The organism is Streptomyces sp. NBC_00083, from assembly GCF_026343295.1.
Lineage (GTDB): Bacteria > Actinomycetota > Actinomycetes > Streptomycetales > Streptomycetaceae > Streptomyces.
Genome location: NZ_JAPELY010000004.1, coordinates 398678 through 564403, shown reverse-complemented (window position 1 = coordinate 564403; position 165726 = coordinate 398678). Strand labels below are relative to the sequence as shown.

Annotated in this window: 145 protein-coding genes, 2 rRNA genes and 1 pseudogene (1 of these 148 running past the window's edge); 68 read left to right on the top strand and 80 right to left on the bottom strand. The window is 71.6% G+C overall.

Annotation, left to right across the window (positions count from 1 at the left end):
- Together OOJ98_RS32660 and OOJ98_RS32655 are read right to left on the bottom strand one after the other, a co-directional pair.
- Positions 1 to 2997, bottom strand: a 23S ribosomal RNA gene (locus OOJ98_RS32660); the annotation flags it as partial.
- Positions 2998 to 3281: 284 nt separating this feature from the next.
- Positions 3282 to 4807: ribosomal RNA gene (locus OOJ98_RS32655) — 16S ribosomal RNA — on the bottom strand.
- An 812-nt stretch (positions 4808 to 5619) separates the two neighbouring features.
- Here OOJ98_RS32655 and OOJ98_RS32650 point away from each other — a divergent pair.
- Positions 5620 to 6270: a hypothetical protein gene (locus OOJ98_RS32650; protein ID WP_267058715.1), complete on the top strand. Its 651-nt coding sequence runs from the start codon at positions 5620 to 5622 to the stop codon at positions 6268 to 6270.
- Positions 6271 to 6281: 11 nt separating this feature from the next.
- On the opposite strand, the gene proC is transcribed toward OOJ98_RS32650, so the two are convergent.
- From proC to OOJ98_RS32620, 6 genes are all read right to left on the bottom strand, one after another.
- Entirely contained in the window at positions 6282 to 7091 is an 810-nt protein-coding gene (proC, locus tag OOJ98_RS32645) for a pyrroline-5-carboxylate reductase (RefSeq protein ID WP_267058714.1), read from the bottom strand.
- Between the two features lie 108 nt (positions 7092 to 7199).
- On the bottom strand, positions 7200 to 7937 hold the full coding sequence (locus OOJ98_RS32640) for an ABC transporter permease (protein WP_267058713.1): 738 nt from the start codon (positions 7935 to 7937) through the stop codon (positions 7200 to 7202).
- Positions 7934 to 8800, bottom strand: a complete 867-nt coding sequence (locus OOJ98_RS32635) for an ABC transporter ATP-binding protein (protein ID WP_267058750.1) — start codon at positions 8798 to 8800, stop codon at positions 7934 to 7936. Before OOJ98_RS32635 ends, OOJ98_RS32640 begins: the two co-directional genes overlap by 4 nt.
- Positions 8801 to 8907: 107 nt before the next feature.
- Entirely contained in the window at positions 8908 to 9729 is an 822-nt protein-coding gene (locus OOJ98_RS32630; RefSeq protein WP_267058712.1) for a class I SAM-dependent methyltransferase, read from the bottom strand.
- 221 nt (positions 9730 to 9950) lie between these two features.
- A complete protein-coding gene (locus OOJ98_RS32625; RefSeq protein WP_267058711.1) occupies positions 9951 to 10499 on the bottom strand; it encodes a hypothetical protein in 549 nt (182 codons plus the stop codon).
- A 35-nt stretch (positions 10500 to 10534) separates the two neighbouring features.
- Positions 10535 to 10843 carry a hypothetical protein gene (locus OOJ98_RS32620; RefSeq protein WP_267058710.1) on the bottom strand — a complete coding sequence of 103 codons (309 nt, stop codon included), beginning with the start codon at positions 10841 to 10843 and terminating at the stop codon, positions 10535 to 10537.
- Positions 10844 to 10993: 150 nt separating this feature from the next.
- Between OOJ98_RS32620 and OOJ98_RS32615 the strand changes: the two genes are divergently transcribed.
- Entirely contained in the window at positions 10994 to 13210 is a 2217-nt protein-coding gene (locus tag OOJ98_RS32615) for a PQQ-binding-like beta-propeller repeat protein (protein WP_267058709.1), read from the top strand.
- Positions 13211 to 13310: 100 nt separating this feature from the next.
- Here the strand turns inward: OOJ98_RS32615 and ilvD are convergent, their stop codons facing one another.
- From ilvD to OOJ98_RS32595, 4 genes are all read right to left on the bottom strand, one after another.
- Positions 13311 to 15161, bottom strand: coding sequence for a dihydroxy-acid dehydratase (gene ilvD / locus OOJ98_RS32610; RefSeq protein ID WP_267058708.1), 1851 nt, complete (start codon positions 15159 to 15161; stop codon positions 13311 to 13313).
- A gap of 457 nt (positions 15162 to 15618) precedes the next feature.
- Positions 15619 to 16236: a TetR family transcriptional regulator gene (locus OOJ98_RS32605; protein WP_267058707.1), complete on the bottom strand. Its 618-nt coding sequence runs from the start codon at positions 16234 to 16236 to the stop codon at positions 15619 to 15621.
- Complete coding sequence (locus OOJ98_RS32600) at positions 16233 to 17054, bottom strand: sugar phosphate isomerase/epimerase (protein ID WP_267058706.1); 822 nt, start codon at positions 17052 to 17054, stop codon at positions 16233 to 16235. Before OOJ98_RS32600 ends, OOJ98_RS32605 begins: the two co-directional genes overlap by 4 nt.
- Positions 17055 to 17156: 102 nt before the next feature.
- On the bottom strand, positions 17157 to 18089 hold the full coding sequence (locus OOJ98_RS32595) for a Ppx/GppA phosphatase family protein (RefSeq protein WP_267058705.1): 933 nt from the start codon (positions 18087 to 18089) through the stop codon (positions 17157 to 17159).
- A 52-nt stretch (positions 18090 to 18141) separates the two neighbouring features.
- On the opposite strand from OOJ98_RS32595, the gene OOJ98_RS32590 reads away from it, so the two are divergent.
- Positions 18142 to 18978, top strand: coding sequence for a hypothetical protein (locus OOJ98_RS32590; RefSeq protein WP_267058704.1), 837 nt, complete (start codon positions 18142 to 18144; stop codon positions 18976 to 18978).
- 24 nt (positions 18979 to 19002) lie between these two features.
- Here the strand turns inward: OOJ98_RS32590 and OOJ98_RS32585 are convergent, their stop codons facing one another.
- Positions 19003 to 20676 carry a hypothetical protein gene (locus OOJ98_RS32585; protein ID WP_267058703.1) on the bottom strand — a complete coding sequence of 558 codons (1674 nt, stop codon included), beginning with the start codon at positions 20674 to 20676 and terminating at the stop codon, positions 19003 to 19005.
- A 257-nt stretch (positions 20677 to 20933) separates the two neighbouring features.
- Here OOJ98_RS32585 and radA point away from each other — a divergent pair, with 257 nt between their 5' ends.
- Entirely contained in the window at positions 20934 to 22331 is a 1398-nt protein-coding gene (gene radA / locus OOJ98_RS32580; RefSeq protein ID WP_267058702.1) for a DNA repair protein RadA, read from the top strand.
- A gap of 101 nt (positions 22332 to 22432) precedes the next feature.
- Entirely contained in the window at positions 22433 to 23557 is a 1125-nt protein-coding gene (disA, locus tag OOJ98_RS32575; RefSeq protein WP_267058701.1) for a DNA integrity scanning diadenylate cyclase DisA, read from the top strand.
- Positions 23558 to 24019: 462 nt separating this feature from the next.
- Here the strand turns inward: disA and OOJ98_RS32570 are convergent, their stop codons facing one another.
- Complete coding sequence (locus OOJ98_RS32570) at positions 24020 to 24865, bottom strand: hypothetical protein (RefSeq protein ID WP_267058700.1); 846 nt, start codon at positions 24863 to 24865, stop codon at positions 24020 to 24022.
- 188 nt (positions 24866 to 25053) lie between these two features.
- Between OOJ98_RS32570 and OOJ98_RS32565 the strand changes: the two genes are divergently transcribed.
- From OOJ98_RS32565 to cseC, 6 genes are all read left to right on the top strand, one after another.
- A complete protein-coding gene (locus tag OOJ98_RS32565) occupies positions 25054 to 25680 on the top strand; it encodes a phosphatase PAP2 family protein (protein WP_267058699.1) in 627 nt (208 codons plus the stop codon).
- Between the two features lie 52 nt (positions 25681 to 25732).
- The gene (locus OOJ98_RS32560; protein WP_267058698.1) at positions 25733 to 26674 is read left to right on the top strand and encodes an A/G-specific adenine glycosylase; all 942 of its coding nucleotides are present in this window, start codon (positions 25733 to 25735) and stop codon (positions 26672 to 26674) included.
- 308 nt (positions 26675 to 26982) lie between these two features.
- Positions 26983 to 27540, top strand: a complete 558-nt coding sequence (locus OOJ98_RS32555; RefSeq protein ID WP_267058697.1) for a SigE family RNA polymerase sigma factor — start codon at positions 26983 to 26985, stop codon at positions 27538 to 27540.
- Positions 27541 to 27560: 20 nt separating this feature from the next.
- Entirely contained in the window at positions 27561 to 28205 is a 645-nt protein-coding gene (locus tag OOJ98_RS32550; protein WP_323177959.1) for a hypothetical protein, read from the top strand.
- Positions 28206 to 28354: 149 nt separating this feature from the next.
- On the top strand, positions 28355 to 29059 hold the full coding sequence (gene cseB / locus OOJ98_RS32545; RefSeq protein ID WP_267058695.1) for a two-component system response regulator CseB: 705 nt from the start codon (positions 28355 to 28357) through the stop codon (positions 29057 to 29059).
- A gap of 114 nt (positions 29060 to 29173) precedes the next feature.
- Positions 29174 to 30505 carry a two-component system sensor histidine kinase CseC gene (gene cseC, locus OOJ98_RS32540; RefSeq protein WP_267058694.1) on the top strand — a complete coding sequence of 444 codons (1332 nt, stop codon included), beginning with the start codon at positions 29174 to 29176 and terminating at the stop codon, positions 30503 to 30505.
- 664 nt (positions 30506 to 31169) lie between these two features.
- Here cseC and OOJ98_RS32535 read toward each other — a convergent pair.
- Positions 31170 to 32696, bottom strand: coding sequence for an MDR family MFS transporter (locus tag OOJ98_RS32535; protein ID WP_267058693.1), 1527 nt, complete (start codon positions 32694 to 32696; stop codon positions 31170 to 31172).
- Between OOJ98_RS32535 and OOJ98_RS32530 the strand changes: the two genes are divergently transcribed.
- Positions 32680 to 32811, top strand: a complete 132-nt coding sequence (locus tag OOJ98_RS32530) for a hypothetical protein (protein WP_267058692.1) — start codon at positions 32680 to 32682, stop codon at positions 32809 to 32811. The two genes, OOJ98_RS32535 and OOJ98_RS32530, sit on opposite strands and share 17 nt — an antisense overlap.
- A 135-nt stretch (positions 32812 to 32946) precedes the next feature.
- Entirely contained in the window at positions 32947 to 33513 is a 567-nt protein-coding gene (locus OOJ98_RS32525) for a TetR/AcrR family transcriptional regulator (RefSeq protein ID WP_267058691.1), read from the top strand.
- A gap of 34 nt (positions 33514 to 33547) precedes the next feature.
- Here the strand turns inward: OOJ98_RS32525 and OOJ98_RS32520 are convergent, their stop codons facing one another.
- Positions 33548 to 34213: a M23 family metallopeptidase gene (locus OOJ98_RS32520; RefSeq protein WP_267058690.1), complete on the bottom strand. Its 666-nt coding sequence runs from the start codon at positions 34211 to 34213 to the stop codon at positions 33548 to 33550.
- Positions 34214 to 34536: 323 nt separating this feature from the next.
- On the opposite strand from OOJ98_RS32520, the gene OOJ98_RS32515 reads away from it, so the two are divergent.
- The 3 genes from OOJ98_RS32515 to OOJ98_RS32505 all read left to right on the top strand — a co-directional run bounded on the left by OOJ98_RS32515 (position 34537) and on the right by OOJ98_RS32505 (position 41455).
- Positions 34537 to 37818: an NACHT domain-containing NTPase gene (locus OOJ98_RS32515; protein ID WP_267058689.1), complete on the top strand. Its 3282-nt coding sequence runs from the start codon at positions 34537 to 34539 to the stop codon at positions 37816 to 37818.
- A gap of 71 nt (positions 37819 to 37889) precedes the next feature.
- Entirely contained in the window at positions 37890 to 38234 is a 345-nt protein-coding gene (locus OOJ98_RS32510) for a trypco2 family protein (protein WP_267058749.1), read from the top strand.
- On the top strand, positions 38231 to 41455 hold the full coding sequence (locus OOJ98_RS32505; protein WP_267058688.1) for an NACHT domain-containing protein: 3225 nt from the start codon (positions 38231 to 38233) through the stop codon (positions 41453 to 41455). The genes OOJ98_RS32510 and OOJ98_RS32505 overlap by 4 nt, the downstream gene beginning before the upstream one ends.
- Before the next feature lie 90 nt (positions 41456 to 41545).
- On the opposite strand, the gene OOJ98_RS32500 is transcribed toward OOJ98_RS32505, so the two are convergent.
- Positions 41546 to 44071, bottom strand: a complete 2526-nt coding sequence (locus OOJ98_RS32500) for an ATP-dependent Clp protease ATP-binding subunit (RefSeq protein WP_120722094.1) — start codon at positions 44069 to 44071, stop codon at positions 41546 to 41548.
- 429 nt (positions 44072 to 44500) lie between these two features.
- Here OOJ98_RS32500 and OOJ98_RS32495 point away from each other — a divergent pair, with 429 nt between their 5' ends.
- Entirely contained in the window at positions 44501 to 45136 is a 636-nt protein-coding gene (locus tag OOJ98_RS32495; protein ID WP_267058687.1) for an SCO3374 family protein, read from the top strand.
- On the opposite strand, the gene OOJ98_RS32490 is transcribed toward OOJ98_RS32495, so the two are convergent.
- The 10 genes from OOJ98_RS32490 to OOJ98_RS32445 form a co-directional block, all read right to left on the bottom strand.
- A complete protein-coding gene (locus OOJ98_RS32490) occupies positions 45115 to 45456 on the bottom strand; it encodes an Lsr2 family protein (RefSeq protein ID WP_053729112.1) in 342 nt (113 codons plus the stop codon). The genes OOJ98_RS32495 and OOJ98_RS32490 overlap by 22 nt on opposite strands.
- Positions 45457 to 45609: 153 nt before the next feature.
- Positions 45610 to 46140, bottom strand: a complete 531-nt coding sequence (locus tag OOJ98_RS32485; protein ID WP_267058686.1) for an amino-acid N-acetyltransferase — start codon at positions 46138 to 46140, stop codon at positions 45610 to 45612.
- 9 nt (positions 46141 to 46149) lie between these two features.
- Positions 46150 to 46608 carry a BlaI/MecI/CopY family transcriptional regulator gene (locus tag OOJ98_RS32480; RefSeq protein ID WP_267058685.1) on the bottom strand — a complete coding sequence of 153 codons (459 nt, stop codon included), beginning with the start codon at positions 46606 to 46608 and terminating at the stop codon, positions 46150 to 46152.
- A gap of 122 nt (positions 46609 to 46730) precedes the next feature.
- Positions 46731 to 46904 (bottom strand): hypothetical protein, encoded by a 174-nt coding sequence (locus OOJ98_RS32475; protein WP_267058684.1) that lies wholly within the window; start codon positions 46902 to 46904, stop codon positions 46731 to 46733.
- Between the two features lie 13 nt (positions 46905 to 46917).
- Complete coding sequence (locus OOJ98_RS32470; RefSeq protein ID WP_267058748.1) at positions 46918 to 47538, bottom strand: hypothetical protein; 621 nt, start codon at positions 47536 to 47538, stop codon at positions 46918 to 46920.
- A 159-nt stretch (positions 47539 to 47697) separates the two neighbouring features.
- Positions 47698 to 48504, bottom strand: a complete 807-nt coding sequence (locus OOJ98_RS32465) for a type III pantothenate kinase (protein ID WP_267058683.1) — start codon at positions 48502 to 48504, stop codon at positions 47698 to 47700.
- The gene (nadC, locus tag OOJ98_RS32460) at positions 48504 to 49526 is read right to left on the bottom strand and encodes a carboxylating nicotinate-nucleotide diphosphorylase (RefSeq protein WP_267058682.1); all 1023 of its coding nucleotides are present in this window, start codon (positions 49524 to 49526) and stop codon (positions 48504 to 48506) included. The genes OOJ98_RS32465 and nadC overlap by 1 nt, the downstream gene beginning before the upstream one ends.
- Before the next feature lie 2 nt (positions 49527 to 49528).
- Positions 49529 to 51334: an L-aspartate oxidase gene (locus OOJ98_RS32455; RefSeq protein WP_267058681.1), complete on the bottom strand. Its 1806-nt coding sequence runs from the start codon at positions 51332 to 51334 to the stop codon at positions 49529 to 49531.
- On the bottom strand, positions 51331 to 52353 hold the full coding sequence (gene panC, locus OOJ98_RS32450) for a pantoate--beta-alanine ligase (protein WP_267058680.1): 1023 nt from the start codon (positions 52351 to 52353) through the stop codon (positions 51331 to 51333). The genes OOJ98_RS32455 and panC overlap by 4 nt, the downstream gene beginning before the upstream one ends.
- On the bottom strand, positions 52350 to 53270 hold the full coding sequence (locus tag OOJ98_RS32445) for a Rossmann-like and DUF2520 domain-containing protein (RefSeq protein ID WP_267058679.1): 921 nt from the start codon (positions 53268 to 53270) through the stop codon (positions 52350 to 52352). Before OOJ98_RS32445 ends, panC begins: the two co-directional genes overlap by 4 nt.
- A 131-nt stretch (positions 53271 to 53401) precedes the next feature.
- Here OOJ98_RS32445 and OOJ98_RS32440 point away from each other — a divergent pair, with 131 nt between their 5' ends.
- Complete coding sequence (locus tag OOJ98_RS32440; protein WP_267058678.1) at positions 53402 to 54616, top strand: low specificity L-threonine aldolase; 1215 nt, start codon at positions 53402 to 53404, stop codon at positions 54614 to 54616.
- Positions 54617 to 54659: 43 nt separating this feature from the next.
- Here the strand turns inward: OOJ98_RS32440 and OOJ98_RS32435 are convergent, their stop codons facing one another.
- The gene (locus OOJ98_RS32435; RefSeq protein ID WP_267058677.1) at positions 54660 to 54884 is read right to left on the bottom strand and encodes a hypothetical protein; all 225 of its coding nucleotides are present in this window, start codon (positions 54882 to 54884) and stop codon (positions 54660 to 54662) included.
- A gap of 156 nt (positions 54885 to 55040) precedes the next feature.
- Here OOJ98_RS32435 and OOJ98_RS32430 point away from each other — a divergent pair, with 156 nt between their 5' ends.
- Positions 55041 to 56150: a DUF5937 family protein gene (locus OOJ98_RS32430; protein ID WP_267058747.1), complete on the top strand. Its 1110-nt coding sequence runs from the start codon at positions 55041 to 55043 to the stop codon at positions 56148 to 56150.
- On the opposite strand, the gene OOJ98_RS32425 is transcribed toward OOJ98_RS32430, so the two are convergent.
- The 3 genes from OOJ98_RS32425 to OOJ98_RS32415 form a co-directional block, all read right to left on the bottom strand.
- Positions 56147 to 57133, bottom strand: coding sequence for a zinc-binding dehydrogenase (locus OOJ98_RS32425; protein ID WP_267058676.1), 987 nt, complete (start codon positions 57131 to 57133; stop codon positions 56147 to 56149). The two genes, OOJ98_RS32430 and OOJ98_RS32425, sit on opposite strands and share 4 nt — an antisense overlap.
- Positions 57134 to 57236: 103 nt before the next feature.
- Entirely contained in the window at positions 57237 to 57911 is a 675-nt protein-coding gene (locus OOJ98_RS32420) for a response regulator transcription factor (protein ID WP_267058675.1), read from the bottom strand.
- Positions 57912 to 58021: 110 nt separating this feature from the next.
- Positions 58022 to 59230 carry a sensor histidine kinase gene (locus tag OOJ98_RS32415; RefSeq protein WP_267058674.1) on the bottom strand — a complete coding sequence of 403 codons (1209 nt, stop codon included), beginning with the start codon at positions 59228 to 59230 and terminating at the stop codon, positions 58022 to 58024.
- A 96-nt stretch (positions 59231 to 59326) separates the two neighbouring features.
- Here OOJ98_RS32415 and OOJ98_RS32410 point away from each other — a divergent pair, with 96 nt between their 5' ends.
- Together OOJ98_RS32410 and OOJ98_RS32405 are read left to right on the top strand one after the other, a co-directional pair.
- Complete coding sequence (locus tag OOJ98_RS32410) at positions 59327 to 60301, top strand: SAM-dependent methyltransferase (protein ID WP_267058673.1); 975 nt, start codon at positions 59327 to 59329, stop codon at positions 60299 to 60301.
- Between the two features lie 297 nt (positions 60302 to 60598).
- Positions 60599 to 61741: an NADH-quinone oxidoreductase subunit D gene (locus OOJ98_RS32405; RefSeq protein ID WP_267058672.1), complete on the top strand. Its 1143-nt coding sequence runs from the start codon at positions 60599 to 60601 to the stop codon at positions 61739 to 61741.
- A gap of 337 nt (positions 61742 to 62078) precedes the next feature.
- Here the strand turns inward: OOJ98_RS32405 and OOJ98_RS32400 are convergent, their stop codons facing one another.
- The 4 genes from OOJ98_RS32400 to OOJ98_RS32385 all read right to left on the bottom strand — a co-directional run bounded on the left by OOJ98_RS32400 (position 62079) and on the right by OOJ98_RS32385 (position 65622).
- Positions 62079 to 63122 carry a hypothetical protein gene (locus tag OOJ98_RS32400; protein ID WP_267058671.1) on the bottom strand — a complete coding sequence of 348 codons (1044 nt, stop codon included), beginning with the start codon at positions 63120 to 63122 and terminating at the stop codon, positions 62079 to 62081.
- An 86-nt stretch (positions 63123 to 63208) separates the two neighbouring features.
- The gene (locus OOJ98_RS32395) at positions 63209 to 64204 is read right to left on the bottom strand and encodes an ABC transporter substrate-binding protein (RefSeq protein WP_267058670.1); all 996 of its coding nucleotides are present in this window, start codon (positions 64202 to 64204) and stop codon (positions 63209 to 63211) included.
- Positions 64205 to 64269: 65 nt separating this feature from the next.
- Positions 64270 to 64938: an ABC transporter permease gene (locus OOJ98_RS32390; protein ID WP_267058669.1), complete on the bottom strand. Its 669-nt coding sequence runs from the start codon at positions 64936 to 64938 to the stop codon at positions 64270 to 64272.
- A gap of 3 nt (positions 64939 to 64941) precedes the next feature.
- Positions 64942 to 65622, bottom strand: coding sequence for an ABC transporter permease (locus OOJ98_RS32385; RefSeq protein ID WP_267058668.1), 681 nt, complete (start codon positions 65620 to 65622; stop codon positions 64942 to 64944).
- Between the two features lie 147 nt (positions 65623 to 65769).
- Between OOJ98_RS32385 and OOJ98_RS32380 the strand changes: the two genes are divergently transcribed.
- Positions 65770 to 66915 (top strand): ABC transporter ATP-binding protein, encoded by a 1146-nt coding sequence (locus OOJ98_RS32380; protein WP_267058667.1) that lies wholly within the window; start codon positions 65770 to 65772, stop codon positions 66913 to 66915.
- Here the strand turns inward: OOJ98_RS32380 and OOJ98_RS32375 are convergent.
- Positions 66902 to 68014 carry an esterase family protein gene (locus OOJ98_RS32375; RefSeq protein ID WP_267058666.1) on the bottom strand — a complete coding sequence of 371 codons (1113 nt, stop codon included), beginning with the start codon at positions 68012 to 68014 and terminating at the stop codon, positions 66902 to 66904. The two genes, OOJ98_RS32380 and OOJ98_RS32375, sit on opposite strands and share 14 nt — an antisense overlap.
- A 150-nt stretch (positions 68015 to 68164) precedes the next feature.
- On the opposite strand from OOJ98_RS32375, the gene OOJ98_RS32370 reads away from it, so the two are divergent.
- Positions 68165 to 70006, top strand: coding sequence for a phosphatidylglycerol lysyltransferase domain-containing protein (locus OOJ98_RS32370; RefSeq protein ID WP_267058665.1), 1842 nt, complete (start codon positions 68165 to 68167; stop codon positions 70004 to 70006).
- Positions 70007 to 70725: 719 nt separating this feature from the next.
- On the opposite strand, the gene OOJ98_RS32365 is transcribed toward OOJ98_RS32370, so the two are convergent.
- The gene (locus OOJ98_RS32365) at positions 70726 to 72210 is read right to left on the bottom strand and encodes an MFS transporter (RefSeq protein WP_267058664.1); all 1485 of its coding nucleotides are present in this window, start codon (positions 72208 to 72210) and stop codon (positions 70726 to 70728) included.
- 140 nt (positions 72211 to 72350) lie between these two features.
- Here OOJ98_RS32365 and OOJ98_RS32360 point away from each other — a divergent pair, with 140 nt between their 5' ends.
- The 6 genes from OOJ98_RS32360 (at position 72351) to OOJ98_RS32335 (ending at position 75904) form a co-directional block, all read left to right on the top strand.
- Positions 72351 to 72806, top strand: coding sequence for a MarR family winged helix-turn-helix transcriptional regulator (locus tag OOJ98_RS32360; protein WP_267058663.1), 456 nt, complete (start codon positions 72351 to 72353; stop codon positions 72804 to 72806).
- A gap of 16 nt (positions 72807 to 72822) precedes the next feature.
- Positions 72823 to 73695, top strand: coding sequence for a dihydropteroate synthase (gene folP / locus OOJ98_RS32355; RefSeq protein ID WP_267058662.1), 873 nt, complete (start codon positions 72823 to 72825; stop codon positions 73693 to 73695).
- Positions 73692 to 74153: a nuclear transport factor 2 family protein gene (locus OOJ98_RS32350; protein ID WP_267058661.1), complete on the top strand. Its 462-nt coding sequence runs from the start codon at positions 73692 to 73694 to the stop codon at positions 74151 to 74153. The genes folP and OOJ98_RS32350 overlap by 4 nt, the downstream gene beginning before the upstream one ends.
- Before the next feature lie 238 nt (positions 74154 to 74391).
- Positions 74392 to 74751: a dihydroneopterin aldolase gene (gene folB / locus OOJ98_RS32345; protein WP_053731208.1), complete on the top strand. Its 360-nt coding sequence runs from the start codon at positions 74392 to 74394 to the stop codon at positions 74749 to 74751.
- A complete protein-coding gene (gene folK / locus OOJ98_RS32340; RefSeq protein ID WP_267058660.1) occupies positions 74748 to 75362 on the top strand; it encodes a 2-amino-4-hydroxy-6-hydroxymethyldihydropteridine diphosphokinase in 615 nt (204 codons plus the stop codon). Before folB ends, folK begins: the two co-directional genes overlap by 4 nt.
- A 62-nt stretch (positions 75363 to 75424) precedes the next feature.
- Positions 75425 to 75904 carry a DUF3180 domain-containing protein gene (locus OOJ98_RS32335; RefSeq protein ID WP_267058659.1) on the top strand — a complete coding sequence of 160 codons (480 nt, stop codon included), beginning with the start codon at positions 75425 to 75427 and terminating at the stop codon, positions 75902 to 75904.
- A 19-nt stretch (positions 75905 to 75923) separates the two neighbouring features.
- Here the strand turns inward: OOJ98_RS32335 and OOJ98_RS32330 are convergent, their stop codons facing one another.
- The 7 genes from OOJ98_RS32330 to dacB all read right to left on the bottom strand — a co-directional run bounded on the left by OOJ98_RS32330 (position 75924) and on the right by dacB (position 84243).
- Positions 75924 to 76922, bottom strand: a complete 999-nt coding sequence (locus OOJ98_RS32330) for an aldo/keto reductase (protein WP_267058658.1) — start codon at positions 76920 to 76922, stop codon at positions 75924 to 75926.
- Positions 76923 to 76988: 66 nt separating this feature from the next.
- The gene (gene folE, locus OOJ98_RS32325) at positions 76989 to 77594 is read right to left on the bottom strand and encodes a GTP cyclohydrolase I FolE (RefSeq protein WP_267058657.1); all 606 of its coding nucleotides are present in this window, start codon (positions 77592 to 77594) and stop codon (positions 76989 to 76991) included.
- Positions 77595 to 77711: 117 nt separating this feature from the next.
- Positions 77712 to 79739, bottom strand: a complete 2028-nt coding sequence (gene ftsH, locus OOJ98_RS32320; protein ID WP_267058656.1) for an ATP-dependent zinc metalloprotease FtsH — start codon at positions 79737 to 79739, stop codon at positions 77712 to 77714.
- A gap of 202 nt (positions 79740 to 79941) precedes the next feature.
- Entirely contained in the window at positions 79942 to 80481 is a 540-nt protein-coding gene (gene hpt / locus OOJ98_RS32315; protein ID WP_120727895.1) for a hypoxanthine phosphoribosyltransferase, read from the bottom strand.
- 75 nt (positions 80482 to 80556) lie between these two features.
- Positions 80557 to 81624 (bottom strand): tRNA lysidine(34) synthetase TilS, encoded by a 1068-nt coding sequence (gene tilS, locus OOJ98_RS32310; RefSeq protein ID WP_267058655.1) that lies wholly within the window; start codon positions 81622 to 81624, stop codon positions 80557 to 80559.
- Between the two features lie 209 nt (positions 81625 to 81833).
- Positions 81834 to 82973, bottom strand: a complete 1140-nt coding sequence (locus OOJ98_RS32305; RefSeq protein WP_267058654.1) for a zinc-dependent metalloprotease — start codon at positions 82971 to 82973, stop codon at positions 81834 to 81836.
- 49 nt (positions 82974 to 83022) lie between these two features.
- Positions 83023 to 84243 carry a D-alanyl-D-alanine carboxypeptidase/D-alanyl-D-alanine-endopeptidase gene (gene dacB / locus OOJ98_RS32300; RefSeq protein WP_323177957.1) on the bottom strand — a complete coding sequence of 407 codons (1221 nt, stop codon included), beginning with the start codon at positions 84241 to 84243 and terminating at the stop codon, positions 83023 to 83025.
- A 346-nt stretch (positions 84244 to 84589) separates the two neighbouring features.
- Here dacB and OOJ98_RS32295 point away from each other — a divergent pair, with 346 nt between their 5' ends.
- Positions 84590 to 85084 carry an inorganic diphosphatase gene (locus tag OOJ98_RS32295; protein WP_100577700.1) on the top strand — a complete coding sequence of 165 codons (495 nt, stop codon included), beginning with the start codon at positions 84590 to 84592 and terminating at the stop codon, positions 85082 to 85084.
- Positions 85085 to 85293: 209 nt separating this feature from the next.
- A complete protein-coding gene (locus OOJ98_RS32290; RefSeq protein WP_267058652.1) occupies positions 85294 to 86943 on the top strand; it encodes a threonine/serine exporter ThrE family protein in 1650 nt (549 codons plus the stop codon).
- Between the two features lie 68 nt (positions 86944 to 87011).
- On the opposite strand, the gene OOJ98_RS32285 is transcribed toward OOJ98_RS32290, so the two are convergent.
- Entirely contained in the window at positions 87012 to 87710 is a 699-nt protein-coding gene (locus OOJ98_RS32285; protein WP_267058651.1) for a DedA family protein, read from the bottom strand.
- A 137-nt stretch (positions 87711 to 87847) separates the two neighbouring features.
- Between OOJ98_RS32285 and OOJ98_RS32280 the strand changes: the two genes are divergently transcribed.
- Both OOJ98_RS32280 and OOJ98_RS32275 read left to right on the top strand, forming a co-directional pair.
- On the top strand, positions 87848 to 88213 hold the full coding sequence (locus tag OOJ98_RS32280; protein ID WP_267058746.1) for a YbjQ family protein: 366 nt from the start codon (positions 87848 to 87850) through the stop codon (positions 88211 to 88213).
- Between the two features lie 61 nt (positions 88214 to 88274).
- The gene (locus tag OOJ98_RS32275; protein ID WP_267058650.1) at positions 88275 to 89714 is read left to right on the top strand and encodes a glutamate decarboxylase; all 1440 of its coding nucleotides are present in this window, start codon (positions 88275 to 88277) and stop codon (positions 89712 to 89714) included.
- Between the two features lie 589 nt (positions 89715 to 90303).
- Here OOJ98_RS32275 and OOJ98_RS32270 read toward each other — a convergent pair.
- The 4 genes from OOJ98_RS32270 to OOJ98_RS32255 form a co-directional block, all read right to left on the bottom strand.
- Positions 90304 to 90924 (bottom strand): PadR family transcriptional regulator, encoded by a 621-nt coding sequence (locus OOJ98_RS32270; protein ID WP_267058649.1) that lies wholly within the window; start codon positions 90922 to 90924, stop codon positions 90304 to 90306.
- 18 nt (positions 90925 to 90942) lie between these two features.
- Positions 90943 to 91479, bottom strand: coding sequence for a DinB family protein (locus OOJ98_RS32265; protein WP_267058648.1), 537 nt, complete (start codon positions 91477 to 91479; stop codon positions 90943 to 90945).
- Between the two features lie 128 nt (positions 91480 to 91607).
- The gene (locus tag OOJ98_RS32260; RefSeq protein ID WP_267058647.1) at positions 91608 to 93065 is read right to left on the bottom strand and encodes an aldehyde dehydrogenase family protein; all 1458 of its coding nucleotides are present in this window, start codon (positions 93063 to 93065) and stop codon (positions 91608 to 91610) included.
- 81 nt (positions 93066 to 93146) lie between these two features.
- Positions 93147 to 94046: a helix-turn-helix transcriptional regulator gene (locus OOJ98_RS32255; RefSeq protein WP_267058646.1), complete on the bottom strand. Its 900-nt coding sequence runs from the start codon at positions 94044 to 94046 to the stop codon at positions 93147 to 93149.
- A gap of 291 nt (positions 94047 to 94337) precedes the next feature.
- Between OOJ98_RS32255 and OOJ98_RS32250 the strand changes: the two genes are divergently transcribed.
- Complete coding sequence (locus tag OOJ98_RS32250) at positions 94338 to 94838, top strand: ATP-binding protein (protein WP_267058645.1); 501 nt, start codon at positions 94338 to 94340, stop codon at positions 94836 to 94838.
- Positions 94839 to 94885: 47 nt separating this feature from the next.
- On the opposite strand, the gene OOJ98_RS32245 is transcribed toward OOJ98_RS32250, so the two are convergent.
- On the bottom strand, positions 94886 to 95125 hold the full coding sequence (locus OOJ98_RS32245) for a DUF397 domain-containing protein (protein WP_053724624.1): 240 nt from the start codon (positions 95123 to 95125) through the stop codon (positions 94886 to 94888).
- Between the two features lie 308 nt (positions 95126 to 95433).
- Here OOJ98_RS32245 and OOJ98_RS32240 point away from each other — a divergent pair, with 308 nt between their 5' ends.
- Positions 95434 to 95907, top strand: coding sequence for a hypothetical protein (locus tag OOJ98_RS32240; RefSeq protein WP_267058644.1), 474 nt, complete (start codon positions 95434 to 95436; stop codon positions 95905 to 95907).
- Between the two features lie 12 nt (positions 95908 to 95919).
- Here OOJ98_RS32240 and OOJ98_RS32235 read toward each other — a convergent pair whose 3' ends face one another.
- On the bottom strand, positions 95920 to 97983 hold the full coding sequence (locus OOJ98_RS32235) for an FUSC family protein (protein WP_267058643.1): 2064 nt from the start codon (positions 97981 to 97983) through the stop codon (positions 95920 to 95922).
- Between the two features lie 581 nt (positions 97984 to 98564).
- Positions 98565 to 99692 (bottom strand): DUF2786 domain-containing protein, encoded by a 1128-nt coding sequence (locus OOJ98_RS32230; protein WP_267058745.1) that lies wholly within the window; start codon positions 99690 to 99692, stop codon positions 98565 to 98567.
- A 188-nt stretch (positions 99693 to 99880) separates the two neighbouring features.
- Here OOJ98_RS32230 and OOJ98_RS32225 point away from each other — a divergent pair, with 188 nt between their 5' ends.
- Entirely contained in the window at positions 99881 to 100564 is a 684-nt protein-coding gene (locus OOJ98_RS32225; RefSeq protein WP_267058642.1) for a DUF4232 domain-containing protein, read from the top strand.
- A gap of 25 nt (positions 100565 to 100589) precedes the next feature.
- Here the strand turns inward: OOJ98_RS32225 and OOJ98_RS32220 are convergent, their stop codons facing one another.
- Positions 100590 to 101099, bottom strand: a complete 510-nt coding sequence (locus OOJ98_RS32220; protein WP_267058641.1) for a carboxymuconolactone decarboxylase family protein — start codon at positions 101097 to 101099, stop codon at positions 100590 to 100592.
- Between the two features lie 59 nt (positions 101100 to 101158).
- Between OOJ98_RS32220 and OOJ98_RS32215 the strand changes: the two genes are divergently transcribed.
- From OOJ98_RS32215 to OOJ98_RS32205, 3 genes are all read left to right on the top strand, one after another.
- Positions 101159 to 101764 (top strand): MarR family winged helix-turn-helix transcriptional regulator, encoded by a 606-nt coding sequence (locus OOJ98_RS32215; RefSeq protein ID WP_267058640.1) that lies wholly within the window; start codon positions 101159 to 101161, stop codon positions 101762 to 101764.
- Between the two features lie 46 nt (positions 101765 to 101810).
- The gene (locus tag OOJ98_RS32210; RefSeq protein ID WP_267058639.1) at positions 101811 to 102824 is read left to right on the top strand and encodes an aldo/keto reductase; all 1014 of its coding nucleotides are present in this window, start codon (positions 101811 to 101813) and stop codon (positions 102822 to 102824) included.
- Between the two features lie 88 nt (positions 102825 to 102912).
- Positions 102913 to 103905 (top strand): aldo/keto reductase, encoded by a 993-nt coding sequence (locus tag OOJ98_RS32205; protein ID WP_267058638.1) that lies wholly within the window; start codon positions 102913 to 102915, stop codon positions 103903 to 103905.
- Positions 103906 to 104219: 314 nt separating this feature from the next.
- Here the strand turns inward: OOJ98_RS32205 and OOJ98_RS32200 are convergent, their stop codons facing one another.
- Together OOJ98_RS32200 and OOJ98_RS32195 are read right to left on the bottom strand one after the other, a co-directional pair.
- A complete protein-coding gene (locus OOJ98_RS32200) occupies positions 104220 to 105557 on the bottom strand; it encodes an MFS transporter (protein ID WP_267058637.1) in 1338 nt (445 codons plus the stop codon).
- A 27-nt stretch (positions 105558 to 105584) separates the two neighbouring features.
- Positions 105585 to 106028, bottom strand: coding sequence for a MarR family winged helix-turn-helix transcriptional regulator (locus tag OOJ98_RS32195; RefSeq protein WP_267058636.1), 444 nt, complete (start codon positions 106026 to 106028; stop codon positions 105585 to 105587).
- 168 nt (positions 106029 to 106196) lie between these two features.
- On the opposite strand from OOJ98_RS32195, the gene OOJ98_RS32190 reads away from it, so the two are divergent.
- A complete protein-coding gene (locus OOJ98_RS32190) occupies positions 106197 to 106379 on the top strand; it encodes a ribbon-helix-helix protein, CopG family (protein ID WP_267058635.1) in 183 nt (60 codons plus the stop codon).
- Positions 106380 to 107070: 691 nt separating this feature from the next.
- On the opposite strand, the gene OOJ98_RS32185 is transcribed toward OOJ98_RS32190, so the two are convergent.
- Positions 107071 to 108525 carry an NCS2 family permease gene (locus OOJ98_RS32185; RefSeq protein WP_267058634.1) on the bottom strand — a complete coding sequence of 485 codons (1455 nt, stop codon included), beginning with the start codon at positions 108523 to 108525 and terminating at the stop codon, positions 107071 to 107073.
- A gap of 216 nt (positions 108526 to 108741) precedes the next feature.
- On the opposite strand from OOJ98_RS32185, the gene OOJ98_RS32180 reads away from it, so the two are divergent.
- Together OOJ98_RS32180 and OOJ98_RS32175 are read left to right on the top strand one after the other, a co-directional pair.
- A complete protein-coding gene (locus OOJ98_RS32180) occupies positions 108742 to 109032 on the top strand; it encodes a DUF2530 domain-containing protein (RefSeq protein WP_267058633.1) in 291 nt (96 codons plus the stop codon).
- 106 nt (positions 109033 to 109138) lie between these two features.
- On the top strand, positions 109139 to 111556 hold the full coding sequence (locus tag OOJ98_RS32175; protein ID WP_267058632.1) for a cation-translocating P-type ATPase: 2418 nt from the start codon (positions 109139 to 109141) through the stop codon (positions 111554 to 111556).
- A gap of 426 nt (positions 111557 to 111982) precedes the next feature.
- On the opposite strand, the gene OOJ98_RS32170 is transcribed toward OOJ98_RS32175, so the two are convergent.
- Together OOJ98_RS32170 and OOJ98_RS32165 are read right to left on the bottom strand one after the other, a co-directional pair.
- Positions 111983 to 115075, bottom strand: coding sequence for a sacsin N-terminal ATP-binding-like domain-containing protein (locus OOJ98_RS32170; protein WP_267058744.1), 3093 nt, complete (start codon positions 115073 to 115075; stop codon positions 111983 to 111985).
- A 596-nt stretch (positions 115076 to 115671) separates the two neighbouring features.
- Positions 115672 to 116583, bottom strand: coding sequence for a DUF3027 domain-containing protein (locus tag OOJ98_RS32165; RefSeq protein ID WP_267058631.1), 912 nt, complete (start codon positions 116581 to 116583; stop codon positions 115672 to 115674).
- Between the two features lie 337 nt (positions 116584 to 116920).
- On the opposite strand from OOJ98_RS32165, the gene OOJ98_RS32160 reads away from it, so the two are divergent.
- The 4 genes from OOJ98_RS32160 (at position 116921) to OOJ98_RS32145 (ending at position 120470) form a co-directional block, all read left to right on the top strand.
- A complete protein-coding gene (locus tag OOJ98_RS32160; RefSeq protein WP_267058630.1) occupies positions 116921 to 118276 on the top strand; it encodes an MFS transporter in 1356 nt (451 codons plus the stop codon).
- 92 nt (positions 118277 to 118368) lie between these two features.
- Positions 118369 to 118863 (top strand): DUF2771 domain-containing protein, encoded by a 495-nt coding sequence (locus OOJ98_RS32155; RefSeq protein ID WP_267058629.1) that lies wholly within the window; start codon positions 118369 to 118371, stop codon positions 118861 to 118863.
- A gap of 16 nt (positions 118864 to 118879) precedes the next feature.
- Positions 118880 to 119626, top strand: a complete 747-nt coding sequence (locus tag OOJ98_RS32150) for a futalosine hydrolase (RefSeq protein WP_267058628.1) — start codon at positions 118880 to 118882, stop codon at positions 119624 to 119626.
- Positions 119616 to 120470 (top strand): 1,4-dihydroxy-6-naphthoate synthase, encoded by an 855-nt coding sequence (locus OOJ98_RS32145; protein WP_267058627.1) that lies wholly within the window; start codon positions 119616 to 119618, stop codon positions 120468 to 120470. The genes OOJ98_RS32150 and OOJ98_RS32145 overlap by 11 nt, the downstream gene beginning before the upstream one ends.
- Positions 120471 to 120527: 57 nt before the next feature.
- On the opposite strand, the gene OOJ98_RS34875 is transcribed toward OOJ98_RS32145, so the two are convergent.
- The gene (locus tag OOJ98_RS34875; protein ID WP_323177956.1) at positions 120528 to 120911 is read right to left on the bottom strand and encodes a cold-shock protein; all 384 of its coding nucleotides are present in this window, start codon (positions 120909 to 120911) and stop codon (positions 120528 to 120530) included.
- 178 nt (positions 120912 to 121089) lie between these two features.
- On the opposite strand from OOJ98_RS34875, the gene OOJ98_RS32135 reads away from it, so the two are divergent.
- A complete protein-coding gene (locus tag OOJ98_RS32135) occupies positions 121090 to 121344 on the top strand; it encodes a hypothetical protein (protein WP_267058626.1) in 255 nt (84 codons plus the stop codon).
- Positions 121345 to 121410: 66 nt separating this feature from the next.
- Here OOJ98_RS32135 and OOJ98_RS32130 read toward each other — a convergent pair whose 3' ends face one another.
- Both OOJ98_RS32130 and OOJ98_RS32125 read right to left on the bottom strand, forming a co-directional pair.
- Positions 121411 to 122034 carry an HAD family hydrolase gene (locus tag OOJ98_RS32130; protein ID WP_267058625.1) on the bottom strand — a complete coding sequence of 208 codons (624 nt, stop codon included), beginning with the start codon at positions 122032 to 122034 and terminating at the stop codon, positions 121411 to 121413.
- A 304-nt stretch (positions 122035 to 122338) separates the two neighbouring features.
- Entirely contained in the window at positions 122339 to 123406 is a 1068-nt protein-coding gene (locus OOJ98_RS32125; protein WP_267058624.1) for a hypothetical protein, read from the bottom strand.
- A 124-nt stretch (positions 123407 to 123530) separates the two neighbouring features.
- On the opposite strand from OOJ98_RS32125, the gene OOJ98_RS32120 reads away from it, so the two are divergent.
- Positions 123531 to 126083, top strand: a complete 2553-nt coding sequence (locus tag OOJ98_RS32120; RefSeq protein ID WP_267058623.1) for a helicase C-terminal domain-containing protein — start codon at positions 123531 to 123533, stop codon at positions 126081 to 126083.
- Positions 126084 to 126634: 551 nt separating this feature from the next.
- Here OOJ98_RS32120 and OOJ98_RS32115 read toward each other — a convergent pair.
- Together OOJ98_RS32115 and OOJ98_RS32110 are read right to left on the bottom strand one after the other, a co-directional pair.
- The gene (locus tag OOJ98_RS32115; RefSeq protein WP_267058622.1) at positions 126635 to 127813 is read right to left on the bottom strand and encodes a flotillin family protein; all 1179 of its coding nucleotides are present in this window, start codon (positions 127811 to 127813) and stop codon (positions 126635 to 126637) included.
- Positions 127814 to 127839: 26 nt separating this feature from the next.
- A complete protein-coding gene (locus tag OOJ98_RS32110; protein WP_267058621.1) occupies positions 127840 to 128091 on the bottom strand; it encodes a hypothetical protein in 252 nt (83 codons plus the stop codon).
- Between the two features lie 210 nt (positions 128092 to 128301).
- Here OOJ98_RS32110 and OOJ98_RS32105 point away from each other — a divergent pair, with 210 nt between their 5' ends.
- Entirely contained in the window at positions 128302 to 129945 is a 1644-nt protein-coding gene (locus tag OOJ98_RS32105) for a DNA repair helicase XPB (protein ID WP_267058620.1), read from the top strand.
- Here OOJ98_RS32105 and OOJ98_RS32100 read toward each other — a convergent pair.
- The gene (locus tag OOJ98_RS32100; protein WP_267058619.1) at positions 129903 to 131078 is read right to left on the bottom strand and encodes a glycosyltransferase 87 family protein; all 1176 of its coding nucleotides are present in this window, start codon (positions 131076 to 131078) and stop codon (positions 129903 to 129905) included. The genes OOJ98_RS32105 and OOJ98_RS32100 overlap by 43 nt on opposite strands.
- A gap of 48 nt (positions 131079 to 131126) precedes the next feature.
- Complete coding sequence (locus OOJ98_RS32095) at positions 131127 to 131336, bottom strand: hypothetical protein (RefSeq protein WP_267058618.1); 210 nt, start codon at positions 131334 to 131336, stop codon at positions 131127 to 131129.
- A 412-nt stretch (positions 131337 to 131748) separates the two neighbouring features.
- Between OOJ98_RS32095 and OOJ98_RS32090 the strand changes: the two genes are divergently transcribed.
- Positions 131749 to 133815 carry an ATP-binding domain-containing protein gene (locus OOJ98_RS32090; protein ID WP_267058617.1) on the top strand — a complete coding sequence of 689 codons (2067 nt, stop codon included), beginning with the start codon at positions 131749 to 131751 and terminating at the stop codon, positions 133813 to 133815.
- A gap of 105 nt (positions 133816 to 133920) precedes the next feature.
- Here OOJ98_RS32090 and OOJ98_RS32085 read toward each other — a convergent pair whose 3' ends face one another.
- Complete coding sequence (locus OOJ98_RS32085; RefSeq protein ID WP_267058616.1) at positions 133921 to 134106, bottom strand: DUF1059 domain-containing protein; 186 nt, start codon at positions 134104 to 134106, stop codon at positions 133921 to 133923.
- A gap of 206 nt (positions 134107 to 134312) precedes the next feature.
- Between OOJ98_RS32085 and OOJ98_RS32080 the strand changes: the two genes are divergently transcribed.
- Genes OOJ98_RS32080 through OOJ98_RS32070 form a run of 3 tightly spaced genes read left to right on the top strand, consistent with a single transcriptional unit; the run spans position 134313 to position 136830 of the window.
- Positions 134313 to 134864, top strand: coding sequence for a hypothetical protein (locus OOJ98_RS32080; protein ID WP_267058615.1), 552 nt, complete (start codon positions 134313 to 134315; stop codon positions 134862 to 134864).
- A gap of 2 nt (positions 134865 to 134866) precedes the next feature.
- Positions 134867 to 136135: a sensor histidine kinase gene (locus OOJ98_RS32075; RefSeq protein ID WP_267058614.1), complete on the top strand. Its 1269-nt coding sequence runs from the start codon at positions 134867 to 134869 to the stop codon at positions 136133 to 136135.
- Between the two features lie 20 nt (positions 136136 to 136155).
- Positions 136156 to 136830: a response regulator transcription factor gene (locus OOJ98_RS32070; RefSeq protein WP_267058613.1), complete on the top strand. Its 675-nt coding sequence runs from the start codon at positions 136156 to 136158 to the stop codon at positions 136828 to 136830.
- Positions 136831 to 136838: 8 nt separating this feature from the next.
- Here the strand turns inward: OOJ98_RS32070 and OOJ98_RS32065 are convergent, their stop codons facing one another.
- Both OOJ98_RS32065 and OOJ98_RS32060 read right to left on the bottom strand, forming a co-directional pair.
- The gene (locus tag OOJ98_RS32065) at positions 136839 to 137093 is read right to left on the bottom strand and encodes a DUF397 domain-containing protein (protein WP_267058612.1); all 255 of its coding nucleotides are present in this window, start codon (positions 137091 to 137093) and stop codon (positions 136839 to 136841) included.
- Positions 137090 to 137959 carry a helix-turn-helix transcriptional regulator gene (locus OOJ98_RS32060; RefSeq protein WP_267058611.1) on the bottom strand — a complete coding sequence of 290 codons (870 nt, stop codon included), beginning with the start codon at positions 137957 to 137959 and terminating at the stop codon, positions 137090 to 137092. The genes OOJ98_RS32065 and OOJ98_RS32060 overlap by 4 nt, the downstream gene beginning before the upstream one ends.
- Positions 137960 to 138117: 158 nt before the next feature.
- Between OOJ98_RS32060 and OOJ98_RS32055 the strand changes: the two genes are divergently transcribed.
- Positions 138118 to 138654: an ATP-binding protein gene (locus tag OOJ98_RS32055; RefSeq protein ID WP_267058610.1), complete on the top strand. Its 537-nt coding sequence runs from the start codon at positions 138118 to 138120 to the stop codon at positions 138652 to 138654.
- A 693-nt stretch (positions 138655 to 139347) separates the two neighbouring features.
- Here the strand turns inward: OOJ98_RS32055 and OOJ98_RS32050 are convergent.
- Positions 139348 to 140037 carry a copper homeostasis protein CutC gene (locus OOJ98_RS32050; RefSeq protein WP_267058609.1) on the bottom strand — a complete coding sequence of 230 codons (690 nt, stop codon included), beginning with the start codon at positions 140035 to 140037 and terminating at the stop codon, positions 139348 to 139350.
- 250 nt (positions 140038 to 140287) lie between these two features.
- On the opposite strand from OOJ98_RS32050, the gene OOJ98_RS32045 reads away from it, so the two are divergent.
- From OOJ98_RS32045 to OOJ98_RS32030, 4 genes are all read left to right on the top strand, one after another.
- Positions 140288 to 142621, top strand: coding sequence for a cation-translocating P-type ATPase (locus OOJ98_RS32045; RefSeq protein WP_267058608.1), 2334 nt, complete (start codon positions 140288 to 140290; stop codon positions 142619 to 142621).
- A gap of 537 nt (positions 142622 to 143158) precedes the next feature.
- Entirely contained in the window at positions 143159 to 143809 is a 651-nt protein-coding gene (locus tag OOJ98_RS32040; RefSeq protein WP_267058607.1) for a hypothetical protein, read from the top strand.
- A 54-nt stretch (positions 143810 to 143863) separates the two neighbouring features.
- The gene (locus OOJ98_RS32035) at positions 143864 to 144391 is read left to right on the top strand and encodes a GNAT family N-acetyltransferase (RefSeq protein WP_267058606.1); all 528 of its coding nucleotides are present in this window, start codon (positions 143864 to 143866) and stop codon (positions 144389 to 144391) included.
- 222 nt (positions 144392 to 144613) lie between these two features.
- The gene (locus OOJ98_RS32030) at positions 144614 to 145858 is read left to right on the top strand and encodes a Cmx/CmrA family chloramphenicol efflux MFS transporter (protein WP_267058605.1); all 1245 of its coding nucleotides are present in this window, start codon (positions 144614 to 144616) and stop codon (positions 145856 to 145858) included.
- A gap of 124 nt (positions 145859 to 145982) precedes the next feature.
- Here the strand turns inward: OOJ98_RS32030 and OOJ98_RS32025 are convergent, their stop codons facing one another.
- The 3 genes from OOJ98_RS32025 to OOJ98_RS32015 form a co-directional block, all read right to left on the bottom strand.
- Positions 145983 to 146186, bottom strand: coding sequence for a cold-shock protein (locus tag OOJ98_RS32025; protein ID WP_053724154.1), 204 nt, complete (start codon positions 146184 to 146186; stop codon positions 145983 to 145985).
- A 322-nt stretch (positions 146187 to 146508) separates the two neighbouring features.
- The gene (locus OOJ98_RS32020; RefSeq protein WP_267058604.1) at positions 146509 to 146775 is read right to left on the bottom strand and encodes a DUF4031 domain-containing protein; all 267 of its coding nucleotides are present in this window, start codon (positions 146773 to 146775) and stop codon (positions 146509 to 146511) included.
- The gene (locus tag OOJ98_RS32015; protein WP_267058603.1) at positions 146775 to 147155 is read right to left on the bottom strand and encodes a hypothetical protein; all 381 of its coding nucleotides are present in this window, start codon (positions 147153 to 147155) and stop codon (positions 146775 to 146777) included. Before OOJ98_RS32015 ends, OOJ98_RS32020 begins: the two co-directional genes overlap by 1 nt.
- A gap of 62 nt (positions 147156 to 147217) precedes the next feature.
- Here OOJ98_RS32015 and OOJ98_RS32010 point away from each other — a divergent pair, with 62 nt between their 5' ends.
- The 6 genes from OOJ98_RS32010 to OOJ98_RS31985 all read left to right on the top strand — a co-directional run bounded on the left by OOJ98_RS32010 (position 147218) and on the right by OOJ98_RS31985 (position 153887).
- Entirely contained in the window at positions 147218 to 148135 is a 918-nt protein-coding gene (locus OOJ98_RS32010) for a MurR/RpiR family transcriptional regulator (protein WP_267058602.1), read from the top strand.
- 79 nt (positions 148136 to 148214) lie between these two features.
- Positions 148215 to 149231 (top strand): N-acetylmuramic acid 6-phosphate etherase, encoded by a 1017-nt coding sequence (murQ, locus tag OOJ98_RS32005; protein WP_267058601.1) that lies wholly within the window; start codon positions 148215 to 148217, stop codon positions 149229 to 149231.
- Between the two features lie 33 nt (positions 149232 to 149264).
- On the top strand, positions 149265 to 150746 hold the full coding sequence (locus OOJ98_RS32000) for a PTS transporter subunit EIIC (RefSeq protein ID WP_267058600.1): 1482 nt from the start codon (positions 149265 to 149267) through the stop codon (positions 150744 to 150746).
- Positions 150747 to 151006: 260 nt separating this feature from the next.
- Complete coding sequence (locus tag OOJ98_RS31995) at positions 151007 to 151441, top strand: hypothetical protein (protein ID WP_267058599.1); 435 nt, start codon at positions 151007 to 151009, stop codon at positions 151439 to 151441.
- Between the two features lie 5 nt (positions 151442 to 151446).
- Positions 151447 to 153291, top strand: coding sequence for an alpha/beta hydrolase (locus OOJ98_RS31990; RefSeq protein ID WP_267058743.1), 1845 nt, complete (start codon positions 151447 to 151449; stop codon positions 153289 to 153291).
- 98 nt (positions 153292 to 153389) lie between these two features.
- Positions 153390 to 153887, top strand: a complete 498-nt coding sequence (locus tag OOJ98_RS31985) for a hypothetical protein (RefSeq protein WP_267058598.1) — start codon at positions 153390 to 153392, stop codon at positions 153885 to 153887.
- A gap of 195 nt (positions 153888 to 154082) precedes the next feature.
- On the opposite strand, the gene OOJ98_RS31980 is transcribed toward OOJ98_RS31985, so the two are convergent.
- The gene (locus OOJ98_RS31980; protein ID WP_267058597.1) at positions 154083 to 154310 is read right to left on the bottom strand and encodes a hypothetical protein; all 228 of its coding nucleotides are present in this window, start codon (positions 154308 to 154310) and stop codon (positions 154083 to 154085) included.
- A 120-nt stretch (positions 154311 to 154430) separates the two neighbouring features.
- On the opposite strand from OOJ98_RS31980, the gene OOJ98_RS31975 reads away from it, so the two are divergent.
- Positions 154431 to 155270 carry a helix-turn-helix transcriptional regulator gene (locus OOJ98_RS31975; protein ID WP_267058596.1) on the top strand — a complete coding sequence of 280 codons (840 nt, stop codon included), beginning with the start codon at positions 154431 to 154433 and terminating at the stop codon, positions 155268 to 155270.
- On the top strand, positions 155254 to 155589 hold the full coding sequence (locus tag OOJ98_RS31970; protein WP_267058595.1) for a DUF397 domain-containing protein: 336 nt from the start codon (positions 155254 to 155256) through the stop codon (positions 155587 to 155589). Before OOJ98_RS31975 ends, OOJ98_RS31970 begins: the two co-directional genes overlap by 17 nt.
- An 87-nt stretch (positions 155590 to 155676) precedes the next feature.
- Here OOJ98_RS31970 and OOJ98_RS31965 read toward each other — a convergent pair whose 3' ends face one another.
- On the bottom strand, positions 155677 to 156903 hold the full coding sequence (locus OOJ98_RS31965; protein WP_267058594.1) for a hypothetical protein: 1227 nt from the start codon (positions 156901 to 156903) through the stop codon (positions 155677 to 155679).
- Between the two features lie 294 nt (positions 156904 to 157197).
- Here OOJ98_RS31965 and OOJ98_RS31960 point away from each other — a divergent pair, with 294 nt between their 5' ends.
- Positions 157198 to 157458, top strand: a complete 261-nt coding sequence (locus OOJ98_RS31960; protein WP_267058593.1) for a hypothetical protein — start codon at positions 157198 to 157200, stop codon at positions 157456 to 157458.
- 141 nt (positions 157459 to 157599) lie between these two features.
- Here OOJ98_RS31960 and OOJ98_RS31955 read toward each other — a convergent pair.
- A pseudogene (locus tag OOJ98_RS31955) lies at positions 157600 to 157770 on the bottom strand (LuxR C-terminal-related transcriptional regulator); the annotation flags it as partial.
- 316 nt (positions 157771 to 158086) lie between these two features.
- Here OOJ98_RS31955 and OOJ98_RS31950 point away from each other — a divergent pair.
- The gene (locus OOJ98_RS31950) at positions 158087 to 159259 is read left to right on the top strand and encodes a hypothetical protein (RefSeq protein ID WP_267058592.1); all 1173 of its coding nucleotides are present in this window, start codon (positions 158087 to 158089) and stop codon (positions 159257 to 159259) included.
- 484 nt (positions 159260 to 159743) lie between these two features.
- Here OOJ98_RS31950 and mycP (OOJ98_RS31945) read toward each other — a convergent pair whose 3' ends face one another.
- The 5 genes from mycP (OOJ98_RS31945) to groL all read right to left on the bottom strand — a co-directional run.
- Positions 159744 to 161066, bottom strand: a complete 1323-nt coding sequence (gene mycP / locus OOJ98_RS31945; RefSeq protein ID WP_267058591.1) for a type VII secretion-associated serine protease mycosin — start codon at positions 161064 to 161066, stop codon at positions 159744 to 159746.
- A gap of 37 nt (positions 161067 to 161103) precedes the next feature.
- Complete coding sequence (mycP, locus tag OOJ98_RS31940; protein WP_323177955.1) at positions 161104 to 162345, bottom strand: type VII secretion-associated serine protease mycosin; 1242 nt, start codon at positions 162343 to 162345, stop codon at positions 161104 to 161106.
- 1579 nt (positions 162346 to 163924) lie between these two features.
- Entirely contained in the window at positions 163925 to 164431 is a 507-nt protein-coding gene (locus tag OOJ98_RS31935) for a hypothetical protein (RefSeq protein WP_267058589.1), read from the bottom strand.
- Between the two features lie 131 nt (positions 164432 to 164562).
- Positions 164563 to 165378, bottom strand: a complete 816-nt coding sequence (locus OOJ98_RS31930; protein ID WP_267058588.1) for a DUF4097 family beta strand repeat-containing protein — start codon at positions 165376 to 165378, stop codon at positions 164563 to 164565.
- A 207-nt stretch (positions 165379 to 165585) separates the two neighbouring features.
- Positions 165586 to 165726, bottom strand: the 3' end of a protein-coding gene (groL, locus tag OOJ98_RS31925) for a chaperonin GroEL (RefSeq protein WP_267058587.1). The gene runs 1485 nt beyond the window's last position; the window shows 141 of its 1626 coding nt (coding positions 1486–1626); its start codon lies off the right edge, out of view; the stop codon is at positions 165586 to 165588.

The window sequence follows — 165726 nt, the reverse complement described above, 5'->3', positions numbered from 1 at the left end:
CTTCCCGCTTAGATGCTTTCAGCGGTTATCCTTTCCGAACGTAGCCAACCAGCCATGCCCTTGGCAGGACAACTGGCACACCAGAGGTTCGTCCGTCCCGGTCCTCTCGTACTAGGGACAGCCCTTCTCAATGTTCCTGCGCGCGCAGCGGATAGGGACCGAACTGTCTCACGACGTTCTAAACCCAGCTCGCGTACCGCTTTAATGGGCGAACAGCCCAACCCTTGGGACCGACTCCAGCCCCAGGATGCGACGAGCCGACATCGAGGTGCCAAACCATCCCGTCGATATGGACTCTTGGGGAAGATCAGCCTGTTATCCCCGGGGTACCTTTTATCCGTTGAGCGACGGCGCTTCCACAAGCCACCGCCGGATCACTAGTCCCGACTTTCGTCCCTGCTCGACCCGTCGGTCTCACAGTCAAGCTCCCTTGTGCACTTACACTCAACACCTGATTGCCAACCAGGCTGAGGGAACCTTTGGGCGCCTCCGTTACTCTTTAGGAGGCAACCGCCCCAGTTAAACTACCCATCAGACACTGTCCCTGATCCGGATCACGGACCGAGGTTAGACATCCAGCACGACCAGAGTGGTATTTCAACGACGACTCCACAACCACTGGCGTGGCCGCTTCAAAGTCTCCCACCTATCCTACACAAGCCGAACCGAACACCAATATCAAACTGTAGTAAAGGTCCCGGGGTCTTTCCGTCCTGCTGCGCGAAACGAGCATCTTTACTCGTAGTGCAATTTCACCGGGCCTATGGTTGAGACAGTCGAGAAGTCGTTACGCCATTCGTGCAGGTCGGAACTTACCCGACAAGGAATTTCGCTACCTTAGGATGGTTATAGTTACCACCGCCGTTTACTGGCGCTTAAGTTCTCAGCTTCGCAACCCCGAAAGGTCACTAACCGGTCCCCTTAACGTTCCAGCACCGGGCAGGCGTCAGTCCGTATACATCGCCTTACGGCTTCGCACGGACCTGTGTTTTTAGTAAACAGTCGCTTCTCGCTGGTCTCTGCGGCCACCCCCAGCTCAGAGAGTAAATCTCATCACCGGTGATGGCCCCCCTTCTCCCGAAGTTACGGGGGCATTTTGCCGAGTTCCTTAACCATAGTTCACCCGAACGCCTCGGTATTCTCTACCTGACCACCTGAGTCGGTTTAGGGTACGGGCCGCCATGAAACTCGCTAGAGGCTTTTCTCGACAGCATAGGATCATCCACTTCACCACAATCGGCTCGGCATCAGGTCTCAGCCTTATATGTGCGATCCGGATTTGCCTAGCCGCACGGCCTACACCCTTACCCCGGGACAACCACCGCCCGGGTTGGACTACCTTCCTGCGTCACCCCATCGCTTACCTACTACAAGTCTGGGTCACCGGCTCCACCACTTTCCTTTCCCCGAAGGGTCCGGAACGGCTTCACGGGCTTAGCATCGCCTGATTCAGTATTGGGCGTTTCAAAGCGGGTACCGGAATATCAACCGGTTGTCCATCGACTACGCCTGTCGGCCTCGCCTTAGGTCCCGACTTACCCTGGGCAGATCAGCTTGACCCAGGAACCCTTAGTCAATCGGCGCACACGTTTCTCACGTGTGTATCGCTACTCATGCCTGCATTCTCACTCGTGAACCGTCCACCACTAGCTTCCGCTGCAGCTTCACCCGGCACACGACGCTCCCCTACCCATCCCAGCAGGCGTTGGCCCTATATGCTGGAATGACACGACTTCGGCGGTACGCTTGAGCCCCGCTACATTGTCGGCGCGGAATCACTTGACCAGTGAGCTATTACGCACTCTTTCAAGGGTGGCTGCTTCTAAGCCAACCTCCTGGTTGTCTCTGCGACTCCACATCCTTTCCCACTTAGCGTACGCTTAGGGGCCTTAGTCGATGCTCTGGGCTGTTTCCCTCTCGACCATGGAGCTTATCCCCCACAGTCTCACTGCCGTGCTCTCACTTACCGGCATTCGGAGTTTGGCTAAGGTCAGTAACCCGGTAGGGCCCATCGCCTATCCAGTGCTCTACCTCCGGCAAGAAACACACGACGCTGCACCTAAATGCATTTCGGGGAGAACCAGCTATCACGGAGTTTGATTGGCCTTTCACCCCTAACCACAGGTCATCCCCCAGGTTTTCAACCCTGGTGGGTTCGGTCCTCCACGACCTCTTACAGCCGCTTCAACCTGCCCATGGCTAGATCACTCCGCTTCGGGTCTAGAGCGTGCAACTCAATCGCCCTATTCGGACTCGCTTTCGCTACGGCTTCCCCACACGGGTTAACCTCGCTACACACCGCTAACTCGCAGGCTCATTCTTCAAAAGGCACGCAGTCACGACTGTATGTGCAAGCACATACAGCGACGCTCCCACGGCTTGTAGGCACACGGTTTCAGGTACTATTTCACTCCGCTCCCGCGGTACTTTTCACCATTCCCTCACGGTACTATCCGCTATCGGTCACCAGGGAATATTTAGGCTTAGCGGGTGGTCCCGCCAGATTCACACGGGATTTCTCGGGCCCCGTGCTACTTGGGTGTCTCTCAAACGAGCCGTTGATGTTTCAGCTACGGGGGTCTTACCCTCTACGCCGGACCTTTCGCATGTCCTTCGCCTACATCAACGGTTTCTGACTCGTCCTCGTCAGCCGGCAGACTGACAGAAGAGAGATCCCACAACCCCGCATGCGCAACCCCTGCCGGGTATCACACGCATACGGTTTGGCCTCATCCGGTTTCGCTCGCCACTACTCCCGGAATCACGGTTGTTTTCTCTTCCTGAGGGTACTGAGATGTTTCACTTCCCCTCGTTCCCTCCACATACCCTATGTGTTCAGGTATGGGTGACAGCCCATGACGACTGCCGGGTTTCCCCATTCGGAAACCCCCGGATCAAAGCCTGGTTGACGGCTCCCCGGGGACTATCGTGGCCTCCCACGTCCTTCATCGGTTCCTGGTGCCAAGGCATCCACCGTGCGCCCTTAAAAACTTGGCCACAGATGCTCGCGTCCACTGTGCAGTTCTCAAACAACGACCAACCACCCATCACCCCCACCATTCAGTGGAGTTCACTGGGGCCGGCACTAGAAGGCAGCCTCTCGGCCGTACCTTCAGATACCCAACAGCGTGCCCGGCCCTCTCCATCGCCCCGATCCGATTTCCACGCTCCGAAGAGCAGTACTGGCGGCCCGAGTTGACCAAGAGTGCCGAATAGTCAACGTTCCACCCATGAGCTGACCGTGCAGAACATTTGTCTGCAGACGGTGCTGTGCTCCTTAGAAAGGAGGTGATCCAGCCGCACCTTCCGGTACGGCTACCTTGTTACGACTTCGTCCCAATCGCCAGTCCCACCTTCGACAGCTCCCTCCCACAAGGGGTTGGGCCACCGGCTTCGGGTGTTACCGACTTTCGTGACGTGACGGGCGGTGTGTACAAGGCCCGGGAACGTATTCACCGCAGCAATGCTGATCTGCGATTACTAGCAACTCCGACTTCATGGGGTCGAGTTGCAGACCCCAATCCGAACTGAGACCGGCTTTTTGAGATTCGCTCCGCCTCGCGGCATCGCAGCTCTTTGTACCGGCCATTGTAGCACGTGTGCAGCCCAAGACATAAGGGGCATGATGACTTGACGTCGTCCCCACCTTCCTCCGAGTTGACCCCGGCAGTCTCCTGTGAGTCCCCATCACCCCGAAGGGCATGCTGGCAACACAGAACAAGGGTTGCGCTCGTTGCGGGACTTAACCCAACATCTCACGACACGAGCTGACGACAGCCATGCACCACCTGTATACCGACCACAAGGGGGCGACTATCTCTAGCCGTTTCCGGTATATGTCAAGCCTTGGTAAGGTTCTTCGCGTTGCGTCGAATTAAGCCACATGCTCCGCTGCTTGTGCGGGCCCCCGTCAATTCCTTTGAGTTTTAGCCTTGCGGCCGTACTCCCCAGGCGGGGAACTTAATGCGTTAGCTGCGGCACCGACGACGTGGAATGTCGCCAACACCTAGTTCCCAACGTTTACGGCGTGGACTACCAGGGTATCTAATCCTGTTCGCTCCCCACGCTTTCGCTCCTCAGCGTCAGTAATGGCCCAGAGATCCGCCTTCGCCACCGGTGTTCCTCCTGATATCTGCGCATTTCACCGCTACACCAGGAATTCCGATCTCCCCTACCACACTCTAGCTAGCCCGTATCGAATGCAGACCCGGGGTTAAGCCCCGGGCTTTCACATCCGACGTGACAAGCCGCCTACGAGCTCTTTACGCCCAATAATTCCGGACAACGCTTGCGCCCTACGTATTACCGCGGCTGCTGGCACGTAGTTAGCCGGCGCTTCTTCTGCAGGTACCGTCACTTTCGCTTCTTCCCTGCTGAAAGAGGTTTACAACCCGAAGGCCGTCATCCCTCACGCGGCGTCGCTGCATCAGGCTTTCGCCCATTGTGCAATATTCCCCACTGCTGCCTCCCGTAGGAGTCTGGGCCGTGTCTCAGTCCCAGTGTGGCCGGTCGCCCTCTCAGGCCGGCTACCCGTCGTCGCCTTGGTAGGCCATTACCCCACCAACAAGCTGATAGGCCGCGGGCTCATCCTTCACCGCCGGAGCTTTTAACCCCTCAAGATGCCCTGAGGAGTGTTATCCGGTATTAGACCCCGTTTCCAGGGCTTGTCCCAGAGTGAAGGGCAGATTGCCCACGTGTTACTCACCCGTTCGCCACTAATCCACCCCGAAGGGCTTCATCGTTCGACTTGCATGTGTTAAGCACGCCGCCAGCGTTCGTCCTGAGCCAGGATCAAACTCTCCATGAATGTTTACCCGTAATCGGGTGCACACATCACGTAAGAGCGGGACGGAACCACCGGAATAAGGCGGCCCGTCCACAGCGTCCTCGCTGTGTAATTGCCTGCCCACCACAAGGGCGTGCAGGACTTTTCAAAGGAACCTCGTCCCACCGAAGTGGAGACGGGGTTGTCAATCTGGCGTTGACTTTTGGCACGCTGTTGAGTTCTCAAGGAACGGACGCTTCCTTTGTACTCACCCTCTCGGGCTTTCCTCCGGGCGCTTCCCTTCGGTATTTCGTGTTTCCGACTCTACCAGACTCTTTCGTGTCCGATTTCCTCGGTGCCTTCCAGGTTCTCCCTCGCGGGGTTCCCTTTCCGGCGGCTCCGACTCTATCAGATCCTTTCGGGCCCGATTCCCGGTCTCCCGGGGCCAAGTCGGCTTGTCTTCCCGGCTGTTGGGCCGTTCCGACGAGTGAGACATTAGCGGAATCCTGAGCCCCGACGCCAATCGGGGTCCGCTTTCGAACGCGGATTCCTCATTTCGCAAAAGCGCACGAAAAATGAGACGACGAGGTGTCGTTCATGAGAAGTGGTTGGTGCGGAATGGCTGTCCGGGGACCGACCGGGGTCGGCGCTCACGTCGGACAACTCGGAGAACATTACGTATCGGGGAGGGGCGTGTCAACCCTCGGCCGAGGGCACCTGCGAGGGTGCGGGCGGAGGTGCGGGCTGGGGCCGGCTCAGCGGGCTCGCACCGGCCTGACCTGGTCCTTTCGGCCGAGGCGAGGGTGGCAGGACGGCTGATCTCAGGGCCCTGACCGCGCCCTAGCTTGGCAGGCATGAGGTCTCTTCTCCGGATCGCCGCAGCTGTCGCCGTCCTCTTCGTCATCGGGTCGCTCACCGCCCCGGGGGCCGCGTACGCCGAGAGCGGCGATGAGCATGTGGCGCGGTTGCGGCTCCGGGTCGTCGAGTCGGTCAACCGGGAGACCCGGGGCGAGATCGAACGCGTACGGGCGTGCGCGGGCGAGAACGCGTCGGGTGCGGACACCTCGGGCCGGGTCGCCCGGCTTGAGGCGACGTTGCGGGAGGGGTGCCGGCTCGCGGCGGATCTGCGCTCCGTGCGGGGAGTTGTCCGGCACCGGGCTGTCGCGGCCGCGGCGTCACCCAGGGGAAGCCATGGGGAGGCCCGTGGTGCGTCCTGGACGCCGGGCGGCGCGGATGCCCCCGCCGAGGCTCCCGCCGACCTCTCCGCGGACGGCGCCGACGTGTCGTCCGGCGTGTCGTCGAGCCGGGAGGGCGGGGGCGAGAGCGGCGAGAGCGACGAGAGCGTCTTTCATGCGGCCCGCTCGGCCCTCCCCCATACGCCCGTCGGAGTGCTGTGCGTGCTGTGCGGGGGTGGGCTCGCCCTGATCGGCGCGGGGTTGGCCGCCGGTGCCGTACGGCGGCCCGGCGCGGGTGCCGTACGGGGGCGGCTCAAGAGGAGGGGCTAGGGCCGCGGGCGTCAGCTGGTGCCGGAGGCCAGTGCGCGGCTGCGGTCGCGGGCGGCTTCCAGGGCGGCGATCAGCGCGGCCCGTACGCCGTGGTTCTCCAGCTCGCGGATGGCGCTGATCGTCGTGCCCGCCGGGGACATCACGGCCTCGCGCAGCTTTACCGGGTGTTCGCCGCTGTCGCGGAGCATCACCGCGGCGCCGATCGCGGACTGGACGATCAGGTCGTACGCCTGGTTGCGCGGCAGGCCGAGCAGGATACCGGCGTCCGTCATCGCCTCGACGAGGTAGTAGAAGTAGGCCGGGCCCGAGCCGGAGAGGGCCGTCGCCGCGTCCTGCTGCGACTCCGGTACGCGGAGCGTCTTGCCGACGCCGCCGAAGATCTCCTCCGTGTGGGCCAGATGGTCCGGGGTCGCGTGGCTGCCGCCGCTGATCACCGACATGCCCTCGTCGACCAGGACCGGCGTGTTCGGCATGACGCGTACGACCGGGGTCCCCGCGGCGAGGCGCGCCTCGATGAACGCGCTCGGGATGCCGGCCGCGGCGCTGACGACCAGACGGTCGCTCGTGAGGTGCGGGGCGAGTTCGTCCAGGAGCCTGCCCATGTCCTGCGGCTTGACCGCGAGGATCAGGGTGTCGGCGCGCTTGGCGGCCTCGGCGTTGGTGACGGCGTCCACGCCGTATCGGGTGCGGAGCTCTTCGGCGCGCTCCGGGCGGCGGGCGGTCACGAGGAGGTTGGCCGGGTGCCAGCCGGCCCGGATCATGCCGCTGAGGAGGGCCTCGCCGATCTTGCCGGTGCCGAGGACTGCGACTGTCTGGGTCATGCGGTCACCCTCCAGGTGGTGCGGGGTTCGTGACGTCATCCTCGCATCGGGGCGGGGGCGGGGATGGGGGTGTCCGACGGGCGGTACGCGGGTGTGGCGCCGGACGGGTCACGGGGTGCGGCGGGGCAGGGTCGCGGCGCCCAGGGCCAGGACCAGGAGCGCCACCCCGGCCACGATCGCGGTGTCCCGGACGAAGGCGGCGTCGGCGGTGGGGTGGTGGAGGACCTGGGTCATCGCGTCGACGGCGTACGACATGGGCAGGACGTCCGAGATCCAGCGCAGGACCGGCTGCATGATGTCGCGCGGGGTGAACAGGCCGCACAGCAGGAGCTGGGGGAAGATCACCGCCGGCATGAACTGGACGGCCTGGAACTCCGACGCGGCGAAGGCGGAGACGAACAGGCCGAGGGCGGTGCCGAGCAGGGCGTCGAGCAGGGCGACCAGGAGCAGCAGCCAGGGGGAGCCGGCGACGTTCAGGTCGAGGAGCCAGAGGGAGATGCCTGTCGCGAGGAGCGACTGGAGGACGGCCAGCGCGCCGAAGGCGAGGGCGTAGCCGCCGATGAGTTCGCTCTTGCCGAGCGGCATGGCGAGGAGGCGTTCCAGGGTGCCGGAGGTGCGTTCGCGCAGGGTGGCGATGGAGGAGACCAGGAACATCGTGATCAGCGGGAAGATGCCGAGCAGGGAGGCGCCGATGTCGTTGAAGACGGCGGGGTTGCCGTCGAACACGTACCGGAGCAGGACGGTCATGAGCGCCGGGACGACGAGGAGCAGCGCGATGGTGCGCGGGTCGTGGCGCAGCTGCCTCAGGACGCGGGCGGCGGTCGCGAGGGTGCGGGAGGTGTTCACGGGCGGGCCTCGGGGGTGGTCTCGGACCCGGGGGTGGGGTCGTCGATCAGGTGGAGGAAGGCTTCCTCGACCGTTGTCGTGGCGGTACGGGCGCGCAGGCCGGCCGGGGTGTCCTCGGCCAGGAGGGCGCCTTCGCGGAGCAGGAGCAGGCGGTGGCAGCGTTCCGCTTCGTCCATGACGTGCGAGGAGACCAGGATCGCGGTCCCGCGGGTGGCGGCGATGCGGTGGAACAGGTCCCACAGGTCGCGGCGGAGTACGGGGTCGAGGCCGACGGTCGGCTCGTCGAGGATGAGCAGGTCCGGGGTGCCGAGCAGGGCGACGGCGAGGGAGACGCGGCTGAGCTGGCCGCCGGAGAGCCGTCCCGCGAGGTCGTGGGCGTGGCCGGCGAGGTCGACGTCCGTGACGGCCCGGTCGACCGCTTCGGCGCGGGTGGCGCGGTGGGCCCGGCCCGGGTGCAGCACGGCCGCGAAGTACTCCAGGTTCTGACGCGCCGTCAAGTCGCGGTAGATGGACGGGGCTTGGGTGACGTAGCCGATTCGCTCGCGCAGGGAAGGGGAGCCGGCCGGGGCGCCGAGGACCGTGAGGGTGCCGGTGACGTTCGCCTGCGTGCCCGCGACGGCGCGCATCAGGGTGGACTTGCCGCAGCCGGAGGGGCCGAGGAGTCCGGTGATGCGGCCGCGCGGGACGGTGAAGTCGAGGGCGCGCAGGACCGGGCGGCCGCCCCGTACGGCGGTGAGGGCGCGGGCGGTCACGGCGGGTGGTGGGGCTGTGGGCGGGGGGCCCGTGGGCGGGGGGTCATCGGGTGGGCCGGCCGGGACGTCCTGGCCTTCGCCCCGGCCGCCCGGCGGAGGCTCATAATTCATCATGTGGTGAATAGTGCTGCGCGGGGGTGCGGGCGTCAAGGATGCGGGCGGGGGCGGCAGCGAGGGGCGGGCCCCGTCCCAGGGAGGATGAGCCCGGGGCGGGTTGCTCAGGTCCGGGCCAGGAGCAGGTGGACCACGTACCGCTCCTCCACCGTGCCGTCCGGGAAGAGTTCGCTCAGGACGGCGTGCTCCGTGGCCAGGAACTCCCGCGCCCGCTCCTCGCCGATCACCAGGAACGCCGAGTGGCTTCCCAGGTTGGCGAGGTGGGTGGCGAGCGGGACCTTGCGGGTGTGCGGGATGCGGCGCTCCGCGAAGTCGAGGCCGGGGATGTCGGTCCACGGGTGGGCGCCGCGCTCGGCGGGTTCGGCGGCGGATTCGGCGGCGCCGCTGCCGCTCCGGGTGGCGACCGCGCGCTGCTCCGCCGAGCGGTCGACACCCAGGAAGTCGCGGATCCGGGCGTCCTGGGCGGCGAGCCATTGCGCCGAGTGGTCCGCGATGTTCCACCACAGGGCCAGCGCGCCGCCCGGCCGCAGGACCCGGCAGGCCTCCGGGCCCGCCTTGGCCGGGTCGGTCCAGTGCCAGGCCTGGGCGTACGTGATGAGGTCGGCGGAGGCGGTGGCCAGGGGGAGGTCGTTGCCGTCGCCCCGGACCAGGGGGATGCCGGGGTTGCCGGTACGGAACTGGGCGGCCATGCCCGCACCCGGCTCGACCGCGACGACCCGCGCGCCCCTGTCGTGCAGCAGCGCGCTGGCGATACCGGTGCCGGCCCCGACGTCGGCGACCCGGGCGCCCTTGAGGGGGCGGTCCGCCAGCTCCTCCAGGGCGTCGAGGAGCAGCGGCGGGTACGAGGGCCGGTTCGCGGCGTACTGGGCCGCGGCGGCGTTGAAGGAGTGGGCGCGGGCGGGGTGGGGCACGGCGGGAGTCGTCATGGGGCGAGTCTGCCGGGCGGGCGGAGCGCCGTGGGGCGGGTCTGCCGCGCGGGCAGCGCCTATGGGGCGGGTCTGCCGCGCGGGCGGAGCCCTGTGGGGCGAGTCTGCCGCGCGGGCGGAGCCCTGTGGGGCGGGCGCGGCACCCGGTGCCGGTTCTGCCCGGCCGGGTCCCGCCAGGGACCACGCTCGCTCCCGCCGGGAACTCCCCCTCCCGCCGGAGGCTACTTGCGCTTCTTCCGGGTCGACGGGTTGCCCGTCCTCGTGCCGCGGCGGCGCTCGTACTGGGTGCGGGCCGTCTCGTACTCCGTGCGGTGCAGGGCCTCGCCCGGGGCCTCCGTGAAGGTGCGGAAGAAGTACGCCAGCAGCGAGCCGATGAAGCCGATCGCCTTCAGGCCCTGGAGGGAGCGGTCCGCGTCCGGGTCGGCGGGGCGGGTCGAGAAGCGTTCCCACGTCTTGCGGAAGGCCATCGCGCTGCAGATCGCGAACATGACGACGACCAGCACGTTCACGAAGCCGCCGGTGTCGGCGAGCTGGAGCCCCTCATAGGCGAAGCGCAGCACGAAGCAGGCCGCGACGGCGGCGACGAGCGAGCCCGCCGCCGCGCCGGCCCGGCGCAGGCCGTACCCCTGGTCGTGCTCCAGCCAGCTGGTGCCGAAGAAGCGGATCGGTTCCGGCTGGGGGCCGGCGGCCACCGCCTTGGCGTCCGCGCGGCCCGAAGCGGTACCGCCGCCCTTGCCGGTGGCCGCGCTGTCGCCCGTGTTGTCGCTCATGGGGACGATTATCCCAGGGGCGGCCGCGTTGCCGGTCAGCCGCAGCGCTGTGCCACGTACCCGTCGCTCCCCGTCTTCACGTACGCGTCCGCGACGTACCGGCCGTTGCCGATGTTGTCCCAGATGTTCGACGTGCCGTACGGGCCGGTCACGCGGGTGCCCGGCGTCTGGCAGTTGATCGGGACCGTGGCGCCGAGGTCCAGCGTGTCGACGATCGAGTAGTTCGTGCCGGGGCCACTGCGGACGTTCAGTTCGCAGCCCGGGGCCACCGGGTAGCGCTGCACCCCCAGCGCCGCCGACGCGCTCGCCACCGATGCGCTTGTTTCAGCCGATTCCGTTGTCATCCCCGACTCCCCCCACGGGACCCCTCACGGGTCCCCCCTTGGCTTCACTTTGCGTGCAACACGCAGGCTAGCAAGCCCCATCGGACGGGAAGGTGCCATCGACTAGGCTCCGTTGAACGCGCGCGTACAACGGACACACGGGGGTCGGCCATGGCGTCGCCGCGCAGTATCGGCTTCGGGGCGCCGGGCTCCGAGGATCCGGAATCCGTCGGTGCGTACCGGCTCGAATCCGTCCTCGGCTCGGGTGGCATGGGGGTGGTGCATTTGGCCACCTCCCCCTCCGGCATGCGGCTCGCCGTCAAGATCGTGCACGCCCAGCACGCCGCCGATCCGGAATTCCGGGCGCGGTTCCGCCAGGAGGTGTCGGCGGCCCGCCGGGTCAGCGGTGCCTTCACCGCGTCCGTCGTCGACGCGGACCCCGCCGCCGACCGGCCCTGGATGGCCACCGTGCACATTCCGGGGCCCACGCTCGCCGAACGCGTCAAGGACAGCGGCCCGCTGTCCGCCACCGACGTACGCCGGCTCGGGGCCGGGCTCGCCGAGGCGCTGCGCGACATCCACCGCGCGGGGGTCGTCCACCGCGACCTCAAGCCGAGCAACGTGCTGCTCGCCGCCGACGGGCCCCGGGTCATCGACTTCGGCATCTCGCGCCCGTACGACAGCGATCTGCGCACCGAGACCGGCAAGCTCATCGGCACCCCGCCGTTCATGGCGCCCGAGCAGTTCCAGCGGCCCCGCGAGGTCGGGCCGGCCGCCGACGTGTTCGCGATGGGCGCGGTGCTCGTGCACGCCGCGACCGGCCGCGGGCCCTTCGACTCCGAGTCGCCGTACATCGTGGCCTACCAAGTGGTGCACAACGAACCCGACTTGGCCGGTGTGCCCGACGACCTCGTGCCCGTGCTGCGCGGGTGCCTCTCCAAGGACCCCGGTGAACGGCCCACCCCGGACGAGCTGATGACGGCGCTGCGGTCGGCGGCGTACGGCCCCGAGGCGTCCATCCCCACGCAGCAGTTCCGCAATCCGGTGCGGGGCGATCGGGCCGGCGCCACCGGTGCCGCCGGGTCCGGTCCCGCCGCCGGGTCCGTCGAGACGCACCGTTCCGATCGGCCGCGGTTCGATGACGCGCGGCCCGGCGACCCGCCCGGCCGCACCCCCGCCGCCCGTCGCGCCCGCTGGGCCCTCGCCGCGCTCGTGCTCGCCGGGGTGCTCGGCGGGGCCGTGGTCGCCGTGCAGGCGATGCCCGACGGGACGGGGGCCGTGGCCGCGTCGGAGGAGAGCGACGCCACCGGCACACCGGCCGGACCTCAATTCCGGCCCTGGCAGACCCGGTTGACCCCCGGCGGCAAGGACGGCGGCGAGGACCGTACCGCCTTCTGCTCGGCCGGGTCCGGCGACGGGGCGCTCTACTGCTCCGCGCCCGGGGTCGCGATCGCCCGGCTCGACGCCGTCAGCGGCAAGGTGATGTGGTCCGTGCCGGGCGCGGGCGGCCAGTCGCTCTCGGACGACTACGCCCCGGCCGCGGCGGGCGGCCGGGTGCTCGCGCGGGCACCGGGCGGGCCGCTGCGGGCGTACGACCCGGCGAGCGGCGGACAGGTGTGGTCCGCCGACGTGTCGGCGTACTCGGGGGTGCGCCCCGCGGGCGCGGCCGTGCTGCTCACCACGGCGGACGGGCACGTCACCGCGCTCGACTCCGCCACCGGCAAGGAGCTGTGGCGCAAGCCGCTCGGCGGGGCCCGCGCACAGTGGGTCGTGGCCGGCGACGGCGCGGCGGCCTACGTCGTCACGCCGGGCACCGACGGCGGCTCGACCTCCGTGGCCGCCGTCGACCCGGTCACCGGCTCCGTGCGGTGGCAGGCCCGGACGGACGGCAGGCTGCGGCCCGTCGCGGCGCGGGCGAACGCCGTGTTCCTCCTGGCGACCGACCCCAGCGGGTTCACCTCGGCGGTCGTACGCGTCGACACCACCACGCACACCGCGCGGCGCACCCGGCTCGCGGCCCCCCTCGACCAGGCGCAGGCCGGGGTCGACGGGGACACCGTCTATCTCTTCGGGGCGGGCGGCACGCTGGTCGCCGCCGACACGGCGCGCGGCAACGAGGCGTGGCGGCTCGACACGGGGCTGGCCCGTGCCTCGCGGCCGGTCGCATCGGGCGGGCAGCTCTACCTGACCGGCGCCGACGGGCGGCTGCTCGTCTTCGACGCGCGCAAGGGAGCGCTCGCCGGACAGACCAACCCCCGCATGAACGCCGGGCGTTACACCTTCACGCCCGCGCTTCCCGCGCCGCTCGCCATCGGGGGGCGGGTGTACGCGTCCGCTCCGGACGGGTCGGTCTTCGGGGTGGATCCGGGAGACGTCGGGAACTGGTGACACCCCCGCGGAGGCGCGGCAACGGGCCGCGCGAGGGCACGATGACGCCCCGTCAGGCAGGTTCCTGACGGGGCGTCACTGTGCTGCGGTGGGCGCGGGGTCAGCCCAGCTTGGACACGTCGCGGACCGCGCCCCGGTCGGCGCTGGTGGCCATCGCGGCGTAGGCGCGCAGCGCGGCCGACACCTTGCGCTCACGATTCTTCGGGGCGTACACCCCGTTCAGCGCCTCGCGCCGGGCCGCCAACTCGGCGTCCGCGACGAGGAGTTCGATCGTACGGTTGGGGATGTCGATCCGGATGCGGTCGCCGTCCTCGACGAGGGCGATGGTGCCGCCGGACGCCGCCTCGGGCGAGGCGTGGCCGATGGAGAGGCCCGAGGTGCCGCCGGAGAAGCGGCCGTCGGTGACCAGGGCGCAGCTCTTGCCGAGGCCGCGGCCCTTGAGGAACGACGTCGGGTACAGCATCTCCTGCATGCCGGGGCCGCCCTTGGGGCCCTCGTAGCGGATCACGACGACATCGCCGTGCGTGATCTCCTTCTTGAGGATCTTGTCGACGGCCTCCTCCTGCGACTCGCAGACGACGGCCGGGCCCTCGAAGGTCCAGATCGACTCGTCGACGCCGGCCGTCTTCACGACACAGCCGTCCTCGGCGAGGTTGCCGCGCAGCACGGCGAGGCCGCCGTCCTTGCTGTACGCGTGGGCCGCGTCCCGGATGCAGCCCTCGGCGGCGTCGGTGTCGAGGGTGTCCCAGCGCTCGGACTGCGAGAAGGCGGTCGCGGAGCGGACGCAGCCGGGGGCCGCGTGCCACAGCTCGACGGCCTCGGGGGACGGAGAGCCGCCGCGCACGTCCCACGCGTCGAGCCACTCCTTGATGGAAGGGGAGTGGACGGTGTGGACGTCCTCGTTGAGCAGGCCCGCGCGGTACAGCTCGCCGAGGATGGCGGGGATGCCGCCGGCGCGGTGCACGTCCTCCATGTAGTACGTACGGTTCTTGCCGACGTTCGGCGCGACCTTGGCCAGACACGGGACGCGGCGGCTGACGGCGTCCATGTCGCTGAGCCCGTAGTCGAGCTCGGCCTCCTGGGCGGCGGCCAGCAGGTGCAGGATCGTGTTGGTGGAGCCGCCCATCGCGATGTCGAGCGCCATGGCGTTCTCGAACGCGGCGCGGGTCGCGATGGAGCGGGGCAGGACCGAGTGGTCGTCCTGCTCGTAGTGGCGCTTGGTGATCTCCACGACCGTGCGGGCGGCGTTCTCGTACAGCGCGCGGCGGGCGGTGTGGGTCGCGAGGACCGAGCCGTTGCCGGGGAGGGAGAGCCCGATCGCCTCGGTCAGGCAGTTCATGGAGTTGGCCGTGAACATGCCGGAACAGGAGCCGCAGGTGGGGCAGGCGTTCTCCTCGATGCGGAGGATGTCCGCGTCGGAGATCTTGTCGTTGACGGCGTCCGAGATCGCGTCGACCAGGTCGAGCGTACGGACCGTGCCGTCGACCAGGGTCGCCTTGCCGGCCTCCATCGGGCCGCCGGAGACGAAGACGGTGGGGATGTTGAGGCGCAGCGCCGCCATCAGCATGCCGGGGGTGATCTTGTCGCAGTTGGAGATGCAGATCAGGGCGTCGGCGCAGTGGGCCTCGACCATGTACTCCACGCTGTCCGCGATGAGGTCGCGGGAGGGGAGGCTGTAGAGCATGCCGCCGTGGCCCATGGCGATGCCGTCGTCCACGGCGATGGTGTTGAACTCGCGGGGGACGGCGCCGGCGGCCAGGATCGCCTCGCTGACGATCCGGCCCACCGGGGCGAGGTGGGTGTGGCCCGGCACGAACTCGGTGAAGCTGTTCGCCACGGCGATGATCGGCTTGCCGATGTCCTCGCTCGCTACACCGGAGGCCCGCATAAGGGCGCGGGCGCCCGCCATGTTGCGGCCGTGGGTGACTGTGCGGGACCTCAGCTCGGGCATCGTCGCTCGTCTCCTAGGTATGGATGTGCTCGGGTGTCAGCCTACGCCGGGGCTCCGCCATCTGGACAGGGTGTCCGGATGGTGGGACTCGGGGTTCGGCATGTGGCCCTCCCTGCCGGGGGGTGGGGGCTGGTGTGCGGCGGGGTGCGCCGGGGCTCCGCCCCAGACCCCGGGGGTCCCCACCCTGCGGGCTGGTGGGGGCTGGTCGCGCAGTTCCCCGCGCCCACAGATGGGCCGGCCTGGGCGGCATGCCCAGCATCGGCATCTTCAGCCCGTCCGGCGATTGAGGACGAGCGCCCTTCAGGCGCGAACGGGGTCTGGGGCGGAGCCCCAGCAAACCCCGCCTTCGGCTGCGGACCGTGCCCGCGTCTCGCGCAGTTCCCCGCGCCCCTGGCGGTACGGGTGCCGGGCAGCGTGCACATCCTCAGCCCGTCCGGCGATTGAGGACGGGCGTGGGCTACTCCGTCAGGTAGCGCTGCAGGGTCGGGGCCACCAAGGTCACGATGTGGGCCGGCGGGACCGACGCGAGGGGCTCGAGCTCCAGGACGTAGCGCATGATCACGATCCCCATCATGTGCGACGCCGCAAGCTCCGCCCGCAGCCGCGGTTCCGGCACGGCGAGCTCGGACGCGACCCGCTCCAGGACGCGGCGCAGCACCACCCCCCGCAGCACCTTCGCCGCCGCATCGTGCGTGAGCGCCGAGCGGATCACGGCGATCAGCGGGGTGCGCGTCGCCGGGTTCTCCCAGATGGCCAGGAAGTGGCGGGCCAGGCGTTCGCCGACGCCGTCCAGGGAGTCGCCCAGGATCACGTCCGCGGTCAGGGCGGGTTCGAAGTCGACCTCGATGGCCGCCGCGAACACCGCCTCCTTCGTGCCGAAGTAGTGGTGGACGAGCGCCGCGTCCACCCCGGCCGCCCTGGCGATGCCGCGCATGGACGTCTTGTCGTAACCCCGGGCGGAGAACTCCGTACGCGCGGCGGTGAGGATGCGTTCGCGCGCGCCCGGCCCCTCGGCGGACGCCGAGCGCGGGGGTCTGCCCCGGCGGCGCGGGGCGGGAGCGGCCGGCTCCGTCATCCGCGGCGGGCCGGCGCGGACGCCAGGTGCAGCCGGGTGAAGGCGAGGGCCTCCGCGAGGTCGGCCTCGCGTTCGGCGGCGGACATGGCCCGGCGGGTGTTGACCTCGATGACGACGTGCCCGTCGAACCCGGTGAGGGCGAGCCGCTCCAGCAGCTCCGCGCACGGCTGGGTGCCGCGGCCCGGCACCAGGTGCTCGTCCTTGGCCGAGCCGCGCCCGTCCGCGAGGTGGACGTGGGCGAGCCGGTCGCCCATCCGGTCGACCATGGCCATCGCGTCCGTACGGGACGTCGCGGCGTGCGACAGGTCGACGGTGAAGTGACGGTAGTCGTCCTTCGTGACGTCCCAGTCGGGCGCGTAGGCGAGCATCTCGCGGTCCCGGTAACGCCACGGGTACATGTTTTCGACGGCGAATCTGACGTCCGTCTCGTCGGTCATCCGCCAGATCCCGTCGACGAAGTCGCGCGCGTACTGGCGCTGCCAGCGGAAGGGCGGGTGGACCACCACTGCCGACGCGCCGAGCTTCTCCGCCGCGGCCCTCGCCCGCTGGAGCTTCACCCAGGGATCGGTGGACCAGACCCGCTGCGTGATCAGCAGACACGGGGCGTGGACGGCCAGGATCGGCACCTGGTGGTAGTCGGAGAGCCGCCGCAGGGCCTCGATGTCCTGGCTGACGGGGTCGGTCCACACCATGACCTCGACGCCGTCGTACCCCAGGCGTGCCGCGATCTCGAAGGCCGTCGCTGTCGACTCCGGATAGACCGACGCCGTGGACAGGGCGACCTTCGCATCCGGGATGCGCACCACTGGTTCTGCCACGGAGACAGCGTACGGGCCGTCACCGCCGGGCGGGGAGGCGGTCCGGCGAGACCGACGAACGTCACACTCGCCGGTAACTCCGCGTCCGGCCCTCCCGTCCCCTCAGCCCACCGGCAGGTGGTCGAGGTGGCGCAGGATCACTCCCTCGCGCAGCGCCCAGGGGCAGACCTCCAGCTCGTCGACGGCGAACAGGTCCATCGCGCCCTCCGCGACCAGCGCCCCGGCGAGCAGCTGCGGCGCCCGGCCCACCGAGACGCCGGGCAGCGTGGCGCGCTGCTCGCTGGTCATGGCGGCGAGCTTGGGCACCCATTCCTCCAGGGAGGCGCGGCTCAGGGTGCGCTGGACGTAGGCGCCCTCGCTGGAGCGCGCGGCCCCCGCGATCCGGGCGAGCTGCTTGAACGTCTTGGAGGTGGCGACGACGTGGTCGGGCCGCCCCGAGCGCGTGAACTCCCCCACCGTCCCGGCGATCTGGGCCCGTACGTGCCGCCGCAGCGCCCGTACGTCCGAGGGGTCCGGCGGGTCGCCCGGCAGCCAGCCCGCGGTCAGCCGTCCCGCGCCGAGCGGCAGCGAGACCGCCGCGTCGGGCTCCTCGTCGATGCCGTACGCCACTTCGAGCGAGCCCCCGCCGATGTCGAGCAGGAGCAGCTTCCCGGCCGACCAGCCGTACCAGCGGCGGGCCGCGAGGAAGGTGAGGCGGGCCTCCTCCTCGCCGGAGAGGACGCCCAGATCGACGCCGGTCTCGGCGCGGACCCGGGCGGTGACGAGGTCGGCGTTGCTGGCCTCGCGCACCGCGGAGGTCGCGAAGGGGAGCAGTTCCTGGACGCCCTTGTCCTCGGCGGCGAGCAGCGCCTCGCCGATCGTGGCGACGAGCCGGTCGATGCCCTCCGGTCCGATCGCGCCGTCCTCGTCGAGGAGTTCGGCGAGGCGCAGCTCGGCCTTGTGCGAGTGCGCGGGCAGCGGCGCGGCACCGGCGTGCGCGTCCACCACCAGCAGATGAACCGTGTTCGACCCCACATCGAGGACTCCGAGTCTCATGGACCGAACGCTACTGCGCCTGCGAAGACGCCCTCGGACATACGCTTGAGGTGTGCCAAAGACGAAAAAGGCGAAGCCGGGCAAAGCCAAGCCCCCGAAGAACACCGCGCCGCAGGCCCGGGACGAGCGGAACGGGGTCCAGGACGAGCAGGGGATCGACTTCCCGCGCGCCTGGGTCGAGTTCCCCGACCCCGCCGACGACGAGCAGGTCTTCCGCTGTGACCTGACGTGGCTCACCTCACGGTGGACCTGCATCTTCGGCAGCGGCTGCCAGGGCATCGAGGCGGGCCGGGCCGACGACGGCTGCTGCACGCTCGGCGCCCACTTCTCCGACGAGGACGACGAGAAGCGGGTGGCCGAGAACGTGGCGCGGCTCACCCCCGAGCTGTGGCAGTTCCACGACGTCGGTACGGAGACGGGGTGGATCCAGACCGACGAGGACGGCGACCGTCAGACCCGCCGCTGGAACGGCTCGTGCATCTTCCAGAACCGGCCGGGTTTCGCGGGCGGCATGGGCTGCTCGCTCCACATCCTCGCCCTCAAGGAGGGCAAGGAGCCGCTCGAAACCAAGCCCGACGTCTGCTGGCAGCTGCCGGTGCGCCGGACGTACGACTGGATCGAGCGGCCCGACGACACCAAGGTGCTGCAGGTCTCGATCGGCGAGTACGACCGTCGCGGCTGGGGGCCCGGCGGTCATGACCTGCACTGGTGGTGCACCTCGGCGACGTCCGCCCATGGCGCGGGCGAGCCGGTGTACGTGACGTACAGGCCGGAGCTGACCGAGCTGATGGGCCCGGAGGCGTACGCGGTGCTGGTCGAGCAGTGCGAGGCGCGGCTCGCCTCGCTGCTTCCGCTGGTGGCGCCGCACCCGGCGGACCCGGAGCGGTAACCGTCCCGTCCCGTACGGGAGTTGTCAGCCGCTCTGGGCCGGTGAGGGCGGCGTCTGGCTGGGGGTCGGGGTGTCGGCGGGCGGCGTCGGGCTCTGGGTCGGCGGTGTCTGCGTGGGCGTGGGCGTGGGGCTGCCCGGGGTCTCGGTGGGCGGTGTGGACGCGGGCGCGCTGGAACCGCCCGGCCCGGGGTGGCCCGTGGTGCCGGGGCCGGGGCCGGGCGAGGACGGCACGATCGGGGTGCCGTCGCCGCCGATGCGTACGGCGGCGCCCGTCGGGGCCACCTCGACCCGCGCCGACCAGGCCTGGTGCGGCTCGTGGGCGTGGTCGACCCGGATGTACACGGTGACGGCGGCGCCGGGCGCGAGCCGGCCCGCGCTCTGGCTGAAGACGAGCCATCCGGCCCGGCTGCGCAGCGACCAGTCGACCGGCGCGCCGCCGGTGGAGGTGAGCGTCAGGACGGTGGTGTCGCCCGCCGAACTCGCCGCGACCGCGAGCCTGGCCTCCCCCGCGGCGGGCGCGGTGGTGGGGCTGATGACCTCGACCGAGACGTCGGGCGTGCGGCTGCCCGCGGTGAAGCGGGCGTCGGGCGCGCTGCGGGCGTTGCCCGCGTTCTCGTAGCGGTCGGACGGGCGCCCGTCGATCCCGCCGGGGTTGTCGGCCTCGCTTGCGGTGACCTTCGCGCCGGACTCCGGCTCGCCGGTCGCGGGGGCGCCGCGGTAGGCGGCCCACAGCGCGAAGACGGGCGCCGCGACGACGGTCGCCACGACCGTGGTGGTCACGGCCCTCGCCCGCAGCCGGTCCCGCCGGGCCGCCCGGTCCTTGGGGTCCATCGGGAATCCGGCGCGGTCGAAGCGCGGGGCGCCGCCGCGCGCCCGCGGCACGTGCAGCATCGCGGCCTGCGCGGCGGCCCGTGGCGCCTCGGCGAGCGGCAGCGCGGCCGGCGTGACGGTCGAGCCGGGCCAGGGTCCCGCGGCGCCCGCGCGTTCGGCGGCGCGGCGGCAGCGGGGGCAGTCGTCGACGTGCCGCACCAGTTCACGGCGGAGCGCGGCGGAGAGCAACACCTGGTGGTCGCCGGTGAGTTGGGCGACCGTGGGGCAGCCGCCCATCTCGACGACGGCGAGCGCGGCCCGGGTCCGCTCGACCTCGCAGGCGCCCGCGGCGAGCAGTTCGCGCGCGGCCGGGTAGTTCATGCCGAGCACCGAGGCGACCTCGCGGGCGCCGAGCTGGTGGCGTACCGCGAGTTCGAGCGCCTCGCGCTGCTCGGGGGTGGTACCGGCGGCCTCGGGCCAGGCGAGCAGGGCGAGTTCGCGGCGGCGGCGCTCCCGCTCCTCGTCGGAGACCTCCGGGGCGGGCGCCTCCTCGGGGGCGCGGCCGGTGTGAGCGCCCTGGCGGCTGCGCCTGCGCTCGGCGAGCTTGCGCAGACAGGCCCAGCGGGCGAGGGCGTACAGCCACGCCCGGCGTTCGGCCTCGGCCGCGGGGCAGCGCGCGTACTGGCGCTCGGAGACGGCCAGTATGTCGCCGAGCGCGGCGATCGCCTCGTCGTGGTCGCACATGACGGAGAGGCAGTACGTGAACAGGCCGTCGAGGTACGCCTCGTAACGCGCGGGCGGGCGCTGGGCCAACGTACGGGGCGCACGGCGCTGCGCCCGGTGTGCGCCGGTGGTGTGCGCTGGTTGATCCAGTCTGCTGCTCGTCACGCGTGCGACCGTAGGCGCAGCATGAGGGGTTCTTCGTACCGGTTGAACACATTTAATCCTTACGGGTGAACGTATCCCTCAAAAGGGGACAGGAATCGGGAATTCCACGGCATTCCATGGCAGACCCATCACGCACTGTGCAAACGGGCGCAAGCGAGCGGGGCGACGCGCCCCCGGCCGCATCCACCCGAACGGCGGGCGCGGTGCCGGGCGGGCGGCCGGGCGGCGTTGTCAGTGGGCCCCTATACGGTGACGCCATGGCTGCCCGTACGAAATCCGCGAAGGACCGGCCGTCCTACCGCTGCACCGAATGCGGCTGGACCACCGCCAAATGGCTCGGCCGCTGCCCGGAGTGCCAGGCGTGGGGGACGGTCGAGGAGTACGGCGCGCCCGCGGTCCGCACCACGGCGGCCGGCCGGGTCTCCACCGCCGCGCTGCCCATCGGCGAGGTCGACGGCCGCCAGGCGACCGCCCGCACCACCGGGGTCGACGAGCTCGACCGGGTGCTGGGCGGCGGTCTCGTGCCGGGCGCGGTCGTGCTGCTCGCGGGCGAGCCCGGCGTCGGCAAGTCCACCCTGCTCCTGGACGTGGCGGCCAAGGCGGCCAGCGACGACCACCGCACCCTCTACATCACGGGCGAGGAGTCGGCGAGCCAGGTGCGGATGCGCGCCGACCGCATCAAGGCCATCAACGACCATCTGTACCTGGCGGCCGAGACCGACCTGTCCGCGGTCCTCGGCCACCTCGACGCGGTGAAGCCGTCCCTGCTCATCCTCGACTCCGTGCAGACCGTGGCCTCCCCCGAGATCGACGGGGCGCCCGGCGGCATGGCGCAGGTCCGCGAGGTCGCGGGCGCGCTGATCCGCGCCTCCAAGGAGCGCGGCATGTCCACGCTGCTCGTCGGCCACGTCACCAAGGACGGCGCGATCGCCGGCCCCCGCCTCCTGGAACACCTGGTGGACGTGGTGCTCTCCTTCGAGGGCGACCGGCACGCCCGGCTCCGTCTCGTACGGGGCGTCAAGAACCGCTACGGCGCGACCGACGAGGTCGGCTGCTTCGAGCTGCACGACGAGGGCATCACCGGACTCGCCGACCCCAGCGGCCTGTTCCTGACCCGGCGCGACGTCGCGGTGCCGGGCACCTGTCTGACCGTCACCCTGGAGGGCCGCCGCCCGCTCGTCGCCGAGGTGCAGGCGCTCACCGTCGACTCGCAGATCCCCTCGCCGCGCCGCACCACATCCGGGCTGGAGACCTCCCGCGTCTCGATGATGCTCGCGGTGCTCGAACAGCGGGGCCGCATCACCGCGCTCGGCAAGCGCGACATCTACAGCGCGACGGTGGGCGGGGTGAAGCTCTCCGAGCCCGCGGCCGACCTGGCGATCGCCCTCGCGCTGGCCTCCGCGGCGAGCGACACTCCGCTGCCCAAGAACCTCGTCGCGATCGGCGAGGTCGGCCTCGCGGGCGAGGTCAGAAGGGTCACCGGGGTGCAGCGCAGGCTCGCCGAGGCACACCGGCTGGGCTTCACCCACGCCCTGGTGCCGACCGACCCGGGGAAGGTCCCGGCCGGTATGAAGGTCACGGAAGTCGCCGACATGGGGGACGCCCTGCGGGTACTGCCACGGGGGCGTCGCGCACAGGCCCCACGGGAGGAGTAGCCGCGCCGGTAGACTTTGCCCTGGTCTCGCCCGTCCGTACGAGCAGTACGCAAGCAGCTCGCGAGCAGTACGCGCCGTATGAGCAACACCGGAGGAGTGCAGTGGCAGCCAACGACCGGGCATCATCACCCGGAAAGTCCGGCACAGGCTCCGGTAACGAAGCACTGATGCGGGCCGCGCTCAGCGCCGTCGCGCCCGGCACCGCGCTCCGCGACGGCCTGGAGCGCATCCTGCGCGGCAACACCGGCGGTCTGCTGGTGCTCGGCCTCGACAAGACGGTCGACTCGATGTGCACGGGCGGCTTCGTCCTGGACGTGGAGTTCGCGGCGACGCGCCTGCGCGAGCTGTGCAAGCTCGACGGCGCGCTCGTCCTCGACAAGGACATCACCAAGATCCACCGGGCCGGAGTGCAGCTCGTGCCCGACGCCGGCATCCCCACGGAGGAGACGGGCACCCGCCACCGCACGGCGGACCGCGTCTCGAAGCAGTGCAACTACCCCGTGGTCTCGGTCTCCCAGTCCATGCGCCTGATCGCGCTGTACGTGAACGGGGAGCGCCGGGTCCTGGAGGAGTCGGCGGCGATCCTGTCCCGCGCGAACCAGGCGCTCGCGACCCTTGAGCGGTACAAGCTGCGCCTCGACGAGGTGGCGGGCACGCTCTCCGCGCTGGAGATCGAGGACCTGGTGACGGTCCGGGACGTGACGGCGGTCGCGCAGCGTCTGGAGATGGTGCGGCGCATCGCGACGGAGATCGCCGAGTACGTGGTGGAGCTCGGCACCGACGGGCGGCTGCTCTCGCTCCAGCTGGACGAGCTGATCGCCGGGGTCGAGCCGGAGCGGGAGCTGGTGGTGCGGGACTACGTGCCCGAGCCCACCGCCAAGCGGTCGCGGACGGTCGACGAGGCGCTGCGCGAGCTCAACGACCTGACCCATGCGGAGCTGCTCGAACTGCCCATAGTGGCACGGGCGTTGGGCTACAGCGGCTCGCCCGAGACGCTGGACTCGGCGGTGTCCCCGCGGGGGTACCGGCTCCTCGCGAAGGTGCCGCGGCTGCCGGGGGCGATCATCGAGCGGCTCGTCGAGCACTTCGGCGGGTTGCAGAAGCTGCTCGCCGCGTCCGTGGACGACCTCCAGACCGTCGACGGGGTCGGGGAGGCGCGGGCCCGCAGCGTCCGCGAGGGCCTGTCCCGCTTGGCGGAGTCGTCCATCCTGGAGCGGTACGTGTAGGAGGGCGGGGGGTTTCCTGCCCACCCACCCGCGCGGCGGGGTTGGCTGGTCCCGCCCCCCTGGGGCTCCGCCCCAGACCCCGTTCGCGCGTTCTCCCACCCACCTCCCGTGCGGCGGCGTCGGCGAGGCCCAGCTCCCTGGGGCTCCGCCCCAGACCCCGTTCGCGCCTGAAGGGCGCTCGTCCTCAAACGCCGGACAGGCTGAGGATGCCAGGTCTGGGCACCCTGCCACCTTCAGCCGACGCCTCCAGGGGCACGACGCCGGGTCACCTACAGGGGCGCGGGGAACTGCGCGAGACGCGAGCACGGCCCGCGGACGACCGACGCTCCTAGGGGCGCGGGGAACTGCGCGACCAGCCGTCCACGGTCCGCGGACGACCGACGCCTTTAGGGGCGCGGGGAACTGCGCGGGTGCTCGGCACTCGGCATGAGGGGGCAGGCGAAAGGGGTGGGCCCGGAGGGGCTAGTCCTTGGCCAGGGCGAAGGAGGCGCGGGCCACCGGGAGGCCGGGGAAGTGGGCCTCGACCAAGTACGTGCCCGCATCCACCGCCCCCGCCGAGGGAGTCGCACAACCCGGCGCCGACTTCGACCGGTCCCACTCCACGGTGTGGGTGATCGACGAGGCCCCCGGCACCTGGAAGAACGCCCCGGCGTCACCCGAGACGCAGTCCTCCGTGGACCACACCCGGTCATTGGCGGTGGAGGTCACCGTCACCACCGCCCCCTTCGGCCCGAGATCCGCCTTGCACGCCGACGACGCGTTGTTCTTGAGGACGACCTCGATGCGCGGCTTCTCCCCGGGCTCGTAGGACGTCTTCGTGCTGCGCAGCACCAGGCTCAGCGAGCCCGGCGCACAGGTCGGCAGGCTCGACCCGGCCGACACCCGGGTCCCGGTGTCGCCGACGCCGCCGCCCGAACTCCCGCCGCCCGAACCGGAGTCGGAGCCGCCCGACCCGCCCGAGCCCGTACTCGTGCCGCCGTCAGCGGAGTTGGCCCCGCCGGAGCCGCCGGAACCCCCGGAACCGCCCGAGCCGCCGGAACCACCGGACCCGCCCGAGCCGCCCGACTGGTCGCGGCCGCCCGGCGCGGTGCTGATGGCGGGGCCCGAGCCGGAGGGGCCCGGGGTGATCGAATGCGTGGGATCCGGGCCCTTGTTGGTGCCGCCGCCCCGGTTCCCGCTGCCGCCGCCGGAGGTGACGGCCCAGAGGACGAGGACGGCGAGCAGGGCGATCAAGGACAGCGCGACCGCCCTCCGTCGCCAGTAGATGGAGGAGGGAAGCGGCCCGACCGGATTGCGCAGTGATCCCACGCACCGAACCTTACGAGAGATCGGCGCCAACTCCCGCCCCACCCGCCGCTACTCCGCGCAAGTTTTGCGGATCATCATCCCGGAGCGGCCCGCGTCCGCGCCGGGGATGTCATGTTCCCGTCGCCCGGCGGCCACCGGGTGGTCGGCTCGTGGTCGCCGCTCCTTCATCATTCATACTGTCCGTCACCATGGATAGTGAGCTCTACCGCAACATCACCGACTTCGCCCACGACATGCCGTCCTGGGTGCAGAGCTTCGTCGAGGTCTGGACGGAGCTCGGCCTGCTGCTCTTCGGCGTGCTGTTCGTCTGCGCCTGGTGGCGGGCCCGCCGCAGGGACACGACGTCGTTCGCCCTGGCCCTGCTCGCGCCCCTCGCGACGGCCGCCGCCTACGTGTGCAGCGAGGTGATCAAGTCGCTGATCGACGAGGAGCGGCCCTGCCGGGCCGTGGCGGGCGCGGCGACCTCGCTGATCGCCTGCCCCGCCCACGGCGACTGGTCGTTCCCCTCCAACCACGCCACCATCGCGGGCGCCGCCGCCGTCGGCCTCGCCCTCGCGTGGTCGCGGATCTGGATGCTCACCGTGCCGATGGCGCTCGCCATGGCCTTCTCGCGGGTCTTCGTCGGGGTGCACTACCCGCACGACGTGGCGGTCGGCCTGATCCTCGGCTCGCTGATCGCGCTGCTCGTCGTCAAGGCGGGCACGCGGCCGGTGCGGAGGCTGGCCGAGTCGATGCGTACGAGTGAGGTGTCGGCGGTCGCGTGGTTCGCGGGACCCGGCGCACGTGTGCACGCCAGGCAGCACGCACGCCGCTGAGGCGCACCGCGCGCCCCCTTCGACGGCCGGTCGTGCCAGGATCGGCTCTGCGATGAACATTCTGCCGACGACGCCCCCCGTGTCCCCCGTGTCCCCCGTGTCCACGACCGAGACGACCGAGCCCGCCGTCCTCCACGAATCCGTCATCGGATGGTTCGGCGAGCACGCCCGCGACCTGCCCTGGCGCCGCCCCGAAGCGGGCGCCTGGGGCGTGATGGTCAGCGAGTTCATGCTCCAGCAGACCCCCGTCAGCCGGGTCCTGCCGGTGTACGAGCAGTGGCTGGCGCGCTGGCCGCGCCCGGCCGACCTGGCCGCCGACGCCCCCGGCGAGGCGGTCCGCGCCTGGGGCCGGCTCGGCTATCCGCGCCGGGCGCTGCGCCTGCACGGCGCGGCCCTCGCCATAACGGAACGCCACGGCGGCGACGTACCGTCCGACCACGCCCAGCTCCTTGCGCTGCCCGGCATCGGCGAGTACACGGCCGCCGCGGTCGCCTCCTTCGCGTACGGACAGCGCCATGCCGTGCTGGACACGAATGTGCGCCGGGTCTTCGCGCGCGCCGTGACCGGTGTGCAGTACCCGCCGACCGCGACCACCGCCGCCGAGCGCCGGCTCGCCCGCGCCCTGCTTCCCGAGGACGACGTCACCGCGGCCCGCTGGGCGGCGGCCTCCATGGAGCTCGGCGCGCTGGTGTGCACCGCGAAGAACGAGACGTGCGTGCGCTGCCCGATCGCCGGGCGGTGCGCCTGGCGGCTGGCCGGGAAGCCCGCGCACGAGGGCCCCGCGCGCCGCGGCCAGACGTACGCGGGCACCGACCGGCAGGTACGCGGCCGGCTGCTCGCGGTGTTGCGGGAGGCCACCGGTTCGGTGCCGCAGGCGGCGCTCGACGCGGTGTGGCACGAGCCGGTGCAGCGGGCCCGCGCGCTCGACGGCCTGGTCGCGGACGGCCTCGTGGAGCCCCTTGAGGGCGGCTTGTACCGGCTGCCCCAGTCCTGACGGAACCCCGGCCCTCCCGGGGCCGGGCTCCCCGCGGGCCCTCGACACCGTTGTCCGAACCCCGTTGACATCGTTGCCGACACCGTTGCCGACACCGTTGTCCATCTGCGCCCGTAACGTCCGGAAGAGCGCCGTTACCCCTGGAAAACGGCGGTAAACCTCGGCTGTTACACAACCGATGGCTCACCGTGCGTCGGCCGACGGCTCCTCCGCACAGGCCCGTGACAAGTCGTCCGTAGCTTCATTCCCGTAAGCGACCAGCAGGGACGAGCGGGACCAGCTCACGGGGACGACGGAGGCGGTTGGGTATGGCGCAGGGCGAGGTGCTTGAGTTCGAGGAGTACGTACGCACCCGGCAGGACGCGCTGCTGCGGAGTGCCAGGCGACTGGTTCCGGACCCGGTGGACGCGCAGGACCTCCTCCAGACCGCGCTGGCCCGCACCTACGGCCGCTGGGACGGCATCGCCGACAAGACGCTCGCCGACGCCTACCTGCGCCGCGTCATGATCAACACTCGGACCGAGTGGTGGCGGGCGCGCAAGCTCGAAGAGGTGCCGACCGAGCAGCTGCCGGACGCCCGCGTCGAGGACGGCTCCGAGCAGCGCGCCGACCGCGCCCTGCTCATGGACGTCCTCAAGGTCCTGGCCCCCAAGCAGCGCAGCGTCGTCGTGCTGCGACACTGGGAGCAGATGAGCACCGAGGAGACGGCCGCGGCCCTCGGCATGTCGGCCGGCACGGTCAAGAGCACGCTGCACCGGGCGCTGGCCCGGCTCCGCCAGGAGCTGGAGAGCCGCGAGCTGGACTTCCGTGCGCTGGAGCACGGTTACACGGGCGACGTAAAGGGGCGGGAGCGGTGCGCGGCCTGAGCAGGCACAGGGGGAGCGCTTTGACGGCGGGGACCACGGCACTGGCCGGGATCTCCGCCCTCGGGCTGTTCATGACCGGCTGTTCCACGGGCGGTACCGGCACCCGGGACGAGGGCGAGGCCGCCCAGCCCGACAAGGTGGCCCACGCGACTCCGTCGCCGAGCGTGTCGAGCCCCGCGCCCTTCGAGAAGGTCGATCCGGTGCGGCTGCTCAAGGCCGACCCGAAGGTCAGCGCCCGGGTGAAGGCGCAGCTCAAGCCCTGCACCAAGGACGAGTACCCCATCGACGTGACGTACGGGCACCTGACCGGCACCACCGGGCAGGACGTCATCGTGAACGTCATGAACTGCGCGGACGCCGTGGGTCTCGGCGCCTATGTGTACCGCGCGGGCGGCACCGCGGGCACCTCGTCCTCGTACGACAACGTCTTCACCGCCGAGGAGACCCCCGTCTACGCCGAGATCGACCGGGGCGACCTGGTGGTGACCCGGCAGATGTACGCGCCGGGCGACAAGCCCGCCTTCGCGTCGAGCGAGGTCGTGACGACCTATCACTGGTCGGGCGGCGCGAGCGGTAAGTTCGCCCAGCAGAGCCAGGTCGAGAACGACTACAGCAAGGCCGTCGGCGACGGCGGGACCAGCGCGCCCGTGCCCGCCACTCCCTGACCCGGCCGCCGGGGGCGTCGGGCGCCGGGGCGGGCATGCCGCAGACTGGTACTGCGTCCGGAGCCCCGGCCCGACCGCGGGGCGCCGGAACGGACCGCCGGAGAACGGACCGCCGGAGAACTGAGCCGGAGAACTGAGAGAGCAGCGCGATGGCCGAAACCCATGTCCTGTTCGTCGAGGACGACGACGTCATCCGTGAAGCCACCCAGCTCGCCCTTGAGCGGGACGGCTTCACCGTGACCGCCATGCCCGACGGGCTCTCCGGTCTTGAGGCGTTCCGCGCCGACCGGCCGGACATCGCGCTGCTCGACGTGATGCTGCCGGGCCTCGACGGGGTCAGTCTGTGCCGCCGGATCCGTGACGAGTCGACCGTGCCGGTGATCATGCTCTCCGCGCGCGCCGACTCCATCGACGTCGTCCTCGGCCTGGAGGCCGGCGCGGACGACTACGTCACCAAGCCCTTCGACGGCGCCGTCCTGGTCGCCCGGATCCGTGCCGTGCTGCGCCGCTTCGGTCACGCGGGCGGCCCCGGCGCCGCCACCGAGACCTCCGACGAGGCGCCCGAGCGCGGGGTGCTCGCCTTCGGCGACATCGAGATCGACACCGAGGGCATGGAGGTCCGCAAGGGCGGCGACACCGTCGCCCTCACGCCGACCGAGATGCGGCTGCTGCTCGAATTCTCCTCGGCGCCCGGCACGGTCCTCTCCCGCGACAAGCTCCTGGAGCGGGTCTGGGACTACGGGTGGGGCGGCGACACCCGGGTCGTCGACGTCCATGTGCAGCGGCTCCGCACCAAGATCGGGCAGGACCGGATCGAGACCGTCCGTGGCTTCGGCTACAAGTTGAAGGCATGAGGGACAGATGAGGCGCCCCTCCCTGCGCACCGGCGTCCGCTGCCTGTACCACCCGGGGGCCAACCCCCGGACCCCCGGCCGCGACCCCCTCCGAGCCCAACAGGAGAACCTCGCATGAGGCGCCCCTCCCTGCGCACCGGCGTCCGCTGGAAGATCAGCATCGCGATCACGGCGGTCGGCGCGCTCACCGTGATGGCGCTGAGCCTCGTCGTGCACAACGCCGCCCGGGTCTCGATGCTCGACAACGCCCGCGAAGTGCAGATGGAACGGCTCAACTTCGCGCAGAACTACTACGAGACCAGCAACAAGCGGGTCCGCTTCGGCACCAAGCTGAACGATCCCGCGCTGCCGGTCACCCTCAAGACCAAGGCGCTCCAGGGGCGCAAGGTCTCCTCCGTGCAGGAACGCGGCAGCGGGCCGCCCGACATCTGGGCCGCGGTGCCCGTGGGCAACGGCGACGTCCTGTCGCTGCACTCCACCTTCACCGACCGCAGCTCCAACGTGATGGCCGACCTCGACCGCGCCCTCGTCATCGGCTCGGTCGCGGTGGTCTTCGGCGGCTGCGCCCTCGGCATCCTCATCGGCGGCCAGATCTCGCGCCGGCTGCGCAAGGCGGCCGACGCGGCGGGCAAGGTCGCCGAGGGCAATACGGAGGTCCGGGTGCGGGACGCCATCGGCGGCTTCGTACGTGACGAGACCGATGAGCTCGCCCGCGCCGTCGACGCGCTCACCGACGCGCTCCAGGAGCGCATCGAGGCCGAGCGCCGGGTCACCGCGGACATCGCGCACGAGCTGCGCACCCCGGTCACCGGGCTGCTCACCGCCGCCGAGCTGCTGCCTCCGGGCCGCCCCACCGAGCTGGTACGCAACCGCGCGCAGGCCATGCGCACCCTGGTCGAGGACGTCCTGGAGGTCGCCCGGCTCGACAGCGCGTCCGAGCGGGCCGAGCTGCAGGACATCGCGCTGGGCGAGTTCGTCAGCCGGCGGGTCGCGGCGTTCGACCCGGCGGCGACGGTACGGGTCGTCCACGAGTCCTGGGTCTCCACCGACCCGCGCCGTCTCGAACGCATCCTGGGCAACCTCCTCGGCAACGCCGCCAAGCACGGCGGGGGGCCGGTGGAGGTCACCGTCGAGGGCCGTGTCGTACGGGTCCGCGACCACGGAGCCGGCTTCCCCGAGGCGCTGCTCCGCGAGGGACCGAGCCGGTTCCGCACGGGGTCCAGCGACCGGGCGGGCAACGGGCACGGCCTCGGCCTGACGATCGCCGCGGGCCAGGCCCGGGTGCTCGGCGCCCGGCTCACCTTCCGCAACGTCGCCCCCGAGGGCGGCGCGGGTGCGGGTGCCGGCGGCGCGATCGCGGTCCTCTGGCTCCCGGAACACGCCCCGACCAACACGGGCAGCTTCCCGGTACAGCCCCCGTCGTCAAAGCCCGCCCGTAACCCGTAGCCAGCCCCGGCCCACACCGCCGGACGGGCTGGGTATGCCGATGCCGGGTGCCCTACAGGGGCGCGGGGAACTGCGCGACCAGCCCCGCACGACCCGCACACGAAGGCGGGCGTGCTGGGGCTCCGCCCCAGACCCCGTTCGCGCCTGAAGGGCGCTCGTCCTCAAACGCCGGACAGGCTGAGTATGTGCATGCTGGCACGCGACACCGGGTGCCCTACTAGGGGCGCGGGGAACTGCGCGAGACGCCAGCACGATCCGCAGACGAAAGCGGGGTCGCCTGGGGCTCCGCCCCAGACCCCGTTTCAGGCCTGAACGGCCCTCGTCCTCAAACGCCGGACGGGCTGAGGATGCCGAGCCTGGGCATACCGCCAACGTCAGCCCACCTGGGGGCGCGGGGAACTGCGCGACCAGCCCCGCACGGCCCGCAGACGAAGGCAGGGTTGCTGGGGCTCCGCCCCAGACCCCGAACGCGCCTGAACGGCGCTCGTCCTCAAACGCCGGACCGGCTGAGGTGGCCCGCACGGGCCGGGGTCGAGCAGCTGGACAGGCTGAGCCCAGCCCGCAGCGTGCGGGGTGCAGGAGGCCGCACAAGAAAAAGGCCGCCTCCCCCGCCCCGCACAGGCGGGACCAGGGAGGCGGCGGGGTCGCAGCGGGGTGCCGGTGACTACAGCGCGGGCTCCGACAGCGGTGCCACGTCCTCCGGGGCCGGCTCCTTGCCCGGGGCCGGGGCGGCGGACCCGCGCAGCGGGACCTCCTTGACGAAGAACGCCGCCGCGAACATGGCCACCGCGATGATCGAACCGACCAGGAACGTCCCGTGCGTACCGGAGGAGACGGCGTACTGGTACGCCTCCCGCACCGGCGCCGGCAGCTTCAGCAGGCTCGCGTGGTCCAGCTGCGCCGAGGCGAGGTTGCCCGCACCGGAGGACGCGGCCGAGCCGAGCCGGTGCTTCATCTCGTCGCCGACCCGGGTGGTGAAGATCGCGCCCATGATCGAGACGCCGAAGGACGAGCCGAGCGTACGGAAGAGGGTCGTGGAGGACGAGGCGACGCCCATGTCCTTCATCTCGACGCTGTTCTGCGCGACCAGCATCGTGATCTGCATCAGGAAGCCCATGCCCGCGCCGAGCACCGCCATGTAGACGCCGGACATGAACCGGGTCGTGGTGGTGTCCATCGTGGAGAGGAGGAACAGGCCGATCACGACCAGCGCGCCGCCCATGATCGGGAAGATCTTGTACTTGCCGCTGTTGGTGGTGACGCGGCCCGCGATCAGCGAGACGGCCATCATCGAGAGCAGCATCGGCAGGAGCAGCAGGCCCGAGTTGGTGGCGGAGGCGCCCTGCACGGACTGCTGGTACAGCGGCAGGAAGAGCATCGCGCCGAACATCACGAAGCCGGTGAGGAAGCCGATCCCGGACATGAGCGAGAAGTTGCGGTTGCGGAAGATGTGCAGCGGCACGATCGGCTCGGCGGCCTTCGTCTCGACGAAGAGGAAGCCGACGATCGAGGCGATGCCGAGCGCGATGAGCTCCATGATGATCGCGGAGCCCCAGGCGTACTGCTGGCCGCCCCAGGTGGTGACGAGCACGATCGAGGTGATGCCGACGGTCAGCAGGATCGTGCCGAGGTAGTCGATCCGGCCGCGGGCCCGCTTCTTGGGCAGGTGCAGCACGGCGGTGACCATGGCGAGCGCGACGGCGCCGAGCGGGATGTTGATGTAGAAGGTCCAGCGCCAGCCGAGGTGGTCGGTGATGGCGCCGCCGACCAGCGGGCCGCCGATCATGGCGAGCGCCATGACGCCGGCCATCATGCCCTGGTACTTGCCGCGGTCGCGGGGCGGGATGAGGTCGCCGATGATCGCCATGACGCCGACCATGAGGCCGCCGGCGCCGAGGCCCTGGATGGCGCGGAAGCCGATGAGCTGGCTCATGTCCTGGGCCATGCCGCTGAGCGCGGAGCCGGCCAGGAAGATCACGATGGAGGTGAGGAAGGCGCCCTTGCGCCCGTACATGTCACCGAGCTTGCCCCAGATCGGGGTGGAGGCGGCGGTGGCCAGCGTGTAGGCGGTCACGACCCAGGACAAGTGCTCCAAGCCGCCGAGTTCGCCCACGATCGTCGGCATCGCCGTGTTCACGATCATGTTGTCGAGCATGGCGAGCAGCATCGCGATCATGAGCGCGAGCAGCACGACCCGTACGCTGCGCGGCTGGGGCCCGTCGTTCACCCCCGGCTCCGCAGCCTGCTCTTTTGATATCCCCGTCGCCATCGTCCCCAACTCCCTGAACCTGCCGTCCACCGGGTGAGGCACTTACTTGCCGCCCGGCTAGTTACCACTACACTGGGGAAGGTAGACCCTAACTAGCCGGGCGTCAAGTAAGTAAGTGGCTCCACGGCACGGCCGCCGGGGGACGGCGGCCGTACGCATTCGGGAGAGCGGCATGGCCAGAGGAAACACCCGCCAGCGGATCCAGGACGTTGCCCTGGAGCTCTTCGGCGAGCAGGGGTACGAGAAGACCTCGCTGCGCGAGATCGCCGAGCGGCTGGATGTGACGAAGGCGGCGCTCTACTACCACTTCAAGACCAAGGAAGACATCATCATCAGCCTCTTCCAGGACCTCACGAGGCCCATGGACGAGGTGATCGAGTGGGGCCGGACGCAGCCGGGCACCCTCGACGTCAAACTGGAGATCCTGCGCCGCTACAGCGAGGCCCTCTTCGGGGCCGAGCCGCTGTTCCGCTTCATGCAGGAGAACCAGGCGACCATGCGCGAGCTGAGCATCGGCGAGATGTTCAAGGAGCGGATGCACGCGATGGTCGACCTGCTGAAGGATCCGGACGCCTCGATGGCCGACCGGATCCGGTGCTTCACGGCGCTGTTCTCGATGCACGCCGGGATGTTCGTCCTCAAGGACATGGAGGGCGACCCCGAGGAGAAGCGCGTCAGCGTCCTCGAAGTCGCCAGCGACCTGGTGACCCAGGCGCACCACAACACGTCCCCGCACTAGGGCTGTTGGGTGCGGGCCCGACGGGCGGGACCGGTCAGACGGTGACGCCCACCGTGCGCAGGAAGGCGACCGGGTTGACCGCCGAGCCGTAGTTCGCGGTCTTGCGGATCTCGAAGTGCAGGTGCGGGCCGCTGGAGTTGCCGGTGCTGCCGGACAGCGCGATCCGCTCGCCGGTGGCCACGCTCTGGCCGATGCGTACGTTGATCTTCGACAGGTGGGCGTACTGCGAGTACGTGTTGTCGGCGTGCCGGATCACGATGGCGTTGCCGTACGCGGGACCGTCACCGCCGCCGACCGGGCCCGCCTTCACGACGGTGCCGGCGTGCGCGGCGGAGACCGGCGTGCCGGTGGGCACCGCGAAGTCCTGGCCGGAGTGCTTGTGCGACCACATCGTGCCGCCCAGGCCGAAGGAGGCGCTCAGCGTGTAGCGCTGCACCGGGTGCACCCAGGAGGCGGCCTTGGCGGCGGCGGCCCGCTTCGCCGCGGTGGCGGCCTTGGCCTGCGCCTTCGCCTGGCCGGCGACCGCGCTCGTGGTGGCCGCGGCCGGGGCGAGCGAGGTGGCCTTCGCCTGATCGGCGACGGCGACACCGGTACCGAGCAGCGAGGCGGCCCCCATCGCGGTGGCGACGGCGGCGACTCCCGCGGTGCGCAGCGGGAAGCGGGACGGGCGGGCGGAGCGGAACGGGGCGAGCCGGAGCATGCGGAAGCACTTCCTGACGGGGACGGGGACCGCCGCCGGGCGGGTTCGTCGAGCGGGCCCTGGCGGCAAGCGGGGACCCGGCGCACACAACGGCACACCGGGTCGCACCACCTTGGTAACCCGAACCCCCATCTCCACTCAAAACGCCCATCTACTAACGAAAGCCGTAACGATCAGGTGGGGAATACCCGCGGTGCCCGCGCAACGCCTCCTAATCCGCCTAGTAGGGCCCGGACCGGCTGTGCGGCTTGTCACCGCGGCCCGGACCCCCGGCCTTCCGTTTCGGGACCAAGGTCCCGCCGCCCTCGCTAGGCTGACGCGTCGTGGATCCCGCGCAGATAGTCATCAAGCTCGCGACCGGCGTCGTCGGCCCGCTGGTGAAGAAGCTCTTCGTGACCGAGGGGCCGGGTGCGGGCCTCGTCGACCGCCCCGTACGCCTCTCCTCGTACGTCTCCTTCCGGGGAGAGAAACGCACGCTCACCGACCCGGACCTCCGCCGGCTCGCGGCCGCCCTGGTCAAGGAGGGGTTACGCGCCCACGAGCGGGCCGTGCCGCGCGACGAGGAACAGGCCGTCGTCGACGCGCTCGCCTCCACCCTCTACGCGCTCGGCGAGCTGAGCCTCAGCGACGTCGAGGCGGTGGCGCTCGGCCACGAGGCGCTCGCCCGTGAACTGCGCCGGGCCGGCGGCCACCCCGAGCGCCACCTCTCGGCCGACGCCACCCACTTCTACGACCGCCTCCTGACCGCCACCTGCCTGCACGTCCTGCACTTCTTCACCCAGCGGACCACGTTCGTCCCGGCCACGGTCGTCCAGCAGAGCCGCCGCCAGGCCCGACTCGACGCCAAGGTGGACGAGTTGATGGCCCGGACGCCACGCCCCGACGGCCTCGACGCCGCCTTCGAGCGCCGCTACCTCGGCCATGTCGCCCGCAAGCACGCCAAGTTGACGATCTACGGGCTCGACCTCACCAACTCCCCCGGCATCTGGCCGCTGGACGCCGCCTATCTCAGCCTGGAGGCGACCGCCGCCGGACCGCGCGCCGGGCTCGCCGACCAGCTGCGCACCTCCGCCACCCGCTACGAGCAGCATCCGGGCCTGCTCGCCGCCCGCATCGACCGCTTCCCCGAGCGGGCACCCGAGCCGCCGGTACCCTGCCTGCCGATCCCCGCCGACCAGGCCCTGGCCGGCCACGAGCGCGTCCTGCTGCGCGGCGAGGCCGGCTCCGGCAAGACCACCCTGGTGCAGTGGCTCGCCGTCAGCGCGGCCCGCCGAGGCACCCCCGAGACCGCCGACGGCACCCAGGACGCGGCCGGCACCGACGACCGCATGACGTATCTGCGCGACCGCATCCCCTTCGTGCTGCCCCTGCGCACCCTGACCCGGCACGGCGAGCGGCTGCCCGCGCCCAAGGACTTCCTCGCCGCCGTCGGCTCCCCGCTCGCCGGGGAACAGCCGCCGGGCTGGGAGTCCCGGGTCCTCACCGCGGGCCGCGGCCTGCTCCTGGTGGACGGCATCGACGAGATCCCCGACGCCGAGCGCTCCCGCACCCGCAGCTGGCTCGGCGACCTCATCGGCGCCTTCCCCGGCAACCGCTGGCTCGTCACCTCGCGCCCCTCGGCGGTCCGCGAGGACTGGCTCGGCGACGAGGACTTCGCGGAGCTGACCATGTCCACCATGAGCCCGTCGGGCGTGGCCGCGTTCATCCGCCGCTGGCACACGGCCGCCGGGGCCGGCACCGACGACGACGGAACCCTCGCCGCGTACGAGGCGCAGCTCCTCGACTCCGTACGCACCAAGCCCGACCTCGGCCGGCTCGCCACCAACCCGCTGATGTGCGGCCTGATCTGCGCCCTGCACCGCGACCGCCGCGGCTTCCTGCCGTACGGCCGCAAGGACCTGTACGACGCCGCCCTCACCATGCTGCTCACCCGCCGGGACCGCGAGCGCAGCATGGCCGGCCTGCCCGAGCTGCGCGAGGAGCCGCAGCTCCAGCTGCTCCAGCGCATCGCGTACTGGCTGATCCGCAACGGCCGCACCGAGATGGACCGTTCGCGCGCCGAGCAGATCATCGGGGAGCTGCTCCCCGCGGTCCCCGAGATCTCCCGCCTCGGCGACGCGGCCGCCGTCTACACCCACTTCCTGCACCGCAGCGGGCTGCTGCGCGAGCCGGGCACCGGCACCGTCGAGTTCGTGCACCGCACCTTCCAGGACTTCCTCGGCGCGCGGGCCGCCGTCGAGGAGGGCGCGTGGGGTGAGCTGGTGCGGCACGCCGCCGACGACCAGTGGGAGGACGTCGTCCGGATGGCCGTCGCGCATGCCCGGCCGCGTGAACGCCGGGAGCTCTTCGGGGAGTTGCTCGCCTTCGGCGACAACCACGAATCGTCCGCGGTCCGCATGCGGGTGCACATGCTGGCCGCGACATGTCTGGAGCACGCGGCGGAGCTCGATCCTGCGGTGCGGGCGGAGGTCGAGCGGCATACCACCGGGCTGATCCCGCCCGTCAGCCCCCGGGCGGCGCAGATCCTGGCGAAGGCCGGGCCGCTCATCCTGGACCTGCTGCCCGGCCCGGACGGCCTGGCGGCGGAGACCGCCGAGTGCGTCGTGATCGCCGCCTCGCACACCGGCTCCGACCGGGCGATCCCGTACATGGCCCGGTTCGCGCGCCGTTCGGACCTCAATGTGCGGCGCCAACTCGCCTGGTCCTGGGGGAGGTTCGACACCCAGCAGTACGCCGACGAGGTCATCGCCCACCTCGACCCGACCGACCTGTACTTCTGCGCGACGACCGAGGAGCAGCTGGCGGCGCTGCGCGCGCTGGGCCCCCATGCCCGCCTGGAGGCACGGGGTGACCTGCCGCCGGCGGCGCTGCGGCAGTATCTGCGGGGCGCCAGGCCGGAAGGTCTGCGCATCCGGGACAACGAAACCCTGCGGGACCTCTCGTTCCTCGCCGGGCAGGACGCCCTGGCGGACCTGACGGTCGCGGGATGCCCGAAGATCGCCGACCTGAGCCATCTGCCGGACCTGCCGCTGCGCACCCTGGCCCTGGTCCTGAGTGGCCGTCCCGCCCTGGCGCCGCTCGGCGCCCTGGACGGCCTGGAGGAGCTCTCCCTCGGCGGCGAGGCCGGGGCCGTCTCCGACCTCCCCGCAGGGGCACCGCTGCGGCACCTCACCCTGTCCTGGACCAGCAGGCCGGACGGCGGGCTCCGCGGCATCGACCGGTGCCAGGCCCTGGAACGACTGGTCATCGGTATGGACTGCGGCCCGCAGGACCAGGCCGACTGGGACGCGCTCGCGCTCCTTCCCCGGCTGCGGTCGCTGTACGTCTCGGGCCGGCTGGTCGCCGCGGCACCGCCGTCGGCCCGGCTCGCCTCGCCCTCGTCGATCACGCTCCCCAGCGGGATCAGCCAGCACACCGTGGACCGGCTCCCCCACCTCTTCCCCGCCATGCGGACGCTGATGGTCCGCTCCACCCTGTCGGACGTCGACCTCAGCCCGCTGGCGGCGGCCCGCCATCTGCGGCGGATCTGGCTGACGCATCAGGGAGGCGCGCTGCGCGGCATGGAAGCACTGGGTCCCGGCGTCGCGATCGACGTCGCCGGCTGAGCCCGGCCGCGTCCCGCCCCTGTCCCAACTGCCGCTCCCGGCGCGACACTTGGGACGAGGCGAGGGGGCGCATCATGACCGACGACAGTGCCGCGTTCGACGGGATCGAGCTGGCCGACGCCATCGAGTCCGTACGGGATCAGCTCACCGAGGCCGCCGCGCGGGCGACCGGAGAGCCGCTCGTCTTCGAACTCGGCGCCATCCACATGGAGTTCACGCTCGAACTCCGCAAGGAGGTCAAGGGCGGCGCCAAGGTGCGGGCCTGGGTGGTGGACGCGGGCGCGGACGCCGGGCGGATCACCGGGCGCACCCACAAGGTGTCGTTCACGCTGACCCCGCACACCGCCCCCGACGGCTCCGCCTGGCAGGTCGGCAACGACCGGCCCGGCGGGCGCTTCGGGCCCGGCCCGCGGTGAGCACGGGGCTGCCCACGACCGCCGACCGGGTCGTGGCCGTCCTGTCCGACGCGCGCCAGGGCAGCGGGGTCGTCGTGTCGCCGTGGCTGGTGCTGACCTGCGCGCACAACCTGGTGGGCCCGGCGCCCGTGCGGCTCGCCCACCCCGCCATCGGCGAGGTGGGCGCCCGGGTCCTGTGGCGGGACGAGCGGGTGGACGCGGCGCTGCTCTACAGCGACGAGGAGCTGCTGCCCGGGATGCTGCGGCTCGGCTCCGTCGACACCGCGCAGTCACTGCCGGGCTGCGAGATCATCGGCTTCCCCGACATCCAGCGCTACGGCGCCGACCACCACCTGGACTACGACCAGTTCGTGGGTACGGTCCTGCCGGTCGCGGGGAGCCTGCGTGACGACCTGGTCTGCGAGCTGCACCGGCCGCCCGCCGCCGAGCGCGCCGACGGCAGCTCGCCGCTGGCCGGACTGTCCGGCGCGCCGCTCTTCGCGGGGGCGACCCTGCTCGGCCTGGTCAAGGAGATCCCGCGCGGCCGGGGCCACCGCAGGGTGGTGTGCGTGCCGCTGCGCTCCGTCCACGCGATGGAGGGCTTCCGTGCCGCGTTCGCGACCCTGGCCGCCGTCACCGGCCTCGAACTGGTCACCGGCGTGCCCCCGGAGGACCAGCGCTACGAGCAGGAGTACGCCGAGGCCATCGGCGCCGCGTACCGCAAGACGAAGATCTTCGGTCTCGACGAGCTGAACAAGCGGGACTCCGAATGGGACCTGGACACCGCCTACCTCAGCCTGGAGGCGAGGCCCAAGGCCGCCGAGCCGCCGCAGGCCGGCCGCTCCCTGACGGACAGCGCGCCGCAGCGCATCGACGCGCTGCTCGCCTCCCGGCCCCGGGTCCTGATCCGCGGCGAGGCCGGTGCCGGCAAGACCACCCTGGTGTGGTGGCTCGCGGCGCACGCGGCGGCCGGGCGGCTCGGCCCGGGGCTCGCCGACCTCAACGCGCTGGTCCCGTTCGTGGTGCCGCTGCGCAGCCTGCGCGCCCAGGGCGCCACCTTCCCGCTGCCCGCCCAACTCCCCACCGCGGCACGGCTCGTGGTGGACGCGGCGCCCGACGGGTGGGCCGGGCGCGTCCTGAAGACCGGGCGGGCGCTGCTCCTCGTCGACGGCCTGGACGAGGTGCCGCAGGAGGACCGCGAGGAGGCCCACCGCTGGCTCGCCGCGCTCCTGGACCGCTATCCGCGGACCCGCTGCGTGGTGACGGTGCGGCCGATGGCGGTCGAGCCGGACTGGCTGAAGTACGCCGGCTTCGAGGAGCTGCGGCTGCTCCCGATGAACGACGAGGACATCACCGCGTTCATCGCCGCCTGGCACCGCGCGGCCCGCCTCGACAGCGGGCCGCACGAGGACCTGGACGAGCTGGAGCGCGACCTGTCCGAGCAGTTCAAGCAGAACAGCAACCTCAAGGGCCTGGCCCGCACCCCGCTCCTGTGCGCCGTCATCTGCGCGCTGCACCGGCTGCGCCAGGGCTTCCTGCCCGACACCCGCTGGCAGCTCTACGAGGCGGCGCTGCGGATGCTGCTCGGCAACCGGGACCAGCAGCGCAAGGTCCCGGCGGCCGAGGGCATCGCGATCGGCGCCGAGGAGTGCACCGAACTGCTCCAGCGGATCGCGGTGTGGCTGGTGCGCGAGGGGCAGTCGGAGTTCACCCGCGAACAGGCGCTGCGCCGCCTTGAGCGGGCCCTGCGCGGCATGGAGAACGTACGCGCCCAGGGCACCGCCGACGACGTACTGCGGCATCTGCTCAACCGCAGCGGGCTGCTCCAGGAACGCGCCGACAACGTCTTCCAGTTCACCCACCGCACCTTCCAGGACTTCCTCGCCGCCAAGGAGTTCGTGGACGACGGGCACCTGGGCGAACTCCTGCGGCACGCCCCGGAGGAGCAGCAGTGGCAGGACGTGATCCTGCTCGCCGCCGGGCACTGCGGCCGCCGCGACCGGGCCGCCCTCGTCAACGGGCTCCTCGACGCCGCCGCCCGGCAGCGCGGCCACCAGGACCGGGCGAAGATCGAGGTCCTCGCGGCGCGCTGCGCGCAGAACACCGCCTACTTCGACGAGGACACCCACCGCCGGGTCGGCGAGCACATCAAGGCGCTGCTGCCGCCGCGCGACCTGGAGACCGTCACCCTGCTGGCACGTCTCGGCCCGTCGGTGCTCAAACACCTGCCGGACCCGGCGGACACGCCCCGCGAGGCGCTGGGCGACGTGGTCGCGCTCATCAACCGGGTCGGCGGCGCCGAGGCCATCGAGCACGCCGGGGCATGGGCGGCGGCCCACCCGGGCACCGTCGACCTGTTCGCCACCGAGTGGTCGCGCTATCCCGCCGAGCGGTACGCCCGTGAGGTGCTGGCCCGGCTCGATCTGCGCGAGGCCCGGCTGCACGTGGAGACCCGGTGGCAGCTGGCGCAGCTGCCGCACGTGCCGGGCGCCCGCCGGCTGTGGATCACCGTCCCGCCGGACCTCACCGCGGCCGAGCTCCACAGGGCGCTGCGCGGCCGCACCGTGACCGCGCTGCGGCTCAACAGCACCGACCGCCTGACCGACCTGGCGTTCCTGCGGGACAGCGCGGAGTGGCTCGAAGACCTGGAGGTGCTGCGGGGCTCGGGCCTGCGCGACCTGTCGCAGCTCGGCCGGCTGCCGCGGCTCGCCTCGCTCGGGCTGCTCGACGTGGCCGCCCAGGAGGTCGACCTGGCGCCGCTCGGCTCGGCGGCAGCGCTGCGCACCCTGCTCTTCGGGAGCAGCACCGACCTGCACCTCGCGCAGCTGCCCGTGCTGCCCGGCGTCACCACGCTGCACCTGGAGGCCGACCAGGTCGCCGGATTCGACGCGCTGAGCCACTGGCCGGCCCTCGGCCATCTCGAACTGGCCCCGTCCTCGTCGGCCACCACCCGTCGGCTCCTCGCGTACGTGCGCGGGCGGCCCGGCATCGGACGGCTCGGGGTGGCGCTCAGCTCCGTGGCCGCCCTCGCCGGGGTCGCGCCACTGCCCGGTGTGCGCCACCTCGACCTGTGGCTCGCCAACTCCGACGGCGACCTCGGCGCCGTCCTCGCGGTGTTCCCCGCCCTGACCACGGTGGACCTGGCGGTCGGCACGGTGCAGGCGGGCTCCTGGAACCCGGCGGCCCTGCTGCGCCGCCCCGGCCTCACCGTCACCGTCAACGGCGGCCCGCTCGCCCCCTGAACGGTGCACGCGCGCGCAAAAAGGGCCGGCCCGGCTCGTACGTGACGTACGAGCCGGGCCGGCCCCTTCAGGCGAGACCTCCGGGGAGAGCTACGCCTCCTTGCTCAGGTTCGGACCGCCACCGGCGGCCGCGTCCTCGATCGGGGGGACGTCGGGCAGCGCCGACTTCTCCTCGCCGCGGAAGGTGAACTTCTTCTCCTCACCCTCGCCCTCGGTGCCGATGACCACGATGTGACCGGGGCGCAGCTCACCGAAGAGGATCTTCTCGGAGAGGATGTCCTCGATCTCCCGCTGGATCGTCCGGCGCAGCGGCCGGGCACCCATGATCGGGTCGTAGCCCTTCTTCGCGAGCAGCGACTTGGCCTCGGCATTGAGCTCGATGCCCATGTCGCGGTCCTTGAGGCGCTCGTCCACCTTGTCGATCATGAGGTCGACGATCTGGATGATGTCTTCCTCGGTCAGCTGGTGGAAGACCACAGTGTCGTCGACACGGTTGAGGAACTCGGGGCGGAAGTGCTGCTTCAGCTCCTCGTTGACCTTGGCCTTCATCCGGTCGTAGCCGGTCTTGACGTCACCCTGGGCGGCGAAGCCCAGGTTGAAGCCCTTGGAGATGTCCCGGGTCCCGAGGTTGGTCGTCATGATGATGACCGTGTTCTTGAAGTCCACGACCCGGCCCTGGGAGTCGGTCAGGCGACCGTCTTCCAGAATCTGGAGCAGGGAATTGAAGATATCGGGGTGGGCCTTCTCGACCTCGTCGAACAGGACGACGGAGAACGGCTTGCGGCGCACCTTCTCGGTGAGCTGGCCGCCCTCTTCGTAACCCACGTAACCGGGGGGCGAACCGAAGAGGCGGGAAACCGTGTGCTTCTCGCTGAACTCCGACATGTCGAGGGAGATCAGCGCGTCCTCGTCACCGAAGAGGAATTCCGCCAGCGTCTTCGACAGCTCGGTCTTACCGACACCGGACGGACCGGCGAAGATGAACGAACCACCGGGACGCTTCGGGTCCTTCAGACCGGCACGCGTACGACGGATGGCCTGCGAGAGCGCCTTGATGGCGTCCTTCTGGCCGATGACGCGCTTGTGCAGCTCGTCCTCCATGCGGAGCAGCCGCGAGGACTCCTCCTCGGTGAGCTTGAAGACCGGGATGCCCGTGGCCGTGGCCAGCACCTCGGCGATCAGCTCGCCGTCGACCTCGGCGACGACGTCCATGTCGCCGGCCTTCCACTCCTTCTCGCGCTTGGCCTTCGCGGCGAGCAGCTGCTTCTCCTTGTCGCGGAGAGAGGCCGCCTTCTCGAAGTCCTGGGAGTCGATGGCCGACTCCTTGTCGCGGCGCACGCCCGCGATCTTCTCGTCGAACTCGCGGAGGTCCGGCGGCGCGGTCATCCGGCGGATGCGCATCCGGGAGCCGGCCTCGTCGATCAGGTCGATCGCCTTGTCCGGCAGGAAGCGGTCCGAGATGTACCGGTCGGCCAGCGTCGCGGCCTGGACGAGGGCCTCGTCCGTGATCGAGACGCGGTGGTGGGCCTCGTAGCGGTCGCGCAGACCCTTGAGGATCTCGATGGTGTGCGGCAGCGACGGCTCCGCGACCTGGATGGGCTGGAAGCGGCGCTCGAGGGCCGCGTCCTTCTCCAGGTGCTTGCGGTACTCGTCCAGCGTGGTGGCACCGATGGTCTGGAGCTCACCGCGGGCCAGCATCGGCTTCAGGATGCTCGCCGCGTCGATCGCGCCCTCGGCGGCGCCCGCACCCACCAGGGTGTGGAGCTCGTCGATGAACAGGATGATGTCGCCGCGGGTGCGGATCTCCTTGAGGACCTTCTTCAGGCGCTCCTCGAAGTCACCGCGGTAGCGGGAACCGGCGACCAGGGCGCCGAGGTCCAGCGTGTAGAGGTGCTTGTCCTTGAGCGTCTCGGGCACCTCGCCCTTGACGATCGCCTGGGCCAGGCCCTCGACGACGGCGGTCTTGCCGACGCCGGGCTCGCCGATGAGGACCGGGTTGTTCTTGGTACGGCGCGACAGGACCTGCATGACGCGCTCGATCTCCTTCTCGCGCCCGATGACCGGGTCGAGCTTGGATTCGCGAGCGGCCTGCGTCAGGTTGCGGCCGAACTGGTCGAGCACCAGGGACGTGGAGGGGGTGCCCTCCGCAGGGCCGCCGGCGGTGGCGGCTTCCTTGCCCTGGTAGCCGGAGAGCAGCTGGATGACCTGCTGCCGCACCCGGTTGAGATCGGCGCCCAGCTTCACGAGGACCTGGGCGGCGACGCCCTCGCCCTCGCGGATCAGGCCGAGCAGGATGTGCTCGGTGCCGATGTAGTTGTGGCCGAGCTGGAGGGCCTCGCGGAGCGACAGCTCCAGGACCTTCTTGGCGCGAGGGGTGAAGGGAATGTGCCCGGACGGGGCCTGCTGGCCCTGACCGATGATCTCCTCCACCTGCTGGCGGACCGCCTCGAGCGAAATCCCGAGGCTCTCCAGGGCCTTAGCGGCGACACCCTCACCCTCGTGGATCAGGCCCAGGAGGATGTGCTCGGTGCCGATGTAGTTGTGGTTGAGCATCCGGGCTTCTTCCTGAGCCAGGACGACAACCCGCCGCGCGCGGTCGGTGAACCTCTCGAACATCGTTAATCGCTCCTCAGAGCGGTCGGGCAGTAAGGGGGCGGTCCCCTCCCTGTCCTTCCGCATGCTAGTCCCGCAGGGCGGGACAGCTCATTCCAACTGCCGACACCCGTTCATGCCTCCCGGCCCGAACAGCCGACAACTGCTCCAACCCGATGGTGCGAGACGATGTTCCCGCAGGCCAGACAGATACCCCTGTCTCCAGTACGCCGATGGCGAACGTGAGACCGCCTGACGAGCGTGTCGCCCCTCCCCACTAGGAATGTCTTACCCGTCGGGACCGACACTCCATGCGGCGCACCCCGGTTCCGTAAGCTACGGGCGAACAGCCTTGCGCCTGCACCCGCGTCCGGACGCCTGGAATTCGGCGACAGAACGCATTGGTCCGGGAACCCAGCGTAACTTGGCGGCGTTTCACCAGTTGCTCCGGGCATGGCCTTCACCGTGCCGGCACCCCGCGCCCCCCTGGATGGCCCGCTCGCGCACTGGTACGAGCGCGAGCTCGGCTGGGCCGTTTCGGCCGGGCCCCCCGTCCATCTGCTGACGGGGCTGCGCTTCGACGTCCTCGAACTCCCGGCGACCGCCGGGTTCGCCCTCCTGGAGCGGTACGGGAACACCGGCCCGGTCGCCCTGATGGGACACCGGATGCGGCTGCTCGTCGCCGCGGGGAGCGCGGACGAGCTGCCGGGGCTGCTCGACTGGCTCGAATGGGGCGGGGTCGGCCTCGACCTGACGGCGATCGGCACCGGGGGCCGGATCACCGCCCCCCTGCCGCCCGGCTGGGCCGGTTCGCGAGGGGCCGCCGTGTGGCTGCGACCCCCCGAGCCGGGGTGCGAGGTGGAGGCGTGCCTCCCCTCCTTCACCGGAATCACGCAGTGCGGTGGTGCCGGTGGGAGGGGTGCCGGCGAGAGCCCGGGGAACGCCCTGCGGGGCGGCCGCGCCACGGGCCTCAGCCTCGTTCGGCTGGTGGCCGCGGCGGCGACGGAATGCCACCGGGCCCGGTTGATTCACGCTAAATCCCCAGGTGGTGCGGGGAACGCGGGAACTCAGCCGTTCTGCTTCTCGTAGGCTTCACGGATTTCGGCCGGGACGCGTCCGCGGTCGTTCACGTTGTAACCCTGCTCCTTGGCCCACTTGCGGATCTCCGCAGTGTTCTGGTTGCCGGTGCCGAGCAGCGCGCCGCGCGCCTTGCCACGACCGCCCGCCGCACGGCCACCGGTGCGCCGGCCGCTCTTGACGTAAGGCTCAAGGAGGCCACGGAGCTTGTCCGCGTTGGCGGTGGTGAGGTCGATCTCGAAGCTCTTGCCGTCAAGAGCGAACGTCACGGTCTCGTCAGCCTCGCCACCGTCGAGGTCATCGACAAGAAGGACCTGAACCTTCTGTGCCACCGGATTTCCTTTCATCGAAAATGCAGTACGCGGAAAGGAAACCGCTTTTGACTGGAAAACACAAACCCCCGGCAGAGGTTCAGGATCCTTGCTCCGCGGGAAACGTGCGCGATTCGGACATAGGGTTCCGACAGCTTCCCGGCCCTTCCCCGATCACAGGTGCAGAAGCATCCGGGTGTTGCCCAAGGTGTTCGGCTTCACTCGTTCGAGACCGAGGAACTCCGCGACGCCCTCGTCATAGGAGCGCAGCAGCTCGCTGTAGACATCTGTGTCAACGGTATCGACGGGAGTCTCCTCGATCTCCGTGAACCCGTGCTTCGCGAAGAAGGCGACTTCGAACGTGAGGCAGAAAACCCGCCGCACTCCGAGCCAGCGGGCGGTCTGGAGCAGCTTGCCGAGCACGAGATGCCCGATGCCCGAGCCGTGGAACTGGGGGTCCACCGCGAGAGTACGCACTTCGGCGAGGTCTTCCCACATCACGTGCAGCGCCCCGCAGCCCACCACCCGCGCGTCCGAGTCCCGTTCGGCGACCCAGAACTCCTGGATGGACTCGTAAAGCGTGACCGTCGCTTTGTCGAGCAGGATCCCGTCGTCGACGTACGCGTCGAGAAGGTCGCGCACGGCCCGTACATCGCCGGTCCTGGCGCGGCGGACGGTGACCGCATTAGCGGCGGGATAAGACATGCCTGGACGCTATCGCTCCGTGCTGCCGCCGGGCACATCGCCCTCTTCGGATCCCTGTTCGGGTTCGGGTTCGCGGTCCTGTTCGGGTGCGCGGTCCCGTTCGGGTTCCGGCTCCTGCACCATGCGCACGGCATCGCGCAGCGCTTCGCGCTCCTCGGGGGACATCATGCCGAAGAAGGCGACGAGAGCGGCCGCCCGGTTGTCGCTCCGGGACCAGGCTTCGTTCATCAGGGCGGCGGCGTACGCGGCCCGCGTGGAGACCGCCGTATATCGATAGGCCCGCCCGTCGACTTCCCTGCGGACCCAGCCCTTCTGATGGAGATTGTCCATTACGGTCATGACCGTGGTGTACGCGATCGACCGTTCCTGCTGGAGGTCTTCGAGGACTTCCCGGACGGTCACCGGACGGTTCCACTGCCAGACCCGGGTCATCACGGCGTCTTCCAGCTCTCCCAATTGACGGGGCACATCTGCACCATAGTGGGAGATGTCGCGAATGGCTGGTTATTTGCGATGTGGACGCAGCAAAAAGGGCGCACGAAGGGAAATACCCCGTGCGCCCCTGCCGTATGTGTCCGCCCCGGCCCGGGTCAGGAGGCCGCGGGCTTCTGCTGCGCGGCCTCGGCGCGCGCGAGCGCGCTGTCCACGGCCGCGTCCTCCTTGCCCTTGTTGGGGCCGCCCTGGCTCTTCACGATCGTCACGACGAGCGCGGTGAAGAAGATGGCCATCACCACGGGGGGCAGAAGCGCGGAAACGTAGTCCATGGGGACAGAGTAGCTAGCCCGCCCGCCGTTCCTCCGGCGGGGGCACGGGACGGCGGCGTGGCGGGAACGCCTCGGACGGCTTCGGTACGGGCCGCTCCGGCGCGGGGTGCCCGGGTGCCGGGCGGGCCGGGGAGGCCGGGCGCGGCTCGGCGGACGTGCCCTCGCCGTCCTTGCCGTCCTTGCCGCCGCTCCTGTCCCGGTCGGCCGCGCTGCCGCCGACCAGGGTGAGGAGCCGGGTGCGCGGACCCGGCGTCGAGACGGCGCGGCCGGCGAGGCGGGCCCGCACCGAGCGTTCCGCGATCCGGCGGCAGCGCTCCAGGAGGGCGGCGCAGACCGGGTCGGAGCGCAGGGCGCGCAGGGCGGCCAGATCGTCGGGCCCGGGGTCGTAGCCGGCCGCCAGGGCGTCCTGGAGCAGCTCGGTGTAGCCGGGCAGCGAGCCGGGGAGCGCGTCGCGGTAGCGGACGAGGTCGGCGAGGAGGAAGGCGCGCAGCCGCTCTCCCTCGTGGACCGCCTCGTCCACGGAGTCGGCGAGGCGCATGCAGTCCTTGATGTCCTCATCCTGGACGGCGCTGGGGTGGAGGGCGATGGCGAGGGCGCGTCGGAGCACACGCAGCTCGTCCGCACCGAACGCCATGCCGCCGCGGGATCCGTATGGCGTGGGCATGCGGCGACGATACGTCCTAAAGGGACAAAATCCTCTTAACAGGCCGATGCCGGGCGCGTTGACGGAACAGCCCGTTCCGCGCGCCCGGCCGCCGCCGCGAGGCCTCGGGGGCCTCGGGGCTTCAGGGCTTCAGGAGCGCGCCACGTTGCGTTCGTACACGAGGCGGAGACCGATCAGGGTCAGCCACGGCTCGTGCTCGTCGATCTCCTCGGCCTCGCCGAGCACCATCGGCGCGAGGCCGCCGGTGGCGATGACCGTGACGTCGTCCGGGTCGCCGTCGGGGCCGACCAGCTCGCGCTTCATGCGCCGAACGACCCCGTCGACCTGGCCGGCGAAGCCGTACACGATGCCGGACTGCATGGCCTCGACGGTGTTCTTGCCGATCACCGCGCGCGGCCGGGCCACCTCGATCTTGCGGAGCTGGGCGCCGCGGATGCCGAGCGCGTCGACGGAGATCTCGATGCCGGGGGCGATGACGCCGCCGGTGTACTCGCCGCGCGCGGTGACCGCGTCGAACGTCGTACCCGTACCGAAGTCGACGACGATCGCCGGGCCGCCGTACAGCTCGACGGCGGCGACCGAGTTGACGATGCGGTCGGCGCCGACCTCCTTCGGGTTGTCCGTCAGGACCGGCACGCCCGTCTTGATGCCGGGCTCCACCAGGATCGCCGGCACGTCGCCGTAGTAGCGGCGGGTCACCTCGCGCAGCTCGTGCAGGACGGAGGGGACGGTCGCGCAGATGGCGATGCCCTCGATGCCGTCGCCCAGCTCGGCGCCGAGCATCGGGTGGGTGCCCATCAGACCGTGGAGCAGAACCGCCAGTTCGTCCGCGGTGCGGCGGGCGTCGGTGGAGATCCGCCAGTGCTCGACGACCTCCTCGCCGTCGAACAGGCCGAGGACGGTATGGGTGTTGCCGACGTCGATGGTGAGCAGCATCAGATGCGGCCCTCTCCGGCCTCGCGCAGGTCCAGGCCGATGTCCAGGATCGGCGAGGAGTGGGTGAGCGCGCCGACCGCCAGGTAGTCGACGCCCGTCTCGGCGTACGCGCGGGCGTCGGCCAGGGTGAGGCGGCCCGAGGACTCCAGCATCGCGCGGCCCGCGACCAGGGCGACGGCCTCGGCGGTCCCGGCCGGGGTGAAGTTGTCCAGCAGGATCAGATCGGCGCCCGCGTCCAGGACCTCGGTGACCTGGGCCAGGGTGTCGACCTCGACCTCGATGGCGAGGTCCGGGAAGCGGTCGCGTACGGCCTTGAAGGCCTCGGCCACCCCGCCGGCCGCCACCACGTGGTTGTCCTTGACCAGCGCCGCGTCCGAGAGGGACATGCGGTGGTTGACGCCGCCGCCGCAGCGCACCGCGTACTTCTCCAGGGCGCGCAGGCCCGGGGTGGTCTTGCGGGTGTCGCGGACCTTGGCGCCGGTGCCTTCGAGGGCGTCGGCCCAGGCGCGGGTGGCGGTCGCGATGCCGGAGAGCCGGCACAGCAGGTTGAGGGCGCTGCGCTCGCCGGTCAGCAGGTCGCGGGTGCGGGTGGTGACGCTGAGCAGCTTCTGGCCGGCCTCGACGCGGTCGCCGTCGGCGACGTGCCGCTCGACCTCGAACTCCTCGGTGCACACGATGGACAGGATCGCCTCGGCGACCCGCAGGCCCGCCACGGTGCCGGCCTCGCGCGCGGTGAAGTCACCGGTGGCGACGGCGTCCTGCGGGACGGTCGCGGCCGACGTCACGTCGACGCCGCCGTCCAGGTCCTCCTCGATGGCGAGGTGCGCGATGTCCTCGACCTGGACGGGGTCGAGGCCGGACTCGGCGAGCAGCACGGCGAGCGCGGGGTCGAGCCCGCACTCGTACACCTCCTCGCCGCCGCAGCCGCAGTCGTCGCCGCAGCCGCCGCCCTGGGCGGGCGCACCGATCTGGATCAGGGGGACGTCCACCGGCTGGGGACGGAGTTCCTCGGGCGTGCTCACGGTTACGGCTCCAGGGGGGTGGCTGCGACGGTCGGGGGGAAGGTGGCGGTGCCGGTGGGACGGATGTCCAGGGACCGCTCGGGGGTGAGGCGGACGACGAGGTGGCGCTGCCAGGCCGCGTCGTCGCGGTCGGGCCGGTCCTCGCGCCAGTGGCAGCCGCGGGTCTCGGGGCGTGCGGCGGCAGCGGCGACCAGGACGCGGGCGACGAGCAGCAGGTTGGTGGTCTCCCACGCCTCGACGCCGGGCACGGCCGCCTTGCGCTCGTCGGCGCGGATCGCCTCCAGGCGCGCGGCCGCCCCGGCGAGGCTTTCGGCGGACCGCAGCACCCCGGCGCCGCTGGTCATGATCCGCTGGATCTGGATGCGGGCGGCGGGGTCGAGCAGCGGCACGGGCCCTTCGGGCGCCGCGTCGAGGTCGACAGCCGTGTCCTGTACGGGAGTCGGGGCGCCCACGACCGGTCGGCCCACGCCCTGCGCCACGGTGGCCGCCACGGTGGCCGCCGCGGTGTCCGTCGCGACGTTCTCCTCGACGTTCTCGGCGATGTCCGCCGCGATGTTCTCCGCGAAGACCAGGCCTTCGAGCAGGGAGTTGGAGGCGAGCCGGTTGGCGCCGTGCACACCGGTGCAGGCGACCTCGCCGCACGCGTACAGGCCGGGCACCGTGGTGCGGCCGCGCAGGTCGGTGCGGATGCCGCCGGACGCGTAGTGCGCGGCGGGGGCGACCGGGATCGGCTCCGTCACCGGGTCGATGGCGTGCGAGCGGCAGGCGGCCAGGATGGTGGGGAAGCGGTGCTCCCACATCTCGGCGCCGAAGTGCCGGGCGTCCAGGTACATGTGCTCGGCGCCCTGGGCCTGCATCCGGCGGGTGATGGCCTTGGCGACGATGTCGCGCGGGGCGAGCTCCGCCAGTTCGTGCTGCCCCAGCATGAAGCGGGTGCCCGCCGCGTCCACGAGGTGGGCGCCCTCGCCGCGTACCGCCTCCGAGACCAGCGGCTGCTGGCCCTCGGAGTCCGCACCGAGGAAGAGGACCGTGGGGTGGAACTGGACGAACTCGACGTCGGAGATCTCGGCGCCGGCGCGCAGCGCGAGCGCCACGCCGTCGCCGGTGGAGACCGACGGGTTCGTCGTCGCCGAGAACACCTGGCCCATGCCGCCGGTGGCGAGCACCACCGCGGGCGCCCGGACCGCGCCGACGCCGTCGTGCTGGCCCTCGCCCATGACGTGCAGGGTGATGCCCGCGGTACGGCCGTCCGCGTCCTTGAGGAGGTCGAGGACGAGCGCGTTCTCGATGGTGCGCACCGCCCGGGTGCGGACCGCCTCGACGAGGGCGCGGGAGATCTCCGCGCCCGTCGCGTCGCCGCCCGCGTGCGCGATGCGGCGGCGGTGGTGGCCGCCCTCGCGGGTCAGCGAGATGGTGCCGGACGCGTCGGTGTCGAAGTGGGCGCCGGTGTCGATCAGACGCCGTACGGCGCCGGGGCCCTCGGTGACCAGGAGACGTACCGCGTCCTCGTCGCACAGGCCGGCGCCGGCCACCAGGGTGTCGTCCAGGTGCTGCTCGGGGGTGTCGCCCTCGCCGAGCGCGGCCGCGATGCCGCCCTGCGCCCAGCGCGTGGAGCCGTCGTCCAGGCGGGCCTTGGTGACGACGACGGTGGCGAGGCCGGCCGCGGTGCAGCGCAGGGCGGCGGTGAGGCCGGCGACGCCGGAGCCGACGACCACGACGTCCGCGTCGATGGCCCAGCCCGGTGCGGGTGCGTCCAGGCGTATGCCGGTGTCGGGCACCGCGGTGCCTGCCGTGCCGGTGGTTGTCATTCCGGTGCTCCGAACGTGAGCGGGATGTTGTCGATGAGGCGCGTGGTGCCGACGCGGGCGGCGATCGCGAGGACCGCCTCACCGCCGAACCCCTCGGGTGCCTCGCGGAAGGTCGCCGGGTCGACCAGCGCCACGTAGTCGGCCACGACCGGGGGTTCGGCCTTGGCCGCCTCGTCGAGCACGCCCTGGGCGACGGCCTTGATCGAGGCGGGGGACGGCGCGGCGGCGGCGACCGCGTGGGCGTCGGCCGCGGCGCGGGCCTCGCCGATCGCGGTGAGCGCGCCGGCCCGGCCGGGGGCCGCTCCCCCGGCCGCGGCGCGCGCGTGCAGGGCGTGCTCGGCGGCGAGCCGGTCGCGGGCCGCGAACAGGGCGCGGGAGAGCGCGAGGGCCGCGGTGCGCTCGGCCGGCGCGAGGTAGCGGTTGCGGCTGGACAGGGCGAGCCCGTCCTCCTCGCGGACCGTCGGCACGCCGACGATCTCCACGGGGAAGTTCAGATCGCGCACCATGCGCCGGATCAGCGCCAGTTGCTGCGCGTCCTTCTGTCCGTACAGGGCGACGTCGGGCGCGGTCAGGTGGAGCAGCTTGGCGACGACGGTGAGCATGCCGTCGAAGTGGCCGGGGCGCGCGGAGCCTTCGAGGAGCTCGCCCATGGGGCCCGCGGTGACGCGCACCTGGGGCTCGCCGCCGGGGTAGACCTCATCGGTGGCGGGCGCGAACACCGCGTCGGCGCCCTCCCGTTCGGCGATGGCGCGGTCCGCGTCGAGGGTGCGCGGGTAGCGGTCGAGGTCCTCGCCGGCGCCGAACTGCAACGGGTTGACGAAGACGGTGACCACGACCTGCCCCGCCGGGCCGGCCAGCCGCCGCGCGGTGCGGATCAGGGTGGCGTGGCCCTCGTGCAGGGCGCCCATGGTCATCACGACGGCGCGCCGGCCCCGCCGGTCGAGCGCGGCGAGCTCCGCGGCCGTACGCACCAGGGCGGTGGCGCCCTTCGGGGTTACCGGGACGGCCGGTGTGCTCATCGGGACTCTCCTTCGGCGAGCACCCCGAGCAGGTCCTGGGCGAGCTCCGGCTTCAGCAGTCCGTGGGCGAGCGCCCGGTCGGCGGTCGTACGGGCCATCGCGAGGTAGCCGGCGACGGTGCCCGGCGCGTGCTTGCGCAACTCGGCGACGTGCGCGGCGACCGTGCCGGCGTCGCCGCGCGCCACCGGGCCGGTCAGCGCCGCGTCGCCGGAGCGCAGGGCGTTGTCGAGGGCCGCGCCGAGCAGCGGGCCGAGCATGCGGTCGGGGGCGGCGACGCCGGCCTGGCTCAGCAGCTCCATCGACTGGGCGACCAGGGTGACCAGGTGGTTCGCGCCGAGCGCGAGCGCCGCGTGGTAGAGCGGGCGGGCCGCCTCCTCGATCCACTCGGGCTCGCCGCCCATCTCGATGACGAGCGCCTCCGCGGCCAGCCGCAGCTCCTCGGGCGCGGTCACGCCGAACGAGCAGCCCGCGAGGCGCTGCACGTCCACGGCGGTGCCGGTGAACGTCATCGCCGGGTGCAGGGCGAGCGGCAGCGCGCCGGCCCGCCGCGCGGGGTCGAGGACGGCCGTGCCGTACCGCCCCGAGGTGTGCACCAGGAGCTGGCCCGGCCGGATCGCGCCGGTCTCCGCGAGCCCCTCGACCAGGCCCGGCAGGGCGTCGTCGGGGACGGTCAGCAGCACCAGGTCGGCGCGCTCCAGGACCTGGGCGGGCGGGACCAGCGGCACATCGGGCAGGAGCGCCGCGGCCCGGCGCACCGACGCGTCGGAGACGCCGGAGACCGCGACGGGGCGGTGGCCCGCGAGCTGGAGCGCGGCGGCGAGCGCGGGCCCGACCCGGCCCGCGCCGACGACGCCCACGGCGAGGCGGGCGGGGCGGTCCGCCGGGGTGTCGTAGTGGTGCTCTGATGGTGCGTTCACGCGGTGGGGCCTTCCGTTCCAGTCCGCGAGGGGTACCGGACGCCAAACCAAAATCAAACGGCCCCGTCATGCTACGCCCCGGGCACGGAAACCCCTTGGGTTGTCCACAGGCTGTGGGCGATCATCTCGCCATGACAGACACCGAGAGCGGCCCCGCGAGCCCGTCCGTCCCGACCCCCTCGGACGGGGCCGCGGAACAGGGCCCGGAACGGACCCCGGAGCAGGCCCGGCAGCACCGTATCGCCGTCTTCCGCGGCGCCGGGCGCAGGCTGGCCGACCAGTCGGTCGACCACACCCTGGGGGAGCGCCTCGCCGCCCTCGCCGCGGCCGCCGGCGACGTCCACGACCTGGACACGACCACCGACGTCTACGGCGACGGCGTGGTCGCCGAGCTGGAGCGCCGCACCGCCGAGGTGCTCGGCTTCCCGGCCGCCGCGTTCTTCCCGAGCGGCACCATGGCCCAGCAGGTCGCGCTGCGCTGCTGGGCGGCCCGGACCGGGAACCCCACGGTGGCCCTGCATCCGCTCGCGCACCCCGAGGTCCATGAACGCGGCGCGTTCCACCAGCTCAGCGGGCTCCGCACGGTCCATCCCACCGAGCAGCCGAGGCTGCCGGACGCGGCGGAGGTACGCGATTTCGAGGAGCCCTTCGGCACCCTGATGCTGGAGCTCCCGCTGCGCGACGCGGGCTACGCCCTGCCGACCTGGGACGAGCTGGTGGCCGTGGTGGACGCCGCCCGCGAACGGGACGCGGTGGTGCACTTCGACGGGGCGAGGCTGTGGGAGACCAGCGCCCACTTCGGCCGCCCCCTGGCGGAGATCGCGGGTCTCGCGGACAGCGTGTACGTGTCGTTCTACAAGTCGCTTGGCGGGCTCTCGGGCGCCGTCCTGGTGGGCCCCGAGTCGCTGATCGACGAGGCCCGCACCTGGCGTCACCGCTACGGCGGCCAGGTCTTCCAGCAGTTCCCCGCCGCCCTCGCCGGCCTCGTCGGCCTGGACCGGGTGCTGCCCGAACTGCCGTCGTACGTGGCCCACGCCAAGACGGTGGCCCGCGCGCTGGCGGACGGCCTCACCCGGGCCGGTGTGGCGTGGTTCCGGATCAACCCCGAGGAGCCGCACACCCACGAGTTCCAGGTGTGGCTGCCGTACGACGCCGAGGTGCTCTCCGCGGCCGCGCTCCGGCAGGCCGAGGAGACCGGGGTGTGCCTGTTCCGCCGCTGGTTCCCGAACCCGCCGGGGCCGGCCGGGCTGGCGTACACGGAGGTCACGGTCGCCGGACCGGGCCTCGCGTGGAGCGCCGACGACGTACGGGCCGCGGTGGCCGACTTCGTCCGCAGACTGCCGTAGTCCGACGGGGGCGGCGCTCCCCGGCGACGCGCCGGTGCCCGGCTCAGTGGCAGGCCGGCGGGTGGTGGTGCCGGGGGGCGATCAGATGGGCCAGGGCCGCCCGCAGCCGGCCGGTGGCGAGCCGGCCGTCGAGGACCGCCTCGAAGCGGCGGTAGTCCCGCAGGTCTCTCAGGACCGCCACGTCGTGGGTGCCGGGGAGCGGCGGCGCGGGCGTGCCGAGCCGGGCCGCACGGTAGTTGTCGATCATGTGCTGCTGCATCGCGTCCATGTCTCCACGGTGAGCCCGTGCGGGCCCCGCGTCGCGTCGATTGACGAGCGCCGTCAAACGGGGGCCGGCGGCCTCGGCCGGGGCGCCGTCGATTGACCGGGCGCGTCAATCGGCGGCGGCTCTGTCAGTGGGCCGGTGCACCATGGGGCCATGAGCGTGACCATCGACATCACGGGCCTGGCGCCCGAACGCATCGGCTTCGCGATCTCGCCGCTGGCCGAGCTGGGTCTCGCCCTGCACGCGCTCTCCGAGCCGGGCCACCACCCCGGCCTGCACGGCTGGGCGACCGCCACGGCGGCCGCCCTCAAACCCGACCTCGCGGACCGGCTGCACGAGGCGGAGTTCCTGTGGCGGCACACCTTCTCCGATGTGTTCATGCCGTTCGCGGGCATCCCGGGGCGGGCCGGTGCGACGGGCTCGACGCTCGCCGAGGACCTCGACCTGCTCGATCTGCTCCCCGACGAGCGGTTCGCCTCCGCCGCCCTGGAGATCACCTGCAATCTGTACGGGGTGAAGACGCCGTCCCCGCTGCACGATCCGGCGATGCGGGCGCGCGCGCTGGAGCTGGCGGCCAACCGGGGCCCCCGTCAAGTGGACTTCACGCGGCGCCTGTTGGAGGACCCCGGTTCCGTACGGGCCTGGCTGCGGCGCCTCCTGGAAGACTGCGACCAGGCGTTCTTCGCGGACACCTGGCAGCGGGTCCGGGTCCAACTGGCCGCCGACGCACGGCACAAGGCGGAGCTGCTGCGCCGCAAGGGGCTCACCGAGGCCGTCCACGCCGTGTCGGCCGCCCTCAGCCTGGACGAGGGCGGGACGCGGATCAGCGCGGACAAGCTGTCGGTGGGCCACACCACCGCGACCGACCCCGAGCCCGGCGCGGGGCTCACCTTCGTGCCCACCTCGTTCGGCTGGCCGCATCTGATGGTGCTGCACGCGCCGGGCTGGCGGCCGGTGATCCACTATCCGGTGCACGGGCCCGAACTGCCGTCGCCCGCCTCGGTGGAGCTGCTCAAGCTGCGGATGGAGGCGCTCGCCCACCCGATGCGGATGCGCCTGTGCCGCAACCTGGCCCGCTCCCCGTACACGACGGGCGAACTCGCCGAGCAGCACGGCATATCGGCGCCGGAGGTCTCCCGCCATCTGGCCGTCCTGAAGCGGGCGGGCCTGCTCACCACCCGGCGCCGCGGCCGCTACGTGCTGCACCAGCTGGACCTGACGGTGGTGGCCCGCCTGGGCAGCGACTTCCTGGAGGGCGTGCTGCGCTAGCGCCGCGGCCGGGCCACCCGCAGGAGCAGCTTGCCCGTCGAGGTGCGGCTCTCCATCAACCGGTGGGCGGACGCGGCCTCTTCGAGGGCGAACTCGGCGGTGACGGGAAGCTCGACCGTCCCGCTGGTGGCGAGGGCCAGCGCGCGGTCCGCGATCGCCCTCAGGGCATCCGGGTCGTCGGCCGCGAGGCCCAGGACGGAGAAGCCCGAGACGGAACTCCCCCGCGGGTACAGCTCGCCCTGCCCGACCCGCCAGGCCTCCTCGCCGCTCGCGTTGCCGTACGAGACGAGCCGGCCGAACAGGGCGAGCGAGGCGAGGCCCCGGCGCAGGGTCTCGCCGCCGACGGGGTCGAGCACCAGGTCCACGCCACGACCGCCGGTGGCGCGCAGCACGTCCGCGTCGAAGGTGCCGGTCAGGAAGGCGTCGTCGTAGCCGTGGGCGCGGGCGTACTCCGCCTTGGCCTCGCTGGAGACCACGCCGTAGACCGCGCCGGCCCCGGCGAGCCGGGCGAGCTGACCGGCCACGGTGCCGACGCCGCCCGCGGCGCCCTGCACCAGGACGCTCTCGCCCGGTTGCAGCCGGCCCACCTCGTGGATCAGGGCGTGCGCGGTGGGCAGCACGGTGGGCAGGGTCGCGGCGGTGCGGGGGCTCATGCCGGCGGGCAGCGGGAAGACGGTGGCGGCCGGGGCGACGGCCACCTCCGCGTAGGCGCCGCCCTCGGTCATCGCGGCGACCTCCTGGCCGACCGCGATCCCCGTCACGCCGTCGCCGACGGCCCGGACGCGTCCGGAGAGTTCGAGACCGGGCACGAAGGGGAGCGCGGCGACCCGGTATCCCACCGAACGCGCCTTGAGGTCGGCGAAGTTGACGCCGGTGTACGCGATGTCGATGCTCACCTCGCCCGGACCGGGCAGCGGCACCTCCGCCTCCACCAGCCGGAGCACCTCGGGCCCGCCGAACTCGTCGAACCTGATCGCGCGCATGACGCCACTTCCCCGCACATCGACCGCACCGGAGTTCCCGACGGTCCGATAGTACGACGGTCGTCGTACTATCGCCACCGGGTGGCGGCCCCCCGACGCGGGCTCACCCGGCGCCGCCGCCCGCGCGGACCAGCCCGGTCTCGTACGCGAGGACGACGACCTGGACGCGGTCGCGGAGCCCCACCTTGGTCAGGATGCGGCCCACGTGCGTCTTGACCGTGGCCTCCGACAGAACGAGCCGCGCGGCGATCTCTCCGTTGGAGAGCCCCTGCGCGACGAGGAGCATGACCTCGCGCTCGCGCTCGGTCAGCTTCTCCAGCCGCTTGTGCTCCGGCTCCTTGCCCGCGCTGGGCAGCAGCGGGGCGAACCGGTCGAGCAGACGCCGGGTGGTCGACGGCGCGACCACCGCGTCCCCGCTGTGCACCGAGCGGATCGCGGCGAGCAGTTCGGCCGGCGGCACGTCCTTGAGCATGAAGCCGCTGGCGCCCGCCTTCAGGCCGGAGAAGGCGTACTCGTCGAGGTCGAACGTGGTCAGGATCAGCACCTTCGGCGGGTTCGCCGCCTCGCAGATGCGCCGGGTGGCCTCCACCCCGTCGAGGCGCGGCATGCGCACGTCCATCAGGACCACGTCGACGGCGGTCGCCCGCAGGATGTCGATCGCCTCCGCGCCGTCGCCCGCCTCCGCGACGACCTCCATGTCCGGCTGGGCGGCGAGCACCATCCGGAACCCGGTGCGCAGCAGCACCTGGTCGTCGACGAGCATCACGCGGATCGTCATCGTTTCCTCTCCATCACACCGAACGGCCGGCAGCCGGCGGCCGAATAGTCGAAACAGTCGAACAAGAGGTCCGGCGCGCACGCGCCGGGCCCCGCGCACGGGAGCCGGCGTCAGTGGGCCGGCTTCAGCGGCAGCAGGGCGCTGATGCGGAAGCCGCCGCCGGGGCGGGGGCCCGCGTCCAGGGTGCCGCCGACCATGCCGATCCGCTCGCGCATCCCGATCAGACCATGACCCCGGCCGTCCGCGCCGCCGTCCTCGTACATCTCGTGGGCCGCGCCCCGGCCGTCGTCCTCGACGAGCAGGCCCAGCCCGTCGTCGAAGTAGACGAGGCGCACGCTGGCGCCGGCGTCGGGGCCGCCGTGCTTGCGGGTGTTGGTGAGGGCCTCCTGCACGATGCGGTACGCCGTCAGCTCCACGCCGCTGGGCAGCGGGCGCGGGGTGCCCTCGATCTTGAAGTCGACGGTGAGGCCCGCCTTCCTGACGGTCTCGACGAGCTCCTCGATCTGCTCGACGTCCGGCTGCGGCACGTACTCCCCCGCCTCCTGGTGCTCGCCCGTACGCAGGACACCGAGCAGCCGGCGCATCTCGGCGAGCGCCTGGCGCCCGGTCGTCGAGATCGTCTCCAGGGCGGTCCTCGCCTGCTCCGGCGAGGCGTCCATCACATACGCCGCGCCGTCGGCCTGCACGACCATCACCGACACGTTGTGCGCCACCACGTCGTGGAGCTCGCGGGCGATCCGGGCCCGCTCGGCGGCGACCGCCACCTTCGCCTGCGCCTCCCGCTCCCGCTCCAGGCGCGAGGCCCGCTCCTCCAGCTGCGCGAAGTACGCCTTGCGGGTGCGCATCGAGTCGCCGAGCACCCAGGCGAGCACGAAGGGGACGGTCATGATGACGACGAAGAACACCTTCTCCGCCGGGCTGTTCGCGCCTCCGGTCTGCAGCCAGCGCACATGGGCGAGGGGCGCCGCGCACAGGCTGCCGACGAGCGCGACCCGCGAGGCCCAGCGCTGCCCCGCCGAGGCCACCGTGTAGACGGCGACCAGCATCGCGAAGTCCTGGACCTGCGGCGCCACGTTCACCACGAGCTGGATCAGGCCCACCACGATGACCAGCAGCAGCATCCGCTCCGGGACGCGGCGGCGCAGCGCCACGGCGACGGCCATGCCGAGCGCCACCAGGACCTGGACGGGCCAGCCCGCCTGCTTCGGATCGTCCGCCAGCGCCGTGATCTGCAGGCAGGAGAAACCGAACAGGATGACGGCCCAGAAGGTGTCGACCCCGGTCGGGTGTCTGCGGATGAAGTCGTAGAGGCGCTGCACGTAACCCAGCGTAGGGAAGCCGGACAGGTGTAGGGGTCAACCGCCGGGGCGATCCTGTGCCCGGCGGCGTACTCCGCAAGGTGGAGACTTGACCCCGTGACGGATGAGACGTGTCAGTACTCCGCCCGGAGCTCCGGGCCCCTCGGGTGGCGGGCAGCCACCGAGCGGGCGCTCTACGGCGACGGCGGGTTCTATCTGCGGCCCGAGGGACCCGCCGGGCACTTCCGTACGTCGGTGCACGCCTCGCCGCTCTTCGCGGGCGCCGTCGCCCGCCTCCTCACGGAGGTCGCGGCCGGGCTCGGCCCCGGCCCCGTCGACCTCGTCGACGTCGGCGCGGGGCGCGGGGAGCTGCTCACCGGGGTGCTGGCCGCGCTGCCGCCCGGCTTCCCCGTCCGTGCGTACGCCGTCGAGCGCGCGGCCCGCCCCGCCGGCCTCCCCGAGCGGATCGAGTGGCGCCCCGACGTGCCCCGGGGCGTCCGTGGCCTGCTCTTCGCCAACGAATGGCTCGACAACGTGCCGGTGGACGTGGCCGAGACCGACGAGGACGGTGTGGCCAGGCTCGTTCTCGTACGTCCCGACGGTACGGAGGTGCTCGGCGAGCCGGTGTCGGGCGCGGACGCCGCGTGGCTGGAGCGCTGGTGGCCGCTGAGCGAGCCGGGCACGCGGGCCGAGATCGGGTGGCCGCGGGACGCGGCCTGGGCGGGGGCGGTGGGCGCGCTCGACGCGGGCCTGGCGGTGGCCGTCGACTACGCGCACACGCGGGAGGCGCGGCCGCCGTTCGGGACGCTGAGCGGGTTCCGGGGCGGGCGGGAGGTCGCGCCCGTGCCGGACGGGTCGTGCGACATCACGGCCCATGTCGCGCTCGACGCGTGCGGGCTGCCGGGGGCGGAGCTGCGGACCCAGCGGGACGCCCTGGGCCGCCTCGGCGTCTCGGGCGGGCGGCCCCCGCTGGCCCTCGCGACGACGGACCCGGCGGCGTACGTCAGGGCGCTGGCGTCCGCGGGCGAGGCGGCGGAGCTGACCTCGCGCTCGGGCCTCGGCACGTTCACCTGGCTGACCCAACCCGTCTGACCCCCGCTCCCTGGGGCTCCGCCCCAGGCCCCGTTCGCGCCTGAAGGGCGCTCGTCCTCAAACGCCGGACAGGCTGAGGTGGCCGATGCTGGCCACCCTGCCAAAGTGCGACTCCGCCAGGGGCGCGGACGTCGGGTGCCCTACAGGGGCGCGGGGAACTGCGCGGGTGAGCCGGCACGGTCCGCGGACGAAAGCGGGGTTGATAGGGGCGCGGGGAACTGCGCGGACGGCCGCGTGCGGGCCGGGTGCCGAAGGCCGGGGGGTGGGGGCTGGGGCCACCAGGGGATACTGGCCAGCATGACGGAGACGACGGTCGGCATCGGCGGCGGAGCGGAAAGCACCGACATGGTGCTCAACATCGGCCCCCAGCACCCCTCCACCCACGGAGTGCTACGCCTCAAGCTCGTGCTCGACGGCGAACGCATCCAGCAGGCCGACCCGGTCATCGGCTACATGCACCGTGGCGCGGAGAAGCTCTTCGAGGCCCGCGACTACCGCCAGATCGTGATGCTGGCCAACCGCCACGACTGGCTCTCCGCGTTCTCCAACGAGCTGGGCGTCGTCATGGCCGTCGAGCGGATGCTCGGCATGGAGGTCCCCGAGCGGGCCGTCTGGACCCGCACCCTGCTCGCCGAGCTGAACCGCGTCCTCAACCACCTGATGTTCCTCGGCTCGTACCCGCTGGAGCTCGGCGGCATCACCCCCGTCTTCCACGCCTTCCGCGAGCGCGAGGAGCTCCAGGCCGTGATGGAGGAGGTCTCCGGCGGCCGCATGCACTACATGTTCAACCGGGTCGGCGGCCTCAAGGAGGACCTGCCGCTCGGCTGGCTCGGCCGGGTCCGGCACGCCATCGCGTCGGTGCGTTCGCGGATGGACGTGTACGACCGGCTCGTGCTCGGCAACGAGATCTTCCGCGCCCGCACCAGGAACGTCGGCGTGCTGTCCGCCGACGCCGTCCACGCGTACGGCGTCAGCGGGCCCATCGCCCGCGCCTCCGGCGTCGACTTCGACCTGCGGCGCGACGAGCCGTACCTCGCGTACGGCGAGCTCCAGGACACCCTGAAGGTCGTCACCCGTACCGAGGGCGACTGCCTCGCCCGGTTCGAGTGCCTCCTGGAGCAGACCCACAACGCGCTCGACCTCGCCGACGCCTGCCTCGACCGGATGGCCGGCCTCGCGCCCGGCCCGATCAACCAGCGGCTGCCCAAGGTCCTCAAGGCGCCCGAGGGGCAGACGTACGCCTGGACCGAGAACCCGCTCGGTATCAACGGCTACTACCTCGTCAGCAAGGGCGAGAAGACCCCGTACCGGCTGAAGCTGCGTTCGGCCTCGTACAACAACATCCAGGCCCTCGCCGTGCTGCTGCCGGGGACGCTCGTCGCCGACATGGTCGCGATCCTGGGGTCGCTGTTCTTCGTCGTCGGAGACATCGACAAGTAGCCGGCCCCGCCCGGAGGGGAGCGCACCCGTCGCGGGGGCGGTCACCGGGGGCGGCCGTGGCGCGCGGAACCGCCCGCGTCGCCGTGGTCTGCTCCCGTGCCCCCTGGTAAGTCGGCGGGGCCCCGAACACCATGGTTCCCGCGGGCCCGCTCGGGGGGAGGGAGCCCGCCCGGATGCCGGTCGCTCCGCGCATCCGGACTCTGCGTCCGGTACCGACACCCGCCCCGATGCGGCGGCCTCGGTACCGGACGCAGATCCCGCCCGGTACCGCGTTCCGCCCCCGTGACCACAGGACCTACGGGATCGCGGCTTCGGAACCGCGGTTACGAGATCGCGGCTACGAGATCGCGGTGCGCAGCTCGACCAGGTCCAGCTGTTCGGTCTCGTCGTGCGCGGTCAGGTCGATGACCTCGCCGACGACCTTCTCCGGGCCCTGCTGCGCCCGGTCCGCCAGGACTTCCTCGCCCACCACGTCGGCCAGGTCCTCGTCCTGCACGGCCTCGATCGCGGCCTCCGCCGTCCGGCGGGCCTCCGGGGAGGCGTCCGTGGGGGCGCCCGCGCCTCCCGTGCCGAAGAAGTCGAAGCTGCCTTCGGGGCGGACCGCGCGGCGGGCGAGGTAGGGCACCACGGCCGAGGCCACCGGGGCGGGTGCCGCCGGGAGTTCGGCCTGGCGGGGCTTGGCGGGGAGGGCGGCCGACGGGCGGGTGTGCTCCCCGCTGCCGAGGGCCGCCGCGGGCTTCCCCTGCGGCTCCTCCGCCTCTCGGGCACCGGCCCCGGCCCGTGCCGCGCCGGTCCCGGACTCCGCCTCGGCCCGCGCCTTCGCCTGGCGTTCGGCGCTGAGCGAGAGACATTCGAGGGCGCGGGCGGCCGCGAGGTAGGACGCCGGTGTGGGCGTACTGCCCGACCGCAGCAGTGCCTTGGGCCCGCTCGCTTCGAGGGCGAGCCGGCGGCGGCCCTCCAGGGCGCTGGCCCGCTCGGTCTCGGCGTTGGCGTAGCGCCGCAGCAGCGCCGCGTGCTCGCCGCGCAGCCCGGCCAGCTCCTTGCGTTTGGCGCGCAGCTTGGCGTCGAGGCGGCCGCGCAGCTCGCGCGACTCCTCCAACTCGGTCTCCAGCTCGGCGATCCGCTCCTCGGTGCGCCACTGGTCGGCCGCGCGCGAGCGGGTCAGCTCGGCGACGCGGCGGCCCGCGGCCCGGTCCCAGGAGCGCATGAGCACCGAGCCGGTGACGCAGGCCGCAGCGGCCGCGGCGGCCAGCGCCCGCAGCGCGGCGGGCTGGTCGAAGAGCCAGGCGCCACCGGCGCAGATGACCGAGACGCCGGCGACGGCCGACGGCTGGAGGAGCCGGTGCAGCGGAGGGGAATGACGGTGGCGTCCACGTGGCATGGCCTGAAATTTACCGTGCGTAGACCTCATATGGACCCTCGCCCGCCAATCTGTTCCCCTGTAGTTACTCCGATCGCCAAATTCGGCTACTTCTTGATCAGTCCCTTCGACTGGAGATACGCCTTCGCGACATCGGCCGGCTTGGCCCGCTCGGCGTCGACCTTGCGGTTGAGACCGACCAGATCGTCGGTCGTCAGGGCCTTGGTCAGCTTGCCGAGCGCGTCGGCTATCGCGGGCGCGCCCGCGTCCTTCGCATTGACGACCGGCAGCACGTTGTCCGCGTTCTGCAGCTTCTTGTCGTCCTGGAGCAGGACCAGTCCGTAGGTGTCCAGGGTCGCGTCGGTCGTGGTGGTCAGGACCAGTTGGTCCACACCGTCCTTGACGGCCTGCTTGGCGCCGGGGGTGCCGACGCCCTTGGGGTCGATGCCGGTGACATCGATCCCGTACTTCGACGTCAGACCCGGCGCGCAGAATGGCCGGATCTTGCACTCGTCACCGGCGGCGATCTTCACCTTCTGCTTGGAAGCGCCCAGGTCCGAAAGGGACTTGAGGTTGTTCTTGGCGGCGAATTCCTTGGTCACCGCGAACGCGTTCTGGTCGACCGCCCCGCCGGCCGGCAGAACCTTCAGGCCGCGCGGCCCGGCGAGCTTGGTCAGTTCGCCGAGGGTGGCGGTGACATCGCTGGAGGCCAGCGGCTTGTCCTTCGCCTTGTCGCCGTTGACCTTGGCATTGAGGAATTCGGTGAGCGTGGCCGCGTATTCGGGAACGACGTCGATCTCACCCTTCTCCAGGGCGGGTTCGTACAGTTCCCGGTTCTTCACGGTGGTCACCGACGTCGAGTACCCGGCGTCCGAGAGGACCTGGGCGTACAGCTCCGCCAGGACCGCCGACTCGGTGAAGCCGGCCGCGCCGATCACCAGCGAGCCCTTCTTGCCGCCGTCCGTACTGCTCGACCCACCGGACGTGCTCGAACTACTCTTGTCCTTGCTCTTCTCCAGGCTGTCGCCGCCGCACGCGGCCAGCGTGCCGGCCAGCGCCAGCGTGCCCAGGACCGCACCGGTCGTACGCAGGATCTTGCTCATGGAAGTTCACCAATCCGGAAGGCATCAAGGGGACTTAACAGGGGACGGCAGACGGCGGAACAGGGTCACGAACGCTTGCGCAGCGGGCTGAAGAGACGGTCGACCGCCACCAGAGCACCCTCCACGAGCAGGGCCAGCGCCGCCACGAGGATCGCGCCCGCCACCACCTGCGGGGTGTCGTACACCGCGAACCCCTCCGTGACGATGCGGCCGAGCCCGCCGAGCCCGGCCATCGCGGCGATCGTCGCCGTGGCGATGATCTGCACCGCCGCCGAGCGCAGCCCGGTCATGATCAGCGGGTAGGCCAGCGGCAGCTCGACCTGGAGGAAGAGCTGGCGCCCCGACATCCCCATGCCGCGCGCCGCCTCCACCGCCGCCCCGTCCACCTCGCGCATGCCGACGTAGGCGTTGGTCAGGAGCGGCGGCACCGCGAAGAGCACCAGGGCGATCACGGTGGGCAGATAGCCCGCGTTGCGCAGCGGCGTCACCATGAACAGGGCGAGCACCGCGAAGACGGGTATCGCCCGGCCGACGTTGGAGATGTTGACGGCGAGCGCCCCGCCCTTGCCGATGTGGCCGAGCCAGAGCGCGAGGGGCAGCGCGACCAGGCAGGACACGACGAGGGCGAGCGCGCTGACGTACACATGCTCGCCGAGCCGGTGCCAGGCCCCCTCCTCCCCCGACCAGTTGGCGCCCGTGGTCAGCCACGTCCAGGCCTGTGTGAAGACTCCCATCGCTCAGACCGCCTTCGCCGTACGGATCCGGGTCCACGGGGTGAGCAGCCGCTGGACGCCGAGGAGCAGCAGGTCGGCGGCGATCGCGAGCACCACGCACAGCACGGACGCGGTGAGGATCTGCGCCTTGAAGAAGGTGGGCAGGCCCTGCTCGATCAGGTTGCCGAGGCCGCCGTGGTCGACGAGGGAGCCGATCGTGGTCAGCGCGACCGTGGCGACCGTGGCGATCCGGAGGCCGGCCATCAGGGCGGGCAGCGCGAGCGGCAGCTCGACCTCGAAGAGCAGGCGTGTCCGCCCGTATCCCATGCCGCGGGCCGCCTCCAGGGCGTCGGACGGCACCGATTCGAGCCCGGCCAGGATGTTGCGCACGAGGATCGTCAGCGAGTACAGCACCAGGCCCGTGATCACCAGGCCGGCCGAGAGACCGAACACCGGGAGCAGCAGGGCGAACATGGCGAGCGAGGGCACCGTGTAGAGCACGGTGGTGAAGCCGAGGACGGTGGCCGCGACGCCCTTGCGCCCCCGGGCGAGCAGCGCGAGGGGGAAGGCGACGAGCAGGCCGATGAGCACCGAGACCGCGGTGATCCAGATGTGCTGGACCGTCGCGTCGGTCAGCTCCTGGCTGCGGGAGCTGACGTACTCCCAGCAGATCCAGTCGTTCGCCGCCAGACAGCTCTGCGCCACGCCCCCACCTCCCTCGCACCTCCCCAAGGTGCCCCGAACGTACGTACCAAACCCTATCCCCGGCCACTGACAATCGCCGTGGGCCTTTGCAGTACAGCAACATGGGATTCACACAAGCGCGCACGCCAGCCTTCACAATGGGGACCCATGATCCGGTTCGAGCACGTCACCAAGCGGTACGCCGACGGCACCATCGCCGTGGACGATCTCTCCTTCGAGGTGGCCGAGGGTGAACTGGTCACCCTGGTCGGCCCGTCGGGGTGCGGCAAGACCACCACCATGAAGATGGTCAACCGCCTCATCGAGCCGACCGGCGGGCGGATATACGTGGACGGCGAGGACATAGCCACCGTCGACCCGGTCCAGCTGCGGCGCCGCATCGGCTATGTGATCCAGCAGGTCGGGCTCTTCCCGCACAAGACGGTCCTGGAGAACACCGCGACCGTGCCGCACCTGCTCGGCGTGAAGAAGGCGAAGGCGCACGAGCGCGCCGCCGAGCTGCTCGACCTCGTGGGGCTCGACCCGAAGACGTACGGCTCGCGCTACCCGGAGCAGCTCTCCGGCGGTCAGCGCCAACGGGTCGGCGTGGCAAGGGCGTTGGCGGCCGATCCGCCCGTGCTGCTGATGGACGAGCCGTTCGGAGCGGTCGACCCGGTGGTGCGCGAGCGGCTCCAGAACGAGTTCCTCAAGCTCCAGTCGCAGGTGCGCAAGACCGTCCTGTTCGTCACCCACGACATCGAGGAGGCGGTCCGCCTCGGCGACCGCATCGCCGTCTACGGGCAGGGCTCCATCGAGCAGTTCGACGCCCCCGCCGCGGTGCTCGGCGCCCCCGCCACCGACTACGTGGCGGACTTCGTCGGCGCGGACCGCGGCCTCAAGCGCCTCTCGGTGACGCCCATCGAGGAGAGCGACCTCGACCAGCCGCCCGTGGTCCACCTCGACGACCCGCTGCCGGCCGACATCGCGCGCTGGGCCGTCGTCCTGGACGGCGAGGACAACCTGCACGGCTGGATCTCCGGCGAGCAGGCCCGGCTCGGCACGGGCACGGTCCGCGAGCACGCCCGGCGGATGGAGGCCTGGCTGCCGGTCGGCGCCTCCCTCAAGCAGGCCTTCGCCACGATGCTCCAGCACGACGCGGGCTGGATCGCGGTGATCGACCGCGAGGAGCGCGGCCGCTTCCTCGGCGTGCTGACGCCCGCCCGGCTGCACGAGGCGCTGCGCCGCTCCATCGACGCGGACGCCCACGCGGTGCCGCGCACCGAGGTGACGGTCGACTCGGTCAGTTCGCGCTGAGCCGCCCGCTGATCCACTCCAGGGTCGGCGGGATCTCGCGCCGCCAGGTGTTGAAGTTGTGCCCGCCGCTGTCGAGCGTGATGGACGAGACGCGGCCGGGCGCCTTCACCTTCTTGATGAACGCCTGGGTCGGCTTGTAGTTGTCCTCGCCGGACAGGGAGCTGGTCACCAGGAAGGACGACGTGCCCGTCGGCAGGTGGTCCAGGCTCCACAGCAGGTTGGCCCGGTTCTGCTGGTGCTTGTCGCCGTGGAAGAGGTCGCCGGTCGTCGGGTCGTCGGCCGCCTTGTAGTACGCGGAGAGGCCGGCGCTCGCGGCGAACTGCTCGGGGTGGTGCATGCCGATCTTCAGGGCGCAGTAGCCGCCGGTCGAATTGCCGATGAAGCCCCAGTTCCGGGCCTTGGTGCCGACGCGGTACGTCGCGGAGATCGCCTTCGGCACGTCCTTCGCGAAGAACGTCTCGGTCTGCGGGCCGCGCGGTATGTCGACGCACTCCGTGTCGCGCTGGCCGGCCACCGTGGGGCGCATCATGACCAGGATCATCGGCTGCATCTTCTTCTGCTTGGCCTGCGCCCAGGCCGTCTTCGGGTAGCGCAGCCCCTTGAGCAGGTTCTCGGCGGTGCCCGGGTAGCCGGTCAGCACGATCGCGGCGGGGAACGTCGTTTTCTCGTACGCCTTCTGGAAGTACTCCGGCGGGAGATAGACGTACGCCGGGCTCGTTATCCCCGACTTTTCACCGGCCAGCATGATCTTCTGGATCTCGCCCCCCACCTGGGGCTTTCCCGCGCCGGGGGTGTCCGGCTTCTGCTTGGCGACGACCTGGACGTCCTTGCCGCCCGCCGAATGGTCGACGACCTTGCCGACGCCCTGTTCCTGGCCGAACAGGTCGGCCCACGATCCGTAGAAGAGGAACGAGTTGTTGGCGGCGAGCCCCACGGACGCGAAGATCGCCAGCTGGGTCGCGAGCAGCAGCCCGATCCGGCCCGTCACGGCCTTCCAGCTGCGACGCGCCAGGCGCGGCCACAACCAGATGGTGACCGCGAACAGCACCACCGCCAGGAACACGGCGAGTGCCAGGACCTTGTTGCTCGTGAGACCCATGAGTCGATGAAACTTTCTGGCTGAGATTTTCCTGAGAGCGAGGGAACCCACCCCCCGCAAGTCCCGTCCTAGAGGGCGCAAATTGTCCGGCTGGACGGTGCGGACGCCGTCCCCCGGCCAACTGAATCTCTCGCGGAGTCACGGGAAGCGATGTCTGTCAGGATAGATGGGGACAAAAACGGATCGGTTCCGACTCGTGTACGAAAGGTCCTCCGCGGGCCGCGCCCCGAGTCGGTTCCCAAGCTGGTCGGTACGGCCTGCACGATCGTGGGCCTCCTGGACGTCGCGGCCGGAGTCTTCGATCGCGTCCGGCACAGTCGGTTCCACAGCGTCAGCGAAGTGCTGCCGGGCACCTTCGGCCCCTTCGCGGCGGCCGTGGCGCTCTGCGCCGGCATCCTGCTGCTGCTCCTCGCGCACGGCCTGAAGCGCCGCAAGCGGCGAGCCTGGCGGGCCGCCGTGGTGCTGCTGCCGATCGGGGCGGTGGCCCAGTTCTGGTACCGGCACTCCGTGGTCGGGGTGCTGATCTCATTGGTACTTCTCACGCTGCTCGTCCGCCACCGGAGCGAGTTCACCGCCCTGCCCGACCCGCGCAGCCGCTGGAAGGCGGTGGCGAACTTCTTCCTGATGGGAGCGGGCTCGCTGGGCCTGGGCCTGGTCATCGTGAGCGTCCACCCCAACCGCACGGTCGGCAACCCGAGCATCGTGGACCGCATCCAGCACGTGATGTTCGGCCTGTTCGGCGTGGAGGGCCCGGTCGAGTACCAGGGCAAGACCAGCTGGACCGTCGGGTACTCGCTCGGCGCGCTCGGTCTGCTCACCGCGATCACCACGATCTACCTGGCCTTCCGCCCCGAGCACCCGGCGGCCCGGCTCACCGAGGACGACGAGCACAAGCTGCGCGAGCTGCTCGCCAGGCACGGCGCCCGCGACTCGCTCGGCCACTTCGCGCTCCGCCGCGACAAGGCCGTCGTCTTCTCGCCCAGCGGCAAGGCGGCCGTCACCTACCGCGTGGTCTCCGGTGTGATGCTCGCCTCGGGCGACCCGATCGGCGACGTCGAGGCGTGGCCCGGCGCCATCGAGCGCTTCATGGACGAGGCCAAGGCCCACTCCTGGACCCCGGCGGTGGTCGGCTGCTCCGAGACCGGCGGCGAGGTCTGGACCCGCGAGACCGGGCTCGACGCGCTGGAGCTGGGTGACGAGGCGGTGGTGGACGTCGCGGATTTCTCCCTCGCCGGACGCGCCATGCGGAACGTACGCCAGATGGTCAAGCGCATCGAGCGCAATGGCTACGAAACCCGCGTGCGGCGCGTTCGTGACCTCTCCGACGGGGAGCTGGAGCGCATCCGGCGGGCCGCCGAGGACTGGCGCGGCACCGACACCGAGCGCGGCTTCTCGATGGCGCTGGGCCGCATCGGCGACCCGAACGACGGGGACTGCGTGATCGCGACGGCCCACAAGGCCGACGACGAGGGCGCCGCCCCCACCCCCTACGGCGACCTGAAGGCGATCCTGCACTTCGTGCCGTGGGGCAAGGACGGCATGTCCCTGGAGATGATGCGCCGCGACCGTGCGGCGGACCCCGGCATGAACGAGCTGCTGATCGTGGCCTCGCTGCAGGCCTGCGAGAAGATCGGCGTACGCCAGGTCTCGCTGAACTTCGCGATGTTCCGCTCGGCGCTGGCGCGCGGCGAGAAGATCGGCGCGGGGCCGGTGCTGCGGATGTGGCGCGGCCTGCTCGTCTTCCTCTCCCGCTGGTTCCAGATCGAATCCCTCTACAAATTCAACGCGAAGTTCCAGCCGCGCTGGGAGCCGCGCTTCATGGTGTACCGGGCCCATGCGGACCTCCCTCGCATCGGCTTCGCCGTGATGCAGGCGGAGGGCTTCGTGAACCTGGGGCTTCCGGGCCCCCTGGCCCGCCTCACGCGGGCGGCCCGCCGCGACCGCGTCTGCGCGCACGTCCCCCCGAAGGAACAGGGAATCCACGCGGCGTAGCCCCACCGCCCTGACCCCGGCCCCGCCCTCGACGGGCGGGGCCGGGGTTTCGCGCACCCGGGCCCGTGGGGGCCACCTCAGCCCGTCCGGCTGTACGGCCCCGGCCCATGCGGGCCACCTCAGCCCGTCCGGCTGTACGGCCCCGGCCCGTGGGGCCACCCCAGCCCGTCCGGCTGTACGGCCCCGGCCCGTGGGGCCACCCCAGCCCGTCCGGCTGTTCGGCTCCGGCCCTTGGGGGCCACCTCAGCCCGTCCGGCGATTGAGGACGAGCGCCTTTCGGGCGCGAACGGGGTCTGGGGCAGAGCCCCAGCAACCCCGCCTTCGCCTGCGGACCGTGCCCGCGTCCCGCGCAGTTCCCCGCGCCCCTAGGTGGGTCAACCTTGGCAGCACGACATCCCGAGCACCCCGCCCTGCTGCTCGACCCCGGCCCATGCGGGCCACCCCAGCCCGTCCGGCGATTGAGGACGAGCGCCCTTAAGGCGCGACACGGGGTCTGGGGCGGAGCCCCAGGCAACCCCGCCTTCGTCTGCGGACCGTGCCCGCGTCTCGCGCAGTTCCCCGCGCCCCTAGGTGGGTCAACCTGGGCAGCACGGCATCCCGAGCACCCCGCCCGGCTGCGCGACCCCGGCCCATGCGGGCCACCTCAGCCTGTCCGGCGATTGAGGACGAGCGCCCTTCAGGCGCGAACGGGGTCTGGGGCGGAGCCCCGGCAAGCCCGCTCAGGCCCGCTCCAGCTCCGGCTCCGCCGGGGACGCGTCCCGCGTCGGGGCGGGCGCGGAGAGGCGCCGCGCGGCCCTGTCGGACGACAGCCCGACCAGCGCCACCCCGATCACCAGCACGAACGCCACCCCCGCCAGCGCGAACGACAGCGTGAACTGGCTCTCCGCCGGCAGCGGCGGCACCCCCGCAGGCAACCCGGCGATCACCTTCGACGCGAGCAGCGACGTGATCACCGCACTGGCGATCGCGGAACCGACCGACCGCGAGATCGAGTTGATCCCGTTGGCGATCCCCGTCTGGTGGTGCGGCACGCTCGCCACGATGAGCGCCGGCATCGCCGCGTACCCGAAGCTGATCGCGGCACCGATGAGCATGCCCGCGAGGATGACGGACGACGTCGAGTCGTGCGCCCCGGTCAGCCAGGCGAAGCCGAGCACACCGAAGGCCGCACCCGCCGCGAGCGTGAAGCGCGCCCCGATCCGCCCCACGAGCTGCCCGCCGAGCGGCGCGGCGATCAGCGAGACGAGGGTGGTGGGCAGCAGGTACTCGACGGAGGCGCGGAGCACGGACGCCGTGAAGCCGTACCCCGTGAGGCGGTCCGGCATCTGCACCAGGTACGAGACGCCGATGAACTGGGAGAACATCGCGAAGCCGAGGAGCAGCCCGGCCAGGTTGGTGAAGAGCACCGGCCGGTGCGCGAACATCCGCATGTCGACCATGGGCTCGGCGACCTTGCGCTCGACCAGGACCCAGACCCCGGCCATGACGACCGCGCCGACGAAGAGCCCGATCGTACGGCCGGAGGACCAGCCCCACTCGTGGCCCTGCGAGATGGGCAGCAGGAGCATCACGAGGAAGGCGGCGAGCGTGGCCGCGCCGAGCCAGTCGGTGCGTCCGCCCGTCTTCGTACGGGAGGCGGGCACGACCAGGATCACGGCGATGAGGGCGACGACCGCGAGGATCACGGCGAGCCAGAACACCCGGTGGTAGTCGGGGTGCGCGCCCTGCGTGAGCAGGCCGGCGCCGACCAGGGCGAGGCCGCTGCCGAACGCGAGCGTGCCGCTGACCAGCGCCATCGCGCCGTGCAGCTTCTGCGGCGGAATCTCCTCGCGCAGCACGGAAAGGGCCAGCGGGAAGATCGCGGTGGCCGCGCCCTGGAGCACTCGGCCGACGATCAGCAGCACCAGCGAGCTGGTGGTGGCGGCGAGCACCGAGCCCGCGACCATGACCACGAGCACACCGATGAGCGTCGGCTTCTTGCCGTGCATGTCGCCGAAGCGGCCGAGCAGCGGGGTGAAGACGGCCGCGGAGAGCAGGGTCGCGGTGGTGACCCAGCTGACGCCGGACGTGGTGGTGCCGAGGTCGCTCTGGATCGTCCCGAGGATCGGCACGACCAGGGTCTGCATCATCGAGACGACCATGGCGGCGAGGCCGAGGACCAGGACGAGCCCGGTTCCGCCGCTGGGGCGTTGGTTAGTGGTCACTTTTTCTTCCGTACGGCAGGAGCAGGCACGCGCGGTGCCTGAGCAGAGGAAAGCTTGATTACCTCAAGCAACTTAATGAAGGTAAACATCAAAGGTTGAGGTAGTCAAGTTTCGCTCGAACCGCGGGTACAGTGGACGGCATGCCCGGAACCCGCCCCACCGCCGTCAGCAACCTCACGCTCATGGACGCCATCTGGGACGCCCTGGCCGGCTTCTACGGCGACTTCACGTCGGCCGCCGCCGACGAGGGCCTCACCTCCAGCCAGGCCAAGACCCTGACCGTGCTGCGCCGCGGCCCCGCCTCCATGCGCTCGCTCGCCACCACGCTGCACTGCGACGCGTCGAATGTGACGGGGATCATCGACCGCCTCGAAGCGCGCGCCCTGGTGCGCCGCGAGCCCAGCCCCACCGACCGCCGCGTCAAGAACGTCGTCCTCACCGACCAGGGGATGCGCACGGTGGAGACGGTGCGCACGGGCATGCTCGCCACCCACACCGCACTCGACGGGCTCCCCGACGCCGACCGCGTCGCCCTGCGCGACCTCCTGGAGCGCCTCTTCCCCGCCCCCGGCCATGGTCCGGTCACCCCCGCCTGACGCCTACGCTTGACGTATGAGTACGTGGAACGGGCTGCCGAACGGGCGGGGGGCCGTCGACGGTCTGCCCGCGTGGGACCGCTGCGCGGTCATGGGCGTGGTCAATGTGACGCCCGACTCCTTCTCCGACGGCGGCCGGTGGTTCGACACCTCGATCGCCGTCAAGCGCGGCCTCGACCTCGTCACCGAGGGCGCCGACCTCGTCGACGTCGGCGGTGAGTCGACCCGCCCCGGCGCCTCCCGCGTGGACGAGGCCGAGGAGCTGCGCCGCGTCGTCCCCGTCGTACGGGGCCTGGTCGCCGAGGGCGTCACCGTCTCCGTCGACACCATGCGCGCCCGCGTCGCCGAACAGGCGGTCGCCGCGGGCGCGGTCCTGGTCAACGACGTCAGCGGGGGCCTCGCCGACCCCGCGATGATCCCCACCGTCGCCGCCACCGGCACCCCCTTCGTGGTCATGCACTGGCGGGGCTTCAGCCAGGACATGAACAGCCGCGCGGTCTACGGCGACGTGGTGGGCGAAGTCGTCGCCGAACTCCGCGTCCGCATCGAGGCCGTCATCGAGGGCGGTGTCGCCCCCGAGCGCCTCGTCATCGACCCCGGCCTCGGCTTCGCCAAGCAGGCGGAGCACGATCTCGCCCTGGTCGCCCACCTCGCCGACCTGCGCGCGCTCGGCCGCCCCGTCCTGGTCGCCGCCTCCCGCAAGCGGTTCCTCGGCCACGTCCTGGCCGGCGACGAGGGCGCCCCGCCGCCCGCCCGCGAGCGCGACGCGGCCACCGCCGCCGTCTCCGCCATAGCCGCCCACGAGGGCGCCTGGGCCGTGCGCGTCCACGAGGTCCGCGCCACCGCCGACGCCGTCCGCGTGGCCCGCGCCGTCGAGGGAGCCCGGTGAGCCCCCGTAAGGACATCGAGGCGGTCGAGCGCGCCAACACGGCGTTCTACGAGACCCTGGAGCGGGGCGACTTCGAGGAGCTGTCCGACCTCTGGCTGAGCGCCACCGTGGCCGGCGACACCGGGATCTCCTGCGTCCACCCGGGCTGGCCGGTCCTCTCCGGGCGCGGCGAGGTGCTCCGCTCGTACGCGCTGATCATGGCGAACACGGAGTACATCCAGTTCTTCCTGACCGATGTGAAGGCCGTCGTGCTCGGCGACACCGCGCTGGTCACCTGTACGGAGAACATCCTCAGCGGCGGTCCCGCCGAGGAGAGCGGCGAACTGGGCCCCCTCGTCGGCCAGCTCGTGGTGGCCACCAATGTGTTCCGCCGCACATCGGAAGGCTGGCGGCTCTGGTCCCACCACGGCTCTCCGGTACTCGCCGAATCGGGCGACGAGGAGCCGGACGAGGCCTGAAGAAGCTGGAAAGAGGCCGGAACAGGCCGGAAGAGTACTGAATCCGGGCACGATCGCCGGCTTTCGAGGGTTGAACCGAGAGCCATCGGGTAGGGGCGGCTACCAGGCCTGTCAGGATCTGTCCATAGCCCCCATGGGCGAGCACTGTCAGTGCCCGCAGGTAGATTCGATTGTGGGCACCGTGCCGCCCGCACGCGGCCGCATGTCCGTCTGACCAACGACAGCAGGAGTGATTCGCGTGGATCGTGTCGCGCTGCGCGGCCTCAAGGCCCGTGGGCACCATGGCGTCTTCCCCCGGGAACGCGAGGAAGGCCAGACCTTCATCGTCGACCTGGTGCTCGGCCTCGACACCCGCCTCGCGGCGGCCGACGACGACCTGGCGAAGACCGTGCACTACGGCGTGGTGGCCGAGGAAGTCGTGGACGTCGTCCAGGGCGAGCCCGTCGACCTGATCGAGACGCTCGCGGAGCGGATCGCCCAGCAGTGCCTCAAGCACGAAGGCGTCCAGGAGGTGGAGGTGGTCGTCCACAAGCCCGACGCGCCGATCACCGTCCCGTTCGACGACGTGACCATCACCATCACCCGGAGCCGAGTATGAGCGTGTATTCGCAGGGGGCCGCGCAGAGCGACCCGACCGTACAGCCGGTGCCCGCCTCCGTGGTCGAGCAGGTCGACGCGGCCGACATGACGCTCTCCAACCCGCGCCGCGCGGTCATCGCCCTCGGCTCCAACCTCGGCAACCGCCTGGAGACGCTCCAGGGCGCCATCGACGCCTTGGAGGACACCCCCGGGCTCCGCGTCAAAGCCGTCTCGCCGGTGTACGAGACCGAGCCCTGGGGCGTCGACCCCGGCTCCCAGCCCTCGTACTTCAACGCGGTCGTCGTCGTGAAGACCACCCTCCCGCCGGCCTCGCTCCTGGAGCGCGGCCACGCCATCGAGGAGGCCTTCGACCGCGTCCGCGAGGAGCGCTGGGGACCCCGCACCATCGACGTGGACATCGTTGCCTACGCCGATGTCGTCTCCGACGACCCGGTCCTGACGCTCCCTCACCCCCGCGCCCACCAGCGCGCCTTCGTCCTCGCCCCCTGGCACGACGTGGACCCCGGCGCCCAGCTGCCCGGCCACGGCGCGGTCGCCGACCTGCTGAGCGGCGTCGGCCACGAGGGCGTCCTCGCCCGCGCCGACCTGGAACTCAGGCTGCCCGAGTAGTCGTTACGCTGCTGAGGGTCGGCTCCGACCCCCCCATCAAGAGACGCGAAGGGCACTACTCCGTGAAGCAACTGCGGCTTGGCGTGCTGGCCGGCCTGTTCGTCATCGCCGGAGTGCTCTCCTGGGCGGGCGCCCGGCTGTGGGACGCGGTCGCCACGCTGCCGAGCGTGCCGATCGCGGCGCCCATCGTGCTCGCGGTGATCGCCGTGATCCTGCTCGCCACCGCCCTGTCCATCCGCTCCCGGCTGCGCGCCCAGCGCGAGCGCCGGCCGGGCGCCAAGGGCGTGGAGCCCCTGATGGCGGCGCGCGCGGTCGTCTTCGGCCAGGCGAGCGCCCTGGTCGCCTCCCTGGTCTGCGGGATGTACGGCGGGACGGGCGTCTACCTGCTGAGCTACCTCGACGTGCCGGCCCGCCGCGACCAGGCGATCTACGCCGGGTTCTCGGTCCTCGCCGGGATCGCCGTGGTGGCCGCCGCGTTCTTCCTGGAGCGCGTCTGCAAGCTCCCCGAGGACGAGGACGACACCACGGCCACGGCCGTCTGAGACCCGGACCGGCCCGCCGCTACAGCAGGGTGCCGCCCTCGACCCGGGTCCGCGCCAGGATCCCGTCGAGCCGCGCGAGCACGGCCGCCGACAGCTCGATCCGCCCGGCCGCGAGGTTCTCCTCGATGTGCGCCGGGGTGCGGCTGCCCGGGATCGGCACCGTGTGCTCGTCCTGATGGAGCAGCCACGCCAGCGCCAGCTGCGCCGGGGTGATGCCCAGTTCGTCGGCCACCTGGCGCACCGGCGCGAACCGGTCGGTGTTGGCCTTGAGGTTGGCCGCGTCGAACCGGCCCATGTGCTGCCGGAAGTCGCCCTCCCCCACCGACTGCACCGCCCCGCCGAGGAAGCCCTGCCCCAGCGGCGACCACGGCACGATCCCCACCCCCAACTCCCGCGCGGTGGCGAGCAGTTCCGGTGAGATCGGCCGCCACATCGACCACTCGACCTGCACCGCGGCCACCGGGTGCACGGCGTGCGCCGCGCGCAGCTGGTCGGAGCTCACGTTGGACAGGCCGAGATGGCGCACGAGACCCGCGTCGACGAGTTCGGCGACCGCGCCCACCGTGTCGGTCAGCGGCACCCGCGGATCCGGGAAGTGCGGGTAGTACAGGTCGATGTACTCCGTGCCGAGCCCCCGAAGGCTCGCCTCCGCATAGCCCCGTACGTGCTGGGGGTCGGCGTTGACCGCCAGCTCGCCGAAGGCGTAGCCGACCGGGAAGGGGTGCGGCTCGGCGCCCTCGGGGATCCGGAAGCCGAACTTGGTGGCCACGACGACCTGTTCGCGGCGCCGGCCCTTGAGGACCCTGCCGACGAGCCGCTCGTTGTGGCCGTCCGTGCCGTAGCCGTCGGAGGTGTCGACGAAGGTCGCTCCGGCGTCGAGCGCCGCCCGCAGCGCACGCTCGCCCCGGTCGTCGTCGATGTCGCCGTAGATCCCCGGCGACAGGACCATGGCGCCGAACCCGAGCGCGGAGACTTCCAGTTCACCGAGAGAGCGGACTGGCAGATTCTGTTCCGTCATGGCCAGAGCGTGTCATAGCCGTCGCCCAACCGGCAGGGCCCGTCCGGGAGTTGGACGGCCGCGGCGTCAGCGGGCCATGATCAGGCTCATCGCCTCGCTGCGCGTCGCCGGGGCCCGCAGCTGGCCCCGCACCGCCGACGTCATGGTCTTCGCGCCGGGCTTGCGGATGCCGCGCACCGACATGCACATGTGCTCGGCCTCGATCACCACGATGGCGCCGCGCGCGTCGAGGATGCGCATCAGCGAATCGGCGATCTGCGTGGTCAGCCGCTCCTGCACCTGCGGCCTGCGGGCGAACACGTCCACCAGCCGGGCCAGCTTCGACAGACCGGTGATCTTGCCGGACTCGGCGGGGATGTAGCCGACGTGGGCCACCCCGTGGAACGGCAGCAGATGGTGCTCGCAGACGGACACGATCTCGATGTCCTTCACCAGGACCATCTCGTCGTGCCCCAGGTCGAACGTGGTGGTGAGCACGTCCTCGGGCTCCTGGCGCAGACCCGCCAGGATCTCCCTGTACGCCCGCGCCACCCGGGCGGGCGTCTCCTTGAGGCCCTCGCGGTCCGGGTCCTCGCCGACCGCTATGAGGAGCTCGCGCACGGCGTTCTCGGCGCGCTTCTCATCGAACTCGCCGATCTTGGCCTCGCCGTCCAGCGTCACCGGGTCGGTCATCTGTGCCTCGTTCCTCGACTGTCATTCATGGCGCGTGGCCAGAAAACACCCGCGCCCCCACAGGCTAGAACCTGGGGGGCGCGGCATGCATTCCGGGGCCGGTGGGGCCCCGGGGGCTCAGGCCTCGGGTCGGTCCTCGGGGGCCGGCAGGGCCTCCGTGGGCGTCTCCAGGGGCGCGGAGCCATTGGCGCTCGTGGTGGCACCGTTGGTCAGCGCCAGCTCCTTCGGCGAGAGCACCGGCGGCCTCGTCGACGGCGTACGCCGCGAGGAGCCGGTCCAGGCCGGACGGGCCGGACGCTTGACGATGCCGGAGAAGACCTCGGCGATCTGCTCCTTGCTGAGGGTCTCCTTCTCCAGGAGTTCCAGGACCAGCTTGTCGAGGATGTCGCGGTTCTCGACCAGGATTTCCCAGGCCTCGTTGTGCGCCGTCTCGATGAGCTTCTTGACCTCTTCGTCGACGAGCGCCGCGACCTCTTCCGAGTAGTCGCGCTGGTGCGCCATCTCACGGCCGAGGAACGGCTCGCTGTTGTCGCCGCCGAACTTGATCGCACCCAGACGCTCGGTCATGCCGTACTGCGTGACCATCGCGCGAGCGGTGGCCGTGGCCTTCTCGATGTCGTTGGCCGCGCCCGTCGTCGGGTCGTGGAAGACGAGCTCCTCGGCCGCGCGCCCGCCCAGCATGTAGGCGAGCTGGTCGAGCATCTCGTTGCGCGTGGTCGAGTACTTGTCCTCGTCCGGCAGGACCATCGTGTAGCCGAGGGCCCGGCCGCGCGAGAGGATCGTGATCTTGTGGACCGGGTCCGAGTTGGGAGAGGCCGCTGCGACCAGGGCGTGACCGCCCTCGTGGTACGCGGTGATCTTCTTTTCCTTCTCGGACATGATCCGCGTGCGCTTCTGCGGACCCGCCACGACGCGGTCGATCGCCTCGTCGAGCGCGTCGTTGTCGACCAGCTTGCGGTCGCTGCGCGCCGTCAGGAGCGCCGCTTCGTTCAGCACGTTCGCCAGGTCGGCGCCGGTGAAGCCGGGGGTGCGCCGCGCGACGGCCGACAGGTCGACGTCCGGGGCGACGGGCTTGCCCTTCTGGTGGACCTTGAGGATCGCCAGACGGCCCTGCATGTCCGGGCGGTCGACCGCGATCTGGCGGTCGAAGCGGCCGGGGCGCAGGAGCGCCGGGTCGAGGATGTCGGGCCGGTTGGTGGCGGCGATCAGGATGACGCCGCCCTTCACGTCGAAGCCGTCCATCTCGACGAGCAGCTGGTTGAGGGTCTGCTCGCGCTCGTCGTGACCGCCGCCGAGGCCCGCACCGCGGTGCCGTCCCACGGCGTCGATCTCGTCGACGAAGACGATCGCCGGGGCGTTCGCCTTGGCCTGCTCGAAGAGGTCGCGGACACGCGAGGCGCCCACACCCACGAACATCTCGACGAAGTCGGAGCCGGAGATCGAGTAGAAAGGAACACCGGCCTCACCCGCGACGGCGCGGGCGAGCAGCGTCTTGCCGGTGCCGGGCGGGCCGTAGAGCAGCACGCCCTTGGGGATCTTGGCGCCGACGGCCTGGAACTTCGCCGGCTCCTGGAGGAACTCCTTGATCTCGTGGAGTTCCTCGACGGCCTCGTCGGACCCCGCCACGTCGGCGAAGGTCGTCTTCGGGGTGTCCTTGGTGATGAGCTTGGCCTTGGACTTCCCGAAGTTCATGACTCGGGAGCCGCCGCCCTGCATCTGGTTCATCAGGAACAGGAAGACCACGACGATGAGGACGAAGGGGAGCAGCGAGAGCAGGATCCCGAGGAACGGGTTCTGCTTGTCGGGCGAGACGGTGTAGCCCTTGGGGATGTCACCGGCCTTGACGCTGCCCTGCAGCTGGTCGGCGAGCGAGCTCGCCTGGATGTCCCCGATGTAGTTCGCCTGGACCTTGCTGCTGCCCTTGACCTTCTGGCCGTCCTTCAGGTCGATCTTGATGACCTGGCTGTCACCTGTGGTGATCTTGGCCTGTTCGACCTGCTTGTTGCTGATCGCCTGAACGACATCGGATGTGTCGACCGTCTTGTAGCCGCCACCCGAGCCGACGACCTGCATCAGCACGACCACGGCGAGGACGGCCAGCACGATCCACATGACCGGCCCACGGAAGTATCGCTTCACGTCCATCCATACGGAGCGAGAACGCCCCGTCCCTCCTGCCCGTAGTAAATGCTGCTGTGACTGTGACTAAGACTGTGTGTAAAGACTGTTCTTCGGACGGTACCCCAGCATTGTCACCCGTGGTCGCACGGTACGGCTGACAAAGGGCCCTTCCCATGCTCCAACGGCGCGGGGCGGGCTGTGGTTCCCCGAAACTGAACGGGTTGCCTCAGCCGCCGTACACGTGCGGAGCGAGCGTCCCGACAAAGGGGAGATTGCGGTACTTCTCGGCATAGTCGAGGCCGTAGCCCACGACGAATTCATTCGGAATGTCGAAACCGATCCACTTGACGTCGATCGCGACCTTTGCGGCATCCGGCTTACGGAGCAGCGTGCACACCTCCAGGGAGGCGGGCTCGCGCGATCCGAGGTTGGACAGGAGCCACGACAGGGTGAGACCCGAGTCGATGATGTCCTCGACGATCAGGACGTGCTTGCCCTTGATGTCGGTGTCGAGGTCCTTGAGGATCCGCACGACGCCGGAGGACTGGGTGCCCGCACCGTACGAGGAGACGGCCATCCAGTCCATGGTGACCGGGGTGGACAGCGCGCGGGCCAGATCCGCCATGACCATGACGGCGCCCTTCAGGACACCGACGAGGAGCAGGTCCTTGCCCGCGTACTCCGCGTCGATCTTCCCGGCCAGCTCCGCCAGCTTCGCGTCGATCTCTTCCTTGGTGATGAGCACCGACTGGAGGTCGGTGCCCATGTCCTTCTCGTTCACCCGGGCCGCTTTCTTGGGGGTTTCTGTTGTCCGTACGCGAGCCGAGTTACGTGCGTTCGCTCAGCTCTGCCGAATGACCAGTCTGCCACCCTGCCGACGCGCGACGACGCGGCCCGGGAGATTGATGGCCCGCTGGCCGCGCCAGCTGGTGATCAGCTTGTCGACCTCCTCCACATGGCGGGCGAAGAGCGAGCCGGCGGGCGAGCCCGCCTCGATGACCGCGCGGCGCACGATCCGGCGCCGCACGGCGGGCGGCAGCGCGAAGAGCTTCGCGCACTCCAGGAGCCCCGCCTCGTCCCGTACGGAGGCGTCGGCCTGGAGGGCCCAGGCGTCCAGGGCGTCGGCGTCGTCACGGGAGAGCTGGGCGGTGCGGGCGAGCGCCTCGACGACGCCCTTGCCGAGCGCCTTCTCCAGGGCCGGCAGACCCTCCTGGCGCAGCCGGGAGCGGGTGTAGGCGGGGTCGGCGTTGTGCGGGTCGTCCCAGACGGGCAGCGACTGGACCATGCAGGCCTTGCGCGCGGTCTGGCGGTCGAGCTCCAGGAAGGGGCGCCGGTAGCGGCCCGCCGCCCCCGAGACGGCGGCCATGCCGGACAGGGAGCGGGTGCCGGAGCCGCGGGCGAGGCCCAGCAGCACCGTTTCGGCCTGGTCGTCGCGGGTGTGGCCGAGCAGGATCGCGGCGGCGCCGTGCCGCTCGGCCGCGGCGTCGAGGGCGGCGTAGCGGGCGTCCCGGGCGGCGGCCTCGGGACCTCCCTCGCGGCCCACGCGCACGGCGACGGACTCGGCGGGGTCCAGGCCCAGGCCGGTCATGCGGGAGACGACCTCGGCGGCGCGCAGGTCCGAGCCGTGCTGGAGGCCGTGGTCGACGGTGATCCCGCCGGCGCGCAGCGAGAGCTTGCGGGACTCGAAGGCGAGGGCGGAGGCGAGCGCCATCGAGTCGGCGCCGCCCGAGCAGGCCACGAGCACGAGGGGCTCGGGCGCGGTGCGAACGCTCGCGCCCTGACCTGCGGGAGCCCCCGCGGTCACGGCCGTCTCGGCGTTCTGGTGGTCGCGGGAGTGTTCGTTCAGTACGTCGTGGAGTACGCGGCGAACCGCCAGGCGTATCGCTGCGACCGCAGGATGGGGACCCATGTCCGGTGCCCTTCGGTGAAGTTGGGGGTGCCTCTTGCGCGGAGAGGATGCGGGGGGAACAGGGGGAGCAGGAGGGCCGTTCAGTCACACAGAGTGCGTAGATGGTGACAGAACAGAGCCGTTACCCGAGCATTGCACGCCTACCCATGCCCCACGGTCCCTCGGATGGGTGATTCCCGCGTTGACACCCGCCACCGGCGGCGTTCAGGTCAGGACTCCGCCTTGCGGTGCACCCGCGCGACCCACTCCGCCGGCTTGGCGATCTCGGACTTCGTAGGAAGCGTGTTCGGAGAGGTCCACACCCGGTTGAAGCCGTCCATGCCCACCTCCTCCACCACGGCCCGCACGAAACGCTCGCCGTCGCGGTACTGGCGCAGCTTGGCGTCGAGGCCGAGGAGCTTGCGCAGCGCCATGTCGAGCCGGGAGGCGCCCTTGGCCCGGCGCTCCTTGAACTTCTCGCGGATCTCGGCGACCGAGGGCACGACCTGCGGCCCGACACCGTCCATCACGTAGTCGGCGTGGCCCTCCAGGAGGGACATCACGGCGGTGAGCCGGTTGAGGATCTCGCGCTGCTCGGGCGTCTGCACCAGCTCGACCAGGGAGCGCCCGCCGTCGTCCTCCTCGCCCTCGGGCCGGCCCCCGGCCAGGGACTGCGCCGCGTCGCGCAGCCGCTCCAGGACGGTCATCGGGTCGACCTCGGTGGCGCCGAGGAACGACTGGATCTCGCTCTCCAGGTGGTCGCGGAGCCAGGGCACGGCCGTGAACTGGGTGCGGTGGGTCTCCTCGTGGAGGCAGACCCAGAGCCTGAAGTCGTGCGGGGGCACGTCGAGTTCGCGCTCCACGTGCACGATGTTGGGCGCCACGAGCAGCAGCCGCCCCCCGCCGCCGGGTCCCGCCGGCAGGTCCCGGCTCGCGGGCGCGAAGGTCTCGTACTGACCGAGGACGCGTGAGGACAGGAAGCTCAGGAGCATGCCGAGCTCGACACCGGTGACCTTGCCGCCGACCGCGCCGAACACGGCTCCGGCGGCCGTGCTGCCCCGGCGCTCCTGCATCTTGTCCAGCAGGGGCCGCAGGATCTCGCGGAAGCCGGCCACATTGGCCTTCACCCATCCGGCCCGGTCCACGACCAGGACCGGGGTGTCCTCCGGTTCGACGCCCTCCGGGATCATCCGGGTGAACGCCCGTACGTGTTCTTCGGCGGCCTTGGCGTGCCGACGGAGCTCGGCGACGATCTCTCGCGCCTCTTCACGGCTCACGTCGGGGCCCGGCCGCACCAGTCGGGTCGCGGTCGCGACCGCGAGGTTCCAGTCGACCATCCCAGAGGTACCTGCACCGCCGATGCCAGTCATGCGTCAACCGTACGTTGTCGTCCCCGTGAGGGAACCCGCTCGGCGAAGCTCAGTGCGCCGTGAGCCGGGTGGCGAGCCGGTCGAGGGCGCGTTGTGCGGGGGCCGGGTCGGCGCCGGGCGTGCCCGCCGTGAGGAACGCGAACGCCAGGAGGTGGCCGCCCCCGTCCACCACGGTGCCCGCCAGGGTGTTGACCCCGGCGCCGCCCAGCGTGCCGGTCTTCGCCCTGACCAGGCCGGTCGCCGCGGAGGTGGTGCCGTAGCGGGTGCTGAGGGTGCCGGTGAACCCGGCGACGGGCAGACCGGTGAGGATGGGCCGCAGTGCGGGGCGGGCCGGGTCGGCGGCGTTGGCGAGCAGCCGGGTGAGCAGGTCCGCGGTGAGCCTGTCGGCGCGGTTGAGTCCGCTGCCGTCCGTGAACACGCTTCCGTTCAGCGGGAGTTGCTCCTTGGCGAGCTGCGCGGCGACGGCCGCGGCGCCGCCCTCGAAGCTCGCGGGTTTCCCGGTGGCGATCGCGGTCTGCCGGCTGAGGGCCTCCGCGATGTCGTTGTCGCTCTCGGTCAGCATCCGCTCGACGACCTCGGTCAGCGGCGCGGAACGGGTGCTCGCGACCGCGGTCGCCCCCGCGGGCCCGGGGCCCGCCACCGGGTCGTCCGCCCGCACCCCGCGGTCGCGCAGCAGCCGCGCGAAGGCCCGCGCGGTGTCGCCCGCCGGGTCGGCGGTGCGAGCGCCGGGCCCGCTCTCCTCCGTACCGGGGGATCCCGCGGCGCTCTGCGGGACGGTCGTGCGCCCCTCGTCCGTCATCAGGGCGACGACCGGCGCGAGGTTCTCGTTCGGCCCGATGGGGTGCACCGGGGTACCGGTGAAGAGCGAGGCGTCGTACGTCAGACGGACGTGGTCGAGGGAGTGGGCCCGCACCGCGCGGGCGGTGTCGTCGGCGAGCGCGGCCAGGCGCGCCCGGTCCAGGGTGGGGTCGCCGCCCCCCACGAGGGTGAGCGCCGAGCCGTCGGCCGGGGCCGCGACCACGGCGGTGGTGAAGCGGTGGTCGGCCGGGAGCGCGGTGAGGACCGCGGTCGCCGTCGCGATCTTGGTGGTGGAGGCCGGCGTCATGGCGACGTCCGCGCGGGAGGCGTACACGACCTGGCCGGTGGCGGTGTCGAGGACCGAGCCCGCCGGATGCGGGCCGAGCGCGGGGTCGGCGAGCAGCGGGGCGAGCGCCGCGGGCAGGGCCGCCGGGACGGGCGCGTCGCCGGCCGGGTGGAGCGCCGCGAGCACGCCGGGCGCGCTCGGGGCCGGAGCCGGAGCCTCCGTATCCGCGGGGCGCTGGTGATGTGCGCCACCCCTGGCGTCCGACGATGCGGCCCGTGCGCGCTCGGCCGTACGCTGACCTGAGTCCCACGGTCCCGCCAGGGCCACGGCCCCTGTCGCCAGTGCCAGGCCGATCGCCGCCGCACCCGCTGTGAGCTGCCATGTCTTGGGTCCCGGCACCGAGGACCAGCCCCTTTCGCGATCACACACCTGCGTGAGGGACACTTAATCACCAGAACTGCGTCCCGCCGCGAACATGGCGGCCGACGCAGCCCCGTCCGATGCATGTGCTGATCATGGAGGAGAGCCACCCGTGGAGTTCGACGTCACCATCGAGATCCCGAAGGGATCGCGGAACAAGTACGAGGTCGACCACGAGACCGGCCGGATCCGCCTGGACCGTCGACTCTTCACCTCGACCAGCTACCCGGCCGACTACGGCTTCGTCGAGAACACCCTCGGCGAGGACGGCGACCCGCTGGACGCCCTGGTCCTGCTCGACGAGCCGACCTTCCCGGGCTGCGTCATCAAGTGCCGCGCGATCGGCATGTTCCGGATGACCGACGAGGCCGGCGGCGACGACAAGCTGCTGTGCGTCCCGGCGTCAGACCCGCGCGTCGAGCACCTGCGCGACATCCACCACGTCTCCGAGTTCGACCGCCTGGAGATCCAGCACTTCTTCGAGGTCTACAAGGACCTGGAGCCCGGCAAGTCCGTCGAAGGCGCCGACTGGGTCGGCCGCGTCGAGGCCGAGGCCGAGGTCGAGGCCTCCTACAAGCGCCTTGAGGCGCAGGGCGGCGCGCACTGACGCGCGTCCTTCCGTAGCGAACGGGCGGCGCACCCTCGGGGTGCGCCGCCCGTCGTCGTACCGGGCCGTCCGCGCGGCCCGCCCTGCCCGCCGCCCTCCCCCGTGACATGCGCCTTCGCGGCGGACCTCCCCTTGTCGTGCCGCGTCATGGCGACCCACATACTGGGCACACGGACCCGAAGTGGCTGGAGGGAGGCACGGGACCAGTGATGGCCGAGCAGCACGACACGGTCGAGGACCGCAAACCGCAGTCCGACGAGGCGCGCAGCGCCTTCGCACCCCCCGAGGGCGTGGAACAGCCACAGGTGCCCGAGGAAGACTCGCCCACCTCCGAGTTCGCGCTTCCGGCCGGCCTCTCCACCCCGGTCGTCGAATCACCCGCCGAACAGCCCGCGTCCGCATTCACCACGCCGAGCGCGTACACCGCGCGGGACACGCCGAACCCGATGACCACCACCGGCTCCATGCCCCTGGTGCGGCTCTCCAAGGACGCGCCCTGGCAGGACCGGATGCGCACCATGCTCCGGATGCCGGTCGGCGACCGGCCGGTGGCCGAGCCGGTGCAGAAGCACGACGACACGGGCCCCGCGGTGCCCCGCGTGCTCGACCTGACGCTGCGTATCGGCGAGCTGCTGCTCGCGGGCGGCGAGGGCGCCGAGGACGTCGAGGCGGCGATGTTCGCGATCTGCCGCAGCTACGGCCTCGACCGCAGCGAGCCCACCGTCACCTTCACCATGCTCGGCATCACCTACCAGCCGTCCCTGGTGGACGACCCGGTGACGGCCAACCGCACGGTGCGCCGCCGCGGCACCGACTACACCCGGCTGGCGGCCGTGCACCGGCTCGTCACGGACATGACCAGCGAGGACCACGAGGTCTCCCTCGAAGAGGCCTACCGGCGCCTCGCGGAGATCCGCCGAAACCGCCACCCCTACCCCGGCTGGGTCCTGACCACCGCCTGCGGAATCCTCGCGGGAGCGGCCTCGGTGCTCCTGGGCGGCGGCGTCACGGTCTTCCTGGTGGCGGCGGTCGGCGCGGTCCTCGGCGACCGGCTGGCCTGGCTGTGCGCGGCGCGCGGGCTGCCGGAGTTCTACCAGTTCGTGGTGGCGGCGATGCCGCCCGCCGCGATGGGCGTCGCGCTCAGTCTGCTCTCCTGGAACCTCAGGCCGTCCGCCGTGATCACCGGTGGGCTCTTCGCGCTGATCCCGGGGCGGGCCCTGGTGGCGGCCGTCCAGGACGGCCTCACGGGCTTCTACGTGACCGCGTCCGCGCGGCTCCTCGAAGTCGGGTACTTCTTCGTCGCGATCGTCGTCGGTGTCCTGTCCGTCCTGTACGGCGGGCTCCAGATCCACGCGGAGCTCAACCCGGAGGGCACCTTCCAGCCTACCAACCGGCCGATCGTGCAGATCCTCGCCTCGATGGTGCTCTGCCTGACCTTCGCGGTCCTGCTGCAACAGGACCGCTCCACCGTCCTGATCGTCTCCGCCAACGGCGGCGTCGCCTGGGTGGTGTACGCCGCGATCGCGGTCACCGCGAAGGGCTCGCCGATCATGGCGACGGCGGTGGCGGCCGGCCTGGTCGGCCTCTTCGGCCAGCTGCTCTCGCGGTACTGGAACACCTCGGCGCTGCTGTACGTGACCGCGGCGATCGGCCCGCTGCTGCCCGGTAGCGCCACCTACTTCGGGGTCCTCTCCATCGCCCAGAACCACCTGAACACGGGCGTCGCCTCGCTCGCCAAGGCCATCGCGCTCGCCCTGGCCATCGCGATCGGCGTGAACCTCGGAAACGAGATCGCCCGGCTCTTCCTGCGCTCGCCGGGGCCGGGCCGCGCCGCGGCCAAGCGGACCCGCGGCTTCTGAGGCGGCGGCTCGGCGCCGCGCGGCCGGGCCGGGGGCTCCGCGCCGCCCGGCGGCGCGCCCCGCCCGGGTCAGCGCTTGGCGTGCCGCCCGCCGCGCTGCGGGGCCTGGCCCGCGCCACCGGGGCCGTCGGCCACCGGCGGGTTCTTCTTCGCCTTGGAGCGGGCCCGCAGGAACTCGATCGCGATCGGGACCACCGACACGAGGACGATCGCGACGAGGATCAGCTCGATGTGCTGGTGCACGAACTGCACGTTGCCGAGCGCCGCGCCGAGCAGCGTCACTCCCGCGCCCCACAGGCTGCCGCCGATGACGTTGAACGTGAGGAACGAGCGGTAGTTCATCCCGGAGACGCCCGCGATGATCGGCGTGAAGGTGCGCACGATCGGCACGAAGCGGGCCAGGACCAGCGACTTCGGCCCGTACTTCTCGAAGAACTCGTGGGCCTTCTCGACGTTCTCCTGCTTGAAGAGCTTGGAGTCGGGCCGTCTGAAGAGGGACGGGCCCACCTTCTTGCCGAACAGGTAACCCACCTGGTCGCCGAGGACCGCCGCGAACACCACCAGGACGCAGACCAGCCACAGCGGGGTGTCCAGCTTGCCGGTGGTGACCAGCAGGCCCGTGGTGAACAGGAGCGAGTCGCCCGGCAGGAAGAAGCCGATGAGCAGGCCGGACTCGGCGAACACGATGATCAGCAGCCCGATGAGACCGAAGGTGCCCAGCAAGTAGTCGGGGTCCAGCCAGCTCGGTCCGAGGGCAAGGGAAGTCACGGGTACCGGGCTCCTGGGTGTGGGTGTCGGGCGGGCTGTCTGCCGTCGGCAGCCAAAGTTATCAACGTAACGCGCGAAAGCGTGGTTCCAGGGGCAGGCTGGAGATGGCCGACAAGGGCTACCGGAAGGCGGACCACATGGGCATCGAGGAGTACGGCGGCGGACAGGGCCCGCAGTCGGACGTGCTGGTCGTGACCACGAACGACGTTCCCGGCTACACGGTGCAACAGGTCATCGGGGAGGTCTTCGGCCTGACCGTACGCTCCCGCCACCTGGGTAGCCAGATCGGCGCCGGCCTCAAGTCGATGATCGGCGGCGAGCTCAAGGGGCTCACCAAGACGCTGGTCGAGACGCGGAACCAGGCGATGGAACGCCTGGTGGCGCAGGCGAAGGCGCGGGGCGCCAACGCGGTCCTCATGATGCGGTTCGACGTCACGGAGGCGGCGGACGTGGGCACCGAGGTGTGTGCGTACGGAACCGCGGTGATCATCGCCCGAGCCTGACCCGGGGCCGTCCTCGACGCCCTCCCCGAACTCCCCTCCCCCGAAAGGACATCGGCTCTCCATGGCACTGCACAGCGGCGGCAGCAAGAAGGAGCACGGCGACGAAGGAGCGGAGAAGGAGTTCGGGCGGCTCGCGCTCAATCCCTTCTTCGGGGAGGCGGACCCGGTCGGCTCGATGACCTCCGCGCCGCCCCGGCACCGGCTGCCCGACCGGCCGCTGCCCCCGGCGACCGCACACCAGCTGGTCCACGACGAGCTGATGCTCGACGGCAACGCCCGGCTCAACCTGGCGACGTTCGTCACCACCTGGATGGAGCCGCAGGCCGGGGTGCTCATGGCGGAGTGCCGCGACAAGAACATGATCGACAAGGACGAGTACCCGCGCACCGCCGAGCTGGAGCGGCGCTGCGTGGCGATGCTCGCCGACCTGTGGCACGCACCCGACCCGAGCACCACCGTCGGCTGCTCGACGACCGGGTCGAGCGAGGCGTGCATGCTCGCCGGGATGGCGCTCAAACGGCGCTGGATGAAGCGCAACGCGGACCGCTACCCCTCGCGCGAGGCCCGCCCCAACCTCGTCATGGGGGTGAACGTGCAGGTGTGCTGGGACAAGTTCTGCACGTTCTGGGAGGTCGAGGCGCGCCAGGTGCCCATGGAGGGCGACCGCTTCCACCTCGACCCGCAGGCCGCGGCGGCGCTCTGCGACGAGAACACGATCGGCGTCGTCGGGGTGCTCGGCTCGACCTTCGACGGGTCGTACGAACCCATCGCCGAGCTGTGCGCGGCGCTCGACGATTTGCAGGAGCGTACGGGTCTGGACATCCCGGTCCATGTCGACGGGGCGTCCGGGGCGATGGTCGCGCCCTTCCTCGACGAGGACCTGGTGTGGGACTTCCGGCTCCCCCGGGTCTCCTCCATCAACACCTCGGGGCACAAGTACGGGCTCGTGTACCCGGGGGTCGGCTGGGCGCTGTGGCGCACGGCGGACGAACTCCCGGAGGAGCTGGTGTTCCGGGTGAACTACCTCGGCGGGGACATGCCGACCTTCGCGCTGAACTTCTCGCGGCCCGGGGCGCAGGTGGTGGCCCAGTACTACACGTTCCTGCGGCTCGGCCGGGAGGGGTACCGGGCGGTGCAGCAGACCACGCGGGACGTGGCGCGGGGGCTCGCGGAGCGGATCGACTCGCTCGGCGACTTCCAACTCCTCACGCGGGGCGACGAGTTGCCGGTGTTCGCCTTCACGACGGCGCCGGACGTCGACCGGTACGACGTGTTCGACGTCTCGCGCCGGCTGCGGGAGCGGGGCTGGCTGGTGCCGGCGTACACCTTCCCGGCGAACCGGGAGGATCTGTCGGTGCTGAGGGTGGTGTGCCGCAACGGCTTCTCCTCCGACCTGGCGGGACTCCTCATCGAGGACCTGAACCGCCTCCTGCCGGAGCTCCGCCGCCAGGCGGCCCCCCTGGGCCGCTCCGAATCCGAAGCCACCGCCTTCCACCACTAGCCCCACCCCGGGCTCGGCCCCGGGTGCCCTACTTTTTAGGGGCGCGGGACTGCACCTTTCGCGCGGCTCCGCCGCGGTGGGCGCGGGCTGCGGGCTGCGACGCCGGGTGCCCCACGTCTTTAGGGGCGCGGGGCTGTGCCGTTTGCGCGGCTCCGCCGCGGTGGGCGCGGGCTGCGGGCTGCGACGCCGGGTGCCCCACGTCTTTAGGGGCGCGGGGAACTGCGCGGGTGCCCCAGCACGGTCCGCAGACGAAAGCCGGCCGGGGTTGCTGGGGCTCCGCCCCAGGCCCCGGGGATGCCCCACCCCGCCCCTTCCCGAAACCCTCCGGGGGCTGGGAAACGGGCTGAGGTCCGAACCCCTGGGGCTCCGCCCCAGACCCCGTTCGCGCCCGAAAGGCGCTCGTCCTCAAACGCCGGACCGGCTGGCTACGCCGGGACCAGGCGCCCTGCCAAGGGGGAGGAATGCCGATGCCCGGCGCCCTGCCAAGGGAGAGGGATGCCGATGCCGGGCGCCCTGACAAGGGCGAGTACCCAGGGGCGCGGGGAACTGTGCGAGTGGGGCTGGGCTCGGGGCGGATCCGGGGCTCGGGCTAGCGGGGCGGCGCGTAGGGGTTGGGCTCGCCCTCGCCCAGCACTCCCACGAACCGCTCTCCCTCGCCGGCAAAGGCGTACGCCCCGCCCTCGATCCGCGAGATCAGCCCCCGCGTCCACTCCGCATCCGCATCCGCCGAGTGCACCCACATGTCCATGATCTCGCCGATGTGCCCCAGCTCCCCCGGCCCGCCCTCCGGCACGTAGTACTCCGTCACCGAGCCGCGCCACGCCGTCAGCTTCCCCAGCCGGTCCCGCAGCAGCGCCGCCGCCTCGGCACGCGGCAGGTCGACCATGAAGCCGAGGGCCGCGGACAGGACGTCCGGTTTCTGGTTGTACGAGGACAACGCCTCGCGCAAGAGCCGGACGTACTCCTCCTCGCCCGCCGGAGTCAGCTCGTACTCCGTGCGCGGCGGCCCGCCGGCCGTGCTGGGCGCCACCTCGTGCGCCAGCAGCGCGCCCTGCTTCGCCAGCTGCTTCAGCGCGTGGTAGATCGACCCCGGCTTGGCATTGGACCACTCGTGGGCGCCCCAGTACTCCAGGTCGTTCCGCACCTGGTAACCGTGAGTCCGGCCGTGCTGACGTACCGCGCCGAGAACGAGCAGGCGGATGGTTGACATGGCCGCCAGCCTATGACCTCACCCGTTCGCGAGGGCCACCAGCTCGAACGCCGTCTTCCCGTCGAGCGACTCGCGGATGATGTCGGCGTGCCCGGCGTGCCGGGCGAACTCCTCGACCAGGTGCATCAGCAGCCAGCGCATCGAGACCTGGCCGTCCTTCGGGAACCACGGCGCCGGCGGCAGCGGGAAGGTGTCGTCGAGCGAGGGCACCTTGCGGATGAACTCCTCGGTTTCGAGCGCCACTTCGTCCCAGAAGGCCAGCACGCCCTGGATGGTCTCGTCACCGGTCAGCCGGAAGCTCTCGTGCCAGTCCGACTGATCGCGCTGCTTCGGGTTCGGCTGCTGCTGCGCCATCCGCAGCCAGTTCAGCTCGCACTCGGCGACATGCTTGAGCAGCCCCGAAAGCGACAGCTCGCTCGCGCTCGGGCGGCTCGCGGCCTGCTCCTCGGTGAGGCCGATGACGGAGCGCCGCAAGCCGCCGCGCTGCGCCTCCACGAAGAGCAGGAGCGCCCCGCGCTCGTCGCCGTGTGCTGCGGAGGGTACGTGCGTAACCATGGTCAAACCGCCTTCGTCCGGGCCTGGTTGGCTGATGCCGGCGGCCCGGCGGCGCGTCCTGCGCGCCGCCCCGCCGACAAGAAGCACGGTAGGCGGCAAAGAGGTCAGTTCCTGTCCGCTACTTCCCGTCAGAACGGGAACGGGCTCCGCTCGTGCTGCACCGAGATCCACTTCTGGGTGGTGAACGCCTCGACCGTCGAGTCACCGTTCAGCCGCCCGAGGCCCGAATACTTCTCGCCGCCGAAGGCGACCAGCGGCTCGTCCTGGATCGTCGAGTCGTTGACGTGCATCATCCCGGTCTCGATCCGCTTGGCGAACCGCACCCCGCGCTCCACGTTGCCGGTGTGCACGGCACCGCTCAGGCCGTACGGGCTGTCGTTCGCCATGCGTACGGCCTCCTCCTCCCCGTCGAAGGGGATGAGCAGCGCCACCGGACCGAAGATCTCCTGGCGCAGCACGGACGCGTCGGCGGGCAGCCCCCCGAGGACGGTGGGCTCGACCAGGTTGCCGCGGGTGGCGCCCCGTACCAGCGCGGTGGCGCCCTCGGCCAGGGCCTGGTCGACCAGTGAAGTCAGCGCGTCGGCCTGGAAGTTGTTGATGACCGGACCGATGTCGGTGGCCGGATCCGCCGGGTCACCGGTCTTGAGCGTGGCCACCTTGGCGAGGAACTTGGCCGTGAACTCCTCCTCCACCGACCGGTCGACCAGGATGCGGTTGGCGGCCATGCAGACCTGGCCCTGATAGACGAAGCGGCTGAAAACCGCCGCGTCCACCGCGTAGTCGAGGTCGGCGTCGTCCAGGACGACCAGGGCGCTGTTGCCGCTCAGCTCCAGGATGACGCGCTTGAAGTGGCTGCCGGCGACGGCTGCGACATGACGGCCGGTGCGGTCGGAGCCCGCGAAGGAGATCACCTTCGGTACGGGGTGCTCTATCAGCGCGTCGCCGACCTCGGCGATGTCGGTGACCAGCACGTTCAGGAGGCCGGCGGGGAGCCCGGCGTCCTTGAAGATCTTGGCGATGAGGCCGCCGCCGACCACCGGCGCGTTCTGGTTCGGCTTGATGACGACCGCGTTGCCCAGCGCCAGCGCGGGGGCGATGGACTTGATCGTGATCAGGAACGGGAAGTTGAACGGGCTGATGACGCCGATCACCCCGACCGGCAGCCGGTAGACGCGGTTCTCCTTGCCGTCGACCGGAGACGGCAGGATCCGGCCCTCGGGGCGGAGCGCCAGCTGGATCGCCTCGCGCAGGAACTCCTTGGCGAGATGGACCTCGTAGACCGCCTTGAGCCGGGTACCGCCCAGCTCGCTGATCATGGCCTCGATGATCTCGGGCTCGCGGTCCTCGGTGATCCGCAGGGCGCGCTCGAAGACGAGCCGGCGGGTATAGGGGTTGGTCTCGGCCCATGCGCGCTGGGCGCGCTGGGCGGCGCGATAGGCCTCGTCGACCTCGTCGACGGTCGCGACGGTGATGGCGGCGAGCTTCTCCCCGTTGTACGGATCGAAGTCGATGATGTCCCACGACCCGCTGCCGGTGCGCCACTGGCCGTCTATGAACTGGTGGGCGAGGTCGGTGAAGAAGGACATGCCATCCCCTACTGCTGTGTCCGCCGGCTTCGCGCGGTCAACCGCGTAACTGGCCTGATGTGACGTCATCCTACTGATGAGTCAGCTGAGTTGAAGGAGTCCGCGCAGAAGATCGCGGCTTTCCTCCGGGCCGGGGCTGTCCTGTTGCAGTCGGGCCATGGCGCGTTCGTACTGCGCGACCTCTTCCGCCTTGTCCAAATACAGTGCGGAGGTGAGCTGTTCGAGATAGACGATGTCCGACAGGTCCGACTCGGGGAACCGCAGCATTGTGAAGGCGCCGCTCTCACCCGCGTGGCCGCCGAAGCTGAACGGCATCACCTGGAGGTGGATGTTGGGCTGCTCGGACATCTCGATGAGGTGCTTCAACTGGCCGCGCATCACGTCGCGTTCGCCGTACGGGCGGCGCAGGGCCGCCTCGTCGAGCACCGCGTGGAACTGCGGAGCCCGCTCGGACACCAGGGCCTTCTGCCGCTCCAGCCGCAGCGCGACGCGCTTGTCGATCTCGGCGGCGGGCGCTCCCTGCATACCGCGCGAGACCACCGCGTGGGCATAGGCCTCGGTCTGCAACAGGCCGTGCACGAACTGGACTTCATAGATACGGATGAGCGACGCGGCGCCCTCCAGACCGATATATGTCTGGAACCAGCCGGGCAGCACATCGCCGAAGCTGTGCCACCAGCCCGCGATGTTGGCCTCCTTGGCGAGGCCGAGCAGGGACATGCGCTCGGATTCGTCGCCGACGCCGTAGAGCGTGAGCAGGTCCTCGACATCCCTGGCCTTGAAGCTCACGCGCCCCAGCTCCATACGACTGATCTTGGACTCGGACGCCCGGATCGAGTACCCGGCGGCTTCCCGCGTGATGCCGCGCGACTCACGCAGGCGCCTGAGCTGAGAGCCCAGCAGAATGCGCCGGACCACGGAGCCTCCGCCGGCCTCGACTGCGCTCGGCCGGGGGGATCCCCATGCCTCCCCTGCGGTCACTTCGCCGTCCTCCCCATCCAATGGTGCGGTGCAGTCTGCCATCAAAACGCTTCACCCCGTACCCGCGCGATTACGGAAATGGTCAAGGAGTGAAATCGGCCTGAGGAACTTCTGAGGAAGAAATGAGCAAGAAACGGCACGGGCAGGGACAGGTCGGTCGCGTGCACGTGCATCTGCCCTTGCATCGGGCCGACGCATTCGGAACCATGGCCCTCGCGCACCTGCGTGCTCAACTGCGTCTAGTCGCTTGCGTCCTGTACCGCCACGGCCGCGAACCCGGGAGTGCCTCGCATGGGGACGAATGGATCGACCATGCTGGAGCCTTGTCAGCCCTTAAGGCAGGCGCTTCCCCCCTTCGACCCCTCGACCGTGGCGGGATCCGCGTCCTGCGCGCTGCCCGCTCGCTTCGAAGCCGTGGGCGGGGCACGGAAGTTCACCAGATCCACGCTCACGCAGTGGGACCTCACCGAGTGTTTCGACGATGTCGCCCTCGTCGTCTCCGAGCTCGTCACCAACGCCCTGCGCCACGCGCTGCCCGCGGACACCCCGCGCGAGACCGAGGTGCCGGTACGCCTGCATCTGATGCGCTGGACGAGCCGTCTCGTGTGCGCGGTACGCGACCCCAGCGACGACAGCCCGGTCGAGCGCGAGCGGGACGACTTCGGCGCGGAGTCCGGCCGCGGCCTGTTCCTGGTCGAGTCGTTCGCCGACAGCTGGGGCTGGCACCCGCTGACGGGGGCGGTCGGCGGCAAGGTCGTGTGGGCGCTGTTCCGCCTCCAGCCCGCCGACTGAGACACGACGGAGCAACGGGAGGCCTGGGCGGCCGGGACCGGCCGGGCTCAGTCCGCTATCAGGTGGTCGAACTCCCCGTCCTTGATCCCGAGCAGCATCGCCTCTATCTCCGCTCTGGTGTAGACCAGGGCCGGCCCGTCGGGGTGGCGTGAGTTGCGTACCGCCACCCCTCCTCCCGGCAGTTTGGCGAACTCGACGCAGGACCCCTGCGAGTTGCTGTGCCGGCTCTTCTGCCACGCGGCACCCTGAAGCTCCGCTGCCGCCATGCCGTTGTACGCGTGGTGCAAGGTCGCTCCCGGGAATGTGCAGACGTGCAACTGTGAATGGTCAACTGACCCGGATCATAGCTGTGTTCATGTGCGCCTGCATGGGAAGATGCACGTGCACGCGGGGTGCCCGAGCGGTTACAGCGGGGGCCCCGCGCACGCGAATCGAATTCCCCGTACCCAGGGAAGAGACGCCGTGCGGCCCCGTCTGGTTCAAGCACCCGCCCGATCGGTGCCGGCCGGGCCGGGACGCGGTGACCCGGCTGGTAATTTGTCGCGGTCCTGGACGCCGTTCAGGGACTCAACCGCTCACAGGGGGAAGACACCTCGTGCACCAGCACATACGCACCGCCGGCTGCGCCGCGGCCGGGCTCGCGGCAGCGCTCGTACTGACCGGCTGCGGCAGCAGCGACAAGAAGGCCGACCCGGCCCCCGCATCCCCGTCCGGCGCCGCGTCCGCCACGGCGACGGGTTCCGGCACTCCCGCCACCAGCAGTGACCTGCAAGGGAGTTGGACCGCGACGAGCGGCGGCAAGACAGTCACCATGGCCGTCGCGGGCAAGGGCGTGGCCCTGCTCACCCCGCATGTCTGCTCCGGCACCGCCACCGAGAGCGGGGGCATGACGATGCTCACCCTGAAGTGCGCGGACGGGAACACCGAGCGCACCCAGGGCATGGCCACCATCAAGGGCGACACCCTCGACGTCGCGTGGCAGGGCGCCGGAACGGACTCCTTCACCCGCGGCAAGGCCGGCTCGCTCCCGACCGGCAGTCTCCCCACGGCGGGTCTGCCCACCCCGTAACCCGGGGCGTCGTCACGCCTGCGGGGTGTCCGGTGGGTCGGTCAGGGCGTCGGTCAGATCATCGAGGCAGTGCAGGACCAGGCCGGCGCCGCCGCGCACCACACGGTCGGGCACCCCCTCGCCGTCCCACGCGGCCAGGGCCCGCTCGACCTCCTCCCACTGCGGAACGCGCCGTTCCCGCACCGCCTTCGCCCCCCGCTCGGTGGCCTCGCGCAGCGCCTCGGCGAGTTCCGCGGCGGCCGGCACCGGCACCGCGCCGTCCTCCGGCAGATGCGCCTCCATCAGCATCGCGGTACGCCCCAACTGGCCCAGCGCGTGGGCGGCTTCCTCGGCCGACGAGCGCGAGAGTCCGCGGTGGCGCACCGGCTCGTGGGTGGCCTTGTCGAGCGCCTCCTGCCAGGCGATGCGGGCCGCGCGGGTGTCGAGCAGCGCCTCGCGGACCGCGCCGGAGCCGCGGCCGGGGTCGGCGTAGTGGTCGACGACCGCGGAGGCGTACCGCCCGCTCGCGGCGAGCCAGTCGGCGAGGCGGGTGCGCAGCCGCGGCGTCTCCCAGGCCGGATAGACGGCGTACGAGATCATCGCGAGCGCCCCGCCGATCAGCGTCAGGAAGACGCGGTCGGGCACGGTCTGCGTCCACTGGAGGCCGCCCATGCCGAGCAGGAACACGACGTACGCGGAGACGCAGCCGCTCAGCACGGCGTACCCCGTACGCATCAGCAGGTACGCCAGGAACGCGCAGGTCACCGCGATGGCGGCGGAGAGGCCGGTGTCGGGGTGGGTGAGCTGGACGATGCCGGTGGCGAGGGCCACGCCGACGAGGGTGCCGCCGAAGCGGGCGACGGCGCGGGCGTAGGTGAGCGAGAAGTCCGGGCGCATCACCATCACGGAGGCCATGGGGGCCCAGTAGCCGTGGCCGAACGGCAGGACGTAGCCGAGCAGATAGCCGGCCGTCGCCACCGCGCAGACCCGCACGGCGTGCCGGAACACCGGCGAGTTCCGGTTGCGGGCCTCGGCGCGCATGGTGCGCAGGGCGAGCGGGACCAGACGCGGCAGGGTGGGCCTGAGCAGGGGCTCCGCGCCCGCGCTTGTGCCGCCGCCCTGGGCGGTTTCGACGACGTCGGCGAGGAGCGCGATGAGCCGGGCCGCGGCGCGGCGGGCGGGGCCGGTGAGGATGGCTCCGGTGTCGGGGGTGGCGAGCGCGGCCTCGGCGGCGGGCGGGATGACGGCGGCCTCGCCGTGCCGGACCGCGCGGGCCGCGGCGTCCAGGACGGTGGCCGCGGCGGCCAGCAACTCCCGTACGCGGTCCCGCTCCTCGCCCTCCTCCGGCACCCCGAGCGCGGGATCGGCGAGCGAGGCGAGCACAGGACGGATCCGCTCGGCGACACCGCGGGAGCCGTGCAGTTCGGAGGGGCGGCGGCGGGCTTCGCGGGGCGTGACGGCGGCGGCGAGCCGGGCGGTCATGAGGGGCTGGGGGTCGAACGGGGCGACCGGGTCGTGGCGCAGCCGCCGCGCGTAGTCGGCCTCGGCGGCGAGGGCGTCGGCGAGCGCGTCGCGCTGCGCGCCCCAGCGGCGGATGGGGAACAGGACGACGAGGGCGGCCTGGACGACCCCGCCGAACGCGATCATCGCGGCGTGCCCGGCGGCTTCGGCGAGCGAGCTGGGCAGGGTGACGGTGACCAGCATGATCGCCACGTTGGACGAGGCGATCACCCCCACGGTCGGGCCGACCGCCCAGGCGAGGCCGGACAGGAAGGTCCACAGCGCGAGCAGCAGCAGGAAGAACGGGGAGTGGGTGCCGACGAGGTAGCCGAGGAAGGTGGAGAGCGCGAGGGAGAGCCCGGAGGCGAGCGCGAGCACCGGGCGGGGGCGCCAGCTGCGCTGGTACGTGGCGATGGCGCCCTGGAACGCGCCGAACGCGGCGCCGGCGGCGACGGAGGGGCCGAAGAGGGTGAGGCTGATGCCGACGACCACGGCGAGGCCGGCTGCGCCGCGCAGCGCGACGAGGGGTTCGAGCCGGCGCGGCTCGACCTTCAGCCCCGAACGGGCGGTCTCCTTCAACGCCCGCAGCCAGCTCATGATCCCGAGCGTAACGGTTCCCCCCACCTAGGACCGGGATCCCTCTCGCTCCTATCCCACCCCTGCCCCCGCTTTCGTCTGCGGACCGTGCCCGCGTCTCGCGCAGTTCCCCGCGCCCCCAGGTGGGTTCCCCTTGGCAGGGCGCCCAGCCTCGGCCCCCTCAGCCCGTCCGGCACTTGAGGACGAGCGCGCCCTTTCAGCCCGTCCAGCACTTGAGGACGAGCGCGCTTTAGCCCGTCCGGCGTTTGAGGACAAGCGCCCTTCAGGCGCGAACGGGGTCTGGGGCGGAGCCCCAGGAGCCTGTACCTCAGCCCGTTCCATAACCCCCGGAGGGTTTCGGGAAGGGGCGGGGTGGGGCATCCCGGGGCCTGGGGCGGAGCCCCAGCAACCCCGCTTTCGGGTGCAGACCGTGCTGGGCTGGTCGCGCAGTTCCCCGCGCCCCTAAAAAGTAGGCACCCGGAGTCGCAGCCCACCGCCCACGCCCGCCGCGGCGGAGCCGCGCAAACGGCACAGCCCCGCGCCCCTAGTAGGGCACCCGGCACCGAGCCACGCGGCCGCGCCCACCGCGGCGGAGCCGGGGGTTACTCGATGCCTGGGCGGAGGCCCGGGTGGTGGGCGCGGTCGGCGGCGGCACGCCCATCACGCCAGCCCGACTCGTCGGACACGCCCCGCACCCGCGTGGACACCGTCCGCGGAAACATCTCCTCCGCCCGCCCCGCAACGGCCACCGCCCGCGTAGCCAGCACCGGAAGGACCTCGCCCCCGAACTCCGCCTCCACATGCCGTGCCGTCGCGGACAGCAGGTCCCCGAGCCGCCCCGCGTACGCCAGCAGGAACGACTGACGGAACGTCTTCGTGCGCTTGCGCCCGCCCGCCCGCTGCGCCGCCTCCGCCTTCGTCATCGCCGCCGTGCCCTGCACGAGCAGCGAGGTGTAGAGGAGTTCGACCGCCTCCAGGTCGCCCTCGAAGCCGACGACCGTCGAGAAGCCGAACGCCGAGTTCCACACCGCCCGGCAGTGGTTGGCGGTGGCGACCGCGTCGAGCAGGATCGCCTTCGCCGTCTCGTACGGCGCGTCCACCCCGATCCGGCACGCCCCCGGCACCTCCCCGCCGCCCCCGCCGGCCCCGCGCCCCGCGAGCAGCGCCTCGTCCACGCTGTGCCGGGCCATCAGCTCCTGCGCCTTCGCGCTGAGCGCCTCCGCCTCCTCGGGGAACCCCGTCGCCTCGGCCTTGGCCAGCAGTGCCCGGATCCGGGCCAGCGCCTTCGGTTCGCCGTGCACCGGCGGCCCGAGCAGGGACGCGCCCGGCACGGGCCCGGCCGGCTCGATCGCGGGCAGTGCCAGCAGCAGCCGGTACAGCTCCAGGACGGCGGTGGCGTACGAGAAGCGGTCCGCCCGCCACGCCTCGCGCGGCAGCGCGTCCACCTGCTCCGGCCACCGCGCGGGCAGCCGCTCGTAGCGGGCCAGCTCGTCGCGGATCAGCCCGCTGAGGACGCGTACGTGCGGCTCGTCCAGGTCGCGCCGTACGATCCGTACGACATCGGCGGGATGCCAGCCCCGCTCCCAGGCCCGGCGTACGAACTCCCGCCCGCGCAGGGCGAGTTCGGCGTCCGCGCCGGGCGCGGAGGCGAGCAGCGAGGCGCCGGTGTCGAGGGCGGCGTCGCCCTCGGTGTACAGCGCAGCGGCGAAGGCTCGGTCGACGGCCTCCATCACCGCACCCCCCATCCGTGCCTGCGTCCGTGTCCGTGTCCGTGTGGGCAGGTCACCGCGACGGGCGCCACCATGTCAGTGTCTCCTCACCGGTCCACCAACCGATCCGTACCTTCCGGACACGATCCTCCCAGCAGTCGAACGGAACCACGAAACGCCCCTCACCCTCCCCCCACGAAAGGTCGACCGTGTCGCGCCCCCACACCGCACGCCTCACCACCCTCGCCCTGCTCACCGCCGGTCTGACCCTGGCCCTGACCGCCTGCGGCACCGGCGGCGGATCCGGCACGGCGACCCCCGACTCCCCCAGCGCCACCGGCACCGGCTCCCCGTCCGGCTCCCCCGGCGCGGACGGCGGCCGCACCATGGCCCCCTCCGGCGGAAGCTCCGGCGGCGGCACGAACACGGGGGCGGGGACGGGGGCGGGGACGGGCACCGGCGCCGGGCCCGCCGGCTCTCACTGCCTCACCTCGCAGCTCGCCTTCGCCGTCGCCCCCGGCAGCGGCGCCCGGTCGGAGGGTTCGCAGGGCGCCATCACCGTCACCCTCACCAACAGGGCCGCCAAGCCCTGCGCGATGAGGGGCTATCCGGGGGTCGACCTGGTGGGCGGCGCCACCCGCTGGTCGCTGACGCGCGGGACCGCCGAGTCGCCGGCGACGGTCACGGTGCGGCCGGGCGCGACCACCACCTTCACCCTCTTCTACCTGCCGTTCCACAGCGGCGACGGCAAGGAGTTCACGCCGAAGGAGATCGTGGTCACCCCGCCGGACGAGACCCACTCCCACACCCTGCCCTGGACCTTCTCCGCTGTCCTGCTCCAGGACGGCGCCACCCACCCCGGGACCTACATCGGCCCCATCGGCTCCAAGTGACCTGCGAACAGGGTGGGTTGACGCCTCACATGCCCGCGCCGGTCAGCCGGTTCGCGAAGGTGGACAGGGTGTAGGTGCCGATCCCGAGGACCACTTCGAGGGCGTTCTGCTCGGTGTAGCCGTACGACAGGAAGTCCTCGACGGTCTCGTCCTCGACGCCGCCCGCCTTCGCGAGGACCGCGAGGGTGAAGCGGCGTACGGCGTCGAGCCGGGGGTCGGCGAGCGGGCGGCGCTCATGGAGGGCGGCCACGAGCTCCTCGTCGGCGCCCAGGTCGTGCAGTCTGCCGGTGTGCATCGCGACGCAGACGTGGCACTCGTTGCGGACCGCGACCGTCATGACGAGGACCTCGCGCGCGACCGGGTCGAGGGTGGTCTGCTCGAAGATGCCGTTCAGCTTGAGGAAGCCGTCGAGGAGGTGCGGCGACGTGGCCATCCGCGCGACGGGCGGGGTGAGCCGGCCTAGGTGGCGGACGGTGACCTCCATCGACTTGTGCGCGGCGGCCGGAGCCGATTCGAGGGTGTGCTCGGTGAACATCGTGAGGCCCTGCTTCCGTACGGCCGGGTGCCGCGCATACGGCGGCGCCCGGAACTAGAATGGACAACGTGGTTGACGGAAAAACGGTAAACCAGGTTGTCCATTCGCGCAACGCCAAGACCGGCGGGCGCGCTACCGGCGCGCCCGGAAGCGGTCCAGGAAGCGATCCCGCACCCGGCCCAGGGCCCGGCCCCGCACCCGCCCCCGACGCGCCCGGATACGAGCTGCCCCTGCTCCTCCTCGCCGGGTTCCGCTCGCTCATCGACCGGCTGCACGCAGAGCTGGCCCGCCAGGGCCACCCCGAGCTGCGCCCGGCCCACGGCTTCGCGCTCCAGGCCATCGGGCTCCCCGGATCCACCGCAAGCGAGATCGGCCGACGGCTCGGCGTCTCCAAGCAGGCCGCCGGCAAGACGGTGGACCGCCTCATCGCCCTCGGCTACGCCGAACGCGCCGACGACCCCGGCGACGCCCGCCGCAAACTGGTCCGGCTCACCCCGCGCGGCCTCGACGCCCTCGCACGCTCGGCGGCCATCTTCGACCAGCTGCGCGGGAGTTGGGCCGACGTCCTGGGCCACGACCGGCTGCGCGGGCTCGAAGCGTCGCTGCGCACGGCCGTACCGCCGGAGGCCTTCCGCCTCGACGCGTCGAGCTGGCTGGGGAGTTGACGCCAGGACTTGCTTCGAGCGCACACGAACCGGCTTTGATGGACGCATGAAGTACACACAGCTCGGACGCACCGGACTCCAGGTCAGCCGTCTCGTCCTCGGCACGATGAACTTCGGCGGCGAGACCGACGAGGCGGGCAGCCACGCGATCATGGACGCCGCCCTCGACGCGGGCGTCAACTTCTTCGACACCGCCAACATCTACGGCCCCGACGACGACAGCAAGGGCCGCACCGAGGAGATCCTCGGCTCCTGGTTCGCGGGCGGCGCCGACCGCCGCGACAAGGTCGTCCTGGCGACCAAGCTGTACGGGGACATGACGCCCGGCTCGACCTGGCGCAAGGCGGCCTGGCCCAATCACAACAAGCTGTCGGCGGTCAACATCCGCCGCGCCGTGGACGCCTCGCTCAAGCGGCTCGGCACCGACCACATCGACATCTACCAGTTCCACCACGTCGACCGGGACACCCCGTTCGAGGAGATCTGGCAGGCCATCGACGTCCTCATCACGCAGGGCAAGATCCTGTACGCCGGCACCTCCAACTTCCCCGGCTACAAGATCGCCCAGGCCAACGAGATCGCCGCCCGCACCGGACGCGTCGGCCTCGTCAGCGAGCAGTGCCTCTACAACCTCGCCGAACGCCGCGCCGAGATGGAGGTCATCCCGGCCGCCCAGGAGTACGGGCTCGGCGTCATCCCCTGGTCGCCGCTGAACATGGGCCTGCTCGGCGGCGCGCTGCGCAAGGAGCGCGACGGCACGGGCTCGCGCAGCATCAAGAGCGTCCGCTCGGCCGCGGGCCTGGCCGATCCCGCCATGCGGGCCAGGGTCGAGGCGTACGAGAACCTGCTCGCCAAGCACGAACTCGACCCGGGCGAGGTGGCGCTGGCCTGGCTGCTCACGCGGCCCGGCGTGACCGGCCCCATCGTGGGACCGCGCACCCCCGAGCACTTCCGGTCGGCGCTGCGTGCCGTGGAGTTGGAGCTGAGCGAGGAGCTGCTCGGCGCACTCGACGAGATCTTCCCCGGTCCGGGCCCGTCGCCGGAGGCCTTCGCCTGGTAGGCCGCACACGGGCAGGGGCGGGGCGAGCTCCGAAAGCCCCGCCCGGCCCCTTGCCTTGAGCGCGCTCGAAGACGTTGGCTGGTTGCCCATGAAGTACACGCAGCTCGGACGCACGGGTCTCCAGGTCAGCAGGATCGTCCTCGGGACGATGAACTTCGGACCGCAGACCGACGAGGCCGCAAGCCACGCGATCATGGACGCCGCGCACGGCGCGGGCATCAACTTCTTCGACACCGCCAACGTGTACGGCTGGGGCGAGAACAAGGGCCGTACCGAGGAGATCATCGGTAGCTGGTTCGCCCAGGGCGGCGACCGCCGCGACAAGACCGTCCTCGCCACCAAGCTCAACGGCAACATGGCCGCGGGCGAGCCGTGGCCCAACCACCACAAGCTGTCCGCGGTCAACATCCGCCGCTCCGTGGAGGCCTCCCTCAAGCGCCTGCGCACGGACCACATCGACGTCTACCAGTTCCACCACATCGACCGCCTGACCCCGTTCGAGGAGATCTGGCAGGCCATCGACGTCCTCATCACGCAGGGCAAGATCCTGTACGCCGGTTCGTCGAACTTCCCCGGCTACAAGATCGCCCAGGCCAACGAGCTGGCCGCCCGCACCGGGCGGATGGGCCTGGTCAGCGAGCAGTGCCTCTACAACCTCGCCGAACGCCGCGCCGAGATGGAGATCATCCCGGCGGCGCGGGAGTACGGGCTCGGGGTCATCCCCTGGTCGCCGCTGCACGGCGGCATGCTCGGCGGCATCCTGCGCAAGGAGCGCGAGGGCACGGCGGGCCGTTCGCAGGGCGGCCTCGCGGCGCAGGCGCTCGCCGCTCCGGGGGTGCGCCGGCAGGTGGAGGCGTACGAGGAGCTCGTCGCCAAGCACGACCTCGACCCGGCGGAGGTGGGCCTGGCCTGGCTGCTCACCCGGCCCGGAGTGGCGGGCCCGATCGTCGGCCCGCGTACGGCGGAGCAGCTCGACGCGGCGGTGCGGGCGGTCGAGATCGACCTGCCCGAGGAGTTCCTGACCGCGCTCGACGCCATCTTCCCCGGCCCTGGGCCGTCCCCGGAGGCCTTCGCCTGGTAGGCGCCGGCGCGCACAGGGTCCGGAACCCTCGCGGTGCCCTCGCGGACACCGCGGGGGCACCGCGGAACTTCCTCGGCGGGGCGGTCGGGGTCAGCGGGCGGCGGCCGCCACCGCCACCACGACGAACATCAGCACGAGCACACCGGCCATGATCCGGTTCCTGGTCTTCGGGTCCACCCCCTGAGCGTAACCGGCCGCGCCGGGCGGCCCGCTGCCGGGCGGGCCCGTGGAGCGGAAGCGCCGCCGTGACGCAGAACGGCCCGGCTCCCCGCGAGGGGGCCGGGCCGAGTCCGCGTACGGCGCCCCGGAGGGCGTCAGGCGGCGGTCACAAGCGCCGGGTTCCTCGGGACGAATGCGAGGTGGCGGTGGCCGCGGCGCACGTCGACCTTCAGGCGCAGGTTGGCCGCTCGGGCCAGCATCAGGCCCACGCCGACGGCCGCCGCACCGCAGATGAGACCGCCGAGCGCGAGGCTCACACGGACGCCGTAGACATCGGTCAGCCAGCCGAAGAGCGGGCCGCCGAGCGGGGTGCCGCCGGTGAAGACCATCATGAACAGGCTCATCACACGGCCCCGCATCTCGGGGTCGGTGGCCATCTGCACCGAGGCGTTGGCGGTCACGTTGACCGTCAGACCGAGGATGCCGACGGGGATGAGCAGCGCCATGAACACGCCGATGTCGGGTGAACCGGACGCGACGATCTCCAGCAGTGCGAAGAGCACCGCGGCGCCGGCCAGCATGCGCAGCCGGGTGGTGGAGCGGCGGGCCGCGAGCAGTGCGCCGACGAGCGAGCCGATCGCCATCAGGCTGTTGAACATGCCGTACATGCCGGAGTCGCCGTGGAAGACGTCGGAGGCGAACGCGCTCAGCCAGATGGGGAAGTTGAACCCGAAGGTGCCGACGAAGCCGACGAGCACGATCGGCCAGATCAGCTCGGGCCGCTCGGAGACGTACGCGAGCCCCTCCTTCAGCTGGCCCTTGCCGCGCGGGGCGAGCTTGGTCGGCTGGAGCTCCTTGGTGCGCATCAGCGACAGCATGATCAGCGGCGCGGTGAACGACAGGCCGTTGGCGAGGAACGCCCAGCCGGGTCCGACGGCCGCCATCACGAGGCCGGCGACGGCGGGGCCGACGAGCCGGGCGGACTGGAAGTTCGCCGAGTTCAGACTGACCGCGTTGCGCACCCGGTCGGGTCCGACCATCTCGGAGACGAAGGACTGCCGGGTCGGGTTGTCGACGACGGTGACCAGGCCGGTGAAGAAGGCGGTCAGGTAGACGTGCCACACCTGGACGTGCCCGGACAGGGTCATCACGGCGAGGAAGAGGCCGCCCAGGCCCATCGCCGCCTGCGTCACGAACAGGATGTTCCGCTTGGCGAACCGGTCCGCTATGACGCCGCCGTACAGGCCGAACAGGAGCATCGGCAGGAACTGCATGGCGGTGGTGATGCCGACCGCGACCGATGATCCGGTGATGGTCAGGACCAGCCAGTCCTGGGTGATCCGCGCCATCCAGGTGCCTATGTTGGACACGATGGCACCGCTGAAGAACAGCCGGTAGTTGCGGACACCGAGTGAGGAGAACGTCCCCCCACCGCGCTTGTTGTAGGTAGGGGTAGGTGCGGGGGCGGAGTCTGCTCCGGATCCCGTACTCAAAAGGGCTCGCCTCCTTGCGATGCGCGTTTACAGATGTGCGAGCTTCTCCAGGACCGGGGCGGCCGCGCGCAGCTTCGCCCATTCGTCCTCGTCCAGACCTTCCGCGAGGGAGGCCAGCCAGGCGTTGCGCTTGCGGCGGCTCTCTTCGAGCATCGCCTCGGCCTCTTCGGTCTGGCTGACCACCTTCTGGCGGCGGTCATCGGGGTGCGGCTCCAGCCTGACCAGGCCTTTTGCCTCAAGCAGTGCGACGATTCGGGTCATCGACGGCGGCTGTACGTGCTCCTTGCGGGCCAGCTCACCGGGGGTGGCCGAGCCGCAGCGGAAGAGTGTGCCGAGCACCGACATCTCGGTCGGGCTGAGCGATTCGTCGACGCGCTGGTGCTTGAGGCGCCGGCTCAGCCGCATGACGGCCGAGCGCAGGGAGTTCACGGCGGCGGCGTTGTCGCCAGTGCCGTGGGAAGGGTCAGACATGTTTGTTAGCGTAACTCATTACTCTGGCTAAATACCACCGGAATCGTGGGTGTCCAGCGCCACACGTGGCCCGGGGGCAACGGGGCCGGTCCGGAACTATCACTCGAACGAGTGAGTACTCGACGAAAACCGCCGCGCGGGGCCGTGGCGTGCGGCCACCCTCGCTCCATGGGGACCAGCGTGCTCAGCCTGCGCATAGACGGTGAGCTGCTCGATCGGCTCAAGCGGCATGCCGCGAAACGCGGAATGAGCGTCCAGGACTATGTGGTCCGGACGCTCATGCGCGACGACTTCGACGAGCGGTTCAAGGCGGCGGTGGACGAGACGGAGCGGTTCTATGGCGCCGCCTAGCCACCCAACACCGGCCGGCCTCAGCCCCCCGGCCCACCTCAGCCCGTCCGGCTGCTCGATGCCGGCCGGCTTGGGCCACCTCAGCCCGTCCGGCTGCTCGATGCCGGCTGGCTTGGGCCACCTCAGCCCGTCCGGCTGCTCGATGCCGGCTGGCTTGGGCCACCTCAGCCCGTCCGGCGATTGAGGACGAGCGCCCTCAAGGCGCGAAACGGGGTCTGGGGCGGAGCCCCAGGCAACCCCGCTTTCGGGTGCGGACCGTGCCCGCGTCTCGCGCAGTTCCCCGCGCCCCCAGGTGGGCTGCTCTTGGCAGGGTGCCTGGCCAAGGCCACCCCAGCCCGTCCGGCGATTGAGGACGAGCGCCTTTCGGGCGCGAACGGGGTCTGGGGCGGAGCCCCAGGCAACCCCGCTTTCGGGTGCGGACCGTGCCCGCGTCCCGCGCAGTTCCCCGCGCCCCCAGGTGGGGCGACCTGGGCGGCATGCCCAGCAGAGGCCACCTCAGCCCGTCCGGCGATTGAGGACGAGCGCCATTCGGGCGCGAACGGGGTCTGGGGCGGAGCCCCAGGCAACCCCGCTTTCGGGTGCGGACCGTGCCCGCGTCCCGCGCAGTTCCCCGCGCCCCTGGCGGGGTTGGCCTTGGCGGCATGCCCAGCATCGGCAACCCCAGCCCGTCCGGCGATTGAGGACGAGCGGGCTACGTCAGGCCGAGGGCCGGCATCAGGTAGTAGAAGGCGAAGACCGCCGACACGATGTACATCGCGATCGGGATCTCGCGGGCCCGCCCGGCCACGAGCCGCAGCACCGTGAAGGTGATGAAGCCCATGCCGATGCCGTTGGTGATCGAGTACGTGAACGGCATCATCAGCATCGTCACGAACGCCGGAATCGCGATCGTCCAGTCCGCCCAGTCGATCTCCCGGATCGATCCGGAAAGGATCAGGAAGCCCACCGCGAGCAACGCGGGCGTGGCCGCCTGGGACGGCACCATCGTGGCGATCGGCGTGAGGAAGAGCGCCACGGTGAACAGCGCGCCCGTGACGACGTTCGCGAACCCCGTCCGGGCCCCCTCGCCGACCCCCGCCGTGGACTCCACGAAGCACGTCGTCGCGGACGAGGACGACGCCCCGCCCACCGCGACCGCGATGCCGTCGACGAACAGGACCCGGTTCATGCCGGGCATGTTGCCCTGCGCGTCCGTCAGCCCCGCCTCGTCGCTGATGCCCATGATCGTGCCCATCGCGTCGAAGAAGCACGACAGCAGCACGGTGAAGACGAACAGGATGCCGGTCAGCACCCCGACCCGGGAGAACCCGCCGAACAGGCTGACCTGGCCGACGAGCCCGAAGTCCGGGGCGTCGACGGGGTTGCCCGGCCACTTCGGGGTGGTCAGACCCCAGGACGGCACGGTCGCCACCGCATTGATGATCATCGCGAGGACGGTCATCGCGACGATCGAGATGAGGATCGCGCCCGGCACCTTGCGGACCATCAGCGCGAGCGTGAGCAGCACGCCGAGGACGAAGACGAGCACCGGCCAGCCGAGCAGATGCCCGTTGCCGCCGAGCTGGAGCGGCACCGTGGTGTGCGCGGCGTCCGGCATCCGCGAGACGAAGCCGGAGTCGACCAGGCCGATCAGCATGATGAAGAGGCCGATGCCGATGGCGATGCCCTTGCGCAGCCCCAGCGGCACCGCGTTCATGACGCGTTCGCGCAGCCCGGTGGCGACGAGCAGCATCACCACGAAGCCGGCCAGCACGACCATGCCCATGGCGTCGGGCCAGCTCATCCGGGGAGCGAGCTGCAGCGCGACCACGGTGTTGACGCCGAGCCCCGCCGCGAGTGCGATCGGCACGTTGCCGATGACGCCCATGAGCAGCGTGGTGAAGGCGGCGGTCAGCACGGTGGCGGTGACCAGCTGCCCGCTGTCGAGCTGATGCCCGTACATGTCCTTCGCGCTGCCGAGGATGATCGGGTTCAGCACGATGATGTAGGCCATCGCGAAGAAGGTCGCGAACCCACCACGGATCTCACGGGCGAAGGTGGAACCACGCTCGGAGATCTTGAAATAGCGGTCGAGTCCGTTGACCGGCGGAGTGGATGCCGGCGGCTGAGCTGCGGCGTCGACCGTGTCGGGGGCCGAGGGGGACATGCGGGACCTCAGTCGTGAAGGGGCGGGGAAAACGGCACGTACCCGAACTTCTTTGGATGTTCTACCGAACAGAATGAGTCAGCCGTAAGCAGTTTCAGTATGAATACATAAGTCGAAGATCACCATCTCCGCGCGTAGACCTAAGGGCCGCCCGGCCCGGGACCGGGCCGGACCAGCAGCGGAAACCCGGGAAAGGCCGCGCCCTACACTGATCGCATGGCGAAGTGGACACCCCAGCACGAGGCGCCGGAGCCCCTTGAGGGCCCCGTGGTCGCCACCATCACCGGCGGAACGATCCTCTGGTTCGTCCTCTTCCTCGTCCAGCTCCCCTTCTACGGCTGGTTCGACGACCACGGCCACACCTGGTGGGTGTGGACCTGCCTGGCCGGCGGCGGCCTCGGCCTCATCGGCGTCTGGTACGTCCGGGGCCGCGACGCGGCGCTCAAGCGGCACGCCGCACAACAGGCGGCGGGCCCGGCCGACGGCGCAAGGGCCGAAGGTCGCTGACTTCCGGGACCCTCGTACCGCCCAGGGACCATTCGTCTCCTCCCGGAGTCGGATGTTCGACCGTCCCAGCAGGTGAAGCGGCCCATCCCCCCGTACCGTCGAATTCATGACGCAGCGCGCCAACATCGACGCCGGGGCGGAACTCGACCCCGTCCACCCCATGCGGCTGCCCGAGCGGGAGCCTCGCTCCGGCGGGCTGACCACGGCCGAGGTCGCCGAGCGGGTGGCGCGCGGCGAGGTCAACGACGTTCCCCTGCGCAGCAGTCGCTCCACCGCCGAGATCGTCCGGGGCAACGTCTTCACCCGGTTCAACGCGATCATCGGCGTGCTCTGGGCGGTCATGCTCGTCGTGGCGCCGATCCAGGACAGCCTGTTCGGCTTCGTGATCATCGCCAACACCGGCATCGGCATCATCCAGGAGATGCGCGCCAAGAAGACCCTGGACAGCCTGGCCGTCATCGGCGAGGCACGGCCCACGGTGCGGCGCGACGGGGCCGCCGTGGAGATCCCCACCTCCGAGATCGTGCTCGGCGACGTCATCGAACTCGGGCCCGGCGACAAGATCGTGGTGGACGGCGAGGCGGTCGAGGCCGACGGCCTGGAGGTCGACGAGTCGCTCCTGACCGGAGAGGCCGACCCGGTCCTCAAGAAGCCCGGCGACAAGATGATGTCGGGCGCCTTCGTCGTCGCGGGCGGCGGCGCATTCACCGCGACCCGGGTGGGCCGCGAGGCGTACGCCGCTCAACTGGCCGAGGAGGCCAGCCGGTTCACGCTCGTCCACTCCGAGCTGCGCAGCGGCATCTCCACCATCCTCAAGTACGTCACGTGGATGATGATCCCCACCGCGCTCGGCCTGGTCATCAGCCAGCTGGTGGTCAAGGACAACAACATCAAGGACTCCATCGCCCGCACCGTGGGCGGCATCGTCCCGATGATCCCGGAAGGCCTCGTCCTGCTGACCTCGGTCGCCTTCGCGATCGGCGTGATCCGCCTCGGCCGCAAGCAGTGCCTGGTCCAGGAGCTGCCCGCGATCGAGGGCCTGGCCCGCGTGGACGTGGTGTGCCTCGACAAGACGGGCACGCTCACCGAGGGCGGCATGGACGTCAGCGAGCTGCGCCCCCTCAACGGCTCGGACGAGGCGTACATACGCAAGGTGCTCGGCGCGCTGGGCGAGTCCGACCCTCGGCCCAACGCCTCGCTCCAGGCGATCATCGACGCCTACCCGGACAGCGAGGAGTGGCGCTGCACCGAGTCGCTGCCGTTCTCCTCGGCCCGCAAGTACAGCGGCGCCGCGTTCAGCGAGGGCGACGGCGAGAACAGCACCTGGCTGCTCGGCGCGCCGGACGTCCTCCTGGAGCAGGGCGACCCGGCGCTCTCCGAGATCGACGCGCTCAACGAGCAGGGCCTGCGCGTCCTGCTCCTCGCCCGCGGCTCCCGCGAACTCGACGACCCCGCCATCGCGTCCGACGCCGAGCCCGCCGCGCTCGTCGTCCTCGAACAGCGGCTGCGGCCCGACGCGGCCGACACCCTGCGCTACTTCGCCGACCAGAACGTCAAGGCCAAGGTCATCTCCGGCGACAACGCGGTCTCCGTGGGCGCGGTCGCCGGAAAGCTCGGCCTGCCCGGCGCGGCCGACACCGTCGACGCCCGCCACCTCCCCACCGACCAGGCCGAGATGGCCGACATGCTGGACGCCAACTCGGTCTTCGGCCGGGTCACCCCGCAACAGAAACGCGACATGGTCGCCGCCCTCCAGTCCCGTGGCCATACGGTCGCGATGACCGGCGACGGCGTCAACGATGTGCTCGCGCTCAAGGACGCGGACATCGGCGTGAGCATGGGGTCCGGCTCGGAGGCGACGCGGGCGGTCGCCCAGATCGTCCTGCTGAACAACAGCTTCTCCACGCTGCCGTCGGTGGTGGCGGAGGGGCGCCGGGTGATCGGCAACATCACGCGCGTGGCGACGCTGTTCCTGACCAAGACGGTGTACTCCGTGCTGCTCGCCGTCCTGGTGGTGTGCTCCCAGGTCGAATACCCCTTCCTGCCCCGCCACTTGACCCTGCTGTCCACCTTCACCATCGGCATCCCGGCGTTCTTCCTGGCCCTCGCGCCCAACAAGGAGCGCGCCAAGCCGCACTTCGTGCGCCGGGTGATGCGGTACGCGATTCCGAGCGGGGTGATCGCGGGGGTGGCCACGTTCGTGACGTACATGATCGCGCGGTCGTACTACAGCGGGCCGGGCGAACTGGACGCGGAGACCAGCGTGACGACGCTGACGCTGTTCCTGGTGTCGATGTGGGTGCTGGCGATCATCGCGCGGCCGTACACGTGGTGGCGGGTGGTGCTGGTCCTCTCCATGGGCGTGGCGTTCCTGCTGGTGCTCGCGGTGCCGTGGTTGCAGCACTTCTTCGCGTTGAAGCTGGTGGGGGCGGTGATGCCGTGGACTGCCGTCGGCGTTGCGGTGGTGGGTTCCGCCGCCCTGGAACTGACCTGGCGCTGGGTAACCCGCCGCTGGCCCGACTAGCCCGGGGAGTGCCGGGTGCCCTACGTCTTTAGGGGCGCGGGGCTGTGCCGATTGCGCGGCTCCGCCGCGGTGGGCGCGGGCGGTCGCTCGGTGCCGGGTGCCCTCCTTAGGGGCGCGGGGAACTGCGCGGGTGCCCCAGCACGGTCCGCAGACGAAAGCCGGCCGGGGTTGCTGGGGCTTCGCCCCAGGCCCCGGGATGCCCCACCCCGCCCCTTCCCGAAACCCTCCGGGGGTGGGAAGGGGGGCTGGGGTTCAGGACCTGGGGCTCCGCCCCAGACCCCGTTCGCGCCCGAAAGGCGCTCGTCCTCAAGCGCCGGACGGGCTGAAGATGCCGAGGCCAGGCACCCTGCCAAGGGGAACCCACCCAGGGGCGCGGGGAACTGCGCGGGTCGGGCGGGACCGGCTCCCCCGGTGCGGGGCCGGGGTTCAGTCGAACCAGCGGTCTCGGGCCAGTTCGGCCGTGCGGGACGGGTCCTCCAGGAGCGCCGCCACCTCGAACCGGCGGGGCCACTGCGCCGAGGCCCAGGCGAGGCCCGCCGCCACCCCCTCCAGGGTCGACGCGTGCACCACCCCGTCCTCCGCCCGGCGCCAGTCCAGCTCCACCCCGCCCGCCAGCAGCGCCTCGTGCTCGACGTACGTCGACGGCGCGGCCGGGCCGAGCAGGGCCCGGACGGCGTCCGGCACCGCGTGCGAGGCGCCCTCGGACGTGACCTCCGCACCCCCCGCCTCGCTGAGCCGCCCCACCTGGAGCAGCTCCGCGAGGTCGGCCGCCCTCGCCGGCGCGACGGGGAGCAGCGCACGGCCCGCGGCCAGCGGCAGCAGATCGGGCGCGTCCGCCACGACCGCGTCCGCCGCGTCGACGACCCGCACCTCCCCGTCCACGACCGCCCGCAGCTCGTCCGGCAGCGTCACCTGCTCCGGGTCGAGCTCCGCCAACGCCGTGTACAGCGCGTGGAGTTGAGCCGCGGAGACCGGGCGGGTGACGTCCGCGAGCCGCCCGAGGAGCTCCGCCGCGCCGCCCGGCTCGTCGAGCAGCGCCGCCACCGAGGTGCGTACGCCGAGCGCCCGCAGGACCTGCGTGTCGTCGAAGCCCGTCGCGTCGACGGACTCGTACAGACCGGCGAGCAGGGGGTCGGAGCCGGCCGCCCGCAAACCCGCGGGGCGCCGGCCGTCGAGGACCGGGTGGTCGCGCAGCCACCAGGCGGTGTGGGGGCGGACGGATTCCGTCGTGCCGTCGGGCAGCAGGACGCGTACGGGCTGGATCAGGGCGTCCCGCAGCGGAGGCTGGGCGAGCAGGGCGAGCGCCTGCGGCCAGGCGTCGTCGTCGACGAGGTCGAGGTCGCGCACGGCGACGATCTCCGTGGCGACGGGCGGCACCGGTGAGTCCGGGAGGCGGTCGAGGACGTCCTCGCACCACACGTCGACCGCGTCGAGCAGCCCCGCGTCGTCCGGCTCGGCGAAGTCTCCCTCGCGGGGCTCCAGTTCGTCGGGGTCGAGGACGACATCGGTGGCCCGTACGAGGGCGAACGTGGCGAGCACCCCGCACGCGGTGAGCGGCTGCTCGCCCCAGCGGTCCGCCAACTCCCTTTCCACCTCGGCGAGTTCACCCTCGCGGATGATGGCGGCGAAGGGCGGGCCGGGCAGCACGAGTTCGCCGGCGGGGGCGAGTTCGCCGTCCTCGTCGGGCAGCGCGAGCGCGCCGAGCCAGGGCTCGTCACCGGGTTCGAGATCCGCCTCACGCACCAACGCCAGCACGATGTGGGCGAGTTCGTCGGGGTCGAGGGCGTCCTCGTCCCAGATCTCCCCGCTGTCGAGGGAGGCGGCGACGGCGGCCCGCACCTGAGGGGTCGTCAGGACCGCGCGCGGTGTCGCGGGCAGCGCGCCGAGCCGTTCGAGGAGCGGGTGGGCGGCATCCGGGTGCGCGACCTTCAGACCGAGTCGTCCCAGGTCGGCGGGGGTGTCGGCGAGGGGCAGCAGGATCTGCCGGGGCCCGATCGCGGTACGGCCGCCGACCAGCGGCACGGGCAGCCCGGAGAGCCGGTCGGGGTCGACCCCGGCGAGCGTCTCGTACAGCCGGTGCCACCACTCGGGGGCGCGTTCGGCCCCCGCGATGCGCTCGATCGCATCACCCAGCGAGAGCCGTCCGACCTCCAACGCGCGCAGTTCCGGGCGGCGTTCGAGCCCGGCGGGCAGCAGGGTGGGCAGCACTTCGGCGAGTACGCGCACGGTGTCGGCGCCCGCGCCCTCGACGACCTCCGCCTCGAAGGGGCGCAGCGCGAGGAGTTCCTCGGTGGGCGCGGCGGGCGCCAGGAACGCGACGCGGGGCAGCCGGCGCAGGACGGCCGCGCGCAGGGCGCCGTCCAGCTCGCCCCGGCCGAGCGGGCCCGGCACCAGGTCGACGGTGCCGGTCGCCACCGGCCGCCAGGCGCCGAGCAGTTCGGCGTACGCGTCGGCGGCGCGCTCCACCAGGAAGTCGGTGAGCGGGCCCGGCGCGGGGTGGCGGCGCGCGGTGTCCAGCGGGAACGAGGCGATGAGCAGCGCGGGCACGCCGAGCGGCTCGTCGGTGGGGGTGGGCGCGTGCACGACCGCGGCGGTACGGGGCCGCTCGGGCGCGCCGTCCTCGTCGACCGGGACCGCCCAGGTCACCGTCCAGTGCGGACGCAGCCGCTCCTCGACGGGCCGGTCGGCGAGCAGCTCCTTGCCGATGGGCCCGTGATGGCTGACGGTCCGCCACCGGTGGACGCTCTGGTCCCGGCTGTCGTCGATGTGGACGTACGCGTCGTGCACGGACCGCCTCAACACCCGGGTGGCGTCCGGGGTCTCCACGACGATCTCGGACAGGCCGGGCAGGGTGAGGAGCAGGGCGTCGTCGATGCCGTCGAGGAGGCGGCGTACGAGGTCCTCGGCGGTACCGTCGCGCAGCGGCAGCACCACGACGGTGTCGTACCCCTCGGGGGCGGCGCCCTCCGCGGGCAGCGGCAGCCTGAGCAGCGGTACGTGGCCTTCGCGGCGGCGCAGCTCGTCGCCGAGGCCGGGGCTCGCGAGGGCGGCCTGGGCGGCCAGCTCGCGGGCCTCGCCGAGCGACCAGCGCACGCCGCCGGTGCGGCCCACCACGGCGGGCTCGTCGCTGACGGCGAGCACCGCGGCGAATCCGACGCCGAACCGGCCGACGGCCACCTCGGTGTCGGCGCGCTTGGCGCTGGCGCGGAGGGTGGAGAGCGACTCGACGCCGATCGCGTCCAGGGGGGCGCCGGTGTTCGCGGCGGCGAGGACGGCGGGGTTGCCGTGGCCGGCGGGGTGCAGGGTCAGACGGAGCCGGCCGGTGGTGCCGGCCCTGGCCGCGGCGTCGGCGGCGTTCTGGGCGAGCTCCACGACGAGGCGGTCGCGGTAGCCGCCGAGCGCGAGGTCCTCCTCGGCGTTGGCGTCCTCGCGGAATCGGGCGGGGCCCGCGCCCCAGGCGTTCAGGACGCCTCGTCGCAGCCGCGCCGTCCCGAAGGGGTCGGGCCCTTCGGCCGCCATCGCCTTGACGATCACGCCGTACTCCGCTCTGTCCTGCCCCGCGTTGCCGGGACCGCGGCCCGAAGGTACCCCGCCCGGCCCCCACCCCGGCAATCCCGTGTCCCTGGACGGACTCCTCTGGTCAGGGTGCCCGGCGGGGACCACCGCTGGGTGGGTTGCTCTCGGCAGGGTGCTTGGCGGGGGCCACCGCTGGGTGGGCTGCTCTTGGCAGGGTGCCTGGCCGAGGCCACCTCAGCCCGTCCGGCGATTGAGGACGAGCGCCTTTCGGGCGCGAACGGGGTCTGGGGCGGAGCCCCAGGCAACCCCGCCTTCGTCTGCGGACCGTGCCCGCGTCCCGCGCAGTTCCCCGCGCCCCCAGGTGGGCTGACCTTGGCAGAGTGCCTGGCCAAGGCCACCTCAGCCCGTCCGGCGATTGAGGACGAGCGCCCTCAAGGCGCGAACCGGGGTCCGGGGCGGAGCCCCAGGCAACCCCGCCTACGTCTGCGGACCGTGCCCGCGTCTCGCGCAGTTCCCCGCGCCCCTAGCGGCACGGGTGCCGGGCAGCACGCACATCCCCAGCCCGTCCGGCGTTTGAGGGCCCCCCGGGGGGCCCGGGGTCAGGAGTGGCCCAGGTCTTCCGTGGGGTCCGGCGCATCCGGCACGGAACCGCCCGAGCCCGGCCGCAGGGCGAACGGATCCGGCGCCACCGTGTCGAGCACCGGCGCAGCCGGCCGGGGCGGCTTCGGCATGACCGCCGCCTCGGAGTGCCCGCCACAGCCGTAGTCGAGCGCCACGACATGCCCGTCCGCAGGACCGAATTCGTTGGCGCAGATACCGAACGCCTGGGAGAGCGACCCGGCGATCGGCACGAGGAACGCGCAGGACACACAGGAGGCCGGCGCCGCCTGAGCCATCGCGGTCTTGCCGCCGAAGGACTCCTCCCACCGGTCCGCCGCCGCGTGCAGCCCGTACCGCGACAGCACCCGCGCCCGGCGCATGCCGAGCTCGTCGGCGACCGCCGCGATGGACCCGCGCGCCGTCCCCACCGGGGCGTCCCGGTCGGCCAGCTCGGCGTCCTCCGCCTCGACCCGCGAGGCCATCTCCTCGGAGACCACCGCGTTGGGCGGCGGCGCGTCCTCACCCGTGTAGCCGGGTTCGAGCCGCAGATCGTCGGCCTCGGTGGGCAGCAGATCGCCGGGGCCCATGTCGCCGGGGCGCAGCCGCTCGCTCCACGGCACCCACTCGGGGGCCTGCAGCGCGTCGGGGCCGGGCAGCAGCACCGTCTCGTCGAGGGTGATCAGCTTGGCGCGGGAGGCACGCGCGACGGTCACCGCCCAGCGCCAGCCCCGGTAGCCGAACTCCTTGCATTCGAAGAAGTGCGTGACGACCCGGTCGCCCTCCGACATCAGGCCAACATGCTCGCCGACCACCCCGGGCGCGGCGGCTTCCTCCGCCGCCTCGCGGGCTAGGTCGACCGCCTCGGCGCACAGGCGGTCAGGGGTACGGCTTCGCGTCGTCGCAGCACTCACAGGTCTCGCTTCTCTCCTACGCCGTCTCACGGGTGCGCCGGGGAGCCGAATGCGTACGGGTGGCGGGCGGAGCGGACCAGGGGGCCGCGTCAACGTCCGCGCCCGAGCGATCAACTGCCCAGCGGCTGTCCAGTTCACTGACCAAGGGGGTCCCCCCTGCTCCGTATGAGCGTGGAGGCGCACCTTCTGCAACCCATTCTGCGGGATCACGGAGAGGCGCGCGGCCTTGGGCAGCCGCGGGCGGCGCGCCTGTCACGCTACCCCCTTCGGGGCCCCCGGCCCACCTGCACGTCCGAATCCTGGTTCGGGTCGGACGGGGTTGGGGCACTATGGCGGGGTGACAACCGCAAGGTCGTCGGGGTCTTGGGACGGGTCGGGCCGCTTCCGCAGGGCGGTGCGGTCGGTCGGTCACGCCCTGCGCGCTCCCTTCTCGGGGACGGCGCGATCGATCAGAAAAGCCACCCATGCGCACGGCGCGGGTGAGTCGGGGCTCGGCAAACTGATCGAACTGCACGCGGTGAACGGCGCGGGTGACGTCCTGATCACCGTGGCGCTCGCCTCGACCGTGTTCTTCTCCGTACCGACGGATCAGGCACGCGGCCGTGTCGCGCTCTACCTGGCGATCACGATGGCGCCGTTCACCCTCCTGGCGCCGGTGATCGGCCCGCTGCTCGACCGGATGCCGCACGGCCGCCGCGCCGCGATGGCCGGCGCGATGCTGGCCCGCGCGCTGCTCGCCCTCACCATGTCGGGCGCGGTCGCCACCGGCGGCCTTGAGCTGTATCCCGCCGCGCTCGGCGTGCTGGTCGCCTCGAAGGCGTACGGAGTGGTGCGCAGCGCCGTCGTGCCCCGGCTGCTGCCACCGCGCTTCTCCCTCGTGAAGGCGAATTCGCGGGTCACCCTCGCCGGTCTCCTCGCCACCGGCATCGCCGCCCCCATCGGGGCCGGGCTCTCCCGCGTCGGGCCGGCGTGGCCGCTCTACGCGGCGTTCTGTGTCTTCGCCGGGGGTACGTTCCTGGCCTTCACGCTGCCCCACAAGGTCGACTCGGCGAAGGGCGAGACCAAGGCGACGCTCCTGGACCGCGAGGGCCGCAAGCCGAGCCTACGTACGGTCGGCGTGTCCGTGCAGAACGGTCTGTACGCCAATGCCGCGCTGCGCGCCCTGTCCGGGTTCCTGATCTTCTTCCTGGCGTTCCTGCTGCGCGAGCACCCCCTGGCCGGGCAGAGCGCCGCCGTCTCGCTCGGCATCGTCGGGGTGTCGGCGGGCGTCGGCAACGCGCTGGGCACGGCGGTCGGCTCGCTGCTCAAGGCGCGCGGGCCCGAGGTCCTGATCGTGACGATGCTGACCATCGCCCTGGGCGCCGCCGTTCTCGCCGCGGCGTTCTTCAGCGGCCCGATGGTCGCGGTGCTCGGCGCCACCGCCGGCCTCACCCAGGCCCTGGCCAAGCTGTCCCTCGACGCGATGATCCAGCGCGACGTGCCGGAGGAGGTCCGCACCTCCGCGTTCGCCCGTTCCGAGACGCTGCTCCAAATGGCGTGGGTGCTCGGCGGCGCCATCGGCATCGCGCTGCCGCTCAACGGGATCCTCGGCATGTCGGTGGCCTCCGCCCTGCTCGCGCTCGGCGCGGTCGTCTCCGTCCGGGGCCTGCTGGGCGCGGCGCGCCGGGGCACACCCCGGCCACGGGTGGCCTGACGCGGTGGCGCGACCGCGCCCCGGGGCAACACCGACGCGGCGCGCCACACCCCCGCGCGGCGTGGCCGGGGGCGACCGATAGCCTTCGGTCCATGACCGTTGCGTTCACTTCCGGTAGGACCCGCCGGGCCGGCTTCGCACTCGCCGCCGCCTCCGCCGGACTCCTCGTCCTCTCCGCCTGCGACAAGCCGACGCCTCTCGCGACCGTGACGGTCGGCACAAACTCCGTCAACACCGAGGCGTCCTGCCGCGGTGACGGCAAGCCGCTCGCCGACGACAAGCTCACCAGCTGCCTCAGCGGCGTCAAGGACGCGAAGTCGATCGACTACGCGCCCGGCTCGACCCTGCGGCTCGGCGTCGACCCCAAGGTCGTCGAGAACGGCAGCAAGTGGATCGCGCTGCTCGACGGCAGCCCGATCACCGAGGCCTCCTCGCAGACCTACCGGAGCTTCCCCAACGCCGATGTCTTCTCGACGGGTGGCCAGGGCGCCACGCCGAAGGAGAAGAAGGTCAGCATCGTGCAGGTCAACAAGGACAACAAGCCCGAGTCGGTCTGGAGCTTCACGCTCAAGCGCACCAACTCCTGAGCGTGGGCCCCGCCTGATGCGCGTCCTGGTCGCGACCGCGGTGGCGGCGGAGGCGGACTCCGTCGCCGCCGGTCTCGCCGCAGCCGGATACGCGCGCCTGGGCGAGGAGTTCGTCCGGCGCGCCGTGCACACCGCGCCCGGGTCCGTCCCGTCGCCGCTGATCCGGTACGGCCGCGCGGGACACGAGATCCACGTGTACCCGGCGGGCGTCGGCCCCGCGGCCGCTGCCGCCGGCACCGCTCTGGCCCTCGGCCGCGGTCCCGGCTACGACCTGGTGGTGTCGGCCGGCATCGGCGGGGGCTTCCCCGGCGCCGCGCCGCTCGGCTCGCTCGTCGTGTCCTCGCGGATCGTCGCCGCCGACCTGGGCGCCGGCTCCCCGGAGGGCTTCATCCCCGTCGCCGAGCTGGGCTTCGGCCGCCACGAGGTGCCCGTACCCGGCGCGCTCGGCCGGCGCGCGACCGAGGCCCTGGGCGCGGCGCTCGGCACCATCCTCACCGTGACGACCGCCACCGGCACCGCCGAGCGCGCCGCCGCGCTCCTCGCCGGCCACCCGCGCGCCGTCGCCGAGGCGATGGAGGGCTTCGGCGTCGCCGAGGCCGCCGACCAGTACGGCCTCCCGGTCCTGGAAATCCGCGCGATCTCCAACGAGGTCGGCCCGCGCGACCGTTCGGCCTGGCGGATCGGCGACGCGCTCGCCGCCCTCACCGGCGCCTTCGGGAAGCTCCCACCCGTATTGGAGAGTTGGACGACACATGAGCACTGAACCGGCGCTGAAGATCGCCTTCTCCCCCTGTCCGAACGACACCTTCGTCTTCGACGCGTGGGCGCACGGCCGGGTGCCGGGCGCGCCCGCCCTCGACGTCACCTTCGCGGACATCGACATCACCAACGGCATGGCCGAGCGCGGCGAGTTCGACGTGCTCAAGGTGTCGTACGCGGTGCTGCCGTGGGTCCTCGACGAGTACGCGCTGCTGCCGTGCGGCGGCGCGCTCGGCCGGGGCTGCGGGCCGCTGGTCCTCACCCGGGAGGCGGGCGTGGACCTCACCGGCAGGACGGTGGCCGTGCCGAGCGAGAAGTCGACGGCGTACCTGCTGTTCCGCCTCTGGGCCGCGGACGTCGTGCCGGGCGGGGTCGGCGAGGTCGTCGTCATGCCGTTCCACGAGATCATGCCCGCGGTGCGCGACGGCAAGGTCGACGCCGGGCTCGTCATCCACGAGGCCCGCTTCACCTACCAGGACTACGACCTGCACTGCCTCGCCGACATGGGGCAGCACTGGGAGGCGACGACCGGGCTTCCCATCCCGCTCGGCGCGATCATCGCCAAGCGCTCGCTCGGCCCGGACACGCTGCGGCGGCTCGCCGACTCCGCCCGCGCCTCCGTGCGGCTCGCCTGGGACGACCCCGAGGCGTCGAGGCCCTACGTGCGCGAGCACGCCCAGGAGATGGACCCGACGGTGGCCGACCGCCACATCGGGCTGTACGTCAATGAGTTCACCGCCGACCTCGGCGAGGACGGCTACGCCGCGGTGCGCGGGCTGCTGACCCGCGCCGCGGCCGAGGGGCTCGTCCCCGCGCTGAGCCGCGACGCGCTGTCGTTCGATCACTAGAGCGGGCTCCGGCGGCCACCGGACCGCGCGGGGGCGGGTGACGCCCGTGGGTCCGGCTCAGACGTCCAGCTGGTCGGCGACGGCCCGCAGCAGGCCGCCGATCTTCTTGCCCGCCGCCTTGTCGGGGTAGCGGCCCTTCTCCAGCATCGGCGTGATGTTCTCGAGGAGAGTGGTCAAGTCCTGCACGATGGAGGCCAGTTCATCGGGCTTGCGGCGCTGGGCCGCGGCCACCGAGGGGGCCGGGTCGAGGACCGTGACGGAGAGGGCCTGGTCGCCGCGCTGCCCGGCGACGACACCGAACTCGACGCGCTGTCCGGGCTTGAGCGCCTCGACCCCGGCGGGGAGCACCGAGGAGTGGACGAAGACGTCGCCGCCGTCGTCCCGGGAGAGGAAGCCGAAGCCCTTCTCGCTGTTGAACCACTTGACCTTGCCGGTAGGCACGTCTGTCCTCGTCCTCGTACTCGTCGTTGGGTGCGGGGCGCCGAAAAACCGAAGAAACCGCTCTGGATAGCAGTGCAGCGGGTCGTCAGCCGACCCGCCGACACCAAGGCTAATCGCCCAGGGGCTGCTGACAAGACGTCCCGGCCTGTCCTTACGTGCTGGGAACTACCCTGGCGGGGTGAGTACCGAAACCCAGGCCAAGACCGACCGTTCCGCCCCCACCACCGGTGATCGGCTGGTTCGCGTCGGCGCCGTCGTCTTCTTCATCGGCGCGCTCGCCACGCTGGTCACGGTGGCGCCGCTGTTCCTGCACACGACCCCGTTCCCGTCGATCGCCTATCTGATCTGCATGCTGATGGGCGTCGGCTTCCTGATCGCCGGGGCGGGCGTGCTCCTGGGCATCGCGGAGCAGCGCCGCCAGGCCCGCGCCTGAACGACGCGTTCCGCCTGCCGGGGCGGCCGGAGCGGCCCGGTCCGCACGAAAGTGCGAGCCGGGCTGTCAAGCGCGTTCGGCGGCGTAACCCTTCAACCAGGCCGGAAATGACGTCAGATCGTCGAGGACGACGTCCGCGCCGGCCGCGCGCAGCTCGTCCGCGGAGATCGGGCCGGTCGACACCGCGACCGAGACGGCGCCCGCGGCGCGCGCCCCGAGCACATCGCCGAGGTGGTCGCCGACGTACACCGACGCCTCGTGCTCGCGCAGCGCGACCGCCTTGGCCTCCGCCCACAGGCCGCCGACGACCTCGTCCGGCTCGATGCCGAGGTGGTCGAGGTGGAGCCTGGCCTGCGGCGCGTTCTTCGCGGTGACGACGACGGCCCGGCCACCCAGCTCCTGCACCGCGCGCACCGCGTCGGCGGCGCCGGGCAGCGCGGGCGTGGGCAGGATCGCGCGTGTGGGGTAGATCTCACGGTATTGGAGGACCATCTCCGCGATGAGCTCCTCGGGGAACCAGTGCCGCAGCTCCCAGTCGAGCGGCGGCCCGAGCCGGCTGACAGCCTGGTCGGCGTCGATGTACGTCCCGGTCGCGGCGGAAAGCTCCTGGTAGACGGCGTGGATGCCGGGCCGGGAGTCGATGAGGGTCATATCGAGGTCGAACCCGACCGTGGGCGCGTCATGGTGCATGCAGCCATTCTCCCCGGCCCCGCCCGGCACCGGCCCCGCCCGGCCCCGCCCCGCCCCGCCCCGAGGAGCGAGGATCTGCGTGCCGCCCGGCATCGGCCCCGCCAGGGGCGCGGGGAACTGCGCGAGACGCGGGCACGGTCCGCAGACGAAAGCAGGGCCTCTGGGGCTCCGCCCCAGACCCCGTTCGCGCCTTGAGGGCGCTCGTCCTCAAACGCCGGGCGGGCTGAGGATGCGCATGCCGCCGGGGCCGGGTGCGTTCCCCGGAGGGTCTCGGGAAGGGGCGGGGCGGGGAAGAGAACCCCCCTCAGCGAACCCCCCGCTGGGACCGCCACACCACAAACCCCGCCGACCCCACCGCCGCCACCCGAATCACCCAGGGCCACATCCCCGACAGCGCCGCCCCCATCTCCCCCGCCCCGATCGGGTCCCCCCACCGCCCGTTCTGCCGCCCCCACAACCACACGAGCCCACCCACCAGCGCCAGCCCCGGCACCCCGAACACCGCCCACTTCGACTCCGCCGGGCTCAGCCGCCGCGACGCGTACGCGAGGAGCCAGCCCGCGGCGAGCGCCAGCCACAGGCCGAACAGCGCGCCCGCCACCAGCAGCACGGCCGCCAGCAGCAGAAGGGGGTTGGAGAGGCCGGCCCGCGGGCCGGCGAACCCCGCCTCGACGGCCCGGCGTCGGCGCAGCCGCGGACGGAACCGCCGCTCCGGCACCACCTCGACGAGGTCGGCGTCCTCCCCGAGCCCGTCGTCGCCCTCGCCCTCAGCGTCGCCCTCGTCCGCCTCGTCGAGCTCCGCCTCGTCCACCGGCGGCCGCAGTATCTCCGGGATCTCCACCCCGCCGACGAACCCCGGCACGAAGTCGCCCCCGAGCGAGGCGGTCGGCCCGACCCGCCACCAGTCGGGTTCGTCGCCCTGCTTGCCGAGCTCGTCCATGCCCGCGAGGTGCGGCGGCGCCGGCACGGAGGGCGCGGAAGGCGCAGCTTCCGCCGCCCGCTCACCCGCCCGGGACCGCGGCCGCGGGCGCGGTACGCGTTTGCCCCGCCCGGGGAACAGCCGGTCCCGCTGAGCCGGCACCGCCCCGTCCGGCGCGGCCCGCTCGGGCGGAGCCGCGTACGACCCGCCGGAGCCCGGCCCCGCACCCGACGCGGCCCGCTCCACGACCTCCTCCGGCGCCCCGAACCGCCCGAGCACGCGCCGCACCGTGGCCGGCGTCTCCGTCCCGTACTTCGCCCGCTGCCTGTCGATCTCGTCGCGCAGCGACGACACCAGGCGCATCCGGTCCCCGGAGGGCAGTTGCCGCTGCTGGGCCAGGTCACCGACCCGGCTCAGGTAGTCGTAGACCAGCTGGTCGCTCTCGATCCCCACGCGCGTTTCCCCTCCGCGAGCCCGCCCGCGGCCACCCTGAGAGCCGCCGTCCCGCCGGTCCGGCCGCGTTTCGGACACCGGCTACGGGTCCTGACGGTAGCGCGCACGGGCTACCGTGGGGCGGATGGGGACCGGCGAGCGCAATCAGGAGGCGCACGTGCCCGAAGGAACGACCGGCGCGACGAACAGAGCTGCCGCGGCAGCCGACACCGCCGCCACGGCACCCCGTACCCCGGCACCGGCCACCGCTCCGGCACCCCGCACCCTCGCCGAGTCCCTGCGCGCCCGCCCCGACGAGTCCCTCGCCGCGCTGCTGCGGGCCCGGCCCGATCTGCTCTCGCCCGTGCCGGGCGACCTCACCCAGCTCGCCACCCGCGCCGGCACCCGCGCCTCCGTCGTCCGCGCCCTGGAGCGGCTCGACACGTTCGCGCTCCAGACCGCCCAGGTCCTGGCCGTGGCGCCGGACCCGGCCCCGTACGAGGCGGTGCGCGCCCTGCTCGCCGGGGACGACGGCGACCTCCAGGTCGAGCGCGCGCTGCCCGGCGCGCTCGCCGCGCTGCGCGAGCAGGCCCTGGTGTGGGGCGGTGACGACCGGCTGCGCCTGGTGCGTACCGCCCGCGAACTGCTCGCCCCCTCGCCCACGCACCCCTCCCCCACCGGCCTCGGCCCGACCGTCGCCGAGGCGACGTCGGGGATGTCGCCGGGCCGCGTCCAGGAGATCCTCCAGGCCGCGGGCCTCCCCGCGACCCACGACCCGGTGTCCGCGGTCGCCGCGCTGACCTCCCTGTTCACCGACCGCGCGCGGATGGCCGAGCTGCTGGACTCGGCGCCGTCCGACGCGCTGACCGTCCTGGACCGGCTGGTGTGGGGCCCGCCGTACGGCGAGGTGTCGGCCGATCCGCCGCCGCCGGTGCGCTGGCTGCGCGACCACGGCCTGCTGCTCCCGGCCTCGGCGCGCACCCTGGTGCTGCCGCGCGAGGTGGCCCTGCATCTGCGCGCCGGGCGCGCGCACCGCACCACCGAGCCGACGGCACCCGCCGTCGCGCCCCTGCGCGAATACCGTCCACAGGTTGTGGACGCCGCGGCCGCGGGCCAGGCGTTCACCGCACTGACCACCGTCGAGGACCTGCTCGCCGAGTGGAACGAGGGCGGCCCGGCCGTGCTGCGCGCCGGCGGTCTGTCCGTACGCGACCTCAAACGCACCGCGACCGCTCTTGACCTGTCCGAGCCGGTCACCGCGTTCTGGCTCGAACTCGCTTACGCGGCAGGCCTGTTGGCGTCCGACGGCGAGGCGGACGAGCGGTACGCGCCGACCCCCGAGTACGACGACTGGCTCGATCTCCCGCCCGCCGAGCGCTGGGCACGGCTCGCGGTGGCCTGGCTCGCGGCGACCCGCACCGCCGGGCTCGTCGGCGAGCAGGACACCAAGGGCCGTACGCTCGCCGCGCTCGGCCCCGACCTCGACCGCTCCCCCGCGCCCGAGGTACGCCACCGCGTCCTGGCCCTGCTCACCACGCTGCCCGAGGCCACCTCGCCCGAGCCCGGCTCGCTCCTCGCCCGGCTGCGCTGGGAGCACCCGGCGCGCAGCGGGCCCGACGACCTGCGCTCGCGGCTCGCCCAATGGACGCTGTCCGAGGCGGAGTTGCTGGGCGTGACCGGCCGGGGCGCGCTCACCACGCACGGCCGCGTGCTGCTCACCGGGGCCGCCGGGGCCGCCGAACGCGAGGCGCTCGGCGGGCTCGCCGCGCAGGCCCTCGCCCCGCACCTGCCCGAACCCGTCGACCACGTCCTGCTCCAGGCCGACCTCACGGCGGTCGCGCCCGGCCCGCTGAGACGGCCGCTCGCCGCGATGCTCGGGGTGCTCGCCGACATCGAGTCCAAGGGCGGCGCGACCGTCTACCGCTTCACGGCGGGCTCGGTGCGCCGCGCCCTCGACGCCGGCCGGACCGCCTCCGACCTCCAGGCCTTCCTCACCGAGCACAGCCGCACGCCGGTGCCGCAGCCGCTCAGCTACTTGATCGACGACGTGGCCCGGCGCCACGGGCATCTGCGGGTGGGCGCCGCTTCGGCGTACGTACGCTGCGACGACGAGGCGATGCTGGGCGAGATCATGGCCGACAAGCGCAGCCAGCCCCTGCGGCTGCGCCGCCTCGCCCCGACGGTCCTGGCCACCACGGCCGAGCCGGGCGCGCTGCTCGACGGGCTGCGTTCGATGGGGTACGCGCCGGCCGCGGAATCCGCCGAGGGCGATGTCCTGATCACCCGCGCCGACTCCCGCCGCACGCCGCGCCGTTCGGCCCCCGTGCCCGTGCCGGACGGTCCTCCGCACCCCGACGAAACCCTGCTCGACGCGGCGGTACGGGCGATCCGGGCGGGCGACACGGCGGCGACGGTCGTCCGCAAGGACCAGCCGGAGTCCGCCCGCACGGACGGCGCCCTGCCGCGCACGTCGTCGGCGGAGACGCTGGCGACGGTGCAGGCGGCGGCGATGACGGGGTCGGCGGTGTGGATCGGCTACGTCAACGCGGAGGGTGCGGCGAGTCAGCGGGTCATTGCGCCGGTGCGGGTGGAAGGGGGGTTCGTGACGGCCTACGACCACACGGCGGACGAGGTCCGCACGTACCCCCTCCACCGCATCACCGGCGTATCCGAACTAGCCGACGACCCCACCCCCTGACCCCGCCGGGGTGGGCTCGGTGCCGGGCGCCCTACTAGGCGCGGGGCTGAGCCATTCGCGCGGCTCCGCCGCGGCGGGCGCGGGCTCCGGGCTGCGGCTCCGGGTGCCCTACGTCGTTAGGGGCGCGGGGAACTGCGCGAGACGCGGGCACGGTCCGCAGACGAAAGCGGGGGTTGCTGGGGCTCCGCCCCAGACCCCGGGGAGGCCCCACCCCGCCCCTTCCCGAAACCCTCCGGGGGAGTGGGGCTGAGGTTCAGGACCTGGGGCTCCGCCCCAGACCCCGTTCGCGCCTGAAGGGCGCTCGTCCTCAAACGCCCGACAGGCTGGCTATGCCGCAACTGGGCACCCTGCCAAGGGCAAGCGCCCCAGGGGCGCGGGGAACTGCGCGAGACGCGAGCACGGTCCGCAGACGACCGGGGTTTTCAGGGGCGCGGGGAACTGCGCGGGACGCGGCACGGGCCACGGACCGCACGCAGGGGGGTGCCGGGGCCCGCCCCGGGGTGGGGGCCTCGGGGCGGGCCCCCGGCCAAAGGGGGCCCGCCCCGCAAGGGCTAGTCCAGGTTCACCGGCCCGTCACCCTTACCCTCCGGCTTCCCCGACAACAGCCCCGGCAGGGACAGCTGAGCCCCGCTCTTGGAGTCCCCGGACGCCGAGCCGGAAAGGTTCTGCCGGACGGAGTCCAGGATCGTCAGCCCCTGGCCGACGAGCCCCGCCGCGATCTCTCCCAGCCCGTCCGCCCCGTTGAGGACGTTGACGTTCGCCCCCGCCAGACCCCCCGCCGCTTCCTTCACGATCTGCGGCAGCTGGTCGATGAGCATCCGGTCGAGCGCGACACGGTCGTACGACGCCGCCGCCTCCGCCTGGATCTTCATCCGCTCCGCCTCGGCGATCGCGAGCACCTTGATGCGCTCGGCCTCCGCCTGCGCCGGCTTGACGATCTCGGCGACGAGTTGCTGCTGGCGCAACTCGGCCGCCCGCTGGGCGAGTTCGGTCTGGGCCGCGAGCACCTCCTGCTGCGCGTGGGCCTGGGCGAGCGGCCCGGCCTGCGCGGCGTGTGCCTGGGCGCGGTCGACCTCCGCGGAGTACTCGGCCTTGACGACCGCCGTCTGCCGCGCGTACTCCGCCTGGTTGCGCGCCGCGACCTGCTCCGCCTCGACGGACGCCTGCGTCGCCTGCGCCTGGGCGATCTGCGCGGCCCGCTGGATCGCGGCCTTGTGCGGCGCGGACATCGCGTCGATGTAGCCGGTGTCGCCGTCGTCGATCGACTGGATCTGCAGCGAGTCGACGATGAGCCCGATCTTCGCCATCTCCGTCTTCGAGGTCTCCAGGACCTCCGCGGCGAGCTTCTGCCGCTCGGTGACGATCTCCTCCACCGTCATCGAGCCGATGATGGACCGCAGGTGGCCCGCGAAGATCCGGCCGGTCAGGACGGACATCTGGTCCTGGTCGGACAGGAAGCGCTGGCCCGCGTTGACGATCGACTCGTTGTCGTTGCCGACCTTGAACGCGATCACGGCCCGCACGTGCAGCGCGATGCCCTGCTTGGTCACACACGTCTCGGTGACCTCCGCCTCGCACATCGACAGCGTGAGGAAGCGGGTCTTGCGGAAGACCGGCAGGACGAACTTGCCGTGGCCGGTCACGACACGGAACGGGGCGCCCCCGAGACCGCGCCTGCCACCCGAGATCAGCATCGCCTCGTCGGGGGCGGGCACCCGGTAACCGAACATCCTTTGTCTCCTTAGAAACGAAACGTCTAGCCGGCGTCGGCGGGAGGGCCGCCCAACGCGTCCAACGGATCGGCCCACTCGATGACGTCCACTTGGCGGGTGCCGCGGGATCCGATCACGAGCACGGTCGCCCCCTTCGGGAGGGGCTCCTCCGACCAGGCGAGGAAGGCCTCCGTGCCGCCGCGGACGCTCACCACGACCTCGCCGGGAGCGGCGGGTCCGCGGGTGGCGACGAGCAGCACTCCGGAGCAGCCGATCACGGCATCGTCCTGTTCCACGGCCTGGCGCCCCCCATCGTTCTGGTCCTGGATTTCAGACCTTAGACCCGCCGGGATCAACCGCCTATGCTCGGGCCCCTTCCGAATCACCCGGTGTTGAAACCCCGCCCCCCGCACACGGCCGGGGCCCCGCCCGGCCGCCCGATGCGGCAGACTGGAAGTTTGCCCGCCCCTCCCGGGTGGCCATCCGTCGGAAGGGACATCACCCAGGTGACCGGACCACTCATCGTCCAGAGCGACAAGACCCTGCTCCTCGAGGTCGACCACGACCAGGCCGACGCCTGCCGTCGTGCCATCGCGCCCTTCGCCGAGCTGGAGCGCGCGCCCGAGCACATCCACACCTACCGCGTGACGCCGCTGGGCCTGTGGAACGCGCGGGCCGCCGGGCATGACGCGGAGCAGGTCGTCGACGCGCTGGTGGAGTACTCGCGCTACCCGGTCCCGCACGCCCTCCTCGTCGACATCGCCGAGACGATGGCCCGCTACGGCCGCCTCACCCTCTCCAAGCACCCCGTCCACGGCCTGGTCCTCACCTCGACCGACCGTCCGGTGCTGGAGGAGATCCTGCGCTCGAAGAAGGTCACCCCGCTGGTCGGCGCCCGCCTCGACCCGGACACGGTCGCCGTGCACCCCTCCGAGCGCGGCCAGATCAAGCAGACCCTCCTGAAGCTGGGCTGGCCGGCCGAGGACCTCGCCGGCTACGTCGACGGCGAGGCGCACCCCATCGAGCTGGCCGAGGACGGCTGGAGCCTGCGTCCGTACCAGAAGCAGGCCGTCGAGGGGTTCTGGCACGGCGGCAGCGGTGTGGTCGTGCTGCCCTGCGGCGCCGGCAAGACGCTGGTCGGCGCGGGCGCGATGGCCGAGGCGAAGGCCACCACGCTGATCCTGGTCACCAACACCGTCTCGGCCCGCCAGTGGAAGCACGAGCTGGTCAAGCGCACCAGCCTGACCGAGGAGGAGATCGGCGAGTACAGCGGCACGAAGAAGGAGATCCGCCCGGTCACGATCGCCACGTACCAGGTGCTCACGACCCGCCGCAAGGGCGTCTACGCGCACCTGGAGCTGTTCGACTCGCGCGACTGGGGCCTGATCGTCTACGACGAGGTGCACCTGCTGCCCGCGCCGGTCTTCAAGTTCACCGCCGACCTCCAGGCCCGCCGCCGCCTCGGCCTCACCGCGACACTGGTGCGCGAGGACGGCCGCGAGTCGGACGTGTTCTCGCTGATCGGGCCGAAGCGGTTCGACGCGCCGTGGAAGGAGATCGAGGCGCAGGGCTACATCGCGCCCGCCGACTGCGTCGAGGTCCGCGTCAACCTCACCGACTCCGAGCGCCTGGCCTACGCGACGGCCGAGACGGAGGAGAAGTACCGCTTCTGTGCGACGACCGCGACGAAGCGGAAGGTCACGGAGGCGCTGGTACGGAAGTTCGCCGGCCAGCAGATCCTCGTGATCGGCCAGTACATCGACCAACTCGACGAGCTGGGCGAGCACTTGAACGCGCCCGTCATCAAGGGCGAGACGTCCAACGCGCAGCGCGAGAAGCTCTTCGGCGCGTTCCGCGAGGGCGAGATCAGCGTGCTCGTGGTGTCGAAGGTCGCCAACTTCTCGATCGACCTGCCGGAGGCGACCGTCGCCATCCAGGTGTCCGGCACGTTCGGCTCCCGCCAGGAGGAGGCCCAGCGGCTCGGCCGGGTGCTGCGCCCGAAGGCCGACGGCCACCAGGCGCACTTCTACTCGGTGGTCGCCCGCGACACCATCGACCAGGACTTCGCCGCCCACCGCCAGCGCTTCCTCGCCGAGCAGGGCTACGCCTACCGGATCATGGACGCGGACGAACTCCTCGCGGGCAACTGAGCGTCGGCGCCCGGCCGTTCTGCGCGGGAGCGGCCCGCCGAGACGCCGGCCCAGGCCACCACCGCGAGCCCGGCCAGCGGATAGGGCGACGCCAACGGCTGCTGCCACAGCGGTAGCCGGAGGTCGAGATCGCCCGCGTGTGGCACGAGCCAGAGGGTGCGGGCGGTGAAGACGGCGGCGAGCAGGACGGCCGTACGGGTCCGCCCCTCGGCCGCCGTCAGCGCGATCAGCGGGACGCACCACACCCAGTGGTGCGACCAGCTGATGGGAGAGACGAGGAGGGCGGTGAACGCGCTCACCAGCAGCGCCCACCGTTCGCCGGTGCGCCGGGCGGCCCACAGTCCAGCGGCTCCGACGGCCCCCGCGGCCGCCGCCCACACCACCCCCGGGGCGGGCGTGTGCAGCAGCCGGGCGAGCAGCCCCTGCAACGACTGGTTGTCGACGATCCACGCCTTGCCGACCCGGCCGGTCTCGAAGAGCCGCCGGGTGAAGAACTCGACGCTGGCGCCGGGCAGTACGGCCGCCCCCAGCAGCACGCTCGCACCGAACCCGGCCAGCGCGACGGCCGCCTCGCGGCGCTGTCCGCGCACGAGCAGGTGCAGCACGAAGAAGAGCGGCGTGATCTTGATCCCGGCGGCGATGCCGACCCCGAGCCCCTTGCCGAAGGCGCCCGCGGGCCGGGAGAGGTCCCAGAGTACGAGGCAGGTGAGCGCCAGGTTGACCTGCCCGAAGAGCAAGGTCTGGAAGACGGGTTCGAGCCACAGCGCGAGGGCGGTGGCGCCGAGCACGTATGCGCCGCGCGGCCGGATCCCCGCGAACCGGCAGGAGAGCACGACGAGAACCCCGGCCAGCAGGCTGTTGGTGGCGCCGAAGGCGATCCGGAGCACATCCGGCGGCAGGTAGGCGGTCGGCACGAACAGCAGGGCGGCGAACGGCGGGTAGGTGGCGGGCAGCTGCCACGCGGTGACGGTGAACCCGTACAGAGAGCTACCGCTCGCGACGGCCGCGCCTTCCGCCCGGTAGACCAGGGCGTCCGCCATGGGGATGCGCAGGGCGACACAGAGCGAGGCGAGCGCGGCGAGGGAGAGCGCGAGGAGGAGCGCGGCGGCGGCGCGAGGTGATCGTTCGGTCACGTGAAGTGACCTTAGCCGCGCGCCCGATCCGAGGCGTCGAGGCCGACGTCAGCGCGAACGCCGGTGGACGCCGGCCTCCTCCGCGAACTCGCCCATCACGACCACGCTGAACGCGGCACCGGCCAGGACTCTGGCGGCCCGGACGGCGTTGCCGATCATGTGGGGACGGTGCGGGGCGGCACCGGAGGCGGTGGCGCCACGCGGGGCGCCGGGGCCGGCGGAGGGGGTCGGGGCCGGGGTGAAGGTCGCTGTACTCATACCTCCATGATGGATTCCGGACATCCCCGGCACATCGACCCTTGGGCGGAACCTTTCGCACCCCCGAGTCCTCCCCTGGTCCGACCCGGTCCCCTACGGGACGGACCAAAGTCCTCCTCCCTCGATGCCGGCACGGCCGGCACGGGCCACCCCAGCCCGTCCGGCGATGGAGGACGAGCGCCCCTCGGGCACGAACGGGGTCTGGGGCCGAGCCCCGGGGGGGGCGGGGGTAAAAGGGTTCGACCTCGTTGGGGCGGGTGGCTAGACTCCCCTCCCCCCGCCTCCCCACGGAGCGCCGCCCCCCGTCCGGAAACCGGGAGGCCCCCGTACGGCCCAGCACCGCGAGGCCCGCCGCCCCGCACCCGGCCGCACGGCCCGACCCGTGACCACCCACCCCCGCCGGAGGCAACCCGTGCCCGCGCACGACACCCCCAACCCCCTCCACCACGAACGCACCCACCTCTCCGCCTCCCGCGCGGCCCTCCGCGCGATGCGCGAGGACGTCGAAGCCCTCGACATCAAGGACGTCACCGCGAACTGGGTCAACGCCGCCGTCCTGCAACGCCAGATGGACGACCGCATCAAGGCCCTGGCGGACCTCTCCCACACCCCCCTCTTCTTCGGCCGCCTCGACTACCTGCACGCCCCCGGCGTCGAGCTCGCCGAAGGGGCCGAGGGCGAGCGGTTCTACATCGGCCGGCGCCACGTCCACGACGCCGACGGCGACCCGATGGTGATCGACTGGCGCGCCCCCGTCTCGCAGCCCTTCTACCGCGCGTCGAAGAAGGACCCGCTGGACGTCGCGCTGCGCCGGCGTTTCGGTTACACCGGCGGCGAGTTGACGGCGTACGAGGACGAGCACCTCATGGACCCCGCCGAGGCCGCGCAGACCAGCAAGCTGCTCCAGGCGGAGATCGAGCGCCCCCGCGTGGGCCCGATGCGCGACATCGTCGCGACGATCCAGCCCGAGCAGGACGAGATCGTACGGTCGGGCCTGAGCGGCAGCGTCTGCGTGCAGGGCGGCCCCGGCACCGGAAAGACCGCCGTCGGCCTGCACCGCGTCGCGTACCTCCTCTACGCGCACCGCGAGCGCCTCGCCCGCACCGGCACCCTCGTCATCGGGCCGAACCGGTCGTTCCTGCACTACATCGAGCAAGTCCTGCCCGCGCTGGGCGAGTTGGAGGTGAAGCAGGCAACCGTCGACGACCTCGTGGCGAAGGACGTCGAGGTGCGCGGCACCGACCCCGCGACCGCCGCCGTGATCAAGGGCGACGCCCGCATGGCCGAGGTGCTGCGCCGCGCGGTGTGGTCGCACGTGACGACGCCGAGCGAGCCGCTGGTCGTGGTGCGCGGCTCGCGCCGCTGGCGGGTGCCCGCGTACGAACTGACAGAGATCGTCGAGCAGTTGACGGACCGTGACATCCGCTACGGCGCGGCCCGCGAGGCCCTGCCGCAGCGCATCGCGCACACGGTCCTGGTGCGGATGGAGCAGGCGGGCGAGGCCCCCGACGACCGGGTGCAGGACGCGGTGGCCCGCAACACCGCGGTGAAGGCGGCGGTCAAGGCGATCTGGCCGCCGGTGGACCCGGCGAAGCTGGTGCTGCGGCTCCTGAACGACCCCGAGTTCCTGGCGGCGCACGCCGAGGGCGTCCTCACCGCGGACGAGCAGCGGGCGATCCTGACGCCCAAGCCGGCCCGCAGCGTGAAGTCGGCGAAGTGGACGGCGGCGGACGCGGTCCTCATCGACGAGACGAACGACCTGGTGGCCCGCACCCATTCGCTCGGCCATGTCGTCCTCGACGAGGCGCAGGACCTCTCCCCCATGCAGTACCGCGCGGTCGGCCGGCGCTGCACGACGGGTTCCGCGACGGTGCTGGGCGACCTGGCGCAGGGCACCACGCCCTGGGCGACGGCGAGTTGGGCGGAGGCCCTGCGCCATCTCGGCAAGGAGGAGGCGGTCGTCGAGGAGCTGACGGCCGGTTTCCGTGTGCCGCGCGAGGTCATCGCGTACGCCTCGAAGCTGCTGCCCTCGATCTCGCCCGGCCTGACGGCGGTGGAGTCGGTGCGAGAGACGCCGGGTTCGCTGACGGTCCGCGAGTCGGCGGACCTGGACGCGGACGTGGTGGCCGCGTGCGTGGCGTCCCTGGCGCACGAGGGCTCGATCGGTCTGATCGCCGCCGACGCCCGCATTCCGGTCCTGGCCAAGGCGCTGGAGGCGGCCGGTCTGCCCTGCCTCGCGCCGGGCGAGGAGACGACGTCCGAGTCCCGTCTGACCCTGGTCCCGGCCTCGCTCGCCAAGGGCCTGGAGTACGACTACGTGGTCCTCGACGAGCCCGCCGCCGTGGTCGGGGGCGAGCCGGACGAACGCACCGGTCTGCGCCGCCTGTACGTCGCCCTGACGCGCGCGGTCTCCGGCCTCACCGTCCTCCACGCCTCCCCGCTCCCGCCCCAGCTCGCTCGGCCGGGTGCCGCGGGCTAGCCATCAGCAGGGACCCGTCACGCACAGGAACAGCACGGGAACAGCACAGGCGGCAGCACGTGCCCCGCTCCCTCCCACCGGGCGCGGCACGTGCGCGCAGCAGGTTCAGACGGTCTCCTCGTCCTTCAGCATCTTCCGCAGCTGTTCACGCAGTTCGGGGGTGTCCGTGTGGCCGTGCACCGATGCGGCGTGCTCGGCCCCCGCACGGACGACTTCCTCTTCCTCACCGGAAATCGTCAGGCTGCAATTCGATTCGCTCGGGTAGTCCCGGCAGTCGGCGACTTTGCGCATGACATGCCTCCCTCGGGCCTCGGAGCCTCGGGCCCAGTACCACGCTTCCAGGATCTCACCGTTTCGCCCGCCCGGCGCCGCCACGTCGCCTGCGGGGACGGGGGCCCCGGCGTGCCCCGGGTGGACCCTGGGCACCGCCGCATCTCCACCCCCGCCTCCACCCATGGGTCCAGGCGCATAACGCCTGGTGAGGACAGTCTTGAGGCATGACAACGACCGACTGGCTCACCGACATCGCACTCGTCCTCGTCGTCTTCCGGCAGCTGCGGGAAGGCAAGCTGGACCTCAAGACCTTCCTGATCCCCCTCGGGATCGTCGCCTTCGTGGCGCAGAGCTACCTCACCTCCATCCCGACCGCCGGCAACGACCTCGTCCTCATCGGCGTCCTCGTCGCGGCCGGTGCCGCGCTCGGCATCGCCGGCGGCATCTACACCCGGATCCGCGTCTCCGGCGAGCACCTGCTGATCAAGGCGGGCGTCGTCTCCGCCGTCCTGTGGGTGCTCGGCATGGGCGCCCGGATGGGCTTCCAGGTGTGGGTCGACCACGGCGGCGCGCACACCGTCGCGCAGTTCAGCGTCGCCCATGACATCACCACCCAGGACGCGTGGGTCGCCGCGTTCGTCCTGATGGCGGTCACCGAAGTGGTCACCCGGGTCGCCACGATCTTCATCCGGAGCCGCATGGTCGCCGCCCGCCGCGACCAGGCCACCGCGTCCAGGACGTACGCCGAGGTCCGCACGCTCGACCGTACGGTCTGACGATGCGCCCCCTCTCCCACGGCCGGGCCGCGATCGGCGCCCACCCCGTCGGCTATGGTCGCGCCGTGCCCGATGACCAGCCCAAAACCCAGAGCGTCCCGCCCGACGGGCCGGCCCCGCACCAGGGGACCGGCCCTCGGGTCGTGCCCGGCCAGGACCCGCGCACCCAGTGGATCCCCACCGTGCTCGTCATCGCCACCGCGGTCTGGACGATCCAGCCGATCGGCCTCAGCGGTCGCGGCCTCGCCTGCGCGGTCCTGCTCCTGCTCAACTCCCTGACGCTCGCGGTCCGGCACGTCCCCGAAGCCAGGATCTCGCCGCGCCTCACCCTCGCCTGGCTGACCTTCGGTGTTCTCGCCGCGGTCGCCCTGATCGGCGTGAGCACCGCGGGCGCCAGCTACCTCTTCGCGTACTTCATCGTCGGCCACATCGGGTTCCGCCTGGAGCCCCGTACGGCCATCACGCTCGCCCTGGCGTGCGGCGTGCTCTGCATGGTGGTGCTGTACTTCCGCTTCGGCGTCGGCCAGGACCTGCTGCCCTGGACCCTCGGCTTCACCACCGCGGCCCCCGCGCTGATCGGCATGCTCAACCGCAGCCGGCACCGCGCGGTCGTGGCGGCGCTCGAAGCGGCCGAATCCGCCGAGCGGGCCGCGCGCGCCGAGGCCCAGGCCGCCGTCCTGACCGAGCGCGGCCGGATCGCCCGGGACGTGCACGACGTCCTCGCCCACTCCCTCGCCGGCATCAACATGCAGCTGGAGCTGGCCGACGCGCTCATCGACACCGGCGACCTGGACAAGGTCCGCGAGGCGAACCAGAAGGCGCACAGCATGGTCAAGGAGAGCCTCAAGCAGGCGCAGTGGACCGTGCACGCGCTGCGCGAGGACTCCCTGCCGCTGGTGGAGAGCCTCACCGCGATGCTCGACTCCTCCGGCCACCGCGACGTCCTGACCGTCACCGGCACCGTCCGCGACGTGCCGTCCCGGGTCACCCAGAATCTGCTGCGCATCGCCCAGGAGGCCCTGACCAACGCGGCCCGGCACGCGCCGGGCGGCCCCGTCGCCGTGGAGCTGACGTACGCCGATGCGTCCATGACGCTGGCCGTACGCAACGGCCCGGCGACCCGTAGGGTGAACGCCGGTGTCGGCAGCGGAATGGGCCTCATCGGCATGCGGGAACGGGTCGCCCTGCTGAACGGCACGATCACGGCGGCCCCGGTCGTCACCGGCCCCTACGAGGGCGGCTGGCACGTGGAAGCGGTGATCCCGGGATGAGCGACGAGGTGCGTGGAGAAGTGAGCGAACCGACGCAGGGCACACGGCGGTTGAGGGTGATCGTGGCCGACGACCAGGCCGCGGTGCGCGAGCCGCTGGCCGCGGTGCTCGGCCTGTCCGAGGACATCGAGGTCGTCGCGGCCGCCGCCGACGGCACGGAGGTGCTCGCCGCGGTCGCCGCGGGCCCTGTCGACGTGGTCCTGATGGACCTGCGCATGCCGGTGATGGACGGTACGGAGGCGACGCGGCGGCTGACCGAGGAGCACCCGGAGGTGGCCGTGGTGGTCCTGACCACCTTCGCCGACGACGACTCGATCCTCGCGGCGCTGAGCGCGGGCGCGCGCGGCTACCTCACCAAGAACGCCGGGCGCCAGGACATCGCGCGTGCGATCCGCGCCGCCGCGGCGGGCCAGTCGGTCCTGGACCGCGAAGTCCAGGACCGCCTCCTGGCCACGGTCCGCACCGGCCCCGCCGCCGCCCCGGGCCCGTCCCGCTCGCTGCCGGACGACATCACTCCGCGCGAACGCGAAGTGCTGGCCCTGATCGGCCAGGGCCTGCCGAACCGGGCGATCGCCCAGCAGCTGTTCATCAGCGAGGCGACGGTGAAGACGCACATCAACAACTTGTTCGCGAAGGCCGACATCCGCGACCGCGCGGACGCGGTCCGCCGCGCCATCGCAGCGGGCCTGGCCTGACGCGGGGCTCAGCCCCGCGCCCCCTGCTTGGCGTACGCCACGAAGTCGCCCCAGGCGAGGGGGTTCAGGGCGAGCTGGGGCCCGGCCTTGTCCTTGGAGTCCCGCACGTGGATGAGGGCGGGGGAGGTCGCCACTTCGACGCAGTCGTCGCCGGACCCGCTGCTGTAGCTCGACTTCCGCCAGTCGAGGGCGATTTCGACGCAGCTGTCGCCGGATCCGCTGCTGTAGGTGCTCTTGAACCAGCTCAGTTCGGTTGTGCTCATGGCGCTCCTCGCAGTAGCTCCAGTCGGCCCACCGATTGTTCAGGCGTAAGGGCCTGTGACCGCAGTTTCGCATACCGCATCTGAAGCGTGCTGATCAGTTTGGCGTCGGAGACGAACAGGCCGCTCTCCTGCCCTTCGCAGTAGCCGGACCACTGGCTGGGTCGAGTCTCCGCAAGCTGCATTGGCCCTGCCAGCCCTGCGTGCACTCCCGTATCCATCGGGAGAATTTGGAGCTCCACGTTCCTCGCTGACGAGCTCTCCAGCACGTGATCAATCAGCTCACGCGTCACGTCCGGGCCGCCCGTCCGTCGGGCGAAAACGTACTCGTCGATGATGAAGCTGTACGCGGTGTTGGGGCGCCCAGCGAGCAGCCGCTGCCTCTCCAGCCGGGCCTTCAAGTTGGCCTCGACCTGCGCGTCGGCGAGGGGCGGCAATTGTTCCCGGAACAGGATCCGGGCGTAGGCCTCCGTCTGGAGCAGACCCGGGACGAGCCGGGACTCGTACGTGTACAGGCTGATCGCCGACTTCTCCAAGCGGGCCCACTTGCGGAACCAAGTCGCAAGTCCGGCCTGCCGGTTGAGGTACTTCGCGGAGCGACGCAACGCCCCCGTGTTGCCGAGCGCGCTCTCCGCCCGCTCGACGAAGTCGGGGTCGGCCATGCGGCGGCCCAGCTCGACGGAGGTGACCGTGTGCGTGGAGTAGCCGACGAGCGCGGCGAGTTGGGCGCGGCTGAGGCCGGCGTGTTCGCGCAGGGCCTGGACGACCGCGCCGAACGTCTTCAGACTGTCGGACGGATCGGGCTCCGCATCACGCACCGCCCCCTCCCCCTCCCCCTGCCCCTCACGCTTCTCGTGGTCCTGTGCCATCGACGGCCACCTCCCGGTGAACGAGTCGCCCCGCGTACGCAACTCACCCAGGGTTACGGCACCGGCCTCGTACCGTCTACAGCGCGTGCGCGTACGCTCGCGGTGCGTACACGGCGAAGGTCTGGCAACTGGGGCCGCAGCCCGTCCAGGCTGGCGTTATGCACCTCGAAACAGGACCCGGCGCGTGCCAACTCCCCGTAGCCGTACGTGTGTTCAGAAAGCGGTTCGCGTCGACGCGGCGGGCGGCGAGCCTGGCGCGGAGGCTGGCGCAGGGCCAGTTGGACGCGTGGGGAGTGCCGCACGGGAGCGAGGCGTCGGACACGGCGGGGCTGCTCGTGGCGGAGCTGGCGGCGAACGCGGTGCTGCACGCGTATGTGTCGGGGCGGGGGTTCGAGGTGGGGCTGCTGCTGCGCGAGGACGGCGTTCTGCGGATCGAGGTGACGGACACGCGGGCGGACAGGACGCTGCCGGTGGTGGCGCCGGTGCCGGCGGAGGACGCGGAGTCGGGTCGGGGCCTGCTTCTGGTGCAGATGCTGGCGGACCACTGGGGGACGGTGGAGGGGTTGCCGCCGCAGAAGACGGTGTGGGCGCAGGTGGGTGTCGCGGGGCGGGGGGACGAGCGCGAAGAGGTCACCCCCGTGAACCTCTTCGCGCCCGTCCGGGCGGGGCGGCGGCTGGGGTTCACGTTGCCGTAGCCGGCGGGGGAAGTCGTTGGCACGGGGTGCACGGTTTCTTGACGCAGAGTGCACGGCCCTCGCGGGGGCGGAGGGGGCATCCCGGGGCCTGGGGCGAAGCCCCCGGCAACCCCGCCTTCGCCTGCGGACCGTGCCCGCGTCTCGCGCAGTTCCCCGCGCCCCTGGGTGGGTCGACCTTGGCAGGGTGCCTTGCAGAGGCATCTTCAGCCCGTCCGGCGTTTGAGGACGAGCGCCTTTCGGGCGCGAACGGGGTCTGGGGCGGAGCCCCAGCAACCCCGCCTTCGCCTGCGGACCGTGCCCGCGTCTCGCGCAGTTCCCCGCGCCCCCGGGTAGGTCGACCTTGGCAGGGTGCCTTACCGAGGCCACCTCAGCCCGTCCGGCGATTGAGGACGAGCGCCTTCGGGCGCGAACGGGGTCTGGGGCGGAGCCCCAGGATCCTGAACCTCAGCCGTCCACAACCCCCGGAGGGTTTCGGGAAGGGGCGGGGTGGGGCATCCCGGGGTCTGGGGCGGAGCCCCAGCAACCCCGCTTTCGTCTGCGGACCGTGCCCGCGTCTCGCAGTTCCCCGCGCCCCCAGGTGGGCTGCCCTTGGCAGGGTGCCGAGGCTCGGCCTCTTCGTTCGGGGCGGAGCCCCGGGGGCCGCACCCTCAGGTTGCCGCGCGGGCGGGTGGGTGGGAAAACCCCCAAAGGCCGCTACGCGTCAAGTACGGCCCGCCACTGCGCGACCGCGTCCGCCGAGACGCCCCCGCTCCAGCCCTCCGGCCGAGCCGCCCCGCCGATGTGGACCGCGTCGATCCCCGCACCCCGCAGCACCGGCAGGTGCGCGAGGGTGAGCCCCCCGCCCACGAGGATCCGCGGCTCGTAGCCCGGCTCGTCGCACCGCCCGGCCTCCGCGAGCAGCACGGGGAGCCCGTCCTCGACGCCCAGGGGCGACCCCGCCGTGAGGTACGTGTCGAGCCCCGGAAGACCCGAGAGCTCCTTGCGCAGGGCGTCGCGCGAGGCGGCCCGGTCGATGGCGCGGTGGAAGGTCCAGCGGCACCCGGAGAGCGCGGAGGCGAGGGCCCGTACGGCCACCATGTCGGGCCCCCCGGTCTCGTCGAGGAAGCCGAGCACGAACTCGTCCGCCCCCTCGCCGCGCAGCGCCTCCGCATCGCGTACGAGCGCGTCGACATCGCCCGCCGCGAACCCGTCCGCCGCCCGCAGCATGACGCGCAGCGGGATGTCGACGGCCGCGCGGATCTCCGCGAAGGTCTTGAGGGGCGGGGTCAGCCCGTCCGCGGCCATGTCGGTGACCAGCTCCAGGCGGTCCGCCCCGCCGGCCTGGGCCGCGACGGCGTCCTGCGCGTCGAGCGCGATCACCTCAAGCAGTGCGCGGTTGCTCATCTGACCCCATTCCTCCGTAACCCGGGCCCGCTCGGCCCAAATAGGTCTAGTCCATTGACCAGCCTACGCCGCGAGATGCCCACCCGCGCGGACGGTAAACACGCGGCGGCGACCGCATCCGCCGCACTCTTGCGCCTTATACGCCCGGGGGGTATACATGGCCCCACGGCAAGGCATACCCCTAAGGGGTATACTGGCCGCCGACGCCCGCACAGCACGCCCCGCCCTCCGCCCAAGGAGACCGCACCCCATGACCACCACAGGCACCAGCGCCCCCGGCGTCAGCACCCCGGGCACCAGCCAGGCCGCGGCAGCCGTAGAGCTCGCCATCGGCGGCATGACCTGCGCGTCCTGCGCGGCCCGCATCGAGAAGAAGCTGAACCGTATGGACGGGGTCGAGGCCACCGTCAACTACGCCACCGAGAAGGCGAAGGTCACCTTCACCGAGGACGTCTCCGTCGCCCAGCTCATCGCCACCGTCGAGGCCACCGGCTACACCGCCGAGGAGCCCGCCCCCGTACGCACGGCGTCCGCCGCGCCCACCGCGCACGGGACCGAGGGCGGCGCGGAGGCGGCCGACGAACGGGACGCCCTGCACGCCCTGCGCCCGCTGCGCCGGCGCCTGCTCACCGCGATCGCCCTCGCCGTCCCGGTGATCGCGATGTCGATGGTCCCGGCGCTCCAGTTCGACTACTGGCAGTGGCTCTCGCTGGCCCTGACCGTGCCGGTCGTCACGTACGCCGCGTGGCCCTTCCACCGGGCCGCCTGGACCAACGCGCGGCACGGCGCCGCGACCATGGACACGCTGATCTCGGTCGGCACGTCGGCCGCGTTCCTGTGGTCCGTGTGGGCCCTGGTCTTCGGCACGGCCGGAATGATCGGCATGACCCACCCCTTCGAGCTGACCATCGGCCGCTCGGACGGCGCGGGCAACATCTACCTCGAAGCCGCCGCCGGAGTCACCGCGTTCATCCTCGCCGGGCGCTACTTCGAGGCCCGCTCCAAGCGCAAGGCGGGCGCGGCCCTGAGGACGCTGCTCGAACTCGGCGCGAAGGACGTCACCGTCCTCGACACCCACGGCCGCGAACGCACCGTTCCCACCGCCGAGTTGAAGGTCGGCGACCGCTTCCTCGTGCGGCCCGGCGAGAAGATCGCCACCGACGGTACGGTCGTCGAGGGTTCGTCCGCCGTCGACGCCTCGATGCTCACCGGTGAGTCCGTGCCCGTGGAGGTCGCCGTCGGGGACACCGTCACCGGCGCGACCCTCAACGCGGGCGGCCGGCTCGTCATCGAGGCCTCCCGGGTCGGCGCGGACACCCAGCTCGCCCGGATGGCCCGGCTCGTCGAGGACGCCCAGAACGGCAAGGCCGCGGCCCAGCGCCTCGCCGACCGCATCTCCGCCGTGTTCGTGCCGGTCGTCATGGGCCTCGCCCTCGCCACCCTCGGCGTCTGGCTCGCCACCGGCTCCGGCCTGACCGCCGCGTTCACGGCCGCCGTCGCCGTACTGATCATCGCCTGCCCCTGCGCCCTGGGTCTGGCCACGCCGACCGCCCTCATGGTCGGCACGGGACGCGGGGCGCAGCTCGGCATCCTGATCAAGGGTCCGGAGGTCCTGGAGACGACCCGCAAGGTCGACACGATCGTCCTCGACAAGACCGGCACGGTGACCACCGGCCGCATGACGCTCCTGGCGGTGCACGTCGCCGACACCGCCGACCGGGCCGAAGTCCTGCGTCTCGCGGGCGCGTTGGAGCACTCCTCCGAACACCCCATCGCCCGAGCCGTCGCCGACGGGGCCGCCGCCGAGGTCGGCGCCCTGCCCACCCCCGAGGACTTCACGACCCTCGCGGGCCTCGGCGTCCAGGGCGTCGTGGACGGCCACGCGGTCCTGGTGGGCCGCGAGAAGCTGCTCGCGGAGTGGGCCATCGGCCTCACCCCGGCCCTGAAGCGGGCGAAGGAGGAGGCCGAGGCGGCGGGGCGTACCGCTATCGCGGTCGCCTGGGACGGCGAGGCGCGCGCGGTCCTCGAAGTCGCCGACGCCGTCAAGGAGACCAGCCCCGAGGCCATCGAGCGGCTGCGCGCGCTCGGCCTCACCCCGATCCTGCTGACCGGCGACAACCGGGCCGTCGCGGAGGCGGTCGCGGCGGAGGTCGGCATCGAGCAGGTGTACGCGGAGGTCATGCCGCAGGACAAGGTCGACGTCGTCAAGTCCCTTCAGGCGGAAGGCCGTTCGGTCGCGATGGTCGGCGACGGCGTCAACGACGCGGCGGCCCTCGCCCAGGCCGACCTCGGCCTCGCGATGGGTACGGGCACGGATGCGGCGATCGAGGCGGGCGACCTCACGCTCGTACGGGGTGACCTGCGGGCGGCTGCCGATGCGATCCGGCTCTCCCGCAAGACGCTCGGCACGATCAGGTCCAACCTGTTCTGGGCGTTCGCCTACAACGTGGCGGCGTTGCCGCTGGCCGCGGCGGGGCTGCTCAACCCGATGATCGCGGGGGCGGCGATGGCCTTCTCGTCGGTCTTCGTAGTAGCCAACTCCCTCCGCCTCCGCACCTTCACCCCCACCCAGCCCCACGCGTAGCCCGTGGCAGGGCGCCCGGCCGGGGCATCCCTCCCCCTCGGCAGGGCGCCCGCTATCGGCATCTTCAGCCCGTCCGGCGTTTGAGGACGAGCGCCCTTAAGGCGCGAACGGGGTCTGGGGCGGAGCCCCAGGTCCTGAACCCCAGCCCCCCCTTCCCGCCCCCGGAGGGTTTCGGGAAGGGGCGGGGTGGGGCATCCCGGGGCCTGGGGCGAAGCCCCAGCAACCCCGGCCGGCCTTCGTCTGCGGACCGTGCTGGGGCACCCGCGCAGTTCCCCGCGCCCCTAGTAGGGCACCCGGCACCGAGCGGATCACCCGCGCCCGCCGCGGCGGAGCCGCGCAAACGGCACAGCCCCGCGCCCCTAGTAGGGCACCCGGAGCCGACCAGCCGCGCCCAGTAGGGCACCCGGCACCGAGCGGATCACCCGCGCCCGCCGCGGCGGAGCCGCGCAAACGGCACAGCCCCGCGCCCCTAGTAGGGCACCCGGAGCCGACCCGCCCCGCCCGGCAGGGCACCCCGCGACGGATACCCTCGGCCGCATGCCGCCCGACACCCTCCGCGCCCGCTGGCACAGCACCCTCCTCGCAGCCCGCCCCCGGCCCCCACAGCGCGGCGCAGCCGACCCCGCCCCCTACGGCGAGAACCTCCTCGCCCGCTGGGCGGAGCCGCACCGCCGCTACCACACCACCGCCCACCTCACCGCGGTCCTCAACCACATCGACGTGCTCCAGGACCACGCCGCCGCCCCCGACCTCGTACGCCTCGCCGCCTGGTTCCACGACGCCGTGTACCTGCCGGACCGTTCGGAGAACGAGGAGCGCTCGGCCCGCCTCGCCGAACGCGCGCTGCCGGAAGCCGGGTTGACCGAGGAGGCGACCGCCGAGGTCGCCCGCCTGGTCCGGCTCACCGTCACCCACGCCCCCGAGGACGGCGACACCAACGGCGCGGTCCTGTGCGACGCGGACCTCGCGATCCTGGCCGCCGCCCCGCAGGCGTACGCCGCGTACGCCGCCTCCGTACGCGAGGAGTACGCCTTTGTGCCGGACGAGGCGTTCCGGGCGGGCCGGGCGGCCGTACTGCGCCAACTCCTCGCCCTGCCACGGCTGTTCCGCACCCCCTACGGCGTACGCGAGTGGCAGGCCCCGGCTCAGGAGAATCTCCGGGCGGAACTGACCCGCCTCGCCGCATAATTCGGCCCGGGGCCACCACCGCCCCGCCCCGCCGACGGAAAGCAGGTACCCCGCGTGCTCCCCGTGACAGTCAAGGCCGACCGTGTCGCCCTCCACGAGCTGACCCGGGCGTCGGCGGCAGAGCTCAGCGAGGGCGGGAGCGGGGGCTGGCAGTGGGCGCCCGGCGGCCCCGACGAGGGCAGCCGTTTCGCCGCCGCGAAGATGCTGTCCGGCATGGAGGCCGGCCGTCACCTCGCGGGGTGGGGCGCGTACGTCGTGGTGCGCGCGGAGGACGGCCGGGCCATCGGCGGCATCGGCTTCCACGGCCCGCCGGAGGACGGCCGCGTCGAGGTCGGCTACGACCTGGCGGAATCCGTACGGGGCCACGGGTACGCGACGGAGGCGCTGAACGCCCTGACGGCGTGGGCGCTGGCCCAGCCCGACGTCCAGACCGTGTACGCCACGACGGACGAGGACAACACGCCCTCGCAGCGCGTCCTGGACCGCGCGGGCTTTCGCCGCATCGGCGACACCCCCCGCCCGATCAACGGCCGGGAGGCCCAGCACCTGTACGAACAGTCCAACCCACCCGCCACGGAGTAGCCCGCTCACCGGCTCGGTGCCGGGTGCCCTACTAGGGGCGCGGGGCTGTGCCGTTCACGCGGCTCCGCGGGAATACCACCCCGCCCCCACCCGTTGGCACTCGATATGCCCGCCGAGCCCATACCCACGCCCGAGCCCGCACCCGTCCCCACGCCCCGCACTCCCCCGGCCCCCGCCGAGCCCGCCTCCCCTGAAGGCCCCCGCCCCGCCGCCGGGGGCCGTATGCCGCTCGCCGTCTACATCCTCGGCCTCTCCGTCTTCGCGCTCGGTACGAGCGAGTTCATGCTCACCGGGCTGCTCCCGGCCATCGCGGACGACATGAGCGTGTCGATCCCGCAGGCCGGCCTGCTCATCTCCGCCTTCGCCATCGGCATGGTCGTGGGCGCCCCACTGCTCGCCGTGGCCACCCTGCGGCTGCCCCGCCGTACCACCCTCGTCGCGTTGATCACGGTGTTCGGCCTCGGCCAGGTCGCGGGCGCGCTCGCCCCGAACTACGCCCTGCTCTTCGCCTCCCGCATCGTGTCCGCGCTCGCCTGTGCCGGGTTCTGGGCGGTCGGCGCGGCCGTCGCCATCGCGATGGTCCCGATGAACGCGCGGGCCCGCGCGATGGCCGTCATGATCGGCGGCCTGTCGATCGCGAACGTCCTCGGCGTACCGCTGGGCGCCCTGCTCGGCGACAACCTGGGCTGGCGCGCCGCGTTCTGGGCGGTCGGCGCCGCCTCCGCGATCGCCCTCGTCGGCATCCTGACCCGCATCCCGCGCATCCCGCTGCCCGCCGAGAAGCCCCAGCTCAAGCGGGAGCTGGGGATCTACCGCGACCCGCAGGTGCTGCTCTCCGTCGCGATCACCGCCCTCGCCGCCGGTGGCGTGTTCTGCGCGTTCAGCTACCTCAAGCCGCTGCTCACCGACGTCGCGCACGTGGACGCGGGCTGGGTCCCGGCCGTGCTCGGCCTCTTCGGTGTGGGCGCCCTCATCGGGACGACGATCGGCGGCCGGGTCGCCGACGCCCACCTCTTCGGCGTACTGCTCGGCGGCATCACCGCCTCGACCGCGTTCCTGGTAGCGCTCGCCCTGTTCGCCTCGACCCCCGCCGTCGCGATCACCCTGGCGTTCCTGCTCGGCTGCTCGGCGTTCTTCACCGCGCCCGCGCTCAACGCCCGGATGTTCAACGTCGGCGGCGCCGCCCCGACGCTGGCCGGCGCCACGACGACGTCCTCGTTCAACCTGGGCAACACCGCGGGCCCCTGGCTGGGCGGCATCGTGATCAGCGCGAACCTCGGCTACGCCGCCACCGCCTGGGCGGGCGCCGCGATGACGATCGTCGCCCTGGCCCTGGTCACGGCGTCGCTGCGGCTGCACAAGTCGCAGTCCCGCGTGGTCGCCCGCTCGGCCGGCCCGGCCGCCACCGTCGGCCACCAGGCAACCGCCTCCGCCTCCGCCTCCGCCTCCTCGCACACGCGCGTGTGACCGGCCGTGCGACCGCCCGTGCGACCGGCCGTGTGACCGGCCCCACAGCAAAGCGCCCCGCCCCCGATCGCTCGGGTGCGGGGCGCTTCCGCGTGGATCCCGGTCGCTCGGACCGGGTCAGCGCTTAGGCAGGGGTGACGTTCTCCGCCTGCGGACCCTTCGGGCCCTGCGTGACGTCAAAGTTGACCTGCTGGTTCTCCTGCAGCTCGCGAAAGCCGGTGGAGTTGATGGCCGAGTAGTGGACGAAAACGTCCGGGCCGCCGCCGTCCTGCGCGATGAAGCCGAAGCCCTTTTCGGCGTTGAACCACTTCACGGTGCCGGTTGCCATGTGTTTCCCCTGTCGAGGATCGCGGGGCACTGGCTTGTCAGTACCCCTGGGTGAGGTGATCGCCCTGGTCCTCGGACATTGCTGCACAGCAAACGCCCACGGCGTAAACCGCGGGCGTTGAGACTTCGGAACCACGACTACTGGCAAGGAAGTTAGCCGATCCGCGATCGTCTGGCTACGGGCCGCAGCCGAACCGGGTACAAGTTCCGGCCAAGCAGGTGCCTCGAAGGGCCTCCCAAGGCCCCCCGGAGACCCTACCGGAGCCCGCCGAAGCCCCCGAAGACCCCGCCGGAGCCCGCCCGGCGCCCCTGCGGCGGCCCCGTCAGGCGGGCCGCCCCTTGGGCCGTCGCAGCCCCGCCCCCGTCAGGCGGCGTACGAGCTCCTTCGAGCCGATCTCCAGCGCGCCCGCCCGCACGGCGTCCTCGTACCGGTGCGACGGCACGTCGTAGTGATCGCGTTCGAAGGCGCGCGGCGGGCAGCCGATCGACGCCGCGAACGCGTGCAGTTCCTCGTACGAGACGTCGCTGACCAGGTGCGACCACATGCGGCCGTGCCCCGGCCAGGTCGGCGGGTCGATGTAGAGCGCCATCAGCCGAGCCCGCCCGCCTCTCCTCCGCCGAGCCCGCCGACGGGCGCCACCACGACGCCCGCCTCCGCGCAGACCCAGTGCGGGTCGGGCCCGAGCTCCGGCTCCACGTCGAGCGCGTGCGGCTCGCCCCCGTGGCACACCGGACACAGCGGCCAGCGGCCGTACCGCTCCAGGAGGGCGTCCTGCACGTCCTGGGCGACCAGCCCGGCGACGTACTCCGTGCCCTCGGGCCACTGCTCCACCCACCAGCGCCGGTGCGTCACCGCGTCCTCGACCAGCGAGACGACGTCGGCGTGTGCCACGTCCCGCGCCGCGAGATCCGCCAGGACCAGGGCGCGGGCGGCGTGCAGGGCTTGCTCCAGGGGTTGTACGTCGTCCATGCCCCCCATTCTCTCCCGAGCCGGGGGTTGACCCCGAAAGAGGACGAAAATATCTTTCACCTGTGACCAATGACGTGAAGGAAACTTTCAGCGGCGGCGCCCCGCCCGCACCCGCGGCCCTCGCCGCCAAGGTGCGCACGCTCGCGCCGTCCATGACCCGCTCCATGCAGCGGGTCGCCGAGGCCGTCGCCGGCGACCCGGCCGGCTGTGCGGCCCTCACGGTCACCGGCCTCGCCGGGCTCACCGGCACCAGCGAGGCGACGGTGGTGCGCACCGCCCGCCTCCTGGGCTACCCCGGCTACCGCGACCTGCGTCTCGCGCTCGCCGGTCTCGCCGCCCAGCAGCAGTCCGGCCGGGCCCCCGCGGTCACCGCCGACATAGCCGTCGACGACCCGATCGCGGACGTCGTCGCGAAGCTGGCCTACGACGAGCAGCAGACCCTCGCCGACACCGCGGCCGCCCTGGACACCGTCCAGCTGGCCGCGGCGGTCGCCGCACTGGCGGGCGCCCGGCGCATCGACGTCTACGGCGCCGGCGCCTCCTCCCTCGTCGGCCAGGACCTCGCGCAGAAGCTGCTGCGCATCGGGCTGATCGCGCACGCCCACACCGACCCGCACCTGGCCGTCACCAACGCCGTGCAGCTGCGCTCGGGCGACGCGGCGGTCGCGATCACCCACTCCGGCTCGACGAGCGATGTCATAGAGCCGCTGCGGGTCGCCTTCGACCACGGCGCCACCACCATCGCGATCACCGGACGGCCCGACGGCGCGGTCACGCAGTACGCGGACCACGTACTGACCACGTCCACGGCCCGCGAGAGCGAGCTGCGCCCGGCCGCCATGTCGTCCCGCACGAGTCAACTGCTCGTCGTGGACTGCCTGTTCATCGGCATCGCGCAACGCACGTACGAGACGGCGGCGCCCGCCCTCGCCGCCTCCTACGAGGCCCTCGCGCACCGCCACAACCCACGCCCGCGCTGAGGGCCCCGCAGATCCCCGCGCACACCCACCCGCCCCGACCGTCCGACCGTCCGTACGCAGAGAAAGAGCCGCCGTCACCATGACCACCCAGGACCAGGCCAAGGACCAGCGCCAGGACGAGAACGAGGACCAGCGGTACGCCCCCGGCCGGCGCCAGGACGACGACGCCGGCCGCCCCGACTACGCCGAGCTGCGCGCTCAGCTGGCCACGCTCACCACGGAGGCGTTCCGGCCGGAGCTCGCGGACATCGACCGGCTGCCGACCGCGGAGATCGCGCGGATCATGAACGGCGAGGACGCCACCGTCCCGGCCGCCGTCGCCGAGCGGCTCCCGGCCATCGCGGCCGCGATCGACGCCACGGCCGAGCGGATGGCGCGCGGCGGCCGGCTCGTCTACGCGGGCGCCGGCACGGCGGGGCGGCTCGGTGTCCTGGACGCGAGCGAGTGCCCGCCCACCTTCAACACCGACCCTTCCGAGGTCGTCGGCCTGATCGCGGGCGGCCCGTCGGCGATGGTCAAGGCGGTCGAAGGCGCCGAGGACTCACGGCAGTTGGCGGCGGAGGACCTGGACGCGCTGCACCTCACCGACCGCGACACCGTCGTCGGCATCTCGGCCTCGGGCCGCACCCCGTACGCCATCGGCGCCGTCGAGCACGCGCGGCGCCTCGGCGCCCTCACGATCGGCCTGTCCTGCAACGCGGAGAGCGAACTCGCGGCGGCGGCCGAGCACGGCATCGAGGTGGTGGTGGGGCCGGAGCTCCTCACCGGCTCCACCCGCCTGAAGTCGGGCACGGCGCAGAAGCTGGTCCTCAACATGATCTCGACGATCACGATGATCCGGCTCGGCAAGACGTACGGAAACCTGATGGTCGACGTACGGGCCTCCAACGAGAAGCTCCGTGCCCGCTCGCGCCGCATCGTGGCCCTGGCGACCGGCGCGGACGACGCGGAGATCGAGGCGGCGCTGGCCGCGACGGGCGGTGAGGTGAAGAACGCGATTCTGGTCATTCTGGGCGGCGTGGAGGGCGGCACGGCGGCCGAACTCCTGACAGAATCCCGCGGCCACCTGCGTGCGGCGTTGCAGGCGGCCCCCTGACCCGAGCCCCCGCACAGCAAGGCGCGCCCCGTCATGCCACAGCCCGAGAACCACGCCATCGCGGCGGCGCTCCTCCCCTTGGTGGGCGGCGCCGGGAACATCGACTCGATCGCCCACTGCATGACCCGCCTGAGGCTGGGCCTGAAGGACCGCGCCCTGGTCGACGACGAGGCGTTGCGGGCGCTGCCGGCGGTACTGGGCGTGGTGGAGGACGACACGTACCAGATCGTGCTGGGTCCGGGCACGGTGGCCCGCGTGACGGGCGAACTGCGCACGCTGACGGATCCCGGCGGGCCCGGTGAACCCGGTGAGCCCGAACAGCCCTTTACAGCAGCTGAGTTGGCGGCGCGCGGCGCAAACATGAAGGCCGCCCGCAAGGCGGCGAACACCACCCCCGCCAAACACCTCCTGCGCAGGATCGCGAACATCTTCGTGCCGCTGATCCCGGCACTGATCGGCTGCGGCATCATCGCGGGCCTCAACGGCCTTCTGGTCAACCTGGGTTGGCTGCCGGGCGTGACGCCCGCGCTGGCCGCGATCGCGTCGGGGTTCATGGCGCTGATCGCGGTGTTCGTCGGCTACAACACGGCGAACGAGTTCGGCGGCACCCCGGTCCTCGGCGGGGCGGTGGCGTCGATCATCGTGTTCGCGGGCGTGGCGAAGATCACCGTATTCGGGCAGCCTCTCGCCCCCGGCCAGGGCGGCGTCCTGGGCGCCCTGGGAGCGGCACTGATCGCGGTGTACGTGGAGCGGTGGTGCCGGCGCCACGTACCGGAGGCGGTGGACGTCCTGCTGACCCCCACCCTCACCGTCCTGACGGCGGGCCTGATCACCCTGTACGGCCTGATGTTCGTGGCGGGCGAGGTGTCGGCGGCGATCGGCCACGGCGCGAACTGGCTCCTGGACCACACGGGCGCGTTCGCGGGCCTGGTCCTGGGCGGCCTGTTCCTGCCGTTGGTGATGCTGGGCCTGCACCAGGCGCTGATCCCGATCCACACCACGCTGATCGAGCAGCAGGGGTACACGGTGCTGCTGCCCATCCTGGCGATGGCGGGCGCGGGCCAGGTGGGGTGCGCGGCGGCGGTGTACCTGCGCGCGAAGCACAACGCGTCGCTGAGGGCCACGATCAAGTCGGCCCTGCCGGCCGGCTTCCTGGGCGTCGGCGAACCACTGATCTACGGGGTCTCGCTCCCCCTGGGCCGCCCGTTCGTCACGGCGTGCGTGGGCGGGGCGGCGGGCGGGGCGTTCGTGGGCCTGTTCTCCATGCTGGGCACGAAGGTGGGCTCGACAGCGATCGGCCCGTCGGGCTGGGCCCTGTTCCCCCTCCTCCAGGGCAACCACGGCCCGGGAGCGGCGGTGGCGATCTACGCGGGGGGCCTGGCGACGGGCTACGCGGTCGGCTTCGCGACGACATACGCCTTCGGCTTCACCCGGGAGACGCTGGCGGCCTTGAACACCCCGCCGCCACCCCACCCGGCCCCACGGGACGCGGCGCGGGCGCGCGCGGAGATGTGACCGCCGCGTCCACATCACCGGACGTCCTGACCCAGCACCACGCCCTGGGGAGGCCCACCCCCAAGGGCACGCGTGCTGGGTCCAGTCCCTCATGAGACCTGAGCCGCATCACTCTTGCGTAACCCTCGAAACCCCTGCTACGTGTTGCCGCCCTTTTTTCGGTAAACCACCAGTACCCGCTTGCCCGGCCGGAGCCCTATCTGCCTAACGTCGTTCGGGGGCGGCAGTGGGCCGCACGAGGGGCAGGGGGCGTGGGGGACGTGAGTACGGCGGCATTCTCGGAGAGCTGGCAGCAAGTACTCGACCAGGCGGGAGTACCAGCTCCGGGCCTGGCACTGGCCTCTGCCGCTCCGAAGGGGGGCGGTGGAGGCGACCTGCACCACACGCCGAAGCCCTGGAACGACGCTGCCGATGCCGCACACTCCCTGCGTATCGATAGCAACACGGCGAAGAACAGCCTGACCAGCGCCCATGCGGGTATCGACACGGGCACCGCAGGGCTATTGAGCGTCGCCGCGCTCAAGTCCGTCCTCTCCTCCTGGGAAGACCGACTCGCCGCTGCCCGCGACGAGTGCGCCGCCCTCGAACCGAATCTGCGGTCAGTCGCCGGCACCATGAGCCATACGGATCACGGCGTGAAGTCCTCGATCGCCGATTACGTAAACCCGGAACCGGCCGACACGAAGGGCCGGTGACGGGAATGCTCACCTGGCAACAGCTCCGCGACCTCCAACTCACCGGGCTGCAACACGCGGCCGACGGCTGGGGCACCGCCAGTCGCCACGCCGACGCGGCCCGAGACCGGCTCAGCAACGACATGCTGGGTGCGCTCGCGAAGTCGCAGATCAGCAACGCCGCAGACAGCGCAGCTACCCGACTCAGGGGCCTCGACCGCAACTACGACTACATACACATCGAGTGTGGCCTGGTACGCACCTCGATCGATGCGCTCTGCTACGAACTTGCCGATCCTCAGCGCAAGCTGAGGGACGCGCTGGACGAGGCGGCGACATTGAAGTTCAACGTGGCCGGGGACGGTTCCGTGAGCTATCCGCCCGGCGGCGAGAACCTGATGTCGAAGCAGCCCCTCCCGGGAGGCACTGTCGCTGGTGGCTCCCCCCTGCTTTCCCGACCGCCCTCGCTCACCCAGACACCGTCGGGCTTCATCGACACCAACCCGAACCGTGCGAAGGCGCAGGCCATCGCGGACCAGATATCCGACGCCCTCCGTGACGCCCACCGTATCGACGACCTTTTCAGCAGAACACTCAGCAAACTCAAGGCCGAACCTGGTCTGAGCGTGGCGACCGCGACCTGGGAGGACATGGCCACGGACGCGACGGCGGTCCGCGAAGTCGCGGACCACTACTTGAAGAACGACATCCCCACAGACAAAACTCCGGCCGAACGAAAGGCCTGGTGGTCCTACCTCACGGAGAAGGAACGCGAGGAGTATCTGGCCACTTATCCGGACATCCTCGGCAATCTGGACGGCATCCCCAGTGTGGTCAGGGACGAGGCGAATCGTGACAACCTTCAGGTGTTGATCGGAAAGCTGGCGGCGGAGGAGAACGACTCCGATGCTCAGGCCAAACTCGGTGGCCTGCGCTCCCTTGACGATCAGTTGCGGGCGACACCGACGGACGGCGCGCCCCCGATGTACCTCCTGGGTATCGGTGAGGAGGGAAACGGTCGCGCCATCGTCGCCTTCGGAAACCCCGACACTTCGAAGAATGTCTCTGCGTATGTTCCCGGCCTCAGCACGGCACTGAATGCAGAGTTCGCCGGCGGGACGGTCGATCGTGCGCGCCGCACGGCAATCGGCGCGCGCGAGATCGACTCCTCGAGCGCGGCCATCGTGTGGCTCGGCTACGACGCCCCCCAGACCGACAACGCGGACGTCATGAGCAGAGGTGACGCCGAGGCAGGTGCCCCGGCCTACAACCAATTCATGAGCGGCATTTCGGTGACGAATGAGAATGCGGACCCGCACATCACCGCCATCGGTCACTCCTACGGTTCACTCACTGTCGGCCTGGCGGCCCAGCACCGAGGAGGAATTCCCGGTGTCGACGACATCATCCTGGTAGGCAGTCCAGGCACCGGTGCACACACTGCTGACGAGCTCGGCGTAGGCAGGGATCACGTCTATGTAGGCGCAGCCAAGAACGACATTGTGACGCAACTGCCCAACCGTACTGAAGCGACCGGGCTACTGGTCGGTGCCGCTGTGGGCCTGGAAGCGGGCTTCATGCAAGGTAATCTCGACGGCGTCATCAGCGTGGCGGAGGGCGGCCTCAGAGCGGGACACAACATGTCGGACCCCAACGAGACGTACTTCGGTACCGACCCGGCGAACCACGCGTTCGGCGCGCATCGCTTCGCCACGGCCGACGGCCCACCCGTGATCGGTTGGGGCCACCTTGGTGACCTGGGAGCTCATTCGGGCTACTTCACGCCCGCGCAAGACAAAGTATCCGCCCGCAACATTGCGCTCATCGTTGCCGGCCATCCAGCCGACATCACCACGCAGGAGCCACGTTGAGAACGCTTCGCCACATCGTCGCGGCGCTCCTACTCGTAACGGCGACCGGTTGTGGACTGCTCAGCGAGGCCGCTTCCTCGAAGGGACACCAACCCACCATGGACATGCAGCAAGGTGCTGTGCGGTCGGACGCGATCCTGGAAGAGACGCTCGCGTCGATCCACCCGCAACTGCACTGGCTGCACGGCCCTTCGAACGACAGTTGGTGCACGGGGCCAGGCGCGCCCGAGGGCACCGGCACCGTGGACCGTCTCGTCCAAGTCCTCACGGTTGTCTCCGAACAACGCCGCGGGAACCTTCTCGGCGTGGTCGAACGAGCCTGGAGGGCGAAGGGCTATGCGATCACCTCGACCAATCCGAGCCGGCAGTTCCCATCGATCGTCGCGACGACTCCGGACCGCTTCGCCGTAGAGGTGTCCGTGGGCGGACAGGGCCAGTTCTTCTTCAGCGTCACCACCCCCTGCTTCACGCGCTCGGCAGTACCGGATCCGACCACGCAGCCCAACATTCCGCAGCGAGAAGGCGAGTTCCCCATTCGCCCCGACATCCACGACAATTTCTGGTCCGCCACCACCCAGGGGACGCCAAGCCCGTAGACGGCGAGCGAGGCTCAGGGATGCCCCAAGAATCCAACCACACCCCGAACGCCGACCTCCTGCTCCGCCAGCCACCTGCCGAGCCGAGGACGCTCGGTCCACGACAGGGCGAGACCTCCTCGGCACCCGCATCGACCGCATCGCTCATGCCGCCGAGCGTACGGGGCCCCGGGCACAACATCCGTTAGCAGGCCGCTAGTTGTGGTTCGGGCCGTACGTCCCGGCCAGTACGGCCACCAGCCGCAGCGCCATGTCCATGTTGCAGCGCCCCAAATCCATCAGCGGATACAGCACGTGCCCCGTGCAGGTCAGCGGGTCGATTCTGAGCGACGGCAGCATCACGCCGACCCGTGCGAGCCCGTCCCGCAGCTGCTCGACGGCATCCTCCGCCGCACGCACCCTCTCCTCCGCCGTCAGCGCCATGTTCCCATCCCTTTCCCTGCCACCGAGTGTGCTGCTTTCCTCACCCAGCGTGGCCGTTCGCGGCTAGCCTGACTACTGTCGGCGATCCAACAACCCCGCGTGTTCCAGAGGGAGTTGCGCATGCCAGCACCGAGGGACCTCGACCCCTCCTCCTCCCCGCGCGCCCTCCTCGGCGCCGAACTCCGTCACGCCCGCGAGAAGGCCGGCCTCAGCCAAGAGGCCCTGGGCAGCCCCGTCTTCGTCTCCTCGTCCTTCATCGGCCAGCTCGAAGCGGGCATCCGCCGCATGCACCTGGAGTACGCCCGCCAGTTCGACAAGATCCTCGGCACGGACGGCTTCTTCACGCGCAACTGCGTGGCCGCCGCAAAGTCCAAGTACCCCGACCACTTCGCCGAGGCAGCCGAGGCGGAGGCGGTCGCGACAACGATCCGCGAGTACGCGCCGCTGTTGATCCCGGGGCTGCTTCAGACGGAGGGGTATGCGCGCGCCGTCTTCAGGGCGTACCGGCCCACGGCGCCCGAGGAGTACATCGACGATCTCGTTGCCGCCCGACTCGCGCGCGCCCAGCTCCTGGCGGATCCAACACGGCCCATGTTGTGGGCGGTAGTTGACGAGGCCGTACTGAGAAGGCGGGTTGGCGGGCCGGCGGTGATGGCGGAGGCGCTGACCCACTTGGCGGCCTTGGGTGAAAGCCATCGGATCATCCTGCAAGTACTGCCATTTGGGGCCGGCGCTCACACGGCCTTGGAAGGCTCCCTCAAGCTGATGGCCTTCGACGACGCTCCCCCGCTCGCCTATCTGCAAGGCCTGGGCACAGGGCGCCTGCAAGACGATCCGCCAGCTGTTGGCCAATATGAGCTGGCCTTTGAACTCCTCTGCGCCACCGCTCTGTCACCTCGGCAATCGCTGGCTCTGATCGGGTCATTGGCGGAGGATTACACGCATGAGGATGAGCCCTGAGTACGACCTGAGCGAAGCCACTTGGCAGAAGTCCAGCTACAGCGGCGCGAGCGGAGGCGACTGCCTGGAGATCGCCCGCTGGCAGAAATCCAGCTACAGCGGTGGGAGCGGCGGCGACTGCCTCGAAGTGGGCCGTTGGCGCAAGTCAACGCACAGCGACAGCAGCGGCGGCGACTGCCTGGAAGTACGGGACGACCTCCCCGACATCGTGCCGGTACGGGACTCGAAGGCCGCCCCGCACGGCCCGACGCTCGTGTTCCGAGCGGCAGCGTGGACCGCGTTCCTCGCCGGGGTGAAGGGGTCCGACACCGCGGCCTGATGGACGTACGGCAAGCGCGTCGAGCCGGTCACCGTCATGGAGACGTGGGCGGGGGCCGGCTCATCTCACACCGGGCAGTGCCCCGGGCTAGTAGCCGTAGGAGGCAAGGATCCGCTGGATGGTGGTGTGACTGTCCCAATTATTGTTGAGCAGGGCGTCCCAGGCGTCCGATGCCCCCCGGTTGCCGCCGGTCAGGCTGACGGCGTAGAGCTCGATGTCCCCGTATCCGGAGTACGCCCGCGGGTCGACCGTGGACCACGTGTTGGGGTCGTAGCCCGTGGTGCCGCTCCGCGGACCGGAGGTCCAGTTCACGCGCACGATGTTCGACTTCGCGACGAGACCCAGCTGGGTGTTCCCCCCGGCGTTCGCCGTCACCGCGCCCCGCACCTGACTGGTGCCCGCCTCCAGGCGGACCTTGCACGCCGTGCCCGCGATGTCACACGCGCTTCCGATGAACACGTTCTGCCCCGGCCCGTCGGCGGTCCACGTGAACCCGTTCTGGATCAGGGCCTGCTTGGAGGCCGCACCGTACGGGTCGGTCGCCGGGTCGGCGACCGCGACCCGGTGGCCGCTCGTCGCCAGCCACGTCACCACACCCGGGATCGTCGCGGGCCCACCCCCGGGGATCGGCGCGGCGTCGCACCGGGTCGACTGCGGCTTGCCGTTGCCGCTGCCGGTGACGTCCGCGCCGAACGCGAGCCGCGGAGTGCCGCCGTTGGACGGGTCGTCACCCTTGGTCGAACCCGCCCATCGGCCGCTGCAGCTGTAGATCACCAGGCTCCCGATGGCGACGGCGTGCTTGCTGCTGACGAGGCCGTTGCACTCGACCCCTACGCTCGCCACGCACGTCCCGCCGTCGCTGGCCGGGATGACCGCGTCCACGTCGTCTTGGTCCCCGAAGAACGCGTCGATGTGCAACGGCCCACCGGCGCAGTTGTTCGACGACAGCGGATCACACGTGGCGTAGGGACCCGAGGAACGCAACTGCTGACCCAGGTGCCCCGATGTGATCCCGCGCATCGTCGACGTATCGATCGCCGAATTGTTCCAGTACCCGCCGGTCTGCGATGTGGCGTTGGCCGTGAACGGCGTGAACGAGTACAGCGACTCGATCACGCCCTTCATCTCCCGCACCGCGGGATACAGGTCGCTGGTGACCCCGACCTGTGAATCCGTCGAGGCGGACGCCGCCGGCGCAGCGGCCGCGATCAGCGCCGCCGCAAGGGCACCCGCCGCAACGACGCTCCGGATTCGGCGCATCGCGGTGCGGCCCGAGGGGGGAGCGGTCCGGGTGGGTCTGGACTGCTGTCGCATCTTCTACTCCTCAATCGCTATGGCTGGCGCTGGCAACTCGCTGAGAGCCGCCTGGCTTTGGGGACGTGGGCGCCGCAGCCGCCTAGATGGTGCTCATCCGGGCGCCCAGTAGTCAATCATTGACAATGAGGGCGGCTTTTGATGTCGTCATCAGGGGCGCGTGCCCCGCCCGACCTCGCCGTTTGCCGACTGCCGACTGCCGTTCAACAACTGGCCTTCACCAACTGCCGTCGCCACGCGGCGAGAACGTGACGCTGCTCAATCCCGTGGCAAGTCTCAGCAAGGAGCCGTGACGTGACCTCCGGACCCGATGACAGCCCGGCGACTGCCTACGGGCCCGTGTCCGTGGTCCTCGGTGCGGTCGGACTGGCCGCCGGGATGTTCTCCGGCGTCGTGGGGATCGCGCTTCCCCTGCTGGCCGCCGCCCTCGCGATCACGTTCGCGTTGCTCGGCCTGGGGCGCAGGACGAAGCGGGTCCAGTGCGCGATCGGTCTCGTCACCGGATGCCTCGGCCTCGCCTGGCCGGTCTTCCTCGTGGCTTCCTTCACCGGCTGACCTGGGCCCTCGACGGCTCGCCCGGCCCTCCGGCATCCGCCCGGGGCCGGCGTCATCGAACTCGTCCGGCTGTGCCGGAGAGGCGTGGACACATGACGCGTCCACGCACAGCGCGCCGTGTCCCGCCACCGCGAGCAGCGCGATCTGCAGTCTGGTCTGCTGTCCGAGCTTCTCGGCGATCCGCGCGACATGCGCCTTCACCGTGCGCTCGGCGATCCCGAGTTCTCGGGCGAGTTGGCGGTTCGCCACCCCCGTCCCCACGAGGAGAAGGACCTCCTTCTCGCGGCCGGTGAGTCTCTCCAGCCCGCCCATCCCTCTGACCGGCCTTGTTCCGGTCCGGAGATAGGCGCAGGGCACACCACTCGCTTCTGACTGCCCGCCCATGGGTCAGGGCCCTTCTGCGGTCTTCGCGGTTCCCCGACAGAGCCCCGTGCTCCTGGTGCGGCGAAGATCGTCCCGCCACTGTAGCCCGGCCGGGGCGCCGCGCGTCGGCATCCTGTCACCCGCGCGGAAGTCAAGTGGCCTTTGGGGAACTGCCCTTCGGGGCGCTGCCCCATGAGTCAGTGACGTCGCATATGCAGCTGTTTCTAGGGTCATTGACGCCCATTCGCGACGGAGGAGACGCATCATGCAGACAGGCATCCGACTGACCATCGCCGGCATAGCCGCAGGGGCCGTCCTCACGGGCCTCGCCACCCCCGCGCCTGCCGCCGATGCTCCCGCAGGAAACCGGGGCCCGCGGCCCACACCGGCGTTCTCGCTGTCCGAGGTGAACTCCGGTCGGCTCACGGACCTTTCCGGAGTCCCAGCCGACAGCTCGGACGGCAAGGTGATGAAGAGACACGGGTTCGGCGTGCTGCGGGCGCCCTCGGGAGAGATGGCGGTCGTCAACCGCTCCAGCGCGCGCGAGGGTGCCACCGCAGCGGCCGGCAGCTCCTTCGTGGACCTGTCCTGGCAGGGATACGCCCCGAAGGCGCGCTATGTGATCAGCCGGGACGGCAAGGAGCTGGCACGGCTGGACGCCGGGGTGGTCTCCTTCCGCGACACGCAGGTGCAGCCGGGCTCCGTCCACAACTACCGGGTGGCCCCGCTCCTTCCCGCGGGCGGCGATCCTGAGGCGCGGCTGTACGGCCTGAAGGTCACCGTTCCCGCCTCCGGGTCGGCGGCGGGGCTCAGCAAGGCGGCCGTCGCCCAGGCCCAAGCCGCGGAGGTTGCTCCGACGACCACCCTGACCTGGGTCGCGTTCATCCCACAGGCCAGGGTCGACGCCCCGGCGGTCGGCTGCGATTTCGGCGACGGTTACGAATTCGCCGGTGACGGGCACGGCTTCGACTGGAGGGCATCGGGTTACCGCGCGGCGCTCAACGCGACCATCGACTGGAGCGACAAGTCCATGACGCCCAACACGGACATCGGGGAATCCGTGGTGTATGCCAAGGGCGCCGTCACGCCCACCGCGGTGCGGACCGCCAGCGACGAGGACCTGGAGGTCAAGAAGCTGGGTTCCGGGAGCGACTACGTGGACGTGCGGATGGTCATGCACGCCAGCAACCCCTTCTGCGAGGGCGTGGCCGGGGTTCACGGGGCCATCGACGGCGCCCTCACCATGGACCTGACCACGAGCGGCAACTACACCATCCGGTCCGGCTCGACCCGCCAGGCACCGAGCCACTACATCTACATCTATGACGGCGGGCAGGTCACCGACGTCTTCAAGCTGGAGAGCGCGGGCCTTGCCTGCCTGATCGGCTCGATCACCTGCCCCGAGGCGGACATGACCGGCTACTACGGAACCTTCTGACCCCGGCGGAGGCTGCCCGGACATCCGCTGTCTCGGGGGGGGCGGATAGGGGCCCCTTCGGAGCGTGCCGCGGATGCGGGGCCGCCTTGGGGAGCGTCGTGGATGCGGGCTTTCGGAGCGTGCTGCGGATGCGGGGCCTTGGGGAGCGTCGTGGATGCGGGGCCTCGGAGAGCGCCGCGGATACGGTCCTTCGGAGCGTGCTGCGGATGCGGGGCCTCGGAGAGCGCCGCGGATACGGTCCTTCGGAGCGTACTGCGGATGCGGGGCCTCGGAGAGCGCCGCGGATGCGGGCCTCGGTCCCGCTCGCCGGCCCGCTCACCGACTGCCTCGCTCGCCGACTGGCCCGCTCGCTGATTGGCCACCTCGCGACCTGACCGGCTCACGACCGGATCACCGCCGCGCTGGGTCCCGTACGGGGCGCCGTCACCGCCTTGACCTCGGCCGGCAAGCCCGATTCCCAATCGAACTCGGCAGTCGGCCCCTATTAACTCCCCGGGCGCCCGCGATCCTGCTGCTCCGGCCATCCGGCCCCAGGACCCCAACCCGGCTGAGGTGCATGCGCCTGGGCCGTAGCGCTGTACCTACGGCGCTTACGGAGGGACCGGAACCCGAAGAACACCATCCCGACCCCGAGCGCACCAACACCCGCCAGGAAAAGCGGAGTTGTCGCGACTCCGCCGCCCTTCCCGTCCTGGTGCGACGCAGCAGCCTCCGCCGGGGCGGCAGCCGGGCCGGGCGTTTTCGCAGGCGCGGTCGATGCCCCTGATTGCGGAGGGTCCGGCAACGGGTAGACGTTCGCCGGGCCGGGGTCGCCGGGGTTCGTCAGCGCGATGCGGGGGCGGACGATCCCGTATCCGATGGAATCGTTCCGCTTGGCACCATCTGTAGGGCCGCCGATCGTATTCAGCATGACCCGCAGCACCTGATTGTTGGTCCACTCCGGATGCTTGGCCCAGATGAGGGCGGCGGAGGCGGAGGCTAGGGCTGTGGCGTCGCTGGTGCCGTGAGATCTGCACAGGCCGGTCTCACTCTTGCAAGCGTGCACCATGTCGTCGCCAGGCGCGGCGAGGTCCACCTGGGAGCCGTATTCGGACTCGGCAGTCGCGTGAAGATCCTTGCCCACCGCAGCCACGCCGACCACACCTGGTGTAGCGGCGGGGTACTCGACCTCGTTGTCCACCTGAGCAGAGTTACCCACCGCTGCGAAGACCAACGAACCCTTGTCGAAGGCATACTTCACCGCAGCAGTCAGTTGCGGCGAACCCTCGGTCCTCCCCGTCCCCAAGGAGATGTTGATGACTTTCGCGTGCTGGTCGGCTGCGTAGCGAATCGCTTCGGGAGCGGTCCTGTTGAAACGCTCGTTACTCTGAGCCTGATTGGCGTCCTTGGTTGCGTTCGGCATGCGGATCGGGAGGATCTTCGCGCCGGGAGCCAGACCCCAGGCGCCGTTTCCGCTGTTGGCAGCCCCCATTCCGGCGATCAGACCTGCCATGCCGGTGCCGTGACCGGCATAGTCGGTGTACTCGTCTCCGGGCTCACCATCGGCGAAGTCCTTGCCCGCCAGGATCTGTCCGACCAGATCAGGATTGTTCCGGTCAACGCCAGTGTCGATGACCGCAACGGTAATGCCCTTGCCGGTGCTGGTCCGCCACATCTCATCGGCCTTCATGCCGGCAAGGAACCACTGCTTCTCGCGCGTCGTCTCCGCCCAAGCCAGCGTATTCGTGGATCCCGCCAGCAATAGCCCGCACAATGCCGATGCCGCGACGGACCCACGTGTGCGCCCCCGAACCGCGCTCGACGGCATGGGCTTTCCTCGCACCTCTCCTGAACGCATCAGTCGATCAGTGGCTACCTGTCCGATCTCGGTTCTGTTGCTCCGGCCATCCCGCCCCTGGGCCCCAACCCGCTGGCTGGACCTGGTCTGTTAGCGCTTGCTGGCGACGCTTGCGCAGGGTCCAGACGCCGATAAGCACAATTACGAGCCCCAGCGCACCCAGGCCCAGGAAGACGAAGAGCGAAGTATTGGACTTGTCGGCCTTCTCGGCCTGGGGCGCGTCCGCTTTGGCCGGGGCGCCGGCCGGGCTCGGTGTTGCGGGCGCGGCGGATTCCCCTGATTGGGGAGGGTCCGGCAACGGGTAGACGTTCGCCGGGCCGGGGTCGCCTGGAGTCTTCAGAGCCACTCGGGGGCGGACCAACCCGAAGCCGATCGAATCGTTCCGCTTGGCACCGTCGGTGGGGCCGCCGAGCGTGTTCACCAAGACGCGTAGGACCTGGTTGTTGGTCCACTCCGGGTGCTTGGACCAGATCAGGGCGGCGGAGGCGGAGGCCAGGGCCGTGGCGTCGCTGGTGCCCTCGCTCTTGCAGAGCCCGGTCTTTCCCCCGCAAGCGTGGACCATTTCGACACCAGGCGCGGCCATGTCCACCTGGGGGCCGTATTCCGACCATGCAGTCCCGTGAAGGTCCTTGCCAACCGCCGCCACGCCCACCACTCCTGGTGTCGCGGCGGGGTACTCCACGCCGTTGCCACTGTCACCGCTGTTCCCGACGGCGGCGAACACCAACGAGCCCTTGCCCAGTGCGTATTTCACGGCAGCCGCCAGTCGAGGCGAACCTACGGCGCTCCCCAGCGAGATGTTGATGACCTTCGCGTTCTGGTCGGCTGCGTAGCGAATCGCCTGGGGTGCGATCTCGTTGAACCGCTTATCGCCTTCGGCTTGGTTCGTTTCACCTGATTTAGGCATACGAATCGGGAGAATTTTTGCGCCTGGGGCAAGGCCAAAGGCGCCGTTCCCACCATCACGTGCGCCCGTGCCAGCGATCAGCCCAGCCATGCTGGTGCCGTGACCGTTATAGTCGGTATGTTCATCGCCCGGCTGCCCCTGCGACAAGTCCTTTCCCGGCAGAACTTGTCCGAGTAGATCAGGATTGCTCGAGTCGACGCCTGAGTCGATCACGGCGACAGTGACGCCTGTGCCCTTACTGGTACGCCACATCTCATCGGCCTTCATGGCATCAAGGAACCACTGCTTTTCGCGTGTCGACTCCGCCCAAGCCGGGGCACTCGCGGCTCCCACCAGCAACACGCCACACAGCATCGATACCGAAGCGACCTCGCGCCTGCGTCGCTGAACCAACCTCGTTGGCATGAGCTTCCCTCGAGCCTTTCTTGAACGCATCAGTCGATGACCGGCGGCACAACGCGTGGATCATCCCTCAGCCACGTCTCATCGTCCTCGACGAGGTAGCCGGGCCCAGCCCCGTTAGTCTCACGTCGCGAACGCCTCTTTTGGGAATCGCTGGGCGGCCGCCCAGCACCATGAGCTGTGCCACTCGCATTCCCGACAACCGGCCGACCGCCCGAGACGCCTCCTCGCTCTGTGGCCGCGCCGGACGATACGGAGCGAGTACCGGCACGCCCCGACTGTTGTGCGCTTCCGCCACTCACGCCGCTACGCGGAGCCATGGAACCGCGGCCGGGCATCGCTCCCGGCCGGCCCGCCGACTGTCCGACCGAACCACCTCCGGTCACAGGCGTCCCCGTCGCGCCACGGCCTGCCGCTTCTCCAGCCCCAACGACCGTTCCCCTGGGAATGCCACCGCCTGTCCGTCCCTGCGGCGCCGGAACGGGGCGGCCACCTGTGATGCCGGGGCCCCCCTCCGGTATGCGCACAGAGTTACGACCCGACGCGCTCTGCCCCGGTCCCGCAAGAGACCCCTTTCCGACTACTGGCCGTTGCGAGCCGGCTGGGGTGGGTGGCACGCTCAACCCTCCGCCGAAGAGCGGCGGCGGCATCCGCACTGCTGAGGTCTCCCCGCCCGCGGACGGCCCTGGCGGGTTTCCGGCGGGCCCTTGCGTGTGTACAGCGGGCGCCAACGTGGCCACCGAGTCGACATCCGTCCGCGCCGACTTCGGCACGTCCCCCATAACAGGGCGCTCAGGTGAGGCGAAACCCGAGTGGTGCGGCTGATTGGAATCGGTAGAGGCCGACGCTTCTACATGTGCTGAACGTGCCGCGGTGGTTGAGCCAGAGGAAGAAGGACCCTGTCCGGTACCTCCTGGGCCGAGACCGACCTCGTTACGACGGAGCGACCGGTCGTCCTCCGGCGTAATCGACTGCGGCGGTGGCGGAAACTTCGGCCGCTCCAGTCCGTTCATCTGCGTCGCAGACTGCTGGTACGCCTGGCCCAGCTTGCGCATCTGGGCGACGGCTTCCTGGCGGACCTTTTCCTTGTCCGCTGCCAAGGCCGCCAGTTCACCCGTCGACTTCCGGCTGATCGCTGCCGCGTCCGGGTCGTTGTGGGCGGCCTTCGCCGCGTCCAGGTTGGCCTGCGCGCCCGGCTTGTCGCGGGGGATGGCTGCCTGGGCCGAGGCGATGGCGTCGGAGGCGTGGCCCAGCCACGTGGACGAGCCCTCGCTGAAGTCGCCAAGGCGAAGGGTGGCGTTGGCTAGATCGGCGCTCCAGGTGCGGAACGCGTCCGCGCCGTCGCCCTTCCACTCCACCCACTGGGGGCGGATCTTCAGGTCTTCCGCGATCTTGCGGATCTCCTTGGCCGCGGCCGCGAGGCGGTCGGCGGCGCCCTGCACCGTGCCACTGTTCGCCTGGTCGAGCCAGGCCAGCATCGCTTCGTGGCTCATGCCTTCGAAGGGGGTGCTGCCGCCCATCAGAGGTCTCCTCCGGCTCGGCCACGCGACGGCTTCGGGTCGCTCTTCGGGTGTGTGGAAGCCGGGTCGTAGTCGCCCCCGTAATGCTTCTTCGTCTCCGTGCTGATCATCGCCATGCGTTTGCGTACGTCCGCGTCGATGTTCTGGTAGCCCTTGTGCGAGGCCAGGACCGCGATGCCCATGCCTTCTATCGAGTCCGACAGCAGGCCCGACAGGGTTTCCAGTTCGGTGATCACTGTCTCGTAGGACGTGAAGAGGCCCGATGCCTCGGTGAACGCTCCCGCGCCGCCGCCGAACTGGTCGCGTGCCAGGCGTTCCTGGCCTACCTCGCCCGGGGCCGCCGGTGAGCCCTTCAGGTTGCGGATCAGTTCGTCCACGCGCTTTTGGAACGTCGTGAAGGACGACAGTTCCGTGACTACATCGCCGGCTGCCGCCTGCGCCACCTCAAGCACGTTGAACGGCCAAGGCGACGACTGCGACGCGCCCTTGTCCTCGCTCGGTGCCACAACACCCTCCCCCGTACAGCTCTTATCTCACCGCAACTCTAACCAGGGGTAATTGCAGTTCACAGTCGTACCAGTGCGAAGAGCGACGGAAACTGGCCAATGTGGGGCGGGAGATGCCGGGTTCGTGGGGGTTACTTGGCCGACTTCAGGGTGATGTCGCCGTTGTCCGTGGTCAGGTTCACTTGGATCGGCGCGGACGGGTCGTCGGGTAGGGCGAGCTTCTTGTCGCCGTTCTGGTTGCTCGCCACTACGTGGTACTTGGCGGGGGGCACGGTCACGGCGATGCTGCCGTTGGAGGTCTGGGCCGTGATGTTCTGGACCGTGGCGGGGGTCAGGGTGATCGAGCCGTTGGACGCCCTCGCCGTGACGCCCGTGCCCTTCAGGCCCTTCGCGTTGATCGCGCCGTTGGTGGTGTGGACGTCGACCGGGCCCGTCGCGCCGTTCACCACGATCTGGCCGTCGTCGGCGGACACCTTCACCGTGCCGACCGCGGAGAGGTTCATGGCTCCGGCCTTGGTGGAGCCGGTGACCGGGATGCCGGCGGGGACATCGACCGTGTAGTCCACGGAGCAGTGACCCGGGCAGCCGCCGAGGATCAGCACGCCGTTCTCCACCCGGTAAGTCGCGCCGTCCGGCTTCTTCTTGCCCCGGTAGGTGACCTCGCGGTGCACCGTCGGCTTGGTCAGGCCCTGTTTTCCTCGTATGCGGAAGCCGTCCGACGTGCCGTCTATACGGACCGCGGTGATCGGGGCCTTGACCGTCGCGTCGTCCTTGAAGGTCGTGGAGTCCAAGGGGCCGCAGGCGCTTGCCGTCACCGCTGTCAGCGCGGTGAGGGTGGCTGCCGCCGCCACCGTGCCGATGCGTCGTCGGCGGTGGTGAGCGGTGTGGGTGGTGTGGGTGGTGTGGGTGGTGTGGGTGGTGTGGGTGGTGTGGGTGGTGCTGGTCATTGCGTCCCCCGCGTATACGTCAGTTGGGGGCGGGGCCCCGCGGCCGTCCCCTCTGATCACCAACGTAACGCCGCCGATGGGCCCGCACCATGGAGCCAGCACCACCCTCCGAGTTCGCATTTCCGAACCCGAAAACGGCCGAGGGCGGCACCCCCTGTGTGGGAGTGCCGCCCTCGGCGTTCAGCCTGAGCTACTGATCCTTGAGGATCAGAAGTCCATGTCGCCACCCGGCATGCCGCCCGGGGCGCCGCCGGCAGCGGCCTTCTCCGGCTTGTCGGCGATGACGGCCTCGGTGGTGAGGAAGAGCGCCGCGATGGAGGCGGCGTTCTGCAGCGCGGAGCGCGTGAC

Bases quoted from the DNA above. Each gene is read 5' to 3' on its own strand.
- OOJ98_RS32650 (WP_267058715.1), top strand. From the start codon at position 5,620: ATGAGGTCTCTTCTCCGGATCGCCGCAGCTGTCGCCGTCCTCTTCGTC.
- proC (WP_267058714.1), bottom strand. From the start codon at position 7,091: ATGACCCAGACAGTCGCAGTCCTCGGCACCGGCAAGATCGGCGAGGCC.
- OOJ98_RS32635 (WP_267058750.1), bottom strand. From the start codon at position 8,800: ATGAATTATGAGCCTCCGCCGGGCGGCCGGGGCGAAGGCCAGGACGTC.
- OOJ98_RS32630 (WP_267058712.1), bottom strand. From the start codon at position 9,729: ATGACGACTCCCGCCGTGCCCCACCCCGCCCGCGCCCACTCCTTCAAC.
- OOJ98_RS32625 (WP_267058711.1), bottom strand. From the start codon at position 10,499: ATGAGCGACAACACGGGCGACAGCGCGGCCACCGGCAAGGGCGGCGGT.
- OOJ98_RS32620 (WP_267058710.1), bottom strand. From the start codon at position 10,843: ATGACAACGGAATCGGCTGAAACAAGCGCATCGGTGGCGAGCGCGTCG.
- OOJ98_RS32615 (WP_267058709.1), top strand. From the start codon at position 10,994: ATGGCGTCGCCGCGCAGTATCGGCTTCGGGGCGCCGGGCTCCGAGGAT.
- ilvD (WP_267058708.1), bottom strand. From the start codon at position 15,161: ATGCCCGAGCTGAGGTCCCGCACAGTCACCCACGGCCGCAACATGGCG.
- OOJ98_RS32605 (WP_267058707.1), bottom strand. From the start codon at position 16,236: ATGACGGAGCCGGCCGCTCCCGCCCCGCGCCGCCGGGGCAGACCCCCG.
- OOJ98_RS32595 (WP_267058705.1), bottom strand. From the start codon at position 18,089: ATGAGACTCGGAGTCCTCGATGTGGGGTCGAACACGGTTCATCTGCTG.
- radA (WP_267058702.1), top strand. From the start codon at position 20,934: ATGGCTGCCCGTACGAAATCCGCGAAGGACCGGCCGTCCTACCGCTGC.
- OOJ98_RS32565 (WP_267058699.1), top strand. From the start codon at position 25,054: ATGGATAGTGAGCTCTACCGCAACATCACCGACTTCGCCCACGACATG.
- OOJ98_RS32560 (WP_267058698.1), top strand. From the start codon at position 25,733: ATGAACATTCTGCCGACGACGCCCCCCGTGTCCCCCGTGTCCCCCGTG.
- OOJ98_RS32555 (WP_267058697.1), top strand. From the start codon at position 26,983: ATGGCGCAGGGCGAGGTGCTTGAGTTCGAGGAGTACGTACGCACCCGG.
- cseB (WP_267058695.1), top strand. From the start codon at position 28,355: ATGGCCGAAACCCATGTCCTGTTCGTCGAGGACGACGACGTCATCCGT.
- cseC (WP_267058694.1), top strand. From the start codon at position 29,174: ATGAGGCGCCCCTCCCTGCGCACCGGCGTCCGCTGGAAGATCAGCATC.
- OOJ98_RS32530 (WP_267058692.1), top strand. From the start codon at position 32,680: ATGAGCGCGAGCAGCACGACCCGTACGCTGCGCGGCTGGGGCCCGTCG.
- OOJ98_RS32525 (WP_267058691.1), top strand. From the start codon at position 32,947: ATGGCCAGAGGAAACACCCGCCAGCGGATCCAGGACGTTGCCCTGGAG.
- OOJ98_RS32520 (WP_267058690.1), bottom strand. From the start codon at position 34,213: ATGCTCCGGCTCGCCCCGTTCCGCTCCGCCCGCCCGTCCCGCTTCCCG.
- OOJ98_RS32500 (WP_120722094.1), bottom strand. From the start codon at position 44,071: ATGTTCGAGAGGTTCACCGACCGCGCGCGGCGGGTTGTCGTCCTGGCT.
- OOJ98_RS32495 (WP_267058687.1), top strand. From the start codon at position 44,501: ATGGCCTTCACCGTGCCGGCACCCCGCGCCCCCCTGGATGGCCCGCTC.
- OOJ98_RS32485 (WP_267058686.1), bottom strand. From the start codon at position 46,140: ATGTCTTATCCCGCCGCTAATGCGGTCACCGTCCGCCGCGCCAGGACC.
- OOJ98_RS32475 (WP_267058684.1), bottom strand. From the start codon at position 46,904: ATGGACTACGTTTCCGCGCTTCTGCCCCCCGTGGTGATGGCCATCTTC.
- OOJ98_RS32470 (WP_267058748.1), bottom strand. From the start codon at position 47,538: ATGGCGTTCGGTGCGGACGAGCTGCGTGTGCTCCGACGCGCCCTCGCC.
- OOJ98_RS32465 (WP_267058683.1), bottom strand. From the start codon at position 48,504: ATGCTGCTCACCATCGACGTCGGCAACACCCATACCGTCCTCGGCCTG.
- OOJ98_RS32455 (WP_267058681.1), bottom strand. From the start codon at position 51,334: ATGACAACCACCGGCACGGCAGGCACCGCGGTGCCCGACACCGGCATA.
- panC (WP_267058680.1), bottom strand. From the start codon at position 52,353: ATGAGCACACCGGCCGTCCCGGTAACCCCGAAGGGCGCCACCGCCCTG.
- OOJ98_RS32440 (WP_267058678.1), top strand. From the start codon at position 53,402: ATGACAGACACCGAGAGCGGCCCCGCGAGCCCGTCCGTCCCGACCCCC.
- OOJ98_RS32435 (WP_267058677.1), bottom strand. From the start codon at position 54,884: ATGGACGCGATGCAGCAGCACATGATCGACAACTACCGTGCGGCCCGG.
- OOJ98_RS32425 (WP_267058676.1), bottom strand. From the start codon at position 57,133: ATGCGCGCGATCAGGTTCGACGAGTTCGGCGGGCCCGAGGTGCTCCGG.
- OOJ98_RS32420 (WP_267058675.1), bottom strand. From the start codon at position 57,911: ATGACGATCCGCGTGATGCTCGTCGACGACCAGGTGCTGCTGCGCACC.
- OOJ98_RS32405 (WP_267058672.1), top strand. From the start codon at position 60,599: ATGACGGAGACGACGGTCGGCATCGGCGGCGGAGCGGAAAGCACCGAC.
- OOJ98_RS32400 (WP_267058671.1), bottom strand. From the start codon at position 63,122: ATGCCACGTGGACGCCACCGTCATTCCCCTCCGCTGCACCGGCTCCTC.
- OOJ98_RS32395 (WP_267058670.1), bottom strand. From the start codon at position 64,204: ATGAGCAAGATCCTGCGTACGACCGGTGCGGTCCTGGGCACGCTGGCG.
- OOJ98_RS32390 (WP_267058669.1), bottom strand. From the start codon at position 64,938: ATGGGAGTCTTCACACAGGCCTGGACGTGGCTGACCACGGGCGCCAAC.
- OOJ98_RS32380 (WP_267058667.1), top strand. From the start codon at position 65,770: ATGATCCGGTTCGAGCACGTCACCAAGCGGTACGCCGACGGCACCATC.
- OOJ98_RS32375 (WP_267058666.1), bottom strand. From the start codon at position 68,014: ATGGGTCTCACGAGCAACAAGGTCCTGGCACTCGCCGTGTTCCTGGCG.
- OOJ98_RS32370 (WP_267058665.1), top strand. From the start codon at position 68,165: ATGTCTGTCAGGATAGATGGGGACAAAAACGGATCGGTTCCGACTCGT.
- OOJ98_RS32360 (WP_267058663.1), top strand. From the start codon at position 72,351: ATGCCCGGAACCCGCCCCACCGCCGTCAGCAACCTCACGCTCATGGAC.
- folP (WP_267058662.1), top strand. From the start codon at position 72,823: ATGAGTACGTGGAACGGGCTGCCGAACGGGCGGGGGGCCGTCGACGGT.
- folK (WP_267058660.1), top strand. From the start codon at position 74,748: ATGAGCGTGTATTCGCAGGGGGCCGCGCAGAGCGACCCGACCGTACAG.
- OOJ98_RS32330 (WP_267058658.1), bottom strand. From the start codon at position 76,922: ATGACGGAACAGAATCTGCCAGTCCGCTCTCTCGGTGAACTGGAAGTC.
- folE (WP_267058657.1), bottom strand. From the start codon at position 77,594: ATGACCGACCCGGTGACGCTGGACGGCGAGGCCAAGATCGGCGAGTTC.
- ftsH (WP_267058656.1), bottom strand. From the start codon at position 79,739: ATGGACGTGAAGCGATACTTCCGTGGGCCGGTCATGTGGATCGTGCTG.
- hpt (WP_120727895.1), bottom strand. From the start codon at position 80,481: ATGGGCACCGACCTCCAGTCGGTGCTCATCACCAAGGAAGAGATCGAC.
- tilS (WP_267058655.1), bottom strand. From the start codon at position 81,624: ATGGGTCCCCATCCTGCGGTCGCAGCGATACGCCTGGCGGTTCGCCGC.
- OOJ98_RS32305 (WP_267058654.1), bottom strand. From the start codon at position 82,973: ATGACTGGCATCGGCGGTGCAGGTACCTCTGGGATGGTCGACTGGAAC.
- OOJ98_RS32290 (WP_267058652.1), top strand. From the start codon at position 85,294: ATGGCCGAGCAGCACGACACGGTCGAGGACCGCAAACCGCAGTCCGAC.
- OOJ98_RS32280 (WP_267058746.1), top strand. From the start codon at position 87,848: ATGGGCATCGAGGAGTACGGCGGCGGACAGGGCCCGCAGTCGGACGTG.
- OOJ98_RS32275 (WP_267058650.1), top strand. From the start codon at position 88,275: ATGGCACTGCACAGCGGCGGCAGCAAGAAGGAGCACGGCGACGAAGGA.
- OOJ98_RS32270 (WP_267058649.1), bottom strand. From the start codon at position 90,924: ATGTCAACCATCCGCCTGCTCGTTCTCGGCGCGGTACGTCAGCACGGC.
- OOJ98_RS32265 (WP_267058648.1), bottom strand. From the start codon at position 91,479: ATGGTTACGCACGTACCCTCCGCAGCACACGGCGACGAGCGCGGGGCG.
- OOJ98_RS32260 (WP_267058647.1), bottom strand. From the start codon at position 93,065: ATGTCCTTCTTCACCGACCTCGCCCACCAGTTCATAGACGGCCAGTGG.
- OOJ98_RS32250 (WP_267058645.1), top strand. From the start codon at position 94,338: ATGGGGACGAATGGATCGACCATGCTGGAGCCTTGTCAGCCCTTAAGG.
- OOJ98_RS32235 (WP_267058643.1), bottom strand. From the start codon at position 97,983: ATGAGCTGGCTGCGGGCGTTGAAGGAGACCGCCCGTTCGGGGCTGAAG.
- OOJ98_RS32230 (WP_267058745.1), bottom strand. From the start codon at position 99,692: ATGGAGGCCGTCGACCGAGCCTTCGCCGCTGCGCTGTACACCGAGGGC.
- OOJ98_RS32220 (WP_267058641.1), bottom strand. From the start codon at position 101,099: ATGTTCACCGAGCACACCCTCGAATCGGCTCCGGCCGCCGCGCACAAG.
- OOJ98_RS32215 (WP_267058640.1), top strand. From the start codon at position 101,159: ATGGACAACGTGGTTGACGGAAAAACGGTAAACCAGGTTGTCCATTCG.
- OOJ98_RS32210 (WP_267058639.1), top strand. From the start codon at position 101,811: ATGAAGTACACACAGCTCGGACGCACCGGACTCCAGGTCAGCCGTCTC.
- OOJ98_RS32205 (WP_267058638.1), top strand. From the start codon at position 102,913: ATGAAGTACACGCAGCTCGGACGCACGGGTCTCCAGGTCAGCAGGATC.
- OOJ98_RS32195 (WP_267058636.1), bottom strand. From the start codon at position 106,028: ATGTCTGACCCTTCCCACGGCACTGGCGACAACGCCGCCGCCGTGAAC.
- OOJ98_RS32190 (WP_267058635.1), top strand. From the start codon at position 106,197: ATGGGGACCAGCGTGCTCAGCCTGCGCATAGACGGTGAGCTGCTCGAT.
- OOJ98_RS32185 (WP_267058634.1), bottom strand. From the start codon at position 108,525: ATGTCCCCCTCGGCCCCCGACACGGTCGACGCCGCAGCTCAGCCGCCG.
- OOJ98_RS32180 (WP_267058633.1), top strand. From the start codon at position 108,742: ATGGCGAAGTGGACACCCCAGCACGAGGCGCCGGAGCCCCTTGAGGGC.
- OOJ98_RS32175 (WP_267058632.1), top strand. From the start codon at position 109,139: ATGACGCAGCGCGCCAACATCGACGCCGGGGCGGAACTCGACCCCGTC.
- OOJ98_RS32170 (WP_267058744.1), bottom strand. From the start codon at position 115,075: ATGGCGGCCGAAGGGCCCGACCCCTTCGGGACGGCGCGGCTGCGACGA.
- OOJ98_RS32155 (WP_267058629.1), top strand. From the start codon at position 118,369: ATGACCGTTGCGTTCACTTCCGGTAGGACCCGCCGGGCCGGCTTCGCA.
- OOJ98_RS32150 (WP_267058628.1), top strand. From the start codon at position 118,880: ATGCGCGTCCTGGTCGCGACCGCGGTGGCGGCGGAGGCGGACTCCGTC.
- OOJ98_RS32145 (WP_267058627.1), top strand. From the start codon at position 119,616: ATGAGCACTGAACCGGCGCTGAAGATCGCCTTCTCCCCCTGTCCGAAC.
- OOJ98_RS32130 (WP_267058625.1), bottom strand. From the start codon at position 122,034: ATGCACCATGACGCGCCCACGGTCGGGTTCGACCTCGATATGACCCTC.
- OOJ98_RS32120 (WP_267058623.1), top strand. From the start codon at position 123,531: ATGGGGACCGGCGAGCGCAATCAGGAGGCGCACGTGCCCGAAGGAACG.
- OOJ98_RS32115 (WP_267058622.1), bottom strand. From the start codon at position 127,813: ATGTTCGGTTACCGGGTGCCCGCCCCCGACGAGGCGATGCTGATCTCG.
- OOJ98_RS32095 (WP_267058618.1), bottom strand. From the start codon at position 131,336: ATGAGTACAGCGACCTTCACCCCGGCCCCGACCCCCTCCGCCGGCCCC.
- OOJ98_RS32085 (WP_267058616.1), bottom strand. From the start codon at position 134,106: ATGCGCAAAGTCGCCGACTGCCGGGACTACCCGAGCGAATCGAATTGC.
- OOJ98_RS32080 (WP_267058615.1), top strand. From the start codon at position 134,313: ATGACAACGACCGACTGGCTCACCGACATCGCACTCGTCCTCGTCGTC.
- OOJ98_RS32075 (WP_267058614.1), top strand. From the start codon at position 134,867: ATGCGCCCCCTCTCCCACGGCCGGGCCGCGATCGGCGCCCACCCCGTC.
- OOJ98_RS32065 (WP_267058612.1), bottom strand. From the start codon at position 137,093: ATGAGCACAACCGAACTGAGCTGGTTCAAGAGCACCTACAGCAGCGGA.
- OOJ98_RS32060 (WP_267058611.1), bottom strand. From the start codon at position 137,959: ATGGCACAGGACCACGAGAAGCGTGAGGGGCAGGGGGAGGGGGAGGGG.
- OOJ98_RS32055 (WP_267058610.1), top strand. From the start codon at position 138,118: ATGCACCTCGAAACAGGACCCGGCGCGTGCCAACTCCCCGTAGCCGTA.
- OOJ98_RS32050 (WP_267058609.1), bottom strand. From the start codon at position 140,037: ATGAGCAACCGCGCACTGCTTGAGGTGATCGCGCTCGACGCGCAGGAC.
- OOJ98_RS32045 (WP_267058608.1), top strand. From the start codon at position 140,288: ATGACCACCACAGGCACCAGCGCCCCCGGCGTCAGCACCCCGGGCACC.
- OOJ98_RS32040 (WP_267058607.1), top strand. From the start codon at position 143,159: ATGCCGCCCGACACCCTCCGCGCCCGCTGGCACAGCACCCTCCTCGCA.
- OOJ98_RS32030 (WP_267058605.1), top strand. From the start codon at position 144,614: ATGCCGCTCGCCGTCTACATCCTCGGCCTCTCCGTCTTCGCGCTCGGT.
- OOJ98_RS32025 (WP_053724154.1), bottom strand. From the start codon at position 146,186: ATGGCAACCGGCACCGTGAAGTGGTTCAACGCCGAAAAGGGCTTCGGC.
- OOJ98_RS32020 (WP_267058604.1), bottom strand. From the start codon at position 146,775: ATGGCGCTCTACATCGACCCGCCGACCTGGCCGGGGCACGGCCGCATG.
- OOJ98_RS32015 (WP_267058603.1), bottom strand. From the start codon at position 147,155: ATGGACGACGTACAACCCCTGGAGCAAGCCCTGCACGCCGCCCGCGCC.
- murQ (WP_267058601.1), top strand. From the start codon at position 148,215: ATGACCACCCAGGACCAGGCCAAGGACCAGCGCCAGGACGAGAACGAG.
- OOJ98_RS32000 (WP_267058600.1), top strand. From the start codon at position 149,265: ATGCCACAGCCCGAGAACCACGCCATCGCGGCGGCGCTCCTCCCCTTG.
- OOJ98_RS31990 (WP_267058743.1), top strand. From the start codon at position 151,447: ATGCTCACCTGGCAACAGCTCCGCGACCTCCAACTCACCGGGCTGCAA.
- OOJ98_RS31985 (WP_267058598.1), top strand. From the start codon at position 153,390: ATGGACATGCAGCAAGGTGCTGTGCGGTCGGACGCGATCCTGGAAGAG.
- OOJ98_RS31980 (WP_267058597.1), bottom strand. From the start codon at position 154,310: ATGGCGCTGACGGCGGAGGAGAGGGTGCGTGCGGCGGAGGATGCCGTC.
- OOJ98_RS31975 (WP_267058596.1), top strand. From the start codon at position 154,431: ATGCCAGCACCGAGGGACCTCGACCCCTCCTCCTCCCCGCGCGCCCTC.
- OOJ98_RS31970 (WP_267058595.1), top strand. From the start codon at position 155,254: ATGAGGATGAGCCCTGAGTACGACCTGAGCGAAGCCACTTGGCAGAAG.
- OOJ98_RS31965 (WP_267058594.1), bottom strand. From the start codon at position 156,903: ATGCGACAGCAGTCCAGACCCACCCGGACCGCTCCCCCCTCGGGCCGC.
- OOJ98_RS31950 (WP_267058592.1), top strand. From the start codon at position 158,087: ATGCAGACAGGCATCCGACTGACCATCGCCGGCATAGCCGCAGGGGCC.
- mycP (WP_267058591.1), bottom strand. From the start codon at position 161,066: ATGCCGTCGAGCGCGGTTCGGGGGCGCACACGTGGGTCCGTCGCGGCA.
- OOJ98_RS31930 (WP_267058588.1), bottom strand. From the start codon at position 165,378: ATGACCAGCACCACCCACACCACCCACACCACCCACACCACCCACACC.